Source organism: Pseudomonas sp. Mn2068, from assembly GCF_049319725.1.
GTDB lineage: Bacteria > Pseudomonadota > Gammaproteobacteria > Pseudomonadales > Pseudomonadaceae > Aquipseudomonas > Aquipseudomonas gingeri.
This window is the reverse complement of record NZ_JBMOUG010000012.1, coordinates 1-207,689: the sequence shown is the minus strand read 5'-3', so window position 1 is coordinate 207,689 and position 207,689 is coordinate 1. Positions and strand designations below refer to the sequence as shown.

Annotated in this window: 180 protein-coding genes, 2 tRNA genes, 1 other RNA gene and 5 pseudogenes; 105 read left to right on the top strand and 83 right to left on the bottom strand. The window is 61.9% G+C overall.

Features of this window, described 5'->3' with window-relative positions:
* Positions 1–399 precede the first annotated feature (399 nt).
* The 3 genes from recC to recD are packed head-to-tail and all read left to right on the top strand — an operon-like array spanning position 400 to position 9,637.
* Positions 400–3,858, top strand: coding sequence for an exodeoxyribonuclease V subunit gamma (gene recC, locus ACL9RJ_RS24400; protein WP_422765763.1), 3,459 nt, complete (start codon positions 400–402; stop codon positions 3,856–3,858).
* On the top strand, positions 3,855–7,550 hold the full coding sequence (recB, locus tag ACL9RJ_RS24395) for an exodeoxyribonuclease V subunit beta (protein WP_422765762.1): 3,696 nt from the start codon (positions 3,855–3,857) through the stop codon (positions 7,548–7,550). Before recC ends, recB begins: the two co-directional genes overlap by 4 nt.
* Entirely contained in the window at positions 7,547–9,637 is a 2,091-nt protein-coding gene (gene recD, locus ACL9RJ_RS24390) for an exodeoxyribonuclease V subunit alpha (protein ID WP_422765761.1), read from the top strand. Before recB ends, recD begins: the two co-directional genes overlap by 4 nt.
* A 131-nt stretch (positions 9,638–9,768) precedes the next feature.
* On the opposite strand, the gene ACL9RJ_RS24385 is transcribed toward recD, so the two are convergent.
* From ACL9RJ_RS24385 to ACL9RJ_RS24370, 4 genes are all read right to left on the bottom strand, one after another.
* On the bottom strand, positions 9,769–11,310 hold the full coding sequence (locus tag ACL9RJ_RS24385) for an amino acid ABC transporter permease/ATP-binding protein (protein ID WP_422765760.1): 1,542 nt from the start codon (positions 11,308–11,310) through the stop codon (positions 9,769–9,771).
* Positions 11,311–11,571: 261 nt separating this feature from the next.
* Positions 11,572–12,363: an ABC transporter substrate-binding protein gene (locus tag ACL9RJ_RS24380; RefSeq protein WP_422765759.1), complete on the bottom strand. Its 792-nt coding sequence runs from the start codon at positions 12,361–12,363 to the stop codon at positions 11,572–11,574.
* A gap of 37 nt (positions 12,364–12,400) precedes the next feature.
* Entirely contained in the window at positions 12,401–13,459 is a 1,059-nt protein-coding gene (locus tag ACL9RJ_RS24375) for an isopenicillin N synthase family dioxygenase (protein WP_177119301.1), read from the bottom strand.
* Between the two features lie 12 nt (positions 13,460–13,471).
* Positions 13,472–14,323, bottom strand: coding sequence for a sugar phosphate isomerase/epimerase family protein (locus ACL9RJ_RS24370; RefSeq protein WP_177119300.1), 852 nt, complete (start codon positions 14,321–14,323; stop codon positions 13,472–13,474).
* A 321-nt stretch (positions 14,324–14,644) separates the two neighbouring features.
* On the opposite strand from ACL9RJ_RS24370, the gene ACL9RJ_RS24365 reads away from it, so the two are divergent.
* From ACL9RJ_RS24365 to ACL9RJ_RS24335, 7 genes are all read left to right on the top strand, one after another.
* Entirely contained in the window at positions 14,645–15,220 is a 576-nt protein-coding gene (locus tag ACL9RJ_RS24365) for a YfiR family protein (RefSeq protein ID WP_422765758.1), read from the top strand.
* Complete coding sequence (locus ACL9RJ_RS24360; protein ID WP_422765757.1) at positions 15,217–16,488, top strand: diguanylate cyclase domain-containing protein; 1,272 nt, start codon at positions 15,217–15,219, stop codon at positions 16,486–16,488. Before ACL9RJ_RS24365 ends, ACL9RJ_RS24360 begins: the two co-directional genes overlap by 4 nt.
* A gap of 4 nt (positions 16,489–16,492) precedes the next feature.
* Complete coding sequence (locus ACL9RJ_RS24355) at positions 16,493–16,996, top strand: OmpA family protein (RefSeq protein WP_017126682.1); 504 nt, start codon at positions 16,493–16,495, stop codon at positions 16,994–16,996.
* Positions 16,997–17,121: 125 nt separating this feature from the next.
* Positions 17,122–18,243, top strand: a complete 1,122-nt coding sequence (locus ACL9RJ_RS24350) for a GNAT family N-acetyltransferase (RefSeq protein ID WP_083875353.1) — start codon at positions 17,122–17,124, stop codon at positions 18,241–18,243.
* A gap of 887 nt (positions 18,244–19,130) precedes the next feature.
* A complete protein-coding gene (locus ACL9RJ_RS24345; RefSeq protein WP_422765755.1) occupies positions 19,131–19,415 on the top strand; it encodes a hypothetical protein in 285 nt (94 codons plus the stop codon).
* Positions 19,416–19,822: 407 nt separating this feature from the next.
* The gene (locus ACL9RJ_RS24340) at positions 19,823–20,101 is read left to right on the top strand and encodes a BrnT family toxin (RefSeq protein WP_017126685.1); all 279 of its coding nucleotides are present in this window, start codon (positions 19,823–19,825) and stop codon (positions 20,099–20,101) included.
* A complete protein-coding gene (locus tag ACL9RJ_RS24335) occupies positions 20,079–20,330 on the top strand; it encodes a BrnA antitoxin family protein (protein ID WP_017126686.1) in 252 nt (83 codons plus the stop codon). The genes ACL9RJ_RS24340 and ACL9RJ_RS24335 overlap by 23 nt, the downstream gene beginning before the upstream one ends.
* A gap of 22 nt (positions 20,331–20,352) precedes the next feature.
* Here ACL9RJ_RS24335 and ACL9RJ_RS24330 read toward each other — a convergent pair whose 3' ends face one another.
* Positions 20,353–21,300, bottom strand: a complete 948-nt coding sequence (locus ACL9RJ_RS24330; protein WP_017126687.1) for a LysR family transcriptional regulator — start codon at positions 21,298–21,300, stop codon at positions 20,353–20,355.
* A 144-nt stretch (positions 21,301–21,444) separates the two neighbouring features.
* Between ACL9RJ_RS24330 and ACL9RJ_RS24325 the strand changes: the two genes are divergently transcribed.
* The 7 genes from ACL9RJ_RS24325 to ACL9RJ_RS24295 all read left to right on the top strand — a co-directional run bounded on the left by ACL9RJ_RS24325 (position 21,445) and on the right by ACL9RJ_RS24295 (position 29,751).
* Positions 21,445–22,968 (top strand): CoA-acylating methylmalonate-semialdehyde dehydrogenase, encoded by a 1,524-nt coding sequence (locus tag ACL9RJ_RS24325; RefSeq protein ID WP_212810460.1) that lies wholly within the window; start codon positions 21,445–21,447, stop codon positions 22,966–22,968.
* A gap of 14 nt (positions 22,969–22,982) precedes the next feature.
* Positions 22,983–23,870 (top strand): 3-hydroxyisobutyrate dehydrogenase, encoded by an 888-nt coding sequence (gene mmsB / locus ACL9RJ_RS24320; RefSeq protein WP_177128676.1) that lies wholly within the window; start codon positions 22,983–22,985, stop codon positions 23,868–23,870.
* A 110-nt stretch (positions 23,871–23,980) separates the two neighbouring features.
* Positions 23,981–24,517 carry a GNAT family N-acetyltransferase gene (locus tag ACL9RJ_RS24315; protein ID WP_422765754.1) on the top strand — a complete coding sequence of 179 codons (537 nt, stop codon included), beginning with the start codon at positions 23,981–23,983 and terminating at the stop codon, positions 24,515–24,517.
* Positions 24,518–24,577: 60 nt separating this feature from the next.
* Positions 24,578–25,561, top strand: coding sequence for a phosphoribosyltransferase (locus ACL9RJ_RS24310; RefSeq protein WP_177086923.1), 984 nt, complete (start codon positions 24,578–24,580; stop codon positions 25,559–25,561).
* 68 nt (positions 25,562–25,629) lie between these two features.
* Positions 25,630–27,993, top strand: coding sequence for a DNA polymerase II (locus ACL9RJ_RS24305; RefSeq protein ID WP_422765768.1), 2,364 nt, complete (start codon positions 25,630–25,632; stop codon positions 27,991–27,993).
* 182 nt (positions 27,994–28,175) lie between these two features.
* A complete protein-coding gene (locus tag ACL9RJ_RS24300; RefSeq protein WP_178992009.1) occupies positions 28,176–28,427 on the top strand; it encodes a DUF2790 domain-containing protein in 252 nt (83 codons plus the stop codon).
* 94 nt (positions 28,428–28,521) lie between these two features.
* A complete protein-coding gene (locus tag ACL9RJ_RS24295; RefSeq protein WP_422765753.1) occupies positions 28,522–29,751 on the top strand; it encodes a cytochrome c biogenesis protein DipZ in 1,230 nt (409 codons plus the stop codon).
* 470 nt (positions 29,752–30,221) lie between these two features.
* Here the strand turns inward: ACL9RJ_RS24295 and ACL9RJ_RS24290 are convergent, their stop codons facing one another.
* Together ACL9RJ_RS24290 and ACL9RJ_RS24285 are read right to left on the bottom strand one after the other, a co-directional pair.
* Positions 30,222–30,506, bottom strand: a complete 285-nt coding sequence (locus tag ACL9RJ_RS24290; protein ID WP_177086929.1) for a phage infection protein — start codon at positions 30,504–30,506, stop codon at positions 30,222–30,224.
* Between the two features lie 177 nt (positions 30,507–30,683).
* Positions 30,684–32,306 (bottom strand): methyl-accepting chemotaxis protein, encoded by a 1,623-nt coding sequence (locus ACL9RJ_RS24285; protein WP_256260530.1) that lies wholly within the window; start codon positions 32,304–32,306, stop codon positions 30,684–30,686.
* Positions 32,307–33,411: 1,105 nt separating this feature from the next.
* Between ACL9RJ_RS24285 and ACL9RJ_RS24280 the strand changes: the two genes are divergently transcribed.
* The 12 genes from ACL9RJ_RS24280 (at position 33,412) to ACL9RJ_RS24225 (ending at position 41,591) form a co-directional block, all read left to right on the top strand.
* On the top strand, positions 33,412–34,395 hold the full coding sequence (locus ACL9RJ_RS24280; RefSeq protein ID WP_017126697.1) for a sigma-54-dependent Fis family transcriptional regulator: 984 nt from the start codon (positions 33,412–33,414) through the stop codon (positions 34,393–34,395).
* Between the two features lie 32 nt (positions 34,396–34,427).
* The gene (locus ACL9RJ_RS24275) at positions 34,428–34,754 is read left to right on the top strand and encodes a hypothetical protein (protein WP_017126698.1); all 327 of its coding nucleotides are present in this window, start codon (positions 34,428–34,430) and stop codon (positions 34,752–34,754) included.
* Positions 34,755–34,812: 58 nt separating this feature from the next.
* The gene (locus ACL9RJ_RS24270) at positions 34,813–35,838 is read left to right on the top strand and encodes a hypothetical protein (protein WP_083875355.1); all 1,026 of its coding nucleotides are present in this window, start codon (positions 34,813–34,815) and stop codon (positions 35,836–35,838) included.
* Positions 35,839–35,895: 57 nt separating this feature from the next.
* Positions 35,896–36,255 carry a type III secretion system inner rod subunit SctI gene (gene sctI / locus ACL9RJ_RS24265; RefSeq protein ID WP_017126700.1) on the top strand — a complete coding sequence of 120 codons (360 nt, stop codon included), beginning with the start codon at positions 35,896–35,898 and terminating at the stop codon, positions 36,253–36,255.
* A gap of 8 nt (positions 36,256–36,263) precedes the next feature.
* Positions 36,264–37,064, top strand: coding sequence for a type III secretion system inner membrane ring lipoprotein SctJ (gene sctJ / locus ACL9RJ_RS24260; RefSeq protein WP_422765752.1), 801 nt, complete (start codon positions 36,264–36,266; stop codon positions 37,062–37,064).
* Entirely contained in the window at positions 37,061–37,591 is a 531-nt protein-coding gene (locus ACL9RJ_RS24255; RefSeq protein ID WP_017126702.1) for a hypothetical protein, read from the top strand. The genes sctJ and ACL9RJ_RS24255 overlap by 4 nt, the downstream gene beginning before the upstream one ends.
* Positions 37,592–37,613: 22 nt before the next feature.
* Positions 37,614–38,189 carry a type III secretion system stator protein SctL gene (gene sctL, locus ACL9RJ_RS24250; protein ID WP_042935515.1) on the top strand — a complete coding sequence of 192 codons (576 nt, stop codon included), beginning with the start codon at positions 37,614–37,616 and terminating at the stop codon, positions 38,187–38,189.
* Between the two features lie 96 nt (positions 38,190–38,285).
* Complete coding sequence (locus ACL9RJ_RS24245; protein ID WP_017126704.1) at positions 38,286–38,510, top strand: hypothetical protein; 225 nt, start codon at positions 38,286–38,288, stop codon at positions 38,508–38,510.
* A complete protein-coding gene (locus tag ACL9RJ_RS24240; RefSeq protein WP_017126705.1) occupies positions 38,497–38,928 on the top strand; it encodes a hypothetical protein in 432 nt (143 codons plus the stop codon). Before ACL9RJ_RS24245 ends, ACL9RJ_RS24240 begins: the two co-directional genes overlap by 14 nt.
* 1 nt (position 38,929) lies before the next feature.
* Positions 38,930–41,014, top strand: a complete 2,085-nt coding sequence (gene sctC, locus ACL9RJ_RS24235; protein WP_178992473.1) for a type III secretion system outer membrane ring subunit SctC — start codon at positions 38,930–38,932, stop codon at positions 41,012–41,014.
* Positions 41,011–41,226 (top strand): HrpT family type III secretion system protein, encoded by a 216-nt coding sequence (hrpT, locus tag ACL9RJ_RS24230; protein ID WP_017126707.1) that lies wholly within the window; start codon positions 41,011–41,013, stop codon positions 41,224–41,226. Before sctC ends, hrpT begins: the two co-directional genes overlap by 4 nt.
* Positions 41,227–41,231: 5 nt before the next feature.
* Positions 41,232–41,591 (top strand): type III secretion protein HrpV, encoded by a 360-nt coding sequence (locus ACL9RJ_RS24225; protein WP_177086935.1) that lies wholly within the window; start codon positions 41,232–41,234, stop codon positions 41,589–41,591.
* A gap of 6 nt (positions 41,592–41,597) precedes the next feature.
* Here the strand turns inward: ACL9RJ_RS24225 and ACL9RJ_RS24220 are convergent, their stop codons facing one another.
* From ACL9RJ_RS24220 to sctW, 14 genes are all read right to left on the bottom strand, one after another.
* On the bottom strand, positions 41,598–43,097 hold the full coding sequence (locus ACL9RJ_RS24220; RefSeq protein ID WP_422765751.1) for a hypothetical protein: 1,500 nt from the start codon (positions 43,095–43,097) through the stop codon (positions 41,598–41,600).
* Positions 43,088–44,050 carry a type III secretion system chaperone gene (locus tag ACL9RJ_RS24215; protein WP_422765750.1) on the bottom strand — a complete coding sequence of 321 codons (963 nt, stop codon included), beginning with the start codon at positions 44,048–44,050 and terminating at the stop codon, positions 43,088–43,090. Before ACL9RJ_RS24215 ends, ACL9RJ_RS24220 begins: the two co-directional genes overlap by 10 nt.
* Positions 44,051–44,126: 76 nt before the next feature.
* Entirely contained in the window at positions 44,127–45,203 is a 1,077-nt protein-coding gene (gene sctU / locus ACL9RJ_RS24210; RefSeq protein WP_017126711.1) for a type III secretion system export apparatus subunit SctU, read from the bottom strand.
* Positions 45,200–45,994 carry a type III secretion system export apparatus subunit SctT gene (sctT, locus tag ACL9RJ_RS24205; protein WP_422765749.1) on the bottom strand — a complete coding sequence of 265 codons (795 nt, stop codon included), beginning with the start codon at positions 45,992–45,994 and terminating at the stop codon, positions 45,200–45,202. Before sctT ends, sctU begins: the two co-directional genes overlap by 4 nt.
* Positions 45,994–46,260: a type III secretion system export apparatus subunit SctS gene (gene sctS / locus ACL9RJ_RS24200; RefSeq protein ID WP_017126713.1), complete on the bottom strand. Its 267-nt coding sequence runs from the start codon at positions 46,258–46,260 to the stop codon at positions 45,994–45,996. Before sctS ends, sctT begins: the two co-directional genes overlap by 1 nt.
* A gap of 8 nt (positions 46,261–46,268) precedes the next feature.
* Positions 46,269–46,922 carry a type III secretion system export apparatus subunit SctR gene (gene sctR / locus ACL9RJ_RS24195; protein ID WP_017126714.1) on the bottom strand — a complete coding sequence of 218 codons (654 nt, stop codon included), beginning with the start codon at positions 46,920–46,922 and terminating at the stop codon, positions 46,269–46,271.
* The gene (locus tag ACL9RJ_RS24190; RefSeq protein ID WP_017126715.1) at positions 46,919–47,257 is read right to left on the bottom strand and encodes a FliM/FliN family flagellar motor switch protein; all 339 of its coding nucleotides are present in this window, start codon (positions 47,255–47,257) and stop codon (positions 46,919–46,921) included. The genes sctR and ACL9RJ_RS24190 overlap by 4 nt, the downstream gene beginning before the upstream one ends.
* Positions 47,247–47,978: a type III secretion system protein gene (locus ACL9RJ_RS24185; protein ID WP_177119590.1), complete on the bottom strand. Its 732-nt coding sequence runs from the start codon at positions 47,976–47,978 to the stop codon at positions 47,247–47,249. The genes ACL9RJ_RS24190 and ACL9RJ_RS24185 overlap by 11 nt, the downstream gene beginning before the upstream one ends.
* Positions 47,975–48,532 carry a type III secretion system HrpP C-terminal domain-containing protein gene (locus ACL9RJ_RS24180; protein WP_256351596.1) on the bottom strand — a complete coding sequence of 186 codons (558 nt, stop codon included), beginning with the start codon at positions 48,530–48,532 and terminating at the stop codon, positions 47,975–47,977. The genes ACL9RJ_RS24185 and ACL9RJ_RS24180 overlap by 4 nt, the downstream gene beginning before the upstream one ends.
* 7 nt (positions 48,533–48,539) lie before the next feature.
* Positions 48,540–48,983: a hypothetical protein gene (locus tag ACL9RJ_RS24175; protein WP_017126718.1), complete on the bottom strand. Its 444-nt coding sequence runs from the start codon at positions 48,981–48,983 to the stop codon at positions 48,540–48,542.
* A 2-nt stretch (positions 48,984–48,985) separates the two neighbouring features.
* A complete protein-coding gene (locus tag ACL9RJ_RS24170; RefSeq protein ID WP_017126719.1) occupies positions 48,986–50,335 on the bottom strand; it encodes a FliI/YscN family ATPase in 1,350 nt (449 codons plus the stop codon).
* Positions 50,332–51,294, bottom strand: coding sequence for an FHA domain-containing protein (locus ACL9RJ_RS24165; protein WP_177109607.1), 963 nt, complete (start codon positions 51,292–51,294; stop codon positions 50,332–50,334). Before ACL9RJ_RS24165 ends, ACL9RJ_RS24170 begins: the two co-directional genes overlap by 4 nt.
* 21 nt (positions 51,295–51,315) lie before the next feature.
* A complete protein-coding gene (sctV, locus tag ACL9RJ_RS24160) occupies positions 51,316–53,418 on the bottom strand; it encodes a type III secretion system export apparatus subunit SctV (protein ID WP_177086945.1) in 2,103 nt (700 codons plus the stop codon).
* The gene (sctW, locus tag ACL9RJ_RS24155) at positions 53,418–54,512 is read right to left on the bottom strand and encodes a type III secretion system gatekeeper subunit SctW (protein WP_177086947.1); all 1,095 of its coding nucleotides are present in this window, start codon (positions 54,510–54,512) and stop codon (positions 53,418–53,420) included. Before sctW ends, sctV begins: the two co-directional genes overlap by 1 nt.
* Before the next feature lie 247 nt (positions 54,513–54,759).
* Between sctW and ACL9RJ_RS24150 the strand changes: the two genes are divergently transcribed.
* From ACL9RJ_RS24150 to ACL9RJ_RS24140, 3 genes are all read left to right on the top strand, one after another.
* Positions 54,760–55,296 carry an RNA polymerase sigma factor gene (locus ACL9RJ_RS24150; RefSeq protein WP_017126722.1) on the top strand — a complete coding sequence of 179 codons (537 nt, stop codon included), beginning with the start codon at positions 54,760–54,762 and terminating at the stop codon, positions 55,294–55,296.
* A 79-nt stretch (positions 55,297–55,375) separates the two neighbouring features.
* Complete coding sequence (locus ACL9RJ_RS24145; RefSeq protein ID WP_422765748.1) at positions 55,376–57,640, top strand: type III effector HrpK domain-containing protein; 2,265 nt, start codon at positions 55,376–55,378, stop codon at positions 57,638–57,640.
* A 153-nt stretch (positions 57,641–57,793) separates the two neighbouring features.
* Positions 57,794–59,287: a hypothetical protein gene (locus ACL9RJ_RS24140; RefSeq protein WP_146049185.1), complete on the top strand. Its 1,494-nt coding sequence runs from the start codon at positions 57,794–57,796 to the stop codon at positions 59,285–59,287.
* A 63-nt stretch (positions 59,288–59,350) separates the two neighbouring features.
* On the opposite strand, the gene ACL9RJ_RS24135 is transcribed toward ACL9RJ_RS24140, so the two are convergent.
* Positions 59,351–59,698, bottom strand: coding sequence for a cupin domain-containing protein (locus tag ACL9RJ_RS24135; RefSeq protein WP_017126724.1), 348 nt, complete (start codon positions 59,696–59,698; stop codon positions 59,351–59,353).
* 104 nt (positions 59,699–59,802) lie between these two features.
* Entirely contained in the window at positions 59,803–60,687 is an 885-nt protein-coding gene (locus tag ACL9RJ_RS24130) for a LysR substrate-binding domain-containing protein (RefSeq protein WP_422765747.1), read from the bottom strand.
* Between the two features lie 83 nt (positions 60,688–60,770).
* Between ACL9RJ_RS24130 and ACL9RJ_RS24125 the strand changes: the two genes are divergently transcribed.
* Both ACL9RJ_RS24125 and ACL9RJ_RS24120 read left to right on the top strand, forming a co-directional pair.
* Positions 60,771–61,538, top strand: coding sequence for a sulfite exporter TauE/SafE family protein (locus ACL9RJ_RS24125; RefSeq protein WP_177118855.1), 768 nt, complete (start codon positions 60,771–60,773; stop codon positions 61,536–61,538).
* Positions 61,539–61,597: 59 nt separating this feature from the next.
* Entirely contained in the window at positions 61,598–62,494 is an 897-nt protein-coding gene (locus ACL9RJ_RS24120) for a LysR family transcriptional regulator (protein ID WP_017126727.1), read from the top strand.
* Between the two features lie 62 nt (positions 62,495–62,556).
* Here the strand turns inward: ACL9RJ_RS24120 and ACL9RJ_RS24115 are convergent, their stop codons facing one another.
* A complete protein-coding gene (locus ACL9RJ_RS24115) occupies positions 62,557–63,072 on the bottom strand; it encodes a DUF4823 domain-containing protein (RefSeq protein ID WP_422765746.1) in 516 nt (171 codons plus the stop codon).
* A gap of 200 nt (positions 63,073–63,272) precedes the next feature.
* Positions 63,273–64,559, bottom strand: a complete 1,287-nt coding sequence (locus tag ACL9RJ_RS24110; protein WP_017126729.1) for an MFS transporter — start codon at positions 64,557–64,559, stop codon at positions 63,273–63,275.
* A 340-nt stretch (positions 64,560–64,899) separates the two neighbouring features.
* Here ACL9RJ_RS24110 and ACL9RJ_RS24105 point away from each other — a divergent pair, with 340 nt between their 5' ends.
* The 9 genes from ACL9RJ_RS24105 to ACL9RJ_RS24065 all read left to right on the top strand — a co-directional run bounded on the left by ACL9RJ_RS24105 (position 64,900) and on the right by ACL9RJ_RS24065 (position 72,803).
* Positions 64,900–65,793, top strand: a complete 894-nt coding sequence (locus ACL9RJ_RS24105) for an NAD-dependent epimerase/dehydratase family protein (protein WP_017126730.1) — start codon at positions 64,900–64,902, stop codon at positions 65,791–65,793.
* A gap of 102 nt (positions 65,794–65,895) precedes the next feature.
* Complete coding sequence (locus ACL9RJ_RS24100) at positions 65,896–67,257, top strand: hypothetical protein (protein WP_017126731.1); 1,362 nt, start codon at positions 65,896–65,898, stop codon at positions 67,255–67,257.
* 12 nt (positions 67,258–67,269) lie between these two features.
* Positions 67,270–67,749 carry a CesT family type III secretion system chaperone gene (locus ACL9RJ_RS24095; protein WP_017126732.1) on the top strand — a complete coding sequence of 160 codons (480 nt, stop codon included), beginning with the start codon at positions 67,270–67,272 and terminating at the stop codon, positions 67,747–67,749.
* A 180-nt stretch (positions 67,750–67,929) separates the two neighbouring features.
* Positions 67,930–69,279: a gluconate:H+ symporter gene (locus ACL9RJ_RS24090; protein ID WP_017126733.1), complete on the top strand. Its 1,350-nt coding sequence runs from the start codon at positions 67,930–67,932 to the stop codon at positions 69,277–69,279.
* Positions 69,280–70,140, top strand: coding sequence for a MurR/RpiR family transcriptional regulator (locus ACL9RJ_RS24085; protein WP_177109267.1), 861 nt, complete (start codon positions 69,280–69,282; stop codon positions 70,138–70,140).
* A gap of 1 nt (position 70,141) precedes the next feature.
* Positions 70,142–71,596 carry an N-acyl-D-amino-acid deacylase family protein gene (locus tag ACL9RJ_RS24080; RefSeq protein WP_177086959.1) on the top strand — a complete coding sequence of 485 codons (1,455 nt, stop codon included), beginning with the start codon at positions 70,142–70,144 and terminating at the stop codon, positions 71,594–71,596.
* A 100-nt stretch (positions 71,597–71,696) separates the two neighbouring features.
* A complete protein-coding gene (locus ACL9RJ_RS24075) occupies positions 71,697–72,065 on the top strand; it encodes a glyoxalase superfamily protein (RefSeq protein ID WP_017126735.1) in 369 nt (122 codons plus the stop codon).
* Positions 72,066–72,141: 76 nt separating this feature from the next.
* Complete coding sequence (locus ACL9RJ_RS24070; protein WP_177086960.1) at positions 72,142–72,387, top strand: FitA-like ribbon-helix-helix domain-containing protein; 246 nt, start codon at positions 72,142–72,144, stop codon at positions 72,385–72,387.
* Positions 72,384–72,803, top strand: a complete 420-nt coding sequence (locus ACL9RJ_RS24065) for a type II toxin-antitoxin system VapC family toxin (protein ID WP_177118852.1) — start codon at positions 72,384–72,386, stop codon at positions 72,801–72,803. The genes ACL9RJ_RS24070 and ACL9RJ_RS24065 overlap by 4 nt, the downstream gene beginning before the upstream one ends.
* A gap of 40 nt (positions 72,804–72,843) precedes the next feature.
* On the opposite strand, the pseudogene ACL9RJ_RS24060 reads toward ACL9RJ_RS24065, so the two are convergent.
* The 3 pseudogenes from ACL9RJ_RS24060 to ACL9RJ_RS24050 all read right to left on the bottom strand — a co-directional run.
* Positions 72,844–73,434: pseudogene (locus ACL9RJ_RS24060) on the bottom strand (methyl-accepting chemotaxis protein); the annotation flags it as partial.
* Between the two features lie 312 nt (positions 73,435–73,746).
* Positions 73,747–73,797: pseudogene (locus ACL9RJ_RS24055) on the bottom strand (hypothetical protein); the annotation flags it as partial.
* A 168-nt stretch (positions 73,798–73,965) separates the two neighbouring features.
* Positions 73,966–74,766 (bottom strand): annotated as a pseudogene (locus ACL9RJ_RS24050) (methyl-accepting chemotaxis protein); the annotation flags it as partial.
* Between the two features lie 428 nt (positions 74,767–75,194).
* Here ACL9RJ_RS24050 and ACL9RJ_RS24045 point away from each other — a divergent pair.
* Complete coding sequence (locus tag ACL9RJ_RS24045; RefSeq protein ID WP_177116442.1) at positions 75,195–75,869, top strand: histidine phosphatase family protein; 675 nt, start codon at positions 75,195–75,197, stop codon at positions 75,867–75,869.
* Positions 75,870–75,949: 80 nt separating this feature from the next.
* Here the strand turns inward: ACL9RJ_RS24045 and ACL9RJ_RS24040 are convergent, their stop codons facing one another.
* The 4 genes from ACL9RJ_RS24040 to ACL9RJ_RS24025 all read right to left on the bottom strand — a co-directional run bounded on the left by ACL9RJ_RS24040 (position 75,950) and on the right by ACL9RJ_RS24025 (position 83,397).
* Positions 75,950–77,404, bottom strand: coding sequence for an ArnT family glycosyltransferase (locus ACL9RJ_RS24040; protein WP_042935527.1), 1,455 nt, complete (start codon positions 77,402–77,404; stop codon positions 75,950–75,952).
* A gap of 109 nt (positions 77,405–77,513) precedes the next feature.
* The gene (locus tag ACL9RJ_RS24035) at positions 77,514–79,349 is read right to left on the bottom strand and encodes a gamma-glutamyltransferase family protein (protein WP_017126741.1); all 1,836 of its coding nucleotides are present in this window, start codon (positions 79,347–79,349) and stop codon (positions 77,514–77,516) included.
* A gap of 121 nt (positions 79,350–79,470) precedes the next feature.
* Positions 79,471–79,824, bottom strand: coding sequence for a DUF1428 domain-containing protein (locus ACL9RJ_RS24030; protein WP_017126742.1), 354 nt, complete (start codon positions 79,822–79,824; stop codon positions 79,471–79,473).
* Positions 79,825–79,986: 162 nt separating this feature from the next.
* On the bottom strand, positions 79,987–83,397 hold the full coding sequence (locus ACL9RJ_RS24025; RefSeq protein WP_422765766.1) for a hypothetical protein: 3,411 nt from the start codon (positions 83,395–83,397) through the stop codon (positions 79,987–79,989).
* 307 nt (positions 83,398–83,704) lie between these two features.
* On the opposite strand from ACL9RJ_RS24025, the gene ACL9RJ_RS24020 reads away from it, so the two are divergent.
* Together ACL9RJ_RS24020 and ACL9RJ_RS24015 are read left to right on the top strand one after the other, a co-directional pair.
* Positions 83,705–85,360, top strand: a complete 1,656-nt coding sequence (locus ACL9RJ_RS24020) for a glycosyltransferase family 39 protein (RefSeq protein ID WP_017126743.1) — start codon at positions 83,705–83,707, stop codon at positions 85,358–85,360.
* Positions 85,361–85,572: 212 nt separating this feature from the next.
* Positions 85,573–86,277: a dienelactone hydrolase family protein gene (locus ACL9RJ_RS24015; RefSeq protein WP_017126744.1), complete on the top strand. Its 705-nt coding sequence runs from the start codon at positions 85,573–85,575 to the stop codon at positions 86,275–86,277.
* 210 nt (positions 86,278–86,487) lie between these two features.
* Here ACL9RJ_RS24015 and ACL9RJ_RS24010 read toward each other — a convergent pair whose 3' ends face one another.
* Entirely contained in the window at positions 86,488–86,901 is a 414-nt protein-coding gene (locus ACL9RJ_RS24010) for an ester cyclase (RefSeq protein ID WP_017126746.1), read from the bottom strand.
* 133 nt (positions 86,902–87,034) lie between these two features.
* On the opposite strand from ACL9RJ_RS24010, the gene ACL9RJ_RS24005 reads away from it, so the two are divergent.
* Entirely contained in the window at positions 87,035–87,913 is an 879-nt protein-coding gene (locus ACL9RJ_RS24005) for a LysR substrate-binding domain-containing protein (RefSeq protein WP_042935574.1), read from the top strand.
* A gap of 71 nt (positions 87,914–87,984) precedes the next feature.
* Here the strand turns inward: ACL9RJ_RS24005 and ACL9RJ_RS24000 are convergent, their stop codons facing one another.
* From ACL9RJ_RS24000 to ACL9RJ_RS23975, 6 genes are all read right to left on the bottom strand, one after another.
* Entirely contained in the window at positions 87,985–90,153 is a 2,169-nt protein-coding gene (locus ACL9RJ_RS24000; protein ID WP_042935530.1) for a beta strand repeat-containing protein, read from the bottom strand.
* 11 nt (positions 90,154–90,164) lie between these two features.
* Positions 90,165–90,902: a PulJ/GspJ family protein gene (locus ACL9RJ_RS23995; protein WP_017126749.1), complete on the bottom strand. Its 738-nt coding sequence runs from the start codon at positions 90,900–90,902 to the stop codon at positions 90,165–90,167.
* Complete coding sequence (locus ACL9RJ_RS23990) at positions 90,899–91,315, bottom strand: hypothetical protein (RefSeq protein ID WP_017126750.1); 417 nt, start codon at positions 91,313–91,315, stop codon at positions 90,899–90,901. Before ACL9RJ_RS23990 ends, ACL9RJ_RS23995 begins: the two co-directional genes overlap by 4 nt.
* Positions 91,299–91,763 carry a pilus assembly FimT family protein gene (locus ACL9RJ_RS23985; protein WP_017126751.1) on the bottom strand — a complete coding sequence of 155 codons (465 nt, stop codon included), beginning with the start codon at positions 91,761–91,763 and terminating at the stop codon, positions 91,299–91,301. The genes ACL9RJ_RS23990 and ACL9RJ_RS23985 overlap by 17 nt, the downstream gene beginning before the upstream one ends.
* Positions 91,763–92,257 (bottom strand): type IV pilin protein, encoded by a 495-nt coding sequence (locus tag ACL9RJ_RS23980; RefSeq protein WP_275936911.1) that lies wholly within the window; start codon positions 92,255–92,257, stop codon positions 91,763–91,765. Before ACL9RJ_RS23980 ends, ACL9RJ_RS23985 begins: the two co-directional genes overlap by 1 nt.
* A 141-nt stretch (positions 92,258–92,398) precedes the next feature.
* The gene (locus tag ACL9RJ_RS23975) at positions 92,399–93,310 is read right to left on the bottom strand and encodes a LysR family transcriptional regulator (RefSeq protein WP_017126753.1); all 912 of its coding nucleotides are present in this window, start codon (positions 93,308–93,310) and stop codon (positions 92,399–92,401) included.
* 163 nt (positions 93,311–93,473) lie between these two features.
* Here ACL9RJ_RS23975 and ACL9RJ_RS23970 point away from each other — a divergent pair, with 163 nt between their 5' ends.
* Positions 93,474–94,223: an SDR family NAD(P)-dependent oxidoreductase gene (locus tag ACL9RJ_RS23970; protein ID WP_017126754.1), complete on the top strand. Its 750-nt coding sequence runs from the start codon at positions 93,474–93,476 to the stop codon at positions 94,221–94,223.
* A 78-nt stretch (positions 94,224–94,301) separates the two neighbouring features.
* On the opposite strand, the gene ACL9RJ_RS23965 is transcribed toward ACL9RJ_RS23970, so the two are convergent.
* Complete coding sequence (locus tag ACL9RJ_RS23965) at positions 94,302–94,763, bottom strand: isochorismatase family protein (protein WP_017126755.1); 462 nt, start codon at positions 94,761–94,763, stop codon at positions 94,302–94,304.
* A gap of 221 nt (positions 94,764–94,984) precedes the next feature.
* Entirely contained in the window at positions 94,985–95,608 is a 624-nt protein-coding gene (locus tag ACL9RJ_RS23960; RefSeq protein ID WP_017126756.1) for a LysE family translocator, read from the bottom strand.
* Between the two features lie 14 nt (positions 95,609–95,622).
* Between ACL9RJ_RS23960 and ACL9RJ_RS23955 the strand changes: the two genes are divergently transcribed.
* Both ACL9RJ_RS23955 and ACL9RJ_RS23950 read left to right on the top strand, forming a co-directional pair.
* Positions 95,623–95,853, top strand: a complete 231-nt coding sequence (locus tag ACL9RJ_RS23955) for a hypothetical protein (protein WP_017126757.1) — start codon at positions 95,623–95,625, stop codon at positions 95,851–95,853.
* Positions 95,854–96,260: 407 nt separating this feature from the next.
* The gene (locus ACL9RJ_RS23950) at positions 96,261–96,680 is read left to right on the top strand and encodes a Rid family hydrolase (protein WP_017126758.1); all 420 of its coding nucleotides are present in this window, start codon (positions 96,261–96,263) and stop codon (positions 96,678–96,680) included.
* Between the two features lie 58 nt (positions 96,681–96,738).
* Here ACL9RJ_RS23950 and ACL9RJ_RS23945 read toward each other — a convergent pair whose 3' ends face one another.
* Positions 96,739–97,680: a helix-turn-helix domain-containing protein gene (locus ACL9RJ_RS23945; RefSeq protein WP_017126759.1), complete on the bottom strand. Its 942-nt coding sequence runs from the start codon at positions 97,678–97,680 to the stop codon at positions 96,739–96,741.
* 131 nt (positions 97,681–97,811) lie between these two features.
* Here ACL9RJ_RS23945 and ACL9RJ_RS23940 point away from each other — a divergent pair, with 131 nt between their 5' ends.
* A complete protein-coding gene (locus tag ACL9RJ_RS23940; protein WP_017126760.1) occupies positions 97,812–98,543 on the top strand; it encodes a DJ-1/PfpI family protein in 732 nt (243 codons plus the stop codon).
* A 128-nt stretch (positions 98,544–98,671) separates the two neighbouring features.
* Here ACL9RJ_RS23940 and ACL9RJ_RS23935 read toward each other — a convergent pair whose 3' ends face one another.
* Positions 98,672–99,277 carry an SCO family protein gene (locus tag ACL9RJ_RS23935; RefSeq protein WP_422765743.1) on the bottom strand — a complete coding sequence of 202 codons (606 nt, stop codon included), beginning with the start codon at positions 99,275–99,277 and terminating at the stop codon, positions 98,672–98,674.
* Positions 99,278–99,676: 399 nt separating this feature from the next.
* A complete protein-coding gene (locus ACL9RJ_RS23930) occupies positions 99,677–100,693 on the bottom strand; it encodes a GlxA family transcriptional regulator (protein WP_343054820.1) in 1,017 nt (338 codons plus the stop codon).
* Positions 100,694–101,026: 333 nt separating this feature from the next.
* Between ACL9RJ_RS23930 and ACL9RJ_RS23925 the strand changes: the two genes are divergently transcribed.
* The 7 genes from ACL9RJ_RS23925 to ACL9RJ_RS23895 all read left to right on the top strand — a co-directional run bounded on the left by ACL9RJ_RS23925 (position 101,027) and on the right by ACL9RJ_RS23895 (position 112,533).
* On the top strand, positions 101,027–102,301 hold the full coding sequence (locus ACL9RJ_RS23925; RefSeq protein ID WP_017126764.1) for an MFS transporter: 1,275 nt from the start codon (positions 101,027–101,029) through the stop codon (positions 102,299–102,301).
* Between the two features lie 162 nt (positions 102,302–102,463).
* Positions 102,464–103,639 (top strand): efflux RND transporter periplasmic adaptor subunit, encoded by a 1,176-nt coding sequence (locus ACL9RJ_RS23920; RefSeq protein ID WP_177086983.1) that lies wholly within the window; start codon positions 102,464–102,466, stop codon positions 103,637–103,639.
* A gap of 176 nt (positions 103,640–103,815) precedes the next feature.
* Complete coding sequence (locus ACL9RJ_RS23915; protein ID WP_177118132.1) at positions 103,816–107,001, top strand: efflux RND transporter permease subunit; 3,186 nt, start codon at positions 103,816–103,818, stop codon at positions 106,999–107,001.
* A gap of 14 nt (positions 107,002–107,015) precedes the next feature.
* Positions 107,016–108,521 (top strand): efflux transporter outer membrane subunit, encoded by a 1,506-nt coding sequence (locus ACL9RJ_RS23910; RefSeq protein ID WP_246356572.1) that lies wholly within the window; start codon positions 107,016–107,018, stop codon positions 108,519–108,521.
* A gap of 127 nt (positions 108,522–108,648) precedes the next feature.
* On the top strand, positions 108,649–109,380 hold the full coding sequence (locus tag ACL9RJ_RS23905; protein WP_422765742.1) for an SDR family NAD(P)-dependent oxidoreductase: 732 nt from the start codon (positions 108,649–108,651) through the stop codon (positions 109,378–109,380).
* Positions 109,381–109,540: 160 nt separating this feature from the next.
* Entirely contained in the window at positions 109,541–111,718 is a 2,178-nt protein-coding gene (locus ACL9RJ_RS23900; protein ID WP_422765741.1) for a TonB-dependent siderophore receptor, read from the top strand.
* 446 nt (positions 111,719–112,164) lie between these two features.
* Positions 112,165–112,533, top strand: a complete 369-nt coding sequence (locus ACL9RJ_RS23895) for a hypothetical protein (RefSeq protein WP_422765740.1) — start codon at positions 112,165–112,167, stop codon at positions 112,531–112,533.
* Positions 112,534–113,099: 566 nt separating this feature from the next.
* Here the strand turns inward: ACL9RJ_RS23895 and ACL9RJ_RS23890 are convergent.
* A complete protein-coding gene (locus ACL9RJ_RS23890) occupies positions 113,100–114,770 on the bottom strand; it encodes a UvrD-helicase domain-containing protein (RefSeq protein WP_422765739.1) in 1,671 nt (556 codons plus the stop codon).
* Positions 114,767–116,722 (bottom strand): ATP-dependent nuclease, encoded by a 1,956-nt coding sequence (locus tag ACL9RJ_RS23885; RefSeq protein WP_422765738.1) that lies wholly within the window; start codon positions 116,720–116,722, stop codon positions 114,767–114,769. Before ACL9RJ_RS23885 ends, ACL9RJ_RS23890 begins: the two co-directional genes overlap by 4 nt.
* Before the next feature lie 261 nt (positions 116,723–116,983).
* On the opposite strand from ACL9RJ_RS23885, the gene ACL9RJ_RS23880 reads away from it, so the two are divergent.
* The 4 genes and pseudogenes from ACL9RJ_RS23880 to ACL9RJ_RS23865 all read left to right on the top strand — a co-directional run.
* A complete protein-coding gene (locus ACL9RJ_RS23880) occupies positions 116,984–117,604 on the top strand; it encodes a hypothetical protein (protein ID WP_422765737.1) in 621 nt (206 codons plus the stop codon).
* A complete protein-coding gene (locus ACL9RJ_RS23875; protein WP_422765736.1) occupies positions 117,597–118,709 on the top strand; it encodes a helix-turn-helix domain-containing protein in 1,113 nt (370 codons plus the stop codon). Before ACL9RJ_RS23880 ends, ACL9RJ_RS23875 begins: the two co-directional genes overlap by 8 nt.
* A 177-nt stretch (positions 118,710–118,886) precedes the next feature.
* Entirely contained in the window at positions 118,887–119,405 is a 519-nt protein-coding gene (locus ACL9RJ_RS23870) for a hypothetical protein (RefSeq protein ID WP_422765735.1), read from the top strand.
* Positions 119,406–119,570: 165 nt separating this feature from the next.
* Positions 119,571–119,783, top strand: a pseudogene (locus ACL9RJ_RS23865) (hypothetical protein); the annotation flags it as partial.
* 198 nt (positions 119,784–119,981) lie between these two features.
* Here ACL9RJ_RS23865 and ACL9RJ_RS23860 read toward each other — a convergent pair.
* From ACL9RJ_RS23860 to ACL9RJ_RS23800, 13 genes and pseudogenes are all read right to left on the bottom strand, one after another.
* Entirely contained in the window at positions 119,982–121,295 is a 1,314-nt protein-coding gene (locus ACL9RJ_RS23860; RefSeq protein WP_422765734.1) for a protein NO VEIN domain-containing protein, read from the bottom strand.
* A 70-nt stretch (positions 121,296–121,365) separates the two neighbouring features.
* On the bottom strand, positions 121,366–122,634 hold the full coding sequence (dcm, locus tag ACL9RJ_RS23855; protein WP_422765733.1) for a DNA (cytosine-5-)-methyltransferase: 1,269 nt from the start codon (positions 122,632–122,634) through the stop codon (positions 121,366–121,368).
* Positions 122,627–124,288: an Alw26I/Eco31I/Esp3I family type II restriction adenine-specific DNA-methyltransferase gene (locus ACL9RJ_RS23850; protein WP_422765732.1), complete on the bottom strand. Its 1,662-nt coding sequence runs from the start codon at positions 124,286–124,288 to the stop codon at positions 122,627–122,629. Before ACL9RJ_RS23850 ends, dcm begins: the two co-directional genes overlap by 8 nt.
* A 256-nt stretch (positions 124,289–124,544) precedes the next feature.
* Positions 124,545–124,806 (bottom strand): annotated as a pseudogene (locus ACL9RJ_RS23845) (ATP-binding protein); the annotation flags it as partial.
* A 267-nt stretch (positions 124,807–125,073) separates the two neighbouring features.
* Positions 125,074–125,586 carry a LasR-specific antiactivator QslA gene (locus ACL9RJ_RS23840; RefSeq protein ID WP_422765731.1) on the bottom strand — a complete coding sequence of 171 codons (513 nt, stop codon included), beginning with the start codon at positions 125,584–125,586 and terminating at the stop codon, positions 125,074–125,076.
* Positions 125,587–126,308: 722 nt separating this feature from the next.
* A complete protein-coding gene (locus ACL9RJ_RS23835) occupies positions 126,309–126,716 on the bottom strand; it encodes a hypothetical protein (protein WP_017126790.1) in 408 nt (135 codons plus the stop codon).
* Positions 126,713–127,405: a DUF433 domain-containing protein gene (locus ACL9RJ_RS23830; protein WP_369683682.1), complete on the bottom strand. Its 693-nt coding sequence runs from the start codon at positions 127,403–127,405 to the stop codon at positions 126,713–126,715. The genes ACL9RJ_RS23835 and ACL9RJ_RS23830 overlap by 4 nt, the downstream gene beginning before the upstream one ends.
* Positions 127,406–127,763: 358 nt before the next feature.
* A complete protein-coding gene (locus ACL9RJ_RS23825) occupies positions 127,764–128,003 on the bottom strand; it encodes a hypothetical protein (RefSeq protein WP_017126792.1) in 240 nt (79 codons plus the stop codon).
* A 78-nt stretch (positions 128,004–128,081) separates the two neighbouring features.
* Positions 128,082–128,471: a transfer-messenger RNA gene (ssrA, locus tag ACL9RJ_RS23820) on the bottom strand.
* Positions 128,472–128,557: 86 nt separating this feature from the next.
* The gene (locus ACL9RJ_RS23815) at positions 128,558–128,836 is read right to left on the bottom strand and encodes a hypothetical protein (protein WP_422765730.1); all 279 of its coding nucleotides are present in this window, start codon (positions 128,834–128,836) and stop codon (positions 128,558–128,560) included.
* Positions 128,837–128,942: 106 nt separating this feature from the next.
* A complete protein-coding gene (locus ACL9RJ_RS23810; protein WP_422765729.1) occupies positions 128,943–131,750 on the bottom strand; it encodes an FAD-binding and (Fe-S)-binding domain-containing protein in 2,808 nt (935 codons plus the stop codon).
* A gap of 80 nt (positions 131,751–131,830) precedes the next feature.
* On the bottom strand, positions 131,831–132,976 hold the full coding sequence (lldD, locus tag ACL9RJ_RS23805; RefSeq protein ID WP_422765728.1) for an FMN-dependent L-lactate dehydrogenase LldD: 1,146 nt from the start codon (positions 132,974–132,976) through the stop codon (positions 131,831–131,833).
* A gap of 69 nt (positions 132,977–133,045) precedes the next feature.
* Positions 133,046–134,740 carry a lactate permease LctP family transporter gene (locus tag ACL9RJ_RS23800; RefSeq protein ID WP_422765727.1) on the bottom strand — a complete coding sequence of 565 codons (1,695 nt, stop codon included), beginning with the start codon at positions 134,738–134,740 and terminating at the stop codon, positions 133,046–133,048.
* A 262-nt stretch (positions 134,741–135,002) separates the two neighbouring features.
* Between ACL9RJ_RS23800 and ACL9RJ_RS23795 the strand changes: the two genes are divergently transcribed.
* Positions 135,003–135,770: a GntR family transcriptional regulator gene (locus tag ACL9RJ_RS23795; RefSeq protein WP_177085929.1), complete on the top strand. Its 768-nt coding sequence runs from the start codon at positions 135,003–135,005 to the stop codon at positions 135,768–135,770.
* A 136-nt stretch (positions 135,771–135,906) separates the two neighbouring features.
* Here ACL9RJ_RS23795 and smpB read toward each other — a convergent pair whose 3' ends face one another.
* A complete protein-coding gene (gene smpB / locus ACL9RJ_RS23790; RefSeq protein ID WP_017126797.1) occupies positions 135,907–136,389 on the bottom strand; it encodes an SsrA-binding protein SmpB in 483 nt (160 codons plus the stop codon).
* Between the two features lie 127 nt (positions 136,390–136,516).
* Here smpB and ACL9RJ_RS23785 point away from each other — a divergent pair, with 127 nt between their 5' ends.
* Together ACL9RJ_RS23785 and ACL9RJ_RS23780 are read left to right on the top strand one after the other, a co-directional pair.
* The gene (locus ACL9RJ_RS23785) at positions 136,517–136,951 is read left to right on the top strand and encodes a type II toxin-antitoxin system RatA family toxin (protein ID WP_017126798.1); all 435 of its coding nucleotides are present in this window, start codon (positions 136,517–136,519) and stop codon (positions 136,949–136,951) included.
* A complete protein-coding gene (locus tag ACL9RJ_RS23780; RefSeq protein ID WP_422765726.1) occupies positions 136,944–137,258 on the top strand; it encodes an RnfH family protein in 315 nt (104 codons plus the stop codon). Before ACL9RJ_RS23785 ends, ACL9RJ_RS23780 begins: the two co-directional genes overlap by 8 nt.
* A gap of 188 nt (positions 137,259–137,446) precedes the next feature.
* On the opposite strand, the gene ACL9RJ_RS23775 is transcribed toward ACL9RJ_RS23780, so the two are convergent.
* Positions 137,447–137,974 (bottom strand): outer membrane protein assembly factor BamE, encoded by a 528-nt coding sequence (locus ACL9RJ_RS23775; RefSeq protein WP_422765725.1) that lies wholly within the window; start codon positions 137,972–137,974, stop codon positions 137,447–137,449.
* A 97-nt stretch (positions 137,975–138,071) separates the two neighbouring features.
* On the opposite strand from ACL9RJ_RS23775, the gene fur reads away from it, so the two are divergent.
* Positions 138,072–138,476 carry a ferric iron uptake transcriptional regulator gene (gene fur, locus ACL9RJ_RS23770; protein ID WP_042935538.1) on the top strand — a complete coding sequence of 135 codons (405 nt, stop codon included), beginning with the start codon at positions 138,072–138,074 and terminating at the stop codon, positions 138,474–138,476.
* Between the two features lie 118 nt (positions 138,477–138,594).
* Here the strand turns inward: fur and recN are convergent, their stop codons facing one another.
* Entirely contained in the window at positions 138,595–140,268 is a 1,674-nt protein-coding gene (recN, locus tag ACL9RJ_RS23765) for a DNA repair protein RecN (RefSeq protein WP_017126802.1), read from the bottom strand.
* A gap of 233 nt (positions 140,269–140,501) precedes the next feature.
* On the opposite strand from recN, the gene grpE reads away from it, so the two are divergent.
* The 8 genes from grpE to ACL9RJ_RS23725 all read left to right on the top strand — a co-directional run bounded on the left by grpE (position 140,502) and on the right by ACL9RJ_RS23725 (position 150,909).
* Positions 140,502–141,068 (top strand): nucleotide exchange factor GrpE, encoded by a 567-nt coding sequence (gene grpE, locus ACL9RJ_RS23760; protein ID WP_017126803.1) that lies wholly within the window; start codon positions 140,502–140,504, stop codon positions 141,066–141,068.
* Between the two features lie 100 nt (positions 141,069–141,168).
* A complete protein-coding gene (gene dnaK / locus ACL9RJ_RS23755) occupies positions 141,169–143,085 on the top strand; it encodes a molecular chaperone DnaK (RefSeq protein ID WP_017126804.1) in 1,917 nt (638 codons plus the stop codon).
* Positions 143,086–143,245: 160 nt separating this feature from the next.
* Complete coding sequence (dnaJ, locus tag ACL9RJ_RS23750) at positions 143,246–144,370, top strand: molecular chaperone DnaJ (RefSeq protein WP_042935544.1); 1,125 nt, start codon at positions 143,246–143,248, stop codon at positions 144,368–144,370.
* Between the two features lie 10 nt (positions 144,371–144,380).
* Positions 144,381–145,187: a 4-hydroxy-tetrahydrodipicolinate reductase gene (dapB, locus tag ACL9RJ_RS23745; protein WP_177085922.1), complete on the top strand. Its 807-nt coding sequence runs from the start codon at positions 144,381–144,383 to the stop codon at positions 145,185–145,187.
* 347 nt (positions 145,188–145,534) lie between these two features.
* Positions 145,535–146,671 carry a glutamine-hydrolyzing carbamoyl-phosphate synthase small subunit gene (gene carA / locus ACL9RJ_RS23740; RefSeq protein ID WP_177085920.1) on the top strand — a complete coding sequence of 379 codons (1,137 nt, stop codon included), beginning with the start codon at positions 145,535–145,537 and terminating at the stop codon, positions 146,669–146,671.
* Between the two features lie 104 nt (positions 146,672–146,775).
* Positions 146,776–149,997, top strand: a complete 3,222-nt coding sequence (gene carB, locus ACL9RJ_RS23735) for a carbamoyl-phosphate synthase large subunit (protein ID WP_422765724.1) — start codon at positions 146,776–146,778, stop codon at positions 149,995–149,997.
* 2 nt (positions 149,998–149,999) lie between these two features.
* Complete coding sequence (greA, locus tag ACL9RJ_RS23730) at positions 150,000–150,476, top strand: transcription elongation factor GreA (RefSeq protein WP_042935590.1); 477 nt, start codon at positions 150,000–150,002, stop codon at positions 150,474–150,476.
* Positions 150,477–150,504: 28 nt separating this feature from the next.
* Entirely contained in the window at positions 150,505–150,909 is a 405-nt protein-coding gene (locus tag ACL9RJ_RS23725; RefSeq protein ID WP_017126810.1) for a hypothetical protein, read from the top strand.
* Between the two features lie 12 nt (positions 150,910–150,921).
* Here ACL9RJ_RS23725 and ACL9RJ_RS23720 read toward each other — a convergent pair whose 3' ends face one another.
* Positions 150,922–151,230 (bottom strand): YhbY family RNA-binding protein, encoded by a 309-nt coding sequence (locus tag ACL9RJ_RS23720; RefSeq protein ID WP_017126811.1) that lies wholly within the window; start codon positions 151,228–151,230, stop codon positions 150,922–150,924.
* 106 nt (positions 151,231–151,336) lie between these two features.
* Between ACL9RJ_RS23720 and rlmE the strand changes: the two genes are divergently transcribed.
* From rlmE to ACL9RJ_RS23640, 16 genes are all read left to right on the top strand, one after another.
* Positions 151,337–151,966, top strand: coding sequence for a 23S rRNA (uridine(2552)-2'-O)-methyltransferase RlmE (rlmE, locus tag ACL9RJ_RS23715; RefSeq protein WP_017126812.1), 630 nt, complete (start codon positions 151,337–151,339; stop codon positions 151,964–151,966).
* A gap of 201 nt (positions 151,967–152,167) precedes the next feature.
* Positions 152,168–154,078, top strand: coding sequence for an ATP-dependent zinc metalloprotease FtsH (ftsH, locus tag ACL9RJ_RS23710; RefSeq protein ID WP_017126813.1), 1,911 nt, complete (start codon positions 152,168–152,170; stop codon positions 154,076–154,078).
* 8 nt (positions 154,079–154,086) lie between these two features.
* Positions 154,087–154,938, top strand: a complete 852-nt coding sequence (folP, locus tag ACL9RJ_RS23705; protein ID WP_177085916.1) for a dihydropteroate synthase — start codon at positions 154,087–154,089, stop codon at positions 154,936–154,938.
* 16 nt (positions 154,939–154,954) lie between these two features.
* Positions 154,955–156,292: a phosphoglucosamine mutase gene (gene glmM, locus ACL9RJ_RS23700; protein WP_177085914.1), complete on the top strand. Its 1,338-nt coding sequence runs from the start codon at positions 154,955–154,957 to the stop codon at positions 156,290–156,292.
* Positions 156,293–156,358: 66 nt separating this feature from the next.
* Positions 156,359–157,114: a triose-phosphate isomerase gene (gene tpiA, locus ACL9RJ_RS23695; RefSeq protein ID WP_042935547.1), complete on the top strand. Its 756-nt coding sequence runs from the start codon at positions 156,359–156,361 to the stop codon at positions 157,112–157,114.
* Positions 157,115–157,118: 4 nt separating this feature from the next.
* On the top strand, positions 157,119–157,502 hold the full coding sequence (secG, locus tag ACL9RJ_RS23690) for a preprotein translocase subunit SecG (RefSeq protein WP_083875367.1): 384 nt from the start codon (positions 157,119–157,121) through the stop codon (positions 157,500–157,502).
* Positions 157,503–157,531: 29 nt separating this feature from the next.
* Positions 157,532–157,617: transfer RNA gene (locus ACL9RJ_RS23685), tRNA-Leu, on the top strand.
* A 96-nt stretch (positions 157,618–157,713) separates the two neighbouring features.
* A tRNA-Met gene (locus ACL9RJ_RS23680) sits at positions 157,714–157,790 on the top strand.
* Between the two features lie 143 nt (positions 157,791–157,933).
* Positions 157,934–158,392 carry a ribosome maturation factor RimP gene (rimP, locus tag ACL9RJ_RS23675; protein ID WP_042935593.1) on the top strand — a complete coding sequence of 153 codons (459 nt, stop codon included), beginning with the start codon at positions 157,934–157,936 and terminating at the stop codon, positions 158,390–158,392.
* Positions 158,393–158,439: 47 nt separating this feature from the next.
* Positions 158,440–159,921 (top strand): transcription termination factor NusA, encoded by a 1,482-nt coding sequence (gene nusA, locus ACL9RJ_RS23670; protein WP_017126818.1) that lies wholly within the window; start codon positions 158,440–158,442, stop codon positions 159,919–159,921.
* A gap of 27 nt (positions 159,922–159,948) precedes the next feature.
* Positions 159,949–162,474, top strand: a complete 2,526-nt coding sequence (gene infB / locus ACL9RJ_RS23665) for a translation initiation factor IF-2 (RefSeq protein ID WP_178990754.1) — start codon at positions 159,949–159,951, stop codon at positions 162,472–162,474.
* 159 nt (positions 162,475–162,633) lie between these two features.
* On the top strand, positions 162,634–163,050 hold the full coding sequence (gene rbfA / locus ACL9RJ_RS23660) for a 30S ribosome-binding factor RbfA (RefSeq protein WP_017126820.1): 417 nt from the start codon (positions 162,634–162,636) through the stop codon (positions 163,048–163,050).
* 3 nt (positions 163,051–163,053) lie between these two features.
* Positions 163,054–163,971, top strand: a complete 918-nt coding sequence (gene truB, locus ACL9RJ_RS23655) for a tRNA pseudouridine(55) synthase TruB (RefSeq protein WP_017126821.1) — start codon at positions 163,054–163,056, stop codon at positions 163,969–163,971.
* A 142-nt stretch (positions 163,972–164,113) separates the two neighbouring features.
* Positions 164,114–164,383, top strand: coding sequence for a 30S ribosomal protein S15 (gene rpsO, locus ACL9RJ_RS23650; protein WP_002555121.1), 270 nt, complete (start codon positions 164,114–164,116; stop codon positions 164,381–164,383).
* 223 nt (positions 164,384–164,606) lie between these two features.
* The gene (gene pnp / locus ACL9RJ_RS23645; protein WP_017126822.1) at positions 164,607–166,712 is read left to right on the top strand and encodes a polyribonucleotide nucleotidyltransferase; all 2,106 of its coding nucleotides are present in this window, start codon (positions 164,607–164,609) and stop codon (positions 166,710–166,712) included.
* A gap of 291 nt (positions 166,713–167,003) precedes the next feature.
* On the top strand, positions 167,004–167,360 hold the full coding sequence (locus ACL9RJ_RS23640) for a BON domain-containing protein (protein ID WP_422765723.1): 357 nt from the start codon (positions 167,004–167,006) through the stop codon (positions 167,358–167,360).
* 174 nt (positions 167,361–167,534) lie between these two features.
* On the opposite strand, the gene ACL9RJ_RS23635 is transcribed toward ACL9RJ_RS23640, so the two are convergent.
* The 14 genes from ACL9RJ_RS23635 to dksA form a co-directional block, all read right to left on the bottom strand.
* Entirely contained in the window at positions 167,535–167,834 is a 300-nt protein-coding gene (locus ACL9RJ_RS23635; protein ID WP_042935550.1) for a DUF2845 domain-containing protein, read from the bottom strand.
* 2 nt (positions 167,835–167,836) lie between these two features.
* Complete coding sequence (locus tag ACL9RJ_RS23630; RefSeq protein ID WP_177118117.1) at positions 167,837–170,761, bottom strand: DUF748 domain-containing protein; 2,925 nt, start codon at positions 170,759–170,761, stop codon at positions 167,837–167,839.
* Positions 170,762–170,870: 109 nt separating this feature from the next.
* Entirely contained in the window at positions 170,871–171,887 is a 1,017-nt protein-coding gene (locus ACL9RJ_RS23625) for a class I SAM-dependent rRNA methyltransferase (protein ID WP_422765721.1), read from the bottom strand.
* Positions 171,888–172,023: 136 nt separating this feature from the next.
* A complete protein-coding gene (gene acs / locus ACL9RJ_RS23620; RefSeq protein WP_017126827.1) occupies positions 172,024–173,961 on the bottom strand; it encodes an acetate--CoA ligase in 1,938 nt (645 codons plus the stop codon).
* Positions 173,962–174,231: 270 nt separating this feature from the next.
* The gene (gene pgi, locus ACL9RJ_RS23615; RefSeq protein ID WP_017126828.1) at positions 174,232–175,896 is read right to left on the bottom strand and encodes a glucose-6-phosphate isomerase; all 1,665 of its coding nucleotides are present in this window, start codon (positions 175,894–175,896) and stop codon (positions 174,232–174,234) included.
* 338 nt (positions 175,897–176,234) lie between these two features.
* Entirely contained in the window at positions 176,235–177,095 is an 861-nt protein-coding gene (panC, locus tag ACL9RJ_RS23610; RefSeq protein ID WP_212810542.1) for a pantoate--beta-alanine ligase, read from the bottom strand.
* Positions 177,092–177,892 (bottom strand): 3-methyl-2-oxobutanoate hydroxymethyltransferase, encoded by an 801-nt coding sequence (panB, locus tag ACL9RJ_RS23605; RefSeq protein WP_017126830.1) that lies wholly within the window; start codon positions 177,890–177,892, stop codon positions 177,092–177,094. The genes panC and panB overlap by 4 nt, the downstream gene beginning before the upstream one ends.
* A 355-nt stretch (positions 177,893–178,247) precedes the next feature.
* Positions 178,248–178,730, bottom strand: coding sequence for a 2-amino-4-hydroxy-6-hydroxymethyldihydropteridine diphosphokinase (gene folK / locus ACL9RJ_RS23600; RefSeq protein WP_177128592.1), 483 nt, complete (start codon positions 178,728–178,730; stop codon positions 178,248–178,250).
* Between the two features lie 4 nt (positions 178,731–178,734).
* Positions 178,735–180,123 carry a polynucleotide adenylyltransferase PcnB gene (locus ACL9RJ_RS23595; protein WP_017126832.1) on the bottom strand — a complete coding sequence of 463 codons (1,389 nt, stop codon included), beginning with the start codon at positions 180,121–180,123 and terminating at the stop codon, positions 178,735–178,737.
* Positions 180,124–180,874: 751 nt separating this feature from the next.
* Positions 180,875–182,308 (bottom strand): sigma-54-dependent transcriptional regulator, encoded by a 1,434-nt coding sequence (locus ACL9RJ_RS23590; RefSeq protein ID WP_017126833.1) that lies wholly within the window; start codon positions 182,306–182,308, stop codon positions 180,875–180,877.
* 22 nt (positions 182,309–182,330) lie between these two features.
* Positions 182,331–185,285 (bottom strand): sensor histidine kinase, encoded by a 2,955-nt coding sequence (locus ACL9RJ_RS23585; RefSeq protein WP_167331640.1) that lies wholly within the window; start codon positions 185,283–185,285, stop codon positions 182,331–182,333.
* Positions 185,269–185,445: a hypothetical protein gene (locus tag ACL9RJ_RS23580; RefSeq protein WP_003176118.1), complete on the bottom strand. Its 177-nt coding sequence runs from the start codon at positions 185,443–185,445 to the stop codon at positions 185,269–185,271. Before ACL9RJ_RS23580 ends, ACL9RJ_RS23585 begins: the two co-directional genes overlap by 17 nt.
* Positions 185,446–185,522: 77 nt before the next feature.
* A complete protein-coding gene (gene gluQRS, locus ACL9RJ_RS23575; RefSeq protein WP_017126835.1) occupies positions 185,523–186,422 on the bottom strand; it encodes a tRNA glutamyl-Q(34) synthetase GluQRS in 900 nt (299 codons plus the stop codon).
* Positions 186,423–186,518: 96 nt separating this feature from the next.
* Positions 186,519–186,965, bottom strand: coding sequence for an RNA polymerase-binding protein DksA (gene dksA / locus ACL9RJ_RS23570; protein ID WP_017126836.1), 447 nt, complete (start codon positions 186,963–186,965; stop codon positions 186,519–186,521).
* Between the two features lie 398 nt (positions 186,966–187,363).
* Here dksA and ACL9RJ_RS23565 point away from each other — a divergent pair, with 398 nt between their 5' ends.
* Positions 187,364–188,536, top strand: coding sequence for a pyridoxal phosphate-dependent aminotransferase (locus ACL9RJ_RS23565; RefSeq protein WP_212810545.1), 1,173 nt, complete (start codon positions 187,364–187,366; stop codon positions 188,534–188,536).
* On the top strand, positions 188,536–189,243 hold the full coding sequence (gene sfsA, locus ACL9RJ_RS23560) for a DNA/RNA nuclease SfsA (protein WP_422765720.1): 708 nt from the start codon (positions 188,536–188,538) through the stop codon (positions 189,241–189,243). Before ACL9RJ_RS23565 ends, sfsA begins: the two co-directional genes overlap by 1 nt.
* Positions 189,244–189,247: 4 nt before the next feature.
* Here sfsA and ACL9RJ_RS23555 read toward each other — a convergent pair whose 3' ends face one another.
* Complete coding sequence (locus ACL9RJ_RS23555) at positions 189,248–189,565, bottom strand: Rieske (2Fe-2S) protein (protein ID WP_177085898.1); 318 nt, start codon at positions 189,563–189,565, stop codon at positions 189,248–189,250.
* 205 nt (positions 189,566–189,770) lie between these two features.
* On the opposite strand from ACL9RJ_RS23555, the gene ACL9RJ_RS23550 reads away from it, so the two are divergent.
* The 4 genes from ACL9RJ_RS23550 (at position 189,771) to deoC (ending at position 193,455) form a co-directional block, all read left to right on the top strand.
* Positions 189,771–190,646 carry a heme/hemin ABC transporter substrate-binding protein gene (locus tag ACL9RJ_RS23550; protein ID WP_212810547.1) on the top strand — a complete coding sequence of 292 codons (876 nt, stop codon included), beginning with the start codon at positions 189,771–189,773 and terminating at the stop codon, positions 190,644–190,646.
* Between the two features lie 50 nt (positions 190,647–190,696).
* A complete protein-coding gene (locus ACL9RJ_RS23545) occupies positions 190,697–191,680 on the top strand; it encodes a FecCD family ABC transporter permease (RefSeq protein ID WP_422765764.1) in 984 nt (327 codons plus the stop codon).
* Complete coding sequence (locus ACL9RJ_RS23540) at positions 191,680–192,447, top strand: heme ABC transporter ATP-binding protein (RefSeq protein ID WP_422765719.1); 768 nt, start codon at positions 191,680–191,682, stop codon at positions 192,445–192,447. The genes ACL9RJ_RS23545 and ACL9RJ_RS23540 overlap by 1 nt, the downstream gene beginning before the upstream one ends.
* A 216-nt stretch (positions 192,448–192,663) precedes the next feature.
* Positions 192,664–193,455: a deoxyribose-phosphate aldolase gene (gene deoC, locus ACL9RJ_RS23535; protein WP_017126843.1), complete on the top strand. Its 792-nt coding sequence runs from the start codon at positions 192,664–192,666 to the stop codon at positions 193,453–193,455.
* Positions 193,456–193,661: 206 nt separating this feature from the next.
* On the opposite strand, the gene ACL9RJ_RS23530 is transcribed toward deoC, so the two are convergent.
* From ACL9RJ_RS23530 to ACL9RJ_RS23515, 4 genes are all read right to left on the bottom strand, one after another.
* A complete protein-coding gene (locus tag ACL9RJ_RS23530) occupies positions 193,662–194,462 on the bottom strand; it encodes a Crp/Fnr family transcriptional regulator (RefSeq protein WP_017126844.1) in 801 nt (266 codons plus the stop codon).
* Between the two features lie 15 nt (positions 194,463–194,477).
* On the bottom strand, positions 194,478–194,750 hold the full coding sequence (locus ACL9RJ_RS23525) for a TfoX/Sxy family protein (protein ID WP_010444127.1): 273 nt from the start codon (positions 194,748–194,750) through the stop codon (positions 194,478–194,480).
* A 254-nt stretch (positions 194,751–195,004) separates the two neighbouring features.
* Positions 195,005–195,349, bottom strand: a complete 345-nt coding sequence (locus ACL9RJ_RS23520; protein ID WP_017126845.1) for a pentapeptide repeat-containing protein — start codon at positions 195,347–195,349, stop codon at positions 195,005–195,007.
* Positions 195,350–195,439: 90 nt separating this feature from the next.
* Positions 195,440–196,996, bottom strand: coding sequence for a bifunctional aminoglycoside phosphotransferase/ATP-binding protein (locus ACL9RJ_RS23515; RefSeq protein ID WP_017126846.1), 1,557 nt, complete (start codon positions 196,994–196,996; stop codon positions 195,440–195,442).
* A 117-nt stretch (positions 196,997–197,113) separates the two neighbouring features.
* On the opposite strand from ACL9RJ_RS23515, the gene mrcB reads away from it, so the two are divergent.
* Genes mrcB through ACL9RJ_RS23500 form a run of 3 tightly spaced genes read left to right on the top strand, consistent with a single transcriptional unit; the run spans position 197,114 to position 200,536 of the window.
* Positions 197,114–199,438 (top strand): penicillin-binding protein 1B, encoded by a 2,325-nt coding sequence (gene mrcB, locus ACL9RJ_RS23510; protein WP_177085888.1) that lies wholly within the window; start codon positions 197,114–197,116, stop codon positions 199,436–199,438.
* Positions 199,439–199,454: 16 nt separating this feature from the next.
* A complete protein-coding gene (locus tag ACL9RJ_RS23505) occupies positions 199,455–200,207 on the top strand; it encodes a tetratricopeptide repeat protein (RefSeq protein ID WP_042935551.1) in 753 nt (250 codons plus the stop codon).
* Entirely contained in the window at positions 200,207–200,536 is a 330-nt protein-coding gene (locus ACL9RJ_RS23500) for a YqcC family protein (protein ID WP_017126849.1), read from the top strand. Before ACL9RJ_RS23505 ends, ACL9RJ_RS23500 begins: the two co-directional genes overlap by 1 nt.
* Positions 200,537–200,584: 48 nt before the next feature.
* On the opposite strand, the gene ACL9RJ_RS23495 is transcribed toward ACL9RJ_RS23500, so the two are convergent.
* Positions 200,585–201,016, bottom strand: coding sequence for a DUF4124 domain-containing protein (locus ACL9RJ_RS23495; protein WP_422765718.1), 432 nt, complete (start codon positions 201,014–201,016; stop codon positions 200,585–200,587).
* 402 nt (positions 201,017–201,418) lie between these two features.
* Between ACL9RJ_RS23495 and ACL9RJ_RS23490 the strand changes: the two genes are divergently transcribed.
* The 6 genes from ACL9RJ_RS23490 (at position 201,419) to msrQ (ending at position 207,406) form a co-directional block, all read left to right on the top strand.
* Entirely contained in the window at positions 201,419–203,143 is a 1,725-nt protein-coding gene (locus ACL9RJ_RS23490; RefSeq protein WP_042935595.1) for an acetolactate synthase 3 large subunit, read from the top strand.
* A gap of 1 nt (position 203,144) precedes the next feature.
* Positions 203,145–203,636 (top strand): acetolactate synthase small subunit, encoded by a 492-nt coding sequence (gene ilvN / locus ACL9RJ_RS23485; protein WP_003176102.1) that lies wholly within the window; start codon positions 203,145–203,147, stop codon positions 203,634–203,636.
* 47 nt (positions 203,637–203,683) lie between these two features.
* Positions 203,684–204,700, top strand: a complete 1,017-nt coding sequence (ilvC, locus tag ACL9RJ_RS23480; protein WP_003185459.1) for a ketol-acid reductoisomerase — start codon at positions 203,684–203,686, stop codon at positions 204,698–204,700.
* 145 nt (positions 204,701–204,845) lie between these two features.
* On the top strand, positions 204,846–205,703 hold the full coding sequence (gene pssA / locus ACL9RJ_RS23475; RefSeq protein ID WP_017126852.1) for a CDP-diacylglycerol--serine O-phosphatidyltransferase: 858 nt from the start codon (positions 204,846–204,848) through the stop codon (positions 205,701–205,703).
* A 63-nt stretch (positions 205,704–205,766) separates the two neighbouring features.
* Positions 205,767–206,780, top strand: a complete 1,014-nt coding sequence (gene msrP, locus ACL9RJ_RS23470) for a protein-methionine-sulfoxide reductase catalytic subunit MsrP (protein WP_177108896.1) — start codon at positions 205,767–205,769, stop codon at positions 206,778–206,780.
* On the top strand, positions 206,780–207,406 hold the full coding sequence (gene msrQ / locus ACL9RJ_RS23465; RefSeq protein WP_212810551.1) for a protein-methionine-sulfoxide reductase heme-binding subunit MsrQ: 627 nt from the start codon (positions 206,780–206,782) through the stop codon (positions 207,404–207,406). The genes msrP and msrQ overlap by 1 nt, the downstream gene beginning before the upstream one ends.
* The last annotated feature ends 283 nt before the right edge of the window (positions 207,407–207,689 follow it).

Below are 207,689 nucleotides of genomic sequence, written 5' to 3'. Positions count from 1 at the left end.
CCCCATGTGAGAGTAGGTCATCGTCAAGATTAAATTCCGAAACCCCAATTGCGAAAGCAGTTGGGGTTTTGTTTTTGGGGGCCAAAAGAGCGGCAAGCGGTCAGCTTCAAGCGGCAAGCCAGGGTGGGTGCGGCCGCAAGAACGATACAGGACTTGTGGGAGCGGGCTTGCCCGCGAAGAGGCCGGCAAGGGCGACGCAAGCCTCAAGGGCCTCTTCGTGGGCAAGCCCACTCCCACAGCGCCAGACCGTCTGCAGTATGCAAGGCTCCGGCTCATCGCCGGCAAGCCGGCTCCTACAAGGGGCGGGGATGAGGCCATCCCGGCGGCGTCCCGACAAGCCTGCTCCCACAGGAGGTGCTAAAGTCCTGCCTTCGTTTTGAATTCTCCAAGGAAGTCGGCATGCCGGACGCGACATCACTCAACCCTGCCTTCATGGTTGTCCAGAGCAACAGCCCTGAAGAACTGCGCAGCCTGGTGATCAACGTGATGCGGCGTTACCCCCTGGCGCCCCTGGAGAATGAGATCGCCCTGGTCCAGAGCAACGGCATTGCCCAGTGGCTGAAGCTGGCCCTGGCCGAAGACGCCGAAGACGATGACTCGGGAGGCTGCGGCATCGCCGCCGCCATCGACGTGCAACTGCCCGGCACCTTCATGTGGCAGCTCTACCGCATGGTCCTGGGCCGTGACCAGATCCCGGCCAAGTCGCTGCTCGACAAGGCCCCGCTGACCTGGCGCCTGATGCGCCTGCTGCCGGAACTGATCGACCAGCCGCACTTCGAGCCCCTGCAGCGCTTCCTCACCCACGACAGCGACCTGCGCAAGCGCTATCAGTTGGCCGAACGCCTGGCCGACCTGTTCGACCAGTACCAGGTCTACCGCGCCGACTGGCTGGAAGACTGGGCCGCCGGTCGTCACCAGTTGCGCAGTGGCCGCGGTGAAGCCAAGCCGCTGAGCCCGGCCAATTGCTGGCAGGCCGAACTCTGGCGGGCCTTGCTGCTGGATGTCGGCACCGAAGGCATGGCCCAGAGCCGCGCGGGCGTGCACCAGCGCTTTATCGAGCGCATCAACAGCCTGACCGCGGCGCCAGCGGGCCTGCCTTCACGGGTGATCGTCTTCGGCATTTCCTCATTGCCGGCCCAGGCCCTCGAAGCCCTCGCCGGCCTGGCACGTTTCAGCCAGGTGCTGCTGTGCGTACACAACCCCTGTCGCCACCACTGGACCGATATCGTCGCCGACAAGGACCTGCTGCGTAACGAATACAAGCGCCAGTCGCGCAAAGCCGGCATGCCGCTCGCCCTCGATCCCGAAACCCTGCACCAGCACGCCCACCCGCTGCTGGCCGCCTGGGGCAAGCAGGGGCGCGACTACATCAACCTGCTCGACAGCTACGATGACCCCAACAGCTACCGCGCGGCCTTTCGCGACGGTCGGATCGACCTGTTCAGCGAGAGCCTTCCGGCGACCTTGCTCAACCAGTTGCAGGACGACATCCTCGAACTGCGCCCCCTTGGCGAAACCCGCGAACTCTGGCCGGCCGTCGACCTCGATCAGGACCACTCGATCCGTTTCGAGATCGCCCACAGCGCCCAGCGCGAAGTGGAAATCCTCCACGACCAGTTGCTCGCCCGCTTCAGTGCCAAACCCGACCTGCGCCCCCGCGACGTGATTGTCATGGTCCCGGATATCGACAGCTACGCCCCACACATCCGTGCGGTGTTCGGCCAGCTCGAACGCAACGACCCGCGCTTTATCCCGTTCACCCTGGCCGACCAGGGCCAGCGTGGTCGTGACCCCTTGCTGATCGCCGTCGAACACTTGCTGAAACTGCCGGACAGCCGTTTCCCAGTCAGCGAGATTCTCGACCTGCTGGACGTTCCCGCCCTGCGCGCCCGCTTCAATATCGAAGAGCGCGACCTGCCGACCCTGCATCGCTGGATCGAAGGCGCCGGTATTCGCTGGGGACTGAACGCCGAGCAACGTGCCGGCCTCGGCCTGCCCGGCGAACTGGAACAGAACAGCTGGCGTTTCGGCTCGCGGCGCATGCTGCTGGGCTACGCGGTCGGTAGCGGCGACGGTTGCGAAGGCATCGAGCCGTACGACGAGATTGGCGGTCTCGATGCTGCCTTGATCGGCCCGTTGATCGCGCTGCTCGATGCCCTGGAAATCGCCCACCAGGAACTCTCCGAACCGGCCCGTCCGCAACAGTGGGGCGAGCGCCTGCAAGCGCTGATCCAGCTGTTCTTCCTGGCCAGTACCGAGCACGACGATTACCTGCTGATCCAGCTCGAACAACTGCGCGCCACCTGGCTGGAAACCTGCGAAGCCGTCGACCTGCAGGAAGAACTGCCGCTGACCGTGGTGCGTGAAGCCTGGCTGGCCGGCCTCGACCAGGGCCGCCTGTCCCAGCGCTTCCTCGCCGGCGCGGTGAACTTCTGCACGCTGATGCCGATGCGCGCGATTCCCTTCAAGCTGGTGTGCCTGCTCGGCATGAACGACGGCGATTACCCGCGGGCCCAGCCACCCCTGGACTTCGACCTGATGGGCAGCGACTACCGCCCTGGCGACCGCTCACGCCGTGAAGACGATCGTTACCTGCTGCTCGAAGCCCTGCTCTCGGCACGGGAACAGCTGTACATCAGTTGGGTCGGCCGCAGCATCCGCGATAACAGCGAGCGCCCGGCCTCGGTACTGATCGGCCAATTGCGCGACCATATCGCCAGCGGCTGGCGACTGCCCGACGCCGACGGCGAACAGCTGTTGCACGCCCTGACCCAGGAACACCCGCTGCAACCGTTCAGTGCCCGCTATTTCCACGAAGGCGACAGCGGCCTGTTCAGCTATGCCCGGGAATGGCAGCAGCTGCACGAACTGCAAGGGACGAGCCCGGCCATCGACGAACTGGCCGCCTACCTCCAGGAAGAACCGCTGACCCTGGCGCAACTGCAAGACTTCCTGCGCAATCCGGTCCGGCACTTCTTCAGCCAGCGCCTGAAAGTCTTCTTCGAAGCGGCCGAAGCACCTTTGGCCGACGAAGAACCCTTTGTCCTCGATGCGCTACAACGCTACAGCCTCAGCGACAGCCTGCTGGGCGCAGCGCTGATGCACGCCGACAATCCCGAGCAAGCGCTGCGCCAGCAGGCCCGGCGCCTGCAAGGCAGCGGCCTGCTGCCGATGGCCGGCTTCGGCGAGTTGCTGCAAGACGAACTGATCGAGCCGCTGCCCGACCTGCTGCAACGCTACCAGCAACTGTTGACGCTGTGGCCGACCCCGGTGACCAGCGCCGTGCCGGTCAGTGTCGATGCCAGCGGCGTGCGCCTCGAAGGCTGGCTTGCCGGCTTGCACCAGTGCAGCGATGGCGGCTACCTCGCCGTCACCACCATTCCCAATAGCATCGGTTCGCTCAAGACCCGCAAATGGCATCGCCTGACCCGGCCCTGGGTCGAGCATCTGGTGGCCTGTGCCTGTGACCTGTCGATGACCACGGCACTGGTCGCCAGTGACGATACCCTGCTGCTGCCGCCGTTCGAGCCGGAGCGGGCCCGCGCCATTCTCGGCGAGCTGCTGCTGGCCTGGCAGGCCGGCATGCGCCGGCCATTGCCGGTGGCGGTGAAGACCGCCTTCGCCTGGCTGTCCCAGCCCGACCCGCTCAAGGCCGACGCCGCCGCCCGCAAGGCCTACGACGGCGACGGTATCAACAGTGAGGGCGAGCGCCGCGAAAGCGCCGCCCTGGCCCGGCAGTTCGCCGACTACGATGCGCTGATCGCCAGCGAAGAGTTCACCGGCTGGTGCGACACTCTTTATCGACCGCTGCTCGAAGCGCCGTGGCGCGCCCTCGCGACCGGGGAGGCGCACCCATGACCGCTACCAAGACCCCGCTGGCCCTGGCCTTTCCATTGCGCGGCAGCCAGTTGATCGAAGCGAGTGCCGGTACCGGCAAGACCTTTACCATCTCCGCGCTGTACCTGCGCCTGGTGCTCGGCCACGGCGGCGAAGCGGCCGGTTTCGGGCGCGAACTGCTGCCACCGCAGATCCTCGTGGTGACCTTTACCGATGCCGCCACCAAGGAACTGCGCGACCGGATCCGCACGCGCCTGGCCGAAGCCGCGCGCTTCTTCCGCGACGAGACGGCCGCCCCGGACGACTTGATCGCGCAATTGCGCGCTGAATACAGCATCGAGCAGTGGCCCGCCTGCGCGAACCGCCTGGACATCGCCGCGCAATGGATGGACGAAGCGGCCGTATCGACCATTCACGGCTGGTGCCAGCGCATGCTGCGCGAACATGCCTTCGACAGCGGCAGCCTGTTTACCCAGACACTGGAAACCGACCACAGCGAACTGCTCGGCGAAGTGCTGCGCGATTACTGGCGGCTCTACTGCTACAAGATGCAGGGCGACGCGTTGAACTGGGTGCGCGCCAACTGGGGCGGCCCGGCGGCCTTGTTGCCAAGGGTCAGGGCCCTGTTTGGCAGCGACAGATCCGCTGGCGAACGACAGGATGATGTCGAGCCCGCCGAACTGATCGATGCCTGCCTGCGCGAGCGCCGCGCTGCCCTGGTGCAGCTCAAGACCCCCTGGAAACAATGGGCGGCCGAACTGCGGGAGATCTGTCTGCAAGGCGTGGCGAACAAGACGGTCGACGGCCGCAAGATGCAGGCACGTTACTTCGAACCCTGGTTCGACAAGCTTACTGCCTGGGCCGACGACGATACCCAGGAGCAACTGGATATCGGCACCGGCTTCACTCGCCTGACCGCCGATGGCCTGGCCGAGGCCTGGAAGGGCGAGGCCCCGCGGCATCCCGGTCTCGACGCCATGCCCGGGCTCAAGGCCAGCCTCGATGCCCTGCCGACGCCCGACGCCGCGGTGCTGGAACATGCCGCCCGTTGGGTTGGTGCACGCTTCGAAGACGAGAAGCGCCGCCGCGCCGAAATGGGCTTCGACGATATGCTGCTGCGCCTCGACGCGGCATTGCAGGCCGACGGCGGCGAACGTCTGGCGAGCCTGATCCGCGAACAGTTCCCGGTGGCCCTGATCGACGAATTCCAGGACACCGACCCGGTGCAGTACCGGATCTTCGAAAGCATCTACCGCATCGAAGACAACAACCCCGACGGCGGCCTGTTCCTGATCGGCGACCCCAAGCAGGCGATCTACGCCTTCCGTGGCGCCGATATCTACACCTACCTGCGTGCCCGCCAGGCCACCAGCGGGCGCCTGCACACCCTGGGCACCAACTTCCGTTCCAGCCATGCCATGGTCGACTCGGTCAACCACGTCTTCGCGCGCGCCGAGCAGCGTGAACAGGGGCGCGGCGCGTTCCTGTTCCGCGATGGCGCGCAGAACCCGGTGCCGTTCCTGCCGGTGGCCTCCCAGGGCCGCAAGGAAGTGTTCGAGATCGACGGACAGCCACCGGCGGCGCTGAATCTCTGGCAGTTGTCCTCCGAGCAGCCGTTGTCCGGCGCGGTCTATCGCCAGCAACTGGCAGCGACCTGCGCCAGCGAAATCGTCGCCCTGCTCAATGGCGGGCAACAGGGCCGCATCGGTTTCAGCCGCGATGGCCAACTCAAGGGCGTCCTGCCTTCCGATATCGCCATCCTGGTCCGGGACGGCAAGGAGGCCCAGGCGGTGCGCGGCGAACTGGCCGCTCGTGGTGTGCGCAGTGTCTACCTGTCGGACAAGGATTCGGTCTTCGCCGCCCAGGAGGCCCACGACCTGCTGGCCTGGCTCAAGGCCTGCGCCGAGCCGGATGTCGAACGTCCGCTGCGGGCGGCCCTGGCCTGTATCACCTTGAACCTGCCGCTGGCCGAACTGGAGCGCTTGAATCAGGACGAACTGGCCTGGGAAGCGCGGGTCATGCAGTTCCGCGGCTATCGCACGCTGTGGCGCACCCAGGGTGTGCTGCCGATGCTGCGGCGCCTGCTCCACGACTTCCAGTTGCCCCAGGCCCTCATCGCCCGCAGCGACGGCGAACGGGTGCTGACCAACCTCTTGCACCTGTCCGAGTTGTTGCAACAGGCGGCCGGCGAACTGGATGGCGAACAGGCGCTGATCCGCCATCTGGGCGAACACCTGGCGCTGTCCGGCCAGGCTGGCGAAGAACAGATCCTGCGCCTGGAAAGCGACGAGCAACTGGTCAAGGTGGTGACCATCCACAAATCCAAGGGCCTGGAATATCCGCTGGTGTTCCTGCCCTTTATCTGTTCGGTCAAGCCGGTGGATGGCAGTCGCCTGCCGCTGCATTACCACGACAGCGAAGGCCGCGCCCAGGTCAGCCTCAAGCCCACCGCCGAACTGATCGCCCAGGCCGACGACGAGCGCCTGGCCGAGGACCTGCGCCTGCTCTATGTGGCGCTGACCCGCGCGCAGCATGCCTGCTGGCTGGGTGTCGCCGACTTGAAGCGCGGCAATAACAACAGCTCGGTGCTGCACCTGTCGGCCCTCGGTTACCTGCTGGGTGGCGGTGCCGTGCTGGGCGAGTCCACCGTCCTGGCGGGCTGGCTGGCGCAACTGCAACAGGACTGCCCGACCCTGGCCTGGGGAGAGCTGCCAGAGCCCACCGATGCCTCGTTCCAGCCGCCACGCAACCAGGCAACCCTGCTCGAACCGTTGCTGCCCAAGCGCCGTGCCGCCGAGCACTGGTGGATCGCCTCCTACAGTGCCCTGCGCATCGGCGATCAGCTCAGCAGCGACAGTGACGAAGCGCCGGAAAGCCCCCAGGCGCAGAAACTCTTCGACGATGAGCGCCTGGACCCGGACGCGCCCCGCGAAGTCGCCGCCAGTGGCGGCGATATCCATCGCTTCCCGCGCGGCCCGAACCCCGGCACCTTTCTCCATGGTCTGCTGGAATGGGCCGGTGAGGAGCGCTTCACCGCCGATCGCACGCTGATCGAAAAGGCTGTCGCGCCGCGCTGCAACCTGCGGGGCTGGAAGGGCTGGATCGAGACCCTCAGCGACTGGCTCGCCCACCTGCTGCAAGTACCGTTGCGCCTCGGCAACGACCAGCCACCGGTGATCCTCGCGGGCCTGGACAGCTATCAGGTCGAGATGGAGTTCTGGTTCGCCAGCCACAAGGTCGACGTGCACCAGGTCGACGAACTGGTGCGTCGCCATACCCATGGCGGCGTGGCGCGGGCGGCGGCCGAGCCGGTGTTGCTCAACGGCATGTTCAAGGGCTTTATCGACCTGACCTTCGAACACCAGGGCCGCTATTACGTGGCCGACTACAAGTCCAACTGGCTGGGCGCCGACGATACCGCCTACACCGAGCAGGCCATGGCCGCGTCGATCCTGGAAAACCGCTACGACCTGCAATACGTGCTGTACCTGCTGGCCCTGCATCGCCAGCTCAAGGCTCGTCTGGTCGACTATGACTACGACCGGCACATGGGCGGCGCGCTGTACCTGTTCCTGCGCGGCACCCGTTCGCCCAGCCAGGGCGCGTATTTCGCCCGGCCGCCGCGGGAGCTGATCGAACACCTGGACCTGCTGTTCCAGGGCAAGCCCGTGCCGAAATCCGCGCCCGCCTGGGAACAGGGGAGTCTGCTATGAAACGTTCCTTCGCCGAATTGCTGCCCACCGCGTTGAGCGACGACAGCCTGGCCGAACTGGCGCCGCTGAGTCGCGCCGAAGACCTGCTGCTGTTGCTCGAACGCTGGCTCGAACGCGGCTGGGTGCGGGCGCTGGACAAGGCCTTCGTGGCCTTTCTCCATGAGCTCGCTCCGAGCGGCGATCCGCTGGTGCTGCTGGCGGCGGCCCTGACCAGTCACCAACTGGGTCACGGGCATGTCTGCCTCGACCTGTTCGAAACCCTCAAGGAGCCGGACTTCGCCCTGTCGTTGCCACCGGAAGGCGATGTGCAGAGCGGCGCGATGCTGTTGCCCTCGCAACTGCTGGTGGCCCTGGACGGTGACGCCTGGTGCCGGGCCCTGCAGGCCAGTTCGCTGGTGGCGTTGGCCGACGATCATGGCGCCGGGGCCGGACAGCGGCCGCTGGTCCTGAGTGGTCGGCGCCTGTACCTGCGACGTTATTGGGGCTACGAGCGACGCATCGACAACGCCTTGCGCCAGCGCCTCGCTGAGCACGAAGCCAGCCCCGACGATCTGCCGCGGCGCCTGAGCGAACTGTTCGGCGTGGCGGCTGCCGGCGAGCGCATCGACTGGCAGAAGCTGGCCTGCGCCCTGGCGACCCGTGGTGCCTTCAGCATCGTCACAGGCGGTCCCGGTACCGGCAAGACCACCACCGTGGTGCGCCTGCTGGCCTTGCTCCAGGCCCCGGCGGTGGAAGCCGGGAAACCGCTGCGCATTCGCCTTGCGGCGCCGACCGGCAAGGCCGCCGCGCGCCTGACCGAATCCATCAGTGCCCAGGTGCGCTCATTGCACATCGATGAAGCGGTGCGCGCGCGGATCCCCAGCGAAGTGACCACGGTGCACCGCCTGCTGGGCAGTCGTCCCGGCACCCGGCACTTCCGCCATCACGCCGGCAACCGCCTGCCGCTGGACGTGCTGGTGGTGGACGAAGCCTCGATGATCGACCTGGAAATGATGGCCAACCTGCTGGACGCCTTGCCGGTGCATGCACGGCTGGTGTTGCTGGGGGACAAGGACCAGCTCGCCTCGGTGGAAGCCGGCGCGGTGCTCGGCGACCTGTGTCGCGATGCCGAGGAGGGCTGGTACAGCGCGCAGACCCGCGACTGGCTGCAAGCGGTCAGCGGTGAGGACCTGAGCGCCAGTGGCTTGCGCGAAGACCTCGATCACAGCCATCCGCTGGCCCAGCAAGTGGTGATGTTGCGTCACTCGCGACGCTTTGGCGAAGGCAGCGGCATCGGCCGGTTGTCGCGGCTGGTCAACCAGCAGGCGGCGGATGAGGCGCGTGCCCTGCTGGCGGCGGGCAGTCATGCCGATCTGTTCGCGCTGGCCCTCAAGGGTGAGCAGGACCGCGCGTTCGAGAAGCTGGTGCTCGACGGCCAGGGCAGCGAGCGCAAGGGTTATCGGCACTACCTCGGGGTGATGCGCGGCCAGCGCCCGGCGGCGGGCGTCGACCTTGATGATCCGCGCTGGTCGGACTGGGCCCGGGCCGTGTTGCAGTCCTTCGACGAATTCCAGTTGCTCTGTGCCGTGCGCAAGGGCCCCTGGGGCGTCGAAGGCCTGAACCAGCGCATCACCGCGGCGCTGTTCGCCCATCGCCTGATCGACAGCGACCAGCACTGGTACGAAGGGCGCCCGGTGCTGATGACCCGCAACGACTACGGCCTGGGGTTGATGAACGGCGATATCGGCATCGCCTTGCGCCTGCCGGAGCGCGACGGACCGCAAGCCGGCCAGCAGGTGCTGCGCGTGGCGTTCCCGCGCAACGACGGCCAGGGCGGCGTGCGATTTGTCCTGCCGAGCCGGTTGAACGACGTGGAAACCGTCTACGCCATGACCGTGCACAAATCCCAGGGCTCGGAGTTCGCCCATACCGCGCTGATCCTGCCGGAGGCGCTGAACCCGGTGCTGACCAAGGAACTGATCTACACCGGGATCACCCGGGCCAAGGACTGGTTCAGCCTGATCGAACCCCGCGGCGGCGTGTTCGAAGAGGCCGTGCGGCGCAAGGTCAAGCGGCTGAGCGGGTTGATGCTGGAGCTGGGAGAGTAGCTGCCTGTACCGGCCTCCTCGCTGGCAAACTGCACTGAGAACCTTGTGGGAGCGGGCTTGCCCGCGAAGGGGCCCGCGAGATCGCTGAAGACTTCCAGGCAATCCCGATTCCCACAGGCACCGCGTTCGCTTCAGTCGAGCTGCGCCACCGCCACCTTCGCGGCCGCCTCGATCCCCATGAAGCGCCGCACCCGTTCACCCCGCGGCTCTTCACGAATCGCCCCGGGGCTGGCATCCAGTTGCACCACGCCGTTCTCCATGAAAATCACCCGGTCGGAAATCGACATCGCAAAATCCATCTCATGGGTGACGATCAGCATGGTCATGCCTTCATCGGCCAGGTCGCGAATCACCTTCAGGACATCGCCCACCAACTCCGGGTCCAGTGCCGAGGTCGGTTCGTCGAACAGCATCACTTCCGGCTCCATCGCCAGCGCACGGGCGATCGCCACCCGCTGCTGCTGACCACCGGACAACTGATGCGGGTACTTGTGGGCATGGGCCAGCAGGCCGACCTTGTCCAGCAGCGCCAGGGCCCGCTGCTCGCCCGGTACGCGCGCCGTGCCGTGGTAACGCGGGGCCAGGGTGATGTTGTCGAGAATGCTGCGGTGCGGGAACAGATTGAAGTTCTGGAACACCATGCCGATGCGCCGTACACCGCGGCGCACCTGCGCACTGTTGGGATGATCGGCGGCACTGATAAAGCTTTCGCCGAACAGCACGATCTCGCCCTGATCGATGCTTTCCAGGCCGTTGATGGTGCGGATCAGCGACGTCTTGCCCGAGCCGGACGGGCCGATGATCGACAGCACCTGGCCGCTGCCGACGTTCAGGTCGATGCCCTTGAGCACCTCATGGTCGCCATAGCGCTTGTGGATATTCTGCAATTGCAGGGCCGGCGCGGCCCCGGCGACGGCCTTCGCACGGTCTGCCGCGGCCAGCGCTGGCAAGCTCGCCCGCAGGCTGGCGGCGGCGCTGTCGACGAGGGTCCGAGGCTTGCGCTGGCTGAGGTCCAGATACTGTTCCAGGCGCTGCAACAGCCAGCCGAACAGACTGACGATCAGCACGTAGTACACCGCCACCGCGCCGAGGGTTTCCATCACCAGGAAGTTCTGCGCATAGAGGCGCTGGCCCACCGTGAGGATCTCGGTGAGGGAAATCACCGAGATCAGCGACGTCAGCTTCACCACCGTGATGTATTCGTTGATCAGCGTCGGCAGCGAGATGCGGAAGGCCTGGGGAATCACGATTAGGCGTTGCAGCCCGAGCAGGCCGACACCCAGGGCCCGGCCGGCCTCCTTCTGGCCCTTGGCGACCGAGATCAACCCGCCGCGATGAATCTCGGCCATGTAGGCCGCTTCCGTGACCACCAGGGCGAACAAGCCCGAATAGAACGGGTTCGACAGTACACGGCCGGTAACCGGAAACAGCTGAGGCAAGTTGTAGACGAACACCACCAGCACCAGCAGCGGGATACTGCGGAAGAACCAGATGTACACCACTGCCGGCAGACGGAACCAGGCCGCGCTCGACAGCTTGGCCGAGGCCAGGACAAAGCCCAGCAGCATGCCGATAAACCAGGCCAGGGCGCTGAGCTCGACCACCGTGACACAGGCCTGCCAGAAGGCCGGCATCGAGAACAGCGAAAAGAAATAGGGCCAATCGAATTGCATGGGAACCTCGGTGTGGCTGTATCGCAGGTTGCGGGGGATCCTTTGCATCCACTATCCCTGTAGGAGCCGGCTTGCCGGCGATGAGGCCCTCGAGCCTTGCATCGCCTGACCGGTCGCTATCGCCGGCAAGCCGGCTCCCACAGTCGATCGTTCCCACGCTCCGCGTGGGCATGCAGCCCGTGACGCTCCGCGTCACAAGCGCCGACGCTAGCGTCCGGCGAGGCATTCCCTTGCCGCGCGCGGGAACGATCAGGGCGGTTGTTACTCCGCCGCCTCCAGACTGTACTTGCTCAGGATCGCCGCATACTCGCCGCTCTTCTTCGTTTCCTCGAAGGCCTTGAGCAAGGCCTGGTACACCGCGTCATTGCCCTTCTTCACGAAGATCCCGAGGGTCTGCTGGTAGATCGGATGCTCGGTGGTCACTACCACCCGGCCCTTGGTCCGTTCGGCGATCATCTTCGCCGCGCCGGCAATCTCCACCTGCGCCTGGATATTGCTCGACAACAGCGCCTGGGTGACTTCCGGCGCCGACGGATATTCACTGACCGTGATCGCGCCCTTGCCCTTGGGCACGCAATAATCGGTGGACAGCTTCTGGAACTGTGCGACCCAGGTCGTGCCCTGCTCCAGCCCGACCTTCAGCCCGCACAGGTCTTCCGGGGTGGTCGGTTTCAGCGCGCTGTCCTTGGGCACCATGATTGCCGCGCCGGTCTTGGCATAGGCAATCGTCATGGCCTGGGTCTGGCGCTCGGGAGTGATGTACATGCCGGAAATGATCGCGTCGAACTTGCCGGCATTGAGGCCCATGATCAGGCTCGGGAACTTGGTGTCGATAAATTCCGCCTTGCTGTCCATGTGCCTGGCCAGCGCCTGGGACAGCTCCGGATCGGAGCCGACCACGTTCTTCTCGGCGTCATAGGACTCGAACGGCGGGTAGGTGATTTCCATGCCGACTTTCAGTTGGCCGGGGGTGGTGGTCGCGGCGGCGAAAACGCTGCCGGCGCAGAGCAGGCCGGTGGCGACCAGGGTCAGGCGGGGGAGGTGCTTGAGCATGTGCGATAACTCCAGGATGAGAAGGTAAGCGGCAGGTTCAGGAAGGCTGCGCCTGGTTTTTCAGATGACCGAAGCTCGATGGCTTGCGGGCTTTTTCCGGCAGGGCGATCTCGCCGTTTTCCACGCGCTTGCGCAGGTACTGGTAGGTCTGCAGGGCCTGGCCATACATGTGTTCGCCGATGGCGATCTGTTCGTATTCCTGGCCGGCCCGGGCAAAGCTGGGCAGCGGCTGGATCAGGGTGTGGAAGTCGCAGGCATAGAACAGCGGGAAGGAGTAGCGCTCCTCGCTCACGGTGCGCACGCGGTGGGCGGTGGCGACAAAGGTGCCGGCGGTCATCACTTCGAGCATGTCGCCGATGTTCACCACGAACGCGCCGGGAATCGGCGGTGCGTCGATCCACTGGCCCAGGTCGTTCATCACCTCCAGGCCGGGCTTGTCGGCCAGCAGGATGGTGAAACACTCGTAGTCGGTGTGGGCACCGATACCGGGGGCGTCCTGGGCGGCATCGTCGAACGGGTAGTGGATCAGTCGCAGCTTCGATGGCGGCCGGCTGACCAGGCTGTCGAAGGTGTTTTCCTCCAGCCCCAGGGCCAGGGCGAAACCGCCGAACAGCTTGCGCCCGAGGGCGAACACGGCGGCGTAGTAGGCCTGCACGGCTTCCTTGAAACCGGGCAATGGCGGCCACTCGTTCGGCCCCAGCAGAGGCGTGCCGGCGAGCACCAGCGGATCGTCCGCCGGCACTTCGAAACCGATGTCGAAGGCTTCCTTGTGGTCCGGCTTGCCCTTGGCGTACACCTCTTCGCCCTCGGGCACGAAACCTTTGTGGCTCTTCGACGTGCCGATGTAGTGCTGCATCTTGGCTTCGAGCGGCTGGGCGAAGTAGTCCTTCGCCGCCTGGCGCAGGTTGGCGATCAGTTGCGGATCGATGCCGTGCTCGGTGATGTAGAGGAAACCGACCTCGCTGGCGGCGGCCCCCAGTTGCTCGGCGACCGCCAGGCGATGCTCCAGCTCTACGCTGAACAGCCCGGCGATATTCACCACCGGAATGCTCTTGAAGTTGGCTTGGGCCGGACTGTTATGGCTGTTCTCAGGCATGACGCAAACACCTCACGGGTGGGTTGATTGGCTGAAGCGGTCGAAGTGCGCGCGTTCGGTCCCGGCCATCCAGACGTTCAGCGACCACAGGTCGGCGACCGGGACATTGGTGAAGGGCAGGTGATGCAGATAGCCGTCGGCGCCGAACTCCGGGGTCAGGGTGCTGACGGCATAGCCGCGGGCCTGCTGGGAACGCCAGATGCTTTCCCAGTGGGCCTGGTGGAAGGCCAGTTCGCGGGCGTATTCCGGGGCGCCGGGGTGTGGCACCTGAGGGCCCTGGTCATAGCCGACCCGGGCCTGGATATGGTGGACGCGTTCGACAAACGGCCCCAGGTCATCGGCCGGATCGTCCAGCAGGCGTTCGCAGGTGACGATCCAGTGGCTGATATCGCTGGTGAAGCGCAGGTCGGGCAGTTGGCGGATCAGTTCGAGGGTCAGCCAGGGGTTGAACAGCGAACGCGAGCGGTGGGTTTCGAAGCAGCAGGTCTGCCCCGATTGGCGAGCCAGGTCCATGGTCGCACCGAAGAATTCCACCTGTTGCGCCAGGGGCCAGCGGTCGTTGCCGGCCAGCACGTTGACGAAGCGCGGCTCCAGTTCGGCGGCCCAGGCCAGTTTCTGTTCGAGATCGCGCAGGTGCTCGGCGGGCGGCGCGGCCTGCTCGGGGAGCACGTCGTAGGCGGTGAAGACCGTGCTGATATAGCCCAGTCGATTGGCCCGCAGGAAGGCGGCGAACTCGGTGCGTTCCCGGGCCTGCAACGGCAGGCGCGCTTCCATGCCGTCGAAGCCGGCGCCCAGCAACTCGTCGAGTGCCTGGGCCTTGCTCGCGGTGTAGCCCCAGAGGGTGCGGAAAATCTCCAGTTTCATCGGTGAACCTCAACCAGACCTTGAGCTGCTCGAAGCACGCCACGGCACAGGGCCAGGGCGGGCGGTTACGGCAGTAGCAAAAGGTTTCGTCGAGCCGGCTCTCTGTGGAGCCGGTCTCACCGCGAGGCGGGGAGGGATCAATCACGCTGGCGTCGATCTTAGACAGCCACGGACGCAGAGAAGAATAGGAAACCTCAAATCCATACTTCAGAGATTCATGAACTATTAGCCGGCTATCTACCGCCTTGGCTTGACGCTGGCAGGCCAGTGATATGCTATCGTTGCGGCATCATTCCTACATAGTTTCAAGAGAATCCCTGCATGAACGTGGCTGTCTGGACGACAGAGCGGTGGTTTGGCTGGAGACAGCTGGGGCTGTCCGCCATGCTCTGTTTGTTCACGCACTTGAGTAGTGCCCAGGACACCGTCGCCCCTGGCGCCGCCGACCAGCGCGCCCAGGCCGTCACGCAGGTGGTGCTCGGCATCCTCAGTTATGCGCGCTGGCCGGTGGAGCCCGCGCAGCTGCGCTTGTGCATCATCGGTCCCACCGAATACACCGACGACCTGGTCAAGGGCACCACCCAGGCCACTGGCCGTCCGGTGCTGGTGCAGCGCCTGCTGGCCGACAACGCCACCGTCGCCAGTGCCTGTGACGCGGTGTATATCGGCAAGCTCACCAGTGACGAACGCAGCCGCCTGTTCAACGCCCTCAACGGCCATGCCGTGCTGAGCATCAGCGAAGGTGGCGATCAATGCACCGTCGGCAGCCTGTTCTGCCTGCGCGTGGCGGACAGCCAGGTGTCGTTCGAGGTCAACCTGGATTCGGTGGCCCGCAGCGGCGTGCGCATTCACCCGAGTGTCCTGCAACTGTCCCGTCGTCGGGCCACACAGCCATGATCGGTCTGCACAAGCCGGAAGTCCGCCGCAGCCTGCGCTCGGTGCTGGGGCGCGGGCACCTGATGGCGGCGCTGGCGGCGGTCGGGCTGGTCAGCGTGTCCCTGACCTTTCTCGGCGTGCTGGCGCTGCGGGTCTATGCCGATCACAACCTGCACCTGATCGCCCGCTCCATCAGCTACACCGTCGAGGCGGCGGTGGTGTTCAACGACAGCAGCGCGGCGACCGAAGCCCTCGACGTGATCGCCGCCACCGAGGAAGTGGCCGATGCCCAGGTGTTCACCGCCAACGGCCAGCGCCTGGCCCACTGGCAGCGACCGGAGACCGGTCTGATGTCGCAGTTGGAAACGCAATTGGCGCGGTCTCTGCTCGAACAACCCATCGAACTGCCGATCCTGCACCAGGACCGCGAAATCGGCAGCGTGCGCCTGACCGGCCATGGCGGCAGCCTGCTGCGCTTCCTGCTCAGCGGTCTGGCGGGGATCCTGGTCTGCAGCGTGCTGGCCGCCTGGCTGGGCCTGTACCTGGCCCGCCGGTTGTTGCGCGGGATCATCGTACCGCTGCGCAGCCTCGCCGAAGTGGCCCACGCGGCCCGCAGCGAGCGGGCCTTCGATCGTCGCGTGCCGGCGGCGGAGATCGTCGAGCTGGACAACCTCGGCACCGACTTCAATGCCCTGCTCGACGAACTGGAAGCCTGGCAGACCCACATCCAGAGCGAGAACGAATCCCTCGCCCACCAGGCCAGCCACGACAGCCTGACCGGCCTGCCCAACCGGGCGTTTTTCGAGGGCCGCCTGATGCGTGCCCTGCGCAATGGCGCCAAGCAGGGCGAGCGGGTCGGCGTGCTGTTTCTCGACAGCGACCGCTTCAAGCAGATCAACGACAACTTCGGCCATGCCGCGGGCGATGCGGTGCTGACGGCCGTGGCCACGCGGGTGCGGGCGCAGTTGCGCGAGGACGACCTGGTGGCGCGCCTGGGCGGTGACGAATTCGCCGTGCTGCTGACACCGCTGCACGCGATCGAAGACGCCGAGCGCATCGCCGACAAGATCATCGCCAGCATGGAAATGCCGATTGCCGTGCCCGGTCAGGCCCAGGTCGTGACCTCCCTCAGTATCGGCATCGCCGTCTACCCCGATCATGGCACCACCCCCGGCACCCTGCTCAATGCCGCCGATGCCGCGATGTACCAAGCCAAGCGCCTTTCCCGAGGCGGGCAACACACGGCGGAGTCGGAGCACTCCGTAGCCACTGTTCAGATCAGGAGTTGAACCCTTGTACACCTTTACCCAGCGTTCCCTGCGATTCTTCGGTGTCTTCCTGTTCACGGCGCTGCTGGCCCTGGCCGGCTGCCAGACCGCCCCGCAAAAAGGCCTGAGTCCGGCGCAGATCGCCGTGCTCAAGCAACAGGGTTTCGAACTGACGGACGAGGGCTGGGCCTTCGGCCTGTCGGGCAAGGTGTTGTTCGGCAGTGACCTGGAAGTGCTGAACAAGGAAAGCCACGACATCGTCGAGCGCATCGCCAAGGCCCTGCTCGGCGTGGACATCCAGCGGGTGCGGGTCGACGGTCACACCGATGCGTCGGGCAAGGAAGCCTACAACGAACAGCTCTCCGTACGGCGCGCCAACAGCGTGGCGACGGTGCTGGAGCAGACCGGCATGAAGAAGGAAAACATCGAGATCCGTGGCCTGGGCAGCCGCGAGCCGGTGGCCTCCAACAGCACGGCCGCCGGTCGTACGGAGAACCGTCGGGTGTCGATCGTGGTGATTGCCGACTGAGTATCAGGCGCCTGACGATCTGGACACATTATGAAATAACATACGCCGCTCTTTCTCGAGTTGTACCCATGCGGGTATAAGTGATGGCCCTGCCAGGCAGGGGCGTCGACTGAGAGGAAGTTTGAATGGCAACTGTTCAATGGGTCAGTCGGGCAGCTTTGATCCCGTCCGTGTTATGGGACACCTGTTTCAACCATGTCGAAGGTCGCTGGTGGTACGAGGCGCTGGAGGCCAGCGGTCTCGATGACCAGTTCGAATTCGCCTATGCGGTGGTCGAGCGCGACGGCCAGCCCATCGGCCTGGCCCCGACCTTTATCATGGACGTGCCGATGGAACTGGTGGTGCCGCCACTGATCGCCAGGCTGATGCGGGTGATCCCGGCGTTGCGTTACCAGCGCACCCTGTTCGTCGGCTCGCCCTGTTCGGACGAAGGCGCGGTGGGCGTGATGCCCGGTTATTCCCTCGGCGATATCCTGCTGCCGCTGCAAGATGCGCTGACCCGCCGTGGCCATGAGAAAAAGGTCGCGATGACGGTCTGGAAGGACTTCGGCGAAGCCGAGAAGCCGGCGCTCGAAGCCCTCAGCCAGGCTCGCCGGTTGTTTCCCATGGTCAGCTTTCCCGGCACGACGGTCGAGTTGGCGGCGGGCGGTTTCGAGGGTTACCTCAAGGGGCTCAAGAGCCGTCATCGTTATCGCCTGAAAAAGAAGCTCAAGGACGGCCTGGCCCACGGCGCCCACGAAGTGCGGGTGCTGCAGCAACCGGACGAGCAGACCCTGGACGCGGTATTCGCGCTGTTCCAGCAGACCTACGAAAAGGGCAAGACCAAGTTCGAGCGCCTGAATATCGAGTTCTTCCGCCAGATCGCCGCCAAGCCCCAGTCCCACTTCATCCTGATGACCGATGCGCACAGCGGCAAGCTGGTGGCATTCATGCTGTGCTTCCTGGTGGGCGACAAGGCCATCAACAAATTCATCGGCATCGACTATGCCGTGGGCATGCAGTCGCACCTGTACTTCCAGCTTTGGGAGCAGGCGGTGAAATGGGCCTGCGGTGTTGGCGCCACCCGCCTGGAAAGCGGCCAGACCGGCTACAGCGCCAAGCGCGAGGTCGGCCATCAACTGGTCCCGCTGGACTGCTACTGCCGGCACCGCAACCCATTGCTGCACCGCGTATTCGGCGCGGTGGCCAAGGGCATCAACTGGCAGAACCTGGATCCCGACCTGCGGCAGATGGCCGAGGCTGAATAGCACCGCGACCTGTGGGAGCGGGCCTGTCGGCGAAGAGGCCCGGAAGGCTTGCACCCTGTGGGAGCGGGCTTGCCCGCGAAAGCGGTGGTGGGGCTGGCATCGTCATCGCTGGCAAGCCAGCTCCTACAGGGTTCCAGGCTGGACGACAGTCCGTGGTGAGCCCCCCTCCTGTGGGAGCGGGCTTGCCCGCGAAAGCGGTGGTGGGGCTGGTATCGTCATCGCTGGCAAGCCAGCTCCTACAGGGTTCCAGGCTGGACGACAGTCCGTGGTGAGCCCACATCCTGTGGGAGCGGGCTTGCCCGCGAAAGCGGCGGCGCGGCTGGCATCGTCATCGCTGGCAAGCCTCCAGGCTGGACGACAGTCCGTGGTGAGCCCCCCATCCTGTGGGAGCGGGCTTGCCCGCGAAAGCGGTGGTGCGGCTGGCATCGTCATCGCCGGCAAGCCAGCTCCTACAGGGTTCGTCACGATCGTTCCCACGCTCCGCGTGGGAATGCAGCCCGTGACGCTCTGCGTCACAAGAGCGGACGCAGAGCGTCCAGTAAGGCATCCCTTTGCCGCGCCTGGGAGCGATCAGCCGTCACCGTAATGGCACCTGTTTCAGGGTGTAAAAGTGGCAGCTATTCGGCAGATCGCTGGACTATAGTTCGGCAGTCATCGACGAATCGGTGACCGGTCTTAGCCGACTGAAACTATTACGAAACGCAGAAGCGCCCTATGATACTGGCGCTTTTTGCTGTCTGGCTTTTTGTCATGGCGGCTGTGCGTGGGACACCCTCGGGTGTGCCGGGTTTCGTAATAGTCCCGGTCGGCTAACCCGCGTACAGCTGCCACCTTCGTTTGTTTAGCCGCAGATGTTGGTGACTCCATAACTATTACGGAGTTACACCATGACCAATCTCCGCCCGCTACAAAGCAATCTCACCCAAGTCCCCGTGCTCTACCTCAACCTCGACGTCCCGGTGCGCGATCTCTACGAGCTGGCCGTACAACGCATCAAGGCGGCTCGCGATCTGAGCCACAGCCTGACCTGCATGAGCATCGGCAATACCTGTGACCGTGACCTCTATCACTTCGCCGGCGCGGCCTATCTGCTGTTGCAGGACGGTTGTGACGCCCTGGATGCGTTGCAGCGGCGGATCCCCGATCCCCAGCCCGACGCGTTGCGGGCCTGATTGGGTACACCCCAAAACACTGAAAACGCCACCTGACTTGTAGGAGCCGGGCTTGCCCGCGAAGCTTTTAGCGATCTCAAGGGCCCCTTCGCGGCGATGTTGCGCCCCGACAAGCCCCGCTCCTACAAGGGGCCGCGCCCGGCCTTGCTGAGCGCCAGGCCTCAATGCGCGTTGTCGGTATCCGGCCTCCAGAATTCCTTGGGTTTAACGATATTCGTGAGCGTTTGTGGATCGCCATTGCGCTGTTTCGTGGAAACACCGCGCATTTATTTTTTGATGTCCAGTGGTTATCGACGGGGCTAAATAAATCCCGTTGCAGTGGTTCTGCACCAGCGAACTGCCAAGGGCTACACACACATCATCAAACGGGCTATAGTGTATGTACAAAAGTAAATACAGGATGTCCCATGCATTTTGAATGGGACGAGATCAAGAACCAGGCCAACATCCGTAAGCACGGCATTGACTTCAACGACGTGCCGGATATTTTCCAGCATCCAATGCTGGCCTTGCGTGATGATCGAACGGATTACGGTGAGGAGCGCTGGATCGGCATTGGCTGGATCAAGATATTGCTTGGCGTGGTCGTCTATACCGAACGGCGGGGCGATGCGATCCGTATTATCTCTGCTCGAAAAGCTACCAAGCAGGAGGCCAAATACTATGCCGAAAGAATCGAAAACTGACTGGGGGCACCTGGACAAGCTGAGCGACCAGGAAATCGATACCAGCGAAATTCCCGAATTGGGCGAAGACTTCTTCCGCCGCGCCGAATTGCGTGTGCCGGTGAAGCGGGCGGTCACCATCCGGCTGGACGCTGATGTACTGGAGTGGTTCAAGGGGCAAGGTACCGGCTACCAGACGCGTATCAACCAGCTACTGCGCCAATATATGCAGGCTCATCAGAGCCGATAGGGCTAGCGCCCCACACCCGCCCTCAATCGTGAAACACCATGCTTCGCGTCTCTCCCATCAGCAGCGCCTGGTTGCGCTCGGTCACTTCGCGGATGTAATCCCACAACAAGGTAATGCGCTTCAACTTGCGCAGGTCCTCCCGGCAGTACATCCAGAATTGCCGGGTGATGTTCACTTCGTCCGGCAGCACCGGCAGCAGGTTCGGGTCCTGGGCCGCGAGGAAGCAGGGCAGGATCGCCAGCGCGCGGCCCTGCTGCGCGGCGACGAACTGGGCGATCACGCTGGTGCTGCGCAGGTTGGCGGTGGCGCTGGGCAGGACGTTCGCCAGGTACAGCAGCTCGTTGCTGAAGGCCAGGTCGTCGACATAACTGACAAACCGATGCCGGCCCAGGTCGCTGGCGCGACGGATCGCCGGGTGCTGGTCCAGATACTCGCGGGTCGCGTACAACTGCAGGCGGTAGTCGCAGAGCTTGCAGCAGACATACGGCCCATGCTCCGGGCGCTCCAGGGCAATGACGATATCCGCTTCGCGCTTGGACAGGCTGATGAAGTGCGGCAGCGGCAGGATATCGACGGAGATCGCCGGGTACGCCTCGACGAAATGACTCAACTGCGGGGTGATGAAGAAACTGCCGAAGCCTTCCGTGCAGCCCATGCGCACATGCCCGGAAAGCGCTACACCCGAGCCGGAAACCTGCTCGCAGGCCATGTGCAGGGTGCTTTCGATGGACTCGGCGTAGCCCAGCAGGCGCTGGCCTTCGGCGGTCAGGACAAAGCCGTTGGTCCGCGACTTCTCGAACAGCAAGGTGCCGAGCGCCGCCTCCAGCGAACTGATGCGCCGCGACACCGTGGTGTAGTCCACCGCCAGGCGCTTGGCCGCGCTGCTGGCCTTGCGGGTACGAGCGACCTCGAGGAAAAACTTCAGGTCGTCCCAGTTCAATGAACCCAAAGACGTGATGTTTTTTTGCATGTTGGTCCGGTTTTTATGTGCGTTCTTATTAGAAGAATGCACATCTATACTCCAAAAACAGTCCAGTCACCATGCTCGGCGCTGCCTCGCCCGTCTCGGACCCTTGCACCAGGATTCGCCCCTACAATAATTCAGGAGACTTCCATGAACGTTTCTCTCAAGCCCGACGCTACCCTCAAGACCGCCAGGTTGCTGATCGACGGCGAGTGGGTCGAATCCAGGACCAGCGAATGGCATGACATCGTCAATCCGGCGACCCAGGAAGTCCTGGCCAAGGTCCCGTTCGCCACCGCCGATGAAGTCGACGCCGCCATCGCCGCCGCGCACCGTGCCTTCCAGACCTGGAAGCTGACCCCGATCGGCGCGCGCATGCGCATCATGCTCAAGCTGCAGGCACTGATCCGCGAACACTCCAGGCGCATCGCCGTGGTCCTCAGCGCCGAGCAGGGCAAGACCATCGCCGACGCCGAGGGCGATATCTTCCGCGGCCTGGAAGTGGTGGAGCACGCCTGTTCCATCGGCACCCTGCAAATGGGCGAGTTCGCCGAGAACGTCGCCGGTGGTGTCGATACCTACACCCTGCGTCAACCCATCGGCGTCTGCGCCGGGATCACCCCGTTCAACTTCCCGGCGATGATTCCGCTGTGGATGTTCCCGATGGCGATCGCCTGCGGCAATACCTTCGTGCTCAAGCCTTCCGAGCAGGACCCGCTGTCGACGTTGCTGCTGGTGGAGCTGGCCCTGGAAGCCGGGGTTCCGCCGGGCGTGCTGAACGTGGTGCACGGCGGCAAGGACGTGGTGGACGCCCTGTGCACCCACAAGGACATCAAGGCGGTGTCCTTTGTCGGTTCGACCGCGGTCGGCACCCATGTCTATGACCTCGCCGGTCGTCACGGCAAGCGCGTACAGTCGATGATGGGCGCGAAGAACCATGCGGTGGTGCTGCCCGATGCCAACCGCGAACAGACCCTCAATGCCCTGGTCGGTGCCGGTTTCGGCGCGGCCGGCCAACGCTGCATGGCCACTTCGGTGGTGGTGCTGGTGGGCGCGGCGAAACAATGGCTGCCGGACCTCAAGGCCCTGGCGCAGAAACTCAAGGTCAACGCCGGCAGCGAGCCGGGCACCGATGTCGGCCCGCTGATTTCCAAGCGGGCGAAAGAGCGCGTGCTGGGCCTGATCGAAAGCGGCATCGAGGAAGGCGCCAAGCTCGAGCTGGACGGTCGCGACATCCAGGTGCCGGGCTTCGAGCATGGCAACTTCGTCGGCCCGACCCTGTTCTCCGGGGTGACCACCGACATGCAGATCTACACCCAGGAAATCTTCGGCCCGGTGCTGGTGGTGCTGGAAGTCGACACCCTCGACGAGGCGATTGCCCTGGTCAACGCCAATCCGTTCGGCAACGGCACCGGCCTGTTCACCCAGAGCGGCGCGTCGGCGCGCAAGTTCCAGAGTGAAATCGACATCGGCCAGGTGGGCATCAACATCCCGATCCCGGTGCCGGTACCGTTCTTCAGCTTCACCGGTTCGCGCGGTTCCAAGCTCGGCGACCTCGGCCCGTACGGCAAGCAGGTGGTGCAGTTCTACACTCAGACCAAGACCGTCACCAGTCGCTGGTTCGACGATGACAGCGTCAATCACGGTGTGAACACCACCATCAACCTGCGCTGAGGGAGGAACGGGCCATGAAGATCGCATTTATCGGACTGGGCAACATGGGCGCGCCGATGGCGCGCAACCTGATCAAGGCCGGGCACAGCCTGAATCTGTTCGACCTGAACAAGACCGTGCTGGAAGAGCTGGCGGCCCTTGGCGGGACCATCAGCGGCTCGCCGAAAGCCGCGGCCCAGGGCAGCGAGCTGGTGATCACCATGCTGCCGGCCGCCGCCCATGTGCGCAGTGTCTGGCTGGGCGAGGACGGCGTCCTGGCGGGTATCGCCAGCGGCGTGCCGGCGGTGGATTGCAGCACCATCGACCCGCAGACCGCCAAGGATGTCGCGGCCGCCGCGGCGAAACAGGGCGTGGCCATGGCTGATGCGCCGGTGTCCGGCGGTACCGGCGGTGCCGCGGCCGGGACCCTGACCTTCATGGTCGGCGCCTCCGTCGAACTGTTCGCCACCCTGCAGCCGGTGCTGGCGCAGATGGGCCGCAATATCGTCCATTGCGGCGAAGTCGGCACCGGGCAGATCGCCAAGATCTGCAACAACCTGCTGCTGGGCATTTCCATGGTCGGGGTCAGCGAAGCGATGGCCCTCGGTGCGGCGCTGGGCATCGACACCCAGGTGTTGGCCGGCGTGATCAATAGCTCCACCGGGCGTTGCTGGAGTTCCGACACCTACAATCCGTGGCCGGGGATCATCGAGACGGCGCCGGCTTCCCGGGGTTATACCGGTGGTTTCGGTGCCGAGCTGATGCTCAAGGACCTCGGCCTGGCCACCGAGGCCGCGCGCCAGGCCCATCAGCCGGTGGTGCTCGGTGCCGTGGCGCAGCAGCTTTACCAGGCCATGAGCCTGCGCGGCGAAGGCGGCAAGGACTTCTCGGCGATCATCAACAGCTATCGCAAACCCGAATAAGGGTTTTTTCCGGGGGCTCGCGTCGGGCGGGCCCCCGGTTTTTTCCGTGCATGGAATAAACGCCGCGTTCAAACGTTAACTGCTCAACACCCGACACTAAAGAGCACGTCATGCACTATCACTTCCGCTTGGCCGCCGATCAGGATGTCGACACCCTGGTCTGCCTGATCAATGCTGCGTATCGCCCCGGCGCCGACCTCAGCGGCTGGACCCACGAGGGCGCCATCCTCGACGGGCCGCGCATCGACGCCGGGCAACTGCGCGAATCCCTCGCCACCCCGGGCGTGGTCCTGCTGGTGATGGAAATCGACGATGTGCTCACCGCCTGTGTCGAGGTTCGGCACCAGGGCGAGGATGCCTATATCGGCACCCTCGCCGTATTGCCCGGACAGCAGAACAGCGGCATCGGCAAGATGATGCTGGGCGCGGCCGAGGCCTATGCCATCGAACAGCTCAAGGCTACGCGGCTGGTGATGAGCGTGCTGTCGGGGCGCGTGGAACTGATCAATTTCTATGTGCGACGCGGTTATGTGCGCAGCGGCAAGCTGCAGGATTTTCCGCTGGATGCCGGAGTCGGCGTGCCGAAAGTGTCTAGACTGGTCCTGGAGACGCTCTACAAGACGGTGCCGCAAACCGCAGACGCGTGAATGTGCCGTGCCGCCAGGCAGCGGTATTGACCTGCCCCGAGACTCGATGTGGCCCCGTCCATGGATAAACCCGTACTGCCGTTCTCCTATGAACAACTGGACCATTGGGTTGCGTCGTTGCGCTCCCGGCTGGTCGACGAGGCCTTTGCCTGTGTGGTCGGCATCCTGCGTGGCGGGGCGCCGCTGGCGCTGATGGTGTCGCACACCACCGGGCTGGCACCGGCCTTCCTGCGCTATGAGCGCGGCAGTCGCACCGTCACCTGGGATTCGTCATTGCCGATGCCCGCGCCGGGCAGCAAGGTGCTGTTGTGCGAGGACATCGCCGGCGCCGGGCACACCCTCGCCGACTGTATCGAGTTCCTGCAAGGCCATGGCCTGACCCTGAAAACCATGACAGCGGGCTTCGACGACCTCAGCCGGATCCGTCCCGACTACAGCATCGATGGCCGGGGCGCCTTCCTGCTGTTTCCCTGGGAGCGCCATTCCCATACCGCCGAATACCGCGCCCGCTGGCAGGCCACCGGCGGCGGCCTGACCGGGCCGGTGGGTGAGGATCACGAATACGAAACCTACGGCATCGACCTCGATGGCATCCTGTTGCCCGATATCGCCCCGGAGCGTTATGCCGCCGACCTGCGCCGGGCGTTGCGCGAGCGAGACCGCCTGGACCCCTTCGAGCGCCCGTCCTGGCTGGCCTTGTCACGGGTCAGGGCGATCATCACCGGGCGTCCGGAAATGGATCGCGAGCGCACCCGGCATTGGCTCGACCTTCACGGTTACGCCGGAATCACGCTGCTGATGCGCGATATCGCCACCTACGACGACAGCCCGGAGCAGGTGGCTGCCCACAAGGCCGCGGCGGCATTGCAGCAGGGCTGCACGCATTTTGTCGAAAGCGATGCGCAGCAGGCGATCCTGATTTCGACGCGCCTGCCGCTGCTGCGGGTGATCTGGTGGGATGCCCTGGTGCGCAGGGGGCGATTGATCGGTGCCCATGACTGGAGCCATGTCCCGCAGCGACAGGAAGACGCGCAACTGGCGTGAGAGAGGGGCGCCCCGGCGGGCAATGACGAGTAGAATTGCTGCCTGGAATCGGTTTCGAGGTAGTGGTGGTGGATCTACAGCAGGGTTTTGTTCTGACCCGGCATTGGCGCGACACCCCTGCGGGGACGCAGGTCGAATTCTGGCTGGCCACCGATGACGGCCCGCGCCATGTTCGCCTGCCACCGCAACCCTCGGTCGCGTTTATCCCCGCTGCCCAGCGCGAGCGCGCCGAAAACCTCTTGCGCAACGAGCGTGGCGTCGAGCTGCGACCGCTGGAACTGCTGGATTTTCATCACCGCCCGGTGCTCGGCGTCTACTGCCAGCAGCACCGGCAGTTGATAAATATCGAGAAACTGCTGCGCTCGGCCGGCGTGGATGTCTACGAAGCCGATATTCGTCCGCCCGAGCGTTACCTGATGGAGCGCTTTATCACCGCGCCGGTGCAGTTCGGCGGTACGGCGAACGGCGATGGGCCGCTGCTCGACGCGCAGATGAAGCCGGCGTCGGACTATCGGCCACGGCTGCGGCTGGTATCCCTGGATATCGAGACCACCATGCAGGGCGAGTTGTATTCCATCGCCCTGGAAGGTTGCGGCGAACGCCAGGTGTACATGCTCGGGCCGGAAAACGGCGAAGCCGGCGAGCTGGATTTCAAGCTCGACTATCGCCAGAGCCGTGGCGAACTGCTCGAAGCCCTCAACGACTGGCTGGTCCGCCACGACCCCGATGCGATCATCGGCTGGAACCTGGTGCAGTTCGACCTGCGGGTCCTGCATGAACATGCCCAGCGCCTCAAGGTGCCGCTGCGCCTGGGGCGCGGCGGCGATGTCATGGGCTGGCGCGATAACGGCGCGCGCAACACCCACTATTTCGCGGCCGCCGCCGGGCGCCTGATCATCGACGGTATCGAGGCCCTGCGTTCGGCGACCTGGAGCTTTGCGTCGTTCAGCCTCGAATACGTGGCGCAGAACCTGCTGGGCGAGGGCAAGGCGATCGACAACCCCTACCAGCGCATGGACGAGATCGACCGCATGTTCGCCGAGGACAAGCCCGCCCTGGCGCGCTACAACCTCAAGGACTGCGAGCTGGTGACGCGGATCTTCGACAAGACCCAGTTACTCACCTTCCTGCTCGAACGCGCCACCGTCACCGGCCTGCCGACCGACCGCAGCGGCGGCTCGGTGGCGGCCTTCACCCACCTGTACCTGCCGCTGATGCATCGCCAGGGGTTCGTCGCGCCCAATCTCGGCGAGCGCACACCCGAAGCCAGCCCCGGCGGCTTTGTCATGGATTCTCGCCCGGGGCTGTACGAGTCGGTACTGGTGCTGGACTACAAGAGCCTCTATCCATCGATCATCCGCACCTTCCTGATCGACCCGGTGGGCCTGATCGAGGGCCTCAGGCATCCCGATGACAGTGAGTCGGTGGCGGGTTTTCGCGGCGCGCGATTTTCCCGCACGCGGCATTGCCTGCCGGCGATTGTCGAGACGGTCTGGCAGGGGCGCGAGGCGGCCAAGCGCGAGCACAATGCGCCGCTGTCCCAGGCGCTGAAGATCATCATGAACGCTTTCTACGGGGTGCTCGGTTCCAGCGGTTGCCGTTTCTTCGATACCCGGCTGGCGTCGTCGATCACCTTGCGCGGCCACGAGATCATGCGCCGCACCCGGCAACTGATCGAGGCCCAGGGCTACACGGTGATCTATGGCGACACCGACTCGACCTTCGTCTGGCTCAAGCGCGCTCATGACCAGGAAGAGGCCGCGCGGATCGGCCGCGCGCTGGTGGCCGGGGTCAATGACTGGTGGCGCGAGCATCTGCATCAGGAGCATGGCCTGACCAGTGCCCTGGAGTTGCAGTTCGAAACCCACTTCAGCCGTTTCCTGATGCCGACCATCCGTGGTGCCGAGGAGGGCAGCAAGAAGCGCTATGCCGGGTTGGTCACGCGGGCCGACGGCAGCGAGGAAATGGTCTACAAGGGCCTGGAAACCGTGCGCAGCGACTGGTCGCCGCTGGCCCAGGAGTTCCAGCAGGAACTGTATCTGCGCATCTTCAATCGCCAGCCCTACCAGGACTATGTGCGCGACTATGTGCGACGCACCCTGGCGGGCGAACTGGACCCGCTGCTGGTATACCGCAAGCGCCTGCGCCGGCAACTGGGCGACTATCAGCGCAATGTCCCGCCCCATGTGCGGGCGGCGCGGCTGGCCGATGAGTACAACGATGCCCAGGGGCGTCCACGGCAATACCAGAGCGGTGGCTGGATCAGCTACGTGATCAGCCTGGCCGGGCCGGAACCGCTGGAGGTCCGGCGCGCGCCGATCGACTACGACCACTACATCACCCGGCAATTGCAGCCGGTGGCGGATGCGATCCTGCCGTTCGTGCAGGACGATTTCAGCACCCTGATCGGCGGCCAGCTCGGGTTGTTCTGACGGGCCCTCGATCAAGGTGATGATCGTGTATTGCAATGTATCTGGCCCCGTCCGCGATACGTGCTGACTTCCGCGACCCGGCTGGCGAACACATTCGAGATACCTCAAGGGCGTTCAATAGGTTCCAGGGAGACAGACCGCTCTGCCTCCAGCCCATCGAATCGAACCTTGAGGAAATCATCATGAAACTGAAAGCCTTCATTGCCACCGGCCTGTTCTGCGCCCTGAGCGTTCTCGCCGTGATCGCGCCAGTCCAGGCTGCCAGCCAATCCGCCAGCGCCAAGCCGGATATCCAACGGGTACTGTCGGTGGTGACCGACGCCACGGGTGGCTGCGGCGTGGTCAACGCCCACATGACCTACGTGGACTCCCACGGCGAGCAGCACACCCTCGACTACGGCAAGTTCGCCAACAACTGCAACCTGGGCAGCTGATTCCCTGGTGATCACGTTTGTGCCCGACCTCCCTCTCGCCTGAAACCGTGCCGTACCCCGCTCGGTTCCAGGCTCGCCTCTGTCCGGTGACGCCATGCTGCTTATCGCTTTTCTGGGCGGGATACTGACGGTCCTCAGCCCTTGTATCCTGCCGGTTGTACCTTTTCTCTTCGCCAGCGCGGACCGCTCGCGCGCGTCGGTCGTGCTGACGCTGGTCGGCATGGTGCTGACCTTCGCGCTGGTTTCCAGCCTGGCCGTGGTCAGCAGCGAATGGGTGATCCAGGCCAACAATGCCGGACGCCAGCTGGCTCTGGTGGTGATGGTACTGTTCGCCCTGTCGCTGATTTCCGCCCGTGCCGGTGCCTGGCTGTCACGGCCATTCGTCATGCTGGGCAATCGCATCGACCCGGCGGCCCGCCAGTTGTCCGGCCCCTTGGCTTCGCTGCTGGTGGGTGTGGCCACGGGATTGCTGTGGGCGCCATGTGCCGGCCCGATCCTGGGCGTCATTCTTACCAGCGCGATGCTGCAAGGCGCCAATGCGCAGACCAGCCTGTTGCTGCTGGCCTATGGATTGGGCAGTGCGCTGTCCCTGGGCACGCTGATTTTCGCCGGGCGCGGGCTGGTCAACCGGCTTCGCCCGTCGATTCCGGTGACCGGCTGGTTGCGGCGTGGCGCCGGTGTGGCGGTGCTGTTGTCGGCGCTGGTGATTTCCACCGGCGCGGATAACACGCTGCTGGCCGGCACCTCGTCCCAGGGCGCCGCCACGGTGGAGCAGAACCTGCTGAAGCAGATTCCCCGGGCCATCGACTATGTGATCAGCAAGGCCAATGCCGCCACGGCGGTCGACCTGGAGCCCAGGGGCGCCATGCCGTCGCTGGCGGGTGCGGTGGAATGGTTGAACTCGCCGCCGCTGGATCGCGAGTCCCTGCGCGGCAAGGTGGTGCTGGTGGACTTCTGGACCTTCGACTGCATCAACTGCCTGCATACCCTGCCGTATGTGAACAGCTGGGCGAAGAAGTACGAGAAGGACGGACTGGTGGTGATCGGCGTGCATACGCCCGAGTACGCCTTCGAGAAGATCCTCGGCAATGTGCGCCAGCAGGTGATGAAGCTCGGTATCGGTTACCCGGTGGCCATCGACAACGACTACAGGATCTGGCGTGCTTTCGACAACCAGTACTGGCCGGCCCATTACCTGATCGATGCCAAGGGGCAGGTGCGCTACAGCCATTTCGGCGAGGGTCGTTATGACGAACAGGAGCAAGTGATCCAGACCTTGCTGCAGGAAGCCAAGGGCGTTGTGCCAGCGGGTAACGCCGGCTGAGATTCAAGTCCGGGCCACCCAGGCCGCAAAACCCCTGGCCGGGTTTTGCGGCTTTTTCGTGGGCGCCGGCTTGCCGGCAATGACGTGTGATCGATCGTTCCCGCGCTCGGCGTGGGAATGCCTCGCTGGACGCTTCGCGTCCGCTCTTGTGACGCAGAGCGTCACGGGCTGGATTCCCACGGGGACCGTGGGAACGATCATGGTGTGTTCCGGCTTGAGGGCGTGTCTTTCGGTCGGCCATGAAAAAGCCCCGGTACCGATCGTTCCCACGCTCTGCGTGGGAATGCCTCTCTGGACGCTCTGCGTCCGCTCTTGTGACGCAGAGCGTCACGGGCTGCATTCCCACGGGGACCGTGGGAACGATCACTGTGTGTTCCGGCTTGAGGGCGTGTCTTTCGGTCGGCCATGAAAAAGCCCCGGTCGGATGAGCGGGGCTTTTTCTCGAGGAACCGTTCAGCGCGTTGCAGGCTTCAGACACGGCGATCAGCGTGATGATCGGCATCGCCGGCAGCCAGGCGACGTTCCAGCAAACGATCGGAACCGCCTTCGGCGACACGACGCTCCAGCAGACGATCGGAACCGCCTTCGGCGACACGGCGCTCCAGCAGGCGATCGGAGCCACCTTCCGCCAGTTGCTGCTGGTTGACGTGGCTGAATTCGACGGCCGGGACATTGGCCGACGCGACATTGGACAGGCCGAGGCCGCCGGCCAGTGCCAGGGCGAGGGTCAGGGAAACGGTCGGGAACTTGAACATGGGGTGAGACTCCTGCGTTGTGGGTAAGACTCACGGGGTATGAGTCGAGGGCCTGGATCGGCGTTGCCGATCGACAGGCCCATTTCAACGCGGGGGTGTATCCGCCGTGTGTCGCCGGCGGACGACAACGTGCCTCAGTGTGTGGCGGGGGACTGCGTACACAGTCTGATACGTGGCTCAGATCGAGAAGCGTGCCACCAGCCCGTGCATGTCCGCCGCCAGGCGCGACAGCTCGGCACTCGCCACCGAAGTCTGCTGGGCACCGCTGGCGCTGTGCATCGACAGGTCGCGGATACTGCTCAGGTTGCGGTCCACGGTGCGCGCCACTTCGGCCTGTTCTTCGGAACCGGCGGCAATGCGCAGGTTCATGTCGTTGATCTGGCCGATGGCGCCGGCGATCTCCGTCAGGGCCGCGCCGGCCTCATGGGCGATGCGCAAGGTGTCGCGGGCTTCCTCGCAACTGTCCTGCATGGCCCGGGTCACCTGCTCGGTGCCCTGGCGGATACGCTCGATGATCTGGGCGATTTCCCCGGTCGATTGCTGCGTGCGCCCGGCCAGGGCACGGACCTCATCGGCCACCACGGCAAAGCCGCGACCCTGTTCGCCGGCCCGCGCCGCCTCGATGGCGGCGTTCAGGGCCAGCAGGTTGGTCTGCTCGGCGATGGTGCGAATCACCTCCAGGACCTGGCTGATGTCCTGGGATTGGGTCGCCAGCTGCTGCACATCGCTGCTGGTGTTCTGCACCGTCGAGCTGAGTTTCTCGATGGCGACGACGGTGTGCATGACCCGGTCCGCACCGGTCTGGCTCGACTCGCCGGAGGAGCGCGCCGCCGTCGATGCCGAGGCGGCATTGCGCGCCACGTCGTTGACCGCCACGGTCATCTGGTTCACCGCCGTGGCCGCCTGTTCGATCTCCTGGTTCTGCCGTTGCAGGCCGCGACTGGATTCGCCGGTCACCGCGCTCATTTCTTCCGCGGCCGAGGCCAGTTGGGTCGACGAGTCGCCGATCAGGCGGATCGTGTCGCGCAGGTTGCCCTGCATGGTCCGCGCCGATTGCAGCAGGGCCGAGAGTTCGTCCTTGCCTTCGATGACGATCTCGCTGCGCAGGTCGCCGCGGGCAATGGTGTCGTTGATCGACAGGGCGTATTTCAACGGCACGGTGATGCTGCGGGTGAAGCGGTACGCCAGGGCCAGGGTGGCCAGCGAGGCGAAGATGATCATGGCAATGGTGAAGTCGAGGCTGACGTTGTAGGTGTGCGCCGAGTCGAGCCCGGACTGCCTGGCCTTGTCGATATTCAATTGCACCAGCTGGTCGATGGCCTGCTGCATCAGCTTGTTCAGGGGCACTTGCTCATCCAGCAGCAACGCGCCTTCGGCGTACTTCCCCTTCTGGCTGAAGTCGATGCAACTGTCGGCCAACCGGGTCAGGCGCTGGATGCCGTCGCTGACCACCTTGAACAACTGCTGCTCGTGCTCGTCGCTGATATAGGCGCTGTAGTCCTGCAACTGGCCGAGGAGGGTGGCGCGAAACGCGCGGATATTCTCGATGGTGGCGTCCCGGGTCGACGCATTGGACTGGGCGATCAGCCGGCGGCTTTCCAGCAGCAGCTTCAAGGCGGTCGAGTTGACCCGGTCGGCGGCGATGACGCTGGCCATCGAGCGTTCCTCGAGCTGGGCCGCCAGGGTGCGGATGGCGCTCATGTTCCACAGGGAAACCAGGCCCAGCACGATCAACAGCGAAGTAATGACAGCGAAACTCAGGGCAGAACGTACGGGGATCTTCAGATTCCTCAACAGCATGACAACCGGCTCCTGGATTCCGCCAAGTGAAAGTGGGTGTTACGAAAGGCTTCGATGATGGCACGAGAGCTTTGCCGTTTCAGAGCGGTGTTCATTGAATTAACTAATGCCTTCCATAGTTTTTCCCGTGGTTTTGCCGGGGGCGCGAGGCCCAGTGGCCGGGGCTGACAGCCTGCCCATGTCCCCCATAAAGGGGGCAACGGCGGCCATGCCCAGCGGATGCCCGTCAATGTTCATTGGTTGTTCTCCGGGCATCACGGGCGTACCGTGGCGCAGACCGCATAAGGGGGGCCTGCCTGGGTGGTGGTGGCTTCGCCGATGAAAAAAACCGGCTCGTTCGCAGGTGAGTGGTTCGCCGGGCGAAATGAGTTCCATGAAAAATCATCATTGCACTTGCGGTATCGATCACATGACATCTCTAGTGCTGGCACTCTAAAGTTTGTAATGCCAGTGCTTTGACATTGCCGGGGCTTTCAGGAGTATTTTGTCCATTGCCCGGTATTTGAACTTCAGTGTTCGAAAACGGGGCAGGGGAGAATAACTCGCACTGGCATCTGTCGATGTAAGATTACAGTTGACAGGCATAAGTACGAATGTATTCTTTCGCCCACTACCGGGAACCACTCTGCTTTGCCGGCCTCAGTTATCGTGGGATGCCGATCTTTATCGGTCAATGGAGCGTGAATGATAAGGTGGCCTTTCAAACGTTTGTGCGAATCGTTCAAAGAAGATATTTCAGGTTTTTTGTGCGCGTGCTCTTATTTTAATGCCCTGTTAATAGCGCCGGTTTCCGAATAGTCTTAACGGAAAAGCGAACTTGCTGAATATCAGTACTCGTCGGTTCTGTTTCAAGTATAGGGCAATCATGTTGTCTTAAATAAGCAGCTTGCCAATTTTTGGGCGCACTAAGCCTGTCCTGATGTTTTTTTGGCGTTGTGGAAAATAAAAACATAATGGATTTTTCTGCTCGGTAAGTTGTTCCGAGTGCGGGGTTCTGTTCGCAACAGCTGCCGGTGCGATGCAAATGTCACCAGGTGGTTACAAAGGAAGCGACGGCCTCGCCTGGCGGGGAATTTAATAGAGCGGACCGATCTGGAGATCGTAGATGGGTGTGTACGATTGCTTTGATTGTGAGCTTGACTCCGAGAAGGAGATTCCCAATATAAAGATCATTGCGCAAAGCACGTCTCAGCTGGGCATCGACCTGCTGCTCTCGGGTGAGACGGGGACGGGCAAGGATACCCTGGCCCAGCGGATCCACGGGCTTTCCGGCCGTAGCGGTCCCTTTGTGGCGATGAACTGCGCGGCGATTCCCGAATCCCTCGCCGAGAGCGAATTGTTCGGGGTGGTCAGCGGCGCCTTTACCGGGGCCAGCCGGTCGCGCATGGGCTACATCGAGGCGGCCCAGGGCGGCACGCTCTATCTCGACGAGATCGACAGCATGCCGTTGAGCCTGCAGGCCAAGCTGCTGCGTGTGCTTGAGGTACGGGCCATCGAGCGCCTGGGGTCGACCACCGTGATTCCCCTGGACCTGTGCGTGATCGCCTCGGCGCAGCGGCCCCTGGGGAAGATGGTCGAGGACGGGCTGTTTCGTCGTGACCTGTACTTTCGCCTCAATGTCCTGACCATCCAGTTGCCGGCATTGCGTGAGCGTCGCGAGCAGATCATCCCGCTGTTTTCCAAGTTCGTCAGTGCCGCCACCCGCGATCTCGGACGGGGCCAGAAGCCGTTGAACGCCTCGCTGGCGCAGATGCTGCTCAGTCATTCCTGGCCGGGCAATATCCGTGAGCTGAAGTCGGCGGCCAAGCGCTTTGTGCTGGGGTTCCCGCTGCTGGGCGGCGATGCGCCGGACGATGTCGAGGGGCAGACCCTCAAGGCGCAGATGCGGGTGATCGAACGCACGCTGATCCAGGAAGCGCTCAAGCGCCACGGCCAGTCCGTCGATGCGGTCAGCATGGAGCTGGGCGTGCCGCGGCGGACCCTGTACCACCGGATCAAGACCCTGGATATTTTCCTGAAGAACGATGGCCTGGAAAAAAAGATGGAACTCAAATCGCTGGGGGTTCCACTCATGGATATCCCGCACTGACGTGGGTGAACAATCAGGAGTTGTAGAAGATTATGAAACTTCCAGGTATCGGCGGTATGGTGAATTCGGCGGTCAATGGTTTCAACTCTGTGAAGGAAACCGCCAACTCTATCCAGGGTAACGCGCAAAACCAGTCAGCGGCGGCGGATTTGTCCGGTGGCGGCAAGGCCGCCGACGCACAGATGAAGATGATGCAGATGCAGGACGAGCAGTCCGCGCGCAATATCATGCTGCAAGGCCAGGCCGCGATGCAGACCGAGCAGCGCAACACTCTGCAGGCCATCAGCTCCGCTCAGACCGACGCCGCGAACAAGGAAATCTCGAACGTGGCGCAAACCGCCAAGGGCATCAGCTATTAATCATCCCCCGGCCCCCTGATTGTTCAGGGGGCATTGTGATCGTTAGCGAGATTCTTCCATGTTAAATTCTGTTTCCAGCTCTGCCGGTGCATTCGGGCGGATAGGCACTGTCATTCCGTCAGCTTCAACTTCGGACGCTTCCGGTTCGCCCCAGACCCTCAAGGGTGTTATCGAAAAGTTAAGCAATGCCTTAATGTCAGGAGGCCATCTTTCCACCGATTCGCCGTTGGGGAAAATGGTTGAACAGCAACTAAAGAAAGATAATCCGCTGGCGGCATTAACGGGCAATAGCGATAGCGGTGCAGTTAAAAAAGCATTGGGCGAAGTTATCAAGGACAAGCTGGGCAGCAACTTCGGTGCTGCCGCCGACGCCGGAATCGGTGGCGGGCAGGGCGGTCCGGACCTGTTGTCGCAGGTCATGAACGGCCTGAGCAAGTCGATCCTGGATCACGCCCTGACCGACAAGGGTGACGGCTCGACCTTTTCCAACGCCGACAAACCGGTCCTGCAACAGGTCGCCGACTACATGGACAAGAACAAGGCGCTGTTCGGCGCGCCTGATTCCGGCTCATGGAGCAAGGAGCTGGACGAGGACAACTACCTCGACAAGGGCGAAACGGCGAAATTCAGGGCGGCGCTCGACCAGATTTCCCAGCAGTTGGACGGGGGCGACGCTGGCGACGCCTCGACCCAGCCGGCCAATGCCGGTGGCCTGGGCAGCCCGCAGGGCTCGTCCGATGGCGGCGGTCTCGGTGGCCCGCAAGAGGATCTGTCCGGTAACGGCGGCCTCGGCACTCCGCAGCAGGAGCCTGCCGACAACGGCGGCCTGGGCAGTCCCCAGCAAGCGTCGCCACGTGGTGATCTGGCCAAGGTCGTCAACAGCCTCGAAGACCAGCTGGCGAAATTGATGGGCGCGAAGAATCCGATGGATATCTTCAAGCAGGGCCTGGAGATGGGCCTGGGCCTGGCCAGTGGCTTGCAGTCCGGTGGCCTGGGGCATCATCTGCAGCAGCATGACCTGCAGAACTCCGCTGCCCAGGCTGCGCAAAACATCCTCGACGTGATGACCAGCAGCCTGGGCTGATGCCCGGTTCGCTGTGGCGTTATTCCACCATTCGACACTGTCTGCCGGAGAAGTCCCGTGAGCCTAGCCCCCATCCACTCCTTCAAGGGTTTGCCCGTCGACCATGAGCAGGGGCTGGTTTCCGGGCCCGCGCAGGCGGATGTCGACCTGTTCAACAACGCCATGCGCCAGGACCACGGGGTCTCCGGACACCTGGCCGACGGCATGGTCAATGCCATTTCCGACCGCCTGCAATCCCAGGGGCGTCTGTCCGAGCAGGCCATGCGGGCGATGAAGGTCGCCGCCGGTTCGGCCGATCCGATGGACGTGGTCAAGATGAGCCGCTCCCTGTCCCAGTACTCCCTGCAGATGGCGATGACCACCAAGGTGGTGAGCAAGGGTGCCCAGGCACTCGACAAGCTCACCAACCTGCAATAGGACCGCGTGTGAGATCGCTTTGGCCGCTCCTGCTGTTGTGCCTGTCGCTGCTCGCCGGCTGCAGCGATGAAAGCAAGCTCTTCGGTGGCCTGTCCGAGCAGGATGCCAACGAAGTGATCGCGCAACTGGCCGACCAGCATATCGAGGCGCACAAACAGGCGGAGAAGGTCGGCGTGACGGTGATCGTCTCCAGTCACGACATCAATCGCGCGGTGCGTGTCCTCGACGCGGCGGGTCTGCCGCGGCGGACCCGCACCAGCCTGGGGGAAATCTTCAAGAAGGAAGGGGTGATCTCCACGCCGCTTGAAGAGCGGGCACGCTACATCTACGCCTTGTCCCAGGAGCTGGAGTCGACCCTGTCGCAGATCGACGGGGTGGTCGTGGCCCGGGTGCATGTGGTGCTGCCCGAACGCATCGCGCCGGGCGAACCGGTGCAGCCGGCCTCGGCGGCGGTGTTTATCAAGCACACCTCGGCGCTGGACCCGGACAGTGTGCGTGGGCGTATCCAGCAGATGGTCGCCAGCAGCATTCCCGGGATGTCCCAGGAAACCCTGAACTCGAAGAAATTCGCCATCGTCTTCGTGCCGGCGGTGGAGTTCGAAGACAAGCAGAAACTGGTGGCGTTCGGGCCGTTCCTGGTGGACAGCCGCGACCAGGGCTTCTGGAACTCGGCGCTGCTCGCGGCAGTGGCCGGCGTCTTGCTGTTGCTGCTGATCGTCCTGATCCTGCGGGCCGACTGGCGCCAGGCGCTGCTGGGGCGCTTGCTTCCCGGTCGGCGCAACGCTTCCCGGTATCCGGCACGGCTGTGAACGAACTCGACTGGGTGAACTGGTGGTGTTGCACCTGGCGCTGGGCCCATCCTGACTGGCGCCTGCGACTCCTCGCGGCACGCGGGCTGGATGCCGGCCACGCCGCGGCCCTGGCCGGCAGCCGACACGGTGAGCTGCTGGAGGCGCTGGGTGTGATGCCCAGCCAGCCGCCGCCTGTCGATGCCGATGTCGCGTTGTGGTTGTCCCTGACCGCCGAGCAGCGCGAGCAGGCGCTGTTGCTGGCCCGGTCGATCTGCTGTGCGCCGCTCCCGCACCAGCCCACGGTTCCCGAACGCCACGGGCAATGGTGCCGCAGCCTGGCGAAAGCCCTGCGCCCTGGCCTGTGGCTCGATCAACCGACGGTGGACGCACGGGTGTTGCTGGCCAGCTGGCTGGGCGCGCCGTTCTGGTCACGCCTGCGCCTGGCCTGGGCGCCAGATGAGCGGCTGGAGCCGCTGGCGGATCTGCCACGGCAGAAACTCGATACCCTCTGGCGCGCCATACTCTGGCGGGTCGGGACCCCATGAGCCGCCCCTGGAGCCCGTTATCGTGCTGAGTCTCAGACGCTTGTCCCTCGGCGCCTCGGCGCTGCCACACTCGCCCATCGTGCGCCTGGAACAACTGGCCCAGGCGCAGGAAGCCACGGATGTCCTGGCGGCGGCCCGGGCAGAGGCCGAGCGTTTGCTGGCGGACGCCCGCGAACAATGCCAGCGCTATCTTGACCAGGCCCTCGGCCAGTTCTGGGGGCAGGCCAATGATTTTCTCCAGGCCCTCGACAGTGAGCGCGAAGCCCTGCACCAGGAAGTGCTGGTGTCGGCCGAGAGCGTGCTGGTCGCCGCCATGACCCGCCTGTTCGGCGAAACCGGTCCCGCCGAGCGGGTCCGCGCCCTGGTCGGCCACCTCGCGGGCAGCCAGCGCCAGGCGGTGAGTGCGGTGCTCAGTTGTTCCCCGGGGCTGTTCGACGAGGTCCAGGCGTGGTTGGCGAGCAGTCGCTTCGCGCAGCTCTGGCAACTGCGCGAAGACGCCTTTCTCGGACCCCAGGCGCTGCGCCTGAGCAGCGACACCGGAACCTTCGAACTGGATTGGGAAGGCCTGGTGCGTTGCCTGTCGCTGCGCGGTGAATGACAGCGGGTGCGCCTGGCGGTCATCGGCCGTGGAAAAAGTGGAACCCACTGGCGGCTTTGCTCCACTCACAGGCATCACCTCGCTGGAGCGACCTCGATGATCAGTTTCAAAGCCTTGCAACATCGCCTCGATCACTCGTTTACCCACAACCAGACCGGCACCGATGACGCCGCCATGGCCGCCGCCGAAAGCGGTTCGGTGGAGGACATGATGGCGTTTACCGATGCGGCGCAGAAAATGGCCACCGCCACTTCGGTGATGAGCGAGGGGCTGCGCGCCCAACATGGCCTGACAAAGTCGATCATCGATGGAATTCAGTGATTTCACGGCGATCGTCGTCCAGTGGTGCGAGCAGTCTTCCGGCACCCCGCTGGACTGCTGGATCGATGATGCGAACGCCCGGCTCGTCGCCATCGAAGGCGGCGTGCGCTGCAGTATCGATGTGCTGGATCCCTATGATGCGGCCGACCCGGAACGGGTGACGGCACTCCTGAACCAGGGCGCGGCCAGCGTGGCCTGCCACTGCGAGGGCGCATTGGCCATCGATCCCGACAGCCATTGCCTGGTCCTGGTCAGTTGGCAGCCACGGCCGTGTCCGCCGCAACGCCTGCTCGAACGCCTGGAGAACCTGGCCAACCAACGGGCGGCGATGCTCAGCCTGTTGCGCACCACCCTCGACAGCCTGGCGGCCAGCGCCTCCGGGCGTCCGACCCTTCACAGCTGGCAGCCGGGAGTCTGAAATGCGCAAGGTTGCCTGGTGGTTACCGTGGTTGTTGATGTGGGCCGGTGCCCCGGCCCTGGCGGTGGTTCCGCCGGCGTGGAAGCACACGGCGTATGCCTATGACGCCAAGCAGGCCGATGTGGCGACGACCCTGGAGGACTTTGCCCGGGAATTCGGCATCGGCCTGGAAATGGGCCCGCTGGACGGCGTGGTCGACGGTCGTATCCGCGCCGCCAGTCCCCAGGCCTTTCTCGATCGGCTGGGGCAGGAGCATCACTTCCAGTGGTTCGTGTACAACGAAACGCTGTATGTCAGTCCGACCGACCAGCAGACCTCGGCCCGTATCGAGGTGTCCCAGGATGCGGCGGATGACCTCAAGAGCGCACTGACCGATGTCGGCCTGCTCGATCCGCGTTTCGGCTGGGGCGCCTTGCCCGACGAGGGCGTGGTGCTGGTCAGCGGACCGCCGCGCTACGTCGAGATGATTCGCGAGTACAGCCGCAAGGTCGACACCCCGGACGAAAAACAGGATGTCGTGGTGCTGCCGCTGCGTTACGCCAACGCCGCCGACCGCACCATCCGCTACCGCGACCAGCAACTGACGGTGGCCGGCGTGGCGACCATTCTCCAGGACCTGCTGGAAAGTCGTGCACGGGGAGACACGGTGAACGCCGCCAACCTGTTGCAGGGCGCGGGCCTGGGCGGCGGCCAGGGCAGCAATCCCTATGGTGCCTCGTCGACCCTGCTCGGCGGCCTGGATAACGACAGCCTCCAGCAAGGCCTGGACCGGGTCCTGGCCAACACCACCGCTGGCGCCAAGAACAGCCATGGCGGCACGCCCGGCGGCAGCAAGTCGCGGATCCGCGTCAGCGCCGATGTGCGCAACAACGCCGTGCTGATCTATGACCTGCCCAAGCGCAAGGCCTTGTACCAGGAGCTGGTCAAGCAGCTCGACCAGCCGCGCAACCTGATCGAGATCGACGCGGTGATCCTCGACATCAACCGCGACGACCTGGCCGAACTCTCCAGCAGCTGGAACGTCTGGGCCGGCGGTACCAATGTCAGCGGTTCGCTGCTCGATTCGGGGGCGACCCTGTCGGCGGAAAACTCCGGGCGGTTCGCCTTGGCGGTGCATGCGCTGGAGGCCAGGGGCGCCGCGACCGTGGTGGGCAACCCGTCGATCCTGACCCTGGAAAACCAGCCGGCGGTCATCGACTTCAGCCGCACCGAGTACATCACCGCCACCGGTGAGCGGGTCGCCGATATCCAGCCGATCACCGCCGGCACCAGCCTGCAGGTGATCCCGCGCTCGCTGAACGGCAATGGCAAGTCGCAGGTGCAGTTGATCCTCGATATCGAGGACGGACAGATCGACCAGTCGGTGCTCAATGTCACCCAGCCCAGCGTGCGCAAGGGCAATGTCAGCACCCAGGCGATCGTTGCCGAGCGTGGTTCGCTGGTGGTCGGCGGGTTTCACGGCCTGGAGTCCAACGACAAGATCAGCCGGATTCCCTGGCTCAGCGATATCCCGGTGATCGGCAAGGTGCTGTTCACCTCCACCAGCCATCGCACCACCAAGCGCGAGCGGTTGTTCATTCTCACGCCGCGGCTGATCGGCGACCAGGTCGACCCGGCGCGGTATGTCGAGAACGGCAACCCCGACGATATCGACGCCGCCGGCCAGCGCATCGACAAGCGCCGCAGCGAGGCGCAGCCGACGCGGATCCAGGTGCAGAACACCTTTACCCAGTTGCTCGACGGCCTGCAGCCGAGCGGCTTCAGCAGCGGCGGCGCCTTGCCGTTCGTGCCGGATAGTCTCTGCGATTCCGGCGGTGGCCTGGTCATCGACCGCCAGCGCGCCCAGTGGTACGGCCACAAGACCTGGGGCGTGGCGGTGGTGGTGGCGCGCAATACCGGGACCCAGCCGGTGCGTGTCGACGAGAGCGGCTGTGGCGGGCGCTGGGTGCTCGGGGTCGCGGCCTGGCCCCATGCCTGGTTGCAACCGGGAGAGGAAAGCGAAGTGTTCATCGCCCTGCGCCAGCCCAGGGCCGCCCAGGGCAATGCCCAGGTCCGCGCTTCACTGCTCAAGGGAGCGAAACCATGAACAAGTTGATCTGTCTCGCGCTGGCGGGACTGGGGGTCATGCTGGCCGGCTGCAGTACCGCGCCGCCGCCGGTGGGTTGTACGGGCCTGGCGTGCAGCCGGCCGGATTCCACCGATCGCAGCCTGGTGATCTGGTGGCCCGAGGAGATGCGCCACGGTCTGGAAGGCCCCGAACGAGTACTCGATTTTACAGTCGTGCCATTGAAGGACTAAGCGTCATGATTCGCGTTTCCGGTAAGGCGGCGTTTTACGAGCGGGTAGCAGCAGAGCAGGATGCGATCTGGCCTCTGGTCAGCGGGGTGTCCTTCCTCAGTCGACGTGAGCATCACGACTGGGGGATTGCCCTGCATATCGAGAAGCGTGCGCTGAAACCTCAACAACTGCGTGAAACCCTCGAGCGGCGTTTCACCCAATCCCATCGGTTCCCCGATTACTTCCTGTTCCTCGATCCCCAGCGCAACTTTGTCGTCTGGCACGCGGTGCCGGGCGGTGGCGAGGGGAGCCCGTCACTCGATCAGATCCGCCAGCATCAACTGATGCTGGCGGGGCTTGAACATCTCAACGACTCCCCGCACTGACGCGGCCTAGACCGCGTCGTCCGCCAGGGCGGCTCGGGCGACCCGTGTGTTGCCCCTGCGGTTGACCATCCCCGCCTGAGCCTCGATCCGCGCCTGCACCGGTTCCGCCGCCGTGGCGGCCGGTGGCGGGGCGTCGATGGCCTTGCGCACGCTGCCATGGGCCTGGAATGTCTGGTTCATGGTGCGATAGGCCAGGCCCATGGCCAGGGCGGTGCCGCTGTTGCCGAGGAAGCTGGACAGGGCCGGTGTCGTCCCGCCCCGCGTCAATTCCCCCATGGCCATGTTGATGGCGCTGGCCAGCGAGGTCCAGGCCACCCGCGCCGGCGACTGATCGAACAGACGCCCATAATCCTTGAGCGGCAGGCTGGCCTCGAACTGCTGGGTGGTGCCCGCCTGCCGGGTGTCGAAATGCTTTTGCAGGTGGCCGTCGATAATTGCCGTGACGGTGTTGAACGCCGCGCGGGTGCCCGCCAGGGTCTGGATCGAGCGGGCCAGGGCGTCGCCGCGCAACGGCTGGTGGTCGGCGCCGGTCAGGGCCGGGCTCGACAGGGTCTGGCCCGGTGGCAGGGTCTTGGGGCTGATGGAGTCCTGGATAAACCCCATGGTCAGGGTCATGGTGCCGTAGGCCCAGCCCAGCAGCGCCATGTTGTCTTCGTTGACGCCGTGGGTCTTGGTGTCGTCGTGCTTGCCGGTCATGCTCAGGCTGGCCTGCATGGTTTCCCGCGACAGGGCATAGATCACGTTGCGCAGCTGGGTCGCCAGGATCCGCGCGCTCAAGGCACCATCGCCCCGGGCCGCGCCAAGGGCGCCGAGGCCGAGGTAGATCGCTTCGGCGGCAATCTGGTTGCGGGTGACGTTGCGCGAGTCGCGCTGCATCTGTTCGCGCCGGGCCTGCTGCTGATCGGCGCCGAGGGCGTTCCATTGCCGCTCGCTGAGGGCGAAATGCCCGCGCACGGCGATGGTGGATTCGGCGCCCAGGCGATCCAGGCGCGGCTGGCGGACATACACATGGCTGGCGACGGTGGCCAGCGAGATTGCCGCCTGCAAGGCCAGCGCACCGCCCGGACTCTTCTGCGCCAGACCCTCGGCCAGGGCGCTGTAGGTGTGCATGAAGGCGACTTCACGGGCGTAGGTCGGCAGCCCGCAGGTGACCATCTGTTGCAGGGTCTGCCCGGCGGCGGCCAGGGTGCTGCGCCCGGACGGCAGGTTGGCGGCGGTGTCGGCCCAGCTTTGCACGGCGGTGTGCCGGATGCTGTTGCCGGCGCTGACGCCACCCTGGTACATCGCCGTTCCCGCGGCACTCATGCCCTTCCACGCGGGCGCCAGGCACTGGCGATGAAACGCCTGGCCCATGCCGCTCGCCGCCTGGGCCGCACGGGCGGTGAAGCCGGGGGGCGCGACGGCCACCTGGGCGTTTTCCACTGCGCCCGGAGTACGCACCGCCAGTTCGATGGCCGCTGTCGGCGGCGTGGCGTTGACCGTGGGCGCCTGTGTTCTCAAGACCATGTCGGGTTCCTCAGCTGGGTTCTGGTGGGCGTGGTTTCGGGCGCGGAAGGCGTGGCGAAACTTTCGGCGAAGGCGGCGAAGTCCAGCAGCCAGTCGACCAAGGCCTGGGCGTCCAGGCCCTGGCTGTCCCAGCGGGCCTGCAGGCAGGCACCTTGTGGGGCAAGGGCGATGGCACAACCGGTAAGCGTCATCAGTTGCAGGTTGGCGCGCAGGGCGAGTTCGCGCTGGTCGCTGCCGTGCAGCGGGGCATCGATGGCGGTGCTGACCAGCAGGTGACGCTGGTCGCTGTCGGCAATGATTTCCAGCGCGCGACCATTGAGCCGGATCACGCCGACGGTTTCCGGAGCCGCCAGCGGCGGGGCGATGCCAAGGTGGCGCAAGACCTGTTCCAGCAGCGGGCGATGCCAGGTCTGCGCCATGGCCGCTTGCGCCTGGGCCCGGGCCGCGGGACTTGCCACCGGTGGCGGGCCGGCCGCTGCGTTGCTGGTGGCGAGAGGCGAGCTCAAGGCCGTGGCGCCGGCAATCAGGCTTTCGCCCAGGGCCAGCAAGTGACTGAGTTCGGCGGCCAGGTAGCGGGTGTCCGAGTACGGCTGGTATTGCAGGCGCGAGACCAGTACCGCGTTGCCGTGATCATCCAGTGCGCCGGCGCAGGTGCTCATCGCACTGGTGGCGCAATTGGCCCGCAACAGCAGTTCGCTCCACAGCGCCGGCGTGCAGTCGAGGGGGCGTTGCAACCAGCCCAGTGCCAGCCATTGTGCCACCGGTTGCTGCTGCCACTGCACCAGTTGCAGGGTCAGCCCCGGCAGGGGCAATTCACCGCTGCGGGCGAAGTCGCGAGCCTGCGGATCCGCCAGCCCGAGCTGCCTCGCCGCGTTCAGGAACCAGTTCGCCGCAGCGTCTGGAATGGGGATTTGCGGGCCTTTTGCAGCGGGTGGGCGAACATGTGATTGCATGGGCTCTACCTGTGGGGCTTTTGAAGCCCATTTGAGCGCAATAACATGTCGGTTTGATGAATCGGAAGGCTCTGGATCAGTCTTCTTCGAGCTGAATGATCTCGTCGGTGACTTCATCGAGCTGGCGGATCACCTGGTAGATATGAGCCACGTCGAGCAGGGTCGGACGGGGGATGTATTTGCCGGTCCTGACCTTGTACAAGGTGCGCGCCAGCCACACGCTCTGCACCACCGGAATCTTCGCGCGCCGGGCACGTTCGATCAGCGCCAGGGCATCGGCATCCTCGCCCTTGCAGTGGATCAGCGGCAGCGGTGTCTGGCCGGGGCGGTAGTAGAGCGCCACGGCGAAGTGGGTCGGATTGACCAGCAGCATGTCCGCGTCTTCCACCGGCTTGGGCGGCGTGCGCGGTTCCTCGTTGAGCAGCTCATGGGCCAGTTGGCGGCGATGGCCCTTGACGTGCGGGTCGCCTTCGGACTCCTTGTATTCCTTCTTGATGTCCTCGTGGCTCATGCGCATTTTCTTCGCGTGGAAATACTTCTGCAGGGCGAAGTCGATCATGCCGATCGCCAGCAGCAGGCCGAGGGTGGTGCGCAGGACACTGCGCAACAGCGTCAGCAGGGCATGCCAATAGGTGTTCAGGTCCGAATCCGCCAGCAGCACCAGGGTGCCCAGCACCGGCTTGATCGAGACATAGAGGGTGGTGCCGATCGCCACCGCTTTGAGGATGCTCAGCAGCAGGTTCATCAGGTTCTGCCCGGAGAACATCTGCTTCAGGTGGCTGATGGGATTGAGCTTGCCGAAGTCGATCTTCAGGGCCTTGGGCGCGAACAGGAAACCGATCTGCACCCAGCTGCCGACCATGCGCATCAGCATCGCCAGGCCGACGCTCATCAGGATGAAACTGATCAGCAGCCAGGTGGCCTCGCCGGTCATTTCCGTCAGGCTGCTGAGGAACGGCTGGTTGATGCGCCGCAGGGTCAGCGACATCAGGTGTTCCAGGCGCGCCACGCTGTCGTCGGCCATGCCCAGGGCGACCTCGCTGACCACCATCAGCACCAGCAGCTTGCCCAGGTCCTGGCTTTGTCCCACCTGGCCTTTTTCGCGGGCGTCGCGCAGCTTCTTGGGCGTGGCCTTTTCGGTTTTTTCGCTCATGGCACCTGCACCAGCAGGCCGAGCAGATGCTTGAGGTCCAGCAGTTGCCGCAACTGGCCGTTGCCCAGTTCCAGCAGGGTCGGCAGGTAGATCAGCAGGAACGCCAGGCCGGCCATGCTCTTGGCCGGCATCGCCAGGACCGAGACGTTCAGTTGCTGGGCGTAGAGACCGATGATGGCGAATGCCACTTCGATCAACAGCAGCAGGCCGATAAAGGGCGCGGCATACAGCAGCGCGTGTTGCAGGGTCTGGCTGAGTTGGCCGAGAAAGACGTCCAGGCCGCCGACATTCAGCCCCGGCACCCAGACGGTGGGCGGCCAGACTTCATAGCTGTCCCAGATCACCTGGGTGATCAACGACAGCCCGCCGCTGAGGATCACCAGCATGATCAGCGCTTCCTGGAACAACTCGCCCAGAGGCGTCGCGTCCGGCCCGAGGGACGGGTTGAGCTGGCCGCCGCTGAGGGCTCCGCGCTGGCTGTCGAGCAAGGCGCCGACGGTGGCGAACATCCAGAACGGCGCGTACAGCAACAGGCCCAGGAGAATGCCCAGCACCGATTCCTTCAGGAGCAGCCCGGCGATGGTGAACCAGGCGTCGTTTTCCAGGGCCAGGGCGCGACCGATGCTCGGCGCCGGGATCAACGCCAGGGCGCAGGTCACGCCATAGCGCAGCGGGCCCTTGAGGTGCTTGAAGCAAAAGGCCGGGACCAGGATCAGGCAGGGCAGGATCCGCGCCATGGCCAGGCCCATGCCGAGCATCAGCTCGAAGGCGCTCTCGGCGTTGAACGGCATCAATGGGCACCGCCGGTGCGGGCGATCAGGTCGAAGGACAGGTTGATGAACTGGATCAGTTCGACCCCGATCCAGCGGCCGGTCGCGGCCAGGGTCAGGCCGACGGCGGCGAGCTTGATGCCGAACGGCAGCGTCTGGTCCTGGATCTGCATCAACGCCTGCAAGAGTGAGGTGATCACTCCCACCAGGACCGCCACGCCGAGGGGCGGCGCGGTGAGGATCACCACCAGGAACATGCCTTGCTTGAACAGTGCCAACGCTTCCACGGCAGGTCTCACAGATAGGAATAGAAAAGGCTGTCGAGCAGGCGCGACCAGCCCTGGACCAGCACGAACAGCAACAGCTTGAGGGGCAGCGAGATGGTCATCGGCGAGACCATCTGCATGCCCAGGGCCAGCAGCAGGTTGGAGACGATCAGGTCGATGACGATAAACGGGATGTAGATCAGGAAACCGATCTGGAACCCGGCCTGCAGCTCCGACAGCACGAACGCCGGGATCGCCAGCAGCAGGTCGCTGCTGCTGGCCTTCTCGGCCATCTCGGCGGGCCACATGCGGTGGGTGTTTTCCAGCAGGTGGGCCTGCACGTCGGGGTCGGTGTTGCGGGTCATGAAGCGCTCGATCGGTTCCATGACGGTGTTGGCGCTGAATTGCAGTTTTTCCGTGCTGCCGATTTCCAGCGGGTTGTCGTGGACCCGTTGCTGGATCTGATGGGCCACCGGCGCCATGACGAACATCGTCGCGGCCAGGGCAATGCCGTACATCGCCATGTTCGGCGGTACCTGCTGCACACCGATGGCGTTGCGGGTGATCAGCAGCACCATGGAAATCTTCAGGAACGCGGTGCAGACGATCAGGAACAGCGGGATCAGGGACAACGCGCCGAGAAACAGCGCGAGCATGATCGGGTTCATGCCATCCAGGATCATCGGTCGAATACCATCCGGGTGATCTGCAGGCCGAGCCGGCCTTCCACGTCCACCAGCTCGCCGTGGGCCACCACGCGCTCGCCATGGCACAGGGTCGCCTCGCCGGGGACCACGCCGGTGACTTCCAGCACCACCCCCGGCGCCAGGCGCTGGAGGGCGTACAGGGGCAGGCTGATGCTGCCGCTGCGGATGGTCAGGTCCAGGTTCAGGCCAGCCAGGGGCGATGGCGGCTGTTCGGGGTGCTGCTCCAGCCCCAGCTCCTGTGCCGGGTGCGGTGCCTCGTCCTGGTCGTCCGGTGCCACCGGCACGTCTTCGTACAGTGCATCATTGTCCATCGTGCGGGGTTTCCTCATGGTTGAGCTGTACAAGCAGCGTGTCGTTGGCGACGCCGGTGGCGACGCGCCAGGTCCGGGCGGCGAGGTGCAGCACGCCTTGCCCGGCGCAATCGAAGTAGGCGCGGCCGGGCAGCAGCACATCGCCGGGGCGCAGCGAGCGCAGTTCGTTCAGGGTCAGGCTCAGCTCGCCGAGGACCAGCGGCGCGGGCAGCGGCCAATCCTCGGGCAAGGGTTGTTCGAGGGCCTGCCAGGGCAGGGCGTCCAGCAGGCGGATCAGGGTCTGCGCATCGCAACTCAGGCGTGCCTGCACCGACTCGTCGGCGCAGTGCACCACGAGTCGGCAGGCGATGTGCCCGGCGCGCTCGTCATCCGCCGGCAGCCGCGGTTCCAGGGGCGCCAGCAAGGCGGCCAGCGGTGGGCTCAGTTGCTGGTTCAGGTATTGCCAGTACCAGGCCTGCAACGGTCCGCCGGTCACCGCGGGCACTTCGCCGAACAGGCTCAGCACGGCGTCGGCGTCGGTCAGGTGCAAGCGGCCCTGGGCGCTGTCGAGGGTGGTCCAGGCGCGGTCGTCCGGCGTGAGCTGATCGGCCGCGAGCAACGGGCTCAGGCTCAGCCGGGCCACAGCGCCACGCAGCGGATATTCCAGCCAGCGGCCACGGCCGAGCAGGCGGCTGGCGCTGGCCAGTGTCCGCGACACCGGGCGCAATGCCAGGGGCGTCATGCCGTTCCGGTTCCGTGCAGGGACAGGTTCACGTCCCGGCCCAGGGCCTGGCTGAAGGCGTCCTCGCAGGCCTGCCGATTGTTGCTCAGGCGATTGAGCACGTCGGCGCGTTCAAAACCCAGGTCGATGGTCCACTGGTTGTCCCGTCTGCCGGCACGGACCTGGACCTTGCCCAGGTTGGGCATCAACAAGGTGGCGCTGAAAGGCCGGTCGCCGCGGGCCGGCAGTTGCAGCGCCAGTTCGTCGATCAACTGCGTGGGAATGGCCTCGGCGGCCTGGAACAGGCTGAAACCCGAGCCGCCGTGCTGCTCAGATTGGTCGCCCTGGTCGCTGGTGGACGGCGCCAGCAATTGTTCGAAGAATAGGCCGTCGGCGGTCATCTCGCCGCTGTCGCGACTGGCACCGAACGCGCCCCCGGACTGGCGTGAGCGCTCGGTCTCGGCGCGGCGCGGAAAGGCTGGCGAGGGCAGGCGGTTCTCGGCCTGCGGGGCCCGTGCGGCGGGTGCCGGCCGGTGCGCCGGGTGCGGGGCGACGGGCTTGATCGGAGTGGTCATCGCGGAGTCATTCCTCATTCAGGTTCTCGCTCATGCAGGCGAGTTTTTCCACGGCGCGCTGACGGGCCCTGGCTTCCATCCGGGCCTGCTCCAGGCGCTGCTGGTGCTGCTCGATCTGCTGGCGCAACTGGCTGACGTCCTGCTGGATAAAGGCCAGTCGGTCGAGCATGCGCCGCTCTTTTTCATGCCAGCGCTCGACCTCGTTCAACTCCAGGGTCTGCTGCAGGTGCGCCTGGGACAGCTGCCGACGGCGAACCCGCTGGTTGTCGCGCTCCTGGAGCCAGGACTGCTCGCTGTGCAGGAGCTGCTGGTGCAGTGTTTCCAGCTCCTGCTGCAAGCGCCGCTGGGCGCGCTCGGCGCTGGCCTGGCGGTGCTGGCGCAACGGCGTGAGGATCTGGATCACCTGGGCCATGGCGACGTGGTTGGGGTCGGCTTCGAGTTCTTCGTCCATGGTCACTCGGGCAACTGCGAGGTCAGGCGGGTGAGCAGGTCCATCGTGGTTTCCAGCGGCACCGGCTCACGCAGGTCCTGGCGCAGGAAATCATTGATGGCGTCGTTGAGCTGCACCGCGCAATCGGTGACCGGATCGGCGCCGGGCTGGTATTCGCCCAGGCGCAGGAGCATCTCCACCTGGCGATAGGCGGCCATCAGCCGACGCAGGCGGTTGTTGGCCTGCTGGTGCGCGCGGCCGGTGACGTTGCTGAGGATCCGGCTGATGCTGGCGGGCACGTCGATGGCCGGGTAGTGTCCGCGCTCGGCGAGTTTGCGCGACAGCACGATATGACCGTCGAGCAGCGAGCGGACCTCGTCGGCCACCGGGTCGTTCATCGAGTCCTGTTCGATCAGTACGGTGTAGAGGGCGGTGATCGAGCCGTTCTCGCTCATGCCCGCGCGCTCCACCAGGCGCGGCAGCAGGGTGTAGACCGAAGGGGGCAGGCCGCCACGGCCGAGCGGCTCGCCGGCGGCAATGCCGATTTCGCGCTGGGCGCGGGCGAAACGGGTCAGCGAGTCGATCAGCAGCAGCACCTTCAGGCCGCGCTGCCGGTAGGCCTCGGCAATGGCCGTGGCGGTAAACGCCGCGCGGGCGCGCTCCATGCTCGAACGATCGGAGGTGGCGCAGACCAGCACCGAGCGCCGGCGCAGGGTGTCATCCAGTTCGTGGTCGAGGAACTCGCGCAACTCCCGGCCACGCTCGCCGATCAGGCCGAAGACGATCACATCGCAGGCCATGTTGCGGGCCATTTCCGCGAGCAGGGTGGTCTTGCCGCAACCGGCCCCGGCAAACAGGCCGACCCGCTGGCCTTCGCCGAGCAGGATCGCGCTGTCGATGGCGCGGATGCCGGTGGGCAGCGCGGCGGTGATCCGCGGACGCTGGGTCGGCGGCAGCGCATCGGCGATCACCGGCATGGTTTCGCGGGTGTCATAGGGCCCGGCGAAAGCGCCTTCGCCATCGCCCAGCAGTGGCCGACCGAAACCGTCGAGGACACAACCGAGCAGGCTGTCGTCGACGCCGATCCGGTGGGCCATGCCCAGGGGCCGGATCTGCGCCCCGACCTGGATGCCATCGGGCGTGCCCAGGGCGCTGAGCAGGGTGCACTGGGTGGTGAAGCCGACGATCTCGGCCAGCATGCTGCTGCCGTCGGCCTTGCTCACTTCGCACAGGTCGCCGATCTTCGCCGCAGGAATCTGGCACTCCAGCAGGATGCCGTTGACCGCCGAGACCCGCCCGCTGACCTGCACCGCCGACAGTTGCGTCAGGCGGCGGGTCTGCTCGCGGGTCCACTGGGCGAGGGCGGCACTCACCAGCGCACCTCGTAGTGCTGGTCGCCTTCGAATTCGATGCGCTGGTCGTCGATGCGGGTCAGGCGCAGCCCGTTGAGTTCGTCACCGACATACAGGCGGTGGCCGTCATCGGTGACCAGGTGACCGTTGGCGCCGGAAATCACCTGGACGATGACGAAAGGCAGGCCGCTGCTGACCGGGACCACGCTGTCGACAATCGGCACGGCCGATTCATAGCGTTCGTGGAAACGCTGGAGCATCCGTTGATAGACCGACAGGGCATCGCCCTTGAGGCCGCCTGCGAGGGTCAGGCCGTCGACGCTGTCTTCGATGCGCACGTCGGTCAGCAGGCGATCGCTGAGCAGGGTATTGAGCAGGCGGCGGGTGTCTTCGCGGCTGGCCAGGCGGGTCTTGCCCGGAGCCGGTGGTTCGACGTGCGCAGCCTTCGCCGGGCTGGCAATGGGCGGCGCCGGTGGTACGGTCGGCTGGCTGACGCTGCTGCGGTTCCAGGCCCAGGCGCCGCCGAGCAGGCTCAACAGCACGCCGACCAGCAGGGCATTGCGCCGGCTGAACCAGCCCGCGCGGGCACTGACTTTCTCCAGCGGCGCGGAGGCGGCGAACTCATCGGCCCGTGGGTCGAAGGCCGCCGGGCGGGAAGCGTTGTCATGGGCCACCGGCACCAGCGGCCAGGCGTCTTCGGCGGGTGCCAGGCACAGCCAGACATTGCCCAGGGCAAAGGTCTGGTTCGGCGTCAGTTCGGTGAGGCTGTGGGCGTGGCCCTCATCGTCGTTGATCAGGCTGTCTTCGGCGCTCAGGGTCCAGCCATCGGCACTGCGTGTCAGCCGGCAATGCCGGGCCGCCACGCCGGGATCGTAGAGGGCCAGGTCGTGATCGGCGTCGGCACCGATCAACCACTGCTCGCCCACCAGCGGCAACGCGGCGCCCTGGTGCAGGCCGTTCAATACCCGCAGTTCGTACATCATGCGGGGCTCCCTGCAGTATCAGGCCGCATACTCGTCCTCCAGCGGTTGCATATCGTCTTCCAGGTCGAAGCGACCCAGGACCTTGACTTCGGCGGCGTTGCTGATTTCGGCGAACGACAGCACGGGCACGTGGTGGAACTCATCCTGCAACAGGGTGCGCAACGGGCTGCGCAGGTCCTGGGCCACCAGCAGCACGGCGCGCTCGCTGGTGCGCAGGGGAAAGGCGATGCGCAGTTGCTGCACCAGCAACAGGCTGGTCTCGCTGCTCAAGGCAAAGAAAGTCTCGGTCTGGGTCTGGCGCAGGCCGTCGCGCAGGATGCCTTCGCTTTCCGGGGTCAGCAGCCACACCAGCAGGCCGGCGGGGCTGCTGTACTGGTTGTAGATCAACGACTTCAAGGCGATGCGCACGTAGTCGGTGAGGGCGGTGATATCCCGTTCGTGCTGGCCGTGTTCGATCAGGGTTTCGGCGATGACGCGGATCGCCCGCAGCGGCACGCACTCCGAGGCCAGGCGTTGCAGCACGGCTGAGAACCGCGCCAGCGGCAGGACCCGCTGCATCTCCTGGGCCAGCTCGGGTTGCTCGGACTCCAGCCAGCCGAGGATCGCCTTGGTCTCCTGCAAGCCGATGAACTGCGGACCGCAGGCCTGCAAGGCCCGCTCCATGCGTTCGACGATCAGGGTGCTGGCGCTGACGGTTTCCAGCCGTTCGGCTTGCAGCTGCGGCGCATCGGCCGGCATCCACACCCACTGGTTTTCCTGGCGGTCGAGGCTGCCGGCCACCGCCTGTTCGACCTGGCTCGCATCGAGCACCTGGGCGTCGACCGCGACGTGGGTCTGGTTGAAGGTGGCCTTGAGCAGCGGTACTTCGTAGACCGAAAAACGAAACTCGTCGGGCTCCAGGTGCTCGGCGGTCTCGATGATGAAGGACGGCAGCGTCAGGCCGTACTGCACCACCAGGCGGTTGCGCCGCTGGCGGATCTCGCTGACCAGTTCCTCGATCTGCGCCGCGTTCTGTTGCGGATGGAACTGCAACAGGAACTGGCGGCTGGGGATAAAGGTGCGCAGGTCTTCCTTGCCGTTGTTTTCCGGCGCGACGAAGATCGGCTGGGCCTGGGGCGCCTTGGGCCTGGCCCGTTGCAGTTGCAGCATGCCGCCGCAGCCGCATATCAGGGCAATGATGACAAACACCGCGGTGGGCATGCCGGGCAGGGCGGCGAAGCCGAGCATCGCCACCGAGGCGATGATCCAGGCCTTGGGCTGGCTGGTGATCTGCTCGGCGATCTCGCGGCCGATATTGGCTTCCACGCCCGGCGTGTCGTTGTTGGAGACGCGGGTGATGATCATCCCCGAGGTCACCGAAATCAGCAGCGCCGGGATCTGTGCGATCAGGCCGTCACCGATGGTCAGCACGGTGTACAGCTGCACTGCGTCGCCGGCGCTCATGCCATGCTGGACCACGCCGATGGCGATGCCGCCGATCATGTTGATCGCGACGATGATCAGGCTGGCGATGGCGTCGCCGTTGACGAATTTCATCGCGCCGTCCATGGCCCCGAACAACTGGCTTTCCTTGCCCAGTTCGGAACGTCGGCGGCGGGCTTCGTGGACGCTGATCAGGTTGGCGCGCAGGTCGCTGTCGATGGACATCTGCTTGCCGGGCATGGCGTCGAGGGTGAACCGCGCGCCGACTTCGGCGACCCGCTCGGAGCCCTTGGTGATCACCAGGAAGTTCACCACCGTGAGGATCATGAAGATCACCATGCCGACCGCCAGGTTGCCGCCGACGACGAACTGGCCGAAGGCTTCGACGATGTGCCCGGCATCCTGGTTCAGCAGGATCAGGCGCGTGGTGGAGATCGACAGCGCCAGGCGGAACATCGTGGTGATCAGCAGCACCGAGGGAAAGGTCGAGAACGCCAGGGGGCGCGGCAGGTGCATCGCCAGCATGATCAGCAGGCAGGAAATACAGATGTTGATCGCGATCAGCACATCCACCAGGCCGGTCGGCAACGGCGTGATCATCATGAAGACGATGGCGAGCACGACGAACGCGCCGACGATTTCCGAACGGCGCATGGCCGCCAGGGCGACCTGGTTGAGCAGGTTGATCAGGTGATCCATCAGGCGCTTTTTCCCTTGGGCAGGCTCTGTTCCTGGCGGGTCAGCTCGGCCATCAGCAACAGCAGGTTGCCGAGGGCGTTCTGGCGCGCCTTGAGGTCACGCCAGAGCAGGATCGGCAACTGTTGCAGCATCGGTCGCAGGCCATTGAGAAAGGCCAGCTGGTGCCGGAGTTTGGGGCCGCCGATGTACTGCGTCAGTTGCAGGGTTTCCTGCAGGTTCATGCCCTTGCCCGAGAGGGTCAGCAAGTGCTTGAGAAAGGACGGCGCGCTCAGTTGCAGGGTCGGGTTCTTGCCGCGCATGCGCCCCAGCAGGTGTTCGCTGTTCTGCAGCAGGGTGGCGACGTGGCGCGCGGTGTTCAGGCCGTGCATGAGGTTGCGCAGTTGCTGCTGGGTGCTGGACGGGCTCAGGGCCGCGAGGTCGTCGGCGATGGCGCCGCGCAGGTCGCGCAGGGTCGGTTCGAATTGCCGCTCGCCTTCCTCCAGGCCCAGCAGGGTGTCGATCAGGCTGGAGATGGTCTGCTGGCCGACCACCCCGGAGTAGTACAGGTCGCGCAGGTTCTGCCGACGTCGCGGGTTCAGGGTGGAACGGGCGAAGGCCCGCGCGGTGTTCATGCCGGCCTGGGCACGACTGCCATGTTCGCGGCGCAGCAATTTGAGCTGCTGGCTCAGCACCACGTGCTCGTTGTCGTCGCCTTCGTCCTGGGCCTGCCGGGCGGCGGCCTGGAGCGTCACATGGGCCTTGGCCGCGTCGCCACCGCTGAATGCAAGAACTTGCGCGAGGGTCGCGGCCTGGTTTTTCAACTGCCGCCGCAGCGCCCGGGCCGCCTCGTCGAGGCCCTTGTCCTGGGTACCCATCAGCAACTGATACAGCTCGCCGAGCTTGACCGCCTTGGATTGCAGGGCGGTGCTGCTGGCCATCAGGTCGCGCTGGCTCAGGCTGAGGCTCTGCTGCACCAGGGCCGAGGCGAAGCGGGTGACCTGCTGGGCCGAGTTGTCCTGGTGGGGCGTGCTCTGCGCGATCAGCGCCGCCGGCTTGGCCGGGGCGTTGATAACCGGTGGCTGGACAGGCGATAGGGTCGGAGCGGCGATCTTCATGGCGCATGACTTCGAGGGGCGATAACCCATGAGTGGTCAGGTGCGCCATCCGGTTCCATCGAGCCTTCGGCCGGGGAGGGTTTGTGCAAGAAAAGTTGTACGGGGTAAGGGGCTTTGTGCAACTAATTGCAAAGAAACCTTAAGTAACAAAAAATAAAATTCATAAAAATCATGTAGTTATTTTTATGTAACAGGTGGCATACATATCGCTATAGGCATTGGACATATCCTGAAATGGTTTATCTCTATGCTCTCCAGCGATTCGATTGCCCATTCATCCCAGGCCTCCGGCATCCGTCAGCTCAATACCGAACAGGTGCAGAAACTGCGATCGTTCATCAAGCGACGGGTGATGAACCCTGATGATGTGGAGGACATCATGCAGTGCACCTTTCTCGAAGCGCTGCGCAACGAGCACAAATTCCGTTTCGACTCCCGACCGCAGACCTGGCTGTGCGGTATTGCCCTGAACCTGATCCGCAACCATTTCCGCCGTCAGTACAAACAGCCGCTCCAGGAGCGCTGGGAGGATCGCGAGGACATGGAGCTGTCCGATGGCGTCGATATCGGCGCGCAGATCGATGGTCATCGGCAACTGGCGCGGGTGGTCCGGGCCATCGGCACCTTGCCGCTGACCATGCAGCAGGTGATCCAGGTCAGCCTGGAAATGGATGGCAACTACCAGGACACCGCCCTGAGCCTCGGTGTGCCGATCGGCACTGTCCGTTCACGGCTGTCGCGGGCCCGCGAGCAACTCAAGCGCAGCGTGCCCAGCGTTTTCTGAAGCAATTGCCATCAGATTGGAACCACTTGCGTCGGTCGCGCCACACAGCGATATGTTCGACTGACGATGGCGACCTCTCATGCGCATTTCCACTACACCTTTTTCCGGTACCGGTTCTTCCATGCTGGGCGGCGACATGGCGGCAGCTCCTTCGACGAAGGAGCCCAAGCTCGATAGTCAGTCGGCATTCGATTTCGGCGTTCAATTTGCCCAGCAGGCCTTGCAGCAGCATCCGGGCACCGATTCGGCGGATGATCTGAAAGCCATGATCAGCCAGCTGTTGAAGCGACTGTTTGGCGGGGATGCGAAACCCGAGGGCCAGGTTCCGGACAAGCCCGCGACCAGTGCCCCCGCGACGCAGACCCCGCCGGCCACAGGCGCCTGCCCGGCGACGCCGGTGCAGGCTCCGGCTCCTGCGGCACCTGCCGCGGCCAACGATTGCTCGGCACCAGCCGCCAAGCCGAGTGCGGAAGCCAGTTTCCTCGATGATTCGAAGTACTCCTCGCCCAAGGACCTGGAGCGCTGGGCACCGATGGTCGCCAACCTGCCGCCGGACCAGCGCCTGCAGGCGGAAAAAGAGCTCAATCGACCGATCGCCGCCGCGCGCATGGCCCTGGAGAAAGGCCCCGACGGGGCCAAGGCGATGAAGTTCATCAACGACAACCCGGCCCTCAAGACGGCCATCGACACCGCCAAGCATGGCGGCAAGGCCGATGGCAAAATCAGCGACGGTGACCTCAAGGCGTTTGCCAAGAAAATGCAGGGCGCCGCGGATGGCGCGGCCAAGGATCTCGCCCAGTACCAGAAGGACAATCCCGGTGCTGACCCGCAGTCGTTGCAGATGGTCCGCTCGGCCCTGTTGCTCAAGGCCAACGCGCCACTCACCGCGGCCGCCGACCCCAAGCATGCCGCCGGGACGGAGGGCGAAACCAAGGTCGACAACCTGACCAGCGCCGATGGCCTGCAGGCCCTGCAGAAGAGCAACCCGGGCCTGGCCGGTGCCCTCAAGCAGTCGGCGAAGACCTTCTCCCAGCCGGGCTTCCTGAACATGCTCGACCAGGGCGGATTGTCCGGCCGCGGCCTGGCCACCCATGGCCCGGACAAGCTGTTCAATCCGGCGAATATCGGCGACTGGGTGAAGAAGCAGGCCCCCACCAACGGTGGCGAATTCGCCTCCATGCTCAGCGATGCGGCGACCTTGAACGCCGTGGCCGGGACCGATATCAGCAAACTCGACAAACAGGTGTTCGAGCAGCCGCAGAACTACACCGGCGCGCAGAAAGCCGCGGTCATGGTCAAGCTGCAACAGACCCAGCAAAGCGTGGTGGCCGGTCGCGACCTGCACAAGACCGGCAAGACCGAAGACGCGCTGGCAGAAAAGATCGCCCAGTTGCAGGCCGATCCGGATGTCCAGGCCTACATGAAGCAGGCGGTGCCGAGCCAGGAGCGCGCCCTGGTGGCCAGCGACCCGGCCCTGGCCAAGGCGGTCAAGGGACAGCTGCAACAGGTGACCAGCGGCCAGGCGCTGCGTAACGACATGAGCACCGCCGACCGCAAGGCCAACGGCGACAGCAGCAAGGCTGACTACAGCGGCGCGATCAGCGGCCTGTCGGCCCAGTTGCAGATGCAACAGGACCTGCTGGGCCCGGACACCAAGTTGCCCAGCGCCCAGCAGGTGATCGGCGGACAGCCGCAGGTCCAGGCCCGGCTCAAGCAGTCCTATGAAGCCAACTTCAGCGAAGGCGGTGCCCTCAAGCAACTGCTGGGGCAGAAGAAGGCCGATGTCGGCGACTCCCTGCAAACCGTCGATGCGCGCAAGGCGGCCTATGACAGCGTGCTGCCGGAGCACTTCGTCCGTGGGCAGCAGGACAGCTACATGAACACCACCGTCGGCCAGTTGCAGCAGTCGAAGAAGGGCCGCGAACTGCTCGAAGGCATGCTCGACCCAGGTGCCGGCGCCGATGCCGCATCACCGAAAAGCAAGGCCCAGCAGTTCAAGGACGGCTACGACAACGCCAAGTCCGGGCTGTCGGCCGCCAGGAACGGCATCGAGACCGCCGGTAAGCTGGCCGGCCGCGAAGTCTCGGTCGGGCTCGGGCGCCTGGCCGGTTCCATCGGCGGGCGCATTGCCGGGGCCGTGGCCGGTGAAGCGGTCGGCATGGCAGCGGCGTCCGCCATCGGTGCGGCGGCCGGGCCGGTGGGTTGGGTCATCGATGCGGCCATGAGCCTGGGTTTCGGCATCGCTGCGATCATCGAAGCGGTGAAGAAACACCACGCGCAGAAACAGTTCGATCACAACGTCGATCCGACCCTGGACCAGTTCGGCATTCCCCGGGCGCATTGATGCCAGGCGCCAGTGATTGATGCCATCGAGCAAAGGAGCAAGACCGTGAGTGTGTCGATTTCACCGATTCGCACAGCTGTGCAAGATTCTGCAAATGCCTTCAACCCCGTGCTTGAACGGAAATTTTTCGTATAACAGCGAGGCAAGACGCCAATGACTATTCCATCCTCGACCTCAGGGGGCCATTACCTGACCACTTCGCAACGGCAGGCAAATGCCTCGCACGACGTGGAAATGCAAACGCCGTCGCGGGCGACCGCCGTCGACCGGGTCCAGCCCGGCACGCCGCAAGCCCTGGAAGGGCTGAAGCAGAAAATGGCCGACATTTTCGAGCCGCACAAGACCGCGGACAACGAAGAGGCCCTCAAGACCCTGATCGACAGCCGCGCCGACGAGCTGCACGCCATGGGCCAGACCGCCGATGACGTCGAGCGCCTGCTGGACAAGGCCGCGCGCATGGACCGCGTGGCAGTGCCGGCCCAGGGCGCGGTGGGCGGTATTCCGTTCGGTGTCGCCTCGGTGGTGCTTGATCGCGTGCCGGATATTTCCGCCGATGCCGCCCACAGCCCGGCCTATGGCGGCTTTCTCTCCGGTGCCTTCTCCGGTGCGGCGGACGTGGTCGGTGGCGGCCTGTTGTCGAAGGCGACCCATGACACCTTCTGGCTCAAGGCTCCGGCCGAAAGCCTCGAACCGGTGATGCAGGACGCCCAGAAAGCCAAGGCCTCGGAAAACCTCGGCACGCAGACCCTGCAGAACGCCGTGGCGACCCAGACCTTTTCCCTGCGCAACGCGGTGCGCGGCGTACTCAATACCACGCTGACCGCGACTTCGGGTCCGAAGACGGCCGCGGCGGTGGATACCGGCATGTCCGCGCTGGGCGGGATGGCCGCGGGTGCCGGTTTCGCCAGCATCATGCGCGGGCATGACACGCGGGCGCACCGCGCCGGTCCCGAGTACCTGTTCGGGCGCCAGGACTGGAAGAAGCAGTACGAGACGCTGCGGGATTGCAATCCGACCCGCGACCCACTGATCAATGGCGCCAAGCGCATGGCCAAGCTGCCGCTGGACATCATGACCGACGGCCTGAAGTCCATCGCCGGTGCCGCCACCATGACCAGCCTGGCCAACAACGGCCTGGCCCTGGGCGGTGGTTTCGCCGTGGCGTCGCAGGTCCGTGGCCTGGTCAAGGAGGCTGCGACCCGGGCCGGTTTCTCACCGGTGGCGAAGGTCGCGGTGGACCAGGCGACCAACCTCGGCATGTCGGCCCTGGCCTTTGCCGGCCTGAGCGTGACCTCGACCCTGGCCGGTCCGGCCAGCGATCATGCGGTCAAGGTGCTACAGGAGGACGTACCACCGAAGGCCCAGGCCATTGCCGACAAGGTCCAGACCCAGGTGGCGGCCAAGGCCGAGTCCGCCGGCAAGCAGATCAGCTCGGGTTATGCCGGGGCCAAGCAGAGCGTGAGCCACATGATGGACGGGCTCGGCGATGCCGCCGCGTCCGGCGCCGATCTGCTGGCGGGTGCGATCAACACCGTGCGCCGTCGTCCTGCGGCTACCGCCAACGCGCCGGTCAACACCCCAACACCGACTCCGGCCAATGCCGTGGCGAGCAGCAGCACCCAGCCCAATCCGGCTTCGCAGGTCTGACCCCTGGGTGAATGAAAAAGCCCCCGGTTGCCAACGCAGCCGGGGGCTTTTCATGTGTGGGGCTCAGGCGAAGACGAAATACTTGCGCACGGTCTCGACCACTTCCCAGGTGCCTTTCATGCCGGGTTCAATGATGAACTTGTCGCCGGCCTTCAGGTGGATCGGCTCCTGGCCATCAGGCGTGATCACGCAATAGCCTTCCTGGAAGTCGCAGTACTCCCACTTCACGTATTCGACCCGCCATTTGCCCGGAGTGCAGATCCAGGTGCCCATGATCTTGCTGCCGTCCTCGCTGGTGTAGGCGTTGAGGTTGACGGTGTGCGGGTCGCCTTCGAGCTTTTCCCACTTGCAGGCGTCGAGCACCGGCAGGGGGTGGGTGTCGCGCAGAACGGTAATCGGTGGATTGGACATGCTGGGCTCCGGGCGCAGGTTCTGAATGAAGCCTGCACCCTAGCGGTCGCGGCCGCCCGGCGAATGTCCAGGGTCGACATCCACCTGTCCATGCGCGCACGGCGTCATTGCGGTTTCAGAGCCTCCACCAGGGCTCGGGCATAGGACGGCAGGTGTTCGAACGAGCGCGCGCACAGCAGCAGTTTGCGCCGGGCCCAGGGTTCGGGCAGCGGGCGACTGATCAGCCGCTCATCGGCCGGCCAGCGGTCGAGGGTGGCCTGGGGCACGATGCCCGGGCCGGCACCGCGGGCGACCATGCGCAACACCGCGTCGAAGCTGTCGACCCGCACGCGCAGTTGCATGCGCAGGCCCAGGTGCAAGGCCTGTTCTTCGAGGTACACCGCCAGTGCGCTGGCGGCGGCCAGGCCGACCTGCTCGTGGCGCAATGCATCGCTGAAGCGCGGCTGCGGAACCGCAGCCAGCGGGTGCCCGTCGGGGATCACCAGCACCAGCGGATCGTCGTGAAAGGGCAGGGTCTGCAAGTCCTGGGTGTCCACCGCGTCGGAGACGATGCCCAGTTCCGCGGCGCCCTGGCTGATGGCATGGACGATGCGCAGGCTGGGCAACTCCTGCAGGTCGATATCGATGGGCGGGTGCTCGCGCAGGAAGTCGGCGAGACGTTCCGGCAGGTATTCGCTGATCGCCGTGGTGTTGCACAGCAGGCGGACCTGGCCCTTGACCCCGTTGGCGTAGTCGGCCAGGTCCTGGCGCAGGCGCTCGCTCTGTTGCAGGATCAATCGCGTATGTTGCGCCAGGGCCTTGCCCGCCGCGGTGGGCGTGACGCCACGGCGACCGCGCTGGAAAAACGGCGTGCCGAGGGATGCTTCCAGGGCCCTGATCCGTGCGCTGGCCGCCGCCAGGGACAAATGACTGCGGGCCGCGCCGGCGGTGATATTGCCGGCATCGAGGATGTTCAGGTACAGGCGCAGGTCGGTCAGATCGAAGTGCATGGTTTTCAGCCTCTTGTATTGGCAGAGGCTAGCTCGGGCAATCGCAGATTTTCAAATGTATTGCCCTGCTCCAGCATGGGCCCATGAATACTTATCTCGAGTTCTACCAGACACTGGGCCTGGCCCTTTCCCTGCTGGTGCTGGGCACCTTTCTGCTGGCCGGTACGGTCAAGGGCGTGATCGGCCTCGGGCTGCCGACGGTCGCCATGGGGTTGCTCGGCCTGGCTATGGTACCGGCGCAGGCTGCGGCCCTGCTGATCATTCCGGCGACCCTGACCAATGTCTGGCAACTGGCAGTGGGCGGGCATCTGCCGGCGCTGCTCAAGCGCCTGTGGCCGCTGTTGCTGGCGATCTTCCTCGGCACGGCGGCCGGCACCCTGTGGCTCGGTGGGATCGAGAGCGGCGGTTGGGCGGTGCGGGCACTGGGCGCGGCCTTGCTGCTGTATGCCGGGTGCGGGCTGTTCCTGCCGACCCTGCGGGTGGGCAGCCGCTCCGAACGCTGGCTGGGGCCGCTGTGTGGCGTGGTGACGGGTGTGATCACCTCGGCCACCGGCGTCTTCGTGATCCCGGCGGTGCCTTACCTGCAAGCCCTGGGACTGAACAAGGACCAACTGGTGCAGGCGCTGGGCCTGTCGTTCACGGTCTCGACCCTGGCCCTGGCGGCGGGGCTGTTCTGGCGCGGCGCCCTGGGCGAGGGCGCACTCGGTGCCTCGTTGCTGGCGCTGGTGCCGGCCCTGCTCGGCATGTGGCTGGGCCAATGGTTGCGCCAGCGGATCAGTGCCGTGCTGTTCAAGCGGGTGTTCTTCATCGGCATGGGCGTGCTGGGCGGGCACCTGTTGATCAGCGGCTAGTGGTTCCTTTTGCCCCGCATACGGCTACTATCAGGCCTGTTTCCAGATGAGGGGCCAAGGTGAAAGCCAGATCCGATGAGTTGCAGATCTTTGTCAGCGTGATCGAGTGCGGTTCGATTTCGGCAGCGGCCGAGCAGGTCGGCCAGACGCCGTCGGCGGTCAGTCGCAGCCTGTCGCGGCTGGAAGCCAAGCTCGACACCACACTGATCAACCGCACCACGCGACGCATGGACCTGACCGAGGAGGGCAAGTTCTTCTTCGAGCGGGCCAAACAGATCCTGGAGCAGATGGACGAGCTGGAAGAGCGCCTGTCCCTGCGCCAGCAGACACCGGCCGGGCGCCTGCGGATCAATGCCGCCTCGCCGTTCATGCTGCATGCGGTGGTGCCGTACATCGCCGAGTTCCGCAGCCTGTACCCGGATATCCAGCTGGAGCTCAACAGCAACGACCTGATCATCGACCTGCTGGAGCAGAGCACCGATATCGCCATCCGTATCGGCAACCTGGCGGATTCGACCTTGCATGCGCGTTCGCTGGGCAGCAGCCCGCTGAATATCCTCGCCAGTCCCGCGTACCTGGAGCGCCATGGCGTGCCGGCCACTGTCAGTGAGTTATCCGCGCACACCCTGCTCGGGTTCACCCAGACCGAGAGCCTCAACCACTGGCCGCTGCGTCATGCCCAGGGTGACCGCTGGCAGATCCAGCCGGGCATCAGCGCCTCCAGCGGCGAGACCCTGCGCCAACTGGCACTGGAAGGGCAGGGCATTGCCTGCCTGTCGCATTTCATGACCCACCAGGACATCCAGTCCGGCCGCCTGCAAGTGATCCTGCCCGAGGCCAACAGCGGCTATCGCCAGCCGATCCACGCGGTGTACTACCGCAACTCGCAGCTGGCGCTGCGCATCCAGTGCTTCCTCGATTTCATCCAGGGCAAGCTGGCGGGGTACGCCAGCTAACCGGAGCGTGGGAACGATCAAAAGCTTCGGGGGCAAGCCCCCTCCCACGGGAGCGATCAATATTAAAAAATAGAGTGGACGAAGTTGGTAATCGGTTCTGGCAACAGGTCCTGTGGGTGGTCACCGCCAAATGTAGCAAGACCGCTTTTACCTTTGACTATGCCGGAACTGAGCACATCCCCTGAACTTACTTCGATCACATCAATTTTTACTTCGACCTTGTCCGGGATCATGGACCACTCCGTAGCGCGGTCTTCCCAGTGGAGGATGGTCGGAAATATCAGCACGTCTTGCCCGGCAGCACGGGCATCCGTCAGGGCATCATCGTGGTTTTCGACCAGACGACCGATCCGGGCCGCCCGTGTTTTCTGGACAAGTGCGTTGTAGATGATCTGGACAGTATTTCGCCCTGAGCCTTCATAGCGTTGGGCACCATACTGACCATCGGCTGGCGTCGAGATATAGAAGCGGTTTTTTGGATTGAGGGGGGCACTGGCTTGCTGTTGTGATTGCCACTGGTGTGAATCGGCGCACCCGGCAAGCAGCGTAAACAGGGCAATGATCAGAGTGGCGCGCATCGCAACATCCTTGTCTAGATGAATATGGCCTTTCAGTGTCACTCACCCTATACCAATGGCTGTGCTGTTCCTAGAGGATGGCATACGTTTGATCGTTCCCACGCGCAGCAAAGGAATACCTCTCTGGACGCTCCGCGTGCGCTCTTGTGATGCGGAGCGTCACGGGCTGCATGCCCTTGCTGCACGTGGCGATCATCGGGTCAGTGCGCCGCCTGCTTTTTCAGCAGCACCGGGATCGACAGGGCGATCAGCGCGGCGATCACGCAGAGCATTCCGGCGATGAAGAAGGCCGGGATGTAGGTGGCGAGCAAGGTGCGGGTCAGCCCGGCGCCGTAGGCGGCGAAGGCCGCGCCCAACTGGTGGCCGGCAAACACCCAGCCGAAGACGATATTGGCCCGCTCGCCGCCGAATTTCTGTGCCACCAGCTTGACCGTGGGCGGCACGGTGGCGATCCAGTCGAGGCCATAGAGCACGGCGAAGAATGACAGGCCGAACACGGTGAAGTCGGTGAACGGCAGGAGCATCAGGGAGATGCCGCGCAGGCCGTAGTACCAGAACAGCAGCCAGCGATTGTCGAAGCGGTCCGACAGCCAGCCCGAACCCACGGTGCCGAAGAAGTCGAAGATGCCCATCATCGCCAGGATGCCGGCCGCGGTGGTGGCGACCAGGCCGAAGTCGCCGCACATGCTGATGAAGTGGGTCTGGATCAGCCCGTTGGTGCTGGCTCCGCAGACGAAGAAGGTGAGGAACAACACCCAGAACGTCCAACTGCCCGACACGTCACGCAGGACCTTCAGCGGGCTGATCAGCATCTGCAGCAGGCTGCCGCGATGGGCGGGGGCCGGCAACACTTCACGCTCGCCGTACAGCGGCAGGTTCAGGTCCGCCGGGCGGTCGCGCAGCAGAGCGATCACCGTCACCACGACCACCGCCATGGCGGCGCAGATCAGGCCCAGCGCCAGGCGCCAGCCATAGTGCTCGGTCAGCGAGGCCATCAGCGGCATGAACAGCAGTTGGCCGGTGGCCGAACTGGCCGACAGCAAGCCGACCACCAGGCCGCGACGATGGGAGAACCAGCGGGTCGCCACCGTGGCCCCGAGGACCATGGCGGTGAGTCCCGTGCCGATGCCGATCACCACGCCCCAGAGCAGGACCAGTTGCCAGAAGCTGTTCATGAACATCGAGCCGATCATGCCGCCGAGCACGATCAGCAGCGCCGCCAGCACCACCCGGCGCAGGCCGAAGTAGTTCATGAACGCCGCCGCGAAGGGACCGATCAACCCGTAGAGCATGAAGCGGATCGCCAGGGCCGAGGAAATCTGCGCGCTGCTCCAGCCGAACTCATGTTCCAGGGGCACGATAAACACCCCCGGCGCGCCCATGGCGCCAGCCATCACCAGCATGGTCAGGAAGGTGACGGCGGCCACCACCCAGCCATAGTGGACCTGGCGCCTGGCCAGGCGGTTTGCAACCAATGTAGACAGCATGAGGTGTTCCTTGTGCGTGCGGTGTCGGTGGAGGTATCGGCAACAGCATCGACGGGCAACACGTGGCGAGCGCAAGGGACAGCGTGGATGGCCTGCCAGGTTTGTCGAATAAATGTTTTGTAACATCTATTATTTCGCCGGATCGCGAGATGCTTGTCAACTTAAATGTCATTTGTCATTTATTTGAGACGCGCCAGCGGACAAACCACCGGACGGTTGTGACGGTCACGCTCAGGATTCGTGAATTCAATGCAAGAGTGAATTGGGCGGTACGGGGTTATTCGGCACGGATAAGTCTTCGATACTCATTCCATCACTTATTCATCCACGGAGTTTCTCCATGAACGTATTCGTTACCGGCGCAGCCGGCTTTATCGGCGGCTCCATCGCCACCGGCCTGATCGCGGCCGGCCATCAGGTCACCGGTCTGGTCCGCAGCGCCGAGCAGGCCGAAGAACTGCGCGGCCTGGGCATCACCCCGGTGATCGGCACCCTCGACGACAGCATGCTGCTCGCCGAACAGGCGCGCCAGGCCGATGCGGTGATCAACGCCGCCAGCAGCGACCATCGCGGTGCGGTCGAAGCCTTGCTCGGCGCCCTGCGCGGTTCCGACAAGATGTTCCTGCACACCAGCGGTTCGAGCATCGTCGGCGATGCGTCCGGCGGCAAGGCCAGCGATATCGTCTATTACGAAGACAACCTGCCGGAACCGACCGTCGACAAGGCCGCCCGCGTGGCCATCGACAACCTGATCCTTGGCGCGGCGAAGTTCGGCGTGCGCTCGGCGGTGATCTGCAACACCCTGATCTACGGCCACAGCCTGGGCGTGAATCGCGACAGCGTGCAGCTGCCGCGCCTGTTGAAACAGGCACGCAAGAGCGGTGTGGTGCGCCATGTCGGCAGCGGTCGGAACATCTGGTCCAACGTGCATATCGAAGATGTGGTGGCCCTGTACCTGCTGGCCCTGAGCAAGAATCCGCCAGGCACCTTCTACTTTGTCGAAAGTGGCGAAGCCTCGTTTATCGACATGACCACGGCGATGGCCAAGGCCCTGGACCTGGGCGAGCCGCAGGACTGGCCGCTGGCGGATGCCGAAGCCGAGTGGGGCTATGAAATGGCCAACTACGGCCTGGGCTCCAACAGCCGGGTACGTGGCAAGAATGCCCGTGAGTTGCTGGGCTGGGTACCGAAGCGCACCTCGGTCACCGAGTGGATCCTCAACGAAATGGTCTGACGCGCGGCGGGCCCGGCAACGGGCCCGCTCAAGGGTTCTGCAACGGAACCACTTCGCGCGATGGAGCCACACAACAGGACTCCTTCTCGCGAGCCCTGCGCCATGCCTTTATCGACGGATCGAACCTTTTCCGCCAGCTCCCGCCATTTCAACAGCGGTGATCGTGACCACACGGTGTCGACGCGCCGGGTACTGGCCTCCGGTGACCCACGGCATTTCAAGGCGACGACGACGGTTTCCGTGGCCCAGATGAATGCGCTGATGTTTTCCAATCGCGCCATCGATGACACCTGGAAGATCCTCAACTACGGCTCGGGCAACCAGCGAAAGCATGTCCGGGCGAGCGAGGCCGAAGCCTACAAGCGCACGGTGGTGGTCTACGACGTCAGCGCTAATCAGGGCTACACCGACTTTGCCCGCACCGCGGCGCGCTTCCAGGCCGGTAACTGCGACCAGATGGCCGCGGTGAACGCGCTGCTGCTGGCGGGCGCCGAAGGGCAACACCAGCAGGTGTCGATCTTGCAGGCCAGGGATGTCGGCCATACCTTCGTGGAAATCGGCGACTCGCGGGTGGACAACAACACGGTGATTTCCGATGCCTGGCCGGAGTTCGGGCGGGCCATGCGCCGCCAGGAGTTTTCATTGCTGGGGGCCAACCCCGAGGTCCTGCATCGTTATCAACCGCGCTACGATCCGGAAGAACGCGAACGCCTGTTCAACGGACCCAAGGCCAGCCAGCGCGAGGTCGACCGGGAGTTCACCCGCCTGCGGCCGAGCTATCCGGCGGGCAAGGCGCAACTGACGGATTTCCTGCTGGAAAACGCCAAGCTCTACACCCAGGTGCATGCATCGAAGAACCTCGGCATGCGCTATGAGGGCGACCGCAACCAGGGTGATGTGCGGCGCCAGGACCAGGATTTCCCGGAGTACAAGTTCAAGCGCCGGATGAGGCAGTTGGGCCTGGATACGCGGGATGGCACGGAGGTGCCGCGCAACCCGCCTCCGGCCCCGATGCCGATCGTCAATACCATGAACTTCCCCCCGGTGAACGGGCATTCCCGTGGGCGCAGCGCTTCGATCAGCACCCCCGCGCCGCCACTGCCCCGTCCTCGTGCCGATAGCATCAATACCTGGTCGCGTCCGGTCGTTACCCCCTATGTTCCACCGCGGGACGACTATCGTGTCGATCCCCGGCACTACCGGCCGCCGGTGGATAACAGCGATTACTCCCGTGGTCGGCCCTCGACGTCGCGGGCCCGGGCGGAATCGTTCAGTACCCGCGAACGGCCGGTGATCCCCAACTACGGTCCGCCTCCCGTGGAGCGGCGCCGGGCGCCGTCGGTCAGTGCCCGGCGCGAGCCGTCTTCGACACGCGACGGCGGCCGCTACCGCGAGACGCCGCCGGCCCGCCGCGAACGCTCCAACTCACTGATGGCGCGGATGCGCAACATGATCATCCGATAAGGAAAGTCGTCGATGGCGAGCCAGTTGAAACAAGTGCTGTCCCCGGTGTTTCACCAGATGGGTATCGATGAACGAGAGCTGGAGGTGTCCGACAGCTATGTCATGACCTTGCCGAGCGGCCTGGTGCTGGAGTGGCGCGAGTCGCCCCATGACTTCCTGACGGTCAGTTGCCTGCTGCCAGTGTCGGAACAACGCTTCGACGATCCGGATACCCTGGCCATCCTGCTCCAGAGCAATCTGCTGGGGCTGGAGCATCCGCCGATCCTGACCGGGGCGATTGTCGAGCAGAAGAAAGTCATCCTGTGGACCCGCCAGCCTTTCCTCATGCTCGACCACAGCGCGATGCAGCGCCTGTTCGAGCGCTTCACGGAGCAGGCCGACAAGCTGGGCAACTGGCTGGCGCTGAGCCTGGAAGAGCTGAAGGCCCGCGAGCAGGCTTCGCGACAGCCGATGCGGAAGACGCCGTTGCGCGGGGCGATGCCGCGCAGCTAGGCCACTCGTCCTGATGAAAATACCGCGGCGTATTTTCATTTTTCCCGGTTCGGGATTTCTCTGAGCGACACTTCATACCTCTGTGCGAAAGTTATTTTCATGGAGGTTGGTCGGTGCTGCCCGCTAATGCATTCTGGTTTTCATAAGAGTTTTCCAGATACCGTTATCGAGGAACCCGCCATGACGCCACCACCGGGCTACGGACTGCTGCTGTATGCGGCGATTGCGATCATTGCGCTGATCGTGCTGATCGCGCGCTACCGGATCAATCCGTTCATTGTGATCACCCTGGTGTCCGTCGGCCTCGCGCTGTTGGCCGGGATGCCGGCGGGCAGCGTGGTGGGGGCGTACGAGGCAGGTGTCGGCAAGACGCTGGGGCACATCGCCCTGGTGGTCGCCCTGGGCACCATGCTCGGCAAGATGATGGCCGAGTCCGGTGGCGCCGAGCGGGTCGCGCAAACCCTGATCGAGCGGTTCGGCGAGCGCAACGCGCACTGGGCGATGGTCTGCATCGCCTTCCTGGTGGGCTTGCCGCTGTTCTTCGAGGTGGGCTTCGTGTTGCTGGTGCCCATTGCCTTCACCGTGGCACGGCGGGTCGGGGTGTCGATCCTGATGGTCGGCCTGCCGATGGTGGCCGGCCTCTCGGTGGTGCACGCCCTGGTGCCGCCGCATCCGGCGGCGATGCTGGCGGTGCAGGCGTACCAGGCCTCGGTGGGGCAGACGCTGCTGTATGCGATCCTGATCGGCATTCCCACGGCGATCATCGCCGGCCCACTCTATGCCCGGTTTATCGTGCCGCATATCCAGCTGCCCGCCGAGAATCCGCTGGAACGCCAGTTCATCGAACGCGAACCGCGCAAGCGACTGCCGAGCTTTGCCCTGACCATGATCACCATCCTGCTGCCGGTGCTGCTGATGATGATCGGCGGCTGGGCCAATCTGCTGTCCACGCCGGGTTCGGGCTTCAACCAGTTCCTGCTGTTCATCGGCAACTCGGTGATCGCCCTGCTGCTGGCGACACTGTTGAGTTTCTGGACCCTGGGCCTGGCCCAGGGCTTCAACCGCGAGGCGATCCTCAAGTTCACCAACGAATGCCTGGCGCCCACCGCCAGCATCACCTTGCTGGTCGGTGCCGGTGGTGGCCTGAACCGGATCCTGATCGACGCCGGGGTCACCGACCAGATTGTCGGCCTGGCCCACGCCTTCCAGTTGTCGCCGCTGTTCATGGGCTGGCTGTTCGCCGCGCTGATGCGCATCGCCACCGGCTCGGCGACCGTCGCCATGACCACCGCCTCCGGGGTGGTCGCGCCCGTGGCCGTCGGCCTGGGTTACCCGCATCCGGAATTGCTGGTGCTGGCGACCGGTGCCGGTTCGGTGATCTTTTCCCACGTCAACGACGGCGGCTTCTGGCTGATCAAGGAATACTTCAATATGACCGTCATGCAAACGTTCAAGACCTGGACCGTGCTCGAGACCCTGATCTCGCTGGTCGCCTTCGGCTTGACCCTGGGCCTTTCGGAGTGGCTGTAGATGGACATCCTGTATCAGATCCGTGCCCGCCAGGACGCCTTCAGCGCCGGTGAAGGGCGCATCGCCCGAGTGATTCTCGAAGACATCGGCCATGCCGCTTCGGCCAGCCTCGACGAGTTGGCCGAACGGGCTGAAGTCAGTGCCGCGACGCTCTCGCGTTTTGCCCGCACCGTCGGTTGCCGCGACCTGCGTGACCTGCGCTTGCAACTGGCCCAGGCCAGTGGGGTCGGCAGCCGTTTTCTCGATCCGGTGGGGCGCCCTGAGCAGTCGGCGTTTTTCCGGCAGATCGTCAGCGATATCGAGATCACCCTGCACGAACACCTAGCCGGTTTCGACCAGGCGCACTTTGCCGACGCGGTGCGGCTGCTCGCCCAGGCGCGGATGATCCATGCCTTCGGTCTCGGCGGCAGCTCGGCGCTGTGCAGCGACGAGTTGCAGGTACGGCTGGTGCGACTGGGCCTGCCGATCGCGGCCTGTCACGACCCGGTGATGATGCGTGTCACCGCCGCGACCCTCGGGCCCGAACATACGTTGCTGGTCTGCTCGCTGACCGGCCTGACGCCGGAGTTGCTGGAAGCGGTGCGCCTGGCCCGCAACTATGGTGCGTCGATCATCGCTATCACCCGGGCGGATTCGCCGCTGGCGCAATTGGCCGATGTGCTGTTGCCGCTGCAGGGCGCCGAAACCAGTTTTATCTACAAACCGACGGCGGCCCGTTACGGCATGCTGCTGGCCATCGATGTGTTGTCCACCGAAGTGGCGCTGTCGTTGCCGCAGGACAACCAGGAGCGGCTGCGGCGGATCAAACTGGCCCTCGATGAATACCGTGGCGGCCCCGACAATCTGCCGCTGGGAGACTGATATGCAGTACGACACGCTGATTCGCAACGCCACCGTTATCGATGGCAGCAACACTCCGGGCTATGTCGCCGATGTCGGTTTGCGCGACGGGCGTATCGTCCGCATCGGGGCGCTGGGCGACGCCAGCGGTAGCGAGGAAATCGACGCCGGCGGCAAGGTCCTGGCCCCGGGTTTTATCGACGTGCACACCCATGACGACACGGTGGTGATCCGCCAGCCGCAGATGCTGCCCAAGCTCAGCCAGGGGGTGACCACGGTGATCGTCGGCAATTGCGGGATCAGCGCCGCGCCGGTCAGCCTGCGCGGCGATCCGCCGGACCCGATGAACCTGCTGGGCTCGCGGGAGGCCTTCGGCTATCCACGTTTCAGCGATTACCGCGCGGCGGTCGAAGTGGCGAATCCGGCGGTGAACGTGGCGGCGCTGGTGGGCCATACGGCGCTGCGCAGCAACCACCTGGATGACCTGTCGCGCACGGCGACGGCGAGCGAGATCGACGCCATGCGCACGCAGTTGCGCGACAGCCTGGAGGCCGGTGCCCTCGGATTGTCCAGCGGACTGGCCTACGCCAGTGCCTTCAATGCCGAGACCGATGAGGTCAAGCAACTGGCCGAAGAGCTGACGGCCCATGGCGCGGTGTACACCACCCATCTGCGCAGTGAGTTCGAACCGGTGCTGGAGGCCATGGACGAAGCCTTCGAGATCGGCCGCCATGCCCGCTCGCCGGTGATCATTTCCCACCTCAAATGCGCCGGCGCGGGTAACTGGGGACGCAGCCCGCAGCTGCTGGCGAAACTGGAGCAGGCGGCGAAGGATCATCCGGTCGGCTGCGATTGTTATCCCTATGCGGCCAGTTCCTCGACCCTCGATCTCAAGCAGGTCACCGATGCCTTCCGCATCACCATCACCTGGTCGACTCCGCACCCGGAAGTGGGGGGCCGGGACCTGATGGACATCGCCCGGGAGTGGGGCGCTTCGCTGCTGGAAACCGCGCGGCGCCTGCAACCGGCGGGCGCGGTGTATTACGGCATGGACGAGGCGGATGTCCGGCGCATCCTGGCGCATCCGCTGTCGATGATCGGCTCGGACGGCCTGCCCGAGGACCCGTTTCCCCATCCGCGGCTGTGGGGCGCCTTCCCGCGAGTGCTGGGGCATTTCAGTCGCGATCTTGGCTTGTTTCCCCTGCACACCGCCGTGCACAAGATGACCGGGTTGTCGGCGACCCGTTTCGGCCTGGTGGAGCGCGGTGAAATCCGCGAAGGGCATTGGGCCGACCTGGTGCTGTTCGACCCGCTGACCGTGCGCGACGTGGCGGACTTCAATGACCCGCAACGGGCCGCTGCCGGCATCGACGGGGTCTGGGTCAACGGCGTGAAGAGCTATTCGGCCGGGCAGGCCAACGGTCGGCGAGCCGGCCGCTTCCTGGCGCGCTCCGGGGATTTGCGCGAGGGTTTTTGAGACGAATGTCGCGATTTCAATCGGTGATGGCATTAAGCTATTAAAGAAACCCGCGCCGGGGCCGAAGCGCTTTGATCCAGACCCGCCAGGAAGACCTGTCATGAGCTTCGGTAAAACCACTCCCATTCTGCGAATTTTCAATGAGGCCGAGGCGTTGGGGTTCTATGTCGACTTCCTCGGCTTCCAGGTCGACTGGCGGCATCGCTTCGAGCCGCAGTTGCCGCTGTATCTGCAAGTGTCCAAGGGCGATTGCCTGCTGCACTTGAGCGAGCATCACGGCGACGCCACACCCGGTTCGGCCCTGCGTATCGAAACCGACGAACTGGTGGCGTTCCGCGAGCAATTGCTGGCCAAGGGTTATGCCCAGGTCCAGCCACAGATCCAGGCGACGCCTTGGGGCAGCCTGGACATGACCATCACCGACCCGTTCGGCAATCGGCTGGTGTTCACCAACGCGATTTGTGTATAGGGCGGACAGCTGGGCTCTTGCTGGTTTCATGTGTTAGCCTGCAATCAATGATTTCATTGATTGCATGGGGTGAGTCATGGCCAGTATCACTATTCGTAATCTTGACGACCAGATCAAAGAGCAACTGCGCATCGAGGCGGCCCATAACGGGCACTCCATGGAGGAAGAGGCGCGGCTGATCCTGGGGCGGGCACTGTTGCAGGCCAAACGCTCCGGTGGCCTGGGCAGCCGCATTCACGCACGCTTCGCACCATTCGGTGATGTCGAACTCGACCTGCCGGCCCGTACCGAGAAAGCACGAGCGGCGGATCTTGAAGAATGATCCTGCTTGATACCAACGTGCTTTCTGAATTCATGCGCCTGCAGCCCGATGCGCGGGTCCTGGCCTGGGTCGACGCCCAGCCCGCGATTGATCTGGTGATCAGCTCGATTTCCGTCGCCGAAGTGCTTCATGGCATTGCCCGGCTTGCTGCGGGCAAGCGCAAACAACGCCTGCAGGCGCAAGCGATGGCGATGTTCGAAGAAGACTTTGCCGGACGCATCCTGCCCTTCGATGCGCTCGCAGCAGTGGTCTATGCAGAGCTGGTGGCCGAGCGAGAGGCGGGAGGCCGGCCGCCCAGCGTGGCTGACGCGCAGATTATCGCGATTGCCAAGGCGCACGGTGCCAGCATCGCCACGCGAAATGTTCGTGATTTCGAGCAATCCGGTGTGTTGATCATCAATCCCTGGATAGCCTGAAACCCGATCGCTCCCACGAGTATGGGAGCGATCTTCGCCGTCAGACCCGGAAGTGGCTGACCATCATCTGCAACTGATTGCCCAGGCGGGCCAGTTCGACGCTGGAGGCGGCGGTTTCATCGCTGGCGGCGGCGGTCTGTTCGGAGACGTCGCGGACATTGATGATGCTGCGGCTGATCTCTTCGGCCACCGCGCTCTGCTGCTCGGCCGCCGCGGCGATCTGCTGGTTCATCGACTGGATGTTCGACACCGTGCGGGTGATGTTTTCCAGTGAGGTGCCGGCCTTGCGCGTCAGTTCGACGCTGCTGTCGGTGAGGCTGCGGCTGTTGTTCATCACGGTCGCCACTTGCTGGGTGCCGTTCTGCAGGGCCGCCACCAGGCCCTCGATTTCTTCGGTGGACTTCTGCGTGCGCTGGGCCAGGCCACGCACTTCGTCGGCCACCACGGCAAAACCACGCCCGGCTTCACCGGCTCGGGCCGCTTCGATGGCGGCGTTGAGCGCCAGCAGGTTGGTCTGCTCGGCTACGGCCTTGATCACGTCCATGACGCTGCCGATCTTGTCGCTTTCCTGTTGCAGCACGGTCATGGCTTCGGTCGAACGCACCACCTCGGTGGCGAGGCGTTCGATCTGGGCGATGGCTTCGCCGACCACCCGATCGCCTTCACGGGCTTCGCCATCCGCCGCGGCGGCCGCGAGAGAGGCCTCTTCGGCATTGCGCGCGACTTCCTGCACGGTGGCGGTCATTTCGTGCATGGCCGTGGCGACCTGGTCGGTTTCGATCTTCTGGCTGTTGACCCCGGCGCTGGTCTGCTCGGTCACGGCCGATAGCTCTTCGGCGGCGCTGGCGATCTGGGTGACGCCGTCGCGAATGCCGCTGATCAGGTCGCGCAAGGTGCTGCCCATGCGCTGGATGCCCTGTTGCAGCACACCCAGTTCGTCACGGCGGGTGACGACCAGGTTCTGCGTCAGGTCGCCGGAAGCGATGCGTTCCACCACCCCGAGGGTCTCGCGGATCGGCCGGGTGATCTGGCGGGTGATGACCACGGCGGCCAGGATGCCGAACAGCAGGGCGAGCAGGGTGCTGCCCAGTTGCAGGCTGCGGGCCCGGGCGCTTTCGCTGTCACGACGGTCCAGCTGGATCTGATAGAGATCGTCGCTGCGGGCGACGATGTCATTGCCCTGGTCGGTCATTTCCTTGCGGGCCTGGATGGCGGCACTGTTCGCCGTTTTATACGCCTGCACGGCGACGCGGTAGTTGCCCAGGGCCGTCTCCAGTTTTTGCAGTTCGTTCTGCTGGCTGCTGCTGAATTGCTGCTGGAGTTGTTTCAGGCCGGCAATCGCTTCATTCAGCTGGTTGACAGCCTTCTGTTCGGTATCCGGGTTACTGTTGCCGGTATAGCCACGCACTTCGTAGCGCGTCAGCTGGAACTGTTCCTTGGCGTGGGTGATGGCCTGGAAACGCTCGAAGCGCCCCTCTTCGCCCGGTGCCATGTTCAGGACGTTGTCGTGGATCGTGGAGATCAGTTTCTGAATGACCTCGGCATTGTCGCCCATGGTCTGGCGAGCGCCGGCAGCGGTGCGATAGGCATCGCGCATCTTGTTCAGCGACTGCTGGTAGTTGCTGATGATCGTCGCCTGCTCATTGAGCAGCTTGAGGTTTTCCGGGCTCTTGAAGCTGCCGATCAGCTTCTGCTGCTGGGCGATAAAGGCATCGAGGTTGACCTGCACGTTCTGTGCGGCGGTCTCGTCGCCGTTGGTGAGCATGTACTGCAAGCGGGCTACGCGCAGTTTGGTCAGCGAGGCATTGAGCTGGGTGATGTCGCTCATCCAGTTGCTACGGTCGATCAGGCCGCCCAGGCTGGTCCAGCCGGTCAGGGCCAGGATGGTGGTAAGCACCAGGACCAGGCCGAAGCCCAGGCCCAGTTTCAGGTTGACGCTGATATTTCCAAACCAGCTATTCATTGAATTCCTCCAGGAACGTTGTGTTGCTTGCTCGTCGGGTGGCTGGAAGGTGTTGTTCTTGGTGCCAGCTGAATTTGTCCGTAGGGGCTGTATCGGCGGCAGGGCCGATAGCTGAAAGGTTTTTCTCGTGAGCTGTTGTTTCACGAAGTGTAGTGCGAGATGGCGAATCGCCGCTGTGCCCGGATCCCGGGCTCGTGGCGGTGTTTTTACCGGCGGGAAAGCGCACCGAGGGCTTAAGGAATTTTTCACATTCCTTTCACCAGAGGGCGACTTCTGCGGACCTAGTCTCTGCGTTCGGATCGGTGTAGCGCGGTATTCGAGCGGTTTCTCCAGTGGCAGTGACGCCCGATGCTCGGCTGTCATTTTTGCCCTGTAGGGTCACCGACATCGTTTACTCAACCAGCGTTTGCCGTAGGGGCCACCTCAACGTGGAATCAAGACTGACGTATAGCGGGATCAGGCGTTCGTTCGAACTGAGCCGTTTCGCCAAATATAAAAATACCCTGGTTGTGCTGCTTTCCGCGTTATTTGTCATTCCCCTGACGCTGTTCATCCTGCGCCCGGCGACCATTACCGATCTTGCCCGTCACGGAGCCAGCAGCGCGGCGGCGTTGAGTGCCGGTTGGGCCAAGGGCGAGATGGTCGTGCTGGTGCGCCATGTCGAGCGCTGCGATCGTTCCAAGGCGCCCTGCCTGGACGGCCAGGACGGTATCACCGATCGCGCGCGCGATGTGGCGGTGGGCCTTGGCGCCCGCTTTGAAAAGCTCGGACTGGCCAGGACGGATATCTACAACAGTCCGTTGACCCGGGCGGTGCAGAGCTCATTCTATATGTTCAACCAGGCCAGCAGCACGCAGGACTGGCTGTTCAACTGCCGCAAGACCATGCTGCGCGATGTGCGCCGCTTCAAGGTGCCAGGGCGCAACCTGATCCTGGTCACCCACAGCGAGTGCATGAATGCCCTGGAGCAGTCGATGAAGCTCTCCATGCCCTCCCTCGGTTATGGCGCCGCCTTGTTCATAACGGAAAACTCGACGAGCGAAGCACCGCGGGTGATGGGCTTTATCGAAGCTTCGGATTGGCCGCAGGTGTTCAAGCCATGAGGGCGCGCGACCCGATCCAATAAAAAACGGCGCTGGGGAGCGCCGTTTTTTTATGCCTGGCGTTCGGTACGCCGGGGGCTTCAGCGGGTGTAGAAGTAGTAGGTGCGCTTGCCGCCGATGGTGACGGTCGCCAGGATCGTGTGCGAAGCGTCCGGCTCCTGGTTCTGGGCCACGGCCACGTTGTCCGGCGAGGCTGCCAGGAAGGCATCCAGCTCGGCCTGGGTCTGGACCACCTGCTGCTGGCGCCCGGTATAGAAGACCGTCGAGGCGAGGCGTTCGTCCGGTTGATACAGCGCCACCTGCTTGCCGCCGGACTGCAGGGCGATGACTTGGTCGGTCACTGGCTTGAAGGAAGTGGTGCGGTCGGCGAGAGGTGCCCGCCAGGCGACCACCAGGTAAGCGCAGACCACGACGGCCAGCAGTCCCGTCGCCAGGGGGCGGCGGTACTCGACCAGGCCGCGGCTGAGCGCCGAGCCGGCGGAACGGCGGCGCAGCCAGTCGAGGATCACCCCGCTGTATTCGGCGGCGATGATGGCCGCGGCCGGTGCCATGGACACCATGTAGACCATGCGCTTGCTCGAGGCCAGGGTCAGCAGGGTGAACTGGGCCAGGATCCAGACGGTGGCGAACAACAGGTGGCGCTTGCGTACCAGTTCCTTGCGCAAGTGCCAGAGGCCCAGGTAGACCAGCAGGTTCCAGGGCAGGAAGGCTTCCGGCAGCTTGGTGAAGTAGTAATAGAACGGCTCGTAGTGCCCGGCGGCGGTGAAGGAACCACTGAAACGGCCGACGCTGTTGGCCCACAGCACCTCACCGACCGCTTGCAGGCCACCCTGGCGGTAGAGCAGGGTCAGCCAGATCAGCAACGGGATCAGCCCGACCAGGGTGAACACCGCCGGACGCAGCCAGTTGCCGAAGGTGAAGCGCTTGTCGATCAGGCTCTCGCTGACCAGGTAGACGAAAATCACGATACCCGGCAGCGCCAGCCCGAGCACGCCCTTGCTGAGGGTCGCGATGGCGATGCCAACGACAAACACCAGCCAGCTGCCCAGGGTTCCCGCCTGTTCCTGCTGTCGCCGGCCGGCATGGAAAAAGGCGAACAGCGCCAACGCCACGCCCAGGCTGAGGATCGCGTCCTCACCGACCTGGCGCGCATTGCCCAGGTAGCTGGCCATGGTCGCGAGCATCGCCGCGGCGCTCCACGCCAGTAGCGTCGGTCGGCCGATCTTGCGCATGAACCCGTACAGCGCCAGCACCGTGAACAGCCCGGCGAAGGCCGAGGCCAGCCGCACCGCCAATGGCGTGCCGCCAAACAGGCGGATGGCGCTGGCGTCCAGCCACAGGCTCAGGGGCGGCTTCTCCAGGAACGGCTCGCCCAGCAGGCGCGGGGTGACCCAGTCGTTGTTCAGATGCATTTCCATGGCGATCCCGGCGACCCGGGATTCGGTGGAACCCTGCAGTTCATGGTTGCCCAGGGCAAAGAAGAACACTAGACAGCCAAGCAGGAACAGCAGGAGAGCGGGACGTGTTGTTCGCATGGTGATACCGGCTAAAGGAAATTGAGCCCGAGGGCATCCAGATAACCGGTCACTATACGGAGGGAGTTCTTAATAAATTGTGAACGACTGTGCGGAAGATCGGGTTTGTTCAATCCCCCAGCGCCGCGCCCTCGCGCCGTGGATCGGCACCACCGGCCCACGAACTGGCGCCCCGCGCATCGCGCACGCGCATGATCGCCTGGGTGCCGCTGGTCATCTCCGGTTCGCTGATCTCGTGGCCCTGGTGCTTGAGCGCATCGATCAACTGAGGGGAGAACAGGCCCTGCTCCAGTTCGGTGGGACCATTGCGGCTGCCGAAGTTGGGCAGGTTGATCGCCGCCTGCGGGTCGAGGTTCCAGTCCAGCAGGCCGACCAGGGTCTTGGCGACATACTCGATGATCTGCGAACCGCCCGGGGAGCCGACCGTGCCGAGGAACTCGCCACCCTGGCGGTCGAACACCAGCGTCGGCGCCATCGACGAGCGCGGGCGCTTGCCGGGCTCGACACGGTTGGCCACCGGCTTGCCGTCTTCGCTGGGGATGAACGAGAAGTCGGTCAACTGGTTGTTGAGGATGAAACCCTCGACCATCAGGTGCGAACCGAACGAGCTTTCCACAGTGGTGGTCATCGACACGGCGCCACCCTGGTCATCCACCGCGACGATCTGCGAGGTGGAGATGCGCGGAGGCGAACGGTCCGGGGCGAGGGCGACCTGGAGTCCGGCGGGGACGCCGGGTTCGGCCTTGCCCAGGCTGCGTTCGCCGACCAGTGCGGCGCGTCGGGCGAGGTAGGTCGGATCGATCAGGCCGGCCACCGGCACCGGGACAAAGTCGCTGTCGGCGACGTACAGGCCACGGTCGGCATAGGCCAGGCGCTCGGCCTCGGCGATCAGGTGCACGGCTTGCGGACGCGGTTCGAGACCGGCGGCCGATGCGCTTTTCTGCGGGGCCAGGGCTGGCAACGCCCATTGCCTGTCCCGGGCCTCCAGCGCCTGCAAGGTGCCGAAGATCTGCGCGATGGCAATGGCGCCGGAGGACGGTGGCGGCATGCCGCAGAGTTTCCAGCGCTTGTAGTCCGAACAGATCGGCGTGCGTTCCTTGGCCTGGTAGCCCTGCAGGTCGGCCAGCGACAGGCTGCCGGGGTTGGCGCTGCCGTTGACCGCCGCGACCATCTCCCGGGCGATCGGGCCTTTATAGAGGGCGTCGCTGCCCTCATTGGCGATGCGCCTGAGCACGGCCGCCAGGGGCGGATTCTTCAGGATCGTGCCGACGGCTTTCGGGCTGCCGTCGGCGTTGAGGAAATAGGCCGCCATGGCCGGGGATTTCGGCAGGAACGGACTGGCGGCGATCTGCTTGTGCAGGCGCGGCGAAATCGGGAAACCCTGCTCGGCCAGGCGGATCGCCGGCTCGAACAGCTGGGCCCAGGGCAGTCGGCCATTGTTGCGGTGGGCCAGTTCGAGGGCGCGCATCACCCCGGGCGTGCCCACCGAGCGGCCGCCGATCTGGGCCTGGGTAAATGCCATCGGCGTTCCGTCGGGGTTGAGGAACAGCTTCTCGGTCGCACCGGCCGGCGCGGTTTCGCGGCCGTCATAGGCGTGCACGCGCTGGCCGTCCCAGACCATGATGAAGGCGCCGCCGCCGATACCGGTGGCCTGGGGTTCCACCAGGGTCAGTACGGCCTGCATCGCGATGGCGGCGTCCACGGCGGAGCCGCCCTGGCGCAGGATTTCCCGTCCGGCTTCAGCCGCCAGCGGGTTAGCGGCGGCGGCCATATGCCGGGTCGCATGCTGGGTGACCATGCCGGTGCGATAGCCCGTGCCGATCTCCGGCGCATCGGGCAGGGCGGTCGTGGCGGGCGGGGCGTTGCAGGAGGCAAGCGAAAGGGCGATGGCCAGGGAAGAAAGAGTACGAAGATAGACGCGACGGGTGAAAGTTCTGGAGTGCACTGCGTAGGCTCCTGCCTTGGACGTGCCTGGCACTATAGAGCGTGCCGGGAGGCTGGAACAACACGGGTGCCGGCGGGTGCCGCGTTCCCACCGCCATCTGACGACAGCGGTGGGACTGTCGTCAGGCGCTGACGATGATCCGGAACCCGCCGAAGATCATCCGCTGGCCGTCAAACGGCATGGGGTTGACGTCCGGTTGCAGGCGGGGATCGCTCATCACTTTCTGCATCCCGGCGTCGCGGACTTCCCGCGAGGGCCAGACGATCCAGGAAAACACCACGGTCTCGTCTTCCTTAAGCTTGACCGCCAGGGGGAAGGAAGTCAGCTTGCCGGGCGGGACATCATCGCCCCAGCACTCGACGACGCTCAGTGCGCCGAACTCCTTGAACAGGACCGCGGCGCTTTCGGCATGCTGGCGAAAGCGCTCGCGGTTGGCGGTAGGTACGGCGGCTACAAAACCATCGACATAGGACATGATCAGTCTCCTGACTGGCGTGAGTTAATCGAGGTCGACCCGATAACGGCCGATCTGTGGGTTAGTCGATCCGCTGCTGGCGGAATCGACACTGCCATTCACTCGATGCCGGCCAGGCCGACCGGCGGTTGTGCCAGTGCCCGGACCTGCGATCCCGCTGCGCTAGTCGCCGTAGTCCACATGCAGGTCGTCATCCAGGCGGTTGCTGGACGAGCCGCCCTTCTGCGGGGTCTGGTCGAAGTGTTCCCATTCGCTGTCCTGGAAGCGGAACAGGCTGTCGTCGGTCGGTGCTTCGCGACCGCCGTAATGGTGGATCGAGTAGTGGGCGTATTCGACCTTGTCGGCCCAGTTGCCCTGCAGCACCCCGTCGCCAGCGAGTTCGCGGTACCAGTCGTTCTCCTTCTCGGAAGCCTTCTGTTTCTTGTTGTGGTCGACGAAGTAGCCGACGATCCCGCCGACCACCGCCAGCACCACGCCCACCAGGAAGAACGGGCCGGTCAGCGCCGCCGCAGAACCGGCGCCAAACAGCGCCGCCGCGCCGAGTACCCCCGCCGAGGCGCCGAAGGCACCGCCGGCGACCTGCAGGCCGCCGGCCGCCTTGGACAGCGGGTCGTTGGTCTCCACGCCGCTCTTGATGGTGAACGCACCGAGCACGATATCGGCAAAGCCGCCGACGATATCCGTGGCCGGGCCCAGCACCTTGATCACCGAACCGGCGATCTTCGCGGCTTTCGAGGCGCTGAGCTTGGCGCCGCCGGCGGCCGAGAGGGCATCGTCCAGGTGAGTGGTCAGGCCGTCGGTGACATTGTCGGCGGCGGCCTTGGCGCCATCGCCGTCGCCGAACAGCTCGGCGATGCCGTCGTACTTGCTGTCGGGGACCGCATCCAGGGCGGTGCTGATCTTGGCTTTGACATCCGCCGGCAGGTCGCTGACGCGGAACTCGAAGTTCGGTGCCTGGGTGCCGGTCTTGCCCCAGATCTCGGGCAGGGTCTTGTCCAGGCCGAGGAAGTCCACCAGGCCGCCCTTGCCGAGGGCTTCGCCGATCTTGTCGCCGAGTTTGACGAAGTGACTGCTGGCTCCGGCGAAGCTGAGGAAGTCCTTGGCGATGGTCATGCGCTGGGCCGGGGTTTCGCCGAGCTTGCCGCCCTTGCCGACCAGTTGGTAGATCGCCGAGAACAGGGTGACGCCGGCCCCGAGGGAGCCGAGGATGCCCTTGTTGTTGAGGGTGTTGAACACCTCGCCGAGGGTGCCGCGGTCGGCGATCGGGATGTAGGGTTTGTTCAGGGCGGTGTTCAGGTCGGCTTCGCTGATCGAGCCGTTGGCCTTGTAGACCGCGCCCAGCTCTTCCAGGGCCTTGGTCACCGCCGAGGCTTTTTCCTTGCCCTGCAGGCCTTCGGTGAGGAATTTCTCGATGACTTCCTGAGAGCGCCGCGGCAGGTCGAGCAGGCTGCCCTTGAGCACCCCCTTGAGCAGGCCGAACAGGTCCTTGGTCGCCAGCTCCTTGTTGTCGTCGCTGATCTTGCTCGGGTCGGCGAGGATGCCGTTGAGGTCGGTGGTCAGGCCGTCGGCCTGGATCGATTGTGCGGCCTTGCTCGCGGCGTCCGGGTCGAACAGTGACAGCGAGGTCAGGGTATCGCTCAGGTCCTGCTGGGCTTCGTGGGTCTTGCCCTGGTTCTGCAGGTCCTTGAGGTAGGTGATGTAGTCCGGGTTGGCGGTCAGGTCGAGCAGCTTCTGCTTGATCTCGTCCTTGTTCGGCAGGTGGTTGATGGCATCGTCCATCTTGCCTTTGTAGTCGGCCTGGACGGTCGGGTCGGCGAACAGCGTCGCCAGCTGTTTCTGCAGCGCCGGGCCGTCGATGATGTCGTGCATGTCGGCGGAGGTGAGTTCGGTCTGCTTGTCGTCGAACACCCGCCAGGTGCCGCCGAAGGCGCCGGGCTCTTCCTCGTAGCCGGTGATGCCGCGACCGTTCTGGTAGGCAGCCTGGGCTTCCAGGGCGCGAACCAGCCTGGCCCGTGGATCGTCCTTGGCGATCGAGCCGTCGGCGACGCCGGCGCGATAGGTGTCGAGCAGTTCCTTGGTCGCCAGTTCGCTGACACTCAGCTCCGGCGAGTTCGAGTCCTTCTCATCGGCGCGCACGCCGGTCTTGAGGTTGAGCACGTCCAGTTCGGACTTGGGCGGCAGGTTGTATTTGCCGCGCGTCTCGTCGACCGTGCCGGCACTCCAGGCCTCCCATTTGCCGACCACCTCTTCGTAGAGTTGCGGGCTCAGTTCCTTGGAGACGATGACCTTGCCTTCGCTGGTCTCGTAGCGGATCAGGCCGTTCCCCAGTTCGTCGGGGGAGCCGAAGGTGATATCGGTGTTCTTGAGGAAATCGTTGGGGCCGGCGAGCTTGTAGCCTTCGCCTTCGCTGGTGTGGATCTTGTCCCAGGTGTCGTGGGCGGTGGCGACGCTCTTGAACAGTTCCGGCGTCAGGTCGGCGGAGACCACCATGCGCTTGCCGTCATGGGTTTCGTAGGTCAGCACATTGCCTTGCTGGCCTTCGATCCAGCCGAAGCCCTTGTAGTCGTTGAGTCCGGGCGGCGGGGTGTTCTGGTCGGCCAGGGTCGAGCCACCGTCGGTGGCGGACTGCAGCGCGGCGAGCTTGCCCGGATCGCTCTTGAGGTCGTAGAGGCCGACGAGGTAGTCGAACAGCTTGGGATTGTCGTCGCGGGCGACCACGACTTTCTTGCCGTCGCTTTCATAGCGGATGGTGTCGGGACCCACTTCGTCCTTCGGCCCGACAATCGTGCCATCGACCGGTGGCCAGACTTCGTTGTCGCCGGCCCGACGATACCCTTCGCCTTCGCTGGCGGTCAGGCCGCTCAGGCTGGCGTAGGCGTCCTTGGCCTGCTCGAAGAGCGCCGGGTTGTCGCGCTCCGAGACGATGACCTTGTTGCCGTCCTGGGTCTCGTAGCGGATCAGGCCGGGGCCCACTTCATCGGCGGGGCCGACGGATTTGAAGTCGCCGAGCTTCCCGGGCGGCGTGTCGTCGGCGCCGGCCCGGTGGTAACCGTCGGCCTCGCTGGCGTTGATGGCGCCAAGGGCCTTGAAGTCTTCGCTGACCTGCTTGAACAGCTCGGGGTTGTCGCGCTCGGCGACAATGACCTTGTGGCCGTCCCCGGTTTCATAGCGGATCAGTCCCGGGCCCATTTCGTCGGCGGCGCCGATGGCCTTGTAATCCGCCAGGCTGCCGGGTGCCGACGCGTCGCCGGCGGCCAGCTGGTAACCCTGGGCGAGGCTGTCGGTCAGGCCCGGCAGGAGTTTCTGGTCGGCCACCACCTGTTGGTACAGCCCGGGGTTGGAGGCCTTGCTGACCAGCACGTGATCGCCGTCCCGGGTGACGAAACGCACCGTGTCGGCGGCCAGGGTGTCGGGCTTCTCGATGGACGCATAGCCGGACAGCGCCGGGGCCTTCTCATCTGGCCTGGCCTGGCGGTAGACGGCATTGTCCTGCTCGCCGGTCTTGAGCAGCACGGCAAAAGGGGCCCCGGAAGGCGAGCGATTGAAGGCTTTCGGGTCGGCGGTAGTGTTCAGCGCTTGCGTCTTCATGCTCGGGAGCTCCTGTGATAACCGGGCGGCGAGTGGTTGTCCTGCCGTTTCAGGATCGGCAAAAACCATAGCAGGGGGGCTGCCGTGGAAGGTTGCGAAAAGTTGTGAAAGATCGCGAAACCCAGGTGGGCCGTGGGCTGGCGACGAAACCAGGGCGGTCCGGGCGTCGCGAAGCGGGGCGTGGCGGCGGTTTTTCTGCAGCTTGTTCAGGGTGTATTCAGGGCATGGACCTGCACCATTGGGGCTGGCACGCCAGCCTGCCGCGTGGCGACTCTGACTGATGGGACACCCGATGGCTCACGAAAACCGGTTTCGCCTTGAATCCCTGTTCATCTTCCTGATCGCACTGCTGCTCTTTACCCTGGGCATCTGGGACCAGACGGCCCAGGGCTTCGACGGGCGCTGGGCATTGTTCCTCAATGAAATGTTTCGCCATGGCCCGAGCCTTTTCGCCACGACCTATGGCCAGCCGTATCCCGACTACCCGGGCACCGCGACGTTCCTGAGCTTTCTGTTCGCCCAACTGTTCGGGGCGCCGAACCATCTGGCGAATGTCATGCCGACGGCGCTGGCCTCGGCCGGGGTGATGGCGATGATCTATCGGTTGCTGGTGCCGTCCGGGCGTTCCTGGGCGCTGCTGACCGTCCTGCTGACGGCGCTGACCACACAACTGCTGGAGAAGTCCCGTTCGGTGTGCCTGGACCAGATGACTTCGTTGTTGTGCCTGGCCTGTTTCTATCTGCTGCACAGCGGTGAACGCCTGGGCTCGAAGCTTCGGCAGTACGCGATCTTCCCGCTGTTCGTCCTGGGCTTTGTCATCCGTGGGCCGTTGGGCTTGATCGAGGTCTGCGGGGTGGCCTGTGTCTATTGGGCCATGGGCGTTTCCCGCTCGCGGGCCGAGACGCTGCAACTGCTCAGGAAGGTCCTGGTGCACGGCGTTATCGGCCTGGTGCTGCTCGCCGCCTGCTGGTGGTTGCTGATGAAGCTGGCGCGGTTCAGCGGCGGCGACGGCTTTGCCGATCAGGTCTACCACATGCAGGTCGGCGGTCGTCTCGATGAAAGTGGCGAGCCGTTCTTCTTCTACTTCCAGCTCAGTCTCTATCGTTATTTCCCGGTGGTGCCGCTGGCCCTGGCGACCCTGATCGCGCTGCGCCACAAATGGTCGCTGCGGGACCGGGACAGCGATGTGCAACTGGCTTTGCGCCTGGGGGCCTGCGGGTTGATGATCCTGCTGGGGTTGTCGGTGCCGCACTTCAAGCGTGCCTATTACGTCCTGCCGATGGTGCCGATGTTCGCGGCGGTGGCGGCCTATGGGTTGTTGCAGGCGCAAGGCTGGCTGGTGGGCGTGCGCCGCTTCTATGAAGGGCTGGTGGCGCTGTTGCCGGGGTTGGCGGTGATTGTCGTCTTCGTCCTGCGCCATTCCTGGCTTAAGCATGGTTTCTGGCCGCAGGTTTCGCTGCCGCTGCTGGTCGGGACGCTGGTGATTCTGCAAGGGCTCGCTGCCTGTGTCTGGCTGAATAAAGCCAGGGTGCAGCCGCTCCATGACCTGGGCCGGCGCCTGGTGCTGCTGAGCCTGATCGCCCTGGCGGCGCAGTGGTTGCTGCTGGTGAAGGTAGTGGAGCCGGCCAAGGACCTGGAGTTCGACACCCGGGGCTTTGTCGAACCGGTGGAACGCCTGCGCGCGGCGAATCCGGGGCCGCTGGTGTTCCTGAACCTGGGGCAGGACACCTGGGCCGTGCGCTACATGATGAACCTGGACCATGACGAGCAGCCGCTGTTCATCGCCGGGGCCGATGTCGCCAGACTGGCTTCGCTGCCGCGTCCGGCCTGGGTGATCCTGTCGCGCAAGGACCTGGGGTTGCTGGTGGGGACGGCACTGGAGAAGAGCACTCCCGCATTCGAGGGGCGCTTCAATGGCAATCCGTGTGTGGTGATCGAGATGAAGTAACGTTTTTCCAGGGCTGCGCTGGCGTCGGAGGAAAGGGCGCCGGGTAGCGCAGACAGCATGAAGTCGAGCATTGTCGGAATCTGCCCTGTTTATGTCCTGCCGGGCGCTTTGAAAAGTCATCGGTTGTCGGTCAAATAGCTTTCGTCAGCAGGAAGGTACGGTGCTTTGATCGAGCCCGACTCCATTCACTCCAACACAAAGGTGGCAAGCCCATGTCGCAAGCAAACAGCCTGATCAGTTTCAAACGTCCCGATGGTCGCGAGGTCAGCGGTTATCTGGCCCGTCCGGCAAAAGTCGAAGGTGCCCCGGCCATTGTGGTGATCCAGGAGTGGTGGGGCCTCAACGACCAGATTCGTGGCGTTGCCGATCGCCTGGCGGCCTGCGGCTACCTGGCCCTGGTGCCCGATCTGTACCGTGGCGAGTCGACGGTGGAAGAGGAAGAAGCCCACCACCTGATGAGCAAGCTGGATTTCGCCGAGGCGGTGTCCCAGGATATCCGTGGCGCCGTGCAGTACCTGGGCGCCCACACGAAAAATATCGGCGTGACCGGCTTCTGCATGGGCGGCGCGCTGACGCTGCTGTCCTTGAATGCCATCCCGGAGCTGACGGCCGGCGTGGTCTGGTACGGTTTCCCACCGCTGGAATACCTCAATGCCGCGGCGATCAAGGCACCGCTGCTGGCGCATTGGGCGACCCAGGATCTGTTCTTCCCGGCGGAAACCGTCGACACCCTCGAGACCACGCTGCATGAAGCGGGTGTCGATGCCACGTTCCATCGCTACCTGGCGCATCACGCCTTCGCCAACGAGACGGCGGTGGGGAGCGGACGCATCCCCGGAACCCAGTTCGACCCGGTCTGGTCGCAAATGGCCTGGGACCGGACCCTGACGTTCTTTGGCCAGAAACTCTGGGACTGATCCACCGTCAGGCCGTTTGCACGGGACACCGCGTCGTGTCCCGTGTGCCGGACGACTCAGGATGACGCCGGGTCGTCCTGCAGGCCCGAGCCCGTCTGGCAGTTCCTGGTGTCCATGACAATCTCCGGTGGACGGGCGCCATGGGCGGGCGTCAGCAGGTACAGGAGCAGGATCAGGCAGGCTGCCGGGCGCACAGGATGCTGCCGGTATTCAGGACGCGAGCAATTCGCGCTGGACTTCCAGGGCATTGCGCTCGACCCAGTTGTGGCCCAGTTGCCCGTCCGGGCGCACTTCCCAGACCGCGGTCCCCAGCATCTTGAACGGGGTGCCGCAGGCCCGGTTGCCGATAAAGCCGTTGTTCTTGCCCTCGAGTATCCAGCGCGAGGCCACGCGGGTGCCGTCGGCATTCTGGAAGGTCTCGATGCTGGCGAAATCGAAGTCGTCGATTTTCGCCAGGAACGCGCCGATCCAATCGATAAATGCCTCGCGGCCGACGACGTCGACACCTCCCGAGGTGATGACAAAGTCTTCGCTGACGAAGCGCGCCGCCGCTCGCGGATCCTGTTTCTGCCAGACCTCGCGCCAGAAGCTTTCGACGATTTCTACAGCCTTGTTGCCTGTCATGGGGTGTTCCTCGTGCTTGCAGTTGTTTGGCCGATGCGTTGACCGCCGACCGGATGAGCACGATGTTCGGAGTTTGCTATCTAGAACTCAAACGCATAAATTTAATTGCATCCAGTTGAAAGGCGAATTCATCATGCAAGCCAGCGATATCGAGATCGACCTGCTCAGGGCGTTTATCGCCGTGTCGGAAACCGGCAGTTTCACGGCGGCGGCAGAGGTGATCGCGCGTTCGCAATCGGCGGTGAGCCAGAAGATCATCCGGTTGGAGGAGATCCTCGGTCTACGGGTGTTCGAGCGCACCAGTCGCGCACTGACCCTGACCGCGGACGGTGAGCGCCTGCTGGTGGGCGCGCGCCGGATGCTGGTGCATTACGAGACGTTCCTGCGTGAGATCAAGGCGCCGGCGATGCCGGGCTTGTTGCGCCTGGGCATCTCGGAAAACCTGGTGCTGACCCAGCTGCCCAAATTGCTGTCGCGCTTTTGCGCGTTGTATCCCGATATCCAGCTGGAGCTCACCACCGGCCTGAGCAATGACCTGCTCACCGCCTATGAGGCGGGGCAACTGGATGTGGTGATCGCCAAGCGCAAGATCAGCGCGACGGCCCAGCGCGGTCGCGTCATCTGGCGCGAGCCGCTGGTGTGGATGGCTGCCAGCGACTATGAAATCGAAGCGTCCCGGCCGGTGCGGCTGGTGATGATGCGACCGCCCTGCGCGTACCGCGCGATCATGGTCGAGGCCCTGGCATCGGTGAATCGCGAATGGGTATCGGCCTGCCTGGCGAGCAACCTGATCGGCGTGCAGGCTGCCGTCTCCGGCGGGCTGGGCATCACTGCCCTGGGCACCTCGTTCCTGCAGGAGGGGATGAAGATTCTCGAACCTTCGGAAAAATTGCCGACACTGCCCTCCACCGAGGTGGCGGTAGTGGGCGATGAGGCCGGCACCCAGCACCTGGTACAGCCGCTGGTGTCGTTGCTGACCGAGGGGCTGATGGCGGGGGCGCGGTTGACCTGAGTGTTTACTGTTGTGCTACGAGGCCTGTTATGCACAACAAAGAGTCGGGCTGCTGGTGCGACAATCGCTGATCAATACGCCCGAACCCATCGCACTTTCGTCGAAGCCTGGACCGCGCCACTTCCGCCTCCGCCCGTGGGCGGGGTGGGGTTGGTGATGGTCTGGTCGCCGGTTACCGCCGAGACATCGATGGCGATGCCGCCCTGGGAAATGGTGGTGGGGCTGGCGCCGTTGTTGCCGGTGGACAGCGAGCCCTTGATGTTGGTCGTGGCCCCCGAGGTGCTGACCAGGCCGCCGAGGATGACGTTGCCGTAGAGGGTCCAGCCGCTGGTGGCGAGGCCGCCGTTGGCTTCGATGGCAATATTGCCGATAGGCAGGCCGCTGTGGGTGACGTTGGCGCTGTCGGTCCAGGTGGCCAGGGCCGGTGGTGTCGCGCTCTTGTTGCACAGGTTGGTCGGGTAGAACGACCCGCTGCACAGGTTCGAGTAACCGGAGAAGTTCGGCGAGTACAAGGGCACCGCGCTGTTGCTGGTCAGGGCAACGTTGCCGGTGGCGAGTACGGTGTTGGTGAGTCGGCTCAGGCCTTGCACCCCATCGAGGGTGATGTTGCCCTGGAACCACAGCACGCCCGGCGGCAGGGCCTTGATCCCGGTGAAGGTCCAGCCGTTGGCCGGTGTCGCGCTGTTGCCGCAGCTGCTGTTGCCGTAGTTGCAGGTCAGGAAGGTGTTTCCCAGCAAGGTGCGCAGGTCGGTGGTCGCCAGGTTGTAGGGGCCGCCCGCCACGGCGGTGCCGGCGGCGGTCTTGACGTTCTGGATCTTCAGCATCGGTGTGTTGCCGTCGAAGTAGAACACGTAGTTGGCCTGGCTTTGCAGGGGCGTGACGTCCACCGGGGCGCTGGTGATGTTGCAGTACGGTATGCCAGGCAGGCCCGGCGAGGCGCCGGCGATGTTCTGTGTCAGGTTCGCCAGCGCGGTGCCCGTGTAGGCGGTGCCGTTCTGGTTGAGCACCTTGCCGGCGATCTGGCTGGCGGTGTTGAACGAGGGCGTGTTGTATTGCGTCACGCTGAGGTTGCCGCCGCCCTGGAACTGCCCCACCGTCGCGGTGAGGATCGATACGTCGCTGTTGGCCTTGAGCGTGTTGTAGGTGGCGCTGTAGCCGCTCAATGCCAGGGTGTTGCCCCAGAAGGTGCCGACGGTGGCGTTCCTGAAGTTGACGTCGCCGCCGTAGATCGCGTTGTAGCTCAGCGAAATGCTGGCGGGCAGGCTGCCGGTCCCGGAGATCAATTGCGCGCCGGTGCTGGTGCTGATGACCCCGGCGGATTGGCTGGCCTTGCTCAGGTCCAGGGTATAGACCGTGCCATCGGTCAGGGTGATCAGGGCCGTGCCGGTGCTGGCGGCGGTGATCGAGTTGTCGGTGTTTTTCGTGCCGCCGACCAGGGCGGTGCCGATGGTTGATCCGGCCGACAGCACGTTGGCCTTGAACGCGCCGGCCTTGATCGACACATAGCTGCCGTCGGACTGGCTGATGTTGATGGACTTGGCGGCTATCGTCAGGTTGACCGGCGGGCTGCTGGAACTCATGGAAAAGGTGCCCTCGGTGTTGAGGGTCGCGTTGTCCGCGATCCCGCCGCCGCTGAGGTTGATGCCGCCCTTGGCACAGCCGGAGACATAGGCTTTCGAGCCGTTGGAGATGGTCAGCACGCCGGTGACGGCGATATTCGCCAGGGTCGTGCCGTTGGTGATCGACAGGTTGCCGCCGGTGTAGTTGAAGTTGCCATTGAACTGCAGGGCCGGTGGCAGGTTGCCGCTGGGCGGGGCAGTCGCGGCACTGGCCGGGGTCAGCACGTAGACCACCTGCAGGGTATTGGTCGCCAGGTTGTTGGTGGCGGTGATGGTCGCGGTGACCAGCGTGCTGCCGGCGCTGGCGACCTTGGAGAGGATCTGGGCGCTGAGGCCGCTGGCGCTGATGGGCAGGTTGCCCGGTGTGACATTGGCCAGGGTGCTGTCCTGCAGCAGTTGGGCCTGCAGGTACAGACGCACCCACTCCACCCCGCTCCAGACCCGTGACTCCGCCGGTGAGATGGCATGGGCCGCCACTTGCTGCTGCTGGGCGCCCCGTATGCCGTACATCATTCCCAGGGCGGTCACGGACAGGGCCATGCCGACGAACAGGATCATCAGCGTGGCGGCCATGCCGCGTTGAGACGCGGGTGTCGATCCGGAAAACGAAGGGGCTGGCATCAAGCGCTCTATCAGGAAGTGGGTTTTTCGAAGTTGATCAGACACGCCGTTGCCTTGCTTTTCACGTAGGCGGGCTGGGGATCGCTACTGTTGGGGTCGAGCGTGCTGTTGTTGGCGTTCAGGGTGACTTGCAGGCGCGAGGCAGTATTGGTGGTGTCGGTGGTCCGGCCATAGGGCCAGCAGGTGGCGAAGCCCACCGAGAACGAGGCGCTGCCCTGGCCGGCTTCGATCAGCGGGGTGCTGGTCCAGGTGCTGCTGCCCCATTGCGCCGAGGCCTGGGTGCAAGCGGCGACGGCCTTGAGGCTGAGCAGGGCGCCGTTGCTGATCAACAGTCCGGCGCAGCTGGGGTTGGCGGTGGCGCTGGTCTGGTAGGACCAGACAATCGCGTTGCCGGTGATGCCGTTGGGGGACGCATTGGTCAGGCTGGGAAAGCTGGTCTGGGCGGTGGCATTGCCGCTCAGGGTGCCGTTGCTCAGGACGGCGCCGGACAGCAGCACGAAATTATTGTCGATATCGGCAGTGGCGCGCACGGTGGCACTGCCGCTCCAGAAGCCGGCATTCATCAGCTCGCGCTGGGCGGTCAGCAGCGCCGCCGCCACCTGGCCGTCCTGCCGGGCGCTCTGGATCGATGCCACCGAGGTGTAGACCAGGTTTTTATACAGTGAAAGCATGGCCAGGATGCTGACCAGGGAAATGGCCGTGCCGACTATCAGGCTGATCAGCGTGAAGCCGCCTTGCCCACGGCTCATGACTCATCGCCCACGCGGATGACGCCGCCAAAGAGGCTGCTGTCCTGGGTGCGGGTGGTCAGCACCACGGCGCTCTGCGGCGTCCCGCCAGTGAGAGTGCTGGTGCCGACGGTGACGGCCGGGGCGCTGGTACAGGTCGCCACGATCGGCAGCGGGCTGGTCTGGGTGGGAAGGGAGACGACGAGCAAGGCGGCGTTGGTCGAGCACAACAGCGCGCCGTTCTGTTCCAGCAGGCTGCGCATCTGGCTGACCACGATGTTCTGCAGCTTCATGTCGCGCTGGCTCACCGCCGCCCGCGATGCGGCATAGGTGATGCCCAGGCCGACGATCGCCATCAGCAGGATGCCGATCAGGGATTCGAGCAGGACATCGCCCCGTTGTCGCCCGGGGTGGGGGTCAAATGAGCGGGACATCGACTGAACTCTCACTCCCCGCCGTGACCTGCAGCGTCGCGGTGGTGCAGGTGCTGGAACTGAGCGCCAGGCCCCGATTGTTGAAAGCGACGCAGGCCAGGTCGACACCGGCGCTCTGGATACTGGCCGCCGCCGGCAGCGGGCTGCTCCAGAGGGGCGGCGTGGTGGTGGCGCAATCGATGGCCTGCCCGGCGGCGAGCCTGAACAGCTGGAGATTCTGCCCGGAACGGCAGAGCACGGCGGCGGGCGCGCTGTCCTGCACGGCGCCCTGGTTGCGCAGGGCGATGGCCTTGGTGCGGCTGATCCCTTGCTTGAGCAGGCCGGCGGCATCGCGCTGATAGGCGCTGTTGGTCCATGACTGGGTCAGCGGCACCCCCACGAACAGCAGCAGGCCGAACAGGGTAATGGTGATCATCAACTCGATCAGGGTGAACCCGCGGCTGCGCATTACAACCAGTTGCCGTTATACGAGCTGCACGAGGCGATGCTGCGGGTGTTGTCCTGGGTCAGCGTGATCGTGCAGCCATTGACGTTGCCGCTGTTGCCTGTGGCGGTCACGGTGTAGGTGGTCGCGTTGGAGCTGAGCGAGTAGCTGAACTTGCCGGACTGGCTCGGCTGCCAGCCTGACGTCGGGGCGGTGCAAGGCGAAGCGCTGCTGGCCAGCACGCACTGGATCTGCGTCGTGCCGCTGGCACCCGAGGCCGGGTACACCAGTTGTTTCTGGTAGTAGTTTTCCAGGCTGAGGCTCAGCGCGACCAGGTCAGACTCGGCGGCCTTGATCGTGCTCTTGGTGACGTAGCTGCTGTAGGCGGGCACGGCGATGGCGGCGAGGATCGCGACAATGGCGACGGTGACCAGCATTTCTATCAGGGTGAAACCCGATTGTGTTCTTGGGTGTTTCATCGACATGTGAATGATGCTTTCCAGTGCTCCAATGCTCATAAATCGCATTATGACATCATTGAATAACAGTTCGGTGAATGGAGCCGGCGAGAAGCCGAATCTGAATAATCTTTCATTGTCGATGCTGTCGCGGATTCTCCCGTTGATCTGCATCAGTCCGGGGTATTGCGCGAGCGGGACTCAGGAGCGATTGGCGAGCGTGGACTGGAAGCGTTCGGCCAGCCAGTCGATAAATACCCTGACCCGATGGCTCAGGTAGCGATTGGGCGCGTAGACCACATGGAAGGGGTAGGGCGCCGGTCGCCAGGCTTCGAGGAATGGGATCAGGGCGCCGCTGTCGATATGCTTTTGCACCGTGTAGCCGAAGGTGTGGATGATCCCTAGCCCGGCGAGGGCGGCGGCGACATGGGCGTTGCTTTCATTGACGCTGCAGTTGCTGTGCCCGGTGATTTCAAAGCGTTCCCGGCCACGCTCGAAGACTGCCGGCATGACTCGGCCGGTGCGCGCGGACAGGTAGTCGATCAATTGGTGGCCGTTTTCCAGCGCCGTGGGATGGGTCGGTCGGCCGAAGCGTTCGAGGTAGGCGGGTGTCGCACAGGTCACCCAGCAGGCGTGGCCGATCGAGCGCGCCGCCAGCGACAGGTCCTTGAGCTCGCCGCCACGGATCGCGCAATCGACGCTTTCGCTGATGAGATCGACATGACGGTCGCTGACGCCGACCTCGAGGCGGATATCCGGATAACGCGCGAAAAACTCCGGCAGTGCCGGAATGATCAATTCGGTGGCGACCGACGAGCCGATATCCACTTTCAGTTTTCCCCGTGGCTTGACCTGGGCGGTGCGCAATCCCGTGTCGACTTCCTCCAGATCCCGCAGCAGGCGCGCGGTCTGTTCGTAGTACGCGAGGCCCTCGTTGGTCACCGAGACACGGCGGGTGGTGCGCTGCAGCAGTCGCACATTCAGGTAGGTTTCCAGCTCTCGGACCAGCTTGCTGACCGTGGTGGTCGGCATCGTCAGCGAGTCGGCCGCCCTTGTGAAGGAGCCGGCTTCGACGACCCGGGCGAAGGCGCGTATGGCGAGTAGCTGGTCCATGGGTGGGCTCTACCTGACGGGTATCAATGGGCGGGGATAAATGATTATGCACCATTGTGCATAAAGTAAGCGGGGCCAGGCTATTTTTCACTTAATGACCGAAGCCTACAGTCGCTCCAACGGCTCACTTCCTACCGAGCCTTTTCCTACTGGAGCACTGAACATGAGCAATAAACTGGCAGGCAAGATCGCACTGATCACGGGCGGGACCACGGGTATCGGCCTGGCCTCGGCGCGGGAGTTCGCGGCACAGGGCGCCAGGGTTTTCATCACCGGGCGTCGGCAGGCGGAACTGGATGCCGCGGTGGATAGCGTGGGCGCCAAGGCCACCGGCATTCGGGGCGACGTCTCGAAAATCGAGGACCTGGATCGGATCTTTGCCGTGATCAAGTCCCAGGTCGGTCACCTGGATATTCTCTTCGCCAACGCCGGCGGCGGGGACATGTTGCCCCTTGGGGAGATCACCGAAGAGCAGTTCGACCGCATCTTCGGCACCAATGTGCGCGGTACCTTGTTCACTGTGCAGAAGGCTCTGCCGCTGCTCCGGGATGGCAGCTCGATCCTGCTGACGGGCTCGACCACCTCGGTCAAGGGCACAGCCAGTTTCAGCGTCTACAGCGCGAGCAAGGCGGCGGTGCGCAACCTCGCCCGCTCCTGGTTGCTGGATCTGCAACCGCGCAATATCCGCGTCAATGTGATCAGCCCGGGGCCGGTGCGCACCGAAGGGTTGGGCGGCCTGGTACCGGCGGAACAGGTCGACGGCCTGTTCGCCCACCTGGCCTCGCAGGTGCCGATCGGACGCCTGGGCGAGCCCGGCGAAATTGCCCAGGCCGCGGTATTCCTGGCCTCGGATGACAGCCGTTTCGTCAATGGTATCGAGCTGTTCGTGGACGGAGGCATGGCCCAGGTGTGATACGCCGGCGGCTCTCGATAAAGGTGCCGGGATCCGGCGCCTTTTTTGTGCTGCTCGTGCCGGCCAATGTTCCCGCCGCTACAGCGCCTGCGAGTGCACCGTGTGCTTGAAGTGATGCTCCCACAGCCGTGCTCCCAACCCGCCCGAACGATCCAGGGACGAACCGACCGTCAGGTCAGTGATCAAGGTCGGTTGCAGCCCCGCATCGAACAAGGCAAATCCCGCCGCCAGGCAACAGGTTTCGGTTTGCAGGCCACAGACCAGGACGCGCTCGACCTCCAGGCTCTTCAGGTATTCGATGGTTTCCGGCGAGGGGGCGTAGCCATGCTTGATGAAGATGCGATCGGCCGGCACCAGGCTGTCGTCGTCCGGCGCCGGGTGCCAGCCGAGCTGGCGCTGGAACGGGGTGATCGCTTCATCGTGGCGCTCGACGGTGGCGACGCTGGGCATGCGGCCGATCAGGCCCCGGATACCGTCGATCAGCCATTGCGGCGGGGAGAAGCTGGGTTGGACATCGATGATCAGCAGGGCTTGGCGCATGGGGTGGTCCTGGGCGGTGTTCACGTCGTCAAGGATTGACGCATAACCCCGGCGATCGGTTCAACCCGAGGCGTGCGACCCGCCAGCGCACGCACCAGTAAAGACCGCGCGCCCGTGGAAAGGACGTCACTTGACGTCTGGCCATTCCCCGGGCGGCCAATCCGCTCAACAGGCCCATTTGAAGTCTGAAACAAACTGCCCTGAAGGTCGCCTGGGGAGCCTCAGCGACTGGCAAGCAGTACAGGGATCGCGTTGTTGAGAGAAAACGCCACCAGAAAGACCGCCAGCCCGACGTCGATCTGCCGGGTGTATTTCAGGAACAAGGCCTTGATCGGCCCCTGACCGAACAACAGGGCCACCAGGGAGTACCAGGTGATTTCCAGTGTCGAACACAGCAGCACCACCAGCACCTTGTCGAGCTCCGAGCGAGGCGAAGACAGAAAGCCCGCATAGATACTGATCATGAAGGCGATGGTTTTCATGTTACTGATGTTGGTGATCACTCCGACCCTGTAGGCCCTGGCAAAACTGGTCACGCCAGGCCCCGTGCTTTCAGGCGTGCCGGTGCTTTTCGCCAGCACGCTCCTGATGATGCTGTATGCGATGTACAGCAGGTACGCCGAGCCGCAGAGCGTGGCGACCTTGGAGAACGCCGGATACTGGTGCAGCAGCGCCGCCAGGCCCAGCAGCGAAATGGTCGAGAAGAACACGCCAACCGTGCAAATGCCCAGGGTTGCGCCAATGCCGGTCGACACCGAGCCGAGGGAAGAAAACCGGCTGACGATAATGAAATTGGGGCCAGGGCTGATGACCGCCAGGATGTAGATCAGTGCCGCAGTAAACATGTGAATTCCTTTTCATGGAGCACCGCCTGTTCGACCGTGATGTTATTGATAGTGTGATTGCGCTGCCGACCTTGCAGTTTTTCCTCGGGGATCCGCACATACGGGGTGTTGATCAGGTCGCCGAGTGGCTCAGAGTAACCGTCATGTCATATACCGGTTATCAATCCAATGAAATGGACTTTCAACAGGTAGAGTTATTGCCCAGTAGCCATGTAAGCAGTGCTGAGAAGACTTTAATCCCTTGAAGTTCGGCTGCAATCTTCATCCAGTGAAACATGACCCGCTCTGTTGACAAGCAAGAACAATGACGTCTTTCTTTTTTTAAACTAACAGCAATTACCGGGAATCTGAAAAAGTATAAATTCATATGCTTATGTCGTTCGTCGTCGAGTGCCTCCGGAGGCTGTGCCGATGAAGCGTCGACCGATCAGCGCTCGCCGCTCAATCGGCTCTCGCGTCGAACCGGTTGCGGCGGATGCGGGGGAACAGGCCGCAGACCGTGATATGGCGTGAAGTGAGGGAAAAATGTCGTTTGTGCCTTTTGCCATCAACCGTAGAGTCGGTGCTCGGAACAGCGCAGGCCATTCGCCCCTGTCGAAGGGGCGGCCGCCTGTTTTCATTCGGCATGCAAATCAGGACAAGGATATGAAAGATGACCAAGAAAGTACTTGAGATCCCGGCAGACCACCCGATGTTTGCCGCGACCCATGGCGGCTATGAGAGCTACGGCTACTCGCCCGCCGTTCGCGCTGGCAACCTGCTGTTTATCGCCGGCGAAGTCGGCTTCCGTCCCGATGGCTCGATCCCCGAGAGCGTGGCCGAACAGACCGAAGTAGCGCTGGAGCGGACAAGGGAAATCCTCCGCTTGCAGGGACTGACAATGGCCGACCTGGTTGAAGTGGTGAGCTACCACGTCAACCTGAAAGAGACTGTCGACGAGTTCCTGCCGGTCAAGGCCCGCTACACCGAGCGTCCGTTTCCGGCCTGGTCGATCATCGGGGTCGAGGCGCTGGCGCTTGCGCAGTTGAAGATTGAGATTCGCAGTGTTGCGGTTTTTCCGGAGGGGAAATAGGCGAGGGCTGCGGGCACGATGGCATGTTTCGATGGCTGGACGTGCGGGTATTTGGATTTTAGCTTGCTGAGCTGAAACGACGACGGTACTCCGTCGGCGTGAGGCCAACGACCCTTCGGAACCGCGACCGGAAGGTCACCGCAGACCCGAATCCGGAAAGAAGCGCCGTTTGATCAATCGACACCTCGCTCTCCTCAAGCAATTCACGCGCTCTCCCAATACGAGCGCTGAGAAGCCACTGTAAAGGAGTAGTGCCGGTCTGTTCCTGAAATCGCCGAGCAAATGTACGCGAGCTCATCTTGGCGCGAGCCGCAAGGTCATCGACTGTGTGCGAACTGCTCAAATTGTCCCGCATCCATTCAATCAACGGCATTAAGCTCGTTGGCGAGCCTGGTAGCTCCTGACGAATAAATTGTGCCTGACCGCCATCACGGTACAGCGGCGCGACCGCCAGGCGGGCAGTGTTTGCCGCAACAGACTGGCCGTAATCGCGTCGCACGAGATGCAAACACATATCCAATCCTGCTGACGCGCCGGCCGAAGTCACGATGCTACCTTCATCGACGAACAGAACATTAGGTTCTACCTTTATCTCCGGGTGAAGCCTGGCCAGGTCCTCGGAGAAACGCCAATGCGTCGCTGCGCGTTTTCCGACAAGAAGACCGCTTGCGGCAAGGATAAAGGCCCCCGTGCAGATTGAAGCCAATCTTGCGCCACGAATATGTGCCTCGCGAAGGGCGATTTTTACTGCTTCTGGAACCACTCCAAACGGGTCTTCACTTCCTGGTATGACGATAGTTTGGGCTAGCGCAAGACGGTCGAGGCCGTACCGCACCTGCATATCAAAACTGGCGGCGCGAATTGTCCGCTCGGGTGCGCACACCTCCACCTCGTAAGCTTTGCGACCATCTGGCTGAGTAGCCAAAGCGAAAACCTGATAGGCAATACCAAAGTCCAATGGCACCACGTCATTCAATGCCAGAACCGCGATCTTATGCATGGTGTTGGACTCCGCTCGTAAAACCTGAATATTCGGCTGGCAGAAACTGATCGATCAATGTCATTTCCGCCACTCACGTGGAGCGTCTAACAGGAATACTCTTCAGTCAAGTACGACGAGAGGAGACGGTAATGTCTGATGAACTGAGCAATAAGATTGAAGACCGCCAACTGCAGATTGGCATGGTGATTTTTCCTGGTTTCACTCTGCAAGACTTGGCAGGCCCACAGACGGCGTTCGGCCTTCACGCTAAAACTCACATAATCTGGAAGACAATGGAGGCTGTTCCAACGGATATGGGCGTCACCATGAATCCCACGATCACGATAGATGACGTTCCAGATCACTTGGACGTGCTGTTTGTCGCAGGTGGCGGAGGAACTCCTGAAATCATGAAGGACCAGGAGCTGCTCGATTTTATTGCTCGCGCAGGAAAGACAGCCACTTATGTAACCGCTATATGCACGGGCTCTGTACTTCTTGCTATGGCGGGACTGCTGGAAGGCTATCGTGCAGCGACCTACTGGCCTTTCTACGAACCCCTCATAGCCTTGGGTATCGAACCGAGCTACGAACGGGTATGCGTCGACAGAAACCGAATCACAGGTGGCGGTGTCACGGCGGGTATCGACTTTGCGCTGCAGGTCATCGCCGAACTCAAAGGCCAGGATGCGGCTGAGTTTACGCAGCTCGTGCTCGAGTACGACCCACAGCCGACAATGCACTCGGGGAATCCACGTACTGCGCGGCCTGAGATCGTCGCACAGATAGAAGGTCTGTGGGGGAGAACTGACGAGGCTGTGAGAGTCGCGAATGAGCATATGGCGCGTCGAGCGCAGTTATCAAAACTGACTCCCGCGTGATCGTAGCTCCCATGCGCCCTCTATCTGCGTTTGGGCTGATACCTGGAAAACCAGCCCTGGTAGAGAAAGCCCAAGGACGATCTGTTCAACGCGTTGATTTGTGTTGGTTCGATTGGGCGCTGGGTGCATTAGCAAATCTCCATGAGGGTAATCAGATCTTCTGCACATTGTTGCGCCGAAAGTGCTTGAGAAAATCCAAGGCGTAGCGTTCCTTGGTAGTCATACACATAGCTCGTCGATGAATGAGTCAGTGTATAGCTTGATCCAATCGGTACTTTTTTATAGAACACGCCAAACTCCTTGGCTGTGGCCGCCGTTTCTTCTGGTGTTCCGTAAAGTGCGACAAAAGACGGGTCAAAAGTTTTGACATAGGCGTCTAGTACGGCTGGCGAATCCCGTTCGGGATCAAGCGTAATAAAGATAACCTGAAGGCGGTAGCCATCCTTATCCATCATCTTTTTGATTTTTGCTGCACGAGCCAAGGCGGTGGGACAGACTGCCGGGCATTGAGTAAATCCAAAAAAGATTATCGGCATCACGCCTCGATAGCTTGAAAGCGTTCTTACCTCGCCGTCAGTATCTTTTAGCCTGAATGTGCGCCCAAGAATTTTATCGCTTAAGTCTTTGCCATATTTGTACGATAGCTCACCCCGGGTATCGCAGCCTGCCAGCATGCCGATACCTAGCAGTCCCATACCTGAAATCACCTTGCGGCGAGTCAACAAAACGCTCATTGGTTAAAGCCTCTTCATACGAAAAAACAATAAATTGGATTGGCGTATCTTATTTAAATTACTACTTCATGCATCGACGGTATGCTTGCCGATAAATAAATATATCCGTTCAAGATCGAGCTGATCCCTGGTGCGGTTGACTTGAGGGTTTTGTCTCTAATACTTTTAACGGAACCTCAACGCCATCAAACGTGGGCCACCTAACTAAGCATTCACGCAAACCACGCTCAAACCGGTGCCGGTGATGAATGCACGCTTGCCTGAAAGTTCTTTCATGACTGTCCCATTAGTAGGTTGGAGATTCATCGCGACCATTCGGGGTCACTAAGATCCAGAGGCTGAAGCATAAGCGTCACTGGCGTTTTGCAAAACGACTTAGTCCCCTCGATTTACGCCATGCTATTTGGTCGAACTTGTTTCTCCCTTAACTTCAGAAGCGCTAACACCCTGATGTGCGGCCAGCCGTCTGATGCTTTGAGGCGGGTGTCCAATAACTCTGATGAAGGCTCTGCGCATCCGCTCCGGATCCTTGAAACCGACCGAGTGTGCTATCAGTTCGATTGGTTCCGCCCCACGTTCAACGCGCAGCCTCGCGACCTCGACACGCAAACGCTCCACTGCTTTAGCCGGTGTTTCCCCCGTTTCCAGCAGGAAAGCCCGACCGAATTGACGCAAGCTGAGGCAAGCAATTGATGCCAGATGCTCTGTTGATAGCTGTTCGTTCAGATGCTCTCGCATATAGGAAAGCACCTCCCTCATGCGATCCGTCGACGGCTCCATATCGGCCATGGCCGAAAATTGTGATTGCCCTCCTGGCCGACGGTGATACACCACCATGGTGCGGGCGACCTCATGGGAAACAGCACTTCCCAGATCCTCCTCAATCATGGCCAGCGCCAGATCGATTCCCGCAGAGATGCCAGCAGACGTCCAGATGCCACCATCCTTCGTAAATATATGATTGGGCTGTACCCGCACCTTCGGAAAATTGCGTTGCAGTCGCGCGGTCTGCCTCCAGTGTGTAGTAGCCCTGCGACCGTCCAACAGGCCCGCCGAAGCCAATAGAAAAGCCCCGGTGCAAACACTCGCCACTCGCCTGGTGCCTTTCGCGGCCGCATTAGCGAGGTGGTCCGACACCATAGGAAGGTCATAGGGCTTCGAAAAGGCCTTACCGCCGACCACTATCAACGTATCGTACGGGCTTGATCTGATCTTCTGACTCCTTACTTCCAGACCAGACGAACTCATCACAGGACCGCCCGACAACGAAACCACCGAACAGCAGTAGGGATCTGGTACCCCAATCTCTTTAGCGATCTCGAAGGCCGCCAGCGGACCGCTAAGATCCAGAATCTGAAACTCGGGAAAGATCAGGAAAGCGATGTCACGCATGGAATTACCTTCTTGAAAAATCATAGGTCCTGCTCGGAATTACTGTTCCCTGCCGGCGTCCTATTGGCCGATTTTCGTACTGCTGGCCCCAAATCATCCTCTAAAAATTTCATGGCGAAAAGGGCGGAAAACCCTCAAAAAACGTCATCATTTTTTCTCGCTTCGCAGTCCCGCTTCGCTATCGGTTTTCCTGTTTGTGACACCTGCTGCCCAATGCAGCCCGACGACCAAAAAGGAGGGAACTAAGTCCTTTCTCCCGCGATAAGCGACGGAGAGAATGCTCCAGTTTCTCAACGGGAGAGTCGTCATGGTTGTAAGGGCAGACAGCTCGAACCTTCTTGACTGGAGGCGGGCACAATGAGCACATCAAAATTATCGGAAGACATTTCAGCGCCAGAAAAGTCGTCAAGCCGATCGAATGTGGCGGTACTGGCAATAGCTCAGGGTTTGTTCACGGCAGCCATCGCTATCGATCTCACATTGACCGGTTTGACGGGATATCAGCTCGCCCCCGATAAATCGCTTGCGACTCTGCCCTTTGCACTGATCACCGTAGCCGGCGCGATTGCGACATACTTCGCCTCTACCCTGATGCAAAAGATAGGTAGACGGCGTGGATTTGTACTAGGTGCCCTCACTGGCGCGATAGGCGGCTTGATTTCCGTATGGGCAGTCTTCCTGAATTTTTTCTGGCTGTTTTGCATCGGGACAGCCGCCGTAGGTGTTTTCCAGGCATTCGCCCAGTATTACCGGTTGGCGGCAACAGATTCGGAACCTGACAACCGCAAAGCACGCGCGATCTCGTTGGTGCTTGCGGGCGGAGTGATCGCCGCTTTTCTCGGGCCTTTGTTGGCGAGTTGGAGCGCGGATTTGTTCCCGGTCCTGTTCGCCGGCTCGTACTTGATGGTATGCCTGCTGGGCCTTGTCTCCGCAGCATTACTTTGGCTGGGTTACCAGGATGCACGTCCAGAACCATTGGAACTGCATGATCACGAACAGCCGCCACGCAAACTACTCACAATATTCAAGCAACCTATTTCACTAGCGGCACTCTCGAATAACGTTATTGGCGGCGTGGTGATGATGTTCATCATGACCGCGACACCGCTGGCTGCTGTCGCCAGCAATCACTCCATAAATGATGGCGCCAGCATTATTCAATGGCATTTAGTAGGTATGTACGCGCCGTCACTATTCGCTGGGCGCCTGATTGCCCTATTTGGATTACCACCGATTTTATTCCTGGGAATGGCGCTAAGTGCAGCTTGCGGATTGATTGCGCAGTTTTCGGACAGCTTGACCGCGTTCTATATCGCGCTTCTTTTTCTAGGCGTCGGGTGGAATTTTATGTTTGTTGGTGGCACCACCTTGTTGACTTCCTCCTACCACCCCTCCGAAAAGGCCAGGGTGCAGGGAGTGGCAGAGTTTATTCAATATACGTTCACTGCATTTTCCACCTTGGCCGCCGGTCCCATATTGCAATTACTTGGCTGGAAGGGCATGAATAATATTGTTTTTCCGCTAATCGCGGTATCCGCGGTTATTACCTTAAGGTGGATGCGTGCCGACCGCAGAACAAAAAACGCCAATGGCGAACGCGTTCCAGACAATGAAAACAGGTCGATGACGTGATTTTTCACGCATGCCGCTCACTGTAAAAAAGCCGCGGTGTCGTTGGCGAAGCAAACACCTAGGCTCCCAACAAGCGCCACTTCATATTTCATGAGAATTAGCCATCGGAAGTTGGCATTCACACAGCAGTCAAGCTAGAACAGGATTAACTTTGGAGTAATTATGAGCGCTAATTCCAAACCCCGCACCAGGCTGGCACTTTATTCGGCAGGCATGCTTTGTATTTCCGGAGTCATTGCCTTTGGGGTGTTCGATAACTCAGAGAAAGCTGTAGCACAGGAAGGCCCGCTCCCAATCCAGGAGGTAGATGTCGCGGTCGTTAAAAGAGAAATCGTTACCGACTGGCAAATCTATTCTGGCCGATTAGCAGCGGTGGAAAAAGTCGAGGTCAGGCCGCTGGTGGCAGGAACCATAACGGACGTCAACATACATGACGGCCAATTGGTTAAAAAAGGGGACACTCTGTTCGTCATCGATCCACGACCTTACCAAGCACAAGTCGAACGAGCCAAGGGGCAGGTTGCGGCAGCTCAGGCTCGCGCCGCGTACACGAAAAGCGACTGGGAGAGGGCACAGCGCCTGATTACCGAAAATGCAATCGCAAAACGTGATTACGATGAAAAAAACAACGCAGCACTGGAGGCCATTGCCAATCTTAAAACTGCTGAAGCAGCGCTGGATGCAGCTAAAATTGATCTCGGCCATACCCAGATTAAAGCTCCAATTTCTGGTCGCGTATCGCGGGCAGAAATAACACTTGGAAACATCGTAAACGCCGGGGCAGGCGCGGCGCCTTTAACGATGCTTGTCTCTGTGAACCCCATTTATGCAGAGTTCAACGCTGATGAGCAGACTTATCTTAAGTACATCAACAGACTCGGCAATAAGGTTAATGTTCCGGTTGATCTAGGGCTTGCAGATGAGACAGGGTATTCGCGCCGGGGAGTCATCCAATCCGTAGACAATGAACTCGACACTACCTCAGGCACTATCCGAATGCGTGCACGGTTCGACAACGCTGATGGCACCATGGTCCCGGGGTTATATGCGCGTGTAAAAGTGGGCGGCAGTGAACCATACGCGGCCCTTCTTATTGATGATGCGGCAATTGGCACCGATCAAGACAAGCGATTTGTCCTGGTCGTGGGAAAGGATGACCATATTGTTTATCGCCCGGTAGCGCTGGGGAATCTACAAGGCAATGATCGAATTATCACGTCCGGGCTCGAAGAGGGCGAACGGGTGGTGGTAGGCGGTATTCAGCGAGTCCGTCCAGGGGAGCAGGTTCTAGGAAAGATAATTCCCCAAAGTGACGCTCAGGCTAGAAACGCTCACTGACCCACGGCAGCACTAACCAGAATTCACTGATAAACAACGAATGCCCCTCAGGCACGTACGTTTTTTTGGTCCGCGCATTGATTATAAAACAGAGTGCATCCTTGAGCGTCCTGTTGTCTTTTTTAACCTTAAAGCAGCGCTGAGAGTAAGTAGCCGCCTCACTTAAAGAGTCGTTAATGAACATATCAAAGTTCTTCATCGATCGTCCGATCTTTGCGGGTGTACTATCCGTGGTGATCCTGCTTGCAGGGTTGATAGCAATATTCAAATTGCCGATTTCTGAGTATCCAGAGGTCGTTCCACCCTCGGTCACCATCAGCGCACAGTATCCTGGAGCGAACCCAAAAGTCATTGCCGAGACAGTTGCGGCGCCGCTTGAGGAAAAAATCAACGGCGTTGAGAATATGCTGTACATGCAGTCTCAAGCGAACAGTGACGGCAACCTGACCATCACCGTGACTTTTGCGTTAGGAACTGACCCGGACCTGGCTACCCAGTTGGTACAGAACCGAGTCAATCAAGCATTGCCACGGCTGCCCGAAGATGTCCAACGATTGGGTGTTACTACGCTCAAAAGCTCTTCTTCATTGGTTCTTTTTCTGCACCTCGTATCACCCAATGATCGGTACGACACGACGTATTTGAGAAACTACGGCGTACGTAACGTCAAAACGCGCTTTGAGCGGATACCTGGTGTTGGCCGTGTCGATATGTGGGGGGCAGGCGACTACGCAATGCGTGTGTGGCTCGATCCGCAGAAGGTGGCCCAGCGTAATCTCACCGCCTCGGAGATTGTCACTTCCATTCAAGAGCAGAACATCCAGGTTGCTGCGGGTGCCGTTGGTGCTGCGCCCTCTTCGCCGGGTACTGCAGTACAGCTGACAATCAATGCCCAGGGTCGCTTGAAGACCGTCGACGAGTTCCGCGACATCGTTCTCAAAACCAGCCCGAATGGCGCAGTGACTCATCTGCGGGATGTCGCCCGGGTCGAACTCTCCGCGGCTGAATACGGATTGCGTGCGTTGCTGGACAACAAACCCGCCGTCTCCCTCGCCATCTACCAATTGCCTGGCGCCAACGCGCTGGAGATCTCTGACCAAGTCCGCGCGGCACTCAAAGACCTCAGCGCTGATTTCCCTCCAGGCCTGGATTACAGGCTTATCTACGACCCCACCCGCTTCGTGAAGTCGAGCATCAATGCGGTTATAGAAACACTGCTCGAAGCCATCGCACTGGTGGTCGTGGTCGTCATTGTGTTCCTCCAGTCATGGCGTACAGCGATCATCCCCTTGATCGCTGTACCGGTATCCATCATCGGTACCTTTGCGCTGTTGCTGGCCTTCGGCTTCTCGATCAATGCCCTGTCGCTTTTCGGAATGGTGCTAGCCATTGGTATCGTCGTCGACGATGCCATCGTTGTGGTTGAAAACGTGGAGAGGAACATAGCCAGCGGGCTGACGCCGAGGGACGCCACCTATAAAGCCATGCAAGAGGTCAGCGGCCCCATCATTGCCATCGCACTCACGTTGGTTGCTGTGTTTGTACCGCTGGCATTCATGAGCGGTCTCACGGGCCAGTTCTACAAGCAGTTTGCGATGACCATTGCGATCTCCACAGTGATCTCCGCGTTCAACTCACTCACGCTCTCTCCAGCCCTCAGCGCACTCCTTTTGCGTAACCACGACGCCAAGCAAGACGCCTTGACGCGGGTGATGAATAAGCTGCTGGGCGGTTTTTTTCGAGCATTCAACAAGGTTTTCAATCGTGGCTCGGAGCAATACTCGAAAGGCGTGACAGGCATCCTCAAGCGCAAGGGCAGCATGCTGGTTGTTTATGTGGTTCTTCTGGGGCTCACGGTGGTCATGGGGAACGTTGTGCCAGCCGGGTTCATTCCCATGCAGGACAAGGAGTACCTGGTCACCATCGCCCAGCTTCCCAATGGCGCTTCTCTTGACCGTACGGAAGAAGTGATTCGCCAGATGAGCGAAATAGTCATGAAGCAGCCGGGCGCAGCTCACGCAGTCGGCTTCCCTGGCATGTCCGTTAACGGATTCATGAACAGTTCCAGCGCTGGGATTGTCTTTGTTCCCCTCAAGCCTCTCAGCGAGCGTACATCGAAAGATGAGTCCGCCGCGGCCATCGTCGCGTCCCTCAACCAAAAGTTCGCCAGTATCAAAGGAGCCTACGTCGCAGCCTTTCCACCGCCTCCAATACTCGGGCTTGGCACACTGGGTGGCTTCAAAATGCAGCTGGAAGACCAGGGTAGCCTGGGCTATGAGGCGCTTAACAAGGCCGCTCAAGCATTCATGGCCAAGGCTGCTGTGACCCCGGAGCTTGGTGGGTCACTGACAAACTATCAGATCAACTTCCCGCAGCTGAACGTCGAGCTGGACCGTGTGAAAGCCAAACAGCTGGGGGTGTCGGTTACCGATGTATTCAAGACCATGCAGGTATACCTTGGCTCCTTGTATGTGAACGACTTCAACAGTTTCGGCCGTGTCTACCAGGTACGCGTGCAGGCCGACGCACCGTTTCGTCAGCGAGCAGATGACATCCTTCAGCTGAAAACCAGAAACGACCGTGGGGAAATGGTGCCCCTATCGTCTCTGGTTCGTATCACCCCAACCTACGGTCCGGACATGGTGGTTCGGTATAACGGCTACACCGCAGCGGATATCAACGGCGGCCCAGCGCCGGGCTATTCGTCTGGCCAGGCCCAGGCAGCAGCGGAGCGCATTGCCGCCGAGGTGTTGCCTCAAGGCGTGAAATTCGAGTGGACCGAGCTGACTTACCAGAAGGTTTTGGCAGGTAACGCCGGTATGTGGGTCTTCCCTGTCAGCGTCCTGCTCGTATTCCTCGTACTGGCCGCACTGTACGAAAGCCTGACCCTTCCTCTGGCGGTCATCCTGATCGTCCCCATGAGCATCCTGTGCGCACTCACGGGGGTGTGGCTCACGCAGGGAGACAACAACATCTTTACCCAGATCGGGTTGATGGTACTGGTCGCATTGGCCTCCAAAAACGCCATCTTGATAGTCGAGTTCGCCAGAGAACTGGAGCACGACGGGTACACGACGCTGAAGGCAGCCATTGAAGCAAGCCGCTTGCGTCTGCGGCCGATTCTCATGACGTCGATCGCCTTCATCATGGGCGTTGTCCCACTCGTGTTTTCCACGGGGGCGGGCTCAGAAATGCGCCAGGCCATGGGGATCTCGGTGTTTTTCGGCATGTTGGGCGTGACCCTGTTCGGTCTCGCACTGACACCTGTCTTCTATGTGGTCCTGCGTACGCTGGCAGGTGGCAAAGTACACGTGGCTCAAAAAGACGCGCCCCACCTGACAACGCAAGCATTGGACGCATGATCGGAGCCAAACGAATGATCCAGTTACCCCAAAAGTCTATTGTTGGACTGCTAACCTCCTCAGCGCTGCTATCGCTTCTATCAGCATGCTCTGTGGAGCCGACATACAACCGCCCCGACGTCCCGACTCCGCAGACGTTCAAGGAAGCTTCGGCTGAACAGAAGCAAGCATCCTTGCCCAAGGATAGCGCCTGGAAAAACGCTGAACCGGCCGATGCCGAACATCGTGGGCAATGGTGGCTGGTCTTTGGCGACCCGGTGCTGAACGACCTGGAGCGGCAAGCCGCAGAGGCTAATCAGAATCTGAAGGCGGCTGCCGCACGAGTCCAGCAATCGAGAGCCTTGACCCAATCAGCCCGAGCGGGATGGTTCCCGTCCCTGGATGCGGGATTTGGTCCTACGCGTGAACGCCTGTCTCCTGCCTCGCAATTGTTGCCTGACGATGCGAGTGGGTCCACGCAGACTCTTTGGCGGGCGCAGGCGACAGCCTCTTACGAGGTAGACCTGTTCGGGAAGGTGGATTCACAAGTGAACACCGCGCTCGCTAATCAAGCACAGAACGAGGCGCTGTATCGTTCTGTGCTGTTGGCCCTCCAAGCTGATGTGGCGAAAAATTATTTCGAGCTGCGTGAGTACGACAACCAACTTCGACTATTTCGTCGCACGGTCACCCTCCGTGAAAACACCCTGAAATTAGTGGAGGGGCGATTCAAAGAAGGCGACATAAGCGAGCTTGACCTCTCGCGAGCGCGCAACGAATTATCGACCGCCAGGGCGGACTCGGTAGGGATCGCACGGCTTCGCGCGACATCGGAACATGGTCTTGCCGTGTTGTTGGGCAAGTCTCCTGCCGACTTCGATTTCCCTGACTCACCGATAGAGCCCATCGCGACCCAGGTGCCTGTCGGATTGCCATCAGCGCTACTGGAACGCCGTCCCGATATTGCTGCCGCCGAGAGAGCCATGGCTGCGGCCAACGCACAAATCGGATTGGCGAAATCAGCATTTTTTCCGCGGCTTAACATAAATGCCACTGCCGGCTTCGAGTCGTCGTCGCTGGGGAATCTGTTCGACTGGTCGACTCGGTCTTTTCTACTAGGCCCCCTTACGGGAACGGCGCTGACGTTACCGATATTTGATGGTGGTCGCAGGAAAGCAGATCTCGCCTCTGCAAGGGCTCGATACGACGAGCAGGTTGCGAAGTATCGGGAGCAAGTATTGGTGGCGTTCAGAGAGGTAGAGGACAACCTGGCGGACCTGAGGTTGCTCGATGATCAGAAAGGTAATCAAAGCGCAGCTGTTGCAGCGTCCATACGGACAGAGCGGCTTTCTAAAACTCAGTATGAAGAGGGACAGATCAGCTACTTGGACGTGATCGATGCCCAGCGCCAGGTCTTGCAAACCGAACTGCAACTGAGCCGTCTGACGGGCACTCAGGCCATTGCAACGGTGAATCTGATCAGAGCCTTGGGTGGCGGGTGGGACCGCGCCAACACTGATATTGCCGCCAATGGGCCTTAGGCGGTCATCACGCAGCCCTGGACGGCTTTAAAGACACGCCCCACCAAAAGCAGCCCATTGAAGATCGCGAATTTCTTGACCTGGATCGCTTGAAAGCCAATCGAAACTTTTAACAGGTAATGCATGTATGAGCGAGAAGACACTGTTATTGACCGGTGCCAGTCGTGGCATCGGCCATGCCACCGTCAAACACTTTCACGCCGCCGGGTGGAGGATTTTCACCGCCTCTCGCCAGGACTGGGTCGCTGAATGCCCATGGGCCGAGGGCTTGCTCAACCACATTCATCTTGATCTGGAAGATATTGAGAGCATCACTGATAGCCTTCCGGCCATCAGGGAGAAATTGGGTGGGCGCCTGGATGCATTGGTAAACAATGCCGGAATTTCGCCCAAGGGGCCTGAGGGGACACGCCTGGGTGTTCTGGAGTCCGACTATGCAACCTGGATCAAGGTCTTCAATGTCAATCTGTTTTCCACGGCCCTCCTTGCGCGGGGGCTGTTTGATGAATTGAAAGCTGCAAAAGGCAGCATCATCAACGTGACCTCTATTGCAGGTTCCAAGGTGCACCCGTTTGCAGGTGTGGCCTATTCCACATCCAAAGCTGCGCTCTGCGCCCTGACTCGGGAAATGGCCTTTGATTTTGGCCGACATGGCGTAAGGGTCAACGCTATCGCACCCGGAGAAATTGAAACCTCAATGCTCTCCGCAGGCACTGCGCAAATCGTTGAACGGCTGGTGCCGATGAACCGGCTGGGCAAACCTGAAGAAGTTGCCTCGCTCGTCTACTTCCTTTGCACCGGTGGCGCTTCTTACGTAAACGGCGCCGAGATTCACGTTAACGGTGGCCAGCATGTCTGACGTTAATCGCCGTCGACCTGTCAGGCGCACCCCCACGAAAAAACCATTGATGCCTTCATGACTGCGGCAGCGGCCCGGTGGATAAATACGGGCTTTTGATTCTGGTGATGCCCAATCCTCCTGCGCATTCAGCTTCACATGACTTTCATCGGAATATCCCATGTACTCGGACAAGAACGAGCCGCCGTTTTACATTGATCCGTCGCGGCTGCGCTGGCGCCATGCCTTTTGCATGTTTCTGGGGCTGGCATTACCAGTCATTGCCCATTCACAAGACGGTGCCGTGGATGCACCCCCAACATCCGATCAATCACAGATTTGGACGTTGGAAACCATAACCGTTTCCGGGTCGCGTGAGGGCTACAGCGCACCCTCTTCTGCGTCGGCCACGCGCACCGACACGCCCCTGGTCGAAGTCCCGCAATCCGTGCAAGTTGTCACGCAAACGATCCTCAAGGAGCAGGACAGTCATTCGCTTGCCGACGCGCTGGTCAACGTCTCGGGGGTAAGAGCAACCAAGCAGCAGGAGGCACTGTTCGCCCAGCCAATCGTGCGCGGTTTTCCGGCGGAAATTTACATGAACGGGCTGCCTGCCTTTGGCGGCACGGCAGCGAGCATCGACCCGACCAGCCTCATCGGCACCGAGCGCATCGAGGTACTCAAAGGCCCTACATCAGCGTTGTACGGCGGCGGTATCGGCGCGCCGCTGGGTGGCTTGATCAACGTGGTTTCCAAACGGCCCGAGACCGAGCCAAGTGCACTGCTGTCGATGCGCACCGGTAGCTTCGGCACAGAGAATCCTTCGCTGGATCTCAACACACCCATCGGCGACAAGGTCGCCGCACGGATTACCGCCGACTATCAAGAAAACAACAGCTGGATTGATCATGTCAACGGCCATCAGTGGTCGATACAACCCAGCATCGCTTTCCAGCTATCGCCAGAGACTGAGTTGCTACTACGCGGCCAATACGAGAATCGCAGCCAGGTCGAATATTCCGGCCTGCCAGCCGCTCAAGCATTGAGCGGGCAGATTGATCGCAACGCCTTCCCAGGAGCGACCCACGGACAGCCTCACACCACTATCGAGAATCGAACAACCACCGCCGAGCTTACGCATGAGCTTAACGACGACACACGACTGACCGTCACCGCTCAGTATTACGAGGGCAAAGTTCGCGATTATGGCAGCCTTGTATTTCCGGACCTTCTGGGACCGAATCCCACGACACCCACGGTTTACCCGATATTCAAGCTTTACCTGCCCACGAATGTCCGGGAAAGCACGCTGGATACCAACCTAAGCTCCCGAGTCGAATCGCTGGGTGGAGATCATGAGTTGCTGGTGGGTATCAGTTACGACAACACTCACTTCAGCTCGGGGATGTCCGGCATTGAACTCATCGGCGAGCTTGACCTTGCCAATCCGGGATATGGGATTTCCTACGGCGCGACGCCCGAAACAACGGTGTCCCAGACCAACCGTTACGAGACGAAGGCTTTATACGTTCAGGATCAAGCGACCTATGGCCGTTTGCACTTGTTGGGGTCGTTGCGATTGACCCAGCTCGACATCAACCAACAAGAGCAAGGTGTAGATGCTTCATATCATCGTGTGACACCACGGTTTGGCATCACCTATGACCTGACCGAAAGTCTTGCGCTCTACGCGGCGTATTCCACCGGTTTCAGGGGAGCGTTCAACTTCACTGGTAACGAGGCGCCCAAGCCTGAGCTGTCTCGCAATTATGAGGCGGGCGTCAAACTGGCGTTCAGCGATCTCGGTATTTCGGGCACTCTCGCCGTGTTCGAGCAGACGCGTCGTAATGTGTCCACCCCTGATCCTGACCCTACCTACGCGACTCTGGGTTACTCGGTACAGAGCGGCGAACAACGCGCTCGCGGGGTAGAAGCGGACCTGGTCTGGGAACCGACCCCCGCTGTTTCATTGCTGGGTAACTACGCCTACACCCAGGCAGAGATCACAGAGGACAACTCGATTCCGGTCGGTGATGGACTGCCTCGCGTACCACGGCACAGCGGTCGCCTCGCAGTCCGCTATCGGATACTTGACGGCGCCGCCAAGGGACTGGGCTTGGGTGCTGGTATTACAGCACTCAGCGCGCGTGAGTTAACCCTGCCTAATACGGTATCCGTCCCAGGCTACGCACTGCTGGATGCGCAGACTTCCTACGATTTCGACCGCTACACGATCTCGGTTTCGGCGGTAAACCTGACAGGTCGCAAAGTCTTCGAGACCTATCAATACATGGGCTCCCCAGTGGTACTGCCCACTCAACCACGTTCAGCGTACCTGACGCTGACGGCCCGCTTCTAAAGACACCCTCATGATCGAGATGCCGTCGTTCCGCGGCTGCGGATAAGAGCGGGTGGGTGGCCGGCGAATTCGAACCGGTGGGTGAGAGGTTTTCCTTTTTCACCCCTGGATCGCGGGTGTCTCGTAATGAGTAGAAATAGCTTTCAAAATGAACTTACTTTTCCTACGCGTTTTAGGCGTGTGAGAATGTTGTGTGTGTCCAATGCCGTGTCTACATTCCTGTTGTCGCTGCAAATTCAGCGATACGGGTTTCGCAGCCCGGCGTTCAGTCAGGCGCACAGCGCCGCGTAAGCGGTTTTTTCATGTCTGCTTTATGGCGGGCTGTGCGCAGGAGGCTTATGCCTGCCGGTTTTTCCTGACTGACCGGTCTGCGAACCTGCGTACAGTTCGCCACCCTTGTGTCGCAGCGAGCGTGGAGATCCCCTATCACAGTCAGGAGATTTGCCATGGTTAAGAAAATCACCCCAGATCCGCCTCCCGTTTTCGGCGATTCTGTGAAACCCATGCGGCCAGATGCGGCCCGATTGCTTGATACCCTCGCTGTAACCCTGTCCAAAACCGTCAACCACGCTGACCCTCTGCGTCCCACGATTTTTGCCATCCAACCCGGCGTCACAGCCCACGACGCGCTGAGCTACGTATCGAACCTGTTGGAGGTCGCCGAGCTGAACGGTGACGAAATCAGCTTGCATACCAATCCAGTGGAGCGAACGCTGTTCTGGGGCATGCTGCACTCGGTAGAGATGGCGAAGGCGGTGGTGGATGCTTTGCTTGAGGGGGCGGCCCCAGCCCTGGATGGTCGAGCATCTGGTTGATGCGGTTCTGCTGAAAACGGACGCATTTATTTTGTGGGTTTTTGCCTGGTTTGCTCGTTGAAGGCCTGCGTACATACGGGGGCTTGAGGTGGTTGCGCTGATCTCTTGGCGGGCAAGCCCGGCTCCCATGGTGGGCCGAGTACAAATGAGTAGGTACAAGTGGACCGACTGCCGAGCGGACGTGCACATAGGGCGGGTAAGGGCGGCGGGGTGAAAAGCCAAGGCTCAGACGCAACAAAACCCGCACTGGGCTGGCTTTGTTGTTTGCTTCGCCGGGGTAATCTGAATTAATTTCTTATACTGCTGATTTATATCATTAATTCCGTTTTTGTATTTGGGATGGAATACCAATTGGAATACTTCAACAGATGATAGTGCCACTCTCATTTCTTGTAATCGTTCGACAACCTTGCTTCGCACTCATGATTAGCGGTCATCTTCTTGCGGCTGAGCGATAGCTTTTGATTCGGTGTTGGCCTGTAGATGTCCATTCGCCCTAGCTCAAGCAGCACCTGCGTTCAAAGTCTCTGCACTTGAAAATAGGCTTGGTGATTAGAGGGCTTGTTTTATAAGGTTTCGCTCTGCCATTTTGAAACATACGCCAGAAACTCTGCATGGGGGTTTCGCCGGAATCGCCAACTGCTGATGTCGCTTAGGTTGTCCCTAGTCTGAGCTGTGGTTACCACTAGCCTCCTTTTGGCACGTGACACTCCGACAAAAAACGTACAACGGGTTTCATGAGTGTCATTGCCCCAGTAGGCCTGATCTTCCACGCCAAGCATGATCACAGAATCAAACTCCAAACCTTTGCTTTTGTGTACCGTGAGGATCCGGATCGACTGGTCATCAGACAGTTGGGACAGAGCCTGAACCAAGTCAGGCTCCTGCTCTAAGGCGGCATCAATGTGCTTTTTAATATCTCGGATGACTTCCTTCAGTCGATCCCTCGACTCGTAGTCATTGGAAAGGCTCGTGAGCAAGCTCACTCCAACCATAGACAGGAACTCCTTCAAAAGACTCCACCGCTGCGCGTAGCATCTCTTTCCCAAATCCTCGGCAGCAGACTTGCGAGCCTCTTTGATGAATCTGTTCCAGTCAGTGCGGACAGCTCCGCCTTGCTCGTCATCGTCGGACGGAATGATCCGACGCATTAACCTTGTCCACGCCTTAGGCTCTCGCGAACCGTAAAGGCATAGCAGATAGTCCACAATCACCATTGCCATAGGTTCGGTGGCTAAGTCCTGCATCTGGTTCTCGTTACGGTGTGATATGCCCATAGCGTCCAGCGCCACTGTCAATTGGGTGGTATAGGCCTCGGGTTGGCTTCTCACAAGAACCGCGATCTCAGAAGGAGCTAGGCCCTCCACGTTGATCCAGATGTTGATTTGTGCAGCCAAGCTAGCGGCTTCTTCTGTGCAGTGGTCGAAAGCTTGGGCATGGATCTCCCCGCCTTCTCCTTCAAGTAGGCTCTCCGGCATTTCAGAGCCTGGATCGAGGACTTTGACTATCTCGTTTTGCAACCGTAGAAGCCGTGGCTGCGAACGAAAATTGCGGTAAATATTAAGATGAGTCGCAGAGAAGTCACTTTCAAATTTGCCGAAAACGCCGTCAAGCGCACCAGCCCATCCCATAATTTTCTGCTTTACATCACCAACGGCGGTGACGCGACGCTTTGTGCCTACGAAAATTTTGCTGACCAGCGCGTACTGCTCGTTTGTGCAGTCTTGGAACTCATCGAGAAACACGTCACTGTAGGTCTGCCTGAGGGCATTCACAGCCATCGGATAAGCATCGAGGATCTTGATGGCCAATGGAATAAGAAGACCAAATTCGGTCTGGACAGGATGGGCCTTTCCCCTGGGAACCACTTGGAATCCAGCATTCAGCGCGTCGTCACCAATGAGAACCGGCCGAAAGCGCTCAATGATCCGTTTAGCGAAACCGTGAAACGTGTAGCTATCGAACCGACTGGCGTACCCAGCCCCGCACCGCCGCCAAACCCGCTCTTTCAAGTTGTTGCTTGCGTCGACCTTGAAGGCGATGGCCAAAATCCTCTTCGGGTAGCGGCACGTTCCCGTCGACAGCAGAAAATCGGCCCGCTGTGCAAGCAACTCGGATTTACCTGAGCCTGGGCCAGCGGTGAGCGCAACGCATCGTTTAACCTCCCTCACCGCAGTTTCGGCATTCGGCTCAAGCACTATGCCTTCTGAGGGCGTCCAATCTTCGATCAGTATCATTCCTGGAGCGCCTCGACTTTAGCTATGACGAAATCGGTCAGGCGTTCCAAGGATGCAGGCATCGAGTCCTTGAGTTGCTGATCAGTCAGCTGCGAGAGCGCTTCAATATGCGACTTGGGTTTGCTATCGAGTTTGAAAAGCTTGTGATACGCGATGAAGTGCTTACGCTCAGTCAGTGAGTACTGCTTGGCATCATAATGGCTATCACCCAGCACGGATTTGACCTGAGCGAGTTTCGGGGGGAGTAGCTTATCGGCCGTCAGGCCGTAAGCCTCAGGGAAAGCTTTGAGCATCGAAAAATCGAGATCCATTGGCGCCGAAAAAAACACCCCCATCGGTTCAAGGTCACCAATGTAAGATTTGTATTTCGGATCTTTTTCTACCTTCAGAATCTTATGAGTGGCATTGTTCCACTTTGGCAGCGTTGCCAACTGATCCTCCGGCAAATAAAGCTCATTAGGCCGGTGCTCCTTGAGCTCAGTAGCGACATACTTAATCCTCCCCCAACCTCCACCAAACCGTGCCACGTCAAGATCAAGAAGAGTAACGTAAGGGATCTCCAGGCCACTGAGGAGTCGCCAAAAGTGATTGATATGACGGCCGCCTAATGGCGCAATCGAAATAGCTGCTTCGTCTACCAGTAGCCCCTTGGCTGCGAGCAAGCGAGGTAGCACGATCTCCTCGCTGTCACCCTCCCCTAAGATCACCAAGCGTGAGAAGTACAACTCTGGGTATGCCTGGATAGCTTCCCTTACGAACTTGTACGCCTCGCCTTTTTTGTTGGAAGGCATTTTGATTTTGGTTACCACCGTGCACCGCATTTCATCCAGCCGCAGGTACCTTATCGCGGACGGCTCGACGCGTCGCAACATTGACGGGGCATGGGTTGCGATCAAGGCTTGCGAGTCAGCGAATCCTGGACTGCCCACTAGTGTTTTGAGCGACGAAACGATTCGCCCCAGATAATGGGGAGATAAGCTATTTTCGGGCTCCTCCAGGGCGACAATGGTAAAGACTGCCGGTCTCAGCTTGTCCGAGTCGAAGGAGTCATCCTCACCATTGAGCACTGCCCGGCCTATAGCCTGCGATGACAAAACCAATGACAGATAGAGCATCGATTTCTGACCATCGCTAAGCCGTGAAAAATCGACCATCTGCTCACCGTGGCCAGGTGAGAAAGATACGGACAGATGTCGTAGCAGTGACTCAATTTCGTTGGCAATGAACGTCACACTAGGGCTCGCGAAGAATTGCCCTTTATGGAGCTCCTTCCAAGTCTTGGACAGCCCTGCGCTGAGATTCAGAACCGACTCGTTGTCGGTTAGGCTTTCCGATATGTCCGTGGTCAACTGCCTAATAGTATCGCGCTGGGCTGACCAGTTAACCGCTCGCAGCAGGCGCCCAAGCAATGCATTCGCACCATAAGCGATATGGTCTGCTGGGTCACGACGAGCCGGAAGGTAGTGCACCTGGATAAAGTTCCGCTCATCCCGAGGCACAGGGACGGTATCGACCGGATCACCCGCTTCGTTGACATCGAGGACGTAGCGAAGACTTTGCTCGATCTCATCATCAGCGCCGATCGAAGCATCTAGCCGATACCTTACGCGAGGCACCCCGTCCGGATCATCCAGTCGCATGTGCCCAAAGTGACAGGGGATGGTCGGGTGCTCACCCGCGTCGTCATCCAGCTCTGGAAATGTAAGTTCAGCCTCGATCCACAGCGTTCTTTCGTCAGGTGCCTGCTTCTCGTCGTGAGGGACGGAGAAATCAGATTTGCGCAGTCGCCGTTGATTGGGATCGAAAGAAAAAAGCCGACAGAGTGCCTGCAGTGTCGCGGTCTTGCCCGAGCCATTCGGGCCGATAAGGAATGTGAGATTTTCAAGATCTATGGTGACCGGCTCTGCCCCGAAGGATTGGAAGCCGCAGATACGGACGTGCTTAAGTTTCAACTTAGAATCCTTTCATGGCTTTTTATTTACCTGCGACCCGCGTGGACGTACCCAAAGCGCTGCATGTTCGCTTGCCGGGTAGCCCCATCGTAGCTGAGCAGTTGACCGTGTGGTAGCAGTATGGTGGCAGTTCTGCAGCGGGACACAGAAGCCTCTATACCATTAACGCCCATTGAAGCAGTAGGTTGACAAAGCCTTTGATCTGCACAAAAATGCTAGTTGACAGTATCTACATTTTGCACACTTTTATGGAGGGGCCACATGCCCCCGATCCAACACCCGAGTGAGCTAGAGCCAAAACTGAAGCAGGAATACATTGAGCTAGTTTGCAATAACGTTCTGGAGGCGGCTTACCGTGCGTTGGAGGTAACCTCTACAGAAGATGACACCAATTGGACGATGGGAACTCTCCCTTATGGCCGTGTCCATGGCCGATTCAAACGTTTACATCGTGATCCCTCTCTTCCATGGCTGTTGCTTACTAATCGCACCATGGACTTCACGCTTAGCGTGAACAGCGTGCTCATGCAAGTGGTGATGGACGATCCAGAGGTCAGGAAGAAAGGCTACCGAATTCAGTCCAATCGCGTTGAGCTCTACCAAGCTAGCCTGCTCGGGCCCGCTATCGACAAAAACATCACCTGGCGTTTGTATGTAGATAGCGACGGTAACTTCGACGGACCCAAGCTAACGGCATCGATTCTAGGGTTCGATACCAACCGCAGCCTCGTCTGTAAGTGGGTGCATGATTACGTGCCTCTGTTCGCTCCTCGTACCACCGAGCTTTCACAAGAGGTGGAGATCGAGGAACCATTAGTCGCTCGTCGGGACAAAGATGCCGACCAGAACGCAAAACGAGATGCTGATCCAATAAATGAATGACAGAACAGGTTTTTTGCCTTTTGGCGACGAGTTTTCGCCCGACAAACTCCGCCTCGCACGATGTGCGGCGGGGCGCTCGCTTGCTGATATCGGAGAACTCCTGGGCGTTACCCGGCAATATGCGCATAAGCTGGAAGTCAATGCGGTACCCTCAAGCACCCAACTCGCCCAACTATCTGAAGCATTGGGCGTGCGCGAGAGTTTTTTCTTCACGCCACGGCGCGGTTCGGTGGAGCTGGAGCAATGCCATTTTCGAAGCGTGCGATCTTCTTCGCAGACACTTAAGAAGACCATTGCGGCTCAGGTTGAGCTCTTTGAGCTACTGATCGACGAGCTAGATAAAGAGATTGCCTTTCCAGCAGTTAGTTTCAGCACGTTGGAAGAACCGGTATCCGGTATCAACAAGATCGAACAGGTTGCTGAAAAATTTCGACGTGAACACAGCCTGGGGATTGGCCCCCTGTCGAGCGTGACCAAGCTGGCGGAAAGGGTTGGCGTGCTGGTGGTGAATTTGGCAGACGCTGATGACAAGGTCGATGCGTTCTCGTTGTCCAACAAACGACCGTTGATAGTAAGGAACACCGCCAAGGTGAATCCATGTAGGCAACGTTTCGACCTTGCCCACGAGATGGGTCATTTGATCATGCACCAAGGCATTGAGACCGGCTGCCGCCTGACTGAGGATCAGGCTAACCAGTTTGCCAGTGCCTTGTTGATGCCGCGGGTAAGCTTTGCATCAGAATTTCCTCCAATGCGAGGCAAGTACCTTAATTGGCCAGCACTTAAGGATATGAAGCTTCGTTGGAAGGTAAGCTTCAAGGCGCTTATCTTTAGGGCTCACACCCTTGATCTGCTCACAGCCGAGCAGGCTAAATCTGGCTTCACCTACCTCAATCGCAAGGGCTTCACGAAGCATGAGGAGTTTGACGAGTTGATCCCAATGGAGTCGCCCATGCTTGTACAGAGAGCGATCAATTTACTGGACTATAGTACTTGGAGGCGGGTGCTGACGGCTGCCGGGCTTACGGCAGAGATGGTGTCCAGGCAGTACATGCTAGACATGCCGTCATCCCCGTTGCGATTGGTCGAGGTCAACGTAGGTTAGGGCTGAGGGTTAAACGCCAGAGATTGGCCCGCTGAAATGCCAAGTTTGTTCTATGCGACGTGCAATACGAATTCCGAAGAAGCTGTTTGCCTGAAGCCCTTCAAGGGCGATCCATCAACGAACAGCTCCCTGCTAACAATTTCCTCTCCACACAATCCCGAATGAAAAGGCAGAACATTGAAGAAATCGCACATTGATAAATTGAGCTTGGCGATTGCAGTCTGTGCATTGGGGCTTTCGCTATGGCAGGGGTATCAGCAGAAAGTTCAAAACCATGTTGCTGTTGAGCCAAGGATCAATGCTTATTTCAAGCTCGACGGCAAAACGGATCAGAACGGCATATACGTTTTCAATAATGGATTAGGCCCTGCCTATGTTGAGAGCCTTGAAGTAACTGTCGCTGGGGAGCCTGTTGCGGACAATAGTTATGGCCGATTCGGTGGTGCCGTTCAATCAATGCGCCTTGATACCGATTGTCTCACTATAGGCGGTCCTCGCCCGAATGACTCTCTGAAACTGGGTGAGGAAATTGGCCTAATTGAGATCAGCAAAAATGCTCCCAGTGCGTGTGCGCTTACGAAGTTGTTGCTTGGGGCCAAAATCCAGCGAGACCTAGATTTTACCCTAATCGTGAAATCTATTTACGGTGACCGGTTTCAATACAATTTCAAGAACAATATCCAGACTGCGCTCTGATTCAAATCAATGCGCTCTTGCTTGTGCCGCTGCGTGGAGTACCTGAACTCCAGGATCTAACCGGATTGGCTGGGTTCGGCTGGTTTCTGCCTACCGTGACGGGCAGAGGTCGGGGCATTTGCTAAAAGCGACTATTCTCCCGCGTATAGTACTTGCACTTCGAATTCCGGCGGTAACACGTCAGAATTTAGCGACTGCGGACATATAGAATTTGCGAATCAGAATGCTCGGTTAAATAAGGCTTACACATCAGCGACGGCTGTTCTGTCTGCTCAGAAGAAGAGAAGGTCTATGGGTAAAGTTTCGAGACGCCGATTGCGGCATGTACTACTCACTCACAGGGGGTACGATGAATCTCCTAGAGTGAGTGGGGTGTGAGCTGAGCATGACCCTAGAAAGAGCAGACTCGTTGGAGTGGTTTGCTAAAAATGGCGCCGATGAGATTGAGGAACAAGGTGAGCAGGATGCGTGGTGAGAAACGGTTAACCATACCACTTGGTTAACCTGATAATCCCTGAAACAAAAAAAGCCTCGCTTAAAAGAGTCAAGCGAGGCATTTACTATCGCTTACCCGCCTCAGGTATACAGGTCGGATATGGGGATAGTCGCAGCGGTCCAAGAGCTTCGTGGAATCGAGTGAGAAATCGAAATCTGCTGAACAGAGCTACAACGATTAACGGGATCACGAACCCAATATATGACATTTTGCGCAACAGGGTTAAAATTTTCAAGAACGGCTAAAACGTACGACTCTCTATAATGTGCGGCTTGCTGCCACTCTCTCGCGGTTAGTGATGGAGAGCAAAGTCCTAGCGAACTCTTCACTTCCACATAGCGCTTTTTTAGTCCTCGCTGAGCAAAAATATCATAGCCGACTTGCTGCCGTGATACTCCATAAACGGACCAGCCTTCTGCCGCGAGGGCTGTTGCAACATATTGTTCCGCCTCCCATCCCGTGTTAATGCCCGGTGGGGGAGTTATCGTTCCGACCAAGTTGGGAACTTGAGGCACATAGGGAGGGAATAAAGGATAGGGAGTCGATGGAGATTGTACGGCAGGAATATTAGTGAGAGCAGTTTGGTTCCCCAGATTGCTCCAATAGCCAGACTGCATAAATCTGGCATTGATTGGGTTTGAAGGGGAAGCGTCGAAATAAGTAGAAACCTCTGAAGCCGACAAATTGAAATCTGCGGCGAAATCCGTCACAGATACAGCAGAGCGTGTGCCAATCACCAAACCGGGATCGGCATCGTGATATAGCGCTACGATCAAAGGGAAAAGTGGGATACGATGACCTAGCGGAGCAATATAAGGCGCGTAATTGGATATATTCTGTAGGTCGGTTACCGCATAGCCGGCGCCGCCTGGATCGATACGAAGCCATTTCCTATGACTTTCGTTTCTATATCCAGCACCAGTTAAGCACAAACCGCATCGAGCTCCAGCTAGTCCGCCATTAGTCGAATGCTGTAGATATCGACATGCGCTCCGTTCCTCATTGAGGAATGACGTACTAGAAAGATCCGCTGGCGGAGCAAAACAACCAATCCCCTTTTGAAGATTAAGGTTGTTTCGCCAAGTATTTTGCGGATAACTATTCCCAGGAGCAACAAAACCAGTCCGGGCGAGAAAGTTCCCTTCGAAAAGGGAAAGCACGCACTGATTGGGGAGCCGACTCGCCTTCGTAAACAGGTCATCTAGTAGCATCTGAAGCATCTCAGTACTAATAAAAGAGCCCGAATACATGCTAGGGATTCCATTCTGAAAAAACTTCAACCCCAAAAATATCTGGACAAACCTGCCTTTATAACTGGCCCCCATTTGTCGTTTATGCAAGCTCAAACAATCCAATGCATCTGTAAACAAGCCCTGGCTATTAACTGGAATCATCTTAGGTGCCCAGAGAAATATTCAAAACGAAGCAATCCTTACTCATCAGAAAGATTAGCATTCAAGACTGTCACAACTCCCATCGCCTTTGACCTAGTCGAAGGCGCTCTAGATATTCATCTGGACTTATAAAGCCTCGCATAAGCGCTTGGTAAATCGTGGTGGGATGTCCCACATAGGGTTTCTTGCTCCCGTCTTCACCTGGCTCAAGAGAAGGCAAATCACTAATCGCATCCTCCACTGAAATACAAGGTTGATCAGAAGAGAAAAGGCTTGATGCCCCTCCTCCTAAAGTTATCGGGAGGGGCGGAGTCCATATAGGCGCAGCATCATCTCGTTTGCCGACCAAGATAACCCTTTTCCTACGCTGAGGAATACCAAACTGGTCCGAAGACAGTACCGCACCTGAAACACTAGACATAACACTAGAAAATGCTTGTTTAACAGCTGAGAAAACTTCCCCACCCTGCATATTAATCAACCCAGTGACGTTTTCGAAAACGAATCCGTCAGGCTGTACTTGCTCTAAAAATTTCACATAATCCCAAAACAAATGATTCCTAGGATCATCCATAGTCCTACGGCTTCCGGCTGTCGAAAACCCCTGACAAGGAGGCCCACCCAAGACCCAGAGAGGCTTCCCGGAGGCCTTAAACTCCTTTGCAACATCCACAAGTTCTAGAAATATATTTTTATCAGTTATACTTCCAATAATCGTATTTCCATGAATATTTTTAGCATATGTCGCCAAAAATCTTGGTTCTATATCGTTCGCAACAATAGGCTTCCAGCCTGCCCATTTAAACCCAAGCCCCATACCTCCTGCACCGGAGAACAAGTCTATATAGGCCCCTGGTTGCCCGAGGGTTTTAGCAATTTGATATGCTAAAAGAGGGGGTACAGCATTGCCAATCTGAGTAGAAACCGCTCCCTGAGGCCCTATAAACTCGAAAAAATCAGGGAAGCTTTGTAGTCTTGCGGCCTCGCGCTGTGAAATAACTCGGTCTTGAGCTGGATGCACATGACAACCATTACCCGGCCGATTGAAATACGTGTTTATAGTATAAGAAGGCATGTCACGACGAAGCCTTCCATAGTAAGTAGACCTGCTACCTTCACCTCTTTTAAAGCTTTCCCTGATTTGGTCAAGGCGACGAGAAGGTATACTTTCTGGAATATTTTTCCAGTTCCCACCCTCGGGAATCGAGCGAACCATACGAAGATCTAACTCGCTCAACCTAGCGCTGTAGTGATTAAAAATCACCCCGCTTTCCTGACTGATCTCTGCTGCCCCATAAACTTTCTTAAACCCAACTGATTTAATATCGATACTATTCATCACAACGCCCTCCATTCAGCCTTTCAAAGGCTAGGCGCCGATCGCTTTTTTCATCATCACCCAGTTTCGGAAATAAATCCAAAACCATTAGATATTCATTCAATTTGAGCCCGTAAATTTTCAAAGCGACATAAGCATCGGCGAACAACTCCGCCTCCATATCGCCCGAGATCGCCTTCTCTACGTATCTCTGAAGCTGAACCGCTGCTTCTAGTTGTTCTGCGTTAGGTACAGGCACTTTGCGAAGAGCACTCAAGGAAATGTGCCCTGTTGCTAAATGAGAACGGAGCATGAGTTCAAAAACAGTTGAGTTCATAACTCCCAGCAGAGCGCGGATACCACCACTCTTAGCATTAAAAAAATGAGCAACACCTAAGGAGTTACCAAGTGCCCACCCGGAAGGAACTAATGCGGCAATTATTCTACGTTTCTGGTTAGGACGTGAAACGTCTCTCCATGCAATCCGTTCAAATTTCATGGAGTTCGGGGGATTCCACCCAATCTTACCGACACCGAAGACCGGTGTGTCGCGGACTTGGTATCTATCAATCATACGGCCCTTTAAAAAAGGAATCGCACATTCATGAATAGGTGCGAGCCATCCACTGCTACCTGTTTCATCTATCTCTCGCCCAGCCCAAAACTCATTTTCCCGATCAGCTTCTAACTCCCCCCACGTGGGGAATTTTTCGTACAGCTCAGAAATTAGTTTGGCAGCTTGCGCACCAAAAGAGATAGGAAGCGAAAAATCAAACTTGGAAAGACGTTCAAAATCCAAAGTCACTCTGGTAGATTCGCCGACCGCAAAAGACTTCGTATAAGAATGAATGGGTATAGCCTGCAAAGCAATCCTGTATGTCTCAGCAACTAACGCAACTGACGCCACATCTGCGCACTCGTATAACTTCATTTCTGCCGAATAGTACGCGATATCCAAAACTCGGTGATCAGCTATCAGATGCTTTCGAATATTAAACGACTGATCATCCGCCAACAAACTCGCAGGGATTACAATTCCCAGGGTTCCGCCTGCGCCAGTTAATTTAACGCTCAGTTCTAGCCCAACTCTAGAAAGGTTAGTGCCCCACCCCGCGAATTTTCGACGGGGTTGCGAAAGCGGATAATGCTCTGCCAACCAACTGTCGTAACGTCGCATATCAGCAACGTAAGCCTCTCTGACATCGTGTTGCAGACACTCGGTTTCCCTTCGATCAGGTTTAAGCAGCTCCCAAGGAGGATTCGTAACTACGATATCAAAAGTGTTTGTGGAGTTAATCGCACGCTGAAAAGCATCCGCAACTATATATTCACACGTGACGTCGATGCCTTTGTTACGTAAACGTTCTATGTGGGCTTTTGCCACGATAAAATCAGCGTTATCTAAATCCCAGAGCTCTAAACGCCAAGCGCATTGAGGCATCGAGAGATCTACCCAAGCCTCTACCAACCATACTAGCAGCCGGCCATCCCCCCCAAAAGGATCAACGGCGTGGATTTCATGCTGCCCTTGCCAAGAAGCCGCGAGCGCCCGCGCGGCGACCTGAGCAAGACGTCGTCCAACTGGCTCACCCGTGTAATATCGCCCCGAAGCTTTCTTCATGAGCTTGTTTGTAGGCGTAGCGATTTTCGTACGAATATGATTCAGGTGGAGCACGTGTGTTCCATAATTGAGAAGAGCGACGAATTTATGAATGTCTGAAAGACTGGTTCTCCAGCGGAGCCTAGCTTCTAGGCTAGGCAGCCAAGACAGCGGCAGATTCTATACCATCGAGTAGGCCTTGAGGGCTTCATATTGTCCTGTTAGGGTGCGCGTTACACGCCATCCGGCCACCCAGCCCACCAACATCCAGTCACCTGCTCCACGCTCATCCGGCCGGGCAGTCGGAGCGCAGCGACGCAGGTTTGCATTGTTAGTCTGAAGTCCCTGTTGCCGTCAATTTCGTCGCGCGCCTGCGCATCGATTCGCCCTTCAGTTCGATGCGGTAAGCATTGTGTACCAGCCGGTCGAGGATCGCATCGCCCAAGGTCGGATCGCCGATCAGCGCGTGCCATTTGTCCACCGGCATCTGGCTGGTTAAGCGTCGAGCGGTTCCCGTACCGGTCGTCCAGCAGTTCAAGCATGTCGCGCCGTTGCGCGTCGGTAAACGGCGCCAAGCCCCAGTCGTCGAGGAGCGAAAACGGAGCGAAAACGGGACGGATTTATTTTGTTGTGAATTTGAGGTTAGCACATTCAGTGGGCGCTTTTACAGCGGATGTGCTGTGATTGCAAGGCTTTAACCGACGAAATGCATAATCATCACGCGCTCCAGGAGCAACAGGGCCGGCAATGCCGGCCCTGTTGCTCCTGGAGCGCCTTTGACGAAAAAAGGACACGCTCTTTAAATAGCAAACCATCTGTCAAGTGAAATGTCAACGGGAGGGCGGATTCTGCGACGTCCGCTAGGTCAAGCGGCTCCGGTATTGCGCCGCGATCAATCGCTGCTGCAGGTAACGCAGAAAGCCAGCTTCGAAGGCCTCGCGCCGATCACCTTCCGGATAGTCACGACGGGCTTTGATCAGTTCCCACCATAGAGGTTGGGTGGTTTGCCGTTCTGCCCAACGCCCCGCACAGCGTGCGCCGCTGGCGATTTCCTGGGCGAACTGCTTTTCCCAGGGGGTGGGGCTTCCAGGTAGCGGATCGGCGCAGGCGTTGAAGCGGGTGGCGGCTGTTGACGCGAGTGAGGGGGGATGGCGTTGCCGGAGGAGTGCCGTGTCATAAAAGGCGATGGCGTCGAGGATCAGTTTGTTGCCTAGTTCCTGTTGTTGATCATTCTGAAAGGCCAGGGTTCGGGCACCGTCCAGGCACAGATGTGCAGCACGGCGTAAATGACCGACTGCTTCGCTGGTGTCCAAGATGGCGAATTTGATCAGGGTGGGTGTGGCTAGGCGCGAGAGCAATGGGCAATCAATCATGGAGGCAATCTCCCTGATCGGGTTGCATTGACGCCAGGTGAAGCAGGCGGTGCCCGGGCGTGAAAGGGGGGTAGGCCATTCTCCTTATCTCCATCGTGAGGTTAAGGAACCGACACCCGCCGATCTGACGCGGTTGGGGTGGCGGACCGCACGGGGGTCAGAATCCGGCTCACGAAGGAACGCCGGCCAGGCCGAAGCCTGCCCCGCGCGGTCCACCATATGAGCGAAGCAACCGAACGCAAAAATGCGCCGACTCCATCGCTACGGCGCTACCGCGCCTTCGTGAGGTTTACAGGTTCTGACACCCGGTCACAGGTATGCCTGTGACTCGACCAGCCTAACGAAGGGGGGAGCATTGCTCAGTCGGTCATAGACCAAGATGGCGTGCGAAGTATCCGATAATTTTGTGGGGGTGTCTTGTTGGCGGGGTGGGATCTGTTTGTCGCATTTTGTTTCTTGGATGGGGAAATAGGGCGCTCACGCCAATCCGTTGGGGCAGGCTCGAACGTGGGACGGCCAAGCCGGTTCGACCGGAAATCAGCGGCTAAGCGCAGAAAATCGTTGTGGGCGAGTGAGCGGTCCAGAGCTTCCACGAAGGGCAGCTTTAACCCGAGCCGCAGCCATCTCAAGAGCCTGGGGCTTCTGCCTCTGCTGGTCGCGGGCTTTACTGGATCCTGGCTTTCATGCAGTTTGAATGGGTTAGTGAGGTTTTTGTACAGAGCCTAAATCTTTATATACTCAAATTTGCCTGGTGCACTGTACTTCCAGGAAACCTTGAGAGCTGCACCGCCGGTGATCATCTCAGCCTGCCGGATAATTGCCGGCCACCAGCGAACCAGGTTGTGCGCTTTGTTCCAGTAAGGCTCTTGGCCCCATTGCTTTGCGAGACAAAAAATCGCAAGGCCGCATTCCCTGAAGGCTTTTCGCTCAACGTCACCCTTCGAAAATCTGTCCTGGGAAACTACCGCCCAGCCGGCCTCCTGGCTTAGTTCTGTGATCCAGAATGCATCACTGCTGTCGGCCGGGAATTTGTCGCGTAGATGAATCACGAGGTGACCATCGCCCTTGCAGAGTTCGTTCAGGGCGCGCGCCAGAGCTGGAGGAAGATTATTGTCCAGTAGAAACTTCAAGCGGCATTCCTGTACTCGAATGATACTGCGGCTTCCACTGCGGCAGTTGGTATCTCGTACAGCATTGCTACTCGTTTGGCATCCTGACCTTCCGCTTGGAATGCCATGAATATTGAGGCTGTATCCACGCCCGCCGCAGTTACCACAGGCTTTCCGAAGTTTCTCTCCGGATCCAGTACGATGGCCTTGCTGCGTTTGATTGGATACCAGCGCTGAGCGGATCCTTCCTGTGCGTAATCGATTCCCTCGTACAAAGAGGGTTTGATGACTTGCTGGAACGCATACTGTTTTTTTACCAAATCCAGCAGGCTTTCATCGCCAGTCTCGTTCAAAACAGTTGCAAAAATACTTCGACCATCAGTTTGGAAGCGCCTACATGTGAATGGGTAGGCCTGGTTAAACATTTCCTTGGCTTGCCGAGAAGCACTTCTGATTGCTTGCAGGCTAACCCCGTGCTGGCGGAAGGCATATACGAATCGGATCTCAAGAAGATCGTGAAAGCCCAGAGTCTTCTCCGCAGCCTCAACCAGTTCAGACCTCCATAGGCCGGGGTGCTGGATTCCGTTAGCGCTGTATCCGAACATCCAACGGCGAATATCTTTAGCCGGGATACCGGTGTAGATCGATGCCTCTACTGGCGTATAAAGCCCCACTCCCAGCAGGCGACTTGTTGAACTCGTGCTTTTCATTGGCTCGCCTCCTGTGCTCGCAAATGGGTGGGCATCGATTTTGAGCCTAACGGCTGCCTCGATCAATGGGTTTATGAGTTGGGGTAACCGGCGCATCCGAGGATGCCCCGCGCACCGCCACCCTGAAACTCCGGTCATAAAGAAGAGCCTGCTAGAGAAGGTAGCGCTGTGCGCCAAACGATTTCCTGGCTGCTAAACCCGATCATTGATTGGCAGTGATGTGCCGAGACTAGTCAGCGGAATGGGCAGGCGCAAGCGCACGGGAGTTTCTAGGACATTTCAGGCGAGGGAAAGGGAGTCGTCTTGCCGGGCAGCAAGAACTACCCAGGGAAGGAGCGGCGAAATCAGCCCCTCACCCTCACACCAACAGCTTCAACTTCGCCTCCACGGCATCGTCAAAGATGATGTAGAGCGCTTCGATATCGGCTGGCCGCAGGCGCCTGGCGCTTTCCAGGCCGCCGATCAGGGTGATCTGGATGGCCCTTTCTGCTTCCACGTCCGCGACGGTGCTGGTGGCGTTGAGGGCTCGGACCAGGTCGTTGATCGGGTCGCGGATGGGTTTTGGAAGCCGTAACAGGTCGAGCCTTTCTTGTGGCATGTCTTCCTTCCCCTGATTCGTTCGGGCACAAAAAAGGCACTTCGCGAATCGCTCAGTGCCTGATCTGTCTAGCTTGTTTGGTGGAGCCGGGGGGATTTGAACCCCCGTCCGCCAGTACTCCGCTGTCGGTACTACATGCGTAGCCGTGTCTATTGAGTTAACCCTCAGCGACCCGACGGGCAGGGTGCTTTGGGCGAGTTGTGTAAGTTTTAGCCGCTTCGTCCACAACGTACTGCACGGCGATTCTGTTCTATATGACAATCATTTTGGGTTTACAGACATCCCCTGATGATTGCTGGACCCGAAGGTGCCAGGAGTGCATGTCAGCTGCAATTAAGCAGCGAGAGCAGCACCGTATTGGTCGTCATTGGCAACTATAAGTAGTTGCAACAGTGGATTTACGAGTTCTGTTACCAACTCGGCATGCACCTAGAGTTTCGCAACCGGCGTCGAATCCTAAACGGCCCCGAACCTGCTGTGCATTACCAGCAGGCAGGTGCAGTGTACGCCACTGTGGCTCGAAAGGCCATCCCGAAGGGACACCCTGCGTGTCACTAACCGCCTTTCTGGCTGTTCTGGATCTGCTGGATCGCCCTTTGTGTAATGGCGATGCATTCCTTGGTGCCTTCGGTGGTGTTTTTCGCCTGGGCAGTCTTGGCTTCCTGGACGCTGTTGTCGATCTGGCCCTGCAGGTCGGCCGCCAGGATGGTGGTCTTGGCGTTGTTGATGGTCTGCAGGTTGGTGGTGCAGAGGTCTTTCTCGCCGTCGGCAAAGGCCGGGGCGGCGAGGAGCGAAGCGATAACGAACAGGCCTGGCAGTACGGAACGTTTCATGAGTATCTCCTTGAACCGGGGTTCAGATATCGAGGCTGCCGCAGGTGGGCATGGGGCCCCTTTTGGCAGGGCCTGATCAGTGGACTGCCCCGGTTGGCCGAAGGTTCTATTTTTTTGCCCGGGTCACCCGATCCACCAGGTAGACCAGCCCGTGGTAGTCGATCCCGCCATGCTGGCTGAGGCCGATCTCGCAGGTGCGGCTGGTGGAGATGCCTTCCTCGCAATACTGCACGGCGTCCTTCAGGGTGCGCAGCGAATGGGCATTGAGTTCCGGGGTGGTGAAGCCCTTGTCGCCGGCGAACCCGCAGCAATGGATGCCTTCGGGGATCACCACGTTGTGGCTGCAACGCCGCGCCAGGTCGATCAGGGCCTGGCTTTCCCCCAGGTGCTGGGTGCTGCAGGTCACGTGCACAGCAATCGGGGCGTCCTGGGGGGTGAAGGTCAACTTGTCCACCAGGTGCGTGCGAATGAAGCGCACCGGATCGTAGAGGTCGAGGCGGCTGTCGCCGAGGTCCTGGACCAGGCGCAGGGTGCACGGGCTGGTGTCGCAGTAGATCGGGTCGAGGCCGCCGCGGCTGGCCTGCAGCAGGGCGCCGATCAGTTCCTGGAGCTTGTGCTCGGCCTGTTCGGCGTAGCCCTTGGAGGCGAAGGGCTGGCCGCAGCACAGCTGTTCGGTGTTGTCCGGGAACACCACTTGGTAGCCGGCCTTTTCCAGCAGGCCGCGGGTCTTGTCGAGCAGCGACATCTGTTCCTTGTCACCCGCCGCCGGGCCCATCACCCGCGAGACGCAGGCGGCCAGGTACACCACTCGTGGTCGCGAGTCATCGACTGATGGACTGAAACGCACCGCCCGCTCTGGTTGCGGCATGGCGCTGGTCCACTGGGGAACCCGGCCCTTGGACAGGCGCGTCAGGCCGGCCGAGAGCCGGGCCAGGCGTGGAGTGCCCAGCAGCATGCGCGCGCCGTTGGCGACATGCAGGGTGAAGCGGGCACCCTGCAGCGTGGTGGCGAAGTGCGTTGCCAGCCAGTCGGCGCTTTTCACATGGGTGGCTTGCTGGCCGCGCAGTTTTTTCACCAGTTCGCCGGTGTTGATGCCCACCGGGCAGCGTTGCGCGCACAGGCCGGTGGCGGCGCAGGTGTCGATGCCCTGGTATTGATAGGCGGCCTCGAGTTCCGAGGTGTCGATGCCGGCGCGTTTTTTCGCCTGGATATCGCGCCAGATCACGATGCGCTGGCGTGGGCTCAGGGTCAGGCCTTTCGACGGGCATACCGGTTCGCAGAAGCCGCACTCGATGCACTTGTCGACGATCTCGTCGGCGGCCGGCAACGGCTTGAGGTGCTTGAGGTGAATCTGTGGGTCGTCGCTGAGCACCACGTCGGGGTTGAGAATGCCCTGGGGATCGAGCAGGCGCTTGATGGCCCACATCAATTGATAGGCCTCGCTGCCCCATTCCAGTTCGACAAAGGGCGCCATGTTGCGACCGGTGCCGTGCTCGGCCTTGAGCGAGCCGCCGAATTCGACGGCCACCAGTTGCGCGACATCATCCATGAACGCCTGGTAGCGGGCGACTTCCGCCGCGCTGTTGAAACCCTGGGTGAAGACAAAGTGCAGGTTGCCTTCCAGGGCGTGGCCGAACAGGATCGCTTCGTCGTAATGGTGCTTGTCGAACAGCTCGATCAGGCGGTTGACGCCGATGGCCAGCTGTTCGACGGGGAAGGTCACGTCTTCGATGATCACCGTGGTGCCGGTCTTGCGCACGGCACCGACCGCCGGGAAGGTGTCCTTGCGGATGGCCCAGAGCCGGGCGTTTTCCACCGGGTCTTCGGTGAAGTCGACCTGCTTTTCCACCGGGAACGACGCCAGTGAGGCCATGATCCGCCCCAGTTGTTCCTGCAGCAGCGACGAGGAGGCGGCGCGGGATTCGATCAGCAGCGCGCAGGCGTTGCCCGACAGTTCGCGGACAAAGGCCGGCATGCCGGGCTTGTCCTGCACCGAGCGCAGGCTGCGGCGGTCGAGCAGCTCGACGGCCGAGACCGGCTGGCTCTTGAGGACGGTGACGGCGGTGCAGCAGGTTTCCACATCGGGGAAGACGATCAGCGCCGAAGCCTTGTTCGGGTGGTCGATCACCGTGTCGTAGGTCACCGCGCTGATAAAGCCCAGGGTGCCTTCGGAACCCACCAGCAAGTGGCTGAGGATATCCAGCGGCTCGTCGAAATCTACCAGGGCGTTGAGGGACAGGCCGGTGGTGTTTTTCAGTCGGTACTTGTGGCGGATCTTCGCGGCTAGTTCGGTGTTGGCGCGGGTTTCCCGGGCGAGGTCCGCCAGTTGCCCGAGCAGCGGTCCATGGCTCTGGCGAAAGGCGGCGACGCTGGCCGGGTCCTCGGTGTCCAGGCGGCTGCCGTCGGCCAGCACCAGGCGAATCCCCGCCAGGGTGTGATAGGTGTTCTGCGCGGTGCCGCAACACATGCCGCTGGCGTTGTTGGCGACGATGCCGCCGATCTTGCAGGCGTTGATCGAGGCCGGGTCCGGGCCGATCTTGCGACCGAAGGGCGCCAGCCAGGCATTGGCCTGGGCGCCGATGACCCCGGGTTGCAGGCGGATCTGGCTGCCCTGGTCGCGGATCTCCCGGCCATTCCAGTTATCGCCGAGGACGATCAGGACCGAGTCGCTGATGGCCTGGCCCGACAGGCTGGTGCCAGCGGCGCGGAAGGTCACCGGCACCTGGTCGCGGCGGGCCAGCTTGAGCAGGGCGACCACTTCATCTTCGGACTCGACGCGGATCACCAGCTTGGGGATCAGGCGGTAGAAGCTGGCGTCGGTGCCGAAGGCCAGGGTCGAGAGCGCATCCTCGAAGCGACGCTCGCGGGGAATCAGTTGTTCGACCGAGTGGAGGAACGGGGTGGGCAGACTCATGCTAACTCCTGGCGGGGTCGTGGCATCTGGTGCGCCATGGGCCCCGCTCAATCAGGCGGTGATTCGTACGGGAGCGGCGTTCAGGCGCCCAGTTCACGGACCAGCGAATCACGGTTGATCTCGCTGATGGACTTGGCGCCGGTGAGCACCATGGCCACGCGCATTTCTTTCTCGAACAGGTCCAGCAGGTTCTTCACGCCGGCTTCGCCCGCGACGGCCAGGGCGTAGAGGAAGGCGCGACCGATCAGCACGGTGTCGGCGCCGAGGGCGATCATGCGCACCACATCCAGGCCGCTGCGGATGCCGGAGTCGGCGAGGATCTTCAGGTCGCCCTTCACCGCGTCGGCAATGGCCGGCAGGGCGCGGGCGCTGGACAGCGCACCGTCGAGCTGACGGCCGCCGTGGTTGGAGACGACGATGCCGTCGGCGCCGAACTTCACCGCGTCCCTGGCATCCTGCGGATCGAGAATGCCCTTGATGACCATCGGGCCGTCCCAGAATTCGCGGATCCACTCCAGGTCCTTCCAGGAAATCGACGGATCGAAGTTGGCGCCCAGCCAGCCGATGTAGTCGGCCAGGCCGGTGGGGTTGCCGCGATACTTGGAGATGTTGCCCAGGTCGTGGGGCCGACCCAGCAGGCCGACGTCCAGGGCCCATTGTGGGTGGGTCATGGCTTGCCAGACACGGCGCAGCGGCGCGTTCGGGCCGCTCATCCCGGAGTGGGCGTCACGGTAGCGGGCGCCCGGCACCGGCATGTCCACGGTGAAGACCAGGGTGGTGACGCCGGCGGCCTTGGCACGCTCCAGCGCGTTGCGCATGAAGCCGCGATCCTTCAGGACATAGAGCTGGAACCACATGGGCCGGTCAATGGCCGGGGCGACTTCCTCGATCGGACAGACCGACACGGTCGACATCGTGAAGGGAATGCCCTTGGCCGCTGCGGCGCGAGCGGCCTGGACCTCGCCACGACGGGCATACATGCCGGTCAGGCCGACCGGTGCCAAGGCCATCGGCATGCTCAGGGTTTCGCCGAACAGCCGGGTTTCCAGGCTCAGTTCGGACATGTTCCTCAAGACGCGCTGGCGCAGGGCGATGCCGGCCAGGTCCTCGACGTTGTGGCGCAGGGTGTGCTCGGCGTACGCCCCGCCGTCGGCATAGTGGAACAGGAATGGCGGCAGTTTGCGTTGAGCTGCTGCGCGGTAGTCGGTAGAGGCGGAAATGATCATGGAGTGCTCGCAGCGTGGGTTGAAAGGAGCAGTTGCCGGGGGCGTCGACAGCCCCCGGCACGGGTCACTCTAGTGCACCAGCATACCGGTGAAGATATAGGCCTGGGCCAGGGTGATCAGGCCGACGATGGTGGCGAAGAACAGGCTGTGCTTGAGGGTGAAGCGGAACAGGTCGGATTCCTTGCCCACCAGGCCGGTGGCGGCGCAGGCCACGGCGATCGATTGCGGCGAGATCATCTTGCCGGTCACGCCGCCGCTGGTGTTCGCGGCCACCAGCAGGGTGTCGTTGACCCCGATCTGGTGCGCGGTGGTGGCCTGCAGCGAGCTGAACAGGGCATTGGAGGAGGTGTCCGAACCGGTCAGGAACACGCCCAGCCAGCCCAGGAACGGCGAGAAGAACGGGAACGCGCTGCCGGTGGCCGCCAGCACCAGGGCCATGGTCGAGGACATGCCCGAGTAGTTGGTGACAAAGGCGAAGGCCAGCACCATGCCGATGGACAGGATCGGCCAGCGCAGTTCGTAGAAGGTCTCTTTCAAAGTGGTCAGACCAGTTTTGAAATTGATCTTGAGGATCAGCATCGACACCAGGGCGGAGAAGAAGATCGCCGTGCCGGTGGCCGAGATCGGATCGAGCTTGAACACGGCGGGGATCGCGGTGGGCGTGGCGACAATCGGCGCGCTCTTGATCACCAGTTGATCCAGGTGCGGGATGGCGAAGTTGAACACGCTGCTGTACATCGCGCCGCCGGTGGCGAACATCGCCTTGAACGACTTGAGGGTCCAGATCGTCACCAGCACGGTGAGAATCAGGAACGGCGACCAGGCCTTGAAGATCTGCCCGAGGCTGTAGGGCGAAGCGAGGGTGCTGCGTGGCTGGCCGAAACCGCCGACGCTGGCGGTGATCGTCGCGCTCGAGGTGGCGCCGGCAATCTGCGCGCCCGCGGTACGGCGCGGTTGCCAGACTTTCAGGAACAGGGTCAGGCTGATCAGGCTGGCCAGGGCCGAGGTGATGTCGGGCAGTTCCGGGCCGATGAAGTTCGAGGTGAAGTACTGGGTGATGGCGAAGCTCAGGCCGGCCACCAGCGCGGCAGGCCAGGTTTCACGCACGCCCCGCAGGCCGTCCATCATGAACACCAGCCAGAACGGCACGAACAGCGACAGCAGCGGCAGCTGGCGGCCGGTCATGGCGCCGATCTTGAAGGCGTCGATGCCGGTGACCTGGCCGGCGACGATGATCGGGATGCCCAGGGCGCCGAAGGCCACGGGCGCGGTGTTGGCGATCAGGCACAGGCCGGCGGCGTAGAGCGGGTTGAAACCCAGGCCCACCAGCAATGCCGCGGTGATCGCCACGGGCGCGCCGAAACCGGCGGCGCCTTCGAGGAACGCACCGAAGCAGAAGCCGATCAGCAGCACTTGCAGGCGCTGGTCATCGGTAATCGACAGCACCGAACTGCGGATGATTTCGAACTGGCCGCTCTTGACCGTGAGTTTGTAGAGAAACACCGCGGCGACGATGATCCAGGCGATCGGCCAGAGGCCGTAGGCGAAACCGTAGCCGGCGGCGGCGAGCGCCATGTCCACCGGCATCTTGAAGGCGAAGATCGCCACCAGGATCGCCAGCGCCAGGGTGATGCTGCCCGCGACATGACCCTTGAGGCGAAACACCGCCAGGGCCAGGAAGAAGAAAACGATGGGGATGACGGCCGCGAGCGCGGACAGGCCGAGGCTGCCGAGAGGGCTGTAGAGCTGTTGCCAGGTTTGCATATGGGGTGGCCCCTAATTGTTGTTGGTCAGGCACTGATCAGCTGATTTGGATAATTGGTATTACCAATTTACAATCGCTGTGGGCTAGGTTAAAAGCCTTGTTGGGTGCGTGTCAATTTGCCGCTCTGAAACTTTCGTCTGAGAGGCGTTCGGCAGGCGGACTGGACGGGTGATTTTTGCGGTGTCTGGTAGGTGCTGGCGCGGCGCCAATAGGCCAGAATAGGCGGTCCCGGCAAGGGTTCGGGAGCGTGAGGAGTAAGTGATGGGGTTTGATCAGATTCGTCAGCGCCGTTTGTCTGACGATATTGTCGAGCAGCTCGAGCGGATGATCCTCGAGGGTACGCTGAAGTCCGGCGAGCGTCTGCCGGCGGAGCGTGCGTTGGCCGAGCAGTTCGGTGTCTCGCGCCCTTCGCTGCGCGAGGCGATCCAGAAGCTGGTGGCCAGGGGCTTGCTGGTCAGCCGGCAGGGCGGTGGCAATTATGTGGTGGAGACGCTGGGGTCGACCTTCAGCGACCCGCTGCTGCATCTGCTGGAAAACAATCCGGAAGCGCAGCGCGATCTGCTTGAGTTCCGCCATACCCTGGAGGCGTCCTGCGCCTACTACGCGGCGCTGCGGGCCACCGAGGTGGACCGGGAGCGGTTGCGGGTGGCGTTCGAGCGCTTGCAGAACTGCTATTCCCGCGAAGGCGAGGTGAGCCGGGCGGAGGAGGGCGAAGCTGACGCGAACTTCCACCTGGCGATTGCCGAGGCCAGCCACAACGCCGTGCTGCTGCACACGATCCGTGGGTTGTTCGATCTGCTCAAGCGCAACGTGGTGATCAATATCGGCGGTATGTACAAGCAGCGCACGGAAACCCGCGACATGCTGATCAGTCAGCACCGTGAGCTGTACCTCGCGATTATCGAAGGGCGGGCGGAACAGGCGCGCGAAGTCTCCAGCCGGCATATCCTGTATGTGCAGGAGGTGCTGGAAGAAGTGCGTCAGGAAGTGCAGCGGGTGGCGCGGGCGGAGCGGCGCAAGGGGATCTAGGCCGTGCCGCGATCCCTTGTAGGAGCCGGCTTGCCGGTGATGAGGCCCGTGAGTAGTGCAACGCTTTCGAGAGCGCCATCGCCGGCAAGTCGGCTCCTACAGGAGGGGCGTTTGCCGGCAATTGGCATGACCGGACTCAGTCGTCCTTGCCCTTGTTGCGTACCGCGCGCTGCAGTTCACGACTGGCGTCGCGCTCGCGTTCGGTATCACGCTTGTCGTATTCCTTCTTGCCCTTGCCCAGGGCGATCTCGCACTTGACCAGGTGCTTGCTCCAGTACAGCGAGAGGCAGACGCAGGCGTAACCCTTCTGTTGCACGGAAGCGAAGATCTTCTCCAGCTCGCGCTGGTTGAGCAGCAGCTTGCGCGTACGCGTCGGGTCGGCGATGACGTGGGTGCTGGCGGTGGTCAGCGGCGTGAAATGGCTGCCGAACAGCCAGGCCTCACCGTCCTTGAGCAAGACATAACTGTCGACCAGTTGCGCCTTGCCTGCCCGCAAACTCTTTACTTCCCAGCCGGCCAGGACCAGACCAGCCTCGAACCGTTGTTCGACGAAGTAATCGTGGCGCGCCTTTTTATTTTGCGCGATGGTCCCTGTGGGGTGTTTCTTCTGTTTAGCCATAGGGGCGGCATTATAGGGGGTTGCGCGTCAGTCGGCTACGGTGAAGCTGCGTGCTTGAGCGCGTAGGATGAATCCCGGACAATGCGCCCACTTTTGTTTGCCGCCCAGCCGTGGAATCAACGCTGACATGACGACCCATATTCAACGTTCGGCCCTGCTGCCCTATCCGGCACAGGCGCTTTATGACCTGGTGAACGACGTCGCGCGTTACCCGGAGTTTCTGCCGTGGTGCTCGACGGCCCAGGTGCTGGAAAGCTCGGACGTGCACATGCGCGCCACGCTGGGGGTGGCCAAGGGCGGCCTGAGCCAGCAGTTCGTCACCCGCAATACGCTGGTGCCGGGGCAGTCGATCGAGATGAACCTGGAAGAGGGACCTTTCACCCAGTTGCACGGTGTCTGGGTGTTCAAGCCCCTGGGGGAAAAGGCCTGCAAGATCAGCCTGGACCTGACCTTCGACTATGCCGGGCCCATCGTCCGGGCGACCCTCGGGCCGTTGTTCAATCAGGCGGCCAATACCCTGGTGGATGCTTTCTGCCAGCGGGCCAAGCAGCTCCATGGCTGACGCTCTCGTCTCGCTGGAAGTGGTGTATGCCGAGGCCGGCCGCCAGTGCCTGCTGGCGATTTCGGTTCCCACGGGGACGACGCTGCGGGCTGCTGTCGAGTTGTCGAAAATGGCGCAGGCGTTTCCCGGGGTCGACCTGTCGAATTGCCCGCTGGGGATCTTTGGCAAGGTGATCGCCGATCCCGAGGTCCGGGCTGTGGCGGAGGGCGATCGCATCGAGATCTACCGGCCGCTGCTGGCCGATCCGAAAGAGGTGCGGCGCCTGCGCGCGGAAAAGGCGGCCAGGGCTCGGGCGCGGAACCTGTAGCCGTTGTCTTGCGCAGCAGTACCGTAGGAGCCGGCTTGCTGGCGATGGCTTGGTGTCAGTCGACCACGATGCTGGCTGATCAGCCGCTATCGCCAGCAAGCCGGCTCCCACAAGAAAGAGGCGCTGGCAGGGGATTTTTTCAGGCAATAAAAAGCCCGGACATGCCGGGCTTTTTATTGTGTCGCGCATTACTGCGGCGAGGTGTCCAGCGGTTCCGGTGTCGGCACCGGCACGGCTTTCACGCCATCGACGTCTTTCTGGATCTGGTCGAGCAGCGAACCTGGTTTGGCCGGCTTCTCTGGTTTCGGTTTTTCAGCATTCTGGGTCGGGGTATCAACGGTGTTGGCGTTGTCCTTGCCGAGAATGGCTTCGTCGCGACTCACGCCGGGCATGAAATCGCCCGACAGGCTTGCGAGTTGGTCGTTGTCGTTGAAGATCAGGCTGACACGTTCCTGTTGGCGTTCACCGCCACCGGGCTGCAGGCTATACAGGTAATCCCAGCGATTGGCGTGGAATGTGTCGGTCAGCAGGGGGTTGCCCATGATAAACCTTACTTGCTTGCGGGTCATTCCCGGGCGTAACTGGTCTATCATGTCCTGCGTGACGACATTGCCCTGCTGGATGTCGATTTTGTAAACCCCGGGGAATGAACAACCGGCGAGTGCGAGCAGTCCCACTAAGGTAAAACTGGTTAGCAAGAGCTTGGTGTTTTGCATCGGTGGGCGACTTCCACTATCTTGGCTGGGACAACGTAAACCCCGATCATACCCGTATTAAGAGAAGCTGCGAAGCAGCATCGCGAGAAAGCTGACCATGGTTGAAAATAGCGAACTACGTAAAGCCGGCTTAAAGGTGACTCTGCCGCGGGTCAAGATTCTGCAAATGCTGGACTCTGCCGAGCAGCGTCACATGAGCGCCGAGGATGTCTACAAGGCGCTGATGGAGGCTGGCGAGGACGTTGGTCTGGCCACGGTCTACCGTGTCCTGACCCAATTCGAAGCGGCCGGACTGGTGGTTCGCCATAACTTCGATGGCGGCCACGCGGTATTCGAACTGGCGGACAGCGGTCACCACGATCATATGGTCGATGTGGAAACTGGAGCTGTCGTCGAGTTCGTCAGCCCGGAGATCGAGAAGCTGCAGAAGGCCATTGCCGAGGAGCATGGCGTCGAGCTGGTGGACCACAACCTGGTGTTGTACGTGCGCAAGAAAAAATAAGCATGTCGCGCGGGCCCAGGCCCGTGAAACGATCGAAGGCGACCCCAGGGTCGCCTTCGTGCTTTTTGTTACCTGATGTTTTTGTCGTCTGAGTAGGTCGCCTGAAGATGTCGAATGCCTAGATTTTCGCGGTGACGACCATCTTCTTGGCGTGCGCCAGGGATTCCTTGGTCAGGTCGATGCCGCCGAGCATGCGTGCGACTTCCTCAACCCGTTCAGTCTTGCTCAGCTTGGAAACGGCGGTGTGGGTGGCGTCGTTGCCGCGCACCTTGTGCACGAACAGGTGATGATGGCCCTGGGCCGCGACTTGCGGCAGGTGGGTGACCGTCAACACTTGCCCGCGTTCACCCAGGCGACGCAGCAACTGGCCGACGATTTCCGCCGTCGGGCCGCCGATGCCCACGTCGACTTCGTCGAATACCAGGGTCGGGATGCGCGAGGTCTGCGCGGTAATCACCTGGATGGCCAGGCTGATGCGTGACAGCTCGCCGCCCGATGCAACCTTGGCCAGGGCCTTGAGTGGCTGGCCCGGGTTGGCGCTGACCAGCAATTCGACCTGTTCCAGCCCATAAGGCAGGGGTTCGCTGCTGGTGTTGGCGTGCAGTTCGATGCTGAAGCGCCCGCCGGGCATGCCCAGGCGCTGGATTTCCTGTTCGACGGCGCTGGCCAGGCCGGTGGCGGCCTGATGGCGCAGATCGCTGAGTTCCCGCGCGCGCTCCTGATAATGCCGGGCGTAGGAGGCCAGTTCGTCGCCGAGGCGTTCGATGGCCTCGTCGTTGGCGTTCAGGGTTTCGATTTCATCCAGCAGCTTCTGTTGCAGGGTGGCGACTTCGGTGGGCTGGATGCGGTGCTTGCGGGCCAGGGTGTAGATCGCGTCCAGTCGTTCTTCGAGCTGCTGCAGACGTGCCGGATCGGCATCGAAGTGGTCTAGGAAGCGGTTCAGTTCGCCGACGGCTTCTTCCACCTGGATCTGCGCGCTGGCCAGCAGGTTGGTGGCTTCGCCCAGTGCGCCGGAGCCGTTGCTGACGCTGCCCAGGCGATTGAGGCTGGCGGTGAGGGCGTTGAGCACGTTGCCCGAATCGCTCTCGCTGCATTGTTCGACCACTTGCCGGCAGATGCCCAGCAGGGTCTCGGCATTGGTCAGGTTCTTGTGTTCCTGTTCCAGGTCCTCCAGCTCGTTTTCCCCGAGGCCGAGGTTTTCCAGCTCTTCCAGCTGATAGCTGAGCAGCTGGTGGCGGGCCCGTTGCTCGTCGCCGGAATTGGAGAGGCGCTCCAGTTCCTGGCGGGTCTGGCGCCAGCGCTGGGCCGCGAGCTGCACCTGGCGGGCGAGATCGGTGGCCCCGGCATATTCGTCGAGCAGGCGTCGATGGGTGTCGGTCTTCAGCAGGGATTGGTGTTCGTGCTGGCTGTGGATATCGATCAGCAGTTCGCCCAGGGCCTTGAGGTCGCCCTGGGGGCAGGGCGAGCCATTGATATAGCCACGGGAGCGGCCTTCGGCGGTGATCACCCGGCGCAGAATGCACGGGCCGTCATTGTCCAGGTCGCGTTCGGCCAGCCAGTTGCGGGCTTCCGGAATGTCTTCCAGGTCGAAGGTGGCGAGAATGTCGGCCTTGTCCGCACCGGGGCGTACCACGCCGCTGTCGGCGCGATCGCCCAGGGTCAGCCCGAGGGCGTCGAGCATGATGGACTTGCCGGCGCCGGTTTCGCCCGTGATGACGCTCATCCCGCGATCCAGTTCGAGATCGAGATGTTCAACGATTGCGTAGTTGTGTACGGACAGGTGCACCAGCATGAAGGCCGCTCCCAGGCTTTAGGTCTGGTTATTTATACAGTGTTTTGAATTCGACTGACAATGCCCGGGCTTAGCTCGATTCGCTTGAATGGCGGCATTTTTTAGTGCCAGGCGGAATGTACCACTCGGTCCGTGGTATGCACCGGGGCCCTTGAACCTGCAAAATGCGGCCCCATATACCTGGGCAGAAGCGCGGGCCTGGCTCGCGGACGATATTGAAAGGAGGTTTTTTTATGGCTGACGAACAGAATCTGGACTCGCAAAATCAAGAGGCCAACCAGGCCGCCGACGCTTCGAGCGACGACCTGGCCACTCGCGTGCAGGTGCTTGAAGAGCAACTGGCTGGCGCGAATGACCAAGCGCTGCGCGTCGCCGCCGACCTGCAGAACATCCGCCGCCGTGCCGAGCAGGATGTCGAGAAGGCGCACAAGTTCGCGCTGGAGAAGTTCGCCGGCGACCTGCTGCCGATCATCGACAGCCTGGAGCGTGGCCTGGATCTGTCCAACCCGGACGATGAAAGCATTCGCCCGATGCGCGAAGGCATCGAGCTGACCCTGAAGATGTTCCAGGACACCCTCAAGCGTTATCAGCTGGAAGCCATCGACCCGCACGGCGAACCGTTCAACGCCTCGCTGCACCAGGCCATGGCCATGCAGGAGAGCGCCGACGTCGAGCCGAACAGCGTCCTGAAAGTGTTCCAGAAGGGTTACCAGCTCAATGGTCGCCTGCTGCGCCCGGCGATGGTCGTGGTGAGCAAGGCGGTTGCACCGGTTTCGCCGACGATTGACGAGCAGGCTTGAAATCGGCCACAAGGCCCCCATCTATAAGTCAAGCGTTTAAGTGCTACCGCAGTTGGCCATAACCGCTGCGGCAAAAAAATCAAAGTTTCGGGAGAGTGAAATGGGCAAAATTATCGGTATCGACCTGGGGACCACCAACTCGTGCGTCTCGGTCATGGAAAACGGTCAGCCAAAAGTTATCGAGAACGCCGAAGGCGCGCGTACCACGCCTTCGATCATCGCCTACGCCAACGACGGCGAAATCCTGGTCGGCCAGTCGGCCAAGCGCCAGGCGGTGACCAATCCGCATAACACCCTGTACGCGGTGAAGCGTCTGATCGGTCGTCGTTTCGAAGAAGACGTCGTTCAGAAAGACATCCAGATGGTGCCTTACAAGATCGCCAAGGCCGACAACGGTGACGCCTGGGTTGAAGTAAGCGGCCAGAAAATGGCTCCGCCACAGATTTCGGCCGAAGTGCTGAAGAAGATGAAGAAGACCGCCGAAGACTACCTCGGCGAGCCTGTGACCGAAGCGGTGATCACCGTTCCGGCCTACTTCAACGACAGCCAGCGCCAGGCGACCAAGGACGCCGGCCGTATCGCCGGTCTGGACGTCAAGCGCATCATCAACGAACCAACCGCGGCTGCCCTGGCCTACGGCATGGACAAGGCCCGTGGCGATCACACCGTGATCGTTTATGACCTGGGTGGCGGTACCTTCGACGTTTCCGTGATCGAAATCGCCGAAGTCGATGGCGAGCACCAGTTCGAAGTACTGGCAACCAACGGTGACACCTTCCTCGGTGGTGAAGACTTCGACATCCGTCTGATCGACTACCTCGTGGACGAGTTCAAGAAAGAAAGCGGCATGAACCTCAAGGGTGACCCGCTGGCGATGCAGCGCCTGAAAGAAGCTGCCGAAAAAGCCAAGATCGAACTGTCGTCGAGCCAGTCGACCGACGTCAACCTGCCGTACATCACTGCAGACGCTACCGGTCCGAAGCACCTGAACGTGAAGATCTCCCGCGCCAAGCTGGAATCGCTGGTCGAAGACCTGGTTCAGCGCACCATCGAACCTTGCCGTATCGCCCTGAAAGACGCCGGCATCGATGTCGGTTCGATCAACGACGTGATCCTGGTCGGCGGCCAGACCCGTATGCCGATGGTGCAGAAGACCGTTGCCGATTTCTTCGGCAAGGAAGCACGCAAGGACGTCAACCCTGACGAAGCCGTCGCCGTGGGCGCTGCCATTCAGGGCGCGGTACTGGCCGGCGACGTCAAGGACGTCTTGCTGCTCGACGTCAGCCCGCTGACCCTGGGTATCGAAACCATGGGCGGCGTGATGACCGCGCTGATCGAGAAGAACACCACGATTCCTACCAAGAAATCGCAAGTGTTCTCGACTGCCGACGACAACCAGGGCGCCGTGACCATCCACGTGCTGCAAGGTGAGCGTAAGCAGGCTGCGCAGAACAAGTCCCTGGGCAAGTTCGACCTGGCCGAGATTCCACCGGCTCCACGTGGCGTGCCGCAGATCGAAGTGACCTTCGACATCGACGCCAACGGCATCCTGCACGTAGGTGCCAAGGACAAGGCGACCGGCAAGACCCAGTCGATCGTGATCAAGGCCAACTCCGGTCTGTCTGACGAAGAAATTCAACAGATGATCCGCGACGCCGAGGCGAACTCGGAAGAAGACCGCAAGTTCGAAGAGCTGGCCGCTGCCCGTAACCAGGGCGACGCACTGGTTCACTCGACTCGCAAGATGATCGCCGACGCCGGTGACAAGGTCTCCGCCGAAGAGAAGACCGCGATCGAGGCTGCCCTGGTTGCCCTGGAAGCCGCCGTCAAGGGCGACGACAAGGCCGCCATCGAGGCCAAGGTCGAGGAGCTGTCCAAGGTTTCCGCTCCGGTTGCCCAGAAGATGTATGCCGAGCAGGCCGAGAAGCCAGCAGGCGGCGCGGAGCCGGCCCAGGAAGAGGCGCACAAGGATGACGTCGTCGACGCCGAGTTCGAAGAAGTGAAGGATCACAAGTAAGCCTTACCAGGGCTGCTTGTTGGTCGGCCGGTTGACCGCTCTGCAGCGGTGACTGGTAGGATGTCGCCGCGCGGGAGCTTGCTCCCGCGTTGGCGTGTCTGGAACACGCAAATTTTTACAGCATGCGACAAGGTTCGGATGCTGGCCTCAGGGGCGATTTATGGCAAAGCGTGACTATTACGAAATATTGGGGGTCGAGCGTGGCTCTAGCGAGGCGGAGCTGAAGAAGGCTTACCGTCGTCTCGCGATGAAGCATCACCCGGACCGCAACCCAGATGACAAGGCTTCGGAAGAGCTGTTCAAGGAGGCCAACGAGGCCTACGAAGTGCTGTCCGATTCCAGCAAGCGTGCGGCCTACGATCAGTACGGCCACGCTGGCGTCGATCCGAGCATGGGCGGCGGCGGCGGTGGTTTCGGCGGGCAGAATTTCTCCGATATCTTCGGCGATGTGTTCAGCGATTTCTTTGGTGGCGGTCGTGGCGGCTCCCGTGGTGGTGCCCAGCGCGGCAGCGACCTGCGCTACACCCTGGAACTGAACCTGGAAGAAGCGGTTCGCGGGACTACCGTGAATATTCGCGTTCCGACACTGGTCAACTGCAAGCCGTGCGACGGTTCCGGTGCCAAGAAGGGCTCCGCGCCGATCACCTGTCCGACCTGTGGCGGTATCGGCCAGGTGCGGATGCAGCAGGGCTTCTTCTCGGTGCAGCAGACCTGCCCGCGCTGCCACGGCCAGGGCAAGATCATTTCCGATCCGTGCGACTCCTGCCATGGCCAGGGGCGTGTCGAAGAGTACAAGACCCTTTCGGTGAAAGTGCCGGCCGGTGTCGATACCGGCGACCGCATCCGCTTGTCCGGGGAAGGCGAGGCTGGTGCGCAGGGCGGCCCGACGGGCGACCTGTACGTGGTGATCAATGTGCGCGAGCACGCGATCTTCCAGCGTGACGGCAAGCACCTGTTCTGCGAAGTGCCGATCAGTTTCGTCGATTCGGCCCTGGGTGGCGAGCTGGAGATTCCGACCCTCGACGGTCGGGTCAAGCTGAAGATTCCGGAAGGTACCCAGACCGGCAAGCAGTTCCGTATCCGTGGCAAGGGCGTGGCCCCTGTGCGTGGCGGCGGCGCGGGCGACCTGATGTGCCGCGTGGCGGTCGAGACGCCGGTCAACCTGAGCCGTCGTCAGCGCGAGTTGCTGGAAGAGTTCCGCGCGTCCCTGGACGGTGACAGTTCGCACTCGCCAAAGGCCAGTGGCTGGTTTGAAGGCGTGAAGCGCTTCTTCGGCGACCTGTAAGGAGCGGATCATGCGACGTATAGCTGTGATGGGCGCCGCCGGGCGCATGGGCAAGATCCTGGTCGAGGCGGTGCAGTTGCAGGTGCCGCTTGCCGGCCTGACGGCTGCTGTCGTGCGTCCTGGCAGTTCCCTGGTCGGTGCCGATGCCGGTGAGCTGGCCTCGCTGGGGCGGATCGGCGTGCCGTTGTCCGATGGCCTGGAGAAGGTGGCTGAAGAGTTCGATGTGCTGATCGACTTCACGCTGCCGGAAGTGATGCTGAAGAACCTGGCGTTCTGCCGCAAGGCCGGCAAGGCCATGGTGATCGGTACCACTGGCCTGAGCGCCGAGCAGAAGCAGTTGCTGGTGGAGGCGGGCAAGGATATTCCGATCGTCTTCGCCGCCAACTTCAGTGTCGGGGTCAACCTGTCGCTGAAGCTGCTCGAGCTGACCGCCCGAGTGCTGGGCGACGACGCGGATATCGAGATCATCGAGACGCATCACCGGCACAAGGTCGACTCGCCTTCGGGCACGGCCATGCGCATGGGCGAGGTCATCGCCGATACGCTGGAGCGCGATCTGCAGAAGGTCGCGGTCTATGGTCGCGAGGGACATGTCGGGGCGCGGGCGCGTAACACCATCGGCTTCGCCACCGTGCGTGGCGGCGATGTGGTTGGCGATCACACCGTGTTGTTCGCCACTGAAGGCGAGCGCCTGGAGATCACCCACAAGGCCTCGAGCCGCATGACCTTCGCCAAGGGGGCCGTGCGTGCGGCGCTTTGGCTGGATGGCCGGGCCGCCGGCCTGTACGACATGCAGGATGTGCTCGATCTGCACTGATCGGCACGGCGCGGTACTTGGCTGTGGGAGCCGGCTTGCCGGCGATGGCGTCCGTCAGGGCGCTGCAAGGCTCCAGGGCCTCATCGCCGGCAAGCCGGCTCCCACAGGTTGTGGCTCCTTCAGTGTCTGTTTCACACCGCCTGGCGACGTCCTGTCGCATTCCCTGGCCTTTAAGGCTCATTAGCGGTGGACCAAAAAAGCCTTTTTCTGTAAGCTACAGCTTTAGTGTGTCCACTAAAAGCGCGCAGAATAATTCAGTGAAAGAAGCGGGGTGACGTGTCCATACGTCACTCCGCTTTTTTACAACCTGCGATCGCCCCTTCAGGCTTTATTTACGGGAGGTCTTCTTGACTAAGCCAGCCATACTCGCCCTTGCTGATGGCAGCATTTTTCGCGGCGAAGCCATTGGAGCCGACGGTCAGACCGTTGGTGAGGTGGTGTTCAACACCGCCATGACCGGCTATCAGGAAATCCTTACCGATCCTTCCTACGCCCAACAGATCGTCACCCTGACCTATCCGCACATCGGCAATACCGGCACCACGCCGGAAGATATCGAGTCTGATCGTGTCTGGTCGGCCGGTCTGGTGATTCGTGACCTGCCACTGGTCGCGAGCAACTGGCGTAACACGATGTCCCTGTCCGATTACCTGAAAGCCAACAATGTGGTGGCGATCGCCGGTATCGATACGCGTCGCCTGACCCGCATCCTGCGTGAAAAGGGTTCGCAGAACGGCTGCATCATGGTCGGTGACACTATCTCCGAAGAAGCGGCGATTGCCGCGGCGCAGGGGTTCCCTGGCCTCAAGGGCATGGATCTGGCGAAAGTCGTCAGCACCAAGGAAAAGTACGAGTGGCGCTCCACGGTCTGGGACTTGAAGACCGACAGCCACGCGACCCTCGAAGCCGCCGACCTGCCTTACCATGTCGTGGCCTACGACTACGGCGTCAAGTACAACATCCTGCGCATGCTGGTGGAGCGCGGCTGCCGCGTGACCGTGGTGCCGGCGCAAACCCCGGCCAGCGACGTACTGGCCCTGCAGCCGGACGGTGTGTTCCTGTCCAACGGCCCGGGTGACCCGGAGCCTTGCGACTACGCGATCCAGGCGATCAAGGATGTGCTGGAAACCGAGATCCCGGTCTTCGGTATCTGCCTGGGTCACCAGCTGCTGGCCCTGGCCTCGGGCGCCAAGACCCTGAAAATGGGCCACGGCCATCACGGTGCCAACCACCCTGTGCAGGACCTGGACACCGGCGTGGTGATGATCACCAGCCAGAACCACGGTTTTGCCGTGGATGAAGCGACCCTGCCGGGCAACGTCCGGGCGATCCACAAGTCGCTGTTCGACGGTTCCCTGCAAGGCATCGAGCGCACCGACAAGAGCGCGTTCAGCTTCCAGGGCCACCCTGAAGCAAGCCCGGGCCCGAACGACGTAGCGCCGCTGTTCGACCGTTTCATCAATGAGATGGCCAAGCGACGCTGAGTGAGCGGCCTGAGGGCGGCCCCGGAACCGGCGGCCCCCTCAGGCTCTGCAAAGATTGTTCAAGACGGCTTGCCGACTGACCTGCGGATTTGAGTGACAAACCCATGCCAAAACGTACAGACATAAAAAGCATCCTGATTCTCGGCGCTGGCCCGATCGTGATCGGCCAGGCCTGCGAATTCGACTACTCCGGCGCCCAGGCCTGCAAAGCCCTGCGCGAAGAGGGTTACCGCGTCATCCTGGTGAACTCCAACCCGGCGACCATCATGACCGACCCGGCCATGGCGGATGCGACCTACATCGAGCCGATCAAGTGGCAGACCGTTGCCAAGATCATCGAGAAAGAGCGTCCGGACGCCTTGCTGCCGACCATGGGTGGCCAGACCGCCCTGAACTGCGCCCTGGACCTGGAGCGCGAAGGCGTCCTGGAAAAGTTCGGCGTGGAAATGATCGGCGCCAATGCCGACACCATCGACAAGGCCGAAGACCGTTCGCGCTTCGACAAGGCCATGAAATCCATCGGCCTGGCCTGCCCGCGCTCCGGTATCGCCCACAGCATGGAAGAGGCCAATGCGGTCCTCGAGAAGCTCGGCTTCCCGTGCATCATCCGTCCGTCCTTCACCATGGGCGGCACCGGCGGCGGTATCGCCTACAACCGTGAAGAGTTTGAAGAAATCTGCGCCCGTGGCCTGGACCTGTCGCCGACCAAGGAACTGCTGATCGACGAATCGCTGATCGGCTGGAAAGAGTACGAGATGGAGGTTGTCCGCGATAAGAAGGACAACTGCATCATCGTCTGCTCCATCGAAAACTTCGACCCGATGGGCGTGCACACCGGTGACTCGATCACCGTCGCGCCGGCCCAGACCCTGACCGACAAGGAATACCAGATCCTGCGTAACGCCTCCCTGGCGGTGCTGCGCGAGATCGGCGTGGAAACCGGCGGCTCCAACGTCCAGTTCGGCATCTGCCCGAACACCGGCCGCATGGTGGTCATCGAGATGAACCCGCGGGTATCCCGTTCCTCGGCGCTGGCCTCGAAAGCCACCGGCTTCCCGATCGCCAAGGTCGCGGCCAAGCTGGCCGTGGGCTACACCCTCGACGAGCTGTCGAACGACATCACCGGCGGCAAGACCCCGGCGTCCTTCGAGCCGTCCATCGACTACGTCGTGACCAAGCTGCCACGCTTCGCCTTCGAGAAGTTCGCCAAGGCCGACGCGCGCCTGACCACCCAGATGAAATCGGTGGGTGAAGTCATGGCCATCGGCCGGACCTTCCAGGAGTCCCTGCAGAAAGCCCTGCGTGGCCTGGAAGTGGGCGTTTGCGGCCTGGACGAGAAGGTTGACCTGAGCAATCCGGAAAGCATGAGCGTGCTCAAGCGCGAGCTGACCGTGCCCGGCGCCGAGCGTATCTGGTACGTGGCGGACGCCATGCGCGCCGGCATGAGTGTCGAAGACATCTTCGGCATGACCATGATCGATCCTTGGTTCCTGGTGCAGATGGAGGATCTGATCAAGGACGAAGAGAAGGTCAAGACCCTGGGGCTGACCAGCATCGACCGCGACCTGATGTTCCGCCTCAAGCGCAAAGGCTTCTCCGATATGCGCCTGGCCAAGTTGCTGGGTGTGACCGAGAAGAGCCTGCGTGCTCATCGCCACAAGCTGGAAGTGTTCCCGGTCTACAAGCGTGTCGACACTTGCGCCGCCGAGTTCGCCACCGATACCGCGTACCTGTACTCGACGTACGAAGAAGAGTGCGAAGCCGCGCCGTCGGGCCGCGACAAGATCATGATTCTGGGCGGCGGTCCTAACCGTATCGGCCAGGGTATCGAGTTCGACTACTGCTGCGTACATGCGGCACTGGCGCTGCGCGACGACGGGTACGAGACCATCATGGTCAACTGCAACCCGGAAACCGTTTCCACCGACTACGACACCTCCGATCGCCTGTACTTCGAACCGGTGACCCTGGAAGACGTGCTGGAAATCGTCCGCGTCGAGAAACCGAAGGGCGTGATCGTCCAGTACGGCGGCCAGACTCCGCTGAAACTGGCCCGTGCCCTGGAAGCCGCCGGCGTGCCGATCATCGGCACCAGCCCTGACGCCATCGACCGCGCCGAAGACCGCGAGCGCTTCCAGCAGATGGTCCAGCGCCTGAACCTGCGCCAGCCGCCAAACGCCACCGTGCGCAGCGAGGACGAAGCGATTCGTGCCGCCGCGAAGATCGGTTACCCGTTGGTGGTGCGCCCGTCCTACGTGTTGGGTGGCCGGGCGATGGAGATCGTCTACGAGGAAGAAGAGCTCAAGCGCTACCTGCGTGAAGCGGTCCAGGTGTCCAACGACAGCCCGGTATTGCTGGACCACTTCCTCAACTGCGCCATCGAGATGGACGTGGATGCGGTCTGCGACGGCACCGACGTGGTGATCGGCGCGATCATGCAGCACATCGAGCAGGCCGGGGTTCACTCCGGTGACTCCGCCTGCTCGCTGCCGCCGTACTCGCTGCCGGCGCACATCCAGGACGAGATGCGCGAACAGGTCAAGAAAATGGCCCTGGAACTGGGTGTTGTCGGCCTGATGAACGTGCAGCTGGCCTTGCAGGGCGAAGACATCTACGTCATCGAAGTGAACCCGCGTGCCTCGCGTACCGTGCCGTTCGTGTCGAAATGCATCGGTGTCTCCCTGGCAATGATCGCGGCCCGGGTGATGGCCGGCAAGACGCTGAAAGAGCTGAACTTCACCAAGGAAATCATTCCGAACTTCTACAGCGTGAAAGAGGCGGTGTTCCCCTTCGCCAAATTCCCTGGCGTGGACCCGATCCTCGGTCCTGAGATGAAGTCCACTGGTGAAGTGATGGGTGTCGGCGACACCTTCGGCGAAGCCTTCGCCAAGGCCCAGATGGGTGCCAGCGAAGTGCTGCCGACCGGCGGTACCGCGTTCATCAGCGTACGCGACGACGACAAGCCACTGGTTGCAGGCGTGGCCCGTGATCTGATCAACTTGGGCTTCGAAGTGGTTGCCACCGCCGGTACCGCCAAGCTGATCGAAGCCGCGGGCCTGAAAGTGCGCCGGGTCAACAAGGTGACCGAAGGTCGTCCGCACGTCGTCGACATGATCAAGAATGACGAAGTCACCCTGATCATCAACACGACCGAAGGGCGCCAGTCGATTGCCGACTCGTACTCCATTCGTCGTAACGCGCTGCAGCACAAGATCTACTGCACAACCACCATTGCTGCTGGCGAAGCCATCTGCGAAGCGCTCAAGTTCGGTCCGGAGAAGACCGTGCGTCGCTTGCAGGATCTACACGCAGGATTGAAGGCATGAGCATAACCAAGTACCCAATGACCGTGCAGGGCGCCAAGGCCCTGGAAGAGGAGCACGCTCACCTGACCAAGGTCGTCCGTCCGAAGCTGAGCCAGGACATCGGCACGGCCCGCGAGCTGGGCGACCTGAAGGAAAACGCCGAATACCATGCTGCCCGCGAGCAGCAGGGTATGGTCGAGGCGCGGATCCGTGATATCGAAGGCCGCATGCAGAATGCGGTGATCATCGATGTCACGACCATCCCGCATACCGGCAAGGTGATTTTCGGCACCACGGTCGAGATCGCCAACGTCGAAACCGACGAAAGCGTGACCTACCACATCGTCGGTGAGGATGAGGCTGATATCAAGCTGGGCAAGATTTCGGTGGGTTCGCCCATCGCTCGCGCCCTGATCGCCAAGGAAGAAGGCGATGTCGTGACCGTCAAGACGCCCGGTGGCGTGATCGAGTACGAGATTGTCGAAGTCCGCCATATCTGAACGGCGGCGTCCGCTGCGTGCGGGCGCCATGCTCTGGCAACTGGCCCAGATGCTCTGGGTCGGCGGCCTGTGGTTGTTGCATGTGGGGCTGTTGCCGGTTTTGGCGCAGATCGGCCTGGCACCGCTGCTGATCGACGAGATCGGCGGCCTGCTGGGCTCTTTATTGGTGGGATTTGCAGCGATCTGCGTGATCGTGCAGGTCCTGGTGCTGGTCCAGGCCAAGGGGCGGGCAAGCCTGTGGCGCGATATTCGCGGGCAGTTGCTGCTGATGGCGTTGTATGCGTGCGGGATGTATCTTGCGGTGCGCCACTGGCAGCCGGAGGCGTTGCGCTGGCAACTGTTCAGTTATCTGGTGCTTGGCCTGTCCGGCCTGGTGCTGGTGCTGCAGCCGGTTCCCGGCGAGAGTGGCAGGGCACGCGAAGCGTACCCTTGACCCTTGTCTACATCACTTGAAACGGTGAACGTTCGACAGTTGCTTGTTGACACTGAAATTCTTGCGATAAACCAGTGCCATTTTGCCGATGACCTGTACCAGGTCCGCCTTGCCGACCTTGCACAGCTCGGCGATGTTCGCCAGGCGCGCTTCGCGATCGAGGATATTGAGCTTGATCTTGATCAGCTCGTGATCGCTCAATGCGCGTTCGAGTTCGGCTAACACACCTTCAGTCAAACCGTTGTCAGCCACAGTCAATACTGGTTTCAGATGGTGGCCAATGGATTTGTACTGTTTCTTCTGCTCTTGAGTGAGCGGCATAATCTGACCCCTGCGTCTGATCTTGTAAAAAGCGGCGGCCAGTTTACCCGAGCGAGTCCGGGACCGCCCAGTTAATCGCGATTCGACAATTTTTTCGAGGTGCCCCGTGGCCCGTTCCAAGACTAGCCTTAACTGGCTGAAAGAACATTTCAACGACCCGTTCGTCAAGATGGCACAGAAAGACGGGTACCGCTCCCGTGCCAGCTACAAGCTGCTGGAAATCCAGGAGAAGGACCGGATCATCCGTCCGGGCATGAGCGTGATCGACCTCGGCGCCGCGCCGGGTGGCTGGTCCCAGGTGACCAGTCGTCTGATTGGCGGGCAGGGGCGACTGATCGCTTCCGATATCCTCGATATGGACAGCATCCCCGATGTGACCTTCATCAAGGGCGACTTTACCGAGGACTCGGTACTGGCGCAGATCCTCGAAGCTGTCGGAAATTCCGAGGTTGACCTTGTGATTTCCGATATGGCCCCCAATATGAGTGGTACGCCCGAAGTGGATATGCCGCGCTCGATGTTCCTCTGCGAGCTGGCACTCGATCTGGCCGGGCGCGTATTGCGTCCCGGTGGTGATTTTCTGATCAAGGTTTTCCAGGGCGAAGGCTTCGACGAGTACCACAAGAACTTCCGCAAGCAGTTCGACAAGGTGCAGACGCGCAAGCCGGCATCGTCCCGCGATCGGTCCCGCGAGCAGTACCTGCTGGGCCGTGGTTTCCGCGGGCGCACCGAGTAAAACGGGGTTTTTGACCGGGGCGATAGGAATTTCGCATTTCGCCTCGTGAACATAAGCGAATATTGTGTAGTCAATGTTTCACAAAGGGTTACAGACGGCGCCTGCGAAGCTGTAGGTAATGTAGTAAGTTATGCCGGTGAATATCATGCGAAGCGCGCGCCACAAGCGGAGCTAGCTTCAGAGGGTAGTTAATTGAACGATATGGCAAAGAATCTGATCCTGTGGTTGATCATCGCGGCTGTCCTGGTGACGGTGATGAACAACTTCTCCAGCCCTAACGAGCCACAGACCCTCAACTATTCCGACTTCATCCAGCAGGTCAAGGATGGCAAGGTCGAACGCGTTGCCGTGGACGGTTACGTGATCACCGGCAAGCGCAACGATGGCGACAGCTTCAAGACCATCCGCCCGGCGATCCAGGACAACGGCCTGATCGGCGACCTGGTGGACAACCATGTCGTGGTCGAAGGCAAGCAGCCTGAGCAGCAGAGCATCTGGACCCAGTTGCTGGTAGCCAGTTTCCCGATCCTGGTGATCATCGCGGTGTTCATGTTCTTCATGCGCCAGATGCAGGGCGGTGCGGGCGGCAAGGGCGGCCCGATGAGTTTCGGCAAGAGCAAGGCGCGCCTGCTCTCCGAAGACCAGGTGAAAACCACCCTGGCTGACGTTGCCGGTTGCGACGAAGCCAAGGAAGAAGTGGGCGAACTGGTCGAGTTCCTGCGTGATCCGGGCAAGTTCCAGCGCCTGGGCGGTCGTATCCCGCGCGGTGTGCTGATGGTCGGTCCTCCGGGTACCGGCAAGACCTTGCTGGCCAAGGCTATCGCCGGTGAGGCGAAAGTGCCGTTCTTCACCATTTCCGGTTCCGATTTCGTCGAGATGTTCGTCGGTGTCGGTGCCAGCCGCGTTCGCGATATGTTCGAGCAGGCCAAGAAACACGCGCCTTGCATCATCTTCATCGACGAAATCGACGCGGTCGGTCGTCACCGTGGTGCCGGCATGGGCGGCGGTCATGACGAACGTGAGCAGACCCTCAACCAGTTGCTGGTGGAGATGGACGGTTTCGAAATGAATGACGGCATCATCGTCATTGCCGCGACCAACCGTCCCGACGTGCTTGACCCGGCGCTGCTGCGTCCAGGCCGTTTCGACCGCCAGGTGGTGGTCGGCCTGCCGGATATCCGTGGTCGCGAGCAGATTCTCAAGGTGCACATGCGCAAGGTGCCAATGGGTGATGACGTCGCTCCGGCGGTGATTGCCCGTGGTACCCCGGGTTTCTCCGGTGCCGACCTGGCCAACCTGGTCAACGAGGCTTCGCTGTTCGCTGCCCGTACCGGCAAGCGCATCGTCGAAATGAAGGAATTCGAGCTGGCCAAGGACAAGATCATGATGGGCGCCGAGCGCAAATCCATGGTCATGTCCGAGAAGGAAAAACAGAACACTGCCTACCACGAAGCCGGTCATGCGATCGTCGGACGGGTAGTGCCCGAGCATGATCCGGTCTACAAGGTCTCGATCATCCCGCGCGGTCGTGCGCTGGGTGTGACCATGTTCCTGCCGGAAGAGGATCGCTACAGTCTGTCCAAGCGTGCCCTGATCAGCCAGATCTGCTCGCTGTACGGCGGCCGTATCGCCGAAGAGATGACCCTGGGCTTCGACGGTGTCACCACCGGTGCCTCCAACGACATCATGCGTGCCAGCCAGATTGCGCGGAACATGGTCACCAAGTGGGGCCTGTCCGAGAAGCTCGGTCCGCTGATGTATGCCGAGGAAGACCAGGAAGTGTTCCTGGGTCGTGGCGGCGGTGGCCAGAATGCCAGTTTCTCGGGCGAAACGGCCAAGCTGATCGACTCCGAAGTACGCAGCATCATTGACCAGTGCTACGGCACGGCCAAGCAGATCCTCACCGATAACCGCGACAAGCTCGACGCCATGGCCGATGCGCTGATGAAGTACGAGACCATCGATGCCGAGCAGATCGACGACATCATGGCCGGTCGCCCACCACGCGAGCCGCGTGACTGGGAAGGTGGTTCGGGTACTTCGGGCACTCCGCCCGTAGTGCAGAACGAGCGTCCCGAGACGCCGATCGGTGGCCCTGCGGCTGATCACTAAGGTTTGAAATGACTTCTGCTCAGTCCTCGACCCGGTTGCCTTGCGGCAACCGGGTTCTTGATTTGGCCCGGACGCATGTCATGGGCATTCTCAACGTCACTCCCGATTCCTTTTCCGATGGCGGGCGCTTCAGCCAGCTGGATGCGGCATTGCGACATGCCGAGGGCATGGTGCAGGCCGGCGCGACGCTGATCGATGTCGGTGGCGAGTCGACCCGGCCCGGGGCGCGTGCGGTATCGCCCCTGGAAGAGCTGGAGCGGGTGGCGCCGATTGTCGAGCGCATCCATCGTGAGCTGGATGTGGTCATTTCGGTCGATACCTCGACGCCCTCGGTGATGCGCGAAACGGCGCGTCTCGGTGCGGGGCTGATCAACGATGTACGTGCCCTGCGGCGCGATGGCGCGCTGGATGCGGCGGCGGCAACCGGGTTGCCGGTGTGCCTGATGCATATGCTCGGCGAGCCGGGCGACATGCAGGACAATCCGCACTACGACAACGTCACCGAAGAGGTGAGGGCCTTCCTGGCCGAGCGCATGCGTCAGTGCGAGGCGGCGGGGATTCCGGCCGAGCGGGTCATCCTTGACCCGGGATTCGGCTTTGCCAAGAATCTGCAGCATAACCTGAGCCTGTTCAAGCATATGGAGGCCCTGCACGTACTGGGGCGGCCACTGTTGGTTGGCGTCTCGCGAAAGAGCATGATAGGCCAGGCCCTCGGGCGTCCGGTAGGCGAGCGCCTGTACGGCGGCCTGGCGCTGGCGGCGCTGGCGATGAGCAAGGGAGCACGGATTCTGCGAGTGCACGATGTGGCCGAGACGGTCGACGTCGTCAGCATGATCGCTGCCGTTGAAGCTGCTGAATAAGAATGATGGAGCACTTATGAAAAAGAAATATTTCGGCACCGACGGTATTCGCGGTCGCGTCGGGCAATACCCGATCACCCCTGATTTCATGCTCAAGCTGGGCTGGGCTGCCGGCATGGCGTTCCGCAAGCTGGGCACCTGCCGCGTACTGGTCGGCAAGGACACGCGTATCTCCGGCTACATGTTCGAGTCCGCCCTGGAAGCCGGCCTGTCGGCCGCGGGCGCCGATGTGATGCTGCTGGGGCCGATGCCGACGCCGGCCATCGCCTACCTGACACGGACTTTCCACGCCGAGGCGGGGATTGTCATCAGTGCTTCGCACAACCCCCATGACGACAACGGCATCAAGTTCTTCTCCGGTGAAGGCACCAAGTTGCCGGATGAGGTCGAGCTGATGATCGAGGAATTGCTCGATGCGCCGATGACCGTGGTCGATTCGGAAAAGCTCGGCAAGGTTTCGCGGATCAATGACGCGGCCGGTCGTTATATCGAATTCTGCAAGAGCAGTGTGCCGACCGGGACCAACCTGGCGGGCCTGAAGATCGTGCTCGACTGTGCCCACGGCGCCACCTACAAGGTCGCTCCGAGCGTGTTTCGCGAGCTGGGGGCCGAGGTCGTCGCCCTGTCCGCGCAGCCCAACGGGCTGAACATCAATGACAACTGCGGTTCGACCCATATCAAGCCGCTGCAGGCTGCGGTGCTGGCCGAGAAGGCGGACCTGGGCATTGCCTTCGATGGCGATGGCGACCGGGTGCTGATGGTCGATCACACCGGCGCCGTGGTCGATGGTGACGAACTGGTGTTCATCATTGCCCGGGATCTCGCCGAGCGTAATAAATTGAATGGCGGCGTGGTCGGCACCCTGATGAGCAACCTGGGGCTCGAGCTGGCGCTCAAGGAGCTGGATATCCCGTTCGTGCGCGCCAATGTCGGCGACCGCTACGTGATTGCCGAGCTGCTCGAGCGCAACTGGCTGATAGGCGGTGAAAACTCCGGACACATCCTCTGCCTGAACAACACGACCACCGGTGACGCGATTATCGCGGCCTTGCAGGCCCTGCTGGCGGTGCGGCGTCGTGGCGAAAGCCTGGCCCAGGCGCGCCAGGCGCTGCGCAAATGCCCGCAGGTGCTGCTCAACGTCCGTTTCGGCGGTGGCGTCGATCCGGTCAGGCATCCCGAGGTGGTGGCGGCGTGCGAGCGCGTGACCGAGGCCATGCAGGGCCGTGGGCGCGTGCTGTTGCGCAAGTCGGGCACCGAGCCGCTGGTGCGCGTGATGGTCGAAGGCGAAGACGAAGTTTCGGTTCGTGGCCATGCCGAAGTCCTGGCAAAACTGGTTGCTGAAGTTTGCGCCTGAATTCGGCTTGCCAGTGATGATCTGGTTGGGTAACATCTGCGCCCACTTTGACCTGCGAGGTACAGCATGCGTCGTCCATTGGTAGCTGGTAACTGGAAGATGCACGGTACCCGCGCCAGCGTCGCTGAGCTGATCAAGGGCCTGCGCAACCTGGCCTTGCCGAGCGGTGTTGATATCGCGGTATTCCCGCCTTGCCTGCATATCAATCAAGTGATTGATGGCTTGAAAGGCAAGTCGATCTCGGTCGGCGCGCAGAACTCTGCGATGGAATCCATGCAGGGCGCCTTGACCGGAGAGATTGCACCGAGCCAGTTGGTCGATGCGGGTTGCTCCCTGGTACTGGTGGGGCACTCCGAGCGTCGCCTGATCATGGGCGAGACGGATCGCACCCTGAATCGCAAGTTCGCGGCAGCGCAGGCTTGTGGTTTGATCCCGGTGCTCTGTGTAGGGGAAACCCAGGAGCAGCGTGAAGCCGGCAAGACGATGGAAGTGGTTTCGCGTCAGTTGGGCAGTATCATCGAAGAGCTGGGTGTCGGTGCTTTTTCCAAGGCTGTCATCGCTTACGAGCCAGTCTGGGCCATTGGCACCGGGCTGACAGCTTCGCCGCAACAAGCGCAGGATGTGCACGCCGCCATTCGCGCGCAGTTGGCGGCAGAGAATTCTGAGGTCGCACAAGGTGTGCGGCTTCTATACGGCGGCAGCGTGAAGGCGGCCAATGCGGTCGAACTGTTCGGCATGCCGGATATCGATGGGGGGCTCATTGGTGGAGCGTCCCTGAATGCAGATGAGTTCGGTGCGATTTGTCGCGCCGCGGGAAACTGAAAAAATGCTGGAAACAGTCGTAGTCGTTCTTCATCTGTTGGGTGCGCTGGGCGTTGTTGCCCTGGTATTGCTGCAACAGGGTAAAGGTGCGGACGCTGGTGCGTCTTTCGGAGCAGGTGCTTCAAATACTGTGTTCGGAAGCCAAGGTTCCTCTACCTTTCTTAGTAAGTTTACTGCTATACTTGCCGCAGCTTTTTTCATAACCAGCTTAGGGTTAGGTTACTTTGCTAAAGAGAAAGCTCACCAGCTGACTCAAGTAGGTTTGCCAAGCCCGGCGGTGTTGGAAGCGCCAAAGCAAAAACCGGCATCTGACGATGTACCGGTGCTCCAGGAGCAAAAGTCGGCTACTCCAGCGACTGACGTACCTCCAGCTCCTGAGCAGAAGTAAAACGGGTTTCATGCTGTAAACGTTGTATTGCCGAGGTGGTGGAATTGGTAGACACGCAACCTTGAGGTGGTTGTGCCCATAGGGTGTAGGGGTTCGAGTCCCCTTCTCGGTACCAATTATCAGGAGAGCCCGCTGTTGCGGGCTTTCTTGTAGGTGGAAGGTTACATTGACCCTGTAAGGGATCGGTCGTATACTTCCGCCCCAGCTTTGTCGCGGGGTGGAGCAGTCTGGTAGCTCGTCGGGCTCATAACCCGAAGGTCGTCGGTTCAAATCCGGCCCCCGCAACCAGTTTTAGCGGAGCCCCTTTTCAGGGGCTTTTTGTTAGCTGGACACTTTATGACGCCGCTGTTCGACGGCGTTTCAGGGATGGGCGATTCGCCCATTTTTTGTTTATTTCAATAGCATGCACATACATGCACGAGGGGGTTCAGGTGTCGAGCAAGCTAGAACAGTTGCAGGCCTTGTTGGCCCCGGTGGTCGTGGCCCTTGGCTATGAATGCTGGGGTATCGAGTTTTCAGCTCAAGGCCGCCATTCCGTGTTGCGCGTTTATATCGATAAAGAAGGCGGTGTGCTGGTGGATGACTGCGCCATTGTCAGTCGCCAGATCAGTGGCGTGCTGGATGTCGAAGATCCGATCACCACTGAATACACCCTTGAAGTTTCCTCTCCTGGCATGGAACGCCCGCTGTTCACCCTTGAACAGTTTGCCTCGCATGCCGGCGAACAAGTGAAAATAAGGTTGCGCTCGCCTTTTGAAGGTCGACGTAATTTTCAGGGCCTTCTGCGCGGAGTGGAAGAGCAGGACATCGTGGTGCAGGTAGAAGAGCACGAGTTCCTGTTGCCGATCGATTTGATCGACAAGGCCAACATTATTCCCAGTTTTGACTGAGACGCGGATCCCGCGGATCCAATGGCTTGCGAAAGGCGAGGCGTACGATGAGCAAAGAAGTATTGCTGGTTGTTGAGTCGGTATCCAATGAAAAGGGTGTACCGGCAAGCGTGATTTTTGAAGCACTGGAAGTGGCCCTGGCCACGGCTACCAAAAAACGCTTTGAAGACGAAGTTGACCTGCGTGTGGAAATCAATCGCCACACCGGTGCCTATGAGACTTTCCGTCGCTGGACTGTCGTCGAGGAAGCCGATCTTGACGATCCGGCTGTGGAAACCTGGCCGAGCAAGGTCGCGTTGACCCATCCTGGCGCACAAGTCGGCGATGTTGTTGAAGAAAAGATCGAGTCCATCGAGTTTGGTCGCATCGCTGCTCAGACCGCCAAGCAAGTCATCGTGCAGAAAGTCCGCGAGGCCGAGCGTGCTCAGGTCGTCGACGCCTATCGCGAGCGCCTGGGTGAAATCATCTCCGGCACCGTGAAGAAGGTCACCCGCGACAACGTCATCGTTGACCTGGGTAACAACGCCGAAGCACTGCTGGCTCGTGAAGACATCATTTCCCGCGAGACTTTCCGCGTCGGTGTACGGGTTCGTGCACTGCTCAAGGAAATCCGCACCGAAAACCGCGGCCCTCAGCTGATCCTGTCGCGTACCGCGCCGGAAATGCTGATCGAGCTGTTCCGTATCGAAGTGCCGGAAATCGCCGAAGGGCTGATCGAAGTCATGGCCGCCTCCCGTGATCCGGGTTCGCGTGCCAAGATCGCCGTGCGCTCCAAGGACAAGCGCATCGACCCGCAGGGCGCGTGCATCGGCATGCGCGGTTCGCGCGTCCAGGCTGTGTCCGGCGAGTTGGGTGGCGAGCGTGTGGATATCGTCCTGTGGGACGACAACCCGGCGCAGTTCGTGATCAACGCCATGTCGCCGGCCGAAGTCGCGGCAATTATCGTTGACGAGGATGCCCATGCCATGGACATCGCCGTCGGCGCAGACAATCTGGCTCAGGCCATTGGTCGCGGCGGTCAGAACGTGCGTCTGGCCAGCCAGCTGACTGGCTGGACCCTGAACGTGATGACCGAATCGGACATCCAGGCTAAGCAACAGGCAGAAACCGGTGACATCCTGCGCAACTTCATCGACGAGCTGGAAGTCGACGAAGAACTGGCACAGGTGCTGGTCGATGAAGGTTTCACCAGCCTGGAAGAGATTGCCTACGTACCGTTGGAAGAAATGCTCAACATCGACGGCTTTGACGAAGACATCGTCAACGAGCTTCGCGCTCGTGCCAAGGATCGCTTGTTGACTAAAGCCATCGCTACTGAGGAAAAGCTGGCAGACGCCCATCCGGCCGAAGACCTGCTCTCGCTTGAGGGTATGGACAAGGATTTGGCGATGGAACTGGCGGTGCGCGGCGTAATTACCCGCGAAGACCTGGCCGAGCAGTCTATTGACGATCTGCTCGACATCGACGGCATCGACGACGATCGTGCCGGCAAGTTGATCATGGCCGCCCGAGCCCACTGGTTCGAGTAATTAGGCGCGGCCTGAGGAGAGAAGTGCATGACGCAAGTCACGGTGAAACAACTGGCCGATGAGGTCAAAACACCGGTAGAGCGCCTGTTGCAGCAGATGCGTGAGGCAGGTCTGCCGCACACCGCCGCCGATGAAGGTGTGAGCGATAGTGAGAAGCAGTCTTTGCTGACTCACTTGAAGAGCAGCCACAAGGCGAAAGTGGAAGAACCGCGCAAGATCACTCTGCAGCGCAAAACCACCAGCACCCTGCGTGTCGCGGGTAGCAAGAGCATCAGCGTTGAAGTACGCAAGAAGAAAGTCTTCGTGCAACGCAGCCCTGAAGAAATCGAAGCCGAGCGCAAGCGCGAGCTGGAAGAACGTCGTGCCGTAGAAAATGCGGCTCGCCAGAAGGCTGAAGAAGAAGCCAAGCGTCGCGCCGAAGAAGAAGCGCGTCACCAGCCTGCTGCTGCTCCGGTTGCCGCACCTTCGGTTGAAGCGGTTGCCGCTCCGGCCGTGGCTGCCGAACCTGTGCGTGAGGCCCCGGTTGCCGCTCCTGCACCGGTTGCCGATACCCGCAAGCGTGAAGAACCACGCCGTCCGGACAAGCCTCGCGCCGACGATAGCAATCGTCGTAGCGGCAGTGGCGATGGCGAGCGCAAGAATGCTCCGCATCGCGCTTCGGTCAAGGAAAAGGCTCCGGCGCCACGCGTGGCGCCGCGCACTACCGACGAAGAGAGCGACGGTTTCCGTCGTGGCGGTCGCGGCAAGGCCAAGCTGAAGAAACGCAACGCCCACGGTTTCCAGAGCCCAACCGGCCCTATCGTGCGTGAAGTGAAGATCGGCGAGACCATCACTGTCGGCGATCTCGCCCAGCAGATGTCGGTCAAGGCTGCTGAAATCATCAAGTTCATGTTCAAGCTGGGTACCCCGGCCACCATCAACCAGGTACTGGACCAGGAAACTGCCCAGCTGGTTGCTGAAGAACTGGGCCACAAGGTGACCCTGGTCAGCGACACCGCCCTGGAAGATTCCCTGGCCGAGTCGCTGAAGTTCGAAGGCGAGGCGTTCTCCCGTGCACCGGTCGTGACCGTCATGGGCCACGTCGACCACGGCAAGACTTCCCTGCTCGACTATATCCGTCGTGCCAAGGTAGCGGCTGGCGAAGCCGGCGGCATCACCCAGCACATCGGTGCGTACCACGTTGAAACCGAACGCGGCATGGTCACCTTCCTCGACACCCCGGGTCACGCGGCGTTTACCGCCATGCGTGCCCGTGGTGCCAAGGCGACCGACATCGTGATCCTGGTGGTTGCGGCGGACGACGGCGTGATGCCGCAGACCATCGAAGCCGTCCAGCACGCAGTCGCGGCCGGTGTTCCACTGGTGGTCGCGGTGAACAAGATCGACAAGCCGGGTGCCGACCTCGATCGCATCCGTAGCGAACTGTCGGTTCATGGCGTGACCTCGGAAGAGTGGGGCGGTGATACGCCGTTCGTTCCGGTTTCGGCGAAAGTCGGTACTGGCGTCGACGAACTGCTCGAAGCCGTTCTGCTGCAAGCCGAAGTCCTGGAACTCAAGGCAACGCCTTCGGCTCCTGGTCGTGGCGTCGTGGTTGAATCGCGTCTGGACAAGGGCCGTGGCCCGGTGGCCACCGTGCTGGTTCAAGACGGTACCCTGCGCCAGGGCGACATGGTCCTGGTCGGTTCGAACTATGGCCGTGTACGTGCCATGCTCGACGAGAACGGCAAGCCGATCAAGGAAGCCGGTCCTTCCATTCCGGTCGAGATCCTCGGCCTGGACGGTACCCCGGACGCTGGCGACGAGATGAGCGTGGTGGCCGACGAGAAGAAAGCCCGTGAAGTGGCTCTGTTCCGTCAAGGCAAGTTCCGCGAAGTCAAACTGGCTCGCGCCCATGCCGGCAAGCTGGAAAACATCTTCGAGAACATGGGCCAGGAAGAGAAGAAGACGCTCAACATCGTCCTCAAATCCGACGTCCGTGGTTCGTTGGAAGCACTGCAAGGTGCGCTCAACGGCTTGGGTAACGATGAAGTGCAAGTGCGCGTCGTCGGTGGCGGTGTCGGTGGTATCACCGAGTCCGACGCCAACCTGGCACTGGCCTCCAACGCTGTACTGTTCGGCTTCAACGTGCGTGCCGATGCTGGCGCACGGAAGATCGTCGAGCAGGAAGGCCTGGACATGCGTTACTACAACGTGATCTACGACATCATCGAAGACGTCAAGAAAGCGTTGACCGGTATGCTGGGCAGCGACGTCCGGGAGAACATCCTGGGCGTGGCCGAAGTCCGCGACGTGTTCCGCTCGCCGAAATTCGGCGCGATCGCCGGCTGCATGGTGATCGAAGGTACCGTGCACCGTAACCGTCCGATCCGCGTACTGCGTGAAGACATCGTGATCTTCGAAGGCGAGCTGGAATCCCTGCGCCGCTTCAAGGATGACGCTTCCGAAGTGCGTGCTGGCATGGAATGCGGTATCGGCGTGAAGAGCTACAACGACGTCAAGGTCGGTGACAAGATCGAAGTCTTCGAGAAGGTTCAGGTTGCTCGCAGCCTCTGACTCGCACACTTCAAGAGCCATGATGGCCCACCGCAGTTCGCTGCGCGGGTCGTCAGCCGGACTCTAAACGCAACGCCCGGTCCGGCTTCTGCCAGGCCGGGCGTTTGCCGCTTTCAGACCACACGGGTTTCACCGTGGGGCAGTAACAGGTAACAAGACATGGCAAAAGAATACAGCCGTACCCAACGTATCGGCGATCAGATGCAGCGTGAGCTGGCACAGCTGATCCGTCGTGAAGTCAAGGACCCGCGCGTCGGCCTGGTCACCATCACCGCTGTCGACGTCAGCCGTGACGTCGGCCACGCGAAGATCTTCATCACCGTGATGGGCCAGGACAACCCGGACGATATCGCCCAGAGCATCAAGGTGCTCAACTCGGCGGCAGGCTTCCTGCGCATGCAATTGGCCCGCGAGATGAAGCTGCGCAGCGTGCCGCAGTTGCACTTCCACTACGACGAAAGCGTCGTGCGAGGTGCGCACCTGTCGGCGTTGATCGAGCGTGCCGTGGCCGAAGACAGCCAGCATGTCGGCGACGCGACGCCAGAAGGCAACCTTCCAGCAGACGGCCGGGAGTAAGCGGTGGCTCAGGTCAAACGTATCCGTCGTAACGTCAGTGGCATCATCCTGCTCGACAAGCCGCTGGGGTTTACCTCCAATGCGGCACTGCAGAAGGTTCGCTGGTTGCTCAACGCCGAGAAGGCCGGTCACACCGGCAGTCTCGACCCGTTGGCCACCGGCGTGCTGCCGTTGTGCTTCGGCGAGGCGACCAAGTTCTCGCAATACCTGCTCGATTCCGACAAGGGTTACGAAACCCTGATGCAACTGGGCAAGACCACCACCACCGCGGACGCCGAAGGCGAGGTTTTGCAGACGCGCCCGGTGACCGTTGGTCGTGCCGATATCGAAGCGGTCCTGCCGGATTTTCGTGGGAAAATCAGTCAGATACCGCCGATGTACTCGGCGCTCAAGCGTGACGGACAGCCGCTTTACAAGTTGGCCCGTGCGGGGGAAGTAGTGGAGCGCGAACCGCGTTCTGTTACTATTGCGCGCTTGGAATTGCTGGCCAGCGAAGGCGATACTGCCCGACTGGCGGTGGACTGCAGCAAGGGGACCTATATTCGTACCCTGGTTGAGGACATCGGTGAGAAGCTTGGCTGTGGCGCATACGTTGCTGAATTGCGACGGACCCAGGCCGGACCTTTCACCCTGGCGCAGACGGTCACGCTCGAAGAGCTGGAAGCGGTGCATGCCGAAGGTGGCAACGAGGCGGTCGACCGCTTCCTGATGCCATCCGACAGTGGCCTGCTGGACTGGCCGCTGCTGCAGTTCTCGGAACACAGTGCGTTCTACTGGCTCAACGGCCAGCCGGTACGTGCCCCGGATGCGCCGAAGTTCGGCATGGTACGGGTGCAGGATCACAACGGTCGCTTTATCGGTATCGGTGAAGTGAGCGAAGACGGGCGGATCGCGCCGCGTCGACTGATTCGGTCAGAATGACCGGAACCAGCCCGTGTCACAGCGGGCTGGCGAGGGTGGCTGTCAACAGGCACGGTCACTACTCATTTATAGATACAGGGATTTGTCCCTGGCCTGTTGAAACTGTTTTCCTGAAACAGTTTCCTGATAAAAGGATTGCCTCATGGCTCTCAGCGTTGAAGAAAAAGCTCAAATCGTTACCGACTACCAGCAAGCTGTTGGTGATACTGGTTCGCCAGAAGTGCAGGTTGCACTGCTGACCGCCAACATCAACAAACTGCAAGGTCACTTCAAGGCCAACGGTAAAGATCACCACTCCCGTCGTGGTCTGATCCGCATGGTTAACCAGCGTCGTAAGCTGCTGGACTACCTGAAAGGCAAGGACGTGAGCCGTTACAGCGCTCTGATCGGTCGCCTGGGTCTGCGTCGCTAATCAGCGATTGCGCTATGAGGTTGGTTGTTTGCTGTGTGTCAGCGGGTTTCCGCGAGCACATGGCAAGCTCCCAGCCTCTAGTTTTATCTGAACACCTGCTTTACCCGAAGAGAGCACCTGAAGGCTGCACCCGGACAATGACAGTCGGGCCGATTCCCGGCGTTGCCCAAGAATTTCGCAAGAAGACAAGTTCCCCAAGAGCCACAAAAGAAGGTAGGACACCGTGAACCCGGTAATCAAAAAATTCCAGTTCGGTCAGTCGACCGTTACCCTCGAGACTGGCCGTATCGCCCGTCAGGCCTCCGGCGCAGTGCTGGTCACCGTTGACGACGACGTCAGCGTATTGGTGACCGTTGTCGGTGCCAAGCAAGCGGATCCGGGCAAGGGCTTCTTCCCTCTGTCCGTGCACTACCAGGAAAAGACCTACGCTGCCGGCAAGATCCCTGGCGGCTTCTTCAAGCGTGAAGGCCGTCCTTCCGAAAAAGAAACCCTGACTTCGCGCCTGATCGACCGTCCGATCCGCCCGCTGTTCCCTGAAGGTTTCATGAACGAAGTGCAGGTTGTCTGCACCGTCGTCTCCACCAGCAAGAAGACCGATCCGGACATCGCCGCGATGATCGGTACCTCGGCGGCCCTGGCCATCTCCGGTATTCCTTTCGACGGCCCGATCGGCGCCGCTCGCGTAGCCTTCCACGAAAGCACCGGCTACCTGCTGAACCCGACTTACGAACAACTGAAAGCCTCGAGCCTGGACATGGTCGTGGCCGGTACTTCGGAAGCCGTACTGATGGTTGAATCGGAAGCCAAGGAGCTGACCGAAGACCAGATGCTGGGCGCCGTACTGTTCGCCCACGACGAATTCCAGGCCGTTATCCAGGCCGTGAAAGAGCTGGCCGCCGAAGCTGCCAAGCCAACCTGGACCTGGGCTGCCGCCCCTGAAGCCACCGCACTGCTGGGCGCTATCCGCGCCGAGTTCGGTGAAGCGATCTCCCAGGCCTACACCATCACCGTCAAGGCCGACCGCTACGCTCGCCTGGGCGAGCTGAAAGACCAGGTGGTTGCCAAGCTGTCGGGCGAAGAAGGCCAGCCTTCCGCGAGCGACGTCAAGGCCGCCTTCGGTGAAATCGAATACCGCACCGTTCGCGAAAACATCGTCAACGGCAAGCCACGTATCGATGGTCGTGACACCCGCACCGTACGTCCTCTGAACATCGAAGTCGGTGTTCTGCCGAAGACCCACGGTTCGGCCCTGTTCACCCGTGGCGAAACCCAGGCCCTGGTTGTCGCCACACTGGGCACCGCCCGTGACGCACAGTTGCTGGATACCCTGGAAGGCGAGAAAAAAGACCCCTTCATGCTGCACTACAACTTCCCTCCGTTCTCGGTGGGCGAGTGTGGTCGCATGGGCGGTGCAGGTCGTCGTGAAATCGGTCACGGTCGTCTGGCCCGTCGTTCGGTCCAGGCCATGCTGCCGGATGCCGCCGAGTTCCCGTACACCATCCGCGTGGTATCGGAAATCACCGAATCCAACGGTTCGAGCTCCATGGCCTCGGTCTGTGGCGCTTCCCTGGCCCTGATGGACGCCGGTGTGCCGATGAAGGCACCGGTTGCCGGTATCGCCATGGGCCTGGTCAAAGAGGGCGAGAAATTCGCCGTCCTGACCGACATCCTGGGTGACGAAGACCACCTGGGCGACATGGACTTCAAGGTAGCCGGTACCGCCAAGGGCGTCACCGCGCTGCAGATGGACATCAAGATCAAGGGCATCACCGAAGAGATCATGGAAATCGCCCTGGGCCAAGCCCTGGAAGCGCGCCTGAACATCCTCGGCCAGATGAACCAGATCATTGGCCAGTCGCGTACCGAGCTGTCGGAAAACGCACCGACCATGATCGCGATGAAAATCGACACCGACAAGATTCGTGACGTCATCGGTAAAGGCGGCGCGACCATCCGTGCGATCTGCGAGGAAACCAAGGCTTCGATCGATATCGAAGACGACGGTTCGATCAAGATCTTCGGCGAAACCAAGGAAGCGGCCGAGGCTGCGCGCCAGCGCGTCCTGAGCATCACCGCCGAGGCCGAGATCGGCAAGATCTACGTCGGTAAGGTCGAGCGTATCGTCGACTTCGGTGCGTTCGTCAATATCCTGCCGGGCAAGGACGGTCTGGTGCACATCTCCATGCTGAGCGACGCTCGCGTAGAGAAAGTGACCGACATCCTGAAGGAAGGCCAGGAAGTTGAAGTCCTGGTACTGGACGTGGACAACCGCGGCCGTATCAAGCTGTCCATCAAGGACGTTGCTGCAGCCAAGGCGTCGGGCGTTTAATCAGCCCAGCGCTTCCAGCTGAAAAAAGGACCCTGCGGGGTCCTTTTTTTATGGGCGACGAAAAATGCCGGTATTTCAGCGGCTTGCTGGCAGATAAACGCTGCAACTTGCATGCAGGCAAGAGCACCGGTCATGCAATCTGCACGATTCCGTTTTTGCTGAATATTTATAACTAATTGAATTTAAAGGGTTTTACTTGAGGTCATGGGTTGGCACAGCGACTGCAACTCTATAGGTAACCCTGCTGCCAGGACACGGCGCAGACTTTCCAGAAGAACAGGAGTTACTCGTATGAAAAAGTTCGCTATCGCTACTGCAGCTGCCACCGCCCTGACCCTGACTCTGGCCAACGCTGCCTTTGCAGCCGAGCAGACCCAGGCCTCCAAGCCAATGGTGATCGCCGCCGGTGAAGTTACCAAGGCCAAAGAAGCGACCTCCGACACCTGGATCACCACCAAGGTCAAAAGCGACCTGCTGACCGAGAAGGGCATTCCTGGTTCCGACATCAAGGTAGAAACCAATAAAGGCGTGGTTTCCCTGTCCTCCACCGTGGCTGTCACCGAGGCGCAGAAAACCACGGCGGTCAACATCACCAAGAAAATCAAAGGCGTCCAGGCTGTCTCGGCTGACGGCCTGAAAGCCCAGTAAGGCTACGGATTTCGCTGGAGCCGACAGCGGGTACAAGCACGGATGAGTCAGTCGTACATCCGTTGAGCCCCGAGGTTCATGCGACCGGTCACAAGGATGTGACCATTACAGGCCCCGATGCTTTGCATCGGGGCCTGTTCTATTGTGCGGCGGGAAGTTGCAGAAGGGAGAGCTTCAGTTATTGCGGGTGCTCTGGATATCGGTCAACTGCCCGCCCTGAAAGCGCAGCGACTGCTTCATGCCGCCGCTGGGCGTGTAGATCCACTCCTCGACTTTGACCCCGTCCACCCGATTGCCGTGGCGCACTTCCGTATAGCCCCGGTCGATCACCGCAACCGGCTGGCCACACTTGCTGACCACATCAAAGGTGCTGTCGCCGTAGCTGATCAGGCCTTTCTCGCAGCGCAGGGTGGTGGCCTGGGCCTGACTGGCGACCAGCAGGGCCGCCAAGCTGAACATGACGCGTTTTAGCATGGTTACTCGCTATCCAGGTGCAGGGGGGTGACGACGCGGCCATCGCTCTCGGCCTGGCCGAGGCTGGCGTCGATGAAGTACACACGATCGTCTTCCAGCTGGCCCTTGTCCACCAGGAAATCCTTGATGCTGCTGGCGCGGTCCTGGCCCAGCTTGCGCAGTAGCACGGCGTTGCCGCTCCAGTTCTTGATCACGCCGTCACGCAGCCTGGCGGTGCGCTCGTCGCGGCTCAACTGGGCCCATTCGGCCGGTGGCTGCTGCTTGAGCAGGGTGCGGTAGATGCCCTCCAGCATCGGCGCCTTCTCATCTTCCGGCACCTGCAGCAGCGAGGCCTGGGCCGGAACCTTGTCGCCACGGCGCTGGAGCATCTTGTAGTAGGTGGCCTGATATTCGCGATCCAGGCGTTGCTGGGCGATGAGGGGGCCGTCGCTGGTCTGGGCGCTGGTGCCTTCGATCTCCAGGCGCAGGTTGGGGCGTTCCTTCAAGGCCGCCGCCAGCTTGGTCAGGGAGGATTCGGCGTCCTTGCTCAGGTCGCTGGAGCCCGGGGCGAAGGCGACGTTGCTGAGGTCCTGGGAATCGCCGCCGGCGATCAGCCCGCCAATGAACTTGAAGGGCGCCGTGGCGGCTCGCACGATCAGGTTGCGCAGGGTCTGCCAGACAATCGGCATCACGCTGAACTGCGGATTGTTCAGGTCGCCGGAAACCGGCAGTTCGATGGAGATCTTGCCATCGGAGTCCTTGAGCAGGGCGATCGCCAGCTTGATCGGCAGGTCGACCGCATCCGGGCTGTCGACTTTCTCGCCCAGTTGCAACTGCTCGACCACCAGCTTGTTCTCGGCCTTCAACTGGCCCTTGGTGATCAGGTAGTGCAGGTCGAGGTTGAGCCGGCCCTTGCGGATGCGGTAGCCGGCGAACTTGCCGGAGTACGGTGTCAGGGTGGTCAGTTCGACGCGCTTGAAGCTGGTGGCGATATCCAGGCTGGCCATCGGGTCGAAGGGGTTCAGCGCGCCCTTGATGGTCACTGGCGCATAACGATCGACCTTGCCCTTGATATCGACATCGGCCGGCTTGGCCTGGCGGCTGTCGATGGTGCCGATCTGGCCGTTGAGCTGCTGGATGGCCGTGGCGAAGTTGGGGGTCAGGCTGAAGTCGGCGAAATTGGCCGACCCGTCGTTGATGGCGATGCCGCCGACATGGATGCCCAGCGGCTTGCTGTTCGACGGGGCCGCCTTGGCCGTGGACTTGCCGGCGCCGCCGGCCGGTTGTGGGATCAGCAGGTCATCGACGTTGGTGGTGCGGTCGTCGTTGATCATGAAGCGCGCATAGGGCTGGAACAGGCTGACCTTGTCGATCGACAGGCTGTCGCCGTGCTGGTAGTTCAGGCCGTCGACCACCAGTTTCTGCCATTTCACGAAGTCCCGGGTCTTGAGGGTATCGAGGGTGTGCAACTGATCGACCTGGGCCCGTCCGGTCACGCTGAAGGCCAGCGGATCGACGTTCTTGAGGTTGACGTCGAGGTCGCTGCCGAGCATGCCGCTGCGCACTTCCAGGCGGATAAAGGGTTCGACGTAAGCCTGGGCGACCCGCAGGTCGATGTCCTGGGTCTTGACCTTCAGTCGGGCGCTGATCGGGCTCAGGTTGACTTCGCCGCTGGCGAGGACCTTGCCCTGCTTGCCCAGCCCGGTATCGAGCTTGAGGGTGAAGGGCGACTGGTTGAGGCTGTCGAAATTCTGCAGATCGAGGTTCAGCGGGCCGAGATCAAGGGCGACCGGTGTCTTGTTCGCGCGGTCGGCGAGGTGTACGCGGTAGTCACGCAGTTGCACGTCCTTGAGCAGAACCTGCCAGGGTTTGCTCGGTGCCGCGGGCGTGGGAGCGGGGGTATCGGCGGTGGCCGGGGCCGGTTCCTTCACCGCGGGTTTGGCCGGCTGGCTGGCGAACAGCTTCTGCCAGTCCAGTTGACCATCCGCTTCGCGGGCGGCCCAGGTTTCCAGGTTGTTGCTGCGGATCTTGCCGACGACCACCTGCTGCTTGGCGAGGTCGACGCTGGTCTCGCTGACGTCCAGCCGCTCCAGGCGTACCAGGGGCCGGCCATCGGGGGCCTTGATGGCAAACGGCGCGACGCTGAGGGACGTATTGCTCAGCAGCATCTCGGTTTCCTTGGCGAGGCTGAGCTTGTAATCGGTGCTGAGATTGACGACGCCGTCTTCCAGATCGAGCGGCACGGCATCCCGGACATAGGGCCACCAGACCTTCATCTTGCCGTCGGTGACTTTCAGCGAACCTTCGGAGGCGATCGGCACCAGGCTGAAATTGCCTTTCCAGTCGATGCGCCCGCCTTCGGGACCGGCGGCCACCAGGGTCATGTCGGCGTTGTCGTCGGGCAGGGTGCTGAGGTTTTTCAGCTGCAGGTCCATCTTGTCGTAGAGGAACTCGATGGGTTCGCTCGGACGCAGGTCCTGGAAGTGCAGGTAGCCGCCGGCCAGTTCGATCTGGTCGATGCGCAGCGGGAACGGCTTGGCGTTCGGATCGGCCGGGGTCGGTTCGCTGGCCGGCAGCTTGAACAGCTGGGCAAGGTTGAGGGTACCGTCCTTGCTGAAGGTCACCTCGGTCCTGGGCTTGTCCAGCTGGATCTCGGCCAGGTGCAGGGCATGGGTCCAGAGGCTGTCGATCTGCAGATTGACATAGAGGCGCTCGAACGCGACCTGCTCCTTGCCCGGCTCACCGATATTCAGGCCCCACAGCGTCAGCTCGAGGCTGAACGGGTTGAACTCCAGGCGCTGGAGCTTGGCGGGCACCGTGGCGTAGTGCGCCAGTTGCTGGTTGGCAATACGCAGGCCCACGCCCGGCAAGATGAAGAACCCCAGCACGGTGTATAGCGCGAGAACGGTCAGCAAGGCGCCGAGGGCGCGTTTCAATCCTTTGGACATGTGAGGCTTCGTCTATCTCAGTCGGAGGTGCCTTGGAGTATGGCACGCGTTTACGGTTCCGAAGCAATCCCCTTTTTACATCGCCGAGCGTGGTTTTCCGGCGTTTTTCCTACAGCTGGAGGATCAGGGTTTTCAGCGGGGGCTGTCCGTCCCGGGACGGGAAGTCGGTGGCCGGTGCCAGTACCTGCCAATCGCGTACCGGCCGCCCGGTTTTTTCCGCGCACCGCAGGACCTGTTCACGCCAATCGTCCAGGCTGACTTTTGCCAGGTTGTTGCAGCAGATCAGCACGCCATTTTCGGCGGTGGCCAGCAGCGCCGGCTTGAGCAGGCTCTGGTAGTCGCGCAGCAGGTCGACGGTGCCGAAGGCGCTCTTGGCCCAGGCGGGTGGATCGAGCAGCACCAGGTCGTACTGGCGCTGTTCCAGGCGCTGGTAGCTCGGCAGCTTCTGGCCGCGGCGCTGGGCGATGGGCAGTCCGGCGAGCTGGCGGATGGCCGGGAAATAGTCGGACTGGACGAATTGCATGGCCGGCAGTTTCGGGTTGAGCAGGCCGTTCTCGCGGCCCACGGTCAGGTTGCCCTCGGCGAAGTCGAGGTTGCAGACTTCCCGGGCACCGCCGGCGGCGGCACTCAGGCCGACACCGCAGGTATAGGCAAACAGGTTGAGGACGCTTTTGCCCTGGCTGTGCTGCTTGACCCAGCCACGGGCATTGCGCAGGTCCAGGAACAGCAGTGGGTCCTGCCCGGCGTGGCGGCCGCGTACGCGGTAGTTGAGGCCCCATTCGTGACCGATCAGGTCGGCGAGGGCGCTTTCATCGGCGCGGTAGACCGGGTCTTCGCGATCGATCCGTGAGTTGCCGCGGGAGCGGTCGTTGTAGACCAGCAGGGTATCCAGTTGCAGGTGCTGGTTGATGGCCCCGTGCAAGGCCAGCAGCTCTTCGCGTTGCAGCGTCTGGTGGAAGGTCTGCACCATCAGTTGCGGGCCGTAGCGATCGATGGTCAGGCCACCGGCACCTTCCTGGCTGCCATGGAACAGCCGATAGCAGTCGGTGCCCTGGGCATGCAGTTCGGCCAGCAGGTCCTGGCGATTGTCGAGGGCGGCGCGCAGCGCCTGGTTCAAGGAAGACATGGAGCGCGCCTTGGGGTGGGAAGTGGCGCGGGAGTTTACCAGCCTTCCGGTATCAGGCCCATGCAGCTCGGCCGGGGTGGCGACGAAAGCCGGCTTTCGCCGCCACCGGATGATTTCACCGGGCTATTTCACCGAGCTATTGATTCAGGCGCTTGTCGATCAGTCCTTCGACTACGCTCGGGTCGGCCAGGGTCGAGGTATCGCCCAGGCTGTCCAGTTCATTGCAGGCGATCTTGCGCAGGATGCGCCGCATGATTTTCCCCGAGCGGGTTTTCGGCAGGGCCGGCGCCCACTGGATCAGATCCGGTTTGGCGAAGCTGCCGATCTCCTGGCTGACATGGGCCAGCAGCGCTTTCCTGAGGGCCTCGCTCGGCTCGATGCCATTCATGGGGGTGACAAAGGCGTAGATGCCCTGGCCCTTGAGGTCGTGGGGATAACCGACCACGGCGGCTTCGGCGATGCTCTCGTGGAGCACCAGGGCGCTTTCCACCTCGGCGGTGCCGATGCGGTGGCCGGAGACGTTGATCACGTCGTCGATCCGCCCGGTGATCCAGTAATGGCCGTCTTCATCGCGGCGTGCACCGTCACCGGTGAAGTAATAGCCGGGGTAGGGCTTGAAGTAGGTGTCGAGCATGCGCTGTGGATCGCCGTAGACGCTGCGGATCTGTCCTGGCCAGCTGGCCTTGATCGCCAGCACGCCACTGCCGGCGCCGCTGATCTCCCGGCCCTGCTCGTCCAGCAGCACTGGTTGCACGCCGAACATCGGCTGGGTGGCGCAGCCCGGCTTGAGCTGGCGGGAGCCGATCAGCGGGGTGAGCATGATGCCGCCGGTCTCGGTCTGCCACCAGGTATCGACGATGGGGCAGCGCTGCTCGCCGACCACATTGAAGTACCATTCCCAGGCTTCCGGGTTGATCGGTTCGCCGACGCTGCCGAGCAGGCGCAGGCTTGCGCGGGAGGTCTGTTGCAGTGGTGCGGCGCCTTCGCGCATCAGGGCCCGGAGGGCGGTCGGCGCGGTGTAGAAGATATTGACCTGGTGCTTGTCGATCACCTGCCAGAAGCGCGAGCTGTCCGGATGGTTCGGCACGCCTTCGTAGATCAGGCTGGTGGCGCCGTTCGCCAACGGGCCGTAGACGATATAGCTGTGGCCAGTGACCCAGCCGACATCGGCGGTGCACCAGAAGACTTCGCCCGGGCGGTAGTCGAAGACGTACTGGAAGGTCATCGCCGCCTGCAGCAGGTAGCCGCCGGTGGTGTGCAACACGCCCTTGGGTTTGCCGGTGCTGCCGGAGGTGTAGAGGATGAACAGCGGATCCTCGGCGTCCATCGGCTCGGCTGGGCAGTCATCGCTGACGCCATGCAGGGCCTGGTGATACCAGAGGTCACGGCCTTCGACCCACTGCACGTCACCCTGGGTGCGCTCCACCACCAGCACGGTACTGACGCCCGGGCAACTGAGCAGCGCCTTGTCGACATTCTGCTTGAGCGGTATGTACTTGCCACCGCGCACGCCTTCGTCGGCGGTGATCACGGTGCGACAGTCGGCATCGAGGATGCGGTCGCGCAGGGCATCGGGAGAGAACCCGCCGAACACCACCGAATGGATGGCGCCGATCCGCGTGCAGGCGAGCATCGCGTAGGCCGCCTCGGGAATCATCGGCATGTAGATGCAGACCCGGTCGCCCTTTTTCACGCCGCGCTCTTTCAGCACGTTGGCCAGCCGGCAGACGTTGTGGTGGAGCTTGCGGTAGGTGATCTGCGCCGACTCGGCGGGATTGTCGCCTTCCCAGATCAGCGCGATGTTGTCGCCGCGCTCGGCGAGGTGGCGGTCGATGCAGTTGTAGCTGACGTTCAGTCGGGCGCCGGCGAACCATTGCGCCTGGCCGGTGCGCAGGTCCCATTGCTGGACCTTGTCCCACGGCCTGGACCAGTCGAGAAAGCGTTTGGCCTGTTCGGCCCAGAAGGTGTCGGGGTGGTCGATGGAGTCCCGGTAGAGCCGCTGGTAGTCATCCTGGCTCAGTTGGGCGGCCTGGCGGACGGCTTCGGCCTTGGGGTATGTGCTGATATCGAACATGGCGGTTCCTTGTTCTTGTCTGCGACAAGCCTAAGGGTGCGCTCTGTTGTGGCGGGGTTCAAGCGGATAAAAGGTCGAACCTGTTCCAGCTGATATCCCAGGCAGCTACACCCGGGATATCAATGACTGAACACGGCCCTTGTAGGAGCCGGCTTGCCGGCGATGAGGCCCGAGAGTCTTGCATCGCCTGATCGGCTGCAATCGCCGGCAAACCAGCTCCTACAGGTCCTGTGTCGATGCACAGACACAGGACCCTGCCGGAGGGTGCTATCAACCGCGATGACGACCGCGGAAGTAGTTGATCAGGCCCTGGGTCGAGGCATCTTCGGCCGAAGACTCCTCGCTGCCGACCAGGCGGTTGTACACGCCCTTGCCCAGCTCCTTGCCCAGTTCCACGCCCCACTGGTCGAACGCGTTGATACCCCAGATCACGCTCTGCACGAAGACCTTGTGCTCGTACATCGCCACCAGGGCGCCGAGACGACGAGGGCTGATGCGCTCGACCACCAGGGTGTTGCTCGGACGGTTGCCGGGGATCACCTTGTGCGGCGCCAGCTTCTGCACGTCGGCTTCGCTCAGGCCTTTTTCACGCAGTTCGGCCTCGGCCTCGGCGCGGGTCTTGCCGAGCATCAGTGCCTGGCTCTGCGACAGGCAGTTGGCGTACAGCCACTGGTGATGGTCGGCCACCGGGTTGAAGCTGACGATCGGCACGATGAAGTCGGCCGGGATCAGCTGAGTGCCCTGGTGCAGCAACTGGTGATAGGCATGCTGGCCGTTGCAGCCGACGCCGCCCCAGATCACCGGGCCGGTATCGGTGGACACCGGGGTACCGTCCTGGCGCACGCTCTTGCCGTTGGATTCCATGTCCAGCTGTTGCAGGTGCTTGGTGATGTTGCGCAGGTAGTGGTCGTACGGCAGGATCGCGTGGCTCTGCGCGCCCCAGAAGTTGCCGTACCAGACACCCAGCAGGGCCAGCAGTACCGGCATGTTCTGTTCGAACGGCGCGTTCTGGAAGTGCTGGTCCATGGTGTAGGCACCGGACAGCAGTTCCTTGAAGTTCGACATGCCGATAGCGAGGGCGATCGGCAGGCCGATGGCCGACCACAGCGAGTAGCGCCCGCCGACCCAGTCCCACATCGGGAAGATGTTCTCTTCGCGGATGCCGAAGGCCACAGCGGCGGCGTTGTTGCTCGATACCGCGATGAAGTGCTTGTACAGCTCCGCCTCGGAACCGCCCTGGGCCAGGTACCAGTCACGGGCGGCACGGGCGTTCTTCAGGGTTTCGAGGGTGGTGAAGGTTTTCGACGAGACGATGAACAGGGTGGTCTCGGCGCGGATCTTCGCCGACAGCTCGTGGAACTCGCTGCCGTCGATGTTCGCCAGGTAATGGCAGCGCACGCCTTTATGGGCGTAGGACAGCAGCGCCTCGGAGACCAGTTCCGGGCCCAGGAACGAACCGCCGATACCGATGTTCACCACGTCGGTGATCGGCTTCTCGGTGTAGCCACGCCACAGGCCGTCGTGGATTTTCCCGACCAGCTCGGTCATCTGGTTGAGGACTTTGTGCACGTCGGGCATCACATTGACGCCGTTGACCGACAGTTTGTCACCCACCGGACGGCGCAGCGCGGTGTGCAGCGCCGGGCGACCTTCGGAGGCGTTGACCAGTTCGCCGGCAAACAGCGACTTGATCGCGCCTTGCAGGTCGACCTCATTGGCCAGGCCCACCAGCAGGTTGCGGGTCTCGTTGGTGATCAGGTTCTTGGAGTAGTCGAGGAACAACCCGCAGCTGCTGAGGGTGAATTGATTGAAGCGCTGCGGATCGGCATTAAAGGCTTCGCGCATGCTGAAGTTGTGCATGTTTTCGCGGTGTTGGTTCAACGCCTGCCAGGCGGGCAGAGCGGTCACGTCGTGAGGAGTGCGGTAGTACGCCATCGCTGCGGATTTCCTTTTACGAGAACTGCCTTTTGGACATTTGGCTTTTTGGACACCAGAAACGCCGGAACGTCCTGCTTTTATCGGTGGCAGTGTCCGGCAACCTGCGTCGGCACGGTTGGGAGACGCAGCGCGATTACAGTAAACCTCACGCAGGCGTCTGTCTTGGCTTTGTCTGACCTTTTCTCGGTACTTTTTCGCACTCTCGGGTCCGACAGGCGTTTTTCAGTCCGAGCCGGGCCTGATCAGGCGAGCTGTACCGGGGGCGTGTACAACAGCGGATACGGGCCCCGGGCGGCGGCAGTTTGCCCGAAGCCCGGGGCCCGGGCAATCGCTGCTCAGGCGGGTGTATCGAGGTTCAGGTGCAGGTTGTCGATCAGGCGGGTGGTGCCGAGGAACGCGGCGACCAGGATCACCAGGTCACGGTCCTGCGCGGTGGCCGGGCGCAGGCTGAGGGCGTGGCGGATTTCCAGGTAGTCCGCACGCAAGCCTGCGCTTTCGATCAACCGGGTATGCTCGGCGAGCAGCTTCGGATAGTCGCGCTCGCCCTGCTCGATGGCCGTGGCGATCTGGCTCAGGCTGCGATACAGCGCCGGGGCGGTGGCCCGTTCGGTTTCGCTGAGGAAACCATTGCGCGACGACAGCGCCAGGCCGTCGGCGGCCCGTACGGTCGGCTCGCCGAGCACCTGGATCGGCATGTTCAGGTCATGCACCAGGGCACGGATCACGGCCAGTTGCTGGTAGTCCTTCTGGCCGAACACCACCAGGTCGGGCTGGACCATGTTGAACAGCTTGCTGACCACGGTCGCCACGCCCTCGAAGTGACCGGGGCGGCTGGCGCCACACAGGCCTTCGGACAGGTGCGGAACGCTGACCCGGGTCTGCCCGGCCATGCCGTCGGGATACATCTCCTCGACTGTCGGGGCGAACAGCAGGTGGCAGCCAGCCTCGAGCAGTTTCTCCTGGTCGGCGGCGAGGGTGCGCGGGTACTTGTCGAGGTCTTCGTTGGCGCCGAATTGCAGCGGGTTGACGAAGATGCTCGCCACCACGAAATCCACGCGCTGGGCCGCCTTGGTCACCAGGGCGGCGTGGCCGGCATGCAGGTTGCCCATGGTCGGTACGAAGCCGATGCGTTTGCCCTCGCTGCGGGCGCGCGCGACGGCGGCCCGCAGCTCGCGGACGGTCTTGACTGTATTCATGCCGAAAACCCGTGTTCGGTGCCTGGGAAGGTGACGGCCTTGACTTCGCTGACGTAGGCGCCGATTGCCCCTTGGATGCTGGTCTGGCCGGCCATGAAGTTCTTCACGAACTTGGGCACGCGACCGCTGATGGACAGCCCGAGCATGTCGTGCAACACCAGGACCTGACCGTCGGTGGCGGTACCGGCCCCGATACCGATGACCGGCACCTTGACCGCCTGGGTGATTTCCGCCGCCAGTTCGCTCGGCACGCACTCCAGCAGGATCATGGCGACACCGGCCTGTTCCAGGGCGATGGCGTCGGCACGCATCTGCCGGGCCTGGGCTTCGCCGCGGCCCTGGACCTTGTAGCCGCCGAAGATGTTCACCGACTGCGGGGTCAGGCCCAGGTGCGCGCAGACCGGTACACCCCGTTCGGCCAGCAGGCGAATGGACTCGGCGAGCCAGGCCGCGCCCTCGACCTTGACCATGTTGGCGCCGGCCTGCATCAGCAGGGCGCTGTTGTGCAGGGTCTGTTCGACGGTGGCATAGGCCATGAACGGCAGGTCGGCGACGATGAATGCACCCTGGTTGCCGCGCTTGACGCTGGCGGTGTGGTACACGACGTCGGCCACGGTCACGGGCAGTGTGCTGTCATGCCCTTGGGAAACCATGCCCAGCGAGTCGCCAATCAGCAGCACTTCGACGCCGGCTTCGCAGGAAGCGTGGGCGAAGGTCGCGTCATAGCAGGTCAGCATGGTGATTTTCTCACCTTTCTGCTTGAGGCTTTGCAAGGTGGTCAGGGTAATGTCTGGCATGAAAAAGTCCTCTTCAGGCGCCGTGCAAATTACTGCGAGTAACGCGCGTGATTCGTCATTTATGCAGGCGCACGTTCTTTTGTCGTGCTTATAAAGCCTGGATTGCGCCCTTCAACGCCGCAGGGGCGGCAACGGGACGCCTATAGTCGTGAGGAGAACGGGGGAAGTCAATCAGGTGTGTTACCGCAATGTTACGCCGGGAGTGTTACCGGTGTAACTGATGCGATTCAGCAAAGCCTCGGTCAGGCGACCACTGTGGGAGCCGGCTTGCTGGCGATGACGACGCATCGTTCAACGTCGTCGTGACTGGCCGATCGCTATCGCCAGCAAGCCGGCTGCCACGCCAGAAGAGGTGTTACTGCGGCAGGCGTTCCAGGCCGACGAACGGGCATTCGGCGAGCAGGTCGCGCAGTGTGCGGCCATCGGCCAGTCGCAGGTCGGCGGGCACCAGCTCCGCCAGCGGATACAGCACGAAAGGGCGGGCCTGCATATGGTAATGCGGGACCTTCAGGCGCGGCTCGTCGATCAGCCGGTCGCCGAACAGCAGGATATCCAGGTCCAGCGTGCGCGGCCCCCAGCGTTCATGCCGCTCGCGACCCTGGTCGATTTCGATGGCCTGCAGCGCATCGAGCAGGGTCAGTGGCGCCAGGCCGCTGTCGAGGGCGGCCACCGCGTTGGTATAGCGCGGCTGGCCGGGTAGCAGCGAATCGCTCTGGTAGAACGCCGAGACGCCCGCCAGCTCGGTTTCCGGCAGTTGCGCCAGAGCCCGGACGGCATGGCGCAGTTGCTCCGCGGGGTCTGCCAGGTTGCTGCCCAGGCCGATATAGACGCGCTCCATCGACTTATTCTTCCGAGCCGGCGGTACGCTTGCGCTTGCCGGCGCTGCTGCGACGACGCTTGCGCGGTGCACCGCTGGCGTCTTCCTTGCCGCTGAGGTCGCGGATCATGTCGCGACGGCCGGCATCATTGGCGTCCTGATAATCGGTCCACCAGTCACCCAGGCCATCGGTCTGTTCGCCAGCGGTTTCGCGCAGCAGCAGGAAGTCATAGCCGGCACGGAAGCGCGGGTTGTCCAGCAGCAGGTCGGCGCGTTTGCCGCTGCGGCGTGGCAGGCGCTCCTGCATGTCCCAGATTTCGCGGATCGGCAGGGTGAAACGCTTGGGGATCGCAATACGCTGGCATTGCTCGCTGATCAGTTCGTGGGCCGCTTCCTGCATTGCCGGAATAGGCGGCATGCCACGGGCCTGCAGGCGCAATACCCGCGCCGGCAGGGCCGGCCACAGCAAGGCGGCAAACAGGAAGGCCGGCGTCACCGGCTTGTTCTGCTTGATGCGCAGGTCGGTATTGATCAGGGCTTCGCTGATCAGTGTATGGGTATAGCTCGGGTTGTGCTCCAGCGCCTCGAAACTGGCGGGGAACAGCGGTTCGAACAGATTGAGGTCGACCAGCATCTCGAAGGTGTCGGCGGCATACCCCGAGAGGAACAGCTTGAGCACTTCCTCGAACAGCCGGGCCGAGGGAATCTCGCGCAGCATCGGCGCCAGATTGCGGATCGGCGCGACGGTATGTTTCTCGATACCGAAGTCCAGCTTGGCGGCAAAACGCACGGCGCGCAGCATCCGCACCGGGTCTTCCTGATAACGCTGGGTCGGGTCGCCGATCAGGCGGATCAAGCGATTGCGAATGTCGTGTACGCCATTGGCGTAGTCGAGGATGCGTTCGCTGACCGGATCGTAATACAGGGCGTTGATGGTGAAGTCGCGGCGCTGGGCATCGTCTTCGAGGGTGCCGTAGACGTTGTCGCGCAGGATCCGCCCGCTTTCGTTGCGGGAGGACTGGTTGCTGTCTTCCTCCTCGTCGTTCTGCGGGTGATTGGCGCGAAAGGTCGCGACTTCGATGATTTCCCGGCCAAAGTGGATATGCACCAGCTTGAACCGACGACCGATGATACGGGCGTTGCGGAATTCGGCGCGGATCTGCTCCGGCGTGGCGCTGGTGGCGACGTCGAAATCCTTGGGGGTGATATTGAGCAACATGTCACGCACGCAACCGCCGACCAGGTAGGCCTGGTAGCCGGCGTTCTGCAGGCGTTCGACGATGTTCACCGCATACCGGCTGAACTGCGCCTTCTGCAGCGAATGCTGGCTGCTGTTGAGCACTTCAGGGGTGCTGCGTTTATGTTGCGTTCGACGCAAGGGAGAACGGAATGACTGGAACAACTTCTTCAGCATGGGATGCACTGTTTGAAGGAATATTCGGCCAACACGAAGAATGACCGCATGATGGGCGGGGATTCTAGCATTTAGTCGAGGGATGGTGTAGGAAGCTGCGGCGGCAGTGCTGAAGAGTGGCTCCGGGCCTTATGGGGCGGGCCTTGAGAGGGCGAAAACCGTACTTTGGAAAGCGTAATCGCAGAAACTACAAGGGGAGCCGAAGCTCCCCCAGAAGTAGTTGCGTGCTCTTTTTTTATTATGGTTGCGGGCTTCTTGTTTTTGTTGATCGCCCTATGTCACAGGTCTTCATGCCCGTGACGCCTCCCAATCGGGAGATAAGAGCAAACGGATTGCTTTGGTCGCTGTGTTGTCATGATCCATCGGATCCAACCAGTTCAGGCTCTACCTTGAGGGTAGTTTTTGTTGTTCTCGGCCTGGTCGTGGGGCAAGCCCCAAATACAACGCCTCTCCAAAAGAATCAGTTAGCTGCGCCTCCGCCCTGTTGTTCTTGTTGTGCGTGAGTCGATTCGTCTTATTTTTATTGTCTTGTACATTGCTTGTTATTGTTCTTGTACGAGACATATAGCAGGTGTCGTGCCAACTTTTGCATGGCCCAGCAAAACCGGGGGCTTCGAGGGTTTTCCGATTTTCTGAAGGCATAAAAAAGCCGGATCTTCGTTACCGATAGACCCGGCTTTTGTTACGCGAAAAAACTGCGGTAACAGTTTTTTCACATCCCGGGGTGTTACCCGGGGAACTGAATCCGGCTTCAGCTTTCGCTGGCCACCCCGGTCTTGCGCCGCGGGATGCCCAGGCGCTGGCGCCGTTCCCACAGGCACTTGCGGCTGACCCCGAGCTTGCGTGCCAGCTCGGTCTCGGTCATGTGGTCCTGGTGTTCCAGGACGAAGTGCTGGAAGTAGTCTTCCAGCGATAGGTCCTCGGTCGGCTCGTGGCTGGTGTTACCGGGATTGTTCTGCTGGGGCGCGAGGCCGATGAAGTCGTCTTCCTCCAGATCGCTCAGTTCGATGTCGATGCCCAGCAGATCGGCCGAGATTTCCGGGCTTTCGCACAGGATCACCGCGCGTTCCACCGCATTCTCCAGTTCGCGGACGTTGCCCGGCCACGAATAGTGGCGGATGGCTTGTTCCGCATCCGGGGCGAACTTCAGGTCGTTGCGTCCGACACGGGCACTCTGGCGGGCCAGGAAGGCGTTGGCGATCTCGTTGACGTCGGCGCCACGCTCGCGCAGGGCCGGCAGTTTCAGGGCGATCACATGCAGGCGGTAGTAAAGGTCCTCACGGAACTGGCCGATCTTGGCCAGGCTCTTGAGGTCGCGGTGGGTGGCGGCGATCAGGCGCACATCGACTTTCTGCGACTGGACCGAGCCGACCCGGCGGATTTCACCTTCCTGCAGGACTCGCAGCAGGCGTGCCTGGGCTTCCAGTGGCAGTTCGCCGATTTCGTCGAGGAACAGCGTGCCGCCGTCCGCGGCTTCCACCAGGCCGGCACGACCGGCGCTGGCGCCGGTGAATGCGCCTTTCTCGTGGCCGAACAGTTCGGACTCGATCAGGGTTTCCGGAATGGCCGCGCAGTTCACCGAGATCATCGGAGCCTTGGCGCGCCTGGACAGGTTGTGCAGGGCGCGGGCCACCAGTTCCTTGCCGGTCCCCGACTCGCCCTGGATCAGCACGTTGGAGTCGGTGGGCGCGACCTTGCGGATCTTGCTGTAGAGATCCTGCATCGGCGCGCAGGTGCCGATGATGCCGATCTCGCCATTGCTGTTGTCGGCGCCGGCTTTCTCCGCCGCGCCGTTGCTCTTGGCGACCCGCTCCGCGGGTGCGCCCTGGCCGCTCTGGCGATCGCGCAGGATGCGGGCCACGGCCTGGAGCATCTCGTCGTGGTCGAAGGGCTTGGCGATGTAGTCCACCGCGCCCATCTTCATCGAGTCCACGGCGGAACGCAGGCTGGCGTAGCTGGTCATGATCAGCACCGGCGTGCCCTGGCCGAGCTTGATCAGCTCGGTGCCTGGGGCGCCGGGCAGGCGCAGGTCGCTGACGATCAGGTCGAACGAGGGGATGCTGAAGCGTTCCTGGGCTTCCTGCACCGAGCCGGCTTCGCTGACCTGGTACTGATTGCGCTCCAGCAGGCGACGCAAGGCAGAGCGGATAATGGTTTCGTCTTCGACGATCAAAATGTGCGGCATTGATTCGGTTCTCTCGACGGTCTCAGTTCACAGCGGACGTCGCTTCGACATGACGCGGTAAGGTCACCCGGATACGGGTGCCGCGTTGGCTTTCGGTGTCAGCCGGGCTGTCGATGGTGATTTGTCCATAATGCTCTTCAACGATGGAATAGACCAGTGCAAGGCCCAGTCCGGTACCTTCGCCAGGATCCTTGGTGGTGAAGAAGGGTTCGAACAATCGGTCCATGATGTTCTTCGGGATGCCGCTGCCTTCGTCTTCGACGATCAGGTCGACCGTGTGTTCGAAGGCTTCGCTCTTGACCCGTACCGCGCTGCCGGCGGGCGATGCGTCACGGGCGTTGGACAACAGGTTGATCAGCACTTGCGCCAGGCGCTGCGGATCGCCGTCGACCCAATGTTCGGGGTCGCACAGGTTGAAGAACTGTACTTCGAAATTGCGCCGGTTCAGGGCCAGCAGACCAATGGCATCCTGGGCGACCTCGGCCAGGCACACCGGTTCGTCGTTGTGCTGGTGGCTGCCGGCATGGGCGAAGCTCATCAGCGACTGGACGATGCGCGAGACGCGCTTGGTCTGCTCGATGATCTGCCCGCTGATCTCGGTGATCTCGCCGTCTTCCTCGCGCTCTTCGCGCAGGTTCTGCGCCAGGCAGGCGATCCCGGTGATCGGGTTGCCGATCTCGTGCGCGACCCCGGCGGCCAGGCGGCCGATGCTCGCCAGGCGCTCGGAATGCACCAGCTTGTCTTCGAGCATCTGGGTTTCGGTCAGGTCCTCGACCAGCAGCACCAGGCCGCTGTTGCCCGGGGCCAGCGGTTCGTCGATCGCCGCCTTGTGCAGGTTCAGCCAGCGGGTCTGGCCGTCGAGGGCCAGGTGTTGCTTGTGCAGGTGTTCGTCCGGCAGGTTGATAAAACCTTGCAACAATTCTTTCCACGGTTCGCCCAGGGTGCCCAGGCGCGAGCCGACGACCCGTTGCGCGGCAACGCCGGTGAGTTCTTCCATGGCCTTGTTCCACATCAGGATCTCCTGGTCCTTGGCCAGCGAGCAGACGCCCATGGGCAGTTCCTGCAAGGTCTGGCGGTGGTAGCGGCGCAGGGCATCGAGTTCGGCGGCCAGCCCGGTCAGGCGCGAGTGATAGTCCTCGAGGCGGCTCTCGATGAAGTGGATGTCTTCGGTGACATAGCTTTCACCGCCGGCCTTGTACGGCAGGAAGGTCTCGACCATGTCCTGGGCCACGCTCGGTCCCATCAGGCCCGACAGGTTGGCCTCGATCCGGTCGCGCAGGCGGCGCAGGGCATAGGGGCGCCGTTCGTCGAAAGGCAGGTAGAGGTCACGCAGGGCTTGCTCGACTTCCTTCTGCGCGGCCTTGGCTCCCAGCGGCTTGGCCAGTTGCGTGGCGAACTCCTGGGGCGAGGCCGCGTGCAGTTCGCGTCGCTGCGGCCGACGGACGTTGTCTACCGCGCAGGCTTCGGCGGCACTGGCCTCTTCCGGGCTGGCATTGCTGAACAGCGAGATCAGCGTGAACATCAGCACGTTGGCGGCCAGCGAGGCGATGGCCGCCATATGCCAGCTGGTATCGTCCAGCACATAGATCATATTCAGCAGGGGAATATAGAAACCCTGCAGGTTGCCGATCAGCGGCAACATCATGGTGACCATCCAGACGATGATCCCGGCCAGCAGGCCGGCGATGAAGCCGCGGCGGTTGGCGGTCGGCCAGTACAGCACCGAGAGCACGCCGGGGAGGAATTGCAGGGTGGCGACAAAGGCGACGATGCCGAGGTTGGCCAGGTCCTGTTCGGCGCCGAGCAACAGGTAGAAGCCGTAGCCGGCCATGATGATCGCGACGATCAGGGCGCGGCGGGTCCATTTCAGCCAGCGGTAGATATTGCCTTCGGCCGGGGGCTGGTAGAGCGGCAGCACCAGGTGGTTGAGGGCCATGCCGGACAACGCCAGGGTGGTGACGATGATCAGCCCGCTGGCGGCCGAAAGCCCGCCGACATAGGCCAGCAGCGCCAGGGCCTGGTTGTTGGCGGCGATGCCGATGCCCAGGGTGAAGTATTCCGGGTTGGTGGTGGCGCCCAGCTTCAGCCCGGCCCACAGGATCAACGGCACCGCCAGGCTCATCAGCAGCAGGAACAGCGGTAGTCCCCAGCTGGCGCTGACCAGCGAGCGCGGGTTGAGGTTCTCGGTAAAGGTCATGTGATACATGTGCGGCATCACGATGGCCGAGGCGAAGAACACCAGCAGCAGGGTGCGCCACGGGCCTTCCTGCAGCGGTGTGTGCAGGGCGGCGAGGGCGGTCTGGTTCTGCAGCAGCCACAGTTCGAGCTGCTGCGGGCCGTCGAAGACCCCGTAGAGGGCATAGAGGCCGACCCCGCCGATGGCGATCAGCTTGATCACCGATTCGAAGGCAATCGCGAAGACCAGGCCTTCGTGTTTCTCCCGGGTGGCGATATGGCGCGAGCCGAAGAAAATGGTGAACAGGGTGATCAGCGCGCAGAAGCTCAGGGCCACGCGGTGCTGCACCGGTTCGCGAGTGAGGATGCCAATTGAATCGGCCACTGCCTGGATCTGCAGGGCCAGCAGCGGCAGCACGCCGATCAGCATGAACACCGTGGTCAGCGCCCCGGCCCAGGTGCTGCGAAAGCGGAAGGCGAACAGGTCGGCCAGGGATGACAGCTGGTAGGTGCGGGTGATCTTCAGGATCGGGTACAGCAGCACCGGGGCCAGCAGAAAGGCGCCGGAGACTCCCAGGTAGCTGGACAGGAAGCCATAGCCGTACTGGTAGGCCAGGCCCACGGTGCCATAGAACGCCCAGGCGCTGGCATAGACGCCCAGCGACAGGGTGTAGGTCAGCGGGTGACGAATGATCGAGCGTGGAATCACGCCTCGTTCGCTGATCCAGGCGACACCGAACAGGGCCAGCAGGTACGCGGCGCTGATCAGCAGCATCTGGGTCAGGCTAAAGCTCATCGGCATCTTTTTGGCTCTGCAGGATGAAGGTCACGACGATCAGAATCAGCCAGAGCAGATAGGGCCGATACCAGGCGCCCGTCGCGTCGATCCACCAGTCCATGATCGCCGGCGAGAACAGGTAGATCCCGACTACCAGGAGCAGGACCAATCGATAGATGTACATCCTGGCCTCTCTTTTTTATAGGCGTGCCCGAAAACGTGCGGCGATGGTAACGGATGGGCGCCAACCTGCAAGGGGCGTCAGTGCAATTGCGCTTCGGCCAGGGTCGCGACCCTGGGAATCAGTGTGGCATCCCAATGGCGGATTCCCCAGTCGAGCACTTCCCTGGGCGTGCCCTGTTCCAGTGCGGCGGGTGGTGTCTGCCCCAGTGTACGCAGGGCCCGCATCAGCAACGGCGTGGCCTGATCGCCGGTCAGTGGCGGGGAGCGGTAGGACTTGCCGAGCTTGTTGCCGTCCGGCTGGGTTATCAGCGGGACATGCAGGTAACGCGGCTGCGGCAGGCCCAGCAATTCCTGCAGGTAGAGCTGGCGTGGTGTCGAGTCCAGCAGGTCGGCACCGCGCACGATATCGGTCACGCCCTGCCAGGCATCGTCGAGCACCACCGCCAGTTGGTAGGCATACAGCCCATCGCGGCGACGGATCACGAAGTCGCCGGCCTCGCGCCCCAGGTGCTGGTGGAACTCGCCCTGGACCCGGTCCTGGAAGCGGTAGATCAGTTCCGGGACCCGCAGGCGAATGGCGGCGTTGTCGATGTCGTACCCGAGGTTGCGGCACAGGCCGGGATATATCCCGTCATAGGCTTCCAGCTCCTTGCGCGAGCAGGTGCAGGCGTAGGCCAGCCCCTGGCTGAACAGGCGATCGAGTACCTGGGCGTAGGCGTCATGACGGTCGCTCTGGCGGATCATTTCGCCATCCCACTCGAAGCCGTAGCGTTCCAGGGCGTCGAGGATCGCGGCCTGGGCGCCGGGGGCCTCCCGTGGCGGATCGAGGTCTTCCATGCGCAGCAGCCAGCGGCCGCCGACCGAGCGGGCATCCAGGTAGGAGGCGAGTGCCGCGACCAGCGAGCCGAAGTGCAGGTGTCCGCTGGGCGTGGGGGCGAAGCGTCCGATATAGGCGGGCGAAGCGGTGATGGCAGTCATAAGTCGCAGGGTACTGGATCCGTGGAGGGCAGCGCCAGGAAACGCAGAAACGAAAACGGAGCGTTCGCACGCTCCGTTCGTTCAGTCCGGCATGGATTACTTGCCGACCTGTTTTTCCTTGATCTCCGCAAGGGTCTTGCAGTCGACGCACATATCGGCGGTCGGTCGGGCTTCCAGCCGGCGGATGCCGATCTCGACGCCGCAGGACTCGCACCAGCCATACTCTTCGTCTTCGATGAGCTGCAGGGTCTTGTCGATTTTCTTGATCAGCTTGCGCTCGCGGTCGCGGGCACGCAGTTCGAGGCTGAATTCCTCTTCCTGGCTGGCGCGGTCGGCGGGATCAGGAAAGTTGGCCGCTTCGTCTTTCATGTGGTCAACGGTGCGGTCGACTTCCTGCATCAGGTCCTGCTTCCACTTCTGCAGGATCTTGGTGAAGTGCTTGCGCATGGGCTCGCCCATGTACTCCTCGCCCTTGCCTTCAACATAGGGTTCGAAGCCGCTGATCTTTTGCTCAGTGCTTTGCTGCTTTGCTTGGGTGGGCATGAATGGACCGCCTCTACTCTTCTAATCCATTGCGCAGGATTTCAACATCACCGACACCTGCCGGCCCTGCGGCTGCAAGCGGGCGAACTTACCAGATCGAATCGGGGCGCGCTACTCCCGGTTGTCGAGCCTTGAGATGCGGGCCGGCCCCGGCAGTTTCCGGCGATCTTCGACGGGACCTTCGTCGGCAAGTATCGCGCCGACAGGTTTCACGGTGGTTTCAGGGCCGTGACGGGCCGATCGACGGGATGGTTGAATCTTCATTTTAGTCAATCCTGGGCGCGGCGTCGTATTGCTTTGACCTGGGGTAAGCGTGGCGTCGAGGATGTTTTTAAAGGTTCCCGGGGGAGCGAGGTTGGGTAGAATCGAATTTTGCCCACCCCAATCAAGGAAGGCTAATGGCTCAGCCCTACAGTGCGCGCAGCCGCGCGATCGAACCGTTCCACGTGATGGCCCTGCTGGCGCGTGCCAATGAGCTGCAGGCGGCCGGGCACGATGTGATCCACCTCGAGATCGGCGAGCCGGACTTCACCACGGCCGAGCCGATCATCCAGGCCGGCCAGGCTGCCCTGGCCGCCGGCAAGACCCGCTACACCGCGGCGCGCGGCCTGCCGGAGCTGCGCGAGGCGATCGCCGGTTTCTACCAGCAGCGGTATGGCGTGAGCGTCGACCCGCAGCGCATCCTGGTCACCCCCGGCGGTTCCGGGGCGTTGCTGCTGACCAGCAGCCTGCTGGTGGATCCGGGCAAACACTGGCTCCTGGCCGACCCCGGCTACCCGTGCAATCGCCATTTCCTGCGCCTGGTGGAAGGTGCGGCACAGTTAGTACCGGTCGGACCGGATGTGCGTTATCAACTGACCGCCGAACTGGTGGATCGGCATTGGAACGAAGACAGCGTCGGCGCCCTGGTCGCATCACCGGCCAACCCGACCGGCACCCTGCTGAGCCGCGACGAACTGGCGGGGCTGTCGAAGGCGATCAAGGCGCGTAATGGTCATCTGGTGGTCGATGAGATCTATCACGGCCTGACGTATGGCTGCGACGCCGCCAGTGTGCTGGAAGTCGATGACAGTGCCTTCGTCCTCAATAGTTTTTCCAAATATTTCGGCATGACCGGTTGGCGCCTGGGTTGGCTGGTAGCCCCGCCGGAAGCCGTGGCCGATCTGGAGAAGCTGGCCCAGAATCTCTACATCAGCGCGCCGAGCATGGCTCAGCACGCTGCCCTGGCCTGCTTCGAGCCGCGGACCCTGAGCATCCTCGAAGAACGTCGGGCCGAATTCGGCCGGCGGCGGGATTTCCTCCTGCCGGCGTTGCGTGAGTTGGGCTTCGGGATTGCGGTGGAGCCTGAAGGTGCCTTCTACCTGTACGCGGATGTCAGCGCGTTTGGCGGCGATGCGTTCGCGTTCTGCCGGCATTTCCTCGAAACCGAGCATGTGGCGTTCACCCCGGGACTGGATTTCGGTCATCACCTGGCCAGTCACCATGTGCGTTTCGCCTATACCCAGAGCCTGCCGCGCCTGCAGGAAGCGGTGGAGCGGATTGCCCGCGGCCTGCGGAGCTGGCAAGGCTGATGCGTTTTTCTCCTGCACTCGAAGAAGGGCGGCTGATCAAGCGCTACAAGCGGTTCCTGGCGGATATCGAAACCACCACCGGCGAACGGCTGACGATCCACTGCCCGAACACCGGCTCGATGCTCAACTGCATGGTTGAAGGGGGTCAGGTCTGGTTCAGCCGCTCCAACGACCCCAAGCGCAAGTTGCCCGGCACCTGGGAAATAGGCGAGACCCCGCAGGGGCGGCTGGCGTGCGTCAACACGGCGCGGGCCAACCAGCTGGTTGAAGAGGCCTTGCGCGCCGGACTGATCGTCGAGCTCAACGGCTTTACCGGGCTCAAGCGCGAGGTCGCTTACGGTCAGGAAAACAGCCGGATCGACTTTCGCCTGGATTACCCGACGGGGTCGGCGTTCGTCGAGGTGAAAAGCGTCACCCTCGGGTTTGACGGGACCGCCGTCGCGGCGTTTCCGGACGCGGTCACCCAGCGCGGGGCCAAGCATCTGCGCGAACTGGCCGCCCTGGCCCGGGACGGCGTGCGGGCGGTGCAGCTGTACTGCGTGAACCTGACGGGAGTCGAGGCGGTGCGACCGGCGCGGGAGATAGATCCGGCCTATGCCGATGCGCTGCTGGAAGCCGTGGCCGCGGGTGTCGAAGTGCTTGCCTACGGTGTCAGCCTCAGCGCCGAGCAAGTGCGGGTCGATCGGCGTTTGCCGGTACTGCTCTGAAGGCTCAGGCCTGGACCCAGATGCCCTCGGCATCTTCCCGACAGGGCAGTGCCAGCAGCGACTGCCCGACACAAGGCCCGGCCACGCATTCGCCGCTTTCGATCAGGAACAGTGCGCCATGGGTGGCGCACTGGATCAGGCTGGCACTGGCATCGAGAAACTGGTCGGGTTGCCATTCCAGGGCAATGCCCCGGTGCGGGCAGCGATTCTGATAGAGATACACCCGTCCCTCGCGGCGTACCGCCAGTAATGGCCGACCATCCACTTCGAAACCACGGCTGCTGTTGTCGGCGAGCATCTGTGACGCGCAGAGAAACTTCATGCTGATCCTTTGGCAGCCCGCCTTGCCTTTAATAAAGAAGAAGTATGGCGGCTGATGGAGCTGAACGAAACCTGTGACAGGGTGTGTCTTGGCTTGACGTTCAAATGCAAATAATTATCAAATAGATAATTGCCCTGGGGCGGTATCTTACCCGTCACCCTGATCCTGTCGCTTGTTTGATCAACCCTTCGAAGGAAATTCGTCTATGCGCCTGAGTTCCCGCCTGATTGCACTTGGAGCCGGGCTTGCGCTCAGCCATGCCGCGCTGGCCGGCGAGTTGCCGCAACGCTGGGTCAGCGCCGGCGGTGCGCTGTCCGAGTGGGTCAGTGTGCTGGGCGGTGAGGCAAAACTGGTCGGCGTCGATACCACCAGCCAGCATCCCGAGACCCTCAAGGCCCTGCCGAGCATCGGTTATCAGCGGCAGTTGTCGGCTGAAGGCATCCTCAGCCTGCGTCCGCAGATCCTGGTCGGCACCGAGGAAATGGGCCCGCCACCGGTGTTGGCGCAGATCCGCAATGCCGGGGTGCAGGTGGAACTGTTCTCCGCCGAAGCCGACCTGCCGACGCTGCAAGGCAATTTGCAGCACCTGGGCAAGTTGCTGGGTAACGAGGCGCAGGCCGGGCAGTTGTTCCAGGGCTACCAGCAGCAACTCGACCAGCAGCAGGCCTGGGTCAGACAGGCGCAAGACAAGCAGTCGGCGCCAGGCGTGCTGCTGTTGCTCGGGCATGCCGGCGGCAAACCGCTGATCGCCGGCAAGGACACCGCGGCCGACTGGCTGCTGACGCGGGCGGGCGGTCACAACCTGGCGACCCACAGCGGCTACAAGCCGTTTTCCGTCGAAGCCCTGGCCGGGTTGAATCCCGAAGTCCTGGTCTTCGCCGACCGGAGCCTGACGGGCGAGGCAGCCCGCCAGGCACTGATGAAGGAAAACCCAATCTTGGCTTCGACCCGCGCCGCGAAGGCCGGGCGGGTCTTCGAACTCGACCCGACCTTGCTGGTCGGCGGCCTCGGCCCGCGACTGCCGCAAGCCCTGAAAACCCTGGCCGCTGAGTTCTATCCGACGGCGCCGACCGCGCCATGACCACCCTGGTCAAACCCCGTGCCCTGTTTATCGGCTTGAGCCTGCTGTGCATGCTGGCGGTCTGGCTGTCCCTGGCATTGGGGCCGGTCAGCCTGCCGCTGGTCGATACCCTGCGTGCGGCCCTGCGCTTGCTGGGCCTGCCAGTGCCCGCCGAAGGACTGGAGCAGGCGGAACTGATCCTCGGACAGATTCGCTTGCCGCGCACTCTGCTGGGGCTGGCCGTGGGCGGCGTGCTGGCGCTGTCCGGGGTGGCGATGCAGGGGCTGTTTCGCAATCCGCTGGCCGATCCCGGCCTGGTGGGGGTTTCCAGCGGTGCCGCGCTTGGGGCGGCAATCGCCATCGTCGGTGGGGCGACGTTCGGTGGGCTGCCTGAAGCGCTGGGGCCTTATCTGCTATCGCTGTGCGCCTTTCTCGGCGGCCTTGGGGTGACGGCACTGGTCTATCGGCTCGGCCGGCGCAACGGCCAGACCAGTGTCGCGATCATGCTGCTCGCTGGGATTGCCCTGACCGCCCTGGCCAGTTCGGCCGTGGGGCTCTTCACCTACCTGGCCGACGATGCGACCTTGCGCACCCTGACCTTCTGGAACCTGGGCAGCCTCAACGGCGCCAGCTACGCACGGCTGTGGCCGTTGCTGCTGGTGACCGCGGCGGTGGCGTTGTGGTTGCCGCGGCGGGCCAGGGCCCTGAACGCGCTGTTGCTCGGTGAGTCGGAGGCCAGTCACCTGGGCATCGATGTCGAAGGGCTCAAGCGCGAGCTGGTGCTCTGTACGGCGCTGGGTGTCGGCGCGGCAGTGGCGGCAGCCGGCATGATCGGCTTTATCGGGCTGGTGGTCCCGCACCTGGTGCGGCTGTTGGCCGGGCCGGATCATCGGGTATTGCTGCCGGCCTCCGTTCTGGCGGGTGCCAGCCTGCTGTTGTTCGCGGATCTGGTGGCGCGTCTGGCGCTGGCCCCGGCGGAACTGCCGATCGGCATTGTCACCGCCTTTCTCGGTGCGCCGTTCTTCCTCTATCTCCTGTTGCGGGGACGTGCCTGATGTTGCGTGCGCAAAACCTGCAGATCCGGCGTGGCCAGCAGACCGTGCTGACGGATATCGATCTTGAGCTCAAACCGGGCGAGGTGCTCGGCGTGCTCGGGCCCAACGGTGCAGGCAAGAGCACCCTGCTCGGCGCCTTGAGCGGGGAACTGGTGCCGAGCCAGGGCGACGTCTGGCTGGACGAACAACCCCTGGCGCGCTGGCAGGGCGCGGAACGGGCCCGGCGCCTGGCCGTATTGCCCCAGACGTCGACGCTGGATTTCGCCTTCAGGGTCGAGGAGGTAGTGGGCATGGGCCGCCTGCCGCACCAGACCGGACAACTGCGCGACCAGGAAATCGTTGTCGCGGCGTTGCAGGCCGCCGATGCCGGGCACCTGGCCGGGCGCAGTTACCTGGCGCTGTCCGGCGGCGAGCGCCAGCGCGTGCATCTGGCGCGGGTACTGGCCCAGCTCTGGCCGGGACACCGCGGGCAGACCCTGCTGCTCGATGAGCCGACCTCGATGCTCGATCCGTTGCATCAGCACACCACCTTGCAGGCGATTCGCGAGTTCGCCGACCGGGGCGCCGCGGTGCTGATCATCCTGCATGACATGAACCTGGCCGCGCGTTACTGCGACCGCCTGTTACTCCTGGAAAAGGGCCGCCCGTACGCCCTCGAATGCCCTGAACGGGTCCTGCGGCCCGACATGCTGAAAGCCGTGTTCGGCCTGGAAGTGCTGGTGCTGCCGCATCCTGAGCGGGGGCATCCGCTGATCATCGCGCGCTGAAACGGTCGCCGGCCTGCTCGGCTGGTGTCGGTCAATTCACCCGGTTACACAGAGAATCCTCCCGTTCTCATGTAGTCCGGGTCTTTGTCTTTGGCTCGCTGTGATTTCGTCCGAATGAGTCCTTTATTGTGTCGGCAACGCGCACTCCGCGTCGTCCGAGGATTTCAGCCCCGGATGTTTGTCACGTTGATGCAATGATCGGATGTGGGAGCCAACATGAAGCAGATTAATCAGGCGGATCAGCAACTGGCGCGTCAGGCTATCGGCCTGCTCGACCTGACCTCTCTGAGCAATGATGACGATGCCGAGCGGGTCATCTCGCTGTGCCAGCGGGCCTTGACGCCTTTCGGGCCCGTGGCGGCGGTCTGTGTCTTCCCGCGGTTCGTGACCCTGGCCCGCAAGACCCTGGACAGGCTCGGCGCATCGGCGATTCGCGTGGCCACGGTGGTCAACTTTCCCTACGGTGGACCGAACGTGGCGTCGGCGGTCTCGGAAACGGAGGCGGTGCTCAAGGCGGGCGCTAACGAGGTGGACCTGGTCTATCCCTATCGTTCGCTGCTGATGGGCGATACGCAGACAGGCAAGACCATGGTCTCGGCCTGTCGCGAATTGTGCGCGGGGCGGGCCCGGCTCAAGGTGATCCTGGAAACCGGCGAGCTGCGCGACCCGCAGATGATTCGCCAGGCCAGCCAGGACGCGATTGCCGCCGGTGCCGACTTTCTCAAGACCAGTACCGGCAAGGTCCTGATCAACGCCACGGAGCAGGCGGCGCGGATCATGCTCGAAGCCATCGCGGAGCGGGGCGGGCTGGTGGGCTTGAAGGCGGCGGGTGGGATTCGTACCTTCGACGACGCGCGAACCTACATCGATTTGGCGAAGGCCCGTTTCGGCGCGGACTGGGTCGACGCCGACCACCTGCGCCTGGGCGCTTCGGGGTTGCTGGATGAACTGCTGGCACAGTTGGAGTGGTCGGCGGCGCCGCCGACGAAACGGCGTGGCCGCAAATGAGCTTTTTCCGGGCAAAAAAAAGACCCGGCAAAAAGCCGGGTCAATAACCGTGATTAGCCTGATGAGGAGATAATCTGAGAGTCCGAACCAAGGGCCTTCCAGAAAATCCAACCGATCTCGCGATCAGTTGTGATAATCATAACGATTCTCATTTCTAAGTCAACAAGTTTTTCCCGACCGTCCGTCGCCAGTGCCTGGCGGGCTATTCAGCCTTGCTGGGCGGCAGTGTTCAGCCGCGTGACTTCCTTGTTCAACAGATCGATCCGCCGCGCCATGCTCTCGATCAGGCTATGGGCGATACGCGGATTGCTCTGGGTCAGGTTGAGGAACTGCTCCTTGGGAATCAGCATGACCGTGCACGGCTGGCTGGCGATCACGCTGGCGCTGCGTTTCTCGCCGGTGAACACCGCCATGGCACCAAATATCTCGTCCTTGGGGACGTCACCGACCTTGTGGCCATCGACAAAGGCTTCGGCATGTCCGTCGATGATGATGAAGACATGGTCGGCATCGTCACCCTGGCGGATCAGCACTTCACCGACCGCGACCTGCTGGAAGCCGTTGCTGCTGCGGAACTCCGGCTGCTTGAGGCGGGTGACCGCGTCCGACAGGAGGGCGGTCTGGCCCACGAGATAGCGCAGCAGCAGTTCGCTGCGGGCTTCATCGGCATAGATATGCTGGAACACTTCGCGGCGCCGATACGGCAGCAGGCGCAGCGGGCCATCACTGCTCAGCAGGCAGCGCGGCCAGTCGATGCCCTGGCGCAAACCCACCAGGTCGCCTTCCTGCAGGTAGAACAGCGGACGCTCGTCGACACGCGCATGCAGCAGGCCGCTATCGATCAGAAAGAGTTGATCGTCGGCCAGCCGGGATGAGAGGTCCTGGGTCTGTTCGAACTCGATGGCCGCGCCGCAGGGCGGCAGACCTTCAAGCAGTCGAGCGGGAATGCTCTGCAGCCGATTGATCAATTCATCGGCGTACGCCGGTTGCTCCCCGAGTAGATACATGACAAACCTGCACAATCAATTTTTATGCCGTGACGATATCGCTTCCAGTTGTTTATTCAAGGCTTCTTTGCGCTCCAGCGGGATGTCATTCCAGTGAATGTCCATCAGCGCGCCCTCGATGGCGTACAACAGCACTTTCGAGGCTCTGAATCCGCGGGTTCTTACTGCACGATAGGCATCCACTGCCCCTAATCGACGCAAATCCGATGCGCTGTGGATACCCACAGCGTGCAGCCATTGCGCCGACGTCTTGCCAAGGTTCTTCAGGTGTTGCAGTTCATCGTTCATCAAGCCTCCTTGCGATGGCCGAACGCTGCGTTGACGAGAGTAGGCAAGCCTGAAAAGAGTGTAGCGGTCAGTAGGAAAAGCGTGGTTCTTTGGTCGGCTTGTGCGCAAAAGCTTCTAAGCCCAAGTCACGGGCTGCGCGGGCCTGGCACTTTCGAGCCAGTCGGGAGAAGGGGAAAAGCCATGCCTGCCGCTGTCCTGGGCGGCAATCGGTACCGGACTTCAGCGTTTGCAGCCGCTACCTCAAGCCGGAGCGGTTACTCCGGGTCGTAGCGCAGACGCGTGCCGAACTGCACGGACATGAGGATCTCGGCCGCTTTCAGTCGTGGCGGAAAGTAGGCACCGGAGATCTGCGCGTGGGCGACGCTGGCGCCTTCCAGTATGGCGTTCTGGAAGTCCACGCCGCGCAGGTCGGCGGAACGGAAGTAGGCGTCGGTGAAGTCGACCCCGTCGGCGTTCAGTTCACGCAGGTCGAGACCGCGGAAGTCGCCACCACGCATGTCGATCGGGCCGTCCTTGGGACGGGCTTTATTGAAGCCGGCAATGTCATCCTTGTGCAGCAAGGCGAACAAGGCGGAGTCGAGAAGCTTGGGGTGGCTCATGGAACGTCTCCTGTTGGATTTATGACGCCAGTATAATGCCACTATGTTTCAGCCGTGAAGCAATTGCCGCTTCACGGCTGAAATAGTTTTTTACAGACCTGGCAGGCGCAGGCGAATCTGCGCGATCAGGGTGTCGAGGCTGCCGCTCTCGTTGGTCTGCACGCGTTTGGTCCGCAGGATTTCATCGGCTCCCAGGGCTTCGCGGTTGGCCTGTTGGGTGGCGATGACTTCCAGGGTCGCATCGGAAGGGTCGAGGGCGTCGGCCTGGCGCTGGGCCAGCCAGCTTTCGATGACGGCCTGGGGCGCGTCGCAATCGAGGATCAGGCAGGGGGCGCCGGTGGCTTCGGCAACCTTGGCGGCGGCGTCGCGCTGTTCGCGCTTGAGGTAGGTGGCATCGATCACCACCGGGAAACCGGCGCGCAGGATGATGTCGGCGATTTCATGCAGGCGCTGATAGGTCCGTGCGCTGGCGTCCTGGCTGTAGATACCGTCGCCGACCGCCTGGGTGCCCTGTTGCTCGCCGAACAGGCGCTTGCGCTCGACATCGGAACGCAGGCGGACCGCGCCCAGGGCCTCGACCATGCGCATGGCCACGTGGCTCTTGCCGACCGCGGACACGCCATGGGTAATGGCCAGGAAGCGCGAGGGGATGGTGCTGTAGCTTTCCGCCAGGTTGGCATAGTTGCGGTACTGGCGCAGGGTGGTCGCCCGTTGTACGGCGGTGGCGTCGGCCGGCATGCTGAACAGCGCGACCTTGGCGCGGACCAGGGCACGGTAGGCCTTGTAGAAGTTCAGCACTTCCAGGCCCTGGTAGTCGCCGGTCAGTTCCAGGTACTGGCTGACAAAACGTCGGGCCAGGCTCTTGAGGCCGCGGTCTTCCAGGTCCATGGCGAGGAAACCGGTGTCGGCGTAGACGTCGGTGAAACGGAACGGTTCGTTGAACTCGATGCAGTCGAAGATCACTACCTTGCCGTCGATGACGGTGGCGTTGCCCAGGTGGATATCGCCATGGCATTCACGGGTGAAGCCTGCGGCCTTGCGCTGGGCGAACAGCGGCTTGAGGCGCTCGAAGCTGGTCTCGGCCCAGGCTTGCAGGGCGTCGAGTTGCAGCAGGTCGGCCTTGTCCTGCAGGAACGGGCGAATCTGTTCGAAGTTCTGTCGGACCGGGTCCATGACCGCTTCCGGAGTGCCCTGGTAGTGCTCTTTCGGCACTTCGGGAGCGGTCTGGTGGAAACGGGCGATCTGCTGCGCCATCTCGTCGATATGCTGGGCGGTCAGTTCACCATTGGCCTGCAAGGTGCTGAGCAGCTGGCTTTGCGGGAACTGGCGCATTTTCAGCACGTATTCGATGGCCGGGCCGTCGCCGCCCAGTTGCGGGGCGTCGACCGTGCCGGTGATCGGCAGGACTTCCAGGTACAGGTCGTCGGTCAGGCGCTGGTTGAGGCGCAGTTCTTCATTGCAGAAGTGCTCGCGGCCAGACAGCTCGGTGAAGTCGAGAAAGCCGAAGTTGACCGGCTTCTTGATCTTGTAGGCATAGGAACCGGTGAGCAGAACCCAGGAAATATGGGTCTCGATGAGCTGGAACCCATCTACCGGATGGGGGTAGAGGGCCGGATTTTGCAGGGCGGCGATCAGGGACTGGCTCACGGGCGATCCTTCAGAGGTCGGAAAATTCGAGGGCGCCATTATGGCTGCTCGGGCGGGTGCTGCAAACCGCCGGAGCGTGCATGTTGATCATGAATAAAGTGCGTATAATCCGCGCCCATGACTCGTACCCGATCCCCTCGTTCCAAACCCAAACCTCCGTCCGGCGGCCTTCGTCCCTGGCTCGGCTGGGCGCTCAAGCTCAGTCTGGTCGGCCTCGTGGTGCTGGCCGGCTTCGCCGTCTACCTCGATGCCGTGGTGCAGGAGAAGTTCTCCGGCAAGCGCTGGACCATCCCGGCCAAGGTCTATGCCCGGCCGCTGGAGCTGTTCGTCGGCCAGAAGCTGAGCAAGGAAGACTTCCTCACCGAACTCGATGCCCTGGGCTATCGCCGTGAAGCGGTGATCAACGGTCCGGGCGCGGCGGCGGTCAATGGCAACACGGTCGACCTGAATACCCGCGGCTTCCAGTTCTACGAGGGCATGGAAGCGGCGCAGCCGGTGCGCGTGCGGTTCTCCGGCGACTATGTCGCCGAGTTGTCGGCGCTCAACGGCTCGAAGCTCTCGGTGGTGCGTCTTGAGCCACTGCTGATCGGCGGCCTGTACCCGAAAAACCTCGAGGACCGGATCCTGATCAAGATCGATCAGGTGCCGCCGTATCTGCTCGATACCCTGGTGACCGTCGAGGATCGGGATTTCTATCATCACTTCGGCGTCTCGCCGAAGTCGATTGCCCGGGCGATCTGGGTCAATACCTCGGCCGGCCAGATGCGCCAGGGCGGCAGTACCTTGACCCAGCAGTTGGTGAAGAACTTCTTCCTGACCAACGAACGCAGCCTGAGCCGCAAGCTCACCGAGGCCATGATGGCCTTGCTGCTGGAACTGCATTACGACAAGAAGGAGATCCTCGAGGCTTATCTCAACGAGGTCTTTATCGGTCAGGACGGTCAGCGCGCCGTGCACGGTTTCGGCCTGGCGAGCCAGTTCTTCTTCAGCCAGCCGTTGTCCGAATTGAAGCTGCACCAGGTCGCGTTGCTGGTGGGCATGGTCAAGGGCCCGTCCTACTACAACCCACGACGTTACCCGGATCGTGCCCTCGAACGGCGTAACCTGGTGCTCGATCTGCTGGCGCAGCAGGGCGTGGTACCAGTCGAACAGGTCGAGGCGGCGAAGAAGATGCCGCTGGGCGTGACCAAGCGCGGCAGCCTGGCCGACAGCTCGTTCCCCGGCTTCCTCGATCTGGTCAAGCGCCAGTTGCGTGAAGACTATCGCGACGAAGACTTGACCGAGGAGGGGCTGCGGATTTTCACCAGCTTCGACCCGATCCTGCAGATGAAGGCCGAAGCCTCGGTCAATGAAACCTTCAAGCGCCTGGCCGGGCGCAAGGGTTCGGAGGATGTCGAGGCGGCGATGGTGGTGACCAATCCGGAAACCGGTGAAGTCCAGGCCATGATCGGTAGCCGTCAACCCGGTTTCGCCGGTTTCAACCGCGCGCTGGATGCGGTGCGCAATATCGGCTCGCTGATCAAGCCGGCGGTGTATCTGACCGCGCTGGAGAAACCGAGCCAGTACACCCTGACCAGTTGGCTGTCGGACGAAGCGTTTTCGGTGAAGGGCGCGGATGGTCAGGTCTGGAAACCGCAGAACTTCGACCGTCGTTCCCATGGCACGATTTTCCTGTACCAGGGCCTGGCGCATTCCTACAACCTGTCGACGGCGCGCCTCGGCCTGGAAGTCGGCGTGCCGAACGTGCTCAAGACGGTTGCCCGACTGGGCATCACCCGTGAGTTCCCGGCTTATCCGGCAATACTGCTGGGCGCCGGCGGCATGACCCCGATTGAAGTGGCGACCATGTACCAGACCATCGCCAACGGTGGCTTCAACACGCCAATGCGCGGTATCCGCAGCGTGCTGACGGCCGAGGGCGAACCGCTCAAGCGTTATCCGTTCCAGATCCAGCAGCGCTTCGATGCGGGCTCGATCTACCTGATCCAGGCGGCGATGCAGCGGGTGATGCGCGAGGGTACCGGGGCCAGTGCCTACAATGTCCTGCCCAAGACCCTGACATTGGCGGGTAAGTCCGGCACCAGTAACGACTCCCGTGACAGCTGGTTCTCCGGTTTCAGCCAGGATCTGCTGGCGGTGGTCTGGCTGGGCCGTGACGACAACGGCAAGACGCCGTTTACCGGTGCGACCGGGGCCTTGCAGGTCTGGACCAGTTTCATGAAGAAAGCCGATCCGCTGCCGCTGGACATGCCACAACCGGATAATATTGTTCAGGCCTGGATCGATCCGCATACCGGGCAGGGCTCAGATGCCAATTGCCCGGGCGCGGTGCAGATGCCGTATATTCGCGGCAGTGAACCTGCGCCAGGTACGGCTTGCGGTGGCGCGGCGCCCGCGCCTGCCACCGAAGTGATGGATTGGGTCAAGGGCTGGTTGAATTAAGCGAAGAGGGTTTGAAGTGAACAAGTGGTGGTTTCCAGCTTTTACGGCTCTGGCTTTGCTCAACGGTTGCTCGAGCGTGCCCCATGGTTCGATCCCGGTAGTCGATTCCGGGACAGCCGTGTCCAACAACGATCGGATATCCGCCACCGGCGGTTTCCGCCAGACCACCATCAAGCGCGCCGTGCCGAACCAGGCCCAGGCCGTTCCGCAGGATTCCGGCGTGGTGGTGATGGTTCCGGGCGGTGGCGCGGCGACTTCCGCGCCGATCAGCAGCGAGCCCTGGACACCGGGTCCTTCCACGTCCGGGCCGATTACCCCGGGTCCGGTGGACAGTGCGCCGATCCAGACGTCGTCGATCAACCAGGGCGGCTACACCATGCCGAGCCAGGTAGCGCCCAGCGGCGTGCCTTCGGGCAATGCCGGCGGCCTGTCGGCGGACGAGCAACTGGATGGCCCGGTCCTGGCGCTGCTGACCACGGCTCAGCAGCAACAGTCCAGCGGTGACCTCAACGGTGCCTCGTCGAGCCTGGAGCGTGCCCAGCGCGTCGCGCCGCGTGAACCGCAGGTGCTCTATCGCCTGGCGCAGGTCCGCATGGCCCAGGGCGATGCCCCGCAAGCCGAGCAGTTGGCCCGTCGCGGCCTGAGCTTTGCCAATGGCCGTCCGGATCTGCAAGCCAGTCTCTGGGGCCTGATTGCCCAGGCACGGGAAAAGCAGGGTGATGCGGCCGGTGCGGCATTGGCGCGGCAGAAGGCCAAGGTCAGCCTCTGATGGATGATCGTTTCCTGTTGATTGCCGACCAGTTGTTGCTGATCGAGCGTGAACTGCGTATCCAGGGCTGGTGGGACGAGGAGCCGCCCAGTGCGCAGGCGCTGGCCAGCGTCGAGCCTTTCAGCGTCGACACGCTGGAGTTCGAGCAATGGTTGCAATGGATCTTCCTGCCGAGGATGAAGAGCATCCTCGAACAGGATCTGCCGCTGCCGGCTGCCTCGGGCATCCTGGCCATGGCCGAAATGGTCTACGCCCAGCGTCCGGGGCAGGGCAGGACGTTGCAGGCGCTGCTGGCGCAGTTCGATCAATTGATCAGCGAGTCGCGCTGAGCCTGAGCGCGTGGATGTGGCGAGGAGGCTTGCCCCTCGCCACAAGACTCAGGAACAGTTCTCTTCAATCGCCTTGCGCGTTTCAAGCAGCCGGGTCTGCCGTTCTTCCTCGGTCAGGCGCCGCAGTTCTCCGTTCACTTCCTCGCGCACCCGCGGATCGTTCTGCAATTGCGCCAGATTGGTCCGCGCCTTGTCGCAGAACACCTTGAGCGTGGCGTCTCGCTCGGCCACCTGTTTCCTGACCTTGGCATCCACGGCTTTCTGATCGCCCACCGGTGTGCTGGCCTGGACCTCGGGCCTGGGCGGTGGCGGGGGTGGCGTACCGATTGCCGGCGTGACCACGGTCGCTGTCTGTCCCGGTGGTGGCTGGGCGTCGAAATGAGTGACGCCCTGGGCATCGACCCATTTGTAGATCGGGGCGGCCAGGCACAGGGGGCTCACGGCAAACAGCAGGCTGCCTATGAGAATGCTCGTACGCATCAGGTTTCCTTCTCAGGCGGTTCAATCAGCAACCTAGCACATTCCTTCAGGAAAGGTTTTCTTCTGCTTTCTCATGCGCTTAGTTCGAAGAAAGCGCACAGATGACTTGACTTGAGCGAGGCGAATCAGAACAATCCAAAGTCCGCTGTAGAGGGACTGCCAGAAGCAGACCCACTCGGCAGATCATGAGGCGCACATCCGCGCCGACCTGTTACACCCGCAACGCGTTACCTCGCGCTGGGTGGGAAACCCCCGCAACACTTGGGGCACTCCCAATACTTGCTCAGTCAGTGCTGACGTAGTCGGCGACCACCGTCGCTCATGCTCTGCCGAGAAGTAAACCTATTAAGACCCGTCTCCAGCGTTTGTGGACGGTATTCTGGCGTTTTAGAGGTGAACAACGTGGAGCTTTTATCTGGCGGTGAGATGCTCGTCCGCTTTTTGCGTGACGAAGGCGTCAAATATATCTACGGGTACCCGGGTGGTGCTCTTCTTCATGTCTACGATGCCCTGTTCAAAGAACCGGAAGTGACCCACATCCTGGTTCGTCACGAGCAGGCCGCTACCCATATGGCTGACGGCTATGCCCGTGCCACCGGCAAGGCCGGCGTGGTGCTGGTGACTTCCGGTCCCGGCGCAACCAACGCCATCACTGGTATCGCCACGGCGTACATGGACTCCATTCCGATGGTGATCATCTCCGGTCAGGTGCCAAGCACCCTGGTCGGTACCGATGCGTTCCAGGAAACCGACATGATCGGTATCTCCCGGCCGATCGTGAAGCACAGCTTCATGATCAAGCACGCCTCGGAAATCCCGGAAGTCATGAAGAAGGCGTTCTACCTGGCGCAGTCCGGCCGCCCTGGTCCTGTCGTTGTCGATATCCCGAAAGACATGACCAACCCGGCCGAGAAGTTCGAATACATCTTCCCGAAAAAAGCCAAGCTGCGTTCCTACAGCCCGGCTGTACGCGGTCACTCCGGCCAGATCCGCAAGGCGGCCGAAATGCTCCTGGCCGCCAAGCGTCCGGTGCTCTACTCGGGCGGCGGCGTGATCCTCGGCGGCGGTTCCGCACCCTTGACCGAACTGGCCAAGCTGCTCAACCTGCCGGTGACCAACACCCTGATGGGGCTCGGCGCCTACCCTGGCACCGACCGTCAGTTCGTCGGCATGCTCGGCATGCACGGCAGCTACACCGCCAACCTGGCCATGCACCACGCCGATGTGATCCTGGCCGTCGGTGCGCGCTTCGACGACCGTGTCATCAACGGTGCACCGAAGTTCTGCCCGAACGCCAAGATCATCCATATCGACATCGATCCGGCATCGATCTCCAAGACCATCAAGGCAGACGTGCCTATCGTGGGTCCGGTGGAGAGCGTGCTGACCGAGATGGTCGCGGCCCTCAAGGAAATCGGCGAGACTCCGAACAAGGAGTCGGTCGCCAGCTGGTGGAAGCAGATCGACGAATGGCGCGGTGACCGTGGCCTGTTCCCTTATGACAAGGGCGACGGCAGCATTATCAAGCCGCAGACGGTGATCGAAACCCTGTGCGAAGTGACCAAGGGCGATGCCTTCGTGACCTCCGACGTGGGCCAGCACCAGATGTTCGCGGCGCAGTACTACAAGTTCAACAAGCCCAATCGCTGGATCAACTCCGGCGGCCTGGGCACCATGGGCTTCGGTTTCCCGGCGGCCATGGGCGTGAAGTTGAGCTTCCCGGATGTGGATGTCGCCTGCGTCACCGGCGAAGGCAGTATCCAGATGAACATCCAGGAACTGTCGACCTGCCTGCAGTACGGTCTGCCGGTGAAGATCGTCAGCCTGAACAACGGTGTGCTCGGCATGGTTCGTCAGTGGCAAGACATGAGCTACGGCAGCCGTCACTCGCACTCGTACATGGAATCGCTGCCTGACTTCGTCAAGCTGGTCGAGGCCTATGGTCACGTCGGAATCCGTATCACGGATCTGAAAGACTTGAAGCCGAAGATGGAAGAAGCGTTCGCCATGAAGGATCGCCTGGTGTTCCTCGATATCCAGGTCGATACCAGCGAGCACGTCTACCCGATGCAGATCAAAGACGGCTCCATGCGCGATATGTGGCTGAGCAAGACGGAGCGTACCTAACATGCGGCATATCATTTCCCTGCTTCTGGAAAACGAACCTGGCGCTCTGTCTCGTGTGGTTGGTCTGTTTTCGCAACGCAACTACAACATCGAAAGCCTGACCGTGGCCCCGACCGAAGACCCGACCCTGTCGCGTCTGACGCTGACCACCGTGGGGCATGATGAAGTCATCGAGCAGATCACCAAGAACCTGAACAAACTGATCGAAGTGGTCAAGCTGGTCGACCTGTCGGAAAGTGCTCACATCGAGCGCGAACTGATGCTGGTCAAGGTCAAGGCCACTGGCGCCCAGCGCGCCGAGATAAAACGGACTACCGATATTTACCGCGGGCAGATCGTTGATGTGAGCGCCAGCGTTTATACCGTGCAATTGACCGGTACAAGCGACAAGCTGGACAGCTTCATCCAGTCGATCGGGACGGCCTCGATTCTGGAAACCGTGCGTAGTGGCGTCACCGGGATTGCCCGTGGCGACAAAGTACTGAGCATCTAACTTAATTTAGCGAATGGCCTGATGGCCTGGATATAAAGGGGTATTTCATGAAGGTTTTCTACGATAAAGACTGTGACCTGTCGATCATCCAGGGCAAGAAAGTCGCGATTATCGGTTACGGCTCCCAGGGCCACGCACAAGCTTGCAACCTGAAGGATTCCGGTGTCGACGTTACCGTCGGCCTGCGCAAGGGTTCGGCGACTGTTGCCAAGGCAGAAGCCCACGGCCTGAAAGTGACCGACGTCGCTTCCGCCGTTGCTGCCGCCGACCTGGTCATGATCCTGACTCCGGACGAGTTCCAGTCCGCGCTGTACAAGAACGAAATCGAGCCGAACATCAAGAAAGGCGCCACCCTGGCCTTCTCCCACGGCTTCGCGATCCACTACAACCAGGTTGTGCCGCGCGCCGACCTCGACGTGATCATGATCGCGCCGAAGGCTCCAGGCCACACCGTGCGTTCCGAATTCGTCAAGGGCGGTGGTATCCCTGACCTGATCGCGATCTACCAGGACGCCTCGGGCAACGCCAAGAACGTTGCACTGTCCTACGCCGCCGGCGTGGGTGGCGGTCGTACCGGCATCATCGAAACCACCTTCAAGGACGAGACCGAAACCGACCTGTTCGGCGAACAGGCCGTTCTGTGCGGCGGTACCGTCGAGCTGGTGAAAGCCGGTTTCGAAACTCTGGTTGAAGCTGGCTACGCGCCGGAAATGGCCTACTTCGAATGCCTGCACGAACTGAAGCTGATCGTTGACCTCATGTACGAAGGCGGTATCGCCAACATGAACTACTCGATCTCCAACAACGCCGAATACGGCGAGTACGTGACCGGCCCTGAAGTCATCAACGCCGAATCCCGCCAGGCCATGCGCAACGCTCTGAAGCGCATCCAGGACGGCGAATACGCGAAGATGTTCATCAGCGAAGGTGCTACCGGCTACCCATCGATGACCGCCAAGCGTCGTAACAACGCTGCCCACGGTATCGAGATCATCGGTGAGCAACTGCGCTCGATGATGCCTTGGATCGGTGCGAACAAGATCGTCGACAAAGCCAAGAACTGAGTTCAGGGCCTGTCTGGAAAAACGCGGCCTCGGCCGCGTTTTTTCGTTTAGGGGGCCGCTTCTGGTATAAAGCTGGATCGTTTTGCGGTCGAACCCCGGCCGCGAACCTCTGTCGAATTTTTTTCACCGTTGCAAGGTACTGTCCATGAGCGAACGTCCCGAAGAGCCGAACCAGGCTCCTGACGCCGAAAGCCTGCTGCCGATCGATGAGCATGTCGAAGAAGGACATGACGCCGAAGGCCGTAAAGTCCGGCATCGTGGTATCTATCTGCTGCCGAATCTGTTCACCACCGCGAACCTGTTCGCCGGTTTCTACGCGATCATCAGTGCGATGAGTGCGCAAAGTGCTGCCAGTGCGGGGGATCCCGCCGGGGCGAGCAAGTATTTCGCGTTTTCCGCGATCGCGATCTTCGTCGCCATGGTCCTCGACGGGCTGGATGGGCGCGTGGCGCGGATGACCAATACCCAGAGCGCCTTCGGCGCCGAGTATGACTCGCTGTCCGACATGGTCGCGTTCGGCGTGGCCCCGGCGTTGCTGGCCTTCGGCTGGGCGCTGGGCGATATGGGCAAGGTCGGCTGGATGGTGGCCTTTATCTATGTGGCGGGTGCGGCCCTGCGCCTGGCGCGCTTCAACACCCAGGTCGGGACCGCGGACAAGCGTTACTTCATCGGTCTTGCCAGCCCGGCCGCGGCCGGTGTGGTGGCCGGCACGGTCTGGGCCTTCAGCGACTACGGTATCCAGGGATCGAAGATGTCGTTCCTGGTGGCCCTGCTGGTGGCGGCGGCCGGGATGCTGATGGTCAGCAACATCAAGTACAACAGCTTCAAGGAGCTGGATCTCAAGGGGCGTGTGCCGTTTGTCGCGATCCTGGCCGTGGTGCTGGTGTTCGCCGTGGTGTTCAGCGATCCGCCGCGGATCCTGCTGCTGATTTTCCTCGCCTATGCGGCTTCCGGCCCTGTCCAGTACCTGCTGCACCTGCGTCGCCACAAAAGCGTCGAGTGATGTAATTTCCCTTACACTCCGTAGTCTATTGGTGCATCAGTCGCCCAATACTGCGGAGTTGCCATGCTGATCAAGCTTTCCAGGACTTCCGACTCCAAGGAGTCGGAAGTCACCCCCGAGTCACTCTATCTTTCCCGTCGTGCCGTGCTCGGCAGTTCGCTGGCCGGGCTCGCGCTCGGCAGTCTGCCGCGTTGGGCCAGTGCGGCCGAGGCGGCGCGCTACGCCGATGTGGAAGCAGGGAATGCGCCGTCCTGGTTTGCCGGCAAGCTGCCGGATACCCGCTGGGGTGCCGTGACGGTCAAGGATGAAGCGATCACCCCGTACAAGGACGCGACGCACTACAACAACTTCTATGAGTTCGGGACCGACAAGGGCGATCCGGCGCAGAACGCCGGATCGCTGAAAACCGAACCCTGGTCGGTGGTGATCGACGGCGAAGTCGGCAAGCCCGGACGTTATGCCCTCGAAGACTTCATGAAGCCTTATCAGCTGGAAGAGCGGATCTATCGCCTGCGTTGTGTCGAAGCCTGGTCGATGGTGATCCCGTGGATCGGCTTTCCGATCTCTGCGTTGCTCAAGCAGGTCGAGCCGACCTCCAAGGCCAGGTACATTCGCTTTGAAACCCTGCAGGATCCCAAGAGCATGCCGGGGCAGCGCTCCGGTTTTGCCCTGATCGACTGGCCTTATGTCGAGGGCTTGCGTCTGGATGAGGCGATGAACCCGCTGGCGATTCTGGCCGTGGGCATGTACGGGCGGGAGTTGCCGAATCAGAACGGCGCGCCGTTGCGTCTCGTGGTGCCGTGGAAGTACGGCTTCAAGAGCGTCAAGTCCATCGTGCGCATCAGCCTGGTGGCGGAACAGCCGAAAACCACCTGGCAGAGCATCGCTTCGGATGAGTACGGCTTTTATGCCAACGTGAACCCGACGGTCGATCATCCGCGCTGGACCCAGGCCCGCGAGCGTCGGTTGCCCAGTGGTCTGTTCAGTCCGAATGTGCGCGAGACGCAGATGTTCAACGGCTACTCGGATGAAGTCGCTTCCTTGTATACCGGCCTGGACCTGCGGAAGAACTACTGATGCGATATCCATTCTGGCGTGTGGGCGTCTTTATCGCGGCGGCGATCTGGCCGTTGCTCTGGCTGTATCAGGCGTGGATCTTTGCCCTTGGGCCGGATCCGGGAAAGGTGCTGGTCGACCGGCTGGGCCTGGGTACGCTGATCCTGTTGCTGATCACCCTCGGCATGACACCGTTGCAGAAGTTGAGCGGCTGGCCGGGCTGGATCGCGGTGCGGCGCCAGTTGGGGTTGTGGTGTTTCGCCTATGTGGTGCTGCATCTGGCGGCTTACCTGGTGTTTGTCCTGGGGCTGGATTGGTCGCAGTTGGGTGTCGAGTTGCGCAAGCGGCCCTACATCATTGTCGGCACCTTGGGCTTTCTCTGTCTCCTGGCGCTTTCCGTGACGTCGAACCGTTATAGTCAGCGCCGCCTGGGCGCGCGCTGGAAGAAGCTGCACCGCCTGGTGTATGTGGTTCTCGGCCTGGGGTTGCTGCACATGTTGTGGATCGTGCGGGCAGACCTGAAGGAGTGGACGGTGTATGCCTCTATAGGTGCGTTGTTGTTGGCGCTGCGTATCCCGGCGCTGGCGCGGCGGATTCCCCGTCTTGTGGCAAAGAAGCCGGCCCCTTCAGCGACACGGTCCCTGTAGGCGTCGGACTTGCCCGCGAAGGCGTTGTATGGACGCCTTCGCTGGCAAGCCAGCTCCCACAGGTATGTCGTCGGCCCCCCATTTTGTGTGCGACACCCAAACTGTAGGAGCCGGCTTGCTGGCGATGGCGTCCCTCTGGGCGCTGCAAGGCTTGCTGGCCTCATCGCTGGCAAGCCAGCTTCTACAGGGTTGCGTGTTCTGACTTGGTTCTGCGCTGTTTCTGACCCTTGTGACAGAAAGATGAAAATAAGGGTTGACGGCAGATTCCATGGGCCTATAATTC

What these genes read in the sequence shown, in the direction of transcription:
- recC (WP_422765763.1), top strand. Translation starts at nt 400, where the DNA reads ATGCCGGACGCGACATCACTCAACCCTGCCTTCATGGTTGTCCAGAGC.
- recB (WP_422765762.1), top strand. Translation starts at nt 3,855, where the DNA reads ATGACCGCTACCAAGACCCCGCTGGCCCTGGCCTTTCCATTGCGCGGC.
- recD (WP_422765761.1), top strand. Translation starts at nt 7,547, where the DNA reads ATGAAACGTTCCTTCGCCGAATTGCTGCCCACCGCGTTGAGCGACGAC.
- ACL9RJ_RS24385 (WP_422765760.1), bottom strand. Translation starts at nt 11,310, where the DNA reads ATGCAATTCGATTGGCCCTATTTCTTTTCGCTGTTCTCGATGCCGGCC.
- ACL9RJ_RS24380 (WP_422765759.1), bottom strand. Translation starts at nt 12,363, where the DNA reads ATGCTCAAGCACCTCCCCCGCCTGACCCTGGTCGCCACCGGCCTGCTC.
- ACL9RJ_RS24375 (WP_177119301.1), bottom strand. Translation starts at nt 13,459, where the DNA reads ATGCCTGAGAACAGCCATAACAGTCCGGCCCAAGCCAACTTCAAGAGC.
- ACL9RJ_RS24370 (WP_177119300.1), bottom strand. Translation starts at nt 14,323, where the DNA reads ATGAAACTGGAGATTTTCCGCACCCTCTGGGGCTACACCGCGAGCAAG.
- ACL9RJ_RS24365 (WP_422765758.1), top strand. Translation starts at nt 14,645, where the DNA reads ATGAACGTGGCTGTCTGGACGACAGAGCGGTGGTTTGGCTGGAGACAG.
- ACL9RJ_RS24360 (WP_422765757.1), top strand. Translation starts at nt 15,217, where the DNA reads ATGATCGGTCTGCACAAGCCGGAAGTCCGCCGCAGCCTGCGCTCGGTG.
- ACL9RJ_RS24350 (WP_083875353.1), top strand. Translation starts at nt 17,122, where the DNA reads ATGGCAACTGTTCAATGGGTCAGTCGGGCAGCTTTGATCCCGTCCGTG.
- ACL9RJ_RS24345 (WP_422765755.1), top strand. Translation starts at nt 19,131, where the DNA reads ATGACCAATCTCCGCCCGCTACAAAGCAATCTCACCCAAGTCCCCGTG.
- ACL9RJ_RS24340 (WP_017126685.1), top strand. Translation starts at nt 19,823, where the DNA reads ATGCATTTTGAATGGGACGAGATCAAGAACCAGGCCAACATCCGTAAG.
- ACL9RJ_RS24335 (WP_017126686.1), top strand. Translation starts at nt 20,079, where the DNA reads ATGCCGAAAGAATCGAAAACTGACTGGGGGCACCTGGACAAGCTGAGC.
- ACL9RJ_RS24330 (WP_017126687.1), bottom strand. Translation starts at nt 21,300, where the DNA reads ATGCAAAAAAACATCACGTCTTTGGGTTCATTGAACTGGGACGACCTG.
- ACL9RJ_RS24325 (WP_212810460.1), top strand. Translation starts at nt 21,445, where the DNA reads ATGAACGTTTCTCTCAAGCCCGACGCTACCCTCAAGACCGCCAGGTTG.
- mmsB (WP_177128676.1), top strand. Translation starts at nt 22,983, where the DNA reads ATGAAGATCGCATTTATCGGACTGGGCAACATGGGCGCGCCGATGGCG.
- ACL9RJ_RS24315 (WP_422765754.1), top strand. Translation starts at nt 23,981, where the DNA reads ATGCACTATCACTTCCGCTTGGCCGCCGATCAGGATGTCGACACCCTG.
- ACL9RJ_RS24310 (WP_177086923.1), top strand. Translation starts at nt 24,578, where the DNA reads ATGGATAAACCCGTACTGCCGTTCTCCTATGAACAACTGGACCATTGG.
- ACL9RJ_RS24300 (WP_178992009.1), top strand. Translation starts at nt 28,176, where the DNA reads ATGAAACTGAAAGCCTTCATTGCCACCGGCCTGTTCTGCGCCCTGAGC.
- ACL9RJ_RS24295 (WP_422765753.1), top strand. Translation starts at nt 28,522, where the DNA reads ATGCTGCTTATCGCTTTTCTGGGCGGGATACTGACGGTCCTCAGCCCT.
- ACL9RJ_RS24290 (WP_177086929.1), bottom strand. Translation starts at nt 30,506, where the DNA reads ATGTTCAAGTTCCCGACCGTTTCCCTGACCCTCGCCCTGGCACTGGCC.
- ACL9RJ_RS24285 (WP_256260530.1), bottom strand. Translation starts at nt 32,306, where the DNA reads ATGCTGTTGAGGAATCTGAAGATCCCCGTACGTTCTGCCCTGAGTTTC.
- ACL9RJ_RS24280 (WP_017126697.1), top strand. Translation starts at nt 33,412, where the DNA reads ATGGGTGTGTACGATTGCTTTGATTGTGAGCTTGACTCCGAGAAGGAG.
- ACL9RJ_RS24275 (WP_017126698.1), top strand. Translation starts at nt 34,428, where the DNA reads ATGAAACTTCCAGGTATCGGCGGTATGGTGAATTCGGCGGTCAATGGT.
- ACL9RJ_RS24270 (WP_083875355.1), top strand. Translation starts at nt 34,813, where the DNA reads ATGTTAAATTCTGTTTCCAGCTCTGCCGGTGCATTCGGGCGGATAGGC.
- ACL9RJ_RS24245 (WP_017126704.1), top strand. Translation starts at nt 38,286, where the DNA reads ATGATCAGTTTCAAAGCCTTGCAACATCGCCTCGATCACTCGTTTACC.
- ACL9RJ_RS24240 (WP_017126705.1), top strand. Translation starts at nt 38,497, where the DNA reads ATGGAATTCAGTGATTTCACGGCGATCGTCGTCCAGTGGTGCGAGCAG.
- sctC (WP_178992473.1), top strand. Translation starts at nt 38,930, where the DNA reads ATGCGCAAGGTTGCCTGGTGGTTACCGTGGTTGTTGATGTGGGCCGGT.
- hrpT (WP_017126707.1), top strand. Translation starts at nt 41,011, where the DNA reads ATGAACAAGTTGATCTGTCTCGCGCTGGCGGGACTGGGGGTCATGCTG.
- ACL9RJ_RS24225 (WP_177086935.1), top strand. Translation starts at nt 41,232, where the DNA reads ATGATTCGCGTTTCCGGTAAGGCGGCGTTTTACGAGCGGGTAGCAGCA.
- ACL9RJ_RS24220 (WP_422765751.1), bottom strand. Translation starts at nt 43,097, where the DNA reads ATGGTCTTGAGAACACAGGCGCCCACGGTCAACGCCACGCCGCCGACA.
- ACL9RJ_RS24215 (WP_422765750.1), bottom strand. Translation starts at nt 44,050, where the DNA reads ATGCAATCACATGTTCGCCCACCCGCTGCAAAAGGCCCGCAAATCCCC.
- sctU (WP_017126711.1), bottom strand. Translation starts at nt 45,203, where the DNA reads ATGAGCGAAAAAACCGAAAAGGCCACGCCCAAGAAGCTGCGCGACGCC.
- sctT (WP_422765749.1), bottom strand. Translation starts at nt 45,994, where the DNA reads ATGCCGTTCAACGCCGAGAGCGCCTTCGAGCTGATGCTCGGCATGGGC.
- sctR (WP_017126714.1), bottom strand. Translation starts at nt 46,922, where the DNA reads ATGATCCTGGATGGCATGAACCCGATCATGCTCGCGCTGTTTCTCGGC.
- ACL9RJ_RS24190 (WP_017126715.1), bottom strand. Translation starts at nt 47,257, where the DNA reads ATGGACAATGATGCACTGTACGAAGACGTGCCGGTGGCACCGGACGAC.
- ACL9RJ_RS24185 (WP_177119590.1), bottom strand. Translation starts at nt 47,978, where the DNA reads ATGACGCCCCTGGCATTGCGCCCGGTGTCGCGGACACTGGCCAGCGCC.
- ACL9RJ_RS24180 (WP_256351596.1), bottom strand. Translation starts at nt 48,532, where the DNA reads ATGACCACTCCGATCAAGCCCGTCGCCCCGCACCCGGCGCACCGGCCG.
- ACL9RJ_RS24175 (WP_017126718.1), bottom strand. Translation starts at nt 48,983, where the DNA reads ATGGACGAAGAACTCGAAGCCGACCCCAACCACGTCGCCATGGCCCAG.
- ACL9RJ_RS24165 (WP_177109607.1), bottom strand. Translation starts at nt 51,294, where the DNA reads ATGTACGAACTGCGGGTATTGAACGGCCTGCACCAGGGCGCCGCGTTG.
- sctV (WP_177086945.1), bottom strand. Translation starts at nt 53,418, where the DNA reads ATGGATCACCTGATCAACCTGCTCAACCAGGTCGCCCTGGCGGCCATG.
- sctW (WP_177086947.1), bottom strand. Translation starts at nt 54,512, where the DNA reads ATGAAGATCGCCGCTCCGACCCTATCGCCTGTCCAGCCACCGGTTATC.
- ACL9RJ_RS24150 (WP_017126722.1), top strand. Translation starts at nt 54,760, where the DNA reads ATGCTCTCCAGCGATTCGATTGCCCATTCATCCCAGGCCTCCGGCATC.
- ACL9RJ_RS24145 (WP_422765748.1), top strand. Translation starts at nt 55,376, where the DNA reads ATGCGCATTTCCACTACACCTTTTTCCGGTACCGGTTCTTCCATGCTG.
- ACL9RJ_RS24140 (WP_146049185.1), top strand. Translation starts at nt 57,794, where the DNA reads ATGACTATTCCATCCTCGACCTCAGGGGGCCATTACCTGACCACTTCG.
- ACL9RJ_RS24135 (WP_017126724.1), bottom strand. Translation starts at nt 59,698, where the DNA reads ATGTCCAATCCACCGATTACCGTTCTGCGCGACACCCACCCCCTGCCG.
- ACL9RJ_RS24130 (WP_422765747.1), bottom strand. Translation starts at nt 60,687, where the DNA reads ATGCACTTCGATCTGACCGACCTGCGCCTGTACCTGAACATCCTCGAT.
- ACL9RJ_RS24125 (WP_177118855.1), top strand. Translation starts at nt 60,771, where the DNA reads ATGAATACTTATCTCGAGTTCTACCAGACACTGGGCCTGGCCCTTTCC.
- ACL9RJ_RS24115 (WP_422765746.1), bottom strand. Translation starts at nt 63,072, where the DNA reads ATGCGCGCCACTCTGATCATTGCCCTGTTTACGCTGCTTGCCGGGTGC.
- ACL9RJ_RS24110 (WP_017126729.1), bottom strand. Translation starts at nt 64,559, where the DNA reads ATGCTGTCTACATTGGTTGCAAACCGCCTGGCCAGGCGCCAGGTCCAC.
- ACL9RJ_RS24105 (WP_017126730.1), top strand. Translation starts at nt 64,900, where the DNA reads ATGAACGTATTCGTTACCGGCGCAGCCGGCTTTATCGGCGGCTCCATC.
- ACL9RJ_RS24100 (WP_017126731.1), top strand. Translation starts at nt 65,896, where the DNA reads ATGCCTTTATCGACGGATCGAACCTTTTCCGCCAGCTCCCGCCATTTC.
- ACL9RJ_RS24095 (WP_017126732.1), top strand. Translation starts at nt 67,270, where the DNA reads ATGGCGAGCCAGTTGAAACAAGTGCTGTCCCCGGTGTTTCACCAGATG.
- ACL9RJ_RS24090 (WP_017126733.1), top strand. Translation starts at nt 67,930, where the DNA reads ATGACGCCACCACCGGGCTACGGACTGCTGCTGTATGCGGCGATTGCG.
- ACL9RJ_RS24085 (WP_177109267.1), top strand. Translation starts at nt 69,280, where the DNA reads ATGGACATCCTGTATCAGATCCGTGCCCGCCAGGACGCCTTCAGCGCC.
- ACL9RJ_RS24080 (WP_177086959.1), top strand. Translation starts at nt 70,142, where the DNA reads ATGCAGTACGACACGCTGATTCGCAACGCCACCGTTATCGATGGCAGC.
- ACL9RJ_RS24075 (WP_017126735.1), top strand. Translation starts at nt 71,697, where the DNA reads ATGAGCTTCGGTAAAACCACTCCCATTCTGCGAATTTTCAATGAGGCC.
- ACL9RJ_RS24070 (WP_177086960.1), top strand. Translation starts at nt 72,142, where the DNA reads ATGGCCAGTATCACTATTCGTAATCTTGACGACCAGATCAAAGAGCAA.
- ACL9RJ_RS24065 (WP_177118852.1), top strand. Translation starts at nt 72,384, where the DNA reads ATGATCCTGCTTGATACCAACGTGCTTTCTGAATTCATGCGCCTGCAG.
- ACL9RJ_RS24040 (WP_042935527.1), bottom strand. Translation starts at nt 77,404, where the DNA reads ATGCGAACAACACGTCCCGCTCTCCTGCTGTTCCTGCTTGGCTGTCTA.
- ACL9RJ_RS24030 (WP_017126742.1), bottom strand. Translation starts at nt 79,824, where the DNA reads ATGTCCTATGTCGATGGTTTTGTAGCCGCCGTACCTACCGCCAACCGC.
- ACL9RJ_RS24020 (WP_017126743.1), top strand. Translation starts at nt 83,705, where the DNA reads ATGGCTCACGAAAACCGGTTTCGCCTTGAATCCCTGTTCATCTTCCTG.
- ACL9RJ_RS24015 (WP_017126744.1), top strand. Translation starts at nt 85,573, where the DNA reads ATGTCGCAAGCAAACAGCCTGATCAGTTTCAAACGTCCCGATGGTCGC.
- ACL9RJ_RS24010 (WP_017126746.1), bottom strand. Translation starts at nt 86,901, where the DNA reads ATGACAGGCAACAAGGCTGTAGAAATCGTCGAAAGCTTCTGGCGCGAG.
- ACL9RJ_RS24005 (WP_042935574.1), top strand. Translation starts at nt 87,035, where the DNA reads ATGCAAGCCAGCGATATCGAGATCGACCTGCTCAGGGCGTTTATCGCC.
- ACL9RJ_RS24000 (WP_042935530.1), bottom strand. Translation starts at nt 90,153, where the DNA reads ATGCCAGCCCCTTCGTTTTCCGGATCGACACCCGCGTCTCAACGCGGC.
- ACL9RJ_RS23995 (WP_017126749.1), bottom strand. Translation starts at nt 90,902, where the DNA reads ATGAGCCGTGGGCAAGGCGGCTTCACGCTGATCAGCCTGATAGTCGGC.
- ACL9RJ_RS23990 (WP_017126750.1), bottom strand. Translation starts at nt 91,315, where the DNA reads ATGTCCCGCTCATTTGACCCCCACCCCGGGCGACAACGGGGCGATGTC.
- ACL9RJ_RS23985 (WP_017126751.1), bottom strand. Translation starts at nt 91,763, where the DNA reads ATGCGCAGCCGCGGGTTCACCCTGATCGAGTTGATGATCACCATTACC.
- ACL9RJ_RS23980 (WP_275936911.1), bottom strand. Translation starts at nt 92,257, where the DNA reads ATGAGCATTGGAGCACTGGAAAGCATCATTCACATGTCGATGAAACAC.
- ACL9RJ_RS23975 (WP_017126753.1), bottom strand. Translation starts at nt 93,310, where the DNA reads ATGGACCAGCTACTCGCCATACGCGCCTTCGCCCGGGTCGTCGAAGCC.
- ACL9RJ_RS23970 (WP_017126754.1), top strand. Translation starts at nt 93,474, where the DNA reads ATGAGCAATAAACTGGCAGGCAAGATCGCACTGATCACGGGCGGGACC.
- ACL9RJ_RS23965 (WP_017126755.1), bottom strand. Translation starts at nt 94,763, where the DNA reads ATGCGCCAAGCCCTGCTGATCATCGATGTCCAACCCAGCTTCTCCCCG.
- ACL9RJ_RS23960 (WP_017126756.1), bottom strand. Translation starts at nt 95,608, where the DNA reads ATGTTTACTGCGGCACTGATCTACATCCTGGCGGTCATCAGCCCTGGC.
- ACL9RJ_RS23955 (WP_017126757.1), top strand. Translation starts at nt 95,623, where the DNA reads ATGGAGCACCGCCTGTTCGACCGTGATGTTATTGATAGTGTGATTGCG.
- ACL9RJ_RS23950 (WP_017126758.1), top strand. Translation starts at nt 96,261, where the DNA reads ATGACCAAGAAAGTACTTGAGATCCCGGCAGACCACCCGATGTTTGCC.
- ACL9RJ_RS23945 (WP_017126759.1), bottom strand. Translation starts at nt 97,680, where the DNA reads ATGCATAAGATCGCGGTTCTGGCATTGAATGACGTGGTGCCATTGGAC.
- ACL9RJ_RS23940 (WP_017126760.1), top strand. Translation starts at nt 97,812, where the DNA reads ATGTCTGATGAACTGAGCAATAAGATTGAAGACCGCCAACTGCAGATT.
- ACL9RJ_RS23935 (WP_422765743.1), bottom strand. Translation starts at nt 99,277, where the DNA reads ATGAGCGTTTTGTTGACTCGCCGCAAGGTGATTTCAGGTATGGGACTG.
- ACL9RJ_RS23930 (WP_343054820.1), bottom strand. Translation starts at nt 100,693, where the DNA reads ATGATTTTTCAAGAAGGTAATTCCATGCGTGACATCGCTTTCCTGATC.
- ACL9RJ_RS23925 (WP_017126764.1), top strand. Translation starts at nt 101,027, where the DNA reads ATGAGCACATCAAAATTATCGGAAGACATTTCAGCGCCAGAAAAGTCG.
- ACL9RJ_RS23920 (WP_177086983.1), top strand. Translation starts at nt 102,464, where the DNA reads ATGAGCGCTAATTCCAAACCCCGCACCAGGCTGGCACTTTATTCGGCA.
- ACL9RJ_RS23915 (WP_177118132.1), top strand. Translation starts at nt 103,816, where the DNA reads ATGAACATATCAAAGTTCTTCATCGATCGTCCGATCTTTGCGGGTGTA.
- ACL9RJ_RS23910 (WP_246356572.1), top strand. Translation starts at nt 107,016, where the DNA reads ATGATCCAGTTACCCCAAAAGTCTATTGTTGGACTGCTAACCTCCTCA.
- ACL9RJ_RS23905 (WP_422765742.1), top strand. Translation starts at nt 108,649, where the DNA reads ATGAGCGAGAAGACACTGTTATTGACCGGTGCCAGTCGTGGCATCGGC.
- ACL9RJ_RS23900 (WP_422765741.1), top strand. Translation starts at nt 109,541, where the DNA reads ATGTACTCGGACAAGAACGAGCCGCCGTTTTACATTGATCCGTCGCGG.
- ACL9RJ_RS23895 (WP_422765740.1), top strand. Translation starts at nt 112,165, where the DNA reads ATGGTTAAGAAAATCACCCCAGATCCGCCTCCCGTTTTCGGCGATTCT.
- ACL9RJ_RS23890 (WP_422765739.1), bottom strand. Translation starts at nt 114,770, where the DNA reads ATGATACTGATCGAAGATTGGACGCCCTCAGAAGGCATAGTGCTTGAG.
- ACL9RJ_RS23880 (WP_422765737.1), top strand. Translation starts at nt 116,984, where the DNA reads ATGCCCCCGATCCAACACCCGAGTGAGCTAGAGCCAAAACTGAAGCAG.
- ACL9RJ_RS23875 (WP_422765736.1), top strand. Translation starts at nt 117,597, where the DNA reads ATGAATGACAGAACAGGTTTTTTGCCTTTTGGCGACGAGTTTTCGCCC.
- ACL9RJ_RS23860 (WP_422765734.1), bottom strand. Translation starts at nt 121,295, where the DNA reads ATGATTCCAGTTAATAGCCAGGGCTTGTTTACAGATGCATTGGATTGT.
- dcm (WP_422765733.1), bottom strand. Translation starts at nt 122,634, where the DNA reads ATGAATAGTATCGATATTAAATCAGTTGGGTTTAAGAAAGTTTATGGG.
- ACL9RJ_RS23840 (WP_422765731.1), bottom strand. Translation starts at nt 125,586, where the DNA reads ATGATTGATTGCCCATTGCTCTCGCGCCTAGCCACACCCACCCTGATC.
- ACL9RJ_RS23830 (WP_369683682.1), bottom strand. Translation starts at nt 127,405, where the DNA reads ATGAAAAGCACGAGTTCAACAAGTCGCCTGCTGGGAGTGGGGCTTTAT.
- ACL9RJ_RS23825 (WP_017126792.1), bottom strand. Translation starts at nt 128,003, where the DNA reads ATGCCACAAGAAAGGCTCGACCTGTTACGGCTTCCAAAACCCATCCGC.
- ACL9RJ_RS23815 (WP_422765730.1), bottom strand. Translation starts at nt 128,836, where the DNA reads ATGAAACGTTCCGTACTGCCAGGCCTGTTCGTTATCGCTTCGCTCCTC.
- ACL9RJ_RS23810 (WP_422765729.1), bottom strand. Translation starts at nt 131,750, where the DNA reads ATGAGTCTGCCCACCCCGTTCCTCCACTCGGTCGAACAACTGATTCCC.
- lldD (WP_422765728.1), bottom strand. Translation starts at nt 132,976, where the DNA reads ATGATCATTTCCGCCTCTACCGACTACCGCGCAGCAGCTCAACGCAAA.
- ACL9RJ_RS23800 (WP_422765727.1), bottom strand. Translation starts at nt 134,740, where the DNA reads ATGCAAACCTGGCAACAGCTCTACAGCCCTCTCGGCAGCCTCGGCCTG.
- ACL9RJ_RS23795 (WP_177085929.1), top strand. Translation starts at nt 135,003, where the DNA reads ATGGGGTTTGATCAGATTCGTCAGCGCCGTTTGTCTGACGATATTGTC.
- smpB (WP_017126797.1), bottom strand. Translation starts at nt 136,389, where the DNA reads ATGGCTAAACAGAAGAAACACCCCACAGGGACCATCGCGCAAAATAAA.
- ACL9RJ_RS23785 (WP_017126798.1), top strand. Translation starts at nt 136,517, where the DNA reads ATGACGACCCATATTCAACGTTCGGCCCTGCTGCCCTATCCGGCACAG.
- ACL9RJ_RS23780 (WP_422765726.1), top strand. Translation starts at nt 136,944, where the DNA reads ATGGCTGACGCTCTCGTCTCGCTGGAAGTGGTGTATGCCGAGGCCGGC.
- ACL9RJ_RS23775 (WP_422765725.1), bottom strand. Translation starts at nt 137,974, where the DNA reads ATGCAAAACACCAAGCTCTTGCTAACCAGTTTTACCTTAGTGGGACTG.
- fur (WP_042935538.1), top strand. Translation starts at nt 138,072, where the DNA reads ATGGTTGAAAATAGCGAACTACGTAAAGCCGGCTTAAAGGTGACTCTG.
- recN (WP_017126802.1), bottom strand. Translation starts at nt 140,268, where the DNA reads ATGCTGGTGCACCTGTCCGTACACAACTACGCAATCGTTGAACATCTC.
- grpE (WP_017126803.1), top strand. Translation starts at nt 140,502, where the DNA reads ATGGCTGACGAACAGAATCTGGACTCGCAAAATCAAGAGGCCAACCAG.
- dnaK (WP_017126804.1), top strand. Translation starts at nt 141,169, where the DNA reads ATGGGCAAAATTATCGGTATCGACCTGGGGACCACCAACTCGTGCGTC.
- dnaJ (WP_042935544.1), top strand. Translation starts at nt 143,246, where the DNA reads ATGGCAAAGCGTGACTATTACGAAATATTGGGGGTCGAGCGTGGCTCT.
- dapB (WP_177085922.1), top strand. Translation starts at nt 144,381, where the DNA reads ATGCGACGTATAGCTGTGATGGGCGCCGCCGGGCGCATGGGCAAGATC.
- carB (WP_422765724.1), top strand. Translation starts at nt 146,776, where the DNA reads ATGCCAAAACGTACAGACATAAAAAGCATCCTGATTCTCGGCGCTGGC.
- ACL9RJ_RS23725 (WP_017126810.1), top strand. Translation starts at nt 150,505, where the DNA reads ATGCTCTGGCAACTGGCCCAGATGCTCTGGGTCGGCGGCCTGTGGTTG.
- ACL9RJ_RS23720 (WP_017126811.1), bottom strand. Translation starts at nt 151,230, where the DNA reads ATGCCGCTCACTCAAGAGCAGAAGAAACAGTACAAATCCATTGGCCAC.
- ftsH (WP_017126813.1), top strand. Translation starts at nt 152,168, where the DNA reads ATGGCAAAGAATCTGATCCTGTGGTTGATCATCGCGGCTGTCCTGGTG.
- folP (WP_177085916.1), top strand. Translation starts at nt 154,087, where the DNA reads ATGACTTCTGCTCAGTCCTCGACCCGGTTGCCTTGCGGCAACCGGGTT.
- glmM (WP_177085914.1), top strand. Translation starts at nt 154,955, where the DNA reads ATGAAAAAGAAATATTTCGGCACCGACGGTATTCGCGGTCGCGTCGGG.
- tpiA (WP_042935547.1), top strand. Translation starts at nt 156,359, where the DNA reads ATGCGTCGTCCATTGGTAGCTGGTAACTGGAAGATGCACGGTACCCGC.
- secG (WP_083875367.1), top strand. Translation starts at nt 157,119, where the DNA reads ATGCTGGAAACAGTCGTAGTCGTTCTTCATCTGTTGGGTGCGCTGGGC.
- nusA (WP_017126818.1), top strand. Translation starts at nt 158,440, where the DNA reads ATGAGCAAAGAAGTATTGCTGGTTGTTGAGTCGGTATCCAATGAAAAG.
- infB (WP_178990754.1), top strand. Translation starts at nt 159,949, where the DNA reads ATGACGCAAGTCACGGTGAAACAACTGGCCGATGAGGTCAAAACACCG.
- rbfA (WP_017126820.1), top strand. Translation starts at nt 162,634, where the DNA reads ATGGCAAAAGAATACAGCCGTACCCAACGTATCGGCGATCAGATGCAG.
- rpsO (WP_002555121.1), top strand. Translation starts at nt 164,114, where the DNA reads ATGGCTCTCAGCGTTGAAGAAAAAGCTCAAATCGTTACCGACTACCAG.
- ACL9RJ_RS23640 (WP_422765723.1), top strand. Translation starts at nt 167,004, where the DNA reads ATGAAAAAGTTCGCTATCGCTACTGCAGCTGCCACCGCCCTGACCCTG.
- ACL9RJ_RS23635 (WP_042935550.1), bottom strand. Translation starts at nt 167,834, where the DNA reads ATGCTAAAACGCGTCATGTTCAGCTTGGCGGCCCTGCTGGTCGCCAGT.
- ACL9RJ_RS23630 (WP_177118117.1), bottom strand. Translation starts at nt 170,761, where the DNA reads ATGTCCAAAGGATTGAAACGCGCCCTCGGCGCCTTGCTGACCGTTCTC.
- ACL9RJ_RS23625 (WP_422765721.1), bottom strand. Translation starts at nt 171,887, where the DNA reads ATGTCTTCCTTGAACCAGGCGCTGCGCGCCGCCCTCGACAATCGCCAG.
- acs (WP_017126827.1), bottom strand. Translation starts at nt 173,961, where the DNA reads ATGTTCGATATCAGCACATACCCCAAGGCCGAAGCCGTCCGCCAGGCC.
- pgi (WP_017126828.1), bottom strand. Translation starts at nt 175,896, where the DNA reads ATGGCGTACTACCGCACTCCTCACGACGTGACCGCTCTGCCCGCCTGG.
- panC (WP_212810542.1), bottom strand. Translation starts at nt 177,095, where the DNA reads ATGAATACAGTCAAGACCGTCCGCGAGCTGCGGGCCGCCGTCGCGCGC.
- panB (WP_017126830.1), bottom strand. Translation starts at nt 177,892, where the DNA reads ATGCCAGACATTACCCTGACCACCTTGCAAAGCCTCAAGCAGAAAGGT.
- folK (WP_177128592.1), bottom strand. Translation starts at nt 178,730, where the DNA reads ATGGAGCGCGTCTATATCGGCCTGGGCAGCAACCTGGCAGACCCCGCG.
- ACL9RJ_RS23595 (WP_017126832.1), bottom strand. Translation starts at nt 180,123, where the DNA reads ATGCTGAAGAAGTTGTTCCAGTCATTCCGTTCTCCCTTGCGTCGAACG.
- ACL9RJ_RS23590 (WP_017126833.1), bottom strand. Translation starts at nt 182,308, where the DNA reads ATGCCGCACATTTTGATCGTCGAAGACGAAACCATTATCCGCTCTGCC.
- ACL9RJ_RS23585 (WP_167331640.1), bottom strand. Translation starts at nt 185,285, where the DNA reads ATGCCGATGAGCTTTAGCCTGACCCAGATGCTGCTGATCAGCGCCGCG.
- ACL9RJ_RS23580 (WP_003176118.1), bottom strand. Translation starts at nt 185,445, where the DNA reads ATGTACATCTATCGATTGGTCCTGCTCCTGGTAGTCGGGATCTACCTG.
- gluQRS (WP_017126835.1), bottom strand. Translation starts at nt 186,422, where the DNA reads ATGACTGCCATCACCGCTTCGCCCGCCTATATCGGACGCTTCGCCCCC.
- dksA (WP_017126836.1), bottom strand. Translation starts at nt 186,965, where the DNA reads ATGCCCACCCAAGCAAAGCAGCAAAGCACTGAGCAAAAGATCAGCGGC.
- ACL9RJ_RS23565 (WP_212810545.1), top strand. Translation starts at nt 187,364, where the DNA reads ATGGCTCAGCCCTACAGTGCGCGCAGCCGCGCGATCGAACCGTTCCAC.
- sfsA (WP_422765720.1), top strand. Translation starts at nt 188,536, where the DNA reads ATGCGTTTTTCTCCTGCACTCGAAGAAGGGCGGCTGATCAAGCGCTAC.
- ACL9RJ_RS23555 (WP_177085898.1), bottom strand. Translation starts at nt 189,565, where the DNA reads ATGAAGTTTCTCTGCGCGTCACAGATGCTCGCCGACAACAGCAGCCGT.
- ACL9RJ_RS23550 (WP_212810547.1), top strand. Translation starts at nt 189,771, where the DNA reads ATGCGCCTGAGTTCCCGCCTGATTGCACTTGGAGCCGGGCTTGCGCTC.
- ACL9RJ_RS23545 (WP_422765764.1), top strand. Translation starts at nt 190,697, where the DNA reads ATGCTGGCGGTCTGGCTGTCCCTGGCATTGGGGCCGGTCAGCCTGCCG.
- ACL9RJ_RS23540 (WP_422765719.1), top strand. Translation starts at nt 191,680, where the DNA reads ATGTTGCGTGCGCAAAACCTGCAGATCCGGCGTGGCCAGCAGACCGTG.
- deoC (WP_017126843.1), top strand. Translation starts at nt 192,664, where the DNA reads ATGAAGCAGATTAATCAGGCGGATCAGCAACTGGCGCGTCAGGCTATC.
- ACL9RJ_RS23530 (WP_017126844.1), bottom strand. Translation starts at nt 194,462, where the DNA reads ATGTATCTACTCGGGGAGCAACCGGCGTACGCCGATGAATTGATCAAT.
- ACL9RJ_RS23525 (WP_010444127.1), bottom strand. Translation starts at nt 194,750, where the DNA reads ATGAACGATGAACTGCAACACCTGAAGAACCTTGGCAAGACGTCGGCG.
- ACL9RJ_RS23520 (WP_017126845.1), bottom strand. Translation starts at nt 195,349, where the DNA reads ATGAGCCACCCCAAGCTTCTCGACTCCGCCTTGTTCGCCTTGCTGCAC.
- mrcB (WP_177085888.1), top strand. Translation starts at nt 197,114, where the DNA reads ATGACTCGTACCCGATCCCCTCGTTCCAAACCCAAACCTCCGTCCGGC.
- ACL9RJ_RS23500 (WP_017126849.1), top strand. Translation starts at nt 200,207, where the DNA reads ATGGATGATCGTTTCCTGTTGATTGCCGACCAGTTGTTGCTGATCGAG.
- ACL9RJ_RS23495 (WP_422765718.1), bottom strand. Translation starts at nt 201,016, where the DNA reads ATGCGTACGAGCATTCTCATAGGCAGCCTGCTGTTTGCCGTGAGCCCC.
- ilvN (WP_003176102.1), top strand. Translation starts at nt 203,145, where the DNA reads ATGCGGCATATCATTTCCCTGCTTCTGGAAAACGAACCTGGCGCTCTG.
- ilvC (WP_003185459.1), top strand. Translation starts at nt 203,684, where the DNA reads ATGAAGGTTTTCTACGATAAAGACTGTGACCTGTCGATCATCCAGGGC.
- pssA (WP_017126852.1), top strand. Translation starts at nt 204,846, where the DNA reads ATGAGCGAACGTCCCGAAGAGCCGAACCAGGCTCCTGACGCCGAAAGC.
- msrP (WP_177108896.1), top strand. Translation starts at nt 205,767, where the DNA reads ATGCTGATCAAGCTTTCCAGGACTTCCGACTCCAAGGAGTCGGAAGTC.
- msrQ (WP_212810551.1), top strand. Translation starts at nt 206,780, where the DNA reads ATGCGATATCCATTCTGGCGTGTGGGCGTCTTTATCGCGGCGGCGATC.